Below are 229,904 nucleotides of genomic sequence, written 5' to 3'. Positions count from 1 at the left end.
ATAGCAGAAATAGGTATCGAAGGAGGGGACATCAGCGTTGATCGCCAGCTGAATCAGACCGGGATCGCGCCCGACGATATAGTCCGGCAGGCAGGCGACTCCGATGCCGAGCAGGCAGGCGCGCTTGATCGAGGTCTGGCTGTTGATCTGCAGATGCGGGATGCGCTTGTTGTCCGAGGAGCGGCCGGCGACTTCGAGCCAGTTGACGTCGAGCAGATAGCTCGGCGCCGGCTCGCCGAAGGTGATGATGCGGTGATTGTCGAGATCTTCGATCTTCTGCGGTTCGCCGTGGCGATTGATATAGGAGGGCGCCGCATAAACGTGCATATGCACGGTGAAGAGCTTGCGCTGGATGAGGTCGGATTGCTGCGGCTGGCGCAGGCGGATCGCACAGTCGGCATGCCGCATGTTCACATCCACTTCCTCATTGTCGAGGATCAGCTGGATCTGCACATCGGGGTAGAGCTGCAGGAATTCCTGGATCTTGTCGGTCAGCCAGCCCTGGCCGAGGCCGACTGTCGTCGTCACACGCAGCTTGCCGGACGGCGTCTCGGTCGTCTCGGTGAGTTGCATCTTGACGGTTTCGAGCTTCAGCAGCACGTCATGGGCGGTGCGGTAGAGCAGTTCGCCCTGTTCGGTCAGGATCAGGCCGCGGGCATGACGGTGAAACAGCTTGGTGCCGACATCCTGCTCGAGCGCGCTCACCTGGCGGCTGATGGCTGATTGGGACAGGTGGAGTTTATCCGCCGCATGCGTGAACGAACCCGCCTCGGCAGCTGCGTGGAAAATTCGCAGCTTGTCCCAATCCAATGGCATTCCCCCGCCTCTCATGCCGGTCTTACTCCGCGGCCACGGCGACGGGCATGTGGCCCGTCAGATATCGCTCGGCTTCGAGTGCTGCCATGCAGCCCATGCCGGCGGCGGTGACGGCCTGACGGAATGTGTCGTCGGTCACGTCGCCGGCGGCATAAACACCCTCGAGGCTGGTCGCGGTCGAATCCGGCGCGGTCCAGAGATAGCCGTTGTCCTTCAGCTTCAGCTTGTCCTTGAAGAGTTCGGTTGCCGGTGCGTGGCCGATGGCAACGAAGACGCCGTCGATCCGCATTTCGGTGATCGTGCCGGTTCTGACGTCACGCAGGCGGGCGCCGGACACGGATTGCGGCATCGGGGGCTTGGCCGCCGTGCCGGTGATTTCGGCCACTTCGGTGTTCCACAGAACGTTGACGTTTTCCTTGGCGAACAGGCGTTCCTGCAGGATTTTCTCGGCGCGGAAAGTGTCGCGGCGATGTACCAATGTCACCGACTTGGCGATGTTGGAGAGATAAAGCGCCTCTTCGACGGCGCTGTTGCCGCCGCCGACGACGATCACATCCTTGTTGCGATAGAAGAAACCGTCGCAGGTGGCGCAGGCCGAAACGCCGAAGCCCTGGAAATGCTGCTCGCTTTCGATGCCCAGCCACTTGGCCTTGGCGCCGGTGGCGATGATCAGCGTATCCGCGGTCCAGACCTGGCCGCTGTCGGTGCGGGCGACGAAGGGACGCTGGTTCATGTCGACCTCGGACACGAGGTCGTTGACGATCTCGGCGCCGACATGTTTTGCCTGCTGCAGCATCTGGTCCATCAGCCAGGGACCCTGGATCGGATCGGCAAAGCCCGGATAGTTCTCGACATCGGTGGTGATCATCAATTGCCCACCCTGTTCGAGGCCGGCGATCAGAACCGGCTTCAGCATGGCGCGCGCGGCATAGACCGCGGCAGTATAGCCGGCGGGTCCGGAACCGATGATGAGCACCTTCGTGTGGCGGGCGGGCATGTCATTTCCTTTCGACTGGCAGGAGGGCGGCGGCTAAAAGGCGATTGCGGCCGTTTCGCGGTCCATGCGCCATTTATGAACGTCCAATGCTATTATTCAAGGGCAGCCTTGCATTACCAACAAGGCAAATGGCCTTGCTGTGCAAGAATCCGTCATCGGCTTGAAACTTTCTTGCGTATTCCGCTGCTTTATATAGAAGCTCGCCGCGGAGAATTAAAGAAAGGCCACGGTGTGGGTCGCACGGAACTCGACGTCATCGACATAAAGATCCTCCGGGAGCTGCAGGCCGACGGCCGCATGACCAATGTCGAACTCGCCGACCGGGTCGGCATCTCAGCGCCGCCCTGTCTGCGCCGGGTGCGGAAGCTCGAGGAGGCCGGCATCATCGAAGGCTATCACGCCATGTTGAACAGCCCGAAGCTTGGCTTCGATCTGGTCGCCTTCTGCATGGTCGGCCTCAAGCACCAGTCGGAAGGCAATCTCAAGGCGTTTGCCGCCGCCACCGCCGAATGGCCGCTGGTGCGCCAGGCCTGGATGGTTTCGGGCGACAGCGATTTCCTGCTGCATTGCGTGGCGGAAAACCTCACCCATTTCCAGGATTTCGTCATCGAGGTGCTGACGGCGAACGAACATGTCGATACCGTGCGCACCATGCTGACGATCCGGCAGGTGAAGAAGCTGGGACTGGTCGAAGTCTGAAACAGCCTATTTGCGCGAGGCATAGCCGCCCCGGTTGATGCCGTGGCGTTGCAGCTTGTCGTAAAAGGTCTTTCTCGGAATGCCGAGTGTTTCGATGGTGCGGCGCACGTCGCCGTCATTGGCCGAAAGCGCGTCGCGGATGATCTCTGCCTCGTAGCGTTCCAGCCGCTCGGGCAGCGTGCCTCCGGTCGGCTGCTGGGGAAGGGACGGCGCTCCGCCGCCTTCGACGCCAAGCACCACGCGTTCGGCATAATGGGAGAGTTCGCGGACATTGCCAGGCCAGGAATGCGAGGCAAGATGGCGGCGAACCGCCTCTGAAAGCTGCGGCACATCGCGGCGGAAGCGCTCGGCGGCGCGAGCGGCGAAATGGGAAAACAGCAGCGGAATATCGTCGCGGCGCTCCCTCAGCGGCGGAATGGAAATCGTCACGACATTCAGTCGGTAATAGAGATCCTCGCGAAAATCGCCGCGCACCTCGGGATCGCCAAGGTCGATCTTGGCGGCCGCGACGACGCGCAAGTCGACCGGGCGCACCTCGTTGGTGCCGAGCGGGGTGATTTCGCGCATCTCCAACACCCGCAGCATCTTGACCTGCGTGGCGACAGGCATGCTCTCGATCTCGTCGAGGAAAAGCGTGCCGCCGCTTGCATGTTCGATGCGGCCGGTGCGGCGCTTCTGGGCGCCGGTAAAGGCGCCGGCTTCGTGGCCGAACAGCTCGCTTTCGATGACGGTTTCGGGCAGCGCCCCGCAGTTCAGCGCCACGAAATTGCCGTTTCGGCGATGGCTCCACTGATGCAGGATCTGGGCCACCACTTCCTTGCCGCTGCCGGTTTCGCCGGCGACCAGCACGTCGACATCGGTATCGGCGATGTGGCGAAGGATCTTCCTGAGATTGTCCATGACCGGCGTCTGGCCGATCAGCGGCAAGCTCTCCTGCGCATCGTCGGCAGCCTTGCGCAGCATGCGGTTTTCCAGAACGAGCCGACGTTTTTCGCTGGCGCGGCGCACGCTCTGGACGAGCCGGTCGGCCGGGAAGGGCTTGGCGATGAAATCATAGGCGCCGTCCTGGATGGCCTGGACGGCCATCGGAATATCGCCGTGGCCGGTCATCAATATCACCGGCAAGTCGGGATCCATACCCTTGAGCGTCGCGAACAGTTGCAGCCCGTCGATCTCGGGCATGCGGATATCGGTGACGACCGGGCCGGCAAAATCGGCCGGCAGCTCGTCCAGCGCCGCTTTGGCGCCGTCATAGGCGGAAACGGAGAAGCCGGCGAGTTCCAGCGTCTGGGCGGTGGCGCGGCGCAGATCTCTGTCATCGTCGATCAAAGCAACGGGTATGCCCATGTCCATGATCTCAAGCCTTTCTCAGATGAACGATGAAGCGGCTTCCCTCGCCATCGCTCTCAACTTCCATCCGGCCGCCGTAATCGCCGACGATATCCTTGGAAATGACAAGGCCGAGGCCGAGACCTTTTTCCTTCGAGGTGTTGAACGGCGTGAACAGGCCCTTGCGGATTTCGGGCGAAATGCCGGGGCCATTGTCGGCAACCGTCAGCGTCACCGTCTCCGCATCGGCCGATGTCCTGACCTCTACGCGCCCCGCTCCGGCTTTTGGCGCCACGGCTTCCAGCGCATTCTGCAGCAGGTTGATGAGCACCTGCTCAAGACGGATCCTGCTGCCCATGACCTGCAGCTCGGCGGGCGGCAGCTCGATGTCGAGCGTGTCCATGCGGCCGGCAAAGCGGCTGCGCAGCAGCATCACCGCCCCCTCGATGACGTCCTTCAAGCCCGTCGGTTCGGCGCTGCCGCGGCCCTTGCGGGCGAAGGTCTTCAGCTCCTCGGTGATCGAGCCTATGCGCTCCGTCAGGGCGGCGATATTTTGAAGATTTTCACCGGCCGGCGCCGTCTGGCCGCGGTCGAGGAAAGTGCGGGCATTGTCCGCATAGGCGCGGATGGTGGCCACCGGTTGGTTGATCTCATGGGCGACACCGGCGGCAACCTGGCCGAGGATTGCCAGCCGGTTGGCCTGCACCAGATCCTGCTGCACCGCCTGCAGCTTCTGCTCGGTGCTGCGGTGACCGGCGATCTCGGCCTGCAGCCGATCCCGCGCCTGGCTGAGATCCAGCGTCCGCTCGGCCACGCGCTGTTCCAGTTCTTCGCGCGCCTGCTGCTCCCTGAAAATCCTCAGCGTGATCGTCTGGCGGCGGCGCAAGAGGAAGGCTGCGCCCGCCAGGAGCGGCAAAAGCAAGAGCAGCGCCAGCATGCGCGTTTCGCGGACCGCTGCATCGACGGACGGCCCCAATGCAACAAGATGCTGCAGATGCCAGCCGGTCGCAGGGATCGGCATCCCGACATTGAGAAAGCTTGTCTTGCCGGCGCCGCCGGGCGTGACGATCTCGACGACAGCAAGCCCATCGCCAAGGTGCCTGATGATATCGAGCGGCAGCGGCTGAAGCGGCGCGTCACCGAATTGAAGGCTCTCGCGGATCGCGGTCAACCGATCCTCCGCGATACGGCCGATCGTCATGAACCGCCAGGAAGGAATGCTGGTGATGAGGACGATGCCACGATCGTCGATGACGTAGGAGGGGGCGCCCGAGGCATTCCAATCAGCCTCGACATCGTCGAATTCCACCTTGACGACGACGACGCCCAGCAGACCGTCGCTGCCTGATATCCGCTCGGAGATATAAAGACCGGGTTTCTTGCTGACGGTGCCGAGCGCGAAATGCTCGGCCTGCCCTTGAGCGACGGCGCCCTGAAAATACTCGCGGAAGCGATAGTCGTTGCCGACGAAGCTCGTCGGTTCGCGCCAGTTGCTGGCCGAAACCGCGATACCATCCTTGTCGATGACATAGATAACGGCAGCCTTCGTACCGGCTGCCAGTGTCTCAAGCTTCCGGCTCAGCTGTTCGAAGGTACCAGCGTCGCGTCCCGCCAGGGCGGCGGCGAGCGCGGTATCTTGGGACAACACGAAGGGCAGTGCCCGGTATTTTTCGAGGACGGTGCGCAGCAGCGCCACGTTCATCCTCGCATCGGTGCGGGCCTGTTCCTCCAAGGCCGCTTCCGCCCGGCGCCGGCCGACCTCGCCACTCGCCAAGAGACTTCCGGCGACGGCCGAAAGGGCAAGCACCGCATAGGCCCACCACATTCGGCGAATGCGGTGGTGCAGAGGCAGGGAGGGCCAAAGCCTTTGCGAGACTGACAAGGACATGGCGGATTTGTGCATTTTTCCGCACGGGACGCAAATGGATTTGTGTGAGTTTCCGCATTGCCTGGATAAGTCGCGGGCTCCTGAAAATTTTTTTCTGAAATAAACACAGCGGCTTAGGCGGATGGCGCGAAACTGGCACGGCGATTGCGAAGAACAGCGCAACAACGGCTGAGCTGTTGGATTGAAGCGAACGGCTCGGGAGGCCGGAGTTCGTTCCGGACGAGCCTTTAGGAGGACATCATGATCGCAGCACCACTCGATGCAGTCGCAGACAGCAAGGGCAAGAAGCCCTTCTATTCTCATCTCTATGTCCAGGTTCTCGCGGCTATCGCCGCGGGCATCCTGCTCGGCCATTTCTATCCTGAGCTCGGTACCCAGCTGAAGCCGCTCGGCGATGCCTTCATCAAGCTCGTCAAGATGGTGATTGCGCCGGTCATCTTCCTGACGGTGGCGACCGGTATTGCCGGCATGAGTGATCTGAAGAAGGTCGGCCGCGTCGCCGGCAAGGCGATGCTGTACTTCCTGACCTTCTCGACGCTGGCGCTCGTCATCGGCATGATCGTCGCCAACGTCGTCCAGCCCGGCGCCGGGATGAACATCGATCCGGCATCGCTCGACCCGAAGGCCGTCGCCACTTTTGCCGATAAGGCGCATGAGCAGAGCATCGTCGGATTCCTGACGAATATCATCCCGACAACGATCGTTGGCGCCTTTGCCGACGGCGATATTCTGCAGGTGCTGTTCTTCTCGGTGCTCTTCGGCATCGCGCTCGCCATGGTCGGCGAAAAGGGCGAGCAGGTCGTGACTTTCCTCAACGCCCTGACGGCACCGATCTTCAAGCTCGTCGGCATTCTGATGAAGGCCGCTCCGATCGGCGCCTTCGGCGCCATGGCCTTCACTATCGGCAAGTACGGCATCGGATCGATCGCCAATCTCGCCATGCTGATCGGCACCTTCTACATCACCTCGCTGCTGTTCGTCCTTGTCGTGCTCGGCGCGGTTGCCCGCTATAACGGCTTCTCGATCCTGGCGCTGCTGCGTTACATCAAGGAAGAGCTGCTGCTGGTGCTCGGCACCTCGTCTTCGGAGGCCGCACTTCCGGGCCTGATGAACAAGATGGAAAAGGCCGGCTGCAAGCGCTCGGTCGTCGGCCTCGTCATCCCGACCGGCTATTCCTTCAATCTCGACGGCACCAACATCTATATGACGCTGGCAGCCCTCTTCATCGCCCAGGCAACCGGCATCCAGCTCTCCTGGGGCGACCAGATCCTGCTGCTCCTGGTGGCAATGCTGAGCTCGAAGGGTGCAGCCGGCATCACTGGCGCCGGTTTCATCACCCTTGCCGCGACACTCTCCGTCGTGCCCTCCGTGCCGGTCGCCGGCATGGCGCTCATCCTCGGCATCGACCGCTTCATGTCGGAATGCCGGGCGCTGACCAACCTCGTCGGCAATGCGGTGGCGACGATCGTCGTGGCGCGCTGGGAAAATGAGCTGGACACTGGACAGCTCGCGAGAGCCCTGGGCGGCGAGAGCGAGGACACGTCGACTGCTGGTCTCCAGCCCGCCGAATAACCAGCCACTCATCAGTCTTGGATATTTGCAGCGGCCCGTCATCCGACGGGCCGTTCGCTTGTCGATAGATCTCGTTCTCTGCTCGACGTCATCCTCGGCCTTGTGCCGAGGATCTGCTGCCCTATCGACCCGAGGCAGATGCTCGGGACAAGCCCGAGCATGACGGAGGAGGGGTGGCCGTCTTTTCAGCGGGCCGTTTCTCGTGCCACTCAGCCGCGATTGCCGCCGAGAAGCCGATCGTAAATAGCGCCGATCGCGGTTGCTTCCTTCTCCAGCGCAAAATTAGCCCGGACATGGCGCAACGCATTCTCGCCATGCGCAATCGCCAGCGCCGGATCTGCAATATAGGGGGCGATCGCCTGCGTCAGCGCCTCACCGTCGCCGGCGGCGACGACTGCGCCGGTCTCGCCATTGACGATGAGTTCGGCATAGGCGCCGGCGTCCGATGCCACCACAGCCGTCCTCGAAGCCATGGCTTCGAGCGGCGTCAGGCCGAAGCCCTCGTTGCGGGATGGGGCGACATAGAGCGTCAGGCGGCGATACCAGACTTTGATATCGGGCACTTCGCCGAGGAAGAGGATGCGGTCGCTAAGGCCTGCGGCGGCGACGTCGGCCTTGAGCTTGTCGCCGAAGCCCACGTGCTCCGCCGTCACCCGGCCGGAGACGACGGCCGTCCATTCGGGGTGCTGCGGCAAGAGTTCGATCATAGCCTGAACGAAGAGATCGGTGCCCTTCTGATGGCGCACACGACCGAAACAGCCGACAAGATAGCGGCCGGGCAGGCCGGTCGCGGCAATGGCGTCCTCCTCCGTTTCCGGCGGGTGGAACAGGGACAGATCGACGCCGTGCTGGATCACCGTGTGCGGCACCTCGAGGAAGAAGCCGGAGCGATCACTGGTCGCGATCACCGCGTCCATGCGGCGGATCAGCCATTTCGTGAAGGCGGTGTGGCGGCGTTGTGCGGCCGAGGTGAACAGCAGCTTCAGCGGCATGCGCAGGAGATGGCGAAGGAGGATGCCGACGGCCATCTCATTGTTGCGCCGGGCGTGCCAGACGCGCTGGCGCCGGCGCGCCGGCCTGCGCCACAGACCAGGGAGCTGTGACCATCTCAGTTTCGGCAGGCTTTCCGGCAGACCGGGGCCGAGAGTTGCGATTCCGATGCCGAGCCGGAGCTGGCACGGAATGAGCTGGACGATGGTCGAGGTGACGCCGGAGAGCCGGCGCTTGAAATTAGGCGCGATGATCTCGACGTCACGCATATCAGGCAAGGGAGGGGTCTCGTCTGTGGCGGCCGATCAGCCCCAGGAAACCTGGAGGATTTCGTAGGCCTTCGAGCCGCCGGGCGCGTTGACCTCGATGGAATCGCCGACTTCCTTGCCGATCAGCGCACGGGCGATTGGGGAGGAGATGGAGATGCGGCCGGCTTTGACGTCGGCTTCCTGGTCTCCGACGATCTGGTAGGTCTTTTCTTCCTCGGTGTCCTCGTCGACGAGCTTCACCTTGGCGCCGAATTTGATCTTGTCGCCCGACATCTTGGTTAGATCGATGACCTCGGCGCGCGCCGTCAGGTCTTCCAGCTCGGTGATGCGGCCTTCATTGTGGCTCTGGGCTTCCTTGGCGGCGTGATATTCGGCGTTCTCAGAAAGGTCGCCATGGGCACGGGCTTCGGCGATCGCCTCGATGATTCGGGGGCGCTCCTCCTGCTGGCGCCAGCGCAGTTCTTCCTGCAGCTTGACGAAACCACCCTGTGTCATCGGTACCTTTTCAACCATTTTTCTGTCCTTCACTCCTTGTATCGGCACGTCAGGCGCAAACACAAAAGAAAACAGGTCCCGAAGGGGAGCTTCGGAACCGTGCCACAATCCTAGTTAAGTGCTTATAGCAGATCGCCAAGGCCGATTTCCAGAAAATTCGCAAAAAGGCAATGTAACCTCCGCGATATCAGGTGATGCGCCAGAAAATCGGGCAGTGGTGGGATGGAGCTGGATTGACTTCGTATATTAGAACATATAGTGAACATAGGAATGAAGAAGTCGCTTGCCGAACGCTTGGCCATCCTGTCCGATGCCGCGAAATATGACGCTTCCTGCGCCTCCAGCGGCACGGTGAAACGCGATTCGAGCACAAGCGGCGGGCTCGGTTCGACCGAGGGATCCGGCATCTGCCATGCCTATGCGCCGGATGGTCGATGCATTTCGCTCCTGAAAATCCTGCTGACGAATTTCTGCATCTACGACTGCGCCTATTGCATCAATCGCTCGTCGAGCAATGTCGAACGGGCGCGCTTTACGCCGGAGGAGGTGATCTGGCTGACGTTGGAATTCTATCGTCGCAATTATATCGAAGGTCTCTTTCTTTCGTCCGGCATCATCCGTTCGTCCGACTACACCATGGAGGAGATGGTCCGCATCGTACGCGAACTGCGGGTGACGCATGCTTTCCGCGGTTATATCCACCTGAAATCGATCCCCGAGGCATCGCCGCGGCTGATCGAGGAGGCGGGGCTTTATGCCGACCGGCTGTCGCTCAATATCGAGCTGCCGACGGACATCGGCATCAGCCGTTTCGCACCGGAAAAGAAGCCTGCCAATATCCGCCGATCGATGGCTGATCTCAGGCTGAAGATTGAGGCCGCCGGCGAGCCGACGCTGAAAAGCAAGAAACGCCAGCGTTTTGTCCCGGCTGGCCAGAGCACGCAGATGATCGTCGGCGCCGACGGCGCGAGTGACGCGACCATTCTGGCAACCAGCGGCCGGCTTTACAGCAGCTACGGCCTCAAGCGCGTCTATTATTCCGCCTTCAGTCCGATCCCGGATTCGTCGAAAAACCTGCCGCTGATCAAGCCGCCGCTGATGCGCGAACACCGGCTCTACCAGGCCGACTGGCTGTATCGGTTCTACGGCTTCGGCATCGATGAGATTACCGCCGACCAGGCAGGCGGCATGCTCGATCTGAACCTCGACCCCAAACTTGCCTGGGCGCTTGCCAATCGGGGTGAATTTCCCGTCGATATCAACAAGGCCGAGCGTGAGCGTTTGTTGCGTGTGCCCGGTCTCGGCACCAAGTCCGTCAAGGCGATCGTTTCGGCGCGCCGCTTTCGCCGCCTGCGGCTGGACGATCTCTCGCGGCTCGGCGTTTCGATCAAGAAGGTCCAGTCCTTCATTTCGGCGGAAGGCTGGTCGCCACGGCGGCTGATCGACCGGCCGGACCTTCGCGCCATGTTCGAGCCGCAGCCTGAACAATTGTCGTTGCTGTGATGCGCCGGGTCGTGCTTGCAGGACGAGGTGAGCTTGGCGAATGGCGCGATGCCGCACGTGCCTTGGCGGCGGCCGGCATTTTGCCTGAGGAGATCGACTGGCGCGAAAAAAGTGCGGAGGCGGATCTTTCGTTCCAGCGCGACGCCATGCCGCCGGCGCCGGCAGCCTCGCGCAAGCCGATGACAGTGCCGCCCGCCTTCATCGAGCTTGCCGAGACGGTGCTCTGCCATTCCGATACGGCGCGGTTTTCGCTGCTTTACCGCCTGCTGTGGCGGCTGCAACTGGACCGACAGCTGCTCGAGGTGAACTCCGATGAAGATGTCGTACGCGCCAGATCGATGGCGAAAAACGTGCATCGCGACGCGCACAAGATGACGGCCTTCGTCCGCTTCAAGGAGGTCGGCGCGGTTTCCGCAGGGCGACGAAAATTCATCGCCTGGTTCGAGCCGGACCATCATATCGTCAGGCGCACGGCGCCCTTCTTCCAGCGGCGCTTCAACGACATGGACTGGCTGATCGCAACACCCAAGGGATCAGCCGCCTGGGACGGCGAGCGTCTGACGATCAGCGACGAACCCTGCGAGAAGCCCAATCTCAGTGATGCCACCGATGAGCTCTGGCGCACCTATTACTCCAGCATCTTCAATCCGGCGCGATTGAAGGTGAAGGCGATGCAGGCGGAAATGCCGAAGAAATATTGGAAGAACCTGCCGGAGGCCGATCTCATTCCCGGCTTGATTGCGTCGGCTGAGAGCAAGGTGCGGGCCATGGCGGCGCGGGAGGCAACGCAATCGCTGCCTTTTCACGAACGGCTGCAGCAGGCTGCGCGCAATCTTCCCGCCGAGCCCGAGCTTCCGGCGGGCACGCTGGAAGCACTGCGCGCGGAGGCTGCCGTCTGCATGCGCTGTCCGCTTCACGCCAATGCAACGCAGACGGTCTTCGGGGAGGGGCCGCGCGATGCGGCGGTAATGTTCGTCGGCGAGCAGCCGGGCGATCAGGAGGATATTGCGGGGCGCCCCTTCGTCGGTCCAGCGGGCAAGCTTTTCGATCAGGTCATTGCGGAGGCGGGCATCGACCGGTCAATGCTTTACGTCACCAATGCCGTCAAGCATTTCAAATATGAGCCGCGCGGCAAGCGGCGCATCCACCAAAAGCCCACTATGGGCGAGGTGAAGCAATGCCGCTGGTGGCTCGATCTGGAATTGGCGCTCGTCAAGCCGAAGCTGATCGTTGCCATGGGGGCGACGGCGCTGGCGGCGCTGACCGATGTGACGGGACGCCTGCAGGATGTCAGGGGAAAGGCAATGGCGATCGAAGGAGGACGCACGCTCTTCGTGATAGTGCATCCGTCCTATCTGCTGCGTATCCCGGACGAGCGGCTGAAGGCGGAGGAAATGCTTCGATTTCGCCAGGATATGATGGAAATTCGAGGGCTTATGAAAGCGACTGCATAAGTCGATTCTGGTTGAACTCAGCGTCAGCGCTCAAGGAGCGCTGACGCTGTTTTGCTGAAATTGCTCTCATCTCAGGCGAAGTAGCTTTGCAGCGGCCGGACTTCGAGATTGCCGGCCTTCAGCGCCTTGATCGCCTGGGCGGCGGCCTCCGCGCCGGCCATCGTCGTGTAATAGGGCACCTTCTGCATCAGCGTCGCGCGGCGCAGCGACTTGGAGTCCGAGATCGCCTTGTTGCCGTCGGTGGTGTTGATGACGAGCTGGACCTGGCGGTTGCGGATCGCATCCTCGATATGCGGACGGCCTTCGAGCACCTTGTTGATCTTGGTGGCGGTGATGCCGTTTTCGCCGAGAAAACGGGCGGTGCCGCCGGTCGCCAGCACCTTGAAGCCCTGTTCGACCAGGATGCGGATCGCCGGCAGCACGCGCGGCTTGTCCTCGTCGCGCACCGAGACGAAGACCGTGCCGTCACGCGGCAGTTCGACGCCAGCGCCGAGCTGCGACTTGGCGAAGGCCAGCGCAAAATCCGTGTCGAGGCCGATGACTTCGCCGGTCGAGCGCATTTCGGGCCCGAGCAGCGTGTCGACGCCGGGGAAACGGGCGAATGGGAAGACGGCTTCCTTGACGGCGATGTGCGTGAGCTTGCGCGGATCGGGCTTCGTGCCGTAGGCGGCAAAGGTCGCGTCGAGTTTCTCGCCGGCCATGACGCGAGCAGCGATTTTGGCGATCGGCGCGCCGATGGTCTTGGCGACGAAGGGCACGGTGCGCGAAGCGCGCGGGTTGACTTCGAGCACGTAGACGGTGCCGTCCTTGATGGCGAACTGGACGTTCATCAGGCCGCCGACATTGAGCGCCTTGGCCATCGCCTTCGCCTGACGTTCCAGCTCGTCGAGCAGTTCGACCGGCAGCGAACGCGGCGGCAGCGAACAGGCGCTATCGCCGGAATGGATGCCGGCTTCCTCGATATGCTCCATGATGCCGGCGACATAGACGTCGGTGCCGTCCGAGAGGCAGTCGACATCGACTTCGATCGCATGGGTGAGATAGCTGTCGAAGAGCAGCGGGTTCTTGCCGAGCAGGGTGTTGATCTGGCCGGTCTTGTCGTTGGGATAACGCTGCTTGATGTCTTCAGGCACCAGTTCCGGCACCGTATCGAGCAGGTAGGTCTGCAGCTGGCCTTCCGAATGCAGGATCTGCATGGCGCGGCCGCCGAGCACGTAGGACGGGCGCACGACCAGCGGGAAGCCGATTTCTGCGGCGACGAGACGGGCCTGCTCGACCGAATAGGCGATGCCGTTGTTCGGCTGGTTGAGGTCGAGCTTCATCAGCAGCTTCTGGAAGCGGTCGCGGTCTTCGGCAAGATCGATCGCATCGGGCGCGGTGCCGAGGATCGGGATGCCGTTCTTTTCCAACGCCTCGGCAAGCTTCAGCGGCGTCTGGCCGCCGAACTGGACGATGACGCCGACGACTTCGCCCTTTTCCTGCTCGGCGCGCAGGATCTCGATCACGTCCTCGGCCGTCAGCGGCTCGAAATAGAGGCGGTCCGACGTGTCGTAATCGGTCGAGACGGTTTCCGGGTTGCAGTTGATCATGATCGCTTCGTAACCGGCATCCTTCAGCGCGAAGGCGGCATGGCAGCAGCAATAATCGAACTCGATGCCCTGACCGATGCGGTTCGGACCGCCGCCGAGGATGACGACCTTCTTGCGGTCCGAAACCTCAGCCTCCGAGCGTGCGGCGCCGACGAAGGGCGTCTCGTAGGTCGAATACATGTAGGCGGTCGGTGAAGCGAATTCGGCGGCGCAAGTGTCGATGCGCTTGAAAACAGGACGGACGTTGAGGCCGTTGCGCAGTTCGGCAACTTCCTTCGGACGCTTGCCGGTCAGCGTTGCCAGACGCGCGTCGGAGAAGCCCATCGCCTTCAGCATGCGCAGGTTGGCAGCATCGCCGGGCAGGCCGTGCTCGCGGATGCGGGCCTCCATGTCGACGATGTTCTTGAGCTCGGCGATGAACCACGGGTCGATCTTGCAGCCCTCGTGCACCTCTTCGATGCTGAGACCCTGGCGCAGCGCCTGGGCGACCATGCGCAGGCGATCGGGCGTCGGCGTGCCGATGGCGGCGCGGATGGCGTTCTGACTGGATTCTCCTTCCTCGAAATCGGGAATTTCGATTTCGTCCAGGCCGGTCAGGCCGGTTTCGAGGCCGCGCAGCGCCTTCTGCAGCGACTCGGCGAAGGTGCGGCCGATCGCCATGACTTCACCGACCGACTTCATCGCGGTCGTCAGCACCGGCGAGGCGCCGGGGAATTTCTCGAAGGCGAAACGGGGGATCTTGGTGACGACATAGTCGATCGACGGCTCGAACGAAGCGGGCGTGGCGCCGCCGGTGATGTCGTTTTCCAGTTCGTCGAGCGTATAGCCGATCGCGAGCTTGGCTGCGACCTTGGCGATCGGGAAGCCGGTGGCCTTGGACGCCAGTGCCGAGGAGCGCGACACGCGCGGGTTCATTTCGATAACGACGAGGCGGCCGTCTTTCGGATTGACGGCGAACTGGACGTTCGAGCCGCCGGTCTCGACGCCGATCTCGCGCAGCACCGCGATCGAGGCGTTGCGCATGATCTGGTATTCCTTGTCCGTCAGCGTCAGCGCCGGGGCGACGGTGATCGAATCGCCGGTATGGACGCCCATCGGATCGATGTTCTCGATCGAGCAGATGATGATGCAGTTGTCAGCTTTGTCGCGGACGACCTCCATTTCATATTCTTTCCAGCCGAGAACCGATTCTTCGATCAGCACTTCGGTGGTCGGCGAAGCATCGAGGCCGCCACCGACGATCTCGAAGAATTCCGAGCGGTTGTAGGCAATGCCGCCGCCGGTGCCGCCGAGCGTGAAGGAGGGGCGGATGATGGCGGGCAGGCCGACATGATCGAGTGCCTGGGCGGCGATCGCCATGGCGTGGTTCAAATAACGCTGCTTGCGGTCGCTCTCGCCGAGATTCCACTGGTTTTCCAGCTCGTCCAATGCCTTGTCGAGGTCGGAACCGGAAAGGCTTTCGCGCAGCTTGCTGCGCTCGGCCTCGTGCGTCTTGCGGTCGAGATCCTTGATGTCGGTGGCGTTCGCCAGCATCGAGCGCGGCGTTTCCAGGCCGATGCGGGCCATGGCCTCGCGGAACAGCGCGCGGTCTTCAGCCATGTCGATGGCGGCCGGCTTGGCGCCGATCATCTCGACATTGTAGCGGTCGAGCACGCCCATGCGCTTCAGCGACAGCGCCGTATTCAAAGCCGTCTGGCCGCCCATGGTCGGCAGCAGCGCGTCCGGGCGTTCCTTGGCGATGATCTTCGCGACGACTTCGGGGGTGATCGGCTCGACATAGGTGGCGTCTGCCAGTCCCGGATCGGTCATGATCGTCGCCGGGTTGGAATTGACGAGAATGACGCGGTAGCCTTCCTCCTTCAGCGCCTTGCAGGCCTGGGTGCCGGAATAGTCGAATTCGCAAGCTTGGCCAATGACGATCGGTCCCGCGCCGATGATGAGGATCGATTTGATGTCTTGGCGCTTCGGCATGGCGATATCCATTGTCTGGCTGCGCAGAAAACCGGCCAGGGTGGGAGATCACCGGGTCGGTTGCGCATGCTGGGTCTTTTCAGGCTAGAAGCGGCTTATAGGCAAATGTATTTGCAAACGGAACCCCATAAATCGCGGAATCGACAGGAATCCGAACCATCGCGAATGGCTATTTTCGTCCGGGGATGACGAGCGCCCGGATTTCGCCGCCGCGCGCCGGATTGATGATCGCGTCCGGGGCTTCTGAAAGTCCGATCCTTCGGGAGATCAACGGCTCGACCTTGATCCTGCCGGTGGCGATCAAATCGGCGGCGCGGCCATGGGTAAAAGGGTTGACGAAGGAGGCTATCAGCCGGACTTCGCGAAACAGCAGGTCGAAGGGCTCGACTTCTATCCTTGCCCCCTGCGGCATGACGCCGAGAATGACGGCGCTGCCGCCGCGGCGGGCAAGCCGGGGCGCCTGCTGCATGGTTTCAGTGACGCCGGCGCATTCGAAGACGACGTCGGCGCCGCCGGGCAGCGGTCCGTCTGCGGCAGTGATGTGGGCAATGACATCGCCGTCACCGGGATCAGCCGTCGCGGTGGCGCCGAGGCTTTCGGCCAAGCGGCGTTTTTCGCGGCTCCGCGTCACCAGCACGAGGCGCGTCGCGCCGGCAAGCCTGGCCAGCTGGAGGGTGAGCAGGCCGATCACGCCGCCGCCGAGCACGATGACTGAAGCGCCGGCATGCAATCCTGCGAGGTCGACGCCGTGAATGCAGCAGGCGAGGGGCTCGCAGAAGGCGCCGTGGAGCGGGTCAAGATCGGCCGGCAGTGCGAAGGCCTGGCTTTGCGGCATGCAGACATAATCGGCAAAGCCGCCGTCGCGGTGAATGCCGATCGCCTGCAGGTTCCGGCAGAGATTGACCCGGCCGCGGCGGCATTCCTCGCAGCCGCCGCAGGAAATGTTCGGATCGCCGGTCACGCGCATGCCGGGCCGGAAATCGGTCACGCCCGGTCCGACCGTCTCGACGATACCTGCGAATTCATGGCCGAGCGTCACCGGCGGCTTCGACCGAAATTCGCCGTGGAAGATATGGCGGTCGGTGCCGCAGATGCCGCAGGCTTCGACGCGGACCAGCAATTCGCCGGGGCCGGGTGCTGGCTTTTCGACTTCGCAAAGCCGTAACTGTCCTGTCGCTTGCAGGCGCACCGCCTTCATCATCATCTCCTCCCGCATTCTCCGCACGTATCAGGAAGAGCGAAAGCAGGAGCCGCGTCAAGCGGTTGACGCATCTTCTTTGCGTGACGGGGTGCAGGGCATAGCTGCGGCCGACCTGGAAGACGCCTTCCGACTGCGCTTGCTCCGTCAGGGAACAATATCCTGTCGTTCAAGTTTGCGGTCGAGAACTCGGAGGCTGTGATGGTAGATCCAAAAGACAAGGAACCGGCGGAAGGCTCGCGGGAGACCGTGGATAAGGAGCTGGCACGTCAGGGGAAGGGCAAGTCGCACGGCAGTGCCGGCAAAGGCGGCGGACAAAAGGGACCGGCGCAACCGACTCCAAGAAAAAAATGAGCCGTTTAGTCGCCCGTTTCGCATGCGGGTGAAGCCGCTGGAATTCCTCCCTTCGGCGGTTATATAAATTCCTTGAGTGGAAGCACTGGCTTTGCCGGGGAGAACGAAAATGGAATGGAGAGGCCGGCGTCAGTCCGACAATATCGAAGATCGCCGCGGCAATCCGAGGAGCGGCGGGTTCGGCCGCGGCGGCGGCTTCAACTTTCCCTCGGGCGGCGGCGTTCGCCGCGCCGGCGGCGGCTTGAGCATCGGTACGATCATCTTCCTCGTCGTCATCTATTTCATCTTCAAGATGATGGGCGTCGACCTGCTGCAGGTGCTCGAAACCGGCGGCATGTCGAGCGGCCCCGGTTACGAACAGAGCCAGTCCGAAGGAACACGCACGCCAGCCAACGACGAGATGACCGCATTTATGCGCACCGTTCTGGCAGAGACCGAGGATACATGGAACGGCATCTTCCAGGCACAGGGCCAGAATTACGAGGAGCCGCGGCTTGTGCTCTTCTCGGGACAAACGCAATCGGGCTGCGGCTTCGCCTCAGCCGCGACCGGGCCGTTCTACTGCCCAGGTGATCACAAGGTCTATCTCGACACGGATTTCTTCCAGGAACTCTCCGACCGGTTCGGCGCTTCGGGCGATTTCGCCGAAGCCTATGTCGTCGCCCACGAGGTCGGCCACCACGTGCAGAACCTCCTCGGCATTCTGCCGAAGTTCAACGAGGCCCGCCGGCGCATGAGCGAGGAGCAGGCCAATGAGATGTCGGTGCGCGTCGAGCTGCAGGCCGATTGCTTCGCCGGCATCTGGGGCAAATATACCCAGCAGAAGGGTCTGCTGGAATCCGGCGACCTCGAGGAAGCACTGAATGCCGCCCAGCAGATCGGTGACGATACGATGCAGAAGCGGTCGCAAGGTTACGTCGTGCCCGAGAGTTTCAACCACGGCACCTCGCAACAACGCGTCAGATGGTTTAAACGCGGCTTCGACAGCGGCCAGCTGTCGGCCTGCGATACGTTCTCGGGGCCGGTTTGAGTTTGCCTAGCTGAGGTTTGTGGGTGTAGCCCCCTCATCCGCCTGCCGGCACCTTCTCCCCGCTGGGGCGAAGGGGACTTGCCGCAACGTCTCGATTCCCTCTTCTCCCCAGCGGGGAGAAGGTGGCCCGGAGGGTCGGATGAGGGGGCCACACGGAAGGACTTTCGCTTCAGGCCTTCGGGCTTGGCGATCTGGACGCCGTTCCTGCGAGGGCCACCCGGCAGCGCCCGGCGGTTGAGGGATTTCATGAACTTCCCGTACGGCTGCATCAAAAACTTTGAAATGTTCACGGATTGTTTCGTTTTCTTTTCTGAGCTATGTCACTTGAGCGGCGACGAGATCGTCTTTTCAGAAACATGCTGTAGAGATGCCTCATGCTTGACCCGAAATTCGTTCGCCGAGGGCTTTTCCTGGTCTTCATCATCCTGTTTCTCGACATTATCGGCATCGCCATTATCATGCCGGTGCTGCCGGCTTATCTGGAGCAGCTGACCGGCGGCAGCGTCAGCGATGCGGCAATCGACGGTGGCTGGCTGATGCTCGTCTATGCCGGCATGCAGTTTCTGTTCGCGCCGCTGCTCGGAAACCTGTCCGACCGTTTCGGCCGCCGGCCGATCCTTTTATTGTCGGTGCTGACCTTCGCGATCGACAATTTCATTTGCGGCATCGCCACCAGCTTCTGGATGCTGTTCGTCGGCCGCGTGCTTGCCGGTATCAGCGGCGGCAGCTTCGCCACATGCTCGGCCTATATCGCCGATATCAGCACCGAGGAGAACCGGGCGAAGAATTTCGGGCTGATTGGCATCGCCTTCGGCGTCGGCTTCACGATCGGCCCCGTCATCGGCGGGTTCCTCGGCGAGTTCGGGCCGCGCGTGCCGTTCCTTGGCGCGGCAGCGCTGTCGCTTCTCAATTTTATCGCCGCCTGCTTCCTGCTGCCGGAAACGCTGGAAGCGAAGAACCGCCGCCGCTTCGAGTGGAAGCGCGCCAACCCGCTCGGTGCGCTGCGCCAGATGCGCCATTACCCCGGCATCGGCTGGGTCAGCCTCGTCATGTTCCTGTTTTTCCTGGCGCATGCCGTCTATCCCTCCGTCTGGTCGTTCGTCTCGACCTATCGTTACGGCTGGAGCGAGGGGCAGATCGGCCTGTCGCTCGGTATCTACGGGATCGGTGCCGCGCTCGTCATGGGGTTCGTCCTGCCGCGGATCGTGCCCCTGCTCGGCGAGTGGAAGACCGCTCTCCTCGGCCTGTGCTTCTCGGCTGCGGGACTGACCGGCTATGCCTTCGCCTGGGAGGGATGGGTCGTCTACGTCGTCATCGTCGCGACCGTCATCGAAAACGTCGCCGATCCGCCGCTGCGCAGCATCGCCGCTGGCAAAGTGCCGCCTTCGGCTCAGGGCGAGCTACAAGGCGCGCTGACCAGCCTCAGCAGCATCACAACGATCGTCGGGCCGCTGATCTTCACGCAGATGTTCGGCTATTTCACGCGGCCCGAGGCGCCCGTCACCTTTGCCGGTGCGCCTTATCTCACTGCCGCCGTGCTCATCCTGCTGGCCGCCGGTGTATTCCTCACCAGGGTTAGGCTCCGTGAGCCGGCCGAGGTGCTGGAAGCGGCGGGCTGATCAATCAGAAATAGTGATGTCATGATGAATTTTTCATCATCTTCCCGTTCTGGGGTAGTTCTCTGCGAGGCTTTGATCTAAGTCCGAATGATATTTTGCCGCTTCATTACGCGGCGTTGCAGATTTCAATCACAGGACTGGTGTCATGGACACGCCGATCGACGCGCGCAGGCTTGCGCCGACAAACGATAACCGTTGGGGCGCACATTTCCGTGCAACGCTGGCGCTCGGCATTCCGCTGATCGGCGCCCAGCTTGCCCAGCTCGGCATCCACACCACCGATGTGATGATCATCGGACGTCTCGGCGCCGAGCAGCTGGCTGCCATGGTGCTATCGGCCCAGTTCCTGTTCACGATCCTGATCTTCGGCTCGGGCTTTTCCATCGCCGTCATTCCGATGGTGGCGCAGGCCTATGGCCGCGGCGACGTCGTCTCAGTGCGCCGATCGCTGCGCATGGGTCTGTGGGTGGTGATCGGATTCTGGATCATCGCACAACCGGCCTTTTTCAATGCGGAACAGATCCTGCTTTTTGCACAGCAGAAGCCGGAAGTGGCCAGGCTCGCCCATGGCTATATTCTGATTGGTCAATTCGGCGTGCTGCCGGCCCTTCTTTTCAACGTGATGCGGGCTTTGGTCAGCGCCATCGGCAAGGCGGGCATCATCCTCAACGTCACCATCGTCACGCTGGTGATGAACGCAATGTTCGCTTACGCTCTCGTGCTCGGCCATTTCGGCTTTCCGGCAATGGGGCTCGAGGGTGCGGCGATCGTCTCGGTGGTCGTACAGACGGCAGGCTTCCTCTTCATCCTCGTCTTTGTCCAGCGGCGGGAAGAGACGCGGCGCTACGAGATCTTCGTGCGGTTTTGGAAGCCGGACTGGCACGCGCTGCTGGAGGTCATCCGGCTCGGTTTCCCGATCAGCGTCACCGTGCTTGCTGAGGTCAGTCTGTTTACGGTCGCGTCGCTTCTGATGGGTTATATCGGCACCATCGAGCTTGCCGCGCACGGCATCGCCCTGCAATGGGCCTCGATCGCCTTCATGATCCCTCTCGGTCTCAGCCAGGCGGCGACGGTGCGCATCGGCGTGGCGCACGGGCAGGGCAATTATGATGGGCTGGTGCGCGCTTCGATCATGGTTCTTGTCATTGCCTGCGCCATCTCGGCGGTCGGATCGGTGATCTTCGCCACCATGCCGCAATTCCTCGGCAGCTGGTTCCTCGACGTCAACTCGCCGGAGGCGCCGCAAGTGCTGGCCTATGCCGGTCCGCTGATCGTCGTTGCTGGGCTTTTCCAGCTCGTCGACGGGCTGCAGGTGATCGCCAACGGTTTGCTGCGCGGCCTGAAAGATGCGCGTGTCCCGATGGTCATGGCTCTGATCGCCTATTGGCCGATCGGCTTCCTCCTCGCCTGGGCCTTTGCCTTCCCGCTCGGCTTCGGTGGGATCGGTATCTGGTTCGGCTTCCTCGTCGGACTGGCGGCTGCCGCCGTTATGCTCTGCGCTCGCTTCTATCTTCTCCTTCGCCGGGAAGGCGCGCTGGCCGGCACCTGAGCCGGCCGTCCGGCCTTAAGCGGCGACAGGTTTGTAGCCGGCGATATCGGCGCGAATGCCGAGACGGGCAAACATCTCCTGCGGATCGAAATTGGCGGCCTTGTGGGCGGCCGCCACGGCTGCCCGCGCGCGCTCAACGACCACGGTATTTTCCCATTCGGCAATGGTGACGAAATTGAATTCGCCGGGACCGGCGACCTGCTCCAGCACCCTGTGTTCGATGAAACCTTCCTGTGCTTCCAGCAGCTTGTGGGTCATCATCACCTTGACGAGAAATTCCTCGCGCGCCGCTGCCGGCACGACGAACTTGTCGACACGATAGAAAGCTCCGCTCATTCCTTTTCTCCTGCATCGGATGTCCGCGAGCGTTTGTAATTCCTCAACTATGGTTGAGGTCAATATGGAAGCTAAGACGTCCGGTCACTAACTTGGGGCGACCGCTTCCTGAAGCCTTCGTGTTCCAGAGTGACGGCATTGCTTCCAATATGGTGGTTTGCGACAGCTGGATAGCAACTGTGCGCCAGCAACAGTCGGTGGGCTCGACGTGAAGGGACGACCGCGTTGGGCCGATGGCCGACCGTCCGCTGCTTGGGAGCCCGACACGAAAAGCGGACATAAATCGCCAAGGGCTGGGATTGGCGCCCAAAGCAGACAATGAGGTACCGCGCAGGAACGTTAACTGCTGACCAACCCATACAGATAAGAGGCAAGTGCGCTGCAGAATGGCGGAGATATCTGCGCCTGCGCGGGGGCTGTCGGCGGGGACTAAATTGGCGTAAGCTGTGAAGGAGGTACACCATGCGCAGCAGCATCACTGCAGCTATTGTCGCGCTCGTCGTTTCGCTTGGCAGTCTGGCGCGGGCGGAGATCCTGATCGGAGCAGCAGGCCCGGTCACAGGACCGCTCGCGTGGATCGGGGAGCAGATGCAGCGCGGCACAGAGATGGCAGTGGCCGACATCAATGCGACTGGCGGCGTGCTCGGGCAGCAGGTGCAACTCATCACGGTCGACGACTTTTGCGATCCCGAGCAGGCTGTGGCGGCCGCCCAGAAACTGGTGGCTGACGGTGTGGTGCTCGTCGTCGGGCATTACTGTTCCCAGGCCTCGATCCCGGCATCCAAGGTGTACGAGGCCGCGGGAATTCTACAGATTTCACCCGGTTCGACCAATCCGCTGTTGACCGAACAAGGCCGTGCAAATGTTTTCCGCGTCATTGGTCGCGACGACGCGCAGGGGGTGGTAGCCGGCAACTATCTGGCCGATCATTGGGGTGACAAGAAAATAGCGATCCTTCACGACAACACCACCTATGGGAAGGGGCTCGCCGACGAGACCAGAAAGCAGTTGAATAAGCGGGGTGTCACCGAAGCGATCTACGAAGCCTTCACCCCCGGGAAGAACGACTATACAGCCGAGATCTCGGCGTTAGAGGGCGCCGGCATCGCCGTGTTGTATGTTGGTGGGTATCTGCCCGAGGTCGCGCTTATGGTTCGCGCTTCACGAGACCGCGCCTACGCACTTCAACTCGTATCAGGCGATGGCATGGCGAGCGAGGACTTTGCACTGATCGCCGGATCTGCCGCCGAGGGTACGCTCTTCACGTTTAGCGCGGACCCACGGCGCGTCCCTCAGGCGGCTCAAGTGGTCGAGCGTTTCCGTGCCGAGAATTTCGAGCCCGCAGGCTACACACTGCTCAGTTACTCCGCCGTCCAGGTCTGGTCGCAGGCGGTGAAGAAGGCCGGTTCTCTAAGGCCGCAGGAGGTGATCGCCTCAATGCAAGGTAATCAATTCGAAACGGCAATGGGCCGGGTCGATTTCGACGACAAGGGCGACCTCACCGTTCAAAGCTGGATATGGTATGTCTGGAAGGGTGGCGAATACGTGCCGCTGGAATAGTCAACCGCCGGCCGGGTGGATCGCTTTAGACCAATCTGTGCAGACTTTGCTGGCTGCGCAAGCCAGACCTTGCTGTTGCCGCCATGTTTGACCGCGTCGGCATACGCGGGCGCCTGTTGCTCGCCTTCTTCGGCATCAGCACCTTCGCAGTGCTCGCGACCGCCGCAGCTCTCTATGCCTTCCTTCAGGTCGGCGACGTGGTCGATCGCATCACCAAGGAACGGGTGCCGACGGCGCTCGCCTCTCTCCAATTGTCGCGCCAGGCTGAGAGGGTCGCCTCCACCGCGCCGTCCGTGCTGGCGGCGACCAGCACGGTTCAGCACAACCAGGTTTCGGCTGCGATCGGAGTCGAGATGGGGCGTCTCGAAGAGTTGCTCGCCGCACTCAAAGGCACCGCATTCAGCGCGACGGCGGTGACGGAAATCGAAGACGCGGTGATTGGTCTACGACGAAACCTCGATGCTCTCGACGATCTTGTGGCCGTTCGCCTTACCATGGTTCAGCGCAAGGAGGAGTTGCTGCGCCGCTTGTCGGACACGACAAATGCAAGTCAGCGTCTCGTCGCGCCCGGTATCGTCGTGATGAACTCCAAGGTTCCCCAGTGGCGCGCAGCGGTGGCTGATCCCGCCGCACCACCCGACGCGCGTGCTGCGGCGACGAGCGACCTGGTCAAGGCAATCGCGGCCTACATCCCCCAGCAGAGGGCGCAACAGGAGATCTCGGCAGTCAACGACGCGCTGGTCAAAACTGCTAACGCGCCTACGCCGGGAGATCTGAAGCTGATCCTGTTTCCGCTGCGCCGGTCGCTCGCCGCACTCGAAACGGTCTCCACCGAGATCGACGAAAAGTTGCGGACCCGCTTCCAACAACGGCTGGACGAGTTGAAGTCGCTGACCGACGGTGAGAACGGGATCCCGAAGGTACGACAGGACGAGTTTGCTGTCCTTGCACAGGGCGAAAAGCTTCTGGCTGAAAACAGTCGGCTATCGCGCGACCTTACCGCGGCCGTCGATGGCCTGGTTGCAAAGGCAAACGATGAGATCGCCGCGTCCGCCCTCGAAGCCTCGGTCGTCCAGCGCTACGGCACCGGCATTGTCCTTGGTTCCGCCCTTCTAAGCCTGCTGAGTTCGGTTCTGGTTGTCTGGCTCTATGTCGACCGCAGCCTTCTCGCCCGTCTGGGAGAGGTAAGCCAAAGCATGCTGGCAATCGCGGGCGGCAATCTGAATGCACAAATTCCCGCTGGCGGCCGCGACGAAATCGGCCGCATGGCCGGGGCGCTCAGGCTGTTCCGGGACACTGCTGTCGAGGTGGAGGAAAACAGCCTGCGTGAGGTTGCGGAAGCGCGCCAGCGGCTTGTGGATGCCATCGAGAGCATCTCCGAAGGATTCGCTCTGTACGATGGCGAGGACAGGCTCGTGCTGAGCAATAGCCGCTACCGCGAGCTGTTGTATGCCGGCCTGGAAGAAATGACATCCGGCACGACATTCGAGCAGATTGTTCGCCGGTCCGCTGAGGGCGGCTACATCAACGATGCTGAGGGGCGAGTCGAGGAGTGGGTTGCCGAGCGGCTTTCGCGGCATCGCAACCCTGGTGAAACGTGGGTGCAGCGGCGTCGCGATGGGCGATGGATCATGATTAGCGAGCGGCGGATCACCGCTGGCGGCACGGTGGCCGTCTACTCGGACATCACCGAGCTGAAGCAACGGGAGGAAAACCTTGCCGAGAAATCCGCAGCTCTCGAAGCGCTTTCCAGCAAGCTGGCGAAATACCTGGCACCGCAGGTGTATAACTCCATATTCACCGGCCGCCAGGACGTCAGGATCGCCAGCCAGCGGAAGAAGCTGACGATATGCTTCTCCGATATTGCCGGCTTTACCGAAACCACAGACAAAATGGAATCCGAGGATCTCACACAGCTCCTCAATCACTATCTGACGGAAATGTCGAAGATTGCTTCAGATCACGGCGCGACGATCGACAAGTATGTCGGAGACGCCATCCTGATGTTTTTCGGCGATCCGGAAACCCGCGGCGTCAAGGATGACGCGCTCGCCTGCGTGCAGATGGCTCTCGCCATGCAAAAGCGGATGAGCGAGCTTGGGGAAATCTGGCGCGATATCGGAATTGAAACACCGCTGCGCTGCCGCATTGGCATTCACACAGACTACTGCACTGTGGGCAACTTCGGCAGCGAGGACCGGATGGATTACACGATAATCGGCGGCGCCGTGAATCTCGCCTCGCGCCTTGAGCAGGAAGCGTCGCCGGGCACCGTGCTCATTTCTTATGAGACGTTTGCCCAAGTGAAGGACACGATCGAGTGTGAGGAACTGGGGCATGTCCACGTAAAGGGACTAGCCTATCCGGTCGCCACCTATCGCGTGGTCGATCTGAAGGAAAATCTGGTCCGCAGCTGTCATACTGTCCGGACCGAACTGCCGCACCTGAGATTGGAAGCTGAGCCCGAGCTTATGTCTACCGATGAGCGCGATCAGGCCGCCGCCGCACTTCGAGACACGCTCGATCGACTTTGTCACAAGCCTGGGTCGTAGGCTCACGTTCACGCGGGTTATCGCCTCTACAGGCACCAACCTCGTAGACCGGCCCTCGGGCCAGCGTCGTAATTCGACCTTCCTGCAACGCTGGCTAGGCCCATGAAATGGCTGCACTATGTCCGCTTTGCAGCAACCGCGACCGCTGGCTCGATGAAACATTATGCGGGCGCGAAAGAGACATGAGGCCCATAGCAGCATTCGGACCCTTTGCTGCCGTTCGAGGTCGATCCGAGGAACGTGCGGTATGTGCTAGACTGCGGCCCGAAGACGGAACGCGACAGACGCATTGCGAGGGGCGGTTTGATCAAACGGGAATTCGCGCGACCGAGTGCCAACGTTGTGCTCTTGAAAGGGGAGACGAGGACGATGCCGACACCAGAGCAACCCAGTCTAATAGTTCGACAGAAATCCCCACCAAACATCGAGTTTCCGTTTGCGTCGCTCTCCGATTGGCTGATCCCAACCGAGCTGTTCTTCGTGCGAAACCATTTCCCGTCGCCGGACCTTGATGCGCGAGACTGGAGATTGCGCGTGGGCGGAGCGGTGGAGCGGCCGATCGATCTTGACCTCGACAGCATCAAGGCGATGCGGAGCACGACTTTCACTGCCGTCGTCGAGTGCGCAGGGAACGGGCGCGTCTACTATGTGCCGCCGAAGGAGGGGTTGCAGTGGCAGAACGGAGCTGTCGGCAATGCCGCGTGGACAGGTGTTCCTCTGCGCGAGATTTTAGAAATGGCGGGCGTTAAGCCAACCGCACGTGAGGTTCTGCTCGTAGGCGCAGACAGCGGGGTCGTCGACACGAACAAGAAAACGGCTTCTCCAGGCCCCATCGCTTTTGCGCGCAGTTTACCGCTTGAGAAGGCCATCGCTGATAGCACGATCCTCGCCTATTCGATGAACGAGGAGCCGTTGACGCGCGATCACGGCTACCCTGTACGCGCGGTCGTGGGTGGGTGGTTCGGCATGGCTTGGGTCAAGTGGATCACGCATATCACGGTTGTGGAGCAACCCTTCCTTGGCTACTGGCAGGCGCGCGACTATTTCCGTTGGGAGCGCAGCCTCGGGGAACCCAGGCTGGTCCCCCTTGCGGAGATGGAGGTCAAAGCGCAGATCGCGCGTCCCGTGCAGGGGGCGCGTCTCATCGCCGGCCAACCGTATCGGATTTTCGGAGCCGCCTGGGGCGGAGAGGCTGTTATCCGGCAGGTGCAGGTCTGCACCGGAGATGGCAGGGGCTGGCGCGAGGGAAGGCTCCTCGAAACAGAACGTCCCTTTGCATGGCGCTTGTGGGAGTACATGTGGACCCCTAAAGAAGTGGGGCAATATATACTGCGATGTCGGGCGATCGATGCTGCGGGGTGCGTGCAGCCCGACCACCCGCATTCCGACTGCGAGAGCTACGCGGCAAATTGGATCGTTGCGGTGGAGGTTACGGTCATTCCTGAGCCACAGATGTACGAGGAGGAATTCGTGATCTAATCACCCGCATGGGGCGGAATGGCGGCTCTGAGGGCGCAAAGCAGCCTTCTTCTTCTATACCAAAAAAGGACCGCTTCGGGCCGATAGCGGTCCTTCCTCTTCAAGATTCAAGAGATTCCACATCACGTTGGTGGCGCCGGTTTAGCGGCCCTTTGGAAATCGGCAGTTCTTGAAATCAGCGTTCGGCGAGCGCCGGTTCGCCCTTCTTCTCGCGCACCATGTTGATGAAGCGGCGGAAGAGATAGTGGCTGTCCTGCGGGCCGGGGGAGGCTTCCGGATGATGCTGGACGGAGAAGACCTGCTTGCCGAGAACGCGCAGGCCGCAATTGGTGCCGTCGAAAAGGGAAATATGAGTCTCTTCAACGCCGTCGGGCAGCGACTTCGAGTCGACCGCGAAGCCGTGGTTCATCGAGACGATCTCGACCTTGCCCGTCGTGTGATCCTTGACCGGATGATTGGCGCCGTGATGGCCCTGGTGCATCTTCTCGGTCTTCGCGCCCAAGGCAAGGCCGAGCATCTGGTGGCCGAGGCAGATGCCGAAGACCGGGATATCGGTCTTAACAAGCGTCTTGATCACAGGCACGGCATATTCGCCGGTTGCCGCTGGATCGCCGGGACCGTTCGACAGGAAAATACCATCCGGCTGCAAGGCGAGCACGTCTTCGGCGCTCGTTGTTGCCGGCACGACGGTCACCTTGCAGTCGAGGCCCGCAAACAGGCGCAGAATGTTGCGCTTGACGCCGTAATCAAGGCAGACGACGTGATATTTCGCATCCGCCGCGCCGAGTTCGCCGTAACCTTCGTTCCAGACCCACGGCGTCTGCGCCCATTGTGAGGACTGGCCGGAGGAGGCGATCTTGGCAAGATCGAGACCTTCCAGGCCGCTCCAAGCCTTGGCTTCGGCCTTCAGCGCCTCGATGTCGAAGAGGCCGTTGGGATCGTGGGCAATCACTGCGTTGGGAGCGCCGTTCTCGCGGATCCAGGCGGTCAGGGCGCGGGTGTCGATGCCGCAGAGACCGACGATGCCGCGTGCTTTCAGCCACTGGTCGAGATGTTTGGCGGCGCGGTAGTTCGACGGGTCGGTGATGTCGGCCTTGAAGATGACGCCGACCGCGCCGTGGCGGGCGGCAGGCGTCAGGTCCTCGATATCCTCGTCGTTGGTGCCGATATTGCCGATGTGGGGAAAGGTGAAGGTGACGATCTGGCCGAGATAGGAGGGGTCGGTCATGATCTCTTCGTAGCCGGTCAGCGCCGTGTTGAAGACGACTTCGGCCTGGACCTTGCCGGTGGCGCCGATGCCCCTGCCTTCGATCACCGTGCCGTCGGCAAGAACGAGCAGGGCGGTCGGCTTTTCGGTTGTCCAGGGTGCTGTTGCGGTCATCTTCATCCCGTTTCCGGCGGCCGATGCGCTTAGCCGCGCTCGTCGCCATTTGATCTCGCAGACGTGTGGGCACGGCAATGCCGCGCGCTTCAGGCCTGATCACGAATTTTGGTGCAGGTGGCGGTAAATAGCCACGCAATCGCTTAGCGTCAATCTTTGTAGCCGGAATTGCGGCCGTTTTCCTGCGCTTTATCGCGACGATCGCGCAATTTATTTGATCCACCGCATAGGCGTGGTTTATGAAACGGCATCAAAAAGGAGTGAAGACATGCTGCGCGATCAACTCGCCACCCAGCTGAAAGAGGCGATGAAGGCCAAGGATACGGAGCGGCTGTCGACCGTTCGGCTGATTCAGGCGGCGATCAAGGACCGCGACATTGCCAATCGCGGTACCGGCAAGGAGCAGGCGAGCGACGACGAGATCCTGCAGATCCTCGCCAAGATGGTGAAGCAGCGCGACGAATCGGCAAAGATCTATGAGGAGAATTCCCGACCGGAGCTCGCTGCCAAGGAGCGTGCGGAAATCGCCGTCATTCAGGACTTCATGCCGAAGCAGCTTTCCGACGGCGAAGTGCGCGCCAATATCTCGGCGATCATCACCGAGACGGGTGCTGCCGGCGTCAAGGACATGGGCAAAGTGATGGCGGCGCTCAAGGAGCGTTATGCCGGCCAGATGGATTTCGCCAAAGCGTCGGCAACCGTCAAGGAGCTTTTGAACGGATAAGCCTCAGATGGCCCGTCTCGCCTGCGGCTCTTCACGGACCGCAGGTCCGAGCACGGCCTCGGCAGCGGCATCGACGATGGCAAACTTCGCTGCCTGATAGTTCCAATATTCGAGGATGAAGCGGCGGGACAGCCAGAAGTCGCCCTTGCGCGAAGGTTCTGTCCAGCCGACACTTTCCATGGTCGCGGCTTGGGTCAGAAGCCGCTTCAGGTGGGTATTGGAAATCATGAATTGTTCGCGGAGCTCCCGCAGCGACAGGGGACCGATAACGACGCGCTCGGCCGCCCGAGGAAATTGCGGAAGGCGGGAGATCAGGTAATCCATCACCAGTCCGCCGGAATTCGCCCAGTTGAAGAGGTTGAAGGTAGGGCCAGGATTGCGCACGGACTCACTGCCGATGATCGCCCTTGCGATCCGCGGCTGAATCGCAGCCATTGTTGCGGAGGAGGCGGCGGTGATCTGGTCGGCGCGTTCGCCGCCGTCGAGGCTGTCGAGGATCATCATATGGGTGACGAGCCATCGGGTGAAATGCTGTTCGGCAATTTCGGTCGGTTCCAGATAGCGTGTGCGCTTGTCAGGTCCGGGCACCACACGCAGGAAACGATAGGCCAGCATTTCCTGCATGAAGGCCGCGACCGTGTTGCGGCTGGCGATGTCGTTCTTGACTGCGAAATCGACAAAGCGGCCGGAATAGAGGCCACCGCTCTGGCCGTCATCGGGATGACCGTAATGAAGTGCGAAGCCGGCATGGGCCAACAGCCAGCGCTGCTGCGCGGCGAAAATCGATGCGATGCGCGGGCTCTCGCGATAGATCGCAAGCAGTTGATTGGCGCAATGTAGGATCGCAGCGAGAAAGCGATCGTCTGCTGCAAGATTTTCCGCGGTGAAAGCCATTGGGAAGGTCCAGAAGTTCGGCGCATACATCTTTCATGCACGCGCCGTCTGTCAACGATTTTGTCGATAAGCGGTTAATTTTAAAGGGAGAGTCGGCAACAGAGCCCAAAAATTTAAGAAGGCAGGAGCTGGGGGCGCTCCTGCCTTCTTGCTCTTTGCTTCCGCCGGCAACGCAGGCTGAGGCCCAAGCCGGAGGGTATTTGCAAAGGCACCCTTGCGAAGCGGCGCCGGGGGTAGGGATGGTGCTTCGCTCGGGGATCGCTTTGTTGAGATCGAACCTATGGCGGTGCGGCTGTTTGTTCAAATTACAAAAAAATAATGATTGCCGGAAACGGCGCTTTGAGCGCTTCGAGGCGAAGGTTCGGCAGGCGCCGCGAGGATCACGACGCGCGATCCAACGCGCCGATAAACGGCTGTTTTTTAACGTTCTATTTGATTTCGTGTTTCGCCAGCACTTATGTCGCAACTCTTGCGGCGGCCGACCCTAGGCCGTTCGGCGACGATAGTGTCGCACCCTTGTCGCAGGGGGTGCTCACGCGTTGTTGATTGGATAACCGACGCCGTCGACATTGGGTGCACTTGCCTGTGAATAGCGGGTTTTGCTGACGAGTTTCGTGGCATGGTGCGGCAAAGCAGCTTATATGGAGCTTGGCCAAGAGGGATAAATGCGCTTTTCCAACACCTTTCTCGATGAGATCCGCGACCGCGTTCCGATTTCGAACGTGATCGCGCGCCGCGTCAGCTGGGACAAGCGCAAGACCAATGTCTCGCGTGGCGACTACTGGGCCTGCTGCCCGTTCCATGGCGAGAAATCGCCGAGCTTCCACTGCGAGGACCGAAAGGGTCGGTATCACTGCTTCGGCTGCGGCGTCACCGGCGACCACTTCCGCTTCCTGACCGAGCTGGAGGGCTTGAGTTTTCCCGAGGCGGTGCAGCAGATCGCCGATATGGCGGGCGTGCCGATGCCGCTTGCCGATCCCGTGATGGAGAAACGCGAGAAGGAGCGCGGCTCGCTGATCGACGTCATGGAAATGGCCACCAGCTTCTTCCAGGACCAGCTGCAGACGGCAAATGGAGCAAAGGCGCGTGCCTATCTGCGCGACCGTGGGCTGACGGGGCGCACCATCGAGACCTTCCGCCTCGGTTATGCGCCTGACAGCCGCAATGCGCTGAAGGAATTCCTCGCGGGCAAGGGCGTCTCCAAGGAGCAGATCGAGGCCTGCGGCCTTGTCGTTCATGAAAACGTACCGGTCTCCTACGACCGTTTCCGCGACCGAATCATGTTCCCGATCCTTTCGTCCCGGGAAAAGGTGATCGCCTTCGGCGGCCGCGCCATGTCATCAGATGCGCCGGCGAAATATCTGAACTCCAACGAGACTGAGCTCTTCCACAAGGGTAATGTCCTTTACAATTTCGCCCGCGCGCGCCGCGCCATACAGGGGCCTGGGCGCGGCGATCAGGATGACAATGCGAGCGGCACCATTATCGCCGTCGAAGGCTACATGGACGTGATCGCGCTCTATCAGGCGGGCATCGAAAACGCCGTTGCGCCGCTTGGCACGGCGCTCACCGAAAACCAGCTCGAGCTGCTCTGGAAGATGGTGCCGCAGCCGGTGCTCTGCTTCGATGGCGACGGCGCCGGCATTCGCGCCGCCAATCGCGCCGCCGAGCTGGCGCTGCCGCATCTGAAGCCCGGCCGCTCCGTCCGCTTCGCGCTTCTGCCGGATGGCAAGGACCCGGATGATCTCGTGCGCGACGAGGGCCGCGCGCCCTTCGACAAGGTGATGAGCCAGGCAAAGCCGCTTTCGGAGATGCTATGGAGCCGGGAAATCAACACCGGCAAGTTCGACACGCCCGAGGCTCGCGCTGAGCTCGAAGCGCGGCTGAAGCAGCTCGTCGCCGTCATCGGGGACGAGAATGTGCGCCGTCATTACCAGCAGGATATTCGCGACCGGCTGAACGCCTTCTTCCAGCCGCAGTTCCAGAACCGCAACAGTGGCGAGCGGCGCGGTTTCAGCGGCAGCCCCCGGAACGGCCGCGACAATGCGGCCAAGGCAGGACCGAAAAGCCCCAGCCTGATTTCCGACCGGCTCGCCCGCTCAGGCCCCGTGCGCGGACACCGGGACAATACGGCGCTGCGCGAAAGCGTGCTGGCGCTCACCATCGTCAATCATCCGGCCCTGATGATCGACGATTATGATGAAATCGCCGCGATCGAATATGACAGCCGCGAGCTGCAGCGGCTCTGGTCGGCGATGCTCGGCGCAGCCGCTGCCGTCGCCGGGCCGCATCTGACGCGCGAATATCTGACTGAGCGGCTGGAATTCGAAGGCTTCGGTCCGCTCATCAAGAGTCTCGACCAGCAGGTGCGCAATGCGAGGCTCTGGACGGCGACCGAGGAGGCGGCGATGGAGGATGCCCGTGAGGGCTATCGTCAGGCGCTCGCCTTCCACAAACGGGCAAAGGCATTGCGCCGGCAGAAGATGGAACTCGAACGCGAGATTGCGCTGGCGACCGAAGCCGGCGACGGCGAGGCGATCGTTCAGCTGATACGGGCGCAGCAGGAAGTGCATCTCGAAGGCGTACGCCTCGAGAACCAGGAGGCGATTATCGACGGCTTCGGCGTACTTTCCGGCCGTGTCAAAGGGGCGGCGAACCACTGATGCCGCTCAGCGAACGCAATGCACCAGGTTTTTCCGCTTCCGATGCGCTGTTTTCCGCCGGCCGTTCGCCGCTCGACGTCTTGAAACAGGTCTATGGTTATTCCTCCTTCCGCGGCAAACAGCAGAAGGTGGTGGAGCATATTGTTTCCGGCGGCGATGCCCTGGTGCTTTTTCCGACAGGCGCGGGCAAATCGCTGTGCTTCCAGATCCCGGCGCTTTGCCGCGACGGCGTCGGCATCGTCGTCTCGCCGCTGATTGCGTTGATGCGCGATCAGGTGGAGGCGATGAAGCAGCTCGGCATTCGCGCTGCGGCGCTGAATTCGTCGCTGTCGCGCGAGGAGTTCGTCCAGGTCCGCCGGGCGCTTTCGGCGGGAAAGCTCGATCTTCTCTACGTGACGCCCGAGCGCATCCTGACGGACGCTTTCCGCGAGCTGATCGCCAGTGAGAAGATCGCGCTGTTTGCGATCGACGAGGCCCACTGCGTCTCGCAATGGGGCCATGATTTCCGCCCGGAATATCGCGAGCTCGGCCGGCTCGGCGAACAGTATCCGGGCGTGCCTCGCGTGGCGCTGACGGCAACGGCCGACCCGCATACGCGTGACGATATCATCGAGCGGCTGGGACTCGGCAATGCCGAAATCTTCACCACCAGCTTCGACAGGCCGAATATTGCCTATGAAATCGTCGAGCGCGACCAGCCGCGCCAGCAGCTTCTGCGCTTCCTCTCCGGCCATAAGGGCAACAGCGGCATCGTCTATTGTCTGTCGCGCGCCAAGGTCGAGGATACTGCCGATTGGCTGAACGGGCAGGGCATCCGCGCGCTGCCCTATCATGCCGGCATGGACCGGGCACTGCGCGACAGCAATCAGGATGCTTTCCTGAAAGAAGAGAATCTCTGCCTGGTCGCGACCGTCGCCTTCGGCATGGGCATCGACAAGCCGAATGTGCGCTATGTCGCCCATCTCGACCTGCCGGGTTCGGTGGAGGCCTACTATCAGGAAACCGGGCGCGCCGGCCGAGACGGGCTGCCGTCCGAGGTCTGGATGGCCTATGGCATGGCCGACGTCATCCAGCGCCGCCGCATGATCGATGAGGGCAACGCCGCAGACGAAATCAAGCGGGTCGAGCGCGCCAAGCTGAACGCCTTGCTGGCGATCTGCGAAACCGCCTCCTGCCGCCGGCAGGCGATCCTTGCCCATTTCGGCGAGGCGCATGCCGGCCAATGCGGTAATTGCGACACCTGCCTGAAGCCGGTCGAGACCTGGGAAGGCACGGAAGCGGCGATCAAGGCGCTCGCTGCCGTCTACCGCACCGGCGAGCGGTTCGGCGCCGGTCATGTCATCGACGTGCTGGTCGGAAACATCAACGAAAAGACCGAGCGTTTCGGCCATGTGAATATGCCGGTCTTTGGCGCCGGCAAGGACATTCCTGCGCGCACATGGCAATCGGTCTACCGCCAGCTGCTCGCCATGGGGCTGATCCGTATCGATCATGAGGCCTATGGGGCGCTGAAGCTGGAGCCGGAGGCGCGCGCCGTCTTCAAGTCTGAACGGCAGGTTTTCTTCCGCAAGGACAGGCCGGCCTCGGAACCGCGCACGAAGAAGGCCGAGCGCAGTGAGCGCAAATCGGCCCTGTCGGGCGCTGACGGCAGCCTGTTCGAGGCGTTGCGGGCCGAGCGCATGGCGATCGCCAAATCGCTCGGCGTGCCGCCCTATGTTGTCTTTCCCGACACGACGCTGATTGCATTCGCGACGGAACGGCCGCGAAGCCGCAAGGAACTGCTCGGCATTTCTGGAGTCGGACAGGCAAAGCTCGACCGCTATGGTGACGCTTTCCTGGAGATCATTCTCTCGCACGACAAGGATTGAACGGGCCCGCTGATTTTGGTGCAGCGAGAAGACAAGCAAGCAGCGATATGCTAACCCGATTGATATAAAAAACGTCAGGAAGGGCCGCCCATGACCTCGCCATTTCTTTCCCATCTCCGGGCCGAGATTTCGGCCCTCAGGGATGCCGGCCTCTACAAGTCAGAGCGGGTTATCAGTTCCAAGCAGGCGGGCGAGATTGCGATTTCCACCGGCGAGCGGGTGCTGAATTTCTGCGCCAACAACTATCTCGGCCTTGCCGACAACGAGGAACTGGCCGGGGCCGGCAAGCAGGCGCTCGACCGCTATGGTTACGGCATGGCCTCGGTGCGCTTCATCTGCGGCACACAGGAAGAGCATAAGCAGCTCGAAGCCCGCATTTCTGCCTTTCTCGGCATGGAGGACACGATCCTCTATTCTTCCTGCTTCGATGCCAATGGCGGCCTGTTCGAGACGCTGCTCAGCGAAGAGGATGCGATCATTTCCGACGCGCTGAACCATGCCTCGATCATCGACGGCGTCAGGCTGTCGAAGGCCAAGCGCTTCCGCTACGCCAACAACGACATGGCGGCACTCGAAGAGGAACTGAAGAAGGCCGAAGGCAGCCGCTTCAAGCTGATCGCCACCGACGGCGTCTTCTCGATGGATGGCATCATCGCCAATTTGGGCGGGGTCTGCGATCTCGCCGAGAAATATGGCGCCATGGTCATGGTCGATGATAGCCATGCGGTTGGCTTCGTCGGCAGGAATGGCCGCGGCTCGGCCGAACATTGCGGTGTCGAGGGCCGGATCGACATCATCACCGGCACGCTCGGCAAGGCGCTCGGCGGGGCCTCGGGCGGCTATACCTCGGCGAAGGCCGAGGTCGTCGAATGGCTGCGGCAGCGCTCGCGGCCCTATCTGTTCTCGAATACGCTGGCGCCGGTTATTGCCGCCGCTTCGCTTAAGGTCTTCGACCTGATCGAAAACGGCGATGCCGTGCGCAAGAGTCTTTCCGACAATGCCGATCTCTTCCGCACCGAGATGACCAAGCTCGGCTTCACGCTCGCCGGCGAAGGCCATCCTATTATCCCGGTCATGCTCGGCGACGCCAAGCTTGCCCAGGATATGGCGGGCCTGATGCTGAAGAAGGGCATCTATGTGATCGGGTTCTCCTTCCCCGTGGTTCCGAAAGGCCAGGCCCGTATCCGCACGCAAATGTCGGCGGCGCATTCCAGGGCCGATGTGGAGCGGGCGATTGCCGCTTTTGCGGAAGCTGGGCGGGAGCTGGGTGTGATTTGAGCGAGGCTTGCTCCACCTTCTCCCCAGCGGGGAGAAGGTGGCCCGAAGGGTCGGATGAGGGGGCGGAGAAAAGCGACGTTTCCAGCGTAAGCGAGAAACAATAAGGTCTCTATGGCGTGCCGTGTGGCCCCCTCATCCGCCCTACGGGCACCTTCTCCCCGTTGGGGAGAAGAGGGAGTCGCAAGGTCCGGCACCAGAACAAGGGCGGGATATTGTCGATGTCAAACATGATGAAGGCGCTGGTCAAGTCGAAGCCTGAGGTCGGGCTCTGGATGGAGAATGTGCCGGTGCCGGAGGTCGGGCCGAACGATGTGCTGATCCGGGTGAAGAAATCGGCCATCTGCGGCACCGACGTGCACATCTGGAACTGGGACCAATGGGCGCAGAAGACCATTCCGGTGCCGATGGTGGTCGGCCATGAATTTTCCGGCGAGATCGCCGAGATCGGTTCGGCGGTTACCCGTTATCATGTCGGCGAGCGGGTCTCCGGCGAGGGGCATATCGTCTGCGGCAAGTGCCGCAACTGCCGGGCGGGCAGGGGGCATCTTTGCCGCAACACACTCGGCGTCGGTGTCAACCGGCCGGGTTCGTTCGGCGAGTTCGTCTGCATTCCCGAAAGCAATGTCGTGCCGATCCCGGACGATATTTCCGACGAGATCGCCGCGATCTTCGATCCGTTCGGCAATGCCGTGCATACCGCACTTTCCTTCGATCTCGTCGGTGAGGATGTGCTCGTCACCGGCGCCGGGCCGATCGGCATCATGGGGGCACTCGTCGCCAAGCGTTCCGGCGCCCGCAAGGTTGTCATCACCGACATCAATCCGCACCGTCTGGACCTGGCGCGCAAGCTCGGCATCGACCATGTCGTCGACGCATCGAAAGAAAATCTCGCCGACGTGATGAAGGCGATCGGCATGACGGAGGGTTTCGACGTCGGGCTCGAAATGTCGGGTGCAGCACCCGCCTTCCGGGACATGATCGACAAGATGAACAATGGCGGCAAGATCGCCATTCTCGGCATCGCACCGGCCGGCTTCGAGATTGACTGGAACAAGGTGATCTTCAAGATGCTCAATCTCAAGGGCATCTATGGCCGCGAGATGTTCGAGACCTGGTACAAGATGATTGCCTTCGTGCAAGGCGGCCTCGACCTTTCGCCCATCATCACCCATCGCATCAAGATCGACGATTTCCGCGACGGTTTCGAGGCGATGCGGTCGGGCAATTCAGGCAAAGTCGTCATGGATTGGATGTGAGAAGGGTGAGGGCCTTTGAGGTCTCGCGCATGTCCAGTATCGGCAGGACGGCGGTGAAAACAGCGCTGGCAAGAGCGCAAAATGGCGCGAAAAGCTGGCGCCGCAGGCAAAATCCTGGCTGCCCTTGTCTTTTGTTTGCTGCTTCTTAAATAAGGTTCGCAATCGCAGCCGAGGTTCAAAGCCTGTGGATAAGGCTTTTTCCGAGTTTTCGCGGGCTTTTTTGCTGGAAAAGCTTGACGAGAACAAAAAATGTGGGAATCACCGTTCGACTTGTTGAAACGGTGAACAGGGTCAAGGCGGATCGCGCAACCATGGCCGGAAATCCAAAGGCAAGAAAGCTTTGCTGTCCGGTACCGGCGATCGTGGTTAATCAGACTTTAAATGTCATCCCGTTAGGTGGGCTCAGGTGATTTGAAGGGCGACGCGAGCGGCGCGTCAGGCCCTGAGACGGCCCATTCACCGTAGCGAGATTGGATAGCGTCAGGAAGGCGACGATATAAATGGCAACCAAGGTCAAAGAGAACGAAGACGCGGAAGTCGAACGCGACGGCGCAAGCGACGGCCCTCTTCTCGATCTTTCCGACGATGCGGTCAAGAAGATGATCAAGGCCGCCAAGAAGCGCGGCTATGTGACGATGGACGAGCTGAACGCCGTGCTGCCGTCCGAGGAAGTGACCTCCGAGCAGATCGAAGACACGATGTCGATGCTGTCGGACATGGGCATCAACGTCATCGAGGACGAGGAAGCCGAAGAGGCCGGTGCTTCCGGCGGTGGCGATGACGACGACGCTGGCGGCGATGAGGACAGCGAAGGCGGCGAACTCGCGCCTTCGGCCGGCACTGCGCTTGCGACCGCGAAGAAGAAAGAGCCGACCGACCGTACCGACGACCCGGTGCGCATGTATCTGCGCGAGATGGGCTCGGTGGAGCTTCTGTCGCGCGAAGGCGAAATCGCAATCGCCAAGCGCATCGAAGCCGGCCGCGAGACGATGATCGCCGGCCTCTGTGAGAGCCCGCTGACCTTCCAGGCGCTGATCATCTGGCGCGACGAACTCAACGAAGGCACGACGCTGCTGCGCGAGATCATCGATCTCGAGACGACCTATTCCGGTCCGGAAGCCAAGGCCGCGCCACAGTTCCAGAGCCCTGAGAAGATCGAGGCCGACCGCAAGGCGGCGGAAGAGAAGGAAAAGACCCGGCGCGCCCGCTCCGGCGACGACGACATTACCGATGTCGGCGGCGAAGGTCTGCCTCCGGAAGAGGAGGAAGAGGACGAGGACGAATCCAACCTCTCTCTCGCCGCGATGGAAGCGGAACTCCGCCCACAGGTCATGGAGACGCTCGACATCATTGCCGAGACCTACAAGAAGCTGCGCAAGCTGCAGGACCAGCAGGTCGAGCAGCGCCTTGCCGCCACCGGCACGCTGTCTTCCGCCCAGGAGCGCCGCTACAAGGAGCTCAAGGACGAGCTCATCAAGGCGGTCAAGTCGCTGTCGCTCAACCAGAACCGCATCGATGCACTGGTCGAGCAGCTCTACGACATCAACAAGCGCCTCGTGCAGAACGAAGGCCGCCTGCTGCGTCTGGCCGAATCCTACGGCGTCAAGCGCGACTCGTTCCTGGAGCAGTATCAGGGGGCCGAGCTCGACCCGAACTGGATGAAGTCGATCGGCAATCTGGCCGCCCGCGGCTGGAAGGAATTCGCCAAGGCGGAGAATACGACGATCCGCGACATCCGCCAGGAGATCCAGAATCTGGCGACGGAGACCGGCATCTCGATCTCGGAATTCCGCCGCATCGTGCACATGGTGCAGAAGGGCGAGCGCGAAGCGCGCATCGCCAAGAAGGAAATGGTCGAAGCGAACCTTCGCCTCGTCATTTCAATCGCCAAGAAGTACACGAACCGCGGCCTGCAGTTCCTCGACCTCATTCAGGAAGGCAATATCGGCCTGATGAAGGCGGTCGACAAGTTCGAATACCGCCGCGGTTACAAGTTCTCGACCTATGCGACATGGTGGATCCGCCAGGCGATCACCCGCTCGATCGCCGACCAGGCCCGCACGATCCGCATTCCGGTGCACATGATCGAGACGATCAACAAGATCGTCCGGACCTCGCGCCAGATGCTGCACGAGATCGGCCGCGAGCCGACACCGGAAGAACTGGCCGAAAAGCTCGCCATGCCGCTCGAAAAGGTCCGCAAGGTCCTGAAGATCGCCAAGGAGCCGATCTCGCTCGAAACCCCGGTGGGCGACGAAGAGGATTCGCATCTCGGCGATTTCATCGAGGACAAGAACGCGCTGCTGCCGATCGACGCCGCCATCCAGGCGAACCTGCGCGAGACGACGACCCGCGTTCTCGCCTCGCTGACGCCGCGCGAGGAACGTGTCCTGCGCATGCGCTTCGGCATCGGCATGAACACCGACCACACGCTCGAAGAAGTCGGCCAGCAGTTCTCGGTCACCCGCGAACGTATCCGCCAGATCGAAGCGAAGGCGCTGCGCAAGCTCAAGCATCCGAGCCGCTCGAGAAAGCTGAGAAGCTTTCTGGACAGCTAAGAAGCTGCAAGCTGCGCTCGTTCCTCGACAGCTAAGGTTTCGACAATTGCCGTGATGATTGGAAAGCCGGGCGTCGTGCCCGGCTTTTGCTTTTGTGATTAATACCAATGATCCCGGCGGCTTTCTTGTCGCTCAGTGGTGACAAGATTATAGTCCGGCCACGGGGGAAGAAATCGATCGCGATGCGCGAGCGAGGACCGACGCATGCCCGTGTCGGGCGAATCCTCCGTTCGGAGGTGCAAAATGACCACTTACATTGTGTTGATCAACTGGACGGACCAAGGCGTGCGCACTGTTCGGGACTCGTCAAAACGGCTGGATGCGGCGAAGAAACTGCTAGGCGACATGGGCGGCTCCTTCAACCAGTTCTTTCTGACGATGGGCGGCCACGACATGGTGGCTGTCTGCGAAGCGCCTGACGATGCCGTCATGGCGCGATTTGGCCTTTCACTGGCGATGGCCGGCAATGTCCGCACCCAGACACTGAAGGCATTCCCGGAGGCTGCCTATCGAGAGATCATCGGCTCGCTCAGCTAACGCATGCAGAATTTCAGCGCCTCTCCCCATCAAGGGCGCGGCCTCGGCCCCGCTCGTGGGTGGCCCGTTGCCCAGGTCTGAGGAGGGAACGGATGGCGCACCGGCCAGCGGATGGCTTCGGCGCGATCACGAGGTTTTTTGCTTTTGCGGCTTGATGCTGCCGGCTTTAAAGGCCACATCGCGGCTGTGACAGACGAAGTGGACTTGGCGGAGACGAATCACGAAACGGCAAAACGGCGGCCCGAAATCCGCTGGGGTATCGGTGTGTCCGTGCTTCTGCACGTGCCGGTCGTTGCGCTTCTGATTTTCGGCTTGCCTAAGATCGAACCGAAGCCCCCGGAGGACGAGAGCGTGAACGTCGAGCTCGTCCCGCCGCCGGAGGAGAAGAAACCGGAAGAGAAAAAGCTCCAGGAGAAACCGCCGGCACCGAAGCCACCGGAACAGGCGAAGAAGCAACCTCCGCCGCCAGAAGCTGCAAAACCACAGCCGAGCACCCCGATACAAAGCATCTCTCGTTCAGTTCTTGAGTTCGCCGACAAGGATACAGTGCCCGGACAAAAGGAACAGGCGTTGCCGCGGCAGGCGGAAGCACCGAAGCCGTCCATTGCCGACCTGAAACCGGCAATGGCACCTGTCGAGCCGCAGAAGCCCGAAAAGCCTGATGTTCCAGAGACGATGCCTGCGGCGAATCCGGTGCCTCAGGATGTCGAGCTTCCACAGGTGGAAACTGCAGAAACCAATCCGGAAAAGAAGGGGCCGGGTGCTGCAGGCATCGACGAAGCAAAGACGAATTTCGAGCAAACGGAGCGCGCAAAGGAACCTGCATCAGAGCCACTTGTTGTGGCCGAAGCCAGGCAGAAATCGGAAAATCTTACCGAAGCCAAGATGCTATATTCCGAGAAGGCCACATCTGATCCGATGATTAAGAACGCCATTAAGAATCTACCGCGATCTGCGCGCATCAATGTGCTCTGCCAGACCGAACTTCAGCAGCAATTGATCCATGCTCCGGAGGGGTATAAGCCGGATTTCCTGCCTTCCTTTCCGCGTGTCAGCAAGGGGAATATTCTTAATGGCACGGGCGGTGCCTTCCAGAGTTCAGGCTCGTGGTACGATGTTACGCTGATATGCCAAGTCGACAATGATGCCAGGAAGGTAATATCCTTCCGTTTCGACGTCGGAGACAAGATTCCAAAAAGCCAATGGAAAAGCCGGGGCTTTCTAAAGTACTGATCGTCTCGTGCCACAAGCCAGCCCGCAACCAGCCACACGCAAGGAACCGCATCTAGCCTCTCCCTATGGCCGTGATGGTACGGTGAAGAAGGGACAATGATATGTCGAACGAGATCGAGCGTTTTCTGGAGCGTCAGGATGAAGCCGTCAGTGCGCTGTTCCTGGAAAACAAGCGTGACGAGCTGACCGATATTCTGGTGGCGGCGCTCGAAGAGGCCTTCGAGATCCTGCTCGAAGCCGCCCCGCCGAAACGCTGCATTGATTTCTCCGCAGGCATTGCCCGGAGCGCTTGGCGAGCGGCTCTCCGGCTACAGGTTCGAACGCGATGCGCTTGGCCGTTCGGCGGCGAGCGTCTTCCGCCTGAAAGGCGAGGGACTGCCGGCGCTCTATCTGAAGGTCGAGGCGGCGGGGCCGTTCGGCGAACTTGCCGATGAGGCGGCCCGGCTCGGCTGGCTCAATGCCTCCAGCCTGCCATGCCCGGAGGTAATCGCCCGGGAAAGCGACGGCGAGCGCAACTGGCTGCTTGTGAGCGCGCTGCCGGGAACCGATCTCGCCAGTGCTTCGGCGCTGGCGCCGCTGGCGCGCGTCGAATTGCTGGCGGAGGCACTGCTCGATCTTCATCGCCTGCCGATCACCTCCTGTCCGTTCGACCACCGCCTGGAAAAGCGCTTGCCCGTGGCCAAGGCGCGCATGGATGGGGGAATCGTCGACGAGGAGGATTTCGATCCGGCCCGGCTGGGAAAGAGCGCTGCCGAGCTTTTCGCCGCGCTCGAAAGCATGAGGCCAACCGACGAGGATCTCGTCGTCACCCATGGCGATGCCTGCCTGCCGAACTTCGTCGTTTCCGGCGGTCAATTCTCCGGCTATATCGATTGCAGCCGCCTCGGCGTCGCCGACCGCTATCAGGATATCGCGCTCGCCTGCCGCAGCATCACCGATAATTTCGGCGAGGCGCTGGTTCAGCCATTTCTCCACCGTTACGGCCTGCCGGCGCCCGATCCGGCAAGGCTCGATTACTACCAGCTGCTCGACGAATTCTTCTAGACGGTTGCGTCATCAGCGTCCGGCTGGCAGAGTTGCCGACATCGGACCTGCGGATGTGAAATGCCGAAAAACCAGTTCAGGATGCTGCGCTCGGCGCTGACCGGCGTCGAAGCGGTGGAAGCCGAAACGCCTCGCAGTTTCGCCAGGCACACGCATGTGCAGTTCGGCATCGGCCTCGTCTCATCGGGAGCACAGAAATCGCTCAGCGGGCGCGGCGTGGTGGAGGCCGAGGCCGGCGATATCATCACCGTCAATCCGAATGAGGTGCATGACGGCGCGCCGATCGGCGAGCGCCGGTCGTGGCGCATCCTCTATTTCGATCCCGAGATCATCACCGGCCTTTCGCAAGAGATCGGCGCAGGGCGCTCGGAAATCCCGCATCCCGTCATTCGCGATGCGGCGATCGCCACCCGCTTCGAAACGCTGTTTCGCGCGGCGACCACAGGTGCTGCCGACGGGCTGCTTCGCGAGGAACTGCTTCTGCAACTCGTCGCCGATGTCATGCGGGAAGGCGACGGCAGCGAGGAGAGGCCGCCGGTGCCGTCATCCATCCGCGCGGCGCGGGATCTGATCGACGACGATCCTCTTGCCGCCGTCTCGCTGGCCGATCTTTCCCGGGAAAGCGGCCTCAGCCGTTTCCAGCTGCTGCGCGGCTTCGCCAAGGCGACGGGACTGACGCCGCATGCCTATCTCGTCCAGGCCCGCATCCATCTCGCCCGGCGGCTGATCGCTGAGGGCATGCCGCTTGCGGAAGCCGCCTTTGCCAGCGGCTTTGCCGACCAGAGCCACATGACACGCGTCTTCGTGCGCAAATACGGCCTGTCGCCGCGGCTTTATGCCGGCGCTTTTCTCTGAGCGGTGGAAGGCTGATTCGTGGTGCCGCAGGCTGCGACCTCTCTCCAGCCTCATCCTGAGCCCCGTAAGCGGCCTCGAAGGACGGGGCTGGCCAGCATTGGTCATACGCTCTGCAATTTCGTTCAAGACCCCGACCGGTCGCTGCTGTTTCTTCGGCGCATCCAATCGGAGGCGCGGAATGTCGAGACAGGTTCAAGGCTATTTCTATCTGGCGCTGGCCATGCTGACGGTCGGCAGCACTGTCATTGCGAGCAAGATCATCGCGTCAGGACTGCCGCCCTTCACGGCCACCGCCTTGCGCTTCGCCCTCGCTCTTCCCGTCTTTTTCCTGCTGATGCGGGCAAGCGGCGCCCGGGTGCCGAAGCTCTCCAGCCACGACCGTCTCATCCTCGTCATTCAGGCCGGCGCCGGCAGTGTCGGCTATACGACGCTGCTGATATCGGGCCTCAGCTTGACTTCAGCCGCCGATGCGGGCGTCATCATCGGCACGCTGCCGGTGGTCGCGGCGGCGGTTTCGATCCTGGTGCTGCGCGAGCGGCCGGGGCGCGCCCTGCTTCTGGCGGTGGTGTTGGCGAGCGCCGGCGTGTTTTCGATCGCCTTCACGCCGGGGGCGACTGGCGGGTCGCTTGCCGGCAATCTGCTGATTTTCCTCGCGGTCATCTGCGAGGGCTTGTTCATTCTCTTGAACAAGCGGCTGACGGCCGACATTGCCCCGCTTGCCCAGTCGACGCTGATGACCGGCATCGGTTTCGTCTTCTCGATCGTTCCGGCCATTTTCGAGGCGCCCGTTCATGGGTTTGCCGAAAGCGCTGCCGCTGCCGTCGTCTATTACGCCCTGGTGCCGACCGTCGGCGGCTTTTTGCTCTGGTATGCGGGGGCAGAGAGGGTGAGCGGCACCGAAGCCGCGCTCTTCACCGCGCTTGCGCCGGTTTCGGCCGTCATGCTCGCCTTCGTCCTCCTCGGCGAGCCGATCGGCTTCAACCACATCGCCGGCATCGCCTGCGTGCTGGCGGCCGTGTCCGGGCTTGCCTTTGCCGGAAGCCACAGGAAATTCATCGAAGGGAAATGATCATGCAGTTCAGCCATTCCGACGCGATATGGCAGGCTTTTCCGGAGCTTGCCGCCGGCGCGCTTTCTGCCGATGGCGTTGACGCGTCGGCAGACGTCGAAGAGGCGATCGCAAGTTTCAGCGCGATCGCCGGGGCCCGCCTCGCGGAAGCCCAGGAAAGCGAGTTTCCGGAGATCCAGGCCTGGCGGCGCGGCTTTTCCCGTATGGGCTTGAAGCCGACGCAATATCGCTCGGCCTCCGAAGCGCTGCTGCGCCGCTTCCGCCAGGAACACGCGCTGCCGCGCCTGCATCCGCTCGTCGATCTCTGCAATGCGGTTTCGCTCGCCTTCGCCATTCCTGTCGCCGTCTTCGACACGGAAAAAATTGCCGGCGATCTCCAGGTGCGGCATGCAACGGGGCATGAGACCTATCTCACCTTCAGCGGTCAAAGCGAACATCCTGAGCCGGGCGAGGTGATCTTCGCGGATGATGAGGGTAGGGCCCATGCCCGCCGTTGGACGAACCGGCAGAGCGGGCTCTCGGCGGTGCGCGAGACGACGGGCTCGGTGCTGATCGTCGCCGAGGCGCTGCATGCCGGGGCCGGCGAGGATGCCGCCAGCTTGGTTGCGACGCTCGCGGATGCATTCGCGCGTCACTGGTCGGTGACAGCGGCGACCGCCGCCCTCAGTCAGGCATCGCCGCGTTTCGCATTCCAGTTGTAAGGGAAGGAAACGCTCGGGGCTTGGGCCGGCGGCATGAGCGCCCTATCTCAGGGGCATCCACATCTTCTGGAGACGAACCCATGTTGGACAAGTCGATCAAGATTCCGGGGCCGGACCATCCGATCACCGTCGAGCACAATCCCTGCCGCGTCGTCGTCACCGTCGCCGGCAGGACGATTGGCGATAGCCGCAACGCGCTGACGCTGCGCGAGGCTTCCTATCCACCGGTCCAGTATATCCCTCGCAGGGATGTCGAGATGTCGCTGCTTCAGCGCACCGATCACGGCACGCATTGCCCTTACAAGGGCGATGCCTCTTATTACAGTATTGCTTTGGGCGGCAAACGCTCCGAGAACGCGGCCTGGACCTACGAAGCCCCGCATGCCGCCGTCAGCAACATCAAAGACCATCTCGCCTTCTATCCCGACCGTGTCGACGCAATCGAGGAATTGGCTTCGCCCGAGGCCGGCGCTTTCTGAGGATCGCCGGATGGCGGGCGCAGAAAATCGTTCGGCCGGAACCTGTCGCCTTCAGCATCGTTAGGGGGATCATCGAAGGAGCATGCCGTGCCGAAATTCCACTTCCAGCTCTTCGATCGCGATGGTGTCGGCACCGAGACCGGATACGAATTCGAATCCGTCGAGGCTGCCAAGGCAGAGGCGCGAAGGGTCCTCGCGGAAATGGCAGCCGAAGGCTTGCCCACTGCGCCTTTGAACATGCTTTCGGTCGAACTTTTCGACGAAAGCCGCAAACCGCTTGCGGAAATTCGGCTGATTCTGGAAGAGATCGCGAAATAGAAGCGATCGGACCTCAATCGGAGAAATGCCTGTCGACGCCTTCGGGCCACTCGCGGAACTATGTCAAATTTAATTGCCGCCCGCCGGGGTGGGTCTTAATGCATGTCGCTCCCGGAAGTGTGCGGATGACGACATGCATGAAAGCAAGGAGCTAGAGCGCATCCATCGACCAGTTGGATTGATGCGTATATGGGACCCGCCGGCATCCAGAGGCCGTCATCGAATGACGTCGACCCATTCATTGCTGAAGACGAGACTGGCGACTGTGACAGGATCGCCGCGCTCGTCGCGGACGGTAACGGCGATCGTCATGCGGTCACCTGCCGGCAATTCGTCTCGCGCCACGTCCAGCAGGATGCGGGTCACCTCTTTGGGGATGTCTTCACGAGATTTGAGCTCGGTGCCGTGCTCGTCGCGGGTCGGACCTTCCCCGTTGTGTAGATCGAAATAGTAGCGAGCCATGTTCTTTCCTGCGCGTCAGAGAGGAAATAACCAATGAAGACAATTGTTCCCGAGGCTAGGCCTTGATTCCTATAGAAAATACAGGTTGCACCGAGACGGCCCCGAGCCCTTGCGATAGCGGGAGACAGGACCGTGATTGAACCCTTGTTGCTGAACCTTGGAAGCCGTGATGTGCTGTCGAACGAGGAGGAAAACCTTCTTCGGTCGATCCTCGTCAAGGACAGGCAATTCGCCGTCGGAGAAGATCTCGTTTCCCAAGGCAGCCGGCCGCCCTTCAGCACGCTGCTGCTCGACGGGTTCGCGGCGCGCTACAAGGTGATGGCGGACGGCAGCCGGCAGATCACCGCACTTCATGTTGCCGGCGACTTTGTCGACCTCCATGCTTTTCCCGTCAAGGTAATGGATCATGGCATCGTTGCGCTCTCACCCTGCCACGTCGCTTTAGCCGATCATGCCGACTTGAGGGCGATCACCGAGCGCATGCCGCATTTGACGCGGCTGCTTTGGCTCGACACGCTGGTCGACGGCGCCATTCACCGGGAATGGATCGTCGCCATGGGGCGGCGCTCCAAACGCGCCCAGATCGCCCATCTCGTCTGCGAACTCTTCATGCGGCTGAAGGTCGTTAGGCGCACCCGGGGCGAAAGCTTTCAGTTTCCGCTGACGCAGATCGAGATGGCGGACGTGCTCGGTATATCGGTGGTCCACCTCAACAAGACGCTGCAGGCTCTCAGGCGCGAGGGCGTCTTCACCTGGGAGAACCGAACGATCACCATCGTCGATTGGGAACGCCTGCAGGAGATCGCCGAATTCGACCCCGCCTATCTCAGCATCTCCAGAGAGCCGCGCTGATATCTGCCGCATCGCATGCGCGTTGAAAGGGAAGAACGGCGCCGTTAGGGTGGCGGGAATCACTTGACGGGGCGGAGCGTGACGAAGACTTTTCTACCCTACCTATTGGCAGCAGTTTTCGCCGCACGACCGGCCGCGGCGCAGACCGAATGGCAGGCGATCGAGGAAGTGCGGCCCTATTCGATTTCAGGCAAGACCGGTGCCGAACTTTATCAATCGATTGGGGCACAGGGCCCCAAGGCCGGCGTGACGGGCCGGGTTATCGCGCATACGACGTTCAAGCTGACCTGGACCCGCAAATACGAGCCGCAGGGCAACGCCTGCGTTATCACGACCAACAAGCCGAAGCTCATCATCACCTATACGCTGCCTAAGCCCTCGGCCGCGCTGCCGTCAGCCGTCAAGAGCAGCTGGGATGGTTTCATTTCAGGCGTTGCCGCGCATGAGCGGGTGCATGGCGAAACCATCAAGGACATGGTCAAGGAAATCGAGGCGATGAGCGTCGGCTTCACGGTTGCCGACGACCCCGATTGCCAGAAAATCAGGGTTGAGCTGACCCGGCGCCTCGGCGAGATTTCCGCACGGCAGCGCCAGCGCGGCCGCGACTTCGACAAGGTCGAAATGGGCGACGGCGGCAATATCCAGCAGCTCATCCTCAAGCTGGTGAACGGGCCCTGACCGGGTGGCGGGCATCGATCTGCCCGTGCGACGGCCATTGACTTGGCCGTCATGGCGCGCCAACTCGCGGACAATGTCATTGCGAGACGGAGAGCGCCCGTGCCCCAGACAATTCTCAGCTTGGCCACCCGCGGCCAGGGACTTTACGAATTCACCGATCAGGCGGAGGCCTACGTCAGCGCCTCGGGACGGGAGGAGGGGCTTCTCACCGTCTTCGTGCGCCACACATCCTGTTCGCTGCTGATTCAGGAAAATGCCGATCCAGACGTGCGCAGCGACCTTCTTTCCTTCTTCCGCCGCCTCGTGCCGCCGGCCTCCGATCCATCGATGGGCTGGGTCGTGCACAGGGCCGAGGGGCCGGACGACATGCCGGCGCATATCAAGGCCGCGCTGACGCAGGTGTCGATCGGCATTCCCGTTTCCAGAGGGCGCCTGACGCTGGGCACCTGGCAGGGCCTCTACCTCTTCGAACATCGCGACCGGCCGCACCGGCGTGAAATCGTGCTGCATCTCGGGGCCTGAGAGCGCCGCGCGTCTTTGCCTCGCTGAGGCCATGGCACACCGATCAACCCACCAGCCGCACGGCACACCCGATCAGCGCCTCAGCCGCACGGCACCCCGTATCAGCCCTCATCCTGGAGGCGCGCAGGCCGAAGGCCGGAGCCTCGAAGGACGGGGCGGGCGATGAGCGGTCTCCGTCGGACGAGAGGTCCAGACGAGCATGCCAATCCCGATCGAAAGAAGAGCCGTCGAAAACCGCTCATGTTCTTGTGAATGCCAACTGAATGGCCGGTTCGAACAGCATTCAGCTTGCCGTGTTTAGTGTCGAGGCAATCCCTGAAGGGAGAGCTTAAAAGACCAATCGACGGAGACACTCCATGACGCATTTCCTCACCAAGGCTTGCATTGCCGCAGTGCTCGCCCTCTCATCCATTCCGGCCACTGTTTCCACGGCGGCAGCCGCAGGGCCGCAGACGAACTTCATCGTCGAGGCCCAATATCATCGTCCGATCCGCGGCTGCTCGCCGATGCACGCCGTGCGCAAGGCGCGCGATTTCGGCCTGCGCAGAGCCCACATTACCCGCATGTCGCCGCGTGTCGTCGTCGTCGCCGGGCGCGACCGTCACGGCTGGGACAGGATGGTCTTCGCCAATGTCCGCGGTTGCCCGCTGGTCCGGCGCTGAACACCGGAACGGCAAGCGCCGACATGCGCTTGCCGCCCCTTTTGCCTTGACGGCGACACTTTGAGCCGTCTCTTCTCTGATTTGTATAAGTGATTCCACTGACGCTTCGGCGTGATGGGGAGGGCGGCTCGACCGCACCGACTATAGAACGAAAGGTTTTTCGATGATGCAGTTTCTGGCAAAGGCGGGTCTTGCCGCCATGCTTGCCGCCGGTACTCTTGCCGGCACGGTCGTCCCGGCGGCCGCCCAGTTTAGTATCATTATCGGCGATCAGGATCGTGATCCGCCGCGCGATTATCGCCGTCCGCCTCCGCCGCCGGGCTTCGATCGGCGCCGCCCGCGCGGCTGCGATCCGCGGCTGGCGGAAGATCTCGCCCGCGATTGGGGTTTCCGCCGCGCGCGCGTCGTCGACATCACCCCGCGCCGCGTCATCGTCCAGGGCTGGACCCGCCGAGGCCCCGATGAAATGAGCTTCGCCAACGTCCGCGGCTGCCCCGCTTTGCGCCGCTGATTTTTGCAGAATACCGGCCTCGTCTCCCCGATGCGGCCGCCAGAGCCGCCTTTGCCAGTCTCCCCGATCGGCAAGGGCGGTTTTCTTTTTGTGGGATTCCTTTGCGCTCAGTTTGCGGCATCTAAGCCCCTCCCCCTTGTGGACCCTTGTGGGGAGGGGTTGGGGAGGGGTCTTCGGCGGCACCGGCGCAAACCGCGCAGCATCAACCTGCCGCGGATCTGCTGCCTATCGCTCGCCCTCAAAAAGACGCACCGCCGCTTCTATTTACTGCTCGATGGCAAAGGTCACGGTGACGCTGACAGTGTAATTGTTCTCGCCCCCCTGGACGGGCACGGCAGCTGCGTCGGCTTCCTTCATCATCGTGGCGCGATAAGCGGGCTGCGGCAGGGGGCGCGGCACATTCTCGTTGATCTCGAGGATGCGGCCGAGCTTGACGCCTGCGGCTTCGCTCAGCGTTTTCGCTTTCTTGACGGCCTCGGCGACGGCGTTCTTGCGCGCCTCTTCGAACGCCGCTTCCGGCTTGTCGTTGGTGAACTGGATGTCGCCGCCCTGGTTGATGCCGAGGGTGACGGACTGGTCGATCACCTGGCCGAGCTTGGAAAGATCGCGCAAGCGCACGGTGACGGAGTTGATCGTCTGGTAGCCGATCAGCTGCGGCTGCTGCTGCTGGCCGTCGACCGGCTGCGGATAATTATACTGGGGCTGGATGGAGAAGCCTGATGTCTGCAGATCGCGCTCGGCGATACCGCCGTCCTTCAGCGCCTTCAGCACGTCGTTCATCGCCTTGTTGTTCTCGTCGAGCGCTTCGCGGGCGGTCTTCGCCTGCTTGACGACGGCGAGATTGACGATGGCCATATCGGGCGCCACGGCCGATTCGCCATCGCCCGTTACCGAAATCACCGCCTCACGCGGCTTTGCCTCCTGCGCCAAGGCGGGTGCGGCACTGCCGAGCGGCAGGGCCAAAAGAGCAGTCATCACAAGTGTCTTGGATAGAATCGGCGCCATGTTTCATTCCCTAGTTGTCGTTTCCTGGATGAGCTTTCTGTCGGTTGATTGTGAGGCTATTGCGGCGGAAGGGAAGGGGCGGATGCGGATCGGGAGAAAAATGTGAGGTGCGGAGGGAGAAGGTGCTGCACCGGCCCCGGTAGGCCCGCGGCAGAGGAGGCGGCCACGGTAAAGCGTCGCCTTATCCGACACTCGGCTATGTCGAGTTCGGCGGGATTGGCGGGCGGGCCGAAGGCCGGCCGGTCGAATCTGGTTCCGAAAAGAATTGTCCGCCGCCGCTCGATAGGAGCCGCCGGCGGCGGTTTGCCACGCGTCAGGCGCCGAAATCATCCATGAAGGAGGGATGAATCGCGGGCTTGCGCTCTTCGCGGGCTTCGCGAATGCGCTGGGGAACCGCACCGAGACCGGTGACGAAACGGGTCAGGAGATTGCGGTTGAAAAGTTTCTGTATGCTCATGGCAGTTCACTCATTCTTTTTTTTGTTAGCCGGCGGCATATATTTTGCGCAGGCTGCCATAACAATGGGCAATTTTGCATGACAGTTATGTGACAGCGCATGGGCTTGAAAAGATGGTCGCAAAGGCGATCACTTTAGCGTTACAAGAGGCCGGCAAGAGCAGCCGATGCCATGAATCAACGCCGGTTCTCGCCGCGTCGTGGTAGATTGCCGGCTTGGGCAAAGCCATGCCCCTCCGAAGGAGAGCCTCAGATGAACCGATTTTTCGCATATATCGCGACCGGAACGCTGATCAGCCTTTCAACGATCATTTCGGCCTGTACGTCGACGGAAAGCGTCGATCAGACGTCGTCGATCAGCGGCGGTTACTATCAGGAGAGTCGCCCCCTGAATCATGCCTGCGCCGATGGGTTTAGACCTAGCGATGGGCGGTCTTGCAGTTATTAGAAGGCGCGATACTTGCCATGACCGCTTCGGCGGATATGTTTCTCTACCGTATGGTTCTGCGAGTGTGTCTTTGGCGTTACAGCCATTTGTTGAGTTAGGCTGTAGCCTGCAGTTGTGTTGTAAGACATGGGGTCACGAACATGAAGCTCACGATCGCCACCACTTTTCTAGCACTTGTCGCAACGAGCGCATTTGCAGCGGATGCCGTGCAGGACGTGCCGGCCGCACCTGTTGCGGCTGCGCCAGCTTTCACCTGGTCAGGCCCGTATCTCGGCATCGATGGCGGCGCCAGTTGGCTAAACGGTGACTTCAGCGCCGGCGGCGCCAGCGATTCTCAGGATTTTAACGGCGGCGTCTTTGGGGCATTTGCGGGTTACAATTTCCAGTTCGACAACAACATCGTTGTCGGTATTGAGGGCAACCTCGAATATAACTGGAACGAAGAGGAAGCGCTGGGGGCGGATGTCGGGACTGATTGGGCCGGCGCTGTTCGTGGCCGTGTCGGCTACGCCTTTGACAGAGCGCTGCTTTATGGTGCGGCTGGTTGGACCGCCACGCGCGGATACGTGGACCTGCCGGGATCCGACAAGGAAACGGAGACCTTCAACGGTTACACTGTCGGCGCTGGCGTCGACTTTGCCATCACCAACAACATCTTCGCCCGCGGCGAGTATCGGTACAATGACTTCGGCGAGAAAGACATTCTCGGTGTTGATGTCGACCTCAACCAGCACGAACTCAAATTCGGGATCGGCGTGAAGTTCTAAGAGCTGTCTGTTGGATCAGCGATAAGTCCTACGCTCTCCTATTCTGGCTTGGCGGGCTCAATGGCGGCGCGGTGGTCGACCTCCCAAGCCGGTCACTTGACTGGCCGCTGTCGATATGCTCGCAAACCCTGAGGATTGCTTGAGCTGGCATGCGGGTGAGATTAGGTGAGCTCACGATCGCTCTACCCCGAGAGCCAGCCCGCAAAGGTATACCGACGGAACCATCTTATCTCGTGCCCGCCTAGGCGGGGACGAGATAGCCTCTTTATAGCGACGGCAAACAGTCTAGCACTGCGGCTCACCCCATCGATTCGGTCAGCCCTTGTCCCAGGCCGCCGTCAAGGTGCCAGGGGTCTTTGGATTTCTCGAATTCGAAGAAATACGACGCGTTGCCTAGCGGCGTGCTCCTGCGTTCATGCATGGGTGCAGTTGAGCCGCCGCACTCGATTCTCAACGGAACCCGAAGAAGCTCAGGATAGCGAGCACGATGACTACGGCGCCGACGAGCCAGATTATGTTGTTCATGTGAAATCTCCTAAATGGAACGAGTCAGGCTGCAACCACATAATGTGTAGGGGCAGTTCAGGTTCCAATTCACCTGGCAAGCCTCCTCCCGCGACAGGTAGTCCTGCGCCGATTCCTCTTGATCTAGCCGTGGAGCTAGATCGGGTACCTACGGGACAGATGACATTCCTAGTCACTGAATACGGCAACCCGTTCTCCAACCCGCGGATCGGCAACAAGATGCTTCAATGGTGCCATGAGGCAGGACTGTTTCGCCACTCGGCGCACGGCCCTCAAGAGGCAAGCGCTTCGATCGCCGCTGAAAAAGGTGCGGCGAGCGACCAGCTCAAGGCTATTGTCGATTGGGCTAAGAGTTAGCAGGCGTTGTTTGACGCCGATATCTGGAAAATGTGGGATCCTCTGGGATTTGCCGGAAGCTGCGTGAATATCCTGAAAATCAGGGCCTGTGAGTCAAAGGTGCGACCAAGTTTGATATCTTTGTCAGTGCGAAAAGGAAATCACGCGGCGGAAGCACTCGGCATGCCTCTGCCGCAAGTAATTTGGCTACGAAGCTCAAGCGGATCACGATCTCGGCTGTCCATCCTTGCCTGGATCCCACTTAACTGTGTTTAAGCCGCGAGATCAGCGACCTCTCCGTACTGGCATAGAACACGGGGGCTGCTGATATCGCCGCTCTCCATGTTCACCATTACGGCATAAGCAGCGACGCCAACGAGCCTTTCCGCCATAGCGCCGGCAAGGCGTAATGCAGCGGCTGAATTGGAAGCTTGGCGCATTTCACCAGGAGCAATGTTTCCGCGTACTTTCTTAAATGGCATTACGATAAATTTCTCACACAATGGCCGGCAATCCTTTCGTACTACAACGGTGCGGATAGAGGCCGCTGCCGCGCCTGGCGGAGCGCCGAACAATCGTGCAGCTGCCCTGTGGATTACCCGTGGAAAGCCGAGGGATCATCGAACGGGCATGGGGGCATGCCCCGTGAACATGATCCGCCCACCGACGCGCAGTTCATCGATGCGATCGGCCGTAAATTCTTCCGGTGGGTAGCCAACGGGTGGTTCGTTCCCGGGCCTCGGATGAACTGGCGGGACAAGGTGGGTGAGATACCGACCATTAGGCGCACCGGACAGGAAAGTTGACCGCCATTATGGTTTCAAGAGCTGCAATATCCCATCTGGAGAAATCTCTAGTGGGAGAGGGCCCCAGAAATCCAGTTTCCCTTCCAAGTACATCAAAGCGCGATCACAGCGCGATTCCGTCGCACAGCGATCGCAGCCAAAGCCCATTTTCAGGAACAGCAAGACGCGTGCAAGAGCCGCAATCCCTGACATAAGAAGGCTTAGAGCGGCCACGACAGCCAGCGCGGCGAGGACGCAAAGGGCTCCTTCACTTAAATCGTTTTTCATGGAATCGATTCTTTGACCCATCGGCGCGCCCTCCACATGTTTTTCTCTGTAGCACCACGGTTAGGGGCCGACAATTCGGTAGCCCGGATTGTAGCCCAAAACCCATGCTCCGCCTATCCGGATTCTGCTAAGTCGTTGAAAAATATGGTGGGCCCGGAGGGCCTGCGTCCCTTCAATAAAATCAAGTGCATCGCCGGAGCTGAGACATTTCCAGTTAGCAAGCAAAAACAATGTCTCCCATTTGATAGTGTCTCACGAAATTGCTCTCGCGATACGACGCAGCGACACGTCATCGACGATGCAAGCCGGTGGATCGCCGCTCAAGCATCGGTCGTGAAGCGGATGTCAATTCCCCTCGTATGTAACCGCTTTGATCTGACCATCCTCGAAGCAATCGAGGCGCTGAAACGATCTCATGCCGTAAAATGTGGAAGGTGAGCGCCCGTGGCGATGTCTTCCGCAAACAAAGTTTTCTTCGCCTATAAGGCGCTCGCTGTCGCACCGGACCTGTCCGCCAATGATCGACGCGTGGCTGGGGCGATTATCGACCACTTCAACAAAAAAACGGGGCAGTGCGATCCGAGCGTTGAACGCCTGGCCGCATTGCTTGAGGTTGATGAAAAGAGTGTCCGTCGGGCGACGACGAGGCTGTGCGAACGCGGGCTGTTTAAGAAGGCAAGCCATGGCGGGAAGTCGCACCGCGCGAGCTACCTTCCGTGCTGGATGAATTTTCAACAGATCGTGGACGACTGGGAGCTACGCATGCGGTCGCGAAGGCGGGGCGACGTCGACCGAGACAACCGGGCAGAAATGTCCAGTTCAACAGGGCACGAATGTCCGGTTGAACCGGACAAAAATGCCCTACAAACCCGTAGAACTAACCCTTCGAATGAACCCTTCTTAGTCACGGATGGCGCCCGTGGAAACGTTGCGAAGTCATGGCCGCAAAGGGCGGATGAGCAGAGGGCAGCCAGTCAGCCGGAGCGCGGTGATGGGCATCGTAGCGGATCGGGTTGGCATATCGATCAATTGAAACAATTTCGGCCGGTACCACGCCACCAAATATCACACAGCCAAGCGGCGGACGCCGCAGCAGAGCGGCGCTGGTATGCGGACCTGCATGCACTGGGCCGTGAGCTAGAGGCCGACGCGATTGAACGGCTCACCCAGGAAATTATGACTGCGGTAACGGCTGCCGAGCGTCATCAGCGAGGCGCTGGCATTCGTGTCATCCATGAGGCGCTTTGGAAGCGGCCGGGCGCCAGACTATCTTGAATTGTACGCCGCCTCGGGTGGCGCGGGTCCTTCCCGGCCAAAACTTGAAAGCGGGGACGGCGGTAGCGCAGGCCAAGAGACTATTTTTGCACCGTAGGCACTGCGCTTCTTCATAATGGTGCGCCTTGTTGTTCTTCTTGGAGCAAAGCCATGAACGAACTGAGCGAAGCCGAAATTGAACACCTGATCGAACGTTTCCCGCTACCCGACGACCGGGCTGATGCCATCCTCGGGCTAGGCGACACGGCCCTCGCTTTGGGCGTTTCCCTGCCGACCATGCAGCGATATCTCAAGATCGGTCTGCCGGCGATCAAGCGGGGTGGCATGGGCCGGTTGTGGCGGATTAGGCTCGCGGCCGCATGGGCCTGGCGGCAGGCGCTGATGGCCGAGGATGCCCAACGCAAATCCAGACGTAAACAGGCAAGATCGGCCCTGGCATGTCAACGCCGCTAGACGACTTCATCGACCTGGCGGAGCACCTCGACGGGGTGTCGAAGCCTTGGGCGGGCCGAATGGCAATTCGCGTAAACCGCTTCCTTTCGGGCGAAACGGATGATGTCGCCGCAGCGCTCGATCTCAAAGTGGCACGCGGAAAGCGCTGGCGCGGGGCATCGGTGTTTGCTGCACGCGACACCGCCATTCGGGAAGCCGCCGAGACGTTCTTTCCCGCCATGAAACCGACGCAACAGGCCAAAGAGCTGGCGGCAGCGCTTCTACGCTATCAAGCTTCCGCCTGGCACATCGATCAGCAGAAACAAAACTGTCCCTACGAACCCGGCGACCTGCGTGCGGCGCTCTGGGTCATCTTGACCCGCGTCGATTATGCGGTTGCGGCCCGGCGGATCAGGAAAATTTTGGCCACGAGATAGGCTTTTCGTGGCCAAGCTTTCGGACAATCCTCAAGTCAACCGAATTGAGGCAGGCATGTCAAAACTGATCGTAGACGGCGAACTGATGCTTTACGGGCCGGTTGGCTTCACCGATTTCTGGGATGAAAGCGGCTTCACCAGCTCGCAGGTGATCGAGGCTTTGAGCGCGCTTTCCGGCGACGTCGTCGTGCGTCTCAACTCCGGCGGCGGCATCGCCATGGAAGGCTCCGCGATCCACAATGCTCTCAAGCGCCACGACGGCAAGGTAATCGTGAAAATCGATGCGATCGCCGCCTCGGCAGCTTCGTTGATAGCCATGGCTGGCGACGAAATCGAAATGCCGCTCGGCACCCTGTTGATGATCCATGAGCCGTCCGGAATGACCCTCGGACCGGCTGACGATCACCGGCGCACCGCCGGCGTTCTCGACACGATGACGGGTGTGTTTGCGCAAGTCTATGCCGAGCGCACTGGTCTTTCCGAAAAGGAAATCCGGCAGATGATGAAGGATGAAACCTGGATGGCGCCGCAGGAGGCGCTGGCCAATGGCTTCGCTACCTCGGTTTCCGAGCATGCACCGACCGCGCCGACGGCCGATGCGGCGTTTGACTATCGGACATACGCGAAAGCGCCGGATCGTCTGAAGAGGTTGGCAGGAGAGCGGAAGGCAATGGGTCTTCCCATGGTGGCGGTTGCGGCCGCTCCGCACAAACGAAAGGAAGTGGTCATGACCGAACCGAACCTGGCTGCGGCCGACGACCAGGCGGCCGCCAAGATGCAGGACGTCAACAGCCGCATCTATCAGCTCTGCACCATTGCGAAGATGACGCTGGTGGAGGCAAACGAAATCGTGCTCAACGCGAAGGGTGATTTCGCCAAAGCACAGACGATGGTTATCAACGCGCTCGCCGACAAAGAGCCGGGCGGCGGTCGGGTGTCACCGTTGGTTTTGGACGGCAGCTACGGCTCGATGATGGTCGCCCGCGATATCGAGGACGCGCTTTATGCCCGGATCGCTAGCAAGCCTGCCCAGGGCCGCGCCTCAGAATGGCAGGGCCGCAGCCTGCTCGAAATGGGGGCGGCTCTGCTGGAGGCGCGCGGCGAGCGGGTGATTTCGCGAAATCGCGATCGGCTTGCGACGCAGATCATGAGCAGCGGGTCGACACACAGCACGTCGGACTTTCCTTTTGTCACGGGCAACGCCGCGAACCGCTTCATGCTCGATGCCTATCGCGCCGCCGAGACGCCGCTGAAGCAATTGGCACGTGTCCGCAACGCCGCCAATTTTAAGGCCATGACCATCGGCCGCATGTCGGAAATGCCGAGGCTCGAAGAGGTGCTTGAAGGCGCCGAAATCACCTACGGCTCGCGTTCGGAGGCGAAAGAAACCTACCGCGTCAAGCCATATGCGAAAATGTTCGGCATCTCGCGGGAAGCGCTGATCAATGATGATCTCGACGCCTTCTCCGATACGCTCCGGGCGTTCGGCCAAGCCGCCGCTCAAACGGAGGCGGATTTGATTGCCGATCTTCTGCTCGACAATGCCGGCCTCGGGCCGCTGCTCGACGACGGTGTTACGCTCTTCGCAAATGCACGTGGAAACAAAGCGGTTACGCCATCCGAGCTGACGATCAGTAGCGTCAGCGCAGGCCGTAAGGCACTGCGCGACCAGAAGGGGCTCGACAACGAAACGCCGCTTTCGCTGAAGCCGCAGTTCCTCATCGTCGGCACTGACAACGAAACGGCCGGCGAGCAGATTATCGCCGCGATCACGCCCTCGGCAACCGAAGAGGTGAACCCCTTCTCCGGGAAACTCTCGCTTCTGGTCGAACCTCGCCTTGAGGATGCCGCCTGGCGGCTCTTCGCATCGCCCGACCAGGCGCCGATCCTTGAGATTGCCTACCTTAACGGTGTCCAGCAGCCGAAACTGGAAACGCGCGAAGGCTGGAACACGCTCGGAACCGAATTCCGGGCGATCCTAGATTTTGGCTGCGGCATTACAGGCTGGCGCGGCGCTTATCTCAATGAGGGCGAATAAAGATTCGTCGGCGATCGCCGACGAAAGACCCCTCGCGCCTAAGCGAAAATCGCGAACTGCTCCTGTGGAAATCTAGAAAATAGAAGATGACTTTTATCAGCCACCTCTTGCGCGAATCAGCGGTTCTAAAGCCAGATTATGGTGTGATGGTTCACCACAACCATCACACCAACTCAAACCTAACCACAGGACGGCTAGGCATGATGACAAGTCAGACTTTTAACCCTCCCGCAAAAGTCGTCAAGCCGTCCTTTGTCTCATCAAAGGACATTTTCGCATGGTTACAAAAGTAGTCTGGTCCGGAAAATCAGGCGTGCAATATACGTTTGAAGTTTACCCGGTTGGCCAGCAATTCAACCCCGTCTCAGCGGTCTATATCTTTTGCAAACTTGTCGGCGTCGGGCTTTACGAAGCCCTCTATGTCGGCGAGGCGCAATCCCTCGTAGATCGCATCAATACCGGGCTTATGAATCACGACGGGTATAAACGCGCAAGCCGATTGGGCGCGAACTTTGTCGGGGTCATGGCTGCTAACGGCGATGCCTATCGCTTGAGCGTTGAGACTGATCTTCGTCATGGGCTTGATCCTGTTTGCAATCGTCAGCGGGTTCCAAGCTCAAACTCGCTGCTTGGGTCTTTTGTTGCGGAGAACCCGTTGCTAAGGCGTTAAGTACTGCCAGGTTCTCTTCTCTTCACCCTTCCCGAGTTTCGCTTGGGAGGGGTTCTGTGTTTCGTAGTATCAATGGCTGCCAGCAGAATGTTTCCAACTCCTGGTCAGCGATTTCAGCCTTTTAGGGCGGCCAAGCGCCAACGGATATAATTGCGGCGCCGTGCCATTAGAGGAGCAAGATGATTCGCGTTTTTAAGGCTTCTTCGAGATCACGGGAGGTCGTCGAGCTGGATAGACACGCTATCAGGCAGAACTATAGTAGCGGTCGGCAAACAAATATAATGTTCGACACTAACATACTGATCACAATCGAAGGGGCCTATCATAAGGACCACCGGCATAAAACGCTAAAGGATTCTGGCGTCTTAGAACTGGCAAAGTTAATTAATAGAAATGCGAAATACGGTGTATTTATCTCTCCTGCAGCGGCCTATCAAGAACTGCCACCATCGCGCAGAAGCGCCGTCGAAGCCGCGTTCGAAATATTCCTGAAGGACTATTTGCCAGGGTTCCGCGATGATCCCAACTCGGCAAAGGTTTCTCTTGGAGGCGGAAGCGTAGACTATGAGTCGTTTAGAGATTTATCACTAGATCGTCAAAAAGTGATTTCGTGTTCCTATGCATCGTTGCTGGCGATGAATGCCGTTAACCTCATAGACGGGTTAGATGGGATTGAAAAATTTGTTCTATACTTTGATTACTGCGCAGAAATTCTCGACCTCGTCAGCCTGAAAGAACTTACAATAGCCAGGTATATGTTTGCACCGGAGACTGGTATTACTGAAGAACTCAGGAGGCGAAAAGTAGCAGCTACAAAAAATTTTCTTAAGTTAAAGAAGGGTGGCCGCAAAGGCTTAACGCCACCGGAGGTCATAAAGCGTATAGCCCTGAATGGAGCTAATGACCTAAAACTCATTTCCGCTGCGGATATCGTGAATAACTCGCGGGAGCGCTTCAGTTTCGGCGAGATCGAGCACGACGTTTGGATCGCGACAGGCGATGATAAGTTATATGAGTTTTGCTGCGCCTGCCCGGGCTTTATAGGCGCGGAAATTGGCGGCCCACTGGCTAGGTTTGTCGACGCGCATGAAAATATAACGGGGACTAATTACTGGCGCGATTCTATGGAAATTCAGGCGCGCAGACTGCAAGAACGGTATTCGAAAGTATTTATCCAAAAAAAGATGGACTCAATTGTAAATGCTGCGTTAAAAATCGAAGCTATGTTGGATAACGATGAAGCAACTGAGTATCTCAAATTGAGGTCTTGGAGATTACCGCGTGTGCCTCCTGCCGACGATCATGATCGTCCTTAACTGCCGGGATTGCTCGGCGAACTTTCGGCTTGTTGGAGATTACGATCAGGACAAAACTTGAAGGTGTAGCCCAAGCTGATAGGAGTTACTACATAGACTCATGGATTGTGATTCGAGGATCACGTGCAGGCCGCTAGGTGACAGAAAATGAGGGCGCGTCTCGGCGTGTAAAACCTGCCTTGAATGCCCACTTCGAACCGACAGCAGCGGATCGGCCGCCCCGGAAGCGTGATTAGCGAACATCGCCTTGGTGATCGAGGGACGGCATGGCTCGGCATCATGTTTACGAAATCGTCGAAGAACATGTTTGCGGGCATATCGCAGCGCGACATTCTTGTCTCCAATGAAGGATCAGAATACAACCATCCGCTGAAGCGGTAGCATCAAAGGGGGAATCAGTGGCAGACGAGAATACAGGAGACGGATTTCTCAGTTATACCGCATCACTGATCACACAAGGGAACCACCGCTTCTACAGCTTAACGATACCCTCTGATGTGCTTGCAAGAACCTGTTTCGTCGTGGATCGGGACGAAGACCCCATTGCCGGATTTCAGCGTCTTCTGGATAAGGATCGAGCACAGCAAATTGCCGACTACATTGATGCTGGATTCGGCACCATTCCAACCTCCGTGGTGCTATCTGGACAGAGTATTTCGGAATTCACCTACGACCGCCGTAAGAGAACGGTCCGTTTCCGAGACATTCCGAAATCCTTCCTCGTTCTCGATGGTCAGCATCGTATCTACGGCTTCCATTTGGCCAAATCCGAACTCCGCGTCCCCGTAGTCGTCTACAACGAGCTTTCGCGAGTGGACGAGTCTCGTCTTTTCATCGACATCAACACTAAGCAGAAGCCGGTACCAAACGAACTTCTCCTCGACATCCGGAAACTGGCGGAATACCGGAACGACGTTGAGACCCGGCTCGGGGACATCTTCGACCTATTCGCCACTGAGCCGTCGAGTCCACTTCTCGGTTCAATGTCACCATCGAAACGTAAGAAGGACCATATCTCGCGCGTCACCTTTAACGCAGCCGTGAACCCTATTTTGGGGCTCTTCGGTGAGGCTTCACCATCGGAAATCTACCGTGTCATGGCGGCCTATCTTACAGCCGTCATGGGACATGCAGCCGAGAAAAAGCTGGAAATGGATGCAACGCAGCCCATTGTTTTCCGGGCCATTTTGTCGATTTTTCCAGAGATTGCCCAGCGTGTGCGGGACCGTTTCGGCACCAGGTATTTAGCGGACGACTTCGCGGAGATCGTGTCCGATATGCTGAAGAACGTGAAGCATTCTTCGGTAAAAAATGTGGGCAATAGTGTGAGCGCTTACGCTAAAGTTTTCACAGACGGACTCAAAACAAAATCGATCTTCTAAATGGCACTGACAGTCGTCGAGGCTACCAGATTGATGTGGTGCCCTGGTTTGGCGCAACTGACGGGGCATCCACGGGGGACAATTCATCATTGGCTAATGACAGCAACATACGCACCGGCCGTGGCAGGTAAAACTCTCGTGCTTTCAGGCATCAACAATCAGCGTTTCCTCGAGGCTCTGGGTGCCGACATCAACCGCACCGCCTCGGCGGCCAGCGAGACACTCAATAATATCATTGAGATCAATGAGCTGCCCAAATCGTTGGCCTGGCCATACGTCAAGCTTTACTACGCCGCACTTTTCTATGCGCATACGATGCTGCGCATTTGGGGCAGATCACCGAGTTATTTCCGGACATCAGAGTTGATGTCTTTGAGGAACGTCCTCACAACCTATGCCGTCACTCCGCCCTACAAGATTCAGACGGGCCAATATCTGTTAACTGCTGACATGGATGCATCAGCAGTGAACATGCTGACCGACAACGGTGGTGGTGGTTCGCATGAGTCCGTATGGCGAGAATTGCACCGGGCGCTGTCTGACCTTCAGGTGGCCGTCGCGGGCAGCCGCTATCTCGCCGCCGACAGACAAAGTGTCGGCAACCAATTGACTTCATTTATCGCTCTCATATCTAAAAACGGCCATAACCTGTCGTGGCCCTCTCAGATGAGGAACGACATCCAGTACCGGCAAGCGGAAGGTGTATGGTATCCATATCAGGGCAAGGCAAAGACATCCGCCCTGCAACAGGAAGTCGCGGCAGTTATCGGAGGACAGGTTGGTCTTTCTCAAGTGCTCTCCGTCTCTGGAGGTGACCTTTTCCAATTTCGTTCCGCCTGTGTTGCCGTCGTATGTTTCGTCCGTGGGGTCATTGCCGATATGAGTGCCGTCGGTGGCCCGAAGAGCTTTCTGCGTCATGGCCAGCGTAAGTTTGAGGATGCTCTGCCAACTAAAGCCTGATCTTCAGACTGCCGAGTTGACCTGCTTCGCCCCTTCGGCGGAAAGCTGCTGTTGCTGGCTGATTATGTCGGATCAGGCCTGCGCCGAATTCAACGAACACATCGTGCTGGAACTGCGCGAAACTCTCGACAAGCTGTAGGCGAAGAAGGCGCCCCTCGAATATCCGGCGGTCGTAAAGTCATCGTCTGCGTTGAGTCGAACGCTTGTGATTATCGAATTGCCGCCTCGACGCCATGACGGCAAAGCTGCCGCAGTCTTCGTGAGAAGGGTTGCGCGAAGCCTGAGGAGGACGCTGCGATTTGTCAGGTCGTAGCCTGACGCTCCGTCTCACGCTGAGCAAGAATCGATGGACCTAAGACTGCCCAGCCCTTCTCCTCCTCCAAGAGCAATCGCCCCGCATAATCTAATTTAAAATGGCCGACCCCATTGGGTTCGTGAGATACGGATACTTCTGAGGTGCCGCCTTGGCCATTGCGGATGGCGATAAGGTCCTGACGGCCATGCAACCAGAACTCGACCTCATCTCCCATAAATTCGATTTTGGTCACCAGCGGATGCCCTGCTAGGACTTCTTTTGCAACCATGGACGCGTTGGGAAGCGTCTTAAATTTCGTGCGCACTCGTTCCAGCAGAGTGGCGGTGCTGTCGATCTTGGTAAGAGCTTCAGTTAGCAAGGACCTGACCACCTCGACTTCAGAGGCGAAGCCTCCCATTTGCTGATACTGCGCGATCCTTTCGACAAGATCCCTCGGCAGTACATAAACTCGCCTCTGCTGGTCCTCTGGCTTCTTCGCCATGCAAAATCTCCGCTTCTTCAAACCACAGTCTAATGTTAATCACTGTTGACATTCAAATGTCAACAATCGTGCGCAAAACTGTTATAACCGTATTGACAACGGTAGGCCCAGCATCCAATCATGTCAAACACGTCTTGAAGGATCCGTGAGCGGCAGAAATACCGCCGGACTTGCAGAGCGTCGAACTTTGCGCTCAGCATCACCAAATCGAGAGGCCGCGTGATGACGGAGAAGGAATATTTTTCCCTATTGAGCGACGAGGAGATCTTCGAGAGGTGCACTGCGATCTCGGAAGAGCTGACTCAGGGCAAAAAGATCGAGCTCGACCATCTCTGCGCTCGCCTCGGAATCTCAGTCGAAACGGCGCTCGCATTGGCCACTGAGCATGCGAGTCGACTGCATGGCAGGCCGATGACCTTCAAGATAGAGCGGAGGCACTAAGTTGGCTGGCGCCGGTCCTAGAGAGTTGAGCATTCCTCGCTTCGCTCTTCGGCGGCAGGAGGCGGCTGCCTCATTGGGCATCTCGGCATCGTTATTCGACAATTGGGTTGATCAAGGCTTCATGCCGAAAGGCACAAAAATCAATGGTGTAGTGCTGTGGGATACGGAACAAATACGTGCAGCATGGCAAGGCTTGGTCGAGAGCGGTGCCGCCAACTCCCAAGACGATAACAATCCGTTTGATGGAGTGATCGCGTGATCAAGACCCGGCTCCGCTATTGCGTTTATGATCCGGATCCTCGGGGAAACCCGCGCTATTACGTGCGCAAGAATGGCTACAAAAAAGTCCGTATCTTTGAAAAGTTTGATGACGGTAGGGGTAACATCACTGAAGCGTTTATGAAGGCTTATTGGGCAGCGCTCGCAGCGATGGATGGTGGTGCTGCCCCGTCGAAAAAGGAGGTGCCGCGGGAGGATACCTTCGACTGGCTTGTCGATCAGTATTATCGGTCCAATGCGTTCAAGCGCTTGGAAGTGACGACGCAGAGCGATAAGCGCAGCGTGCTGGCGCGCTTCTGCATGACGGCAGGGCCACTGCCTTATAAAAAATTTCGGCAACAGGATGTGGCAAACAGCCAGCTCAAACGGAAGGAAACGCCAGGGGCGGCCGATAAGCTGGTGAAGGTTCTAAGGGCTCTCTTCAATTGGGCTATGAAGCAAGACCCGCCGCTGATTTCCGCTAATCCGGCGACAGGAATAAAAAAACTGAACGCAGCGTCTGAAGGCTTTCACACGTGGACGCCGGATGAGATCGACACCTATCGCGCGTACCACCCAATAGGCACGACTGCACGTCTTGCTTTGGAAATTATGATCAACGTTGGCGCCCGTATATCTGACGCAGCATATATCGGGCGGCAGCACGAAAGCGGTGGTGAGCTTCGATTCACCGCCCGTAAAAATCGGAACAGGAAGCCCACAGTAATCGAAGTGCCGATGATGCCAGATTTAGTCGATGCGCTGAGACATACTAAGACTGGTGACTTCAATTATCTGGTGACGGAGCACGGCCGCCCGTTCACAGTCAACGGATTAGGAAACCGCATGCGGGAATGGTGCGACGCTGCGGGTTTGCCGCAGTGCTCCGCCCATGGGCTGCGGAAAGCGGCCGCTGTCATCTTCGCGGAGAGCGGCGCCAGCGCTCCGGAGATGTGCGCTGTGTTCGGCTGGTCGAAGTTGGAAACCGCCGAGACCTACATCCGCAATGCTCAAAAACGAAAGATGGCGAGCAACGCTTTTGCCCGTCTGGCTGATTACCGGAACCCCAAAAGTGTCTCATTTTCACGCGCGGAAAATGAGAGTGAGACAAATCGAGGAGAAAAACATGGAAAATCAATGGCAAAGAACAAGAATGGTGGGCCCGGAGGGACTCGAACCCCCAACCAAGCGGTTATGAGCCGCCGGCTCTAACCATTGAGCTACAGGCCCTGACGCCGGCAGTGGGCGCCGTGGTGTCGAAGATCGGCACCTGGATGCTAGGGCAATGGTTCCCGCAGCATCGGTTCGCTCTAGCCCAAATTGCAGGGAGCCACAAGCGGGCAGCACAACATCTGTGGATGATGCGTTTTTCCTGGGCAAAAGGACTGGAACCTTCGCATGGCGGAAAGACTTATTCGAATCAGATTCCGCAGGAAAAGGGCGAATGCAGATGGTGGCTTCGAACAGTGCCGTGGTGCTCATCGTGGAGGATGAGCCGCTGATCCGGTTCAATATCCTCGATGTGCTGGAGGATGTCGGCCATGTGGCGCTGGAGGCGGCGAGTGCGGATGAGGCGCTGGTGGTGCTGAAGGGCCGGCAGGATGTCGATATTCTGTTCACCGACGTCAACATGGCGGGCTCGATGGATGGCATCCAGCTTGCCAGGCGGGTGAGGGCGATGCGGCCGAATATCGGCATCATCATCACCTCGGGCATGGTGCGGCTCGATCCGCTGGCGCTGCCCGCCAATGCCGCCTTCCTGCCCAAGCCTTATCTGCACGACACGCTGATTACGACGATCGATTCACTGATGGCTTGATGTGTCCCTGACGCGTTGGCGACCCGAGGTGAGTGGGGCGCGCAGCCGCAAAACGGGGACAAGTTTTGCGGCCGCGCGCGAGGCGCCGGGAGGCGTGCCCCTCTTCAGGTGCGGCGGAGGGGACCGCACCCTCAGCCGAAGCTGCTCTTCAGCGCCTCATTCTCATGCTGAGCCTTCTTTTCGTAGATCGTGAACAGCGCCATCGAAAGCAGATAGGAGAGGAAGGGATCCCCTATCTGCGTGGCGATGTCGCGGGATGCGAGGACATGGCGCTCCAGGGCGGAGATGTCTTTCGGTGTTGCGGTTTCAACGAGGCGTTTCATGCTGCCATCTCCAGGAATTGCGTCACGACCGAGCGGGCCGGAACATGTCTGACATAAAGGGGTTGGGTCAGGCCGAGGGCGGCGCGCATCTTGCGCAGCACGCGGTCAGACACTTCGAAGGCGCCGCAGCAGACGGGATACTTGCCGTAGCCGTCGGCGCGGCCGAGTTCTTCCACTTCGGCACCTGCGCGTTTGTAGACGCGCTTGAGATAGGGTTCGTAGTTGGAAATCATCGTATGGATGCCGTGGTCGAGCGCGCATTCGCACAGCGCCAACAGCATCATCGAGAAGGCGCGGCCGGCATCGATGTTGGGGAAATCCCTGGCGATCGCCTCCTCGTCGATGCACATGCGCGTGCCTTCCCAGATGCCCGGGGCGACGAGATCGGCGGCAGCCGGAAAGGTCTCACGGAAGACGTCGTAGAGAAGCGTCGGACCGGTCGTCGGCATCAGGCGCATGCCGCCATAAAGGCGCGTGCGACTATCGTTGCACCAGACGAGGTAGGCCGGAGAAAGCGCATCGTAGCTGTCGCGTTCGTAGGGGCCGATGACGGGAACATCCCAGCCGAGCTGATCGGCGAAGACCTTCTTGCGCAGGCGGAACATCTGGTCGAGTACGGCGGCGTGTTTCTGATACTCATGTGCCTGAATGATAACGAACATTTTGCCCTCCAGCGTTTGCAGTCCGTGGAGAGCAGAATGGTTCAGGCGGGCCGGATCGGAAATTCCCTCAGATGGGCCCCCTCAGATGGGGGGATTAGCCCAAAAGTATGAGGATTGCGTCACGACAGGCGAAGACGAGGTGCGGCCGGGAAGGATCGCGATCCTCCGGCTTTTGAATCGGCACGTCATATTTTCGGAAAATCGATTGCGATTCTCAGGGATTGATGATGCGCAGCTGCACCGCCCGCGAAGCGGCCGCCGAAATCGTGGCGCAGCCGAGCTTGAAGCGTGCCGTTTTCAGGTAATCGCGCGTCGTGTGCTCCGATATTCCCAATATCACCGAGATATCCTTGTAATCCTTGCCGAGCGCCGTCCAGTGCAGGCACTCGATCTCGCGCGGTGATAAGGTCGGCACCGGATCATTCTCGCCATGCAGTTCATAGACGGCCTTGCGGTGGATCAGATGGGCGATCTCGATCCATTCGTTGCGGCAGCGGCGCACAAGCTCGGACCATTCGTCGGCCGGGATGCGGGCGTTCAGCGACAAGAGCGCGCGGCGCTGCGCCTTGTCGGCGACGGGAATGGAATAGCCGTTGCCGCCGATGCCGTGCTTCTGGGCGTCGACCAGCATGGCATAGGCTTCGGGCGTCGGCTCGACCTCGCTCCAGTCGAAGGGCAGCTGGCGCTCGAAGCCCTGCTTGACGATCGGATCGACTTTCACATAGCTGTTCAACAGGTAGCGGGAGACCCAGGCATCCGGATAGGTGGTGCGCACGAAGGGGGAATCGATCTTGCTCGCGATCGTCTGGGCGAGATGGTAGGTAACGAAATCGAGGCCATATTCCGCCTGGAGAATACGGATGGCGGCATCCACATTGGTTGCAGCCTTGATCTGTTCGAAAGCAGGTTCGAACTTGTCGCTGTAGCTATTCTCGATCATTTCCATTGTCCCAGTTCCCTCAATCCTACCGTGAGGACCGTCATAAATACAAGGCATCCCCACATATGCGGGGAATGACAATTCGGCCGCCGCCTGCTAGCGCCTTCATGAGGAGACCTCATATGGACAGCAAGAGACCGTTCGAGATTGCCGAATGCCGACAGGCCGCCAAAGGCCTGAAATCCAGCTGGCAGGACATGGCAGGTTCCGAAGCGTTGATCCGCGCCCTTGTTGCCGAACGCAACGGCGACACCCCGCTGGCGCTGTTCTGGACCGAGGTCCACCGGGCGCTTTGCCAGGAAAATAACGCTTTCTGACATGGCCCGCCCCGGCGGGCGGTGTGAGGCTTTCCCCGACGTGAGTGGCCCGGCCGGGCATCAATCAGCGCCGCGGCCGGATGGAATCACGCTTCGCGCACGCGCACTTTTTCATCCCTGTTCCGTTTCCGATTTTGCGAGGGGAGTGTCGAGCGGCAATGTCGGGGGCGGGTGAAAGAAGAACCGGTATTCCATGGATTTGTGCCAATATGCTTGACGAAGTGTTTCAAGCGGAACAGCGGCGTTCGGGGAAGGGGGGTGGACTGTGCCATTATCGACGCTCCCCCGTCTTCGGCGCGTCGCTCCATTCTGCGGTGAGGTAAGCCGCGCTCTCTCTCCACTATCGGTGAGGCGAGCCACACCTTCTCTCCGCCCTCATCTTTGTGCGCCCGTAGGGCCTCGAGGGACGAGGCCGGCATCCGGCATCCGGGATGCGGTGGCAATTCCATGGCGCCGTGCAGAGTCTCGCGGTCGGTCGCCGTTGAAGTCGGATCAACCGGCCTTGGCCGGCGGGGTGAGCCAGCCGTCGCGCGGCAGTTCCGGTCGTTGCGGCTTCGGGCGGAACTTCACCAGGACCTCGCGTCCATCGACGGAGGCCTGCGTGCGTTCCAGCGCGTCCCGCTCGGCGACTGCCTGGCGCCAATGTTCGCCGTCCCGGCCGTCAGGGCGGCCCTGTTCTTCCCAGATCGCATAGGCCCGTTTGCTGATCCACTCATGGCGTCTGTCGCTCATCAATCGATTCCCCTGAAAGGCGTTATTCGGCAATTCTGTCCGGCAGAACGGGCGCGCGGCGCTTGGCTGCCATCAGCAAATCGAGTTCGATCGAGGAAGGCCCGAAGCGGGTAAACAGGCTCTCGGCCTGGTCGCTGCGCAGGCCATATTTGGAGGCGAATTCGTCAAGGCTGTAAGGACGGCCGCGCAGGACTTTGGACCGCCGCTCCGGTTCACGGATCTGCGTCATTGGTGGTAACCCCATCTGCTTTTACGAAGTGCGCGAACAAAACAGATTACAGCCGCAAAAGTTCCGTGATTTCAGGGTTTTTTCCGCCTCCCGCGCCATTCCCACGCGGCTGGCATGGATTTTCAAGAATCCGGCTCGCTGAGAAAATTTCGCCTAAAACATGCAGGAATTTCATACATTTAGGAAAACGGGTGCCGCCTCGGTCGAGAAATGGGCTTTATTCACGGAATGTTACTCTATAGAATCAATCGTGTTATTCGGTCTGCAGGGGCAAAAAACGCTGTGTTCCCCGCGTTCATGCCGACCGATCCAGGAGGATTTTGGCTTAATCCATCGAGAGGAGACAGACATGATGAATGCCCTGCCGCCACTTCATAACGGCCACGCGCCGTTTACCCTCCAGCAGCTGTTTCGCGAAGCACTTTACGCTTTCGAGGAATGGGACAGCGAATTGACCGAACCGATCGTGACCCATGAAGGAAGGGTCCTCCCGATCAGCTTCGTTTTCGAAGCCATGCGCGAATGCACCGATATTGTGCCGATGAATATCGTCGGCGCCGTCACCGAGCGGCTGACCAAGCCGTGGGAGGGCGAAGGTCCGCTCGACCAGATGACCTTCTCGACGGCGGCACGCGTCATGCGCGTGCTGGTGCGCAAACGCCTGCTTGCCAACGGCACAGCGGACCTCGTCGCCGTCTCGGCGCATGTGGCCGAGGACCAGAACCGCGACTGACGCGAAGGGGATCGCGGCCAACAGATGTTGAGCTGCGATCCTTTTCCGCTTCGTCGGAACCTCCCCCAATTCCAGCCGTTTACTGCATGATCCCAGTTCCTACCGGATTTGGGCATTATTCAGGTATTCAGCGCGTTACAGCGTTCTTGCGCGTCTTGAAATACGCGGCCGCTGCAATGGCGCAGTTACAGCCCGCGAGATGCGGGCGAGGAATAGCACCATGCTGAGATCCATCGTTCATGAAATCATCGGCACACCGCGACGTGAGCCGGAACTTCCACAATCGCTCGAGCGGTTTCGAGACAGCAAACGGGTGCTGATCATCTTCGCCGATGCGCAGGACGACCGCCCAGCAATCCAGGACGAATGGCTCCGGAACGCACAGATGCGCCTCATCGAGGAAGACGTCGAAGTGTTCATCATCGCTGGCGGCGGCGCTTTCTCGCTGTTCGATGATGGCTGGGAACTTGATGCGGACGATATTCGCGAGCGGCTGCAGGGGCCGCCTTACAGCGAGTTCGGGCTGATCCTGATCGGGCGTGACGGCACGGTGAAGCTGCGCTCCAGCGAGCCGCGCACGGCGGAAGAAATTTTCGCCGCGCTGGACAAGCTGCCGAAGAAGGCGTCGTAATAGCTGCGGGCGACGTGCGCTCACCCCGTTCAGAGTTCGAAGGCTTCCTTAAGGCCGAGGCTCTTGCGTTCGCGCAGGTCGAGGTCGGCCTCGATATGGGCGATGTGATACAACATCAGCTGGCAGGCGCGGTCGAGTTCGTTGCCTTCGATCGCAGAGATGATGTCGCCATGTTCGGAATGACCGCAGCTGGAAGCGGTCGACTGGCCGTAGAGCGCGATCACAAGCGATGAGCGGGCGACGAGCTCCTCCATGAAGCGCTGCATGATCGCATTGCCCGAAAGTTCCGCCAGCATCAGATGGAAATCGCCGGATGCCTTGATCTCGGCGCGCCTCGCCGTTTGACCGCGCTCGCTCATCAGGCGGCCCTCTTCCTGCAGCAGCTCTCGCAGATTCCTGATGTCATCGGCCGTGATCCGCGCCGCCGCCTCGCGCAATATGCCAGGCTCGACGAGGCGCCGGGCGGAAAAGATCTGGCGGGCCTCATCAGGGGAGGGATAGGCGACGAAGGCGCCGCGGTTCTTCTCGACGCTGACGAGACCCTCATAGGAAAGCGCCTGGAGCGCTGCGCGGGCAAGTGTGCGGCTGACGTTGAAAAGATTGCCCACATCGCTTTCGGAAAGCTTGGTGCCGGGGGAAAGCCTGCGCTCGACGATTGCCTCGCGAATGGCGTCGCGGATCTGGTGCGCGCCGGTTTCGGCGACTTCTTCGGCCTGCATGGCCTTGGCGGCGGATTTCATGAAAACTATTCCCTGATGGCGGGCAAACCATACCCGGCTTCGCGGCAAAAGTTAAACGGAATTTGTCATCGAAATACCGGCGGAATTGTATACGATCTTCTGCGTAAATTGCAGACAATAGCCTAAATCCTGTGCAGGCGATGTGATGCCCATAAACTACGCCTGCACGGCGTCGTGTGTTAAAATCCTTTCTTGTTAGGGGCTTAGCTGAAGTTGAGGCGATTGGCACGGCAGATGCATCATCTTTCCCGAACAGGGGAAGGCACGATGTCGAAAGCGGCAGAGATTGATATAGTATCCGTTTCGAAGGTCTACGGAACGATGACGGCCGTGCACGGGATCAGCCTGAAGATTCCGGCTGGTTCCTATTGCTGCTTCCTCGGCCCGTCGGGCTGCGGCAAGACCTCGACGCTGCGCATGATCGCCGGCCATGAAAGCATTTCTTCAGGCGACATCAGGCTCGGCAAAACGGTCGTCACCGATCTTCCGCCAGCCAGGCGCGGCACGGCGATGATGTTCCAGTCCTACGCGCTCTTCCCGCACCTCGACCTGGTGGACAATGTCGCCTTCAGCCTGAAGATGAAGGGCGTCGACAAGGCGGAGCGGCGGGCCAAAGCACTGGAGATGCTGAAGCTGATGCAGATGGAGCCCTACGCCAACAGGCGTCCGGCCCAGCTTTCCGGCGGCCAGCAGCAGCGCGTTGCGCTGGCCCGCGCCTTGATTACCGATCCGGAGGCGCTGCTGCTCGACGAGCCGCTGTCGGCGCTTGATCCGTTCCTGAAGATCCGCATGCGCGCAGAGCTCAAGAAGCTGCAGAAGTCCCTCGGCATCACCTTCGTTCACGTCACCCACAGCCAGGAAGAGGCGATGGCGCTCGCCGACGTCATCGTCATCATGAATGACGGCCGGATCGAGCAGGCGGCGGCACCCCGTGAGGTTTTCGAGAAGCCGGCAACCGCGTTCGTCGCGCGGTTCATGGGCGATCACAACGTCTTGTCCGGCCGGGTAACGTCGAGCGCGGACGGCATGCTCGTCATGACCGTGCCGGAGGGGCAGAGCTTTTCCGTGCGCGGGACGGGCAGGGAAGTTGGTGGGCCGGTCGATATCGGCATCCGCACCGACCGCGTCCGCCTGCAGGTGGCGACCGAGTGGACGCTCGGCTTCAACGGCATCGTCTCCAACGTCGAATATCGCGGCTCCTCGGTGAAGATCACCGTTGTCGGCGCCGGCAGCGACGACTTCACCGTCATATCAGACGATAGCGATTATTTCGCTCGGCCGGTCGCCGTCGGCGAGACCGTCGCGCTCAGCTGGGAACTCGATGACGCCGTGCTTCTCGGCCGCTCCTCCGCATGAACCATCATCAACCAACCTTCCGCATCAACAAAAAGGGGAACTGACATGACGACTGAAACGACATCGACGAAGACTGCGAAGGGCCTATGCCGCCGTACGCTCTTGAAGACGGGTGCTGCCGCCGTTGGCGCCATCGCCGGCTCCGGAGCGATCACCGGCTTTCCCACAATTTGGGCGCAGACGAACATCACGCTTCGCCAGTTCGGCACCGGCGTTTCGAACATCAACGCCATCGCCGAGAAGTGCAAGGCCGACCTCGGCATCACGCTGGAGATGACGGCGACCGATTCCGACGCCGCCGCTCAGCGTGCCGTCACCCAGCCCGACAGCTACGACATCGCCGACATCGAATACTGGATCGCCAAGAAGGTGTTTCCGACAGGCGTGCTGCAGCCGATGGACGTCAAGAAGCTGAAATATTACGACAAGATCGTGCCGCTCTTCATCAACGGCAAGATGAAGCCGGACAGCGTCATCGCCCAGGGCACCGCACCGCACACGGTCGGCTTCGTCGAGGCGCAGGGCGCCAAGAAATTCGCCAAGGAGCCGACGCAGTGGATGACGATGGTTCCCACCATCTACAATGCCGATACGCTCGGCATCCGTCCCGATCTCGTCGGCCGCGACATTACGAGCTGGGCCGACATCATGGATCCGAAGTTCAAGGGCAAGACCTCGATCCTCAACATTCCGTCGATCGGCATCATGGATGCGGCGATGATCATGGAAGCCTTGGGCAACATCAAATATGCCGACAAGGGCAATATGACCAAGGAAGAGATCGACAAGACGATCGAATTCCTCATCAAGGCCAAGGGCGACGGCCAGTTCCGCGCCTTCTGGAAGTCGTTCGACGAGTCGGTCAACCTGATGGCGTCGGGCGAGGTCGTCATCCAGTCGATGTGGTCGCCGGCCGTCGCCGCCGTCCGCTCCAAGGGCATCGCCTGCAAATACCAGCCGCTCAAGGAAGGCTACCGCGCCTGGGGCGGCGGCCTCGGCCTCGCCTCGCACCTCAAGGGCGCACAGCTCGATGCGGCTTACGAATATATCAACTGGTATACGTCGGGCTGGGTCGGCGGTTATCTCAACCGCCAAGGCTACTATTCCGCCTGCATGGAAACCGCCAAGAACTTCATGACGGCAGACGAATGGGGCTATTGGATCGAGGGCAAGCCGGCTCAGGGCGATATCCTCTCTCCCGAAGGCAAAGTCATGGAGAAGGCCGGTGCGGTGCGCGACGGCGGCGCCTTCGAGGCCCGCATGGGTGCGGTCGCCTGCTGGAACTCGGTCATGGACGAAGACCGCTACATGGTCCGCCGCTGGAACGAGTTCATCGCGGCCTGATCGTTGAGGGGCGGAGAAGAATTGTCTTTCGCTCACGCTCAAGACGTCGCTTCGCTCCGCCTCTCATCTGCCCTTCGGGCATCTTCTCCCCGCTGGGGAGAAGGGGAGTTCGCGGCTGAGCCGAGTGACAAAATCAAGGTTCGCTGTGGCCGAGGCGATGCCGCGAATCTCTTCTCCCCAGCGGGGAGAAGGTGCCGGCAGGCGGATGAGGGGACGGCACGCGCCTTCGTCCAACCTGACGTAATCAGATCGGAGAACCTGACATGGCGATCATCGCAGCAGAAACGGAAGAGGGCAGCCACGACGCCCACGGCAGACGATCTTTCCACCTCTCCCCCTCCACCATCTCCTATCTCCAGGCGACGCCGCTGATCGCCATTCTCGGCTTCTTCTTCCTGCTGCCGATCGCCATGATCGCGGTCGTCAGCTTCTGGGACTATGATTTCGCCGGTCTCTATCCCGATTTCCTCACCATGAACTACACCGACACCCTCGGTTCATGGGTGACGTGGAAGACCTATCTCAACACGCTGAAATTCACCGCCATCGTCTGGGCCCTGACGCTCGTCATCGGCTTCTGGGTCGCCTATTTCCTCGCCTTCCACATCCGCAAGACCTCGACGCAGATGATCCTCTTCCTCATCTGCACGGTGCCGTTCATGACCTCTAACATCATCCGCATGATCTCCTGGATCCCCGTGCTCGGACGCAACGGCCTGGTCAATTCGGCGCTGATCAAGATGGGCATCATTCCGCAGCCGATCGAATGGCTACTCTATTCCGATTTCGCCGTCGTGCTCGCCATGGTGCACCTCTATACCCTGTTCATGGTGACGCCGATCTTCAACACGCTGATGCGCATCGACCGCTCGCTGTTCGAGGCAGCGCGCGATGCCGGCGCGTCCGGCTGGCAGGTGTTGTGGAACGTCGTCATTCCGCTTGCCAAACCCGGCATGGCGATCGGCACCATCTTCGTCGTTACGCTCGTCATGGCCGACTTTTCGACAGTGCAGGTGATGTCCGGCGGCCAGAGCGCCTCGGTGGCGCTGATGATGAAGAACCAGATGTCGTTGCTGCAATATCCAGCCGCAGCCGCCAATGCGGTGGTGCTGCTTGCCGTCGTGCTGTTGATGGTCGCCGCCATCCTGCGCGTCGTCGATATTCGCAAGGAGCTTTGAGATGAACCACGAAAAACGCGGCCTCGAATTCTATCTGCTGGCGATATTCTTCATCGTCTTCGTGCTGTTCCTCTACGGCCCGCTTTCGGCGATCCTGATCCTCTCCTTCCAGGGGCCGGACGGCGGCCTGACCTTCCCGATGAACGGCGTTTCCACGCACTGGTTCTTCAACCTGTTCGAAAAGCAGGCGGTCGGCGATTTCGGCGCCTCGTTCCGGCGCTCCTTCACCCTCGCGCTGATGGTGATGGTGGTGACTGTCGTCGTGTCGCTGCTGGCCGGCCTTGCCTTCCGCCGCCGTTTCCGCGGATCGACCGTGCTGTTCTACGCCACGGTCGCCAGCCTCGTCGTGCCGTCGATCATCATTTCGCTCGGTATCGGCGTCGTCTTTCAGGAGGGCGGGCTGAAGCCCGCCTGGTATTCGTCGGCTTTCGGCGCGCACCTGACCTGGACGCTGCCCTTCGGCGTGCTGATCATGTTTGCCGTCTTCAACCGCTTCTCGCCCGCTTACGAGGAAGCGGCGCGCGATCTCGGCGCCACGTCCTGGCAGACGTTCCGGCATGTCGTGCTGCCGATGATCGCGCCGAGCCTCATCGGCGTCGGGCTGTTCGGTTTCACGCTTTCCTATGACGAATTCGCGCGCACATTGATGACGTCGGGCAGCTACAATACGCTGCCGCTCGAAATCTACGGCATGACGACCAATGTCACGACGCCGGTGCTCTATGCGCTCGGCACGGTGACGACGCTGTTTTCCTTCACCATCATTCTCATTGCGCTCGGCATCATGACGATGCTGGGGCGGCGGCAGGCAAAGATAGATTGATATGCGCATCCTCATCGTCAATCCGAATAGCACGGTCTCCATGACCGAGAAGGCTGCGGCCGCTGCGCGCGCGGTGGCGGCGTACGGCACGGAGATCATCGCCGCGACGTCGAGCATGGGGCCCGTCTCCATCGAGGGGCATTATGACGGGGCGCTGGCGATTCCCGGCCTGCTTTCCGAACTCCGCGCGCGGCAGGTGGCGGGCTACGACGCGGCGGTCATCGCCTGCTTCGACGACACCGGGCTCGAAGCGGCGCGAAGCTTCGCGGACGTGCCGATCCTCGGTCTCTGTGAATCCGCCGTGGTCACGGCGGGTTTCCTGGCGCAGCGTTTCACCGTGGTGACGACGCTGGAGCGGTCGCGGGTGCTGATCGACAATCTGGTACGGCGCTACGGCATGGGCGACCGGGCGAAGGTGCGCGCCTCCGACATCCCGGTGCTGGAGTTGGAAGACGCGGCCTCGGGCGCGATCGGCAAGCTGAGGGCCGAGATCGAGCGGGCGCTTGCCGAAGACGGCGCCGAAGCGATCGTGCTCGGCTGCGCCGGCATGACGGATCTTGCCAGGGAATTGCAGGATATTTACGGCGTGCCCGTCGTCGACGGTGTCGCGGCCGCCGTCAAGCAGGCCGAGGCGCTGGTGTCGCTCGGGCTTTCCACCAGCAAGCGCGGCTCCTACGCCTCACCGCTGCCGAAACCCCTTATGGGCGCGATGAGCGGTTTCTCGCCGATCCCGAAAATCGGCTGAACCCATGAGCGTTTCCTTCGATTTCGAAGAGCTCAGCGAGCGCCAGCGCTACAAGCTGATGATCGGCACGATCATCCCGCGGCCGATCGCGCTGGTGACGACGGTCGACGAGCATGGCCGGATCAATGCGGCGCCCTTCAGCTTCTTCAACTGCCTGTCGGCCGATCCGCCGATCCTGGCGATCGGCGTCGAGAACAATGCCGACATGTCGTTCAAGGACACCGGCCACAATATTCGCATGACCGAGGTCTTCACGGTCAACATCGTCTCCTTGGCGATCGCCGAGGCCATGCATGTCTGCGGCGCGAAGTATCCGCGTGGCGTCGATGAGCTGAAGGAGGCGGGGCTGACGGCGGTACCTGGCGCGAAGGTGGCGTCGCCCTTCATCGCCGAGGCGCCGGCCGCCTTCGAGTGCCGACGGCATGTGACGCTGGAGCTCGGCCGTTCGCGACAGATTGTCATGGGTGAAATCGTCTACGCGCATTATCGTGACGGTGTCGTCGATCCGGAACGGCTGCATGTCGATCCGGCCGCGGTCGATGCCATTGCGCGATTGGGCGGCGATACCTGCACCACCATCCGCGATCGTTTCGAGATGCTGACGCCGAAGCTCTGACATCAGGGTGGGTCCAAGTTTTGCTTTACTTTTTCTCTCCTGATGAGAATGGTCTGCAGCGGATCATTGCAGGAGAGGAGCGCCTATCATGACAATCGACAACGATCTCAGTCGGATCGCCGAGCAGGAAAAGGCGCTCAGCTTCGACGCCTTCGATCTCACCACTGCCTGGCAGCTCGGCAAGCTTCTGCAGGAACTCGCCAGCGAGCGCGGCCTCGGCATCGCGATCGATGTGACGCTGCATTCGATGCCGGTCTTCTACGCAGCATTGCCGGGCGTGACGCCTGACAACGTCAACTGGGTGCGTCGCAAGCGCAATATGGTGCTGCGCTATTTCCGCAGCAGCTATGCCTCCGGCCTGAAGCTTAGCAAAGATGGCAAGACCGTCGAGGATAACGGGCTTGATGGCGCCGATTATGCGCCGCATGGCGGCAGTTTTCCGATCAATGTCAAGGGTACCGGCTGCATCGGCGCGGTCACCGTCTCCGGACTGCCGCAGCGCGACGACCACAATCTTGTGGTCGAAGCCTTGGCGCTGATGCTGGCGAAGGATCTCGATACGTTGCGGCTCTCTCCGCTGTGACGCGGCCGCATCTGCCGCAACAATCCGAGCACCGGCCTGCCGGCGCTCGTGGCTGAAACAGCCGTCAGAGCCTGCCGCCGGCCTCGGCGATGCCCTTCGTCAGGCTGCCGGTTGCCGGGAAGAGCGGGATGAGGCAGGCCTGCAGGGCGTGATAAATATCGCCCTTGCCGGGGAAGAGCGAATGCGAGGGAACGAGATCCTCCGTCAGTTCCTCGTGCCAGCCGCCGTTCTTATGGTCGATGAAGGCGCGTTCGATGACGTTCCAGATCTTTCGGTAGCATTCCTCGTGGTAGTCGCTCGGCAGGTGCTCGTTGAGGAAATGCGCGGCAGCCGCCCCCTCGCAGGCCGGCCACCAGAGCTTGTTGCGCTTGGCCGGCTTGTCGTTCCAGTCGAGCGTATAGAAGAAGCCGCCCTTGTCGCTGTCCCAGCCGAGCGCCATCGACTGCTCGAAGAGCGCCTTGGCCGCATCCGGCATCCATTCGATGCGTTTGTCGCCGAGCACCCAGAGTTGCAGGATGAGTCGGGCCCATTCCAGCCAGTGGCCGGGCGTCGTACCGGCCGGGCGGAACATCTCGTTCGGATGATAGTATTGCTTGTCGAGGTTCCATTCGGCGTCGAAATGTTCGGCGACGCGCCAGTCGACCGATCCGGCGGCGCGGCGGATGACGAGATCGGCGATGCTCTCGGCCTTGGTGAGGTAGTCCTTGTCGCCGGTCGCCTCGAAGGCGGCCATCAGTGCTTCGGTCAGGTGCATGTTGGAGTTCTGGCCGCGATAGGTGCCGCCGTCGAGCGGCTGCCAGTCGGCGGTGAATTCCTCGGCGATCGCGCCGTGGCGCGGTTCCCAGAACTTGGTGTTCAGGACCTCGGTGATGTCGGCAACCATGCCGTCGGCGAGCGGATGGCCGATCGTCTTGGCGGATGAGGCGGCGAGCAGCACGAAGGCGTGGCCATAGCCCTGCTTGTTGCTGTCGACCGGACCATTCTTGTCGAGCGACCAGAAATAGCCGCCATTCTCTAGGTCGCGGTGATGGTTCCAGAGATAGTCCATGCCGTGGTCGACGAGGTCGGCAGCACCCGGACGGCCGAGCAGCGCGCCGATGGCAAAGCAATGCACGGCGCGCGCCGCAATATGGATGCTGCGGATCTGCCCCTCGGCGTCGAGCGGCTTGCCGGTGTCGTCGAGGTCGTAGAAGCCGCCCTTGGGATTGACCGAATTGTGCTGGAAGAAATCGAAGAGCCCGTTTGCCTGGTCAAGTAGCCAGGCGCGGTGATAGGCGCGGCTCGTCCAGTTTCCAAGCGCGGCGTTGCCGGTTGCGGGTGCCATGATACTTCTCCGATTTGGTGGGCAATGCGTATCAACTGCCTATATAGAGGCCGTTCAAGCCTGTCATCTGGTGAGGCTTGCAAAGCACGAAATCGACAGGCATATATTGACATAAAGATATCTTTATGTGATTTGGACTGTCTGGTCTTACGACGTCAAGGAGCCTCCCGTGTTTGACAACCTCTTTGGTCCGGAAACGGGCAAGCGTGACGGCAATGAAGTTTTCGCAGCGCTGCGCAAAGCCGCGAGCGAACGCATCCTTGTCCTCGACGGCGCCATGGGCACGCAGATCCAGGGCCTCGGCTATGACGAAGACCAGTTTCGCGGCACCCGCTTCATCGGCTGCGCTTGCCATCAGAAAGGCAATAACGACCTTCTGATCCTGACCCAGCCGGATGCGATCGAAGAGATCCATTACCGCTACGCCAAGGCTGGCGCCGATATCCTCGAGACCAACACCTTCTCCTCGACCCGCATCGCGCAGGCCGATTACCAGATGGAAGGCGCGGTTTACGACCTCAACAAGGAGGGCGCCGAGATCGTCCGCCGCGCGGCTCTGCGGGCCGAGCGCGAGGACGGCCGCCGCCGCTTCGTTGCCGGCGCCATCGGTCCGACCAACCGCACTGCCTCGATCTCGCCGGATGTCAATAATCCCGGCTTCCGCGCCGTCACCTTCGACGATCTGCGCTCCGCCTATGGCGAGCAGATCGACGGGCTGATCGATGGCGGCGCCGACATCATCCTCATCGAGACGATCTTCGACACGCTGAACGCCAAGGCCGCGATCTTCGCCTGCGAGGAGCGCTTCGAGGCCAAGGGGGTGCGCCTGCCGGTGATGATCTCCGGCACGATCACCGACCTTTCCGGCCGCACGCTCTCCGGCCAGACGCCGTCGGCTTTCTGGAACTCGGTGCGCCACGCCAATCCTTTCACGATCGGGCTGAACTGCGCGCTCGGCGCCAATGCGATGCGTCCGCATCTGCAGGAGCTTTCGGGCGTCGCCGACACCTTCATCTGCGCCTATCCGAATGCCGGCCTGCCCAACGAATTCGGCCAGTATGACGAAACACCGGAGCTGATGGCGGCCCAGATTGACAGCTTCGCTCGCGAAGGCCTGGTCAACATCGTCGGCGGCTGCTGCGGCTCGACGCCGGAACATATCCGGGCGATTGCCGAGACCGTCGCCAAGTACAAGCCGCGGCCGATCCCCGAGCACCGTCCTTTCATGTCATTGTCAGGCCTCGAACCCTTCGAGCTGACCAAGGATATTCCCTTCGTCAACGTCGGCGAGCGCACCAATGTCACCGGCTCGGCGAAGTTCCGCAAGCTGATCACCAATGCCGACTACACGGCAGCACTCGATGTCGCGCGCGACCAGGTCGAAAACGGCGCGCAGGTGATCGACATCAACATGGATGAAGGCCTGATCGATTCCGAAAAGGCAATGGTCGAGTTCCTCAACCTGATCGCCGCCGAGCCCGACATCGCCCGCGTGCCTGTCATGATCGACTCGTCGAAATTCTCGATCATCGAATCCGGCCTGAAGCGTGTGCAGGGCAAGCCGATCGTCAACTCGATCTCGCTGAAGGAAGGCGAGGAGAATTTTCTCGCCCAGGCGCGCCTGCTGCGCAATTACGGCGCTGCCGTCGTCGTCATGGCCTTCGACGAGACGGGGCAAGCGGACAATTACGACCGCAAGGTCGAGATCTGCACGCGTGCCTATAAGCTTTTGACCGAAAAGATCGGTTTCCCGCCGGAGGATATCATCTTCGACCCGAACATCTTCGCGGTCGCGACCGGCATCGAAGAACACAATAATTACGGCGTCGATTTCATCGAGGCGGCGCGGACGATCCGTGAGCGCATGCCGCTCGTGCATATCTCCGGCGGCGTCTCCAACCTGTCCTTCTCGTTCCGCGGCAACGAGCCGGTGCGCGAGGCGATGCATGCCGTGTTCCTCTACCACGCCATCCAGGCGGGCATGGACATGGGCATCGTCAATGCCGGCCAGCTCGCCGTCTATGACAACATCGATCCGGAGCTGCGCGAAGCCTGCGAGGACGTGGTGCTGAACCGCCGTGCCGACGGCACCGAACGGCTGCTCGAAGTGGCCGAACGTTTCCGTGGCGCCGGGGCAAAGGAGGGGCGTGTCCAGGACCTCTCCTGGCGCGAATGGAGCGTCGAGAAGCGTCTCGAGCATGCGCTGGTGAACGGCATCACCGAATATATCGAGGCCGATACGGAGGAGGCGCGCCGGCAGGCCGCCCGGCCGTTGCACGTCATCGAAGGGCCGCTGATGGCTGGCATGAACGTCGTCGGCGACCTGTTCGGCTCGGGCAAGATGTTCCTGCCGCAGGTGGTCAAGTCGGCGCGCGTCATGAAGCAGGCCGTTGCCGTCCTGCTTCCCTACATGGAAGAGGAAAAGCGTCTCAACGGCGGTGATGACCGTCAGTCGGCCGGCAAGATCCTGATGGCGACCGTCAAGGGCGACGTGCACGATATCGGCAAGAATATCGTCGGGGTCGTGCTCGCCTGCAACAACTACGAGATCGTCGACCTCGGCGTCATGGTGCCGGCGACGAAGATCCTCGAAACGGCGATCGCCGAAAAGGTCGACGTCATCGGCCTTTCCGGTCTGATCACGCCGTCGCTCGACGAGATGGTGCATGTTGCGTCCGAGATGGAACGGCAGGGCTTCGAGATCCCGCTCCTGATCGGTGGTGCCACCACCAGCCGCGTGCATACGGCGGTGAAGATCCATCCCGGCTACAACAAGGGCCAGGCGGTCTACGTCACCGATGCGAGCCGCGCCGTCGGCGTCGTCTCGGCGCTGCTTTCGCCGGAGACGCGCCAGGGCTATGTCGACGATATAAGAGCCGAATATGCCAAGGTGGCGGCCGCGCATGCTCGAAGCGAAGCCGAGAAGGTGCGCCTGCCGCTGGCACGAGCTCGCGAGAACGCGCATAAGATCGACTGGTCGGCCTACAAGCCGACGAAGCCTGAGTTCTTCGGCACACGGGTGTTCGAGGATTATGACCTGGCCGAACTCGCGAAATACATCGACTGGACGCCGTTCTTCCAGACCTGGGAATTGCGCGGCCGTTTCCCTGCCATTCTCGAGGACGAGAAACAGGGCGAGGCGGCGCGTGCGCTCTGGGCCGATGCCCAGGCCATGCTCAAGAAGATCATCGACGAGAAGTGGTTCCGTCCGCGCGCCGTCATCGGCTTCTGGCCGGCCGGCGCCGTCGGCGACGACATCCGCCTGTTTACCGACGAGAGTCGCAGCCAGGAGCTTGCCACCTTCTACACGCTTCGCCAGCAGCTTTCGAAACGGGACGGGCGGGCGAATGTAGCGCTGTCGGATTTCGTCGCGCCTGTCACAAGCGGTGTGCAGGATTATGTCGGCGGCTTCGTGGTGACGGCCGGTATCGAGGAAATCGCCATCGCCGAACGCTTCGAGCGGTCGAATGACGACTATTCCTCGATCCTCGTCAAGGCGCTGGCCGACCGCTTCGCCGAAGCCTTTGCCGAGCGCATGCACGAGCAGGTGCGGCGCGAATATTGGGGCTATGCGAGCGATGAGCACCTCAGCAACGAGGATCTCATCGGCGAAGCCTATGCCGGGATCCGTCCGGCGCCGGGTTATCCCGCTCAGCCTGACCACACCGAGAAGAAGACTCTCTTCAAGCTGCTCGATGCGGAGAAAGCTGCCGGCGTGAAGCTGACGGAGAGCTATGCGATGTGGCCCGGCTCGTCAGTCTCCGGTCTTTATATCGGCCACCCCGACTCCTATTATTTCGGCGTCGCCAAGGTGGAGCGCGATCAGGTCGAAGATTATGCCAAGCGCAAGGGCATGGACGTTTCCGAAGTCGAGCGCTGGCTTGGACCGGTGCTCAACTACGTGCCGCGCAAGGCGGACGAGGAAATCGACGACGCAGCATAAGACCGTTGCCACCGTCATAATGCAATGAATCTAGATACATGAAGCCGGAAAGTGATTCACTTTCCGGCTTCATGTGTTGATATGGCTCGATTTGTTCGCGGTTGGGTGTCGGCCCTATGTCACCCTATCGTCAGCTCGGCGACGAAATCATAGGCATCGCCGCGATAGAGCGAGCGGGTGAATTCCACGGCGCGGCCGGAGCCGAGATAGGAGATGCGCTCGATCGACAGGCCGGCGGCGCCGACGGGGACGCCGAGAAGCTGGGCGTCGGCCTCCTTCATGTTGGTCGCCGAAATACGCTGCACCGCGCGCACCGGACGGACCTGCAGGCGTTCGAGTTCGGCATAGAGCGAGTTGGTGACAACAGAGGGATCGGGCAGGAATTCGCCGGAAACGCTGGCATTTTCAATCGCCAGTGGCTGGTCGTCGGCGATGCGCAGGCGGGAGAGACGCGACACCTTCACGTCGGTGCCCAGCCCGAGGATCATCATCTCGTCGGGCGAGGGGGTATGGATGCCCTTGTGCAGCCATTCGGAGCGGGAGGACATGCCGCGGCGCGCCATGTCCTCGGTGAAGGAGGTGAGCTGCGACAGGCGCTGCTCGACCTTGGAAACCGGTTTGGCGACGAAGGTGCCGGAGCCGTGGCGGCGCACCAGGAGGCCGTCGGCGACGAGTTCGTCGATCGCCTTGCGCACCGTGACGCGGCTGACAGCGGCAAATTCGGCGATATCGCGTTCCGGCGGCAGCGCATCGCCGTGGCCGAGCGTGCCGGCGCGCACGGCCTCTTCGAGCGTGCGGCGAAGTTTGACATACAGCGGGCCGGTGCCGGCGGCCTGCAGGCGCTGCAGGGAAAGAAGGGTAGCGAGGTCGTCGGTCATGCCGCACCTCTCTGGCGGTCGTTCGAAAGCTTGCCGGCAAGTTCCACCGCACCCTGCAGGGCATCACCCTTGGGACTGGCAAGCCGCGATCTGTAACGTTCGGAAAGCCAAGGCTGATAGGCTCCGGCCAAGCCGCCAAGCAGGCAGATGGACGGGCATTCGGGCCAAAGCAGTGCGTCAAGGCTTTCGCCGATCGCCGCTGCCGCATCCGTGACGATTCCGACCGCGACGGCATCGCCTTTGGCCGCATGTTCGAAGACAATGGGCGCATAGCGAGCAAAATCCGTCGGTCTTGCCGAATGCGCGAATTCGACGATGCGCTCAGGGTCGTTGCCGTATTCGGTCATCAGCGCTTCGGTGATCGCAGAAGCCGGACGCACACCGTCGTGGGCGAGCAGCGACCGCTCCATGAGATCGCGGCCGAGGCGGGCGCCGCTTGCCTGGTCGCCGACGATGAAGCCCCAGCCGCCGATGCCGCGCAGGCGGCCATCCCGCCGGGCATTATAGACCGAGCCGGTGCCGAAGGCGCCGACGATGCCGTCGTCGTCACCAAGCGCGCCCTGCAGCGCGATCAGCGCATCGGTGACGACCCGGCCTTCGGCAAAGGGCAGGGCCTTTTCGATTCGCTCGCCGTAGTCCGTTACATTGGCGCCGGCGACGCCGACGACTGAGGCAACGGACGAGATTGTTTCATCAGCAAGCCGGGCATTGCGCAGCGCCTGCCGTGCAGATTCGACGATGTTGAGAAGAGAGTTTTCAAAGTCGGACAGAATATTGGCCGGGCCCGCTTTGCCGCGGCCGATGATATTTCCGTTTCTGTCCGCGACCGCGGCGCGGCAGCTCGTTCCGCCGCCGTCTATGCCGATTGCAAGCTCCGTCATCGGGCCTCCGAATACGCGTTCCCTATGTTTTTTATTACAATACCAAAAAAATACCATTTACCAAGTGGGGATGATCGAGAAAATACCACTTTTTATCTAGTTGGTTTTGTTCAGTAAAATATTTTAAAGAATTTTTGAAGGCCGAAAAGTTAAAATCGACTGGACAATTGGTATTTTTTTGGCCTTAATTCGGGAAAAGGGAACAGCACATCGAAGCCCGCGAAAACCGGCAGCAAAGCCAAGCCGGAACTGCTTCGAGGATGATCGAGAGAACGACCCTCCGCCTGTTGGGCTGGTGGCGAAGTTCGGCATCCATCGGCTTTTCCCGATCAATTTTGCCGCGCCTGATGCAGGTCATGGGGCAGCGCGCAGTCCGGCCGCAAGCGATCCGCCTCTGCGTCCGTCGAGCTTTCGGGGCTGGCAGGTGCTGGCGGCCCTCCAAGAGGCGTTGGGTGTTTCCTCAAGCACACCAATTGCTTGTTTCAGATCGAAAACAGCGCCTTGCGGCGCTCAAAACACAGGAGAGGGAAATGAAAAACACTGCTCTTAAAAGCTTGCTGCTTGCCTCCAGCCTGCTGACGTCGGCCGGTCTCGTGCATGCCGCCGACGTTACGCTGACGGTCGAAAGCTGGCGTAACGACGACCTGCAGATCTGGCAGGAGAAGATCATTCCGGCCTTCGAAGCCAAGAACCCGGGTATCAAGATCGTCTTCTCGCCGACCGCGCCGACCGAATACAATGCCTCGCTGAACGCCAAGCTCGATGCCGGCTCCGCAGGCGACATCATCACCTGCCGTCCGTTCGACGCTTCGCTGGAACTCTTCAACAAGAAGCAGCTCGTGGACATCACCAGCCTGCCAGGCATGGAGAATTTCTCAGCCGTCGCCAAGGCCGCCTGGACCACCGACGACGGCAAGTCGACCTTCTGCGTGCCTATGGCTTCGGTCATCCACGGCTTCATCTACAACAAGGATGCTTTCGACAAGCTCGGCATCTCGGTGCCGAAGACGGAAGACGAGTTCTTTGCAGCGCTCGACAAGATCAAGGCCGACGGCACCTACATTCCGCTCGCCATGGGCACGAAGGACCTCTGGGAAGCCGCGACCATGGGCTACCAGAACATCGGCCCGAACTACTGGAAGGGGGAAGAGGGTCGCGAAGCGCTGATCGCCGGCAAGCAGAAGCTGACCGATCCGGAATGGGTCAAGCCCTACGAAGAGCTTGCCAAGTGGAAGCCCTATCTCGGCGACGGTTTCGAAGCCCAGACCTATTCGGACAGCCAGAACCTCTTCACGCTCGGCCGTGCCGCGATCTATCCGGCCGGTTCCTGGGAAATTGCGCTGTTCAACACGCAGGCCCAGTTCAAGATGGGTGCCTTCCCGCCGCCGGTGCCGAAGGCCGGTGACCAGGGCTACATCTCCGACCATCCTGATATCGGCGTCGCCCTGAACGCGAAGAGCACGCATGCCGAGGAAGCCAAGAAGTTCCTCAGCTGGGTCGCTTCGCCCGAATTCGCCGATATCTACGCGAATGCGCTGCCGGGCTTCTTCAGTCTGAACTCCAACCCGGTCAAGATGTCCGATCCCCTTGCTCAGGAGTTCGTCTCCTGGCGCGGCCCGTACAAGTCGACCGTGCGTTCGACCTACCAGATCCTGTCGCGCGGCACGCCGAACCTCGAAAACGAGACCTGGGTGGAGTCAGCTAATGTGATCAACGGCACGGATACGCCCCAGGTCGCCGCCCAGAAGCTGCAGAAAGGCCTCGACAGCTGGTACAAGCCGGCCAAGTGATGTGGTGAGGGGCTGCGTCTGCAGCCCCTCATCCGGCCTGCCGGCCACCTTCTCCCCGCTTGCGGGGAGAAGGAGACTCGCAGCGACCTTTCAGCCCGTTTAGCAGCCCAGCAGGCGTTGCCTCTCTCCCTGCCGGCAGAGAGTTCGGGTGAGGCGCAACATCTTCCATCTGCGTCCGCACGATTGCGGCCAGTCGACGAGAACAGGCAAAAGCCATGAGCCAAACCGACAACGCGGCCGATATCGTCCCGATCAAGCGCCCGGTGCGCTGGCACATCTTCGTTTTCATGCTGCCCGCGGTGATCGTCTATTCCGCCATCATGGTGCTGCCGCTCATCGAAACGCTCCGGCTTTCACTCTACAATACGGTCGACGGGCAGCCGACCTTCGTCGGACTCGCGAATTTCAAGGTTCTGTTCGGCGATCCGCGCTGGGCGCATGATTTCTGGAATGCGCTCGTCAACAACCTGATCTTCTTCGCCATCCACATGTGCGTGCAGAACCCGATCGGCATTGCGCTGGCGGCCCTGCTTTCGGTGCCGAAGCTGCGCGGTGTCGCCTTCTACCGCACGGCAATGTTCCTGCCGACGCTGCTTTCCTTCGTCATCGTCGGCTTCATCTGGAAGCTGATCCTCTCGCCGATCTGGGGTGTGGCACCCTGGATGCTCGATCTCATCGGGCTCAAATTCCTGTTCGCGCCCTGGCTCGGCAAGCCCGGCTCGGCGCTGATCGCCGTGTCGCTGATCTCCAACTGGCAATATATCGGCATTCCGATGATGCTGATCTATGCCGCGCTGCTCAGCATCCCCGAAGAGGTGATCGAGGCGGCCGAATGTGACGGCGTCACCGGCTGGGCGCAGTTCTGGAAGATCAAGCTGCCGCTCATCCTGCCGGCAATCGGCATCATCTCGATCCTGACTTTCGTCGGCAATTTCAATGCCTTCGACCTGATCTACACGGTGCAGGGGGCGCTTGCAGGGCCCGATATGTCGACCGATATTCTCGGCACGCTGCTTTACCGCACCTTCTTCGGTTTCCAGCTTCAGCTCGGCGACCGCTCGATGGGCGCGACGATCGCCACCGTGATGTTCCTCATCATCCTCGCCGGCGTCTCGCTTTATCTCTTCGTCATCCAGCGGCGCATGCGTCGCTACCAGTTCTGAGGAGCGCGCATGTCCAAGGCACGCACATCTCCCATCCGCACCGGCCTCGTGCATCTGGCGCTCAGCGCCTACACACTGGTCGCGCTGTTTCCCGTGTTCCTGACCATCGTCAACTCGTTCAAGGATCGAGCCTCGATCTTCCGCGAGCCGCTGATGATCCCGACGCCGTCGACTTTCAGCCTGGTCGGCTATCAGACGGTGCTCGGGCAGGGCGATTTCGCCACCTATTTCCAGAACAGCTTCATCGTGACCATCGTCTCGATCCTGCTGGTGCTGCTCTTTGGCGCCATGGCCGCCTTCGCGCTATCGGAATACCGCTTCCGCGGCAATCTGCTGCTCGGGCTCTATATGGCGATCGGCATCATGATCCCGATCCGGCTCGGCACGGTGGCGATCCTGCAGGGCATGGTGGCGGCCGGCCTCGTGAATACGCTGACGGCGCTGATCCTCGTCTATACCGCGCAGGGCATACCGCTGGCGATCTTCATCCTGTCGGAATTCATGCGCACGGTCTCGGACGATCTGAAGAACGCCGGGCGTATCGACGGGCTCTCGGAATATGCGATCTTCTTCCGCCTGGTGCTGCCGCTGGTGCGACCTGCCATGGCGACGGTTGCCGTCTTCACCATGATCCCGATCTGGAACGATCTCTGGTTCCCGCTGATCCTGGCGCCTGCCGAAGCGACCAAGACCGTGACGCTCGGTTCGCAGATTTTCATAGGCCAGTTCGTCACCAACTGGAATGCGGTGCTGGCGGCCCTGTCGCTCGCGATCCTGCCGATCCTGATCCTCTACGTCATCTTCTCGCGGCAGCTGATCCGCGGCATCACCTCGGGAGCCGTCAAGTGAGCCAGGAAAAACCGATCCGCGTTCTTGTCGCCGGCCTCGGCAATATGGGCCGCAGCCATGCGCTTGCCTATCACAACGATCCAGGTTTCGAGATTATCGGTCTGGTCAACCGCTCCCTCGCGAAGCTGGAGCCCGAACTGCGGGCCTATACGGTTCATCCCGATTTCATGACGGCGCTTGCCGAACTGAAGCCGGATCTCTGCTCGATCAACACCTATTCCGACAGCCATGCCGATTATGCCGTCGCCGCCTTCGAGGCCGGTTGCCATGTCTTCGTGGAGAAACCACTGGCGACCACCGTCGCCGACGCCGAGCGGGTGGTCGCCGCGGCGAAGAAAGCCGGGCGCAAGCTGGTGATCGGCTATATCCTTCGCCACCACCCGTCCTGGACGAAACTGATCGAGGAAGCGCGCAAGCTCGGCCCGCCTTACGTCTTCCGCATGAACCTCAACCAGCAGTCCAGCGGCCCTACCTGGGCGACGCACAAGTCGCTGATGCGTACGACCTCGCCGATCGTCGATTGCGGCGTGCATTATGTCGACGTCATGTGCCAGATCACCGATGCCAGGGCCGTCGAGGTGCGCGGCATGGGGCTGCGCCTCTCCGACGAGATTGCCGCCGACATGTACAATTACGGTCAACTGCAGGTGCTCTTCGAGGATGGTTCGGTCGGCTGGTACGAGGCTGGCTGGGGGCCGATGATTTCGGAGACCGCCTTCTTCGTGAAGGACGTGATATCGCCGAAGGGCGCGGTGTCGATCGTCATGGATCCGGACGCCAAGTCCGACGATATCGACACCCACACCAAGACGTCGGTGATCCGTCTGCATACGGCCGAAACCGGCCCCGACGGCAAGTTCATCCGGCCCGACCAGGACATGAGGATGACAGGCGAGCCCGGTCATCAGGCACTCTGCGACCTGGAACAGGCCTTCATGCTGAGGGCGATCCGCGAGGATCTGAACCTCGATCGCCACATGGCGGATGCGGTGGCGTCGCTACGCATCTGCCTTGCCGCCGACGAGAGCGTGCGTACCGGCCAGCCGGTCAGACTGTAAGGGAAAGACAGTGGGATCACTTCAACTCAAATCCATCCGCAAGACCTATGGCACGCATGAGGTGCTGAAGGGCATCGATCTCGAGGTCAAGGACGGCGAATTCGTCATCTTCGTCGGGCCGTCGGGGTGCGGGAAGTCGACGCTGCTGCGCAGCATTGCGGGCCTCGAGGACGTCACCTCGGGCGCCGTCGTCATCAACGGTCGCGACGAGACGCTGACGCCGCCGGCCAAACGCGGCATCGCCATGGTGTTCCAGTCCTATGCACTCTACCCGCATCTGACAGTCAAGGACAATATGGGGCTCGGCCTCAAGCAGGCCGGTACGCCGAAGGACGAAATCGACAAACGTGTCGGCAAGGCTTCCGGCATGCTGTCGCTCGCGCCCTATCTGGCGCGGCGGCCGGCCGAACTATCGGGCGGCCAGCGCCAGCGCGTTGCGATCGGCCGCGCCATTGTGCGCGAACCGGAACTCTTCCTGTTTGATGAGCCGCTGTCGAACCTCGATGCGGCGCTGCGTGTGCAGACCCGGCTCGAAATCGCCCGGCTGCACCGCAGCCTGAAGGCGACGATGATCTATGTCACCCATGATCAGGTCGAGGCGATGACGCTCGCCGACAAGATCGTCGTGCTGAATGCCGGCACGATCGAGCAGATCGGCTCGCCGATGGAGCTTTACAACCGTCCGGCCAATGTCTTCGTTGCCGGCTTTATCGGTTCACCGCAGATGAATTTCATTGCGGCCGAAAAGGTTGGTGATCACAGCGCCAAGACAATCGGCGTGCGTCCCGAGCATATGACACTGTCGCGCGAGCAGGGGAGCTGGGCGGCGAAAGTCGTGCATGTCGAGCATCTGGGTGCCGACACGATCATCTATCTCGAATCCGACCAGTGCGGCCTGCTGACGGCCCGCCTCTTCGGTGAACACCAATACGAGCCCGATGAGATCGTCTACGCCACGCCGGATCAGGCGCGCGTGCATCGCTTTGACGCTGACCATCGGGCGATCCGCTGAGCAATTGAAATAATAGCCGCAATAAAAAAAAGCGCCGTTTTCGCGGCGCCTTTTTCATGAGCGGGATCGGCAAAATCAATCGCTGATGACGAGCAAGTCGGCGGCCATGAAGCGCAGCGTCACGGTTTCGCCGGCCTGTGGCGGGGTAACACCGGGGCTGTTGAACATGTCGAAGGAGATGACATTGCCGCCGACATTCATGCGGGTGCGGATGACTGAACCCAGGAAGTGAGCCGAGACGACCTGGCCGGTGAGCGCGGTATCGCTTCTGGCGGTGTCGGAGAGCGAGCCCGCTTCCGGGCGCAGCGCCAGCGAGATCGTGTCGCCGGCTTTGTGGGCTGCGACCGACTGCTTCAGCGTGATCTTCTGATCGCCGATCTGGATGAGATTGGCGTCGGGATCGACGACCTTAGCCTCGATCAGGTTCAGCGTGCCGACGAAGGAGGCGACGAAGCGCGTGGCCGGCTTGTTGTAAATCTCGAAGGGCGAACCGATCTGGTCTGCCTTGCCGGCATTCATGACGACGATGCGATCGGAGATCGACAGCGCCTCTTCCTGGTCATGGGTAACGAAAACAGTTGTGATGCCGAGTTGCTGCTGGATCTGGCGGATTTCCTCGCGCAGCGACACGCGGATCTTGGCGTCGAGGGCCGACAGCGGCTCGTCGAGCAGCAGCACCTGCGGCTTGACGGCGAGCGCGCGGGCGAGTGCGACGCGCTGCTGCTGGCCGCCCGACAGCTGGTAGGGGTAGCGGTCGGCGAGATGATCGAGCTTGATTAGGCCGAGCATTTCCTTGACGCGGGCGTCGATCTCTGGCTTGGGGGCGCCGGCAACCTTGAGGCCGAATGCGACGTTGTCGCGCACGGACATGTTGGGGAACAGGGCATAGGCCTGAAAGACCATGCCGATATTGCGCTGGTTCGGCTTCAGCGCACTCTGGTCCCTGCCGTTGATAGTCAGCGTGCCGCCGGTCGGCGTTTCGAAGCCAGCGATCATGCGTAGGACGGTCGTCTTGCCGCAGCCCGACGGCCCGAGGAAGGAGATGAATTCGCCCTTCTCGATGTTCATGTTGAAATTCTTGACGACCTGAACCGGGCCGAAGGACTTCTGGATGTTGTTCAATGTGAGAAAAGACATGAGCCGGTTACCTTAAGCCTTTGCCGGGCGGGCTTTGCCGAAGCGAGAGACGAGATTGAGCAGGCCCATGCTGAGCCAGGTGATCGAGAAGGCGATAACGGCGAGTGCCGAAGGCTCGTAGGCCTTGTTGGCGCCGACAAGCTGCAGGTAGGGGCCGAAGGCCGGACGGTTGAGCAGGGCAGCGAAGGTGAATTCGCCCATAACGATCGCCAGCGTGATGAAGGCGCCCGAGAGCACGCCGCTCATGACGTTAGGGAAAATGCATCTGAACATGATCGTCGTCCAGCGAGCGCCGAGGCTTTCGGCCGCCTCCGTCAGGGTGCGGACGTCGATGGCGCGCATGGCGGTATCGACGGCGCGGTACATGTAGGGCAGCGACAGCGTGATATAGGAGAAGACCAGCAGGGCGTTCGTCCCGGTCGTCGAACCCGTCAACGGCAGATAGGACGACGAATTGTACATTCTGAGGTAACCGAAGACAATGACAATCGCCGGGATGACGAGCGGCAGCAGCGTGATGAATTCGACGACGGGGCGCATCTGCGGCAGGCGCAGCCGCACCCAGTAAGCGGTGGGGACGACGAGCAGCATGCCGAAGACGATGGTCAGAAGCGCCATCAGCATGGAGTAGCCGAAGGTCTCGCGGAACTGGGCATCGGAAAAGACCGACTGGTAAGCGTCGAAGCTATATTCGCCGCGACGCATGCGCATCGAAAACTCGATGGTGCCGATCAGCGGAATGACGAAATAGGATGAGCCCAGAATAATGGCGATCCAGGCGCCGAGGCGTTGAGCTTTCATTTCTGCCACCGTTCGGCGCGCATGCGCAGCATGAGGTAAAGGACATTGGAGACGCCTGTTATGACGATCATACCGAGCGCGATAGCGTAACCGAGATTGGCATTGTGCAGAACGTCGCCGCGGATCTGCGCATAAAGCAGGATCGGCACGATGTTGAGCGAGCTGCCGGTCAGCGCGAAGGCGGTGGCGATGGCGCCGAAGGCGTTGGCAAAGAGCAGCAGCGTCGTGCCGAGCAGGCTCGGCCAGAGGATCGGCAGTGCGACCATCGTCCAGTACTGGCGGTTGGTGGCGCCGAGAATCTCAGAGGCCTCGCGCCATTCCTTCTTCATGCCGTCAAGAGCCGGCGTCAGGATCAGCACCATCAGCGGGATCTGGAAATACATGTAGGTGATGGTGAGGCCGAAGAAGGACAGCAGGTTGAAGCCGGTGCTGTAAAGGTTGAAATCGAACCATTCGCGCAGGAAAACTGTCACAAGGCCGGTGCGGCCAAGCGTTGCGAGGAATGCGAAGGCGAGCGGCACGCCGGCAAAATTCGAGGCGACGCCGGAGAAGGTCAGAAGCGTCGAGCGGACGGAGGCGGGCAGGCCACCGAGAACGACGGCCCAGGCGAGGAAGAATCCGATCAACGCGCCGCCGAGAGCCGACGCCACTGAGACACGGATACTGATCCAGTAGGCGCTGATGATCGAGGGGGTAAAGAGATCGCCGATGTTCTTCAGCGTGAGGTCGCCCTCGGGCGTCAGGAACGCGCCCGCCACCAGATAGAGCGTGGGGATGATCAGGAACAGCAGCGAGAAGATAATGAAGGGTGCAATGCCCAGCCAGTCGATCACGCGGTCTCTGTTGATCAAGGGGGCGCTGCTCACCATAGGCGTAGAAACCGTGCTCATGAAAAGCTCATCCTGGGGCATCGGGGTGAGAAAGACCTCCCCGCCCTGAGGCGGGGAGGCAGGATCGAATATTACTTGACGCTGGCGCCGACGACGGAATCCCAGTTCTTGGTGATGGTTTCCTTGCCGGCGGCCTGCTCTTCGAGCGTCGGGAAGACAGCCTTTTCATAGGCTGCTGCCGGCGGGAGCTTGTCGAGCAGTTCCTTCGGGATCTTGTTGTTCTTAGCAAGATCGTTGAAGCGGATCGGGTGGCAATAGCCCTTCAGCCAGCCGAGCTGACCTTCGTCGGAATAGAGATATTCCATCCAGAGTTTGGCAGCGTTCGGGTGCGGAGCGAAGGCAGAAATCGCCTGGACGTAAACGCCGGCGACGACGCCCGTCTTCGGAACGACGACTTCGAACGGCGGGTTGCCCTTCAGGCTTTCACCCCAGGACATTGCGTTGTAGTCCCAGGCGACGATGATCGGCGTTGAGCCCTGAGCGAACGGAGCCGCCTTGCCGACGACAGGTACGAAATTGCCGGCCTTGTTGAGTTCGGCAAAGAATTTCAGGCCTTCTTCGCCTGCCTTGGCCGCGTCACCGCCGGATGCGGAAAGGCCAGCGGCATAAACGCCCTGGACAGCCTGGTTGGCCGTGCGCGGATCGCCTGCGAGAGCGACGGTGTTTGCGTAGTCGCTCTTCTTCAGGTCGGCCCAGTCGACCGGCGATTCCTTGACGAGATCCTTGTTCACGAGGAACGAGAGAACGCCGTAATAGTCGCCATACCAGTAGCCTTCGGGATCCTTGGCCGTATCCGGGATCGAGTCCCAGGTGGAAACCTTGTAAGGCTGGATCAGGCCGTCCTTCTTGGCGGACGGACCGAAGGAGAGGCCAACGTCGATGACGTCGGGCGCCTGCGGGCCGGTATTGCCCTTGTTGGCCTTGATGGCTTCGACTTCGTCGCCCGAACCCGCATCCGGGTTCAGTTCGTTGACCTCGAGACCATATTTAGCCTTGAAGCCGGCAATGACGTCGCCATAGCCGCACCAGTCGTGCGGGAGAGCGATTGTGGTCAGCGTGCCTTCCTTCTTGGCGGCAGCGATAAGTTCTGCGCTCGGTTCAGCTGCGGCAATCGCGGTCGAAGCCACGACGATCGCAGTAGAAAGCGACAGGAGTCGAGAAATGTTAGAGATCACTGTTGTTCTCCTTCGGGTTTTCAGTGTCTGGCGATGCTGTTAATGAGCTTACATGAAGCTTGTGTGACGGCTGGATGACGTTAATTTTGCCGGAATAGCAGGCGCTTGTGACAGATGTTTCATTTGCGACGGCGTCGCTCACTTTCGCCAAATCCGTCATCGTTTTTCTCCCTCTTGGTCTTGTCCTCCTAACCCGGTTTACGGAAGAGCTTGGTCTGCTCGAACAGACCCTCCAACGTCTTCATCCGTTCCTTCGTCTCGTCCCAGGTCGAATTCTGGACGGCCTCGATGAGCGCCTCGACAATAAAGAGGGTGACGACGGAGGAATCCCAGGCTGAGGGCGCTTCGATCCGGACGCGGAAGGCGTGGCGGGCGAGTTTGGCGGCCGGTGAGCCCCATTGGTCGGTGAAGACGACAATTTCGGCGCCACGCTTGCGGGCGGCGGTGGCAAGGCTGACCATTTCCTGCTCATAGCGGCGGATGTCGAAGATGATCAGGATGTCGCCCGAGTTCATGTTGAGGACATATTGCGGCCAACTGCTGGAATTGGATGACAGCAGCGTCGTCGCCGGCCGGATGACCTGCATATGGGTGAAGAAATATTCGGCAAGGGCGCCGGTGATGCGGCCGCCGACGAAATAGAGGCCGCGCTTGCGATCGGAGAGCAGCGAGGCGACGCTGTCGAAGGTCGCGGTGTCGAGATCGGTTAGCGTCTGGCGCAGATTGCCCATAATGGCATCGGCGAAACGGTTGAGAATATGGGTGCCCGGGGCGTTCTGGGCCCAGCGGTCATGTTTAGCAATCGGGTTCGATATCGTCGCCTCGACCTCCAGATGCAAATGCGCCTGAAAGTCCGGATAGCCCTTGAAGCCGAGCTTCTGCACCATGCGCACAACAGTCGGCGTCGAGACGCCGGCATTCTCGGCGATGGTGGTGATGCTGCCGAGGCCGGAAACCGGATAATTGTCGAGAAGGCTCTCGGCGAGTTGCTTTTCAGCGCGCGTCAGCGCCCCGAAATGCGAGTGTATGACGTCCGAAACCGTCTTCGACGCAACTGTCACGTAACATGCTCCCCGGGATGGTCTGGCGCCATTTTCCCAACCGAAGTTAACAACGCTGTCATAATCCATGTCAACTGCTGTCATGAAAAGAAATTTTCAGAGGATGCTTGACACTCGCCGGAACCTGAAGAATTCTTTTCTTATAGGAATTTATTAAGGAGTGGCGCCTTTGGTGCTGGCCCGGCCGAAAATCCTCAGTGAAGCCGACGGCGATTGCGTCGGGATCGAGCGCGCCGGCGGCCGGAGCCCGGTGCTTCTCGTCTGCGAGCACGCTTCGAAGACACTTCCCATCCAGTTCGGCGATCTTGGCCTGCCCGGCGAAGCGCTTTCGAGCCATATTGCCTGGGATCCCGGGGCTCTTTCGGTCGCTCGCAGCATATCGGACGCACTCGATGCGACGCTTGTCTATCAGCGTTTCTCAAGGCTCATCTACGACTGCAACCGGCCGCCGAGCTCGCCCGGCGCCATGCCAGAAACAAGCGAAATCTACGCCATCCCCGGCAACAAGGATTTGACCGCCGAGGAACGGCTTGCGCGCACTGATGCACTCTACGTGCCCTTTCACGACGCCATTCGAGGGCTGATCCGCGATCGCCGGGCGAGGGGACAAGACAGCGTCATCGTGACGATGCACAGCTTCACGCCGATCTATCACGGCCGCGAGCGTGCGGTCGAACTCGGCATATTGCATGATGAGGACAGTCGGCTTGCTGACCGCATGCTCGATGCCGCTGCCGAGGCGCCGCTTTACAGGACAGAACGCAACCAGCCTTACGGGCCTGAGGACGGCGTGACTCACACGCTGATCCTTCACGGGCTTTCGAACGGCCTGCGCAATGTGATGATCGAGGTCCGCAACGACCTCATCGCAGACGATGTCGGCCAAGGGGTCATGGCCGACTATCTAAAGAGGCTGCTCCAGCAAAGCCTGGACGACCGATAAAAAGAAGACCCGAGGGAGCAGTTTAACTGCGGACGTCCGCACGGCGAAAATGCCGCGGGCAATTGGCACTGAATCGGCCCGCAATCCCGCGGCCGATCGTGAACAGGGGGAAGTCATGTCGGACTATACCGAACTCGACAAGAAGCAGGATGTGCACATTCTGCACTCGATGGGCTATGCCCAGGAACTTGAACGGCGAATGAGTTCGTTCTCGAATTTCGCGATCTCATTCTCGATCATCTGCATTCTTTCCGGCGGTATCAATTCGCTCGGTCAGGCGACAGCGGGCGCCGGCGGAGCGGCGATCGGTCTTGGCTGGCCGCTCGGCTGCCTGATATCGTTCATTTTCGCGCTCGGCCTCGCGCAGATCGGTTCCGCCTATCCGACAGCCGGCGGGCTTTATCACTGGGGTTCAATTCTCGGCAACCGCTTCACCGGCTGGCTGTCGGCGTGGCTCAACCTGCTCGGCCTCGTGACGGTGCTCGGCGCCATCAACGTCGGCACGTTCTACTTTTTCTTCGGCGCCTTCGGGCCTCAATTCGGGATCGAGGACACGCTGCTTCATCGCGTTGTCTTTGTGGCGATCATCACAGGTCTGCAGGCCGGCATCAATCATTTCGGCATCGGCCTGACAGCTAAGCTGACCGATTTTTCGGGATATCTGATCTTTGCCACGGCGATTCTGCTGACGATCGTCTGCCTGGTTGCTGCTCCGAGCTGGGATCTTGCGCGGCTCTTCACGTTCGCCAACTATACCGGTACCGAAGGCGCATCGCTGGTCTGGCCCGGCACCGTCTCGACCGGGATGGCATTTCTGCTCGGCCTGCTGCTGCCGATCTATACCATCACCGGCTACGACGCCTCTGCGCATACATCAGAAGAGACCGTAAAGGCGGCCGTGTCGGTGCCGCGCGGCATGGTGTCCTCGGTCATCTGGTCTGCACTTTTCGGCTACCTCATGCTGTGCGCCTTCGTCCTGATGATCCCGAACATGGATGACGCGGCGAAGCAGGGCTGGAACGTGTTCTTCTGGGCGATGGACGCGCAGGTCAGTTCCTCGGTCAAGAACATCCTTTACTTCTTGATCTTCATCTCGCAGTTTCTGTGCGGGCTTGCGACCGTCACTTCGGTTTCGCGGATGATCTTCGCCTTCTCGCGCGACAAGGGCCTTCCGGCATCCTCTATGCTGTCCAGGGTCAGCCCGAGCTTCCGCACGCCGGTCGCCGCCATCTGGACGGGCTCAATCCTTTCCGTACTCTTCGTCTGGTTCACTTCGGCGATCACAATTGCCGGCACACCGGCCTATTCGATCGTCGTATCGTGCACGGTCATCTTCCTGTTCCTATCCTTCGCCGTGCCTATCGCTCTCGGCCTCGTCTCGATCGGAACAGCGAAATGGCCGACCATGGGCCCATGGAACATGGGAATCGGGCTGTATAAGGTGGTGGCCGTTCTGGTCATCCTGTCGATGGCGCTGATCTTCTACATCGGCATTCAGCCGCCGAACGACTGGGCGCTGGAAATCACCGTCGGCTTTCTGGTGGTGACCGCCGTCGTCTGGTTCGCCTTCGAGAACCGCCGCTTCAAAGGTCCGCCGATCGGCGACGCCATTGCTAGGCGTCAGGCTGAAATCGCGGCCGCGGAGGCGGCTGTCGGCGAAGCCTGAGCACCGAGACTTCCCTCTCGAAGGTGGGGCCGCTCCTGCGGCCCCACTCACCGGCTCAACGAAAAGGCATCAGGCCCACCATTCGGCCGAGGCGCATGCGCTTTCGTTGCCCCGATTTCTCAATTCCAATTTCAGGCGGATCAATCATGAGCAGCAGCTACACAATCGACGATCTCAGGAAGGATGTTGCCGAAGGCCGCATCGATACGGTTCTGGCCTGCCAGGTGGACATGCAGGGCCGGCTGATGGGTAAGCGCTTCCAAGCCGAATATTTTGTCGAGAGCGCCTGGAAGGAGACGCACAGCTGCAACTATCTGATCGCCACCGATATGGAGATGGAAACGGTCTCCGGCTACAAGGCGACGAGCTGGGAAAAGGGCTACGGCGACTATACGATGAAGCCCGATCTCGCGACGCTGCGCCGCATTCCCTGGCTTGAGGGCACGGCGCTGGTGCTCTGCGACGTGCTCGACCATCACACGCATGAGGAGGTCGCCCATTCGCCGCGCGCGATCCTGAAGAAGCAGGTGAAGCGCCTCGAAGACATGGGGATGAAGGCCTATATGGCCTCGGAACTCGAATTCTTCCTGTTCGACCAGAGCTATGAGGCGGCGCATGCGGCGGGCTACCGCAACCTCAAACTCGCTAGCGCCTATAACGAGGATTATCACATCTTTCAGACTACCAAGGAGGAAGAGGTGATGCGGGCGATCCGTACCGGGCTGCAGGGCGCCGGCATCCCGGTCGAAAACTCCAAGGGCGAAGCTTCCGCTGGCCAGGAGGAGATCAACGTTCGCTATGCCGATGCACTCGCCATGGCTGACCGGCATGCGATCATCAAGAATGGTTGCAAGGAGATCGCCTGGTCGAAAGGCAAGGCCATCACCTTCCTCGCCAAGTGGAATTACAATGCCGCCGGCAGTTCCTCGCATATCCACCAGTCGCTCTGGAGCCTGGAGGAAAAGCCGCTGTTCTTCGATCACACTGGTAAATATGGCATGTCGCCGCTGATGCATAATTATGTTGCGGGGCTTCTCGCCCATGCGAGCGAGATCACCTATTTCCTGGCGCCTTACATCAATTCCTACAAGCGCTTCATGGCCGGCACTTTTGCGCCGACCAAGGCGATATGGAGCAAGGACAACCGCACTGCCGGCTATCGCCTGTGCGGCGAGGAAACCAAGGGGATCCGTATCGAATGCCGCGTCGGCGGTTCCGATCTCAATCCCTATCTCGCCTTCGCCGCGCTGCTTGCCGCCGGCATCGACGGGATCGAAAACAAGCTGGAACTTGAAGCGCCGTTTGTCGGCGACGCCTATGGCGGCAAGGATATCCGCGAAATCCCGCGCACCCTGCGCGCGGCCACGACCGCCATGACGGAATCGGCAATGCTGCGCAAAGCGTTTGGCGCTGATGTGATCGACCACTACACCCGCGCTGCCGAATGGGAGCAGGAAGAATATGACCGGCGTATCACCGATTGGGAAGTGGCGCGCGGGTTCGAAAGAGCTTAGTACGGGATTGCGGTTGTTTGCCCCTCACCCTAACCCTCTCCCCGTTTGACGGGGAGAGGGGACGTGCCCCGCGAGAGGTTGGTGGAAAACGGAGAGGTTGCGGCATTTCCCCTTCTCCCCGCAAGCGGGGAGAAGGTGCCGGCAGGCGGATGAGGGGCTCATGCCCTCGACGAAATTTTTTGATAAATACGAGGACGGAAATCGATCATGGCAATGATCCAATGCATTTCACCGGTCGATGGATCGGTTTACGCGGAGCGCCCGGCGCTTTCGCTCGACGTCGCCAAGGAAGTTGTCTTGCGCGCCCGCAAGGCGCAGAAGGCCTGGGCGAAGCGGCCGCTCGAAGAGCGTGTGCAGCTGGTGCTGAAGGGTGTCGCGCGGCTGAACGAGATGTCCGATGTCGTCGTGCCGGAGCTCGCCTGGCAGATGGGCCGGCCGGTGAAGTATGGCGGCGAATATAAGGGCTTCAACGAGCGCTCCAACTATGTCGCCTCGATCGCGGCCGATGCGCTGGCGCCTCTCGTCGTCGAAGAGAGCGATCGTTTCGAGCGCCGTATCGAGCGCGAGCCACATGGCGTCGTCTTCGTCGTTGCGCCCTGGAACTACCCTTATATGACAGCGATCAACACGATCGCCCCGGCGCTGATGGCTGGCAACACGGTAGTGCTGAAACATGCCTCGCAGACGTTGCTCGTCGGTGAGAGGCTGGTGCAGGCCTTTATCGAGGCCGGCGTGCCCGAGGACGTGTTCCAGAATGTCTTCCTCGATCACGAAACGACCTCGGCGCTGATTGCCGCCGGCAGCTTCAATTTCGTCAACTTCACCGGATCGGTCGAAGGCGGGCGTTCGATGGAGCAGGCCGCCGCCGGCACCTTCACCGGCCTTGGCCTTGAACTCGGCGGCAAGGATCCGGGTTACGTCATGGAGGACGCCGATCTCGAGGCGGCCGTCGATACGCTGATGGACGGCGCCACCTACAATTCCGGACAGTGCTGCTGCGGTATCGAACGCATCTATGTGCACGAATCCCTCTACGACGCCTTCGTTGAGAAATCGGTCGCCTGGGTGTCGAACTACAAGCTCGGCAATCCCCTCGATCCCGAGACGTCGCTGGGGCCGATGGCGAACAAGCGTTTCGCCAAGGTGGTGCGTGAGCAGATTGCCGATGCGGTTTCGAAGGGCGCCAAGGCGCTGGTCGACCCGAAGCTTTTCCCACAGGATGACGGCGGCGCCTATCTCGCGCCGCAGGTCCTCGTCGATGTCGACCATTCCATGGCCTTCATGCGCGAGGAGACCTTCGGTCCGGCGGTCGGCATCATGAAGGTGAAGAGCGACGAGGAGGCGCTCGCCTTGATGAACGACAGCCAATACGGGCTGACGGCGTCGCTCTGGACGAGGGATGCCGAGCGAGCAGCACGGCTTGGCCGCGAAATCGAAACCGGCACCGTTTTCATGAATCGCGCGGATTATCTCGATCCGGCGCTTTGCTGGACCGGCGTCAAGGAGACCGGCCGCGGCGGCTCGCTGTCGATCATTGGCTTCCAGAATCTGACCCGTCCGAAATCCTTCCACCTGAAGAAAGTCACAGCATGAGCAGCAGCAACATCACCGCAAACTGGAGCTATCCGACATCGGTCAAGCTCGGCCGGGGCCGCATCAAGGAACTGGCGGACGCTTGCAAGAGCCTCGGCATGAAGAAGCCGCTGCTCGTCACCGACCGCGGCCTCGCCTCGATGGCGATCACCAAGAACGCGCTTGATATCCTCGAAGATGCCGGCCTCGGCCGGGCGATCTTCGCTGACGTCGACCCGAACCCGAACGAGAAGAACCTCGAAGCCGGCGTCGAGGCCTTCAAGGATGGCGGCCATGACGGCGTCGTCGCCTTCGGCGGCGGCTCGGGCCTCGATCTCGGCAAGTGCGTCGCCTTCATGGCCGGCCAAACGCGGCCGGTCTGGGATTTCGAGGATATCGGCGACTGGTGGACACGTGCGAGCCTCGAAGGCATCGCCCCAATCGTCGCGGTGCCGACGACTGCCGGCACCGGCTCGGAAGTGGGGCGCGCCAGCGTCATCACCAATTCCGAAACGCATGTGAAGAAGATCATCTTCCACCCGAAATTCCTGCCCGGCGTCGTCATCTCCGATCCGGAACTGACGGTCGGAATGCCGAAAATCATTACCGCCGGAACCGGCATGGATGCGTTCGCCCATTGCCTGGAGGCCTATTCCTCGCCCTTCTATCACCCGATGTCGGCTGGCATCGCGCTCGAAGGCATGCGGCTCGTCAAGGAATTCCTGCCGCGCGCCTACAGGGAGGGCACGGATCTCGAAGCCCGCGCCAACATGATGGCCGCCGCCGCCATGGGCGCGGTCGCTTTCCAGAAGGGGCTCGGCGCCATCCATGCGCTGTCCCACCCGATCGGGGCTGTCTACAACACGCATCACGGCATGACCAATGCGGTTGTGATGCCGGCTGTGCTGCGCTTCAACCGCGCTGTCATCGAGGAGAAGATCGGCCGGGCGGCCGCCTATCTTGGCATTTCAGGCGGTTTCGACGGCTTCTACGATTATGTGCTGAAGCTGCGTTCCGATCTCGGCGTGCCGGATACGCTGACGGCAATGGGAATCGCGCCTGACCGTATCGACGAATTGTCAGCCATGGCGATCGAAGATCCAAGTGCGGGCGGCAACCCGGTGGCGATGACGCTCGAAAACACCAAGGCCCTTTTCAGGGACTGCTTCTGATAAGATCAGATGGATCAGCAGACCGGCCCGGAAAGCTCTTGCCTTCCGGGCTTTTTCATTTTGGAGGCATCCTGAATTTTAGGGATGTGAAAAATACCGGCTGCAATTTCAGCGCGCGCGTTCGCAATTTGTTAACCATGATTGTAAAGGATGGGTTAACCGCACGATGCTCCGACAGTGCGCATAAGAGCGATGCCGGCTCGCGCCATTTCCTCCGAGGACCGAACATGCCAGTCATTACATTCGCAAATACCAAAGGCGGCGCCGGCAAGACGACCGCTGTTCTCCTGCTCGCGACCGAGCTTGCCCGTCAGGGCTATCGCGTGACCATTCTGGATGCCGATCCGCAGCATTGGATTTCACGCTGGCACGACATATCAGGGCACGTGCCCAATATTTCGGTGATCGATTTCGTGACGACCGCCTCGCTGCCACAGCATATCAGCGAGAACAAGCATAATACCGACTATTTCATCGTCGACCTGCCGGGCGCGCGCAATCCGCTGCTTGCCACCGCCGTCGGCCTTTCCGACCACGTGCTGATCCCGATCCAGGGCTGTGCGATGGATGCGCGCGGCGGCGCGCAGGTGCTCGAACTGCTGCAGTATCTGGACGAGAGAGCGGGCATCAAGATCGGCCATTCGGTGGTGCTGACCCGCGTCAATTCGATGGTGACGACCCGGGCGCTGCAACTCGTCAAGTCGCTGCTCAGCGAGCGGCATGTGCCGGTGCTGGACACGGCGATCATCGAACGTTCGGCCTTCCGCGACATCTTCGACTGTGGCGGCACGCTGCAGACCATGGACCCCACGCGCGTCAGCAATCTCGACAAGGCACGTGAGAACGCCACCTGTTTTGCCGAGGAGATGATGCGCAAGCTGCCGGTCAGACTGACGGCCTCGGCCCGCATGGCGACGGCAGCCTGAATATCCAGCATCAAACAGAAAGGCCGTCGGAGCGATCCGGCAGCCTTATCGTTTGTAACCAGTTTGGCTTTGGCTCAGTCGACAAACTCGACCGTCACGCCCGGCTTGACCATCTTGGCAAGCTCGGTGGCATCCCAGTTGGTCAGGCGAATGCAGCCGTGGCTCTGGGTTCGGCCGATCTTGGAGGGCTCCGGCGTGCCGTGGATGCCGTAGGTCGGCTTGGAAAGCGCCATCCACACAGTGCCGACCGGGCCGTTCGGGCCTGGGGGAATGTTGAGGATCTTGTCGTTGGTGCCCTGCTGAAAGTTGATCTTCGGGTTATAGGTATAACCGGGATTGAACGCGACGCGCTCGACCGTCACCGTGCCGGACGGCGACGGGGTGTCGGTTGAGCCGATCGAAGCCGGATAGGCTGCGATGAGATTGCCGGCGCCGTCATAGGCGAAAACCTGTTTGCGACCCTTGTCGGCGATGATGCGGGCGACTTCCCCGGTTTTCGCTTCGCCGGGATTGACGACCTTGATCACCGTGCCGGGAACGCTGAAATCGGCGCCGGGGTTCATCTCCTTGAGGAAGGCCTCATCCATATGGAAACGCTCGGCCAGCATTTCCGTGGTCGAGGTATAGGCGAGCGACGGCAGCAGCGCCTTATGCGAATAATCTTCCGGGATCTCCGCGACGAAGGGGCCAGCGGCATCGGCCGGCGTGATCGTATAGCTGACGACGGGCAGGCCGCCGTTCATGCGCAGCTCTTCCAGAATGGCATCAGTGTCGTTCGGGTCGAGCTTTGACCCCGTCATCTGGTCGTAAGCATAAATGCCCTTGGTGACGTTCGAGCCCATATGCCCGTCGATGACTCCGGGAGAAATGCCGGCGCGGTCGAGGAAGACCTGCAGCGCGACGATCTCGGGCTTCGACTTGTTCTTCAGCGTGATCACGGGCTCGTCAGGCGCGGCCTTCGGCGCATCGGCGGGCGGGATCTGCTGATCCCGATCGATCGAGGCGTAATCGTCGCCCGATTGCGGATTGCCGATACTGTTGTCGTCCGGATAGGGCTCCTCGCCGAGCGGCAGACGCTCGATCGCTGCGTCGCGCGGGATACCGCCGGTGACGGCGCCGCGCTCGGAATAACGTGTGTCGCCATAGGGGTTGTCGTCGGCATAATAGGGATCGTTGCCACCCTGGTCGGCATAGACCTCGCGCGGGCCGGGCCGGGGCGGATAGTAGCCGCGGGCGCGCATCTCAGTGGCGACGACGTTGCCGTAGGCGTCGATCAGTACACGGTTGCCGCTGCGATCGCGGGCATAGGCAAAGCCGCGGGGGACATAATCGAGGATTTCGCCGTTCGGAGTCACCAGCACGACATCACCCTGCCGACGGTCACGAAACTGCTGCGCGCCGGCCTGCGGTGCTGCAGCCGCAACGGCCGCCAGCACGGCCGCAAGCGAAAATGCCGACTTCAAAAAGCGATTCACGTCTCACACCTCGAACAGTGACTGGGCCGACACACACCCGCGAATTTTGACGCTAGTGTGGAATTTATGAAAGCGTGCTGAACAAAATATGAAAATCCCTAAGATTTCCTTTTACTCATAAACGTTTGCCTCCTTGTCTCCGTTCCGCAAAATCCACGGTTGCGGCAAAAGCGCAAGAGGAGAACGGCGCCGATTGACGAAAGCCAGTGTGAAACCTAACCCTACGGCGGCCGATAAATCCTTGAGGAGACTGCAATGATCGAATTTGCCGCCGCAAACGGGCCGCGCCTGATGCTGGACGAAACATCGGTGCTGGATGTCGGCGGATGCATCGTTGAAGGTGTCGACATCGCGCCGAAGCGGGCGATTCCCGACGATGGCGATCCGCGAATAGATCACTCGCTGGAAGGTTTTCTCTTCACCTGCGGGCCGGACCATATCCGCCATCGCCAGCCGATCGCCGGCAGTGCCGACGGCAAGGTCTATCCGCTGCACGGATCGGCCTCCGGCCACGCCGCCAAGGTCCTGTGGACGAAATATGAGAATGGCAATGCCGAATGCCGGGCCGACATCGACATCACCACGGTCGAGGGACCGCCGCAGCGCGTCGAGCGGCTGTGGCGGATCGACGGGACGACCGGCGAGGTGCGGCTCGAAGACCGGGTTATCAATACCAGCGATCAGGTGGTGCCGACCTTCCTGATGTACCATATGAATGTCGGTGGCAAATGGCTGGATGACGGCACGCGGCTCGAAGGCCGGATGCTGGAAGGTGGCGGCTTTCCCTGGGCGTTCGGCGAGGAGCCGGGCGGCATCTTCTGTGTGCCGGCGACGGCGACGGAGGAGGGCTTGGCCGAAGTCCGTCTCGGTCCGATCGCCGCAATCGGCGGCAGGACGCTCAGCGTGCGCTTCCGAGCCGACACGCTGCCTTATCTGCAGGTCTGGCGAAACCAGAAGGCGCCCGCTCATATTATCGGCATCGAGCCGGTGTCGCATCGCTGGATATCGCGCGATGAGCTTCAGGCGGCAGGTGAATTCAACAAGCTCGCTCCGGGCGAAAGCCGCAGCTATGCGCTGACCTTTGCCTTCCTGTGAGTGAAGTGTTGTTGACGCTTGCGGCCTCCCGTCGTAGACCATCAGCCCACGATCTTTGAGGAGATAAGACGATGGATATTCGCCAGATCGACGATGAATATTCGGTTTCGGGGCAGATCACGCTTGAGGACCTCAACGAGATCAAGGCGCTGGGCTTCAAATCGATCGTCTGCCATCGCCCCGACCATGAAAGCCCTGACCAGACGTCGTTTTCCGTCATCGAGGCGCGTGCCAAAGAGCTCGGACTCGACATCGCTCATGTGCCGGTTGGACCGATGGGCGTGACCGAAGAGGCAGTGCAGGGCATGGTCGACGCGCTCGACGAATTCCCGCGGCCGATGCTCGGCTATTGCCGCTCGGGCGCGCGCTCGACGGCGATCTACCAGAAAACCCACCATATCCGCAGTTGAGCGTCGTAGGTGGCGCTGATTTTCAGGCGCTGCCCCGCAGCGCCGCCACTTCCATTCACTCAGGAGACAATAATGACGATTAAGCGTATCGATATCGGCGCGCGCATGAGCGGCGCCGTCACTCACGGCAACACGGTTTATCTCGCAGGCCAGGTCGGCGAGGGCGAAAGCGTCACCGATCAGTGCAAGTCCGCGCTGGCCGAGGTCGACCGTCTTCTGGCAGCGGCCGGCAGCAACAAGTCGAAGATCTTGCAGACGCTCGTCTATCTCTCCGACATCGCCTATTTCGCTGAGATGAACGCCGCCTGGGAGGCCTGGATCGATCCGGCCAACCCGCCCGCACGCGCCACCAGCGAAGCCAAGCTCGCCGCGCCGAAATACAAGGTCGAGTTCATCGTCACGGCTGCGCTCGACTAAGGTCGCCGCAGTTCCGTCTCGCAAAGCCGGTGGGGCAAACTTACCGGCCTTTTGTTTGCGCGATTTCGGAAAGCGTTCTGGTCGGTGTGATCGCTTCCCGATCGAGTTTCACCTCGATGATCGCCGGCTTGCCGCCGATTCGCGCGCGCTCGAAAGCCGGGGCGAATTCCTCCGTGCTTTCCACCGTCTCGCCATGGCCGCCATAGGCGCGGGCAAGGGCGGCGAAATCTGGGTTGGTTAGATCAGTGCTGCTGACGCGGCCGGGATATTCGCGCTCCTGATGCATGCGGATCGTGCCGTACATGCCATTGTTGACAACGATTGCGATGATGGGCAGGCCGTAGCGGATGGCGGTGGCGAATTCCTGGCCATGCATCAGGAAACAGCCGTCACCGGCAAAGCAGATGACCTCGCGCTCGGGAAAGAGCCGCTTGGCGGCCACCGCCGCCGGCAGGCCGTAGCCCATCGAGCCGGAGGTGGGGGCGGCCTGGGTGTTGAAGCGGCGGAAACGATGGAAGCGGTGCAGCCATGTGGCGTAATTGCCGGCGCCATTGGTGAAGATCGTCTCCGGCCCGGTATTGGCCTCCAGCCATTCCATGAGGGGGCCCATGTGAACGGCGCCCGGTCCCGTTGCCGGCGGCTTCGACCAGGAAAGATAGGCCTGGTGCATGCGCTGTGTGCGCTCCGTCCAGTGCGGCTCGGCCGGGGCTTCGAGATCGGCGAGTGCGGCGACGAAATCGGAAGGAGCGGCGCAGATGGCGAGGTCCGGGCGGTAGACGCGTCCCAGTTCGGAAGGATCGGGATAGACATGCACCAGCGATTGCTGGGGGTAGGGGATATCGATCAGCGTATAGGACGAGGACGGCATTTCCGACATGCGGCCGCCCAGAAGGATCAGCAGGTCGCTTTCCTTTATTTCCTTGGCGAGGACAGGATTGATGCCGATGCCGACATCGCCGGCGTAACAGGGATGGAGATGATCGAAGAGCATCTGCCTGCGGAAGGAGCAACCGACCGGCAATCGGAAACGCTCGGCGAAGCCTGCAAAATCGGCGACAGCATCGGCGTCCCAGCGCGTGCCGCCGAGGATTACCATCGGCCGCTCGGCCTTCAGCAATCTTATATAGAAATCGTCGACCTGGCTGCGGCCGGGATGCGCCTCGACGCTCGTGTAACGCTTGGCGCGGGGCGCTTCGACTTCGTCGCGCAGCATATCTTCCGGCAGCGTCAGCACCACGGGGCCGGGGCGGCCGGAGGTTGCGATCGCAAAGGCCCGGGTGACGAATTCGGGAATGCGGGCGGCATCGTCGATCTCGCCCACCCATTTGGCGAATTCGGTGAAGGCGCGGCGGAATTCGACCTCCTGGAAGGCCTCGCGCTCGCGGGCTTCGCGTTGCACCTGACCGATGAAGAGGATCATCGGGATCGAGTCCTGTCTTGATATATGCAGGCCGGCTGAAGCATTGGTGGCGCCGGGGCCGCGGGTCACCATGCAGATGCCTGGCTCGCCGGTCAGTCTGCCCCAGCAATCCGCCATCATCGCCGCTCCGCCCTCCTGACGGCAGACGAGGACGTCGATGTCGCTATCGCGCAGGGCGTCGAGGACCGCAAGAAAGCTCTCGCCTGGCACGCAGGAGAGGCGCTTGACGCCATTGGCCTTCAGCGCCTCGACGATCAGTTCCCCACCGGTCTTCTTCATGACGATGCCTCCCTCTCGCGCTCGGCGAGCTCCGCCAGAATTTCTTCCCTGTGTTCGTCGAGACGCGGGCTCGGCCTGACGTAATGCAGCGGCGTCTCGGACAGCACCACAGGCGTCCTGACCCCTGGGATGAGCGTGCCTGCGGCATCCGCAAGGTCGATGCGCAGACCGCGGGCGCGCACCTGCGGATCGGCGAACATTTCCTCGATCGTATTGATCGCGCCGGCAGGGACTCCGCTCTCTTCGCAGGCCTTCAAAAGGTCCGCTTTCTGCCATTTCAGCGTCTCGGTCGAAACGAGCCGGCGCAGTTCGGCCCGATTGCCGACCCGGGCCTTGTTGGTGGTGAAACGTTCGTCGCCGGCGACGGTGTCAAGACCGAGGATGTCGCAGAGGCGAGCGAACTGGCCGTCATTGCCGACGGCAAGAATGAGGTAGCCGTCGGCCGCCGGCACGACCTCATAGGGCGAGATATTCGGATGGGCATTGCCGAGCCGGGTTGGTGCAGCGCCGGAGACGAGGTAGTTCATGTTCTGATTGGCGAGGACGGCCGATTGCACATCGAGCAGCGCCATGTCGACCAGCTGGCCTTCGCCTGTTTTCAAAGCATGGATCAGGGCCGCCTCGATGGCCGAGACGGCATAGATGCCGGTGAAGATATCGGCGATCGCCACGCCTGCCTTCATCGGCTGGCCGTCCGGCTCGCCGGTTATCGACATGAAGCCAGACATGCCCTGGACGATGTAATCGTAGCCGGCGAGGCTGGCATAGGGGCCGGTCTGGCCGAAGCCGGTGATCGAGCAATAGACGAGCTTCGGGTTCAGTTTGCGCAGGCTGTCGTAATCGAGCCCGTATTTGACGAGCCCGCCGAGCTTGAAGTTCTCGATCACCACGTCAGCAGTGGATACCAGGCGGCGGACCAGATCCTGGCCTTCCGGGCTTTTCAGATCGACGGCAATGGAGCGTTTGCCGCGATTGGCGGCGTGGTAATAGGCGGCCGAGAGGTTTTCGCCGTCGGCACCTTCGACGAAGGGCGGGCCCCATTGGCGCGTATCGTCGCCGCCGTCGGGATTTTCGACCTTGATGACATCGGCACCGAGATCGGCGAGCATCTGTCCCGCCCAGGGGCCGGCCAGCACGCGGGCGAGCTCGATCACCCGGATGCCGGCAAGAGGCGGTTTTTTCGTCAGGCTCTCGGTCATGGTCCTCCCGGGCAATCTACGGCGCCAGCGTCACCTCAGATGTATCGGATACGGGTTTGGAAGCAAAGCGGCGCTCGCGCCAAAGGATGTAGATCCCGGAGGCGATGATGATCATGATGCCGAGCCATTTGATCGCATCCGGAAAATCGCCGAAAACAAGCCAGGCGAAGATCGTCGCCGAGACGATTTCGAAATATTGCAGCGGCGCCAGCGTCGAAGCCGGTGCGGCGCGATAGGCGTAGACGCCGAAGATGCCCGCTATCGCGGCCATGGCACCGACGCCGGCGACATAGAACCAGGCGCTGCCTGCGGGCATGACGGGATCGAAGATATCGGAGCCGCTGCCATCACCGGCAAAAAGCAGGACGGCGCAGAAGATCAGGCCCCAGATGCCCATTTGAAACTGCATTGCCCAGGGATCTTCCTTGTGCGACAGGACGCGGGTCATCAGCACGAAAATGGCGATGCAGAGCGCGGTGAGGACGGGCAGGAGCGCGACGTAGCCGACTTCGTTGAAACTCGGCTGGATGATCAGCAACGCTCCGAAGAAGCCGACGCCGCAGGCGGTGTAGCGCCGCCAGCCGATCGTCTCCTTCAGAAAAATGCCGCCGAGGATCGTCACGATGATCGGCTCGACGAAGAAGATCGCGATCGCGTCGGCGACCACCATGTATTTCAGCGTGGTGACGAAGGAAATCATCGAGATAGTGATGATCAGGCCGCGGATGGCATGGAACAGGCTCTGGCGCCAGGAGAAATCGGCAAAGCTGCGCCGCCATAACACAATCGGCAGCATACAGAGCGCTTGCACGACGAAGCGGCCGGCGGTGACCTCGGCGGAGGGCACGGTGACGACGGCAAGCTTGGCGAAGATGTCGATGAGCGGCGAGAACATCACCGAAAGGAACATCAGCGCAAGCCCCATCGTCACGTCGGAGGGGGATGAAACGGACCGGGTGGAGGCGCTGCTCATGGTGGGATTCTCGTCATCCGGGGATTTGGGCCGTTCAGCGCTTGCCGACCGCGCCGTCACACCAGTCCGCGAAGGCGGCAATGGCCGCCTCTGCGCGGGTCTCATTCAGCGTTTCGTGCCGCATGTCCTGATATATCTCAGTGCTGATACGGGAGAAACCCTGGCGTTTCAAATGGTTTGACAGCCAGAGCACGGCTTTTCCACGCTCGGTCGCCGGATCTTGCGCGCCGCCGACCAGATGGATCGGCAGGTCGCGCCGCAGCCGGTCGAGATGGACCTTTTGCAGTGCGCGAAAGGTCAGTTCGAAGACATCGAGCCAGAGTGAAACCGAGGCGTCGAAGCCGCAAAGAGGGTCGGCGACATATCTGTCGACTTCGCCGGGCATATGCGACAGCCAGTCGAACTCCGTGCGGCGGTTGGAAATGGACCGGCCCCAGGCGGCGAAAGTGAGTTTCGGCAGGAGGCCGCTCGGCACGTCCGATCCTTTCAGCATGCGTTCGGCGAAAAGGATCGCCTGGGCGGCGCGGCCGGCAAGACCGACGGCGAAATTAGAATTCCAGACGGCGACTGCGTCGAAGTCGGCCGGAGCGGTGACGGCGGCGTTGAGCGCGATGAGACCGCCCATCGAATGGCCGAAGAGGATGACCTTCAGGTCGGGATGGCGCGAGGCCGCGTGAGCGCGCATGGCAACGATGTCGCCGATCACCCGTTCGACGCCATCGCGCTGCGCGAAGCGGCCGATCGGGGCGTCGGGCGCCGTCGTCTCACCATGGCCTCGGTGATCATGGGCATAGACGTGATAGCCGCGCGCCGCCATCGTCTCGGCAAAGCGGCGATACCGTTTCGAGTGCTCCGCCAGGCCATGCGATATCAACAGAATCCCGCAGGCGGGGCCGGTCGCCTCGGCGTGGTGATAGGCCAGCGATGCTCCGGCCACAAAGAGCCATTGCGTTTCGGAATACATTCGGATCCTCCCAGCCGCAGCAGAGCAGATCGCTACCGCATAATTTCTTAAAGCGAAATCGAATTGAGATCATGCTTCAACTCAAAGTGATAGACCGTCCTTGCGTGGCCTTAAAGGGTTTGATGCAATCAATAACAAAATACAGGATTGTTGCGATTCAGGGTTGCTGCTGTTTACGCTTTGTGCTTTTCTGTTCCTGCATTGTTCTTACATGGGGGTTGAAATGAGCAGCATGCAGTTGCGTACCTTGACGTTTGCCGTATCGATGGCCCTTGCTGGCGCCGCCATGGCCCAGGAGGCCGACGGACGCACCCGTTTCATTCTTGCGGCGAGCTGGCAGCCCGCCTTTTGCCAGACGAACCAGAAGAAGGCTGAATGCGCAAGCCAGACCGGGGAACGCCATGACGCCACGAATTTCTCGCTGCACGGCCTCTGGCCGATGCGCCAAGATTATTGCGGCGTGAGCGACGACCAGAAGGCTGCCGACAAGGACGGCAAATGGGATACATTGCCGGCGGTCGCGCTATCGGCCGAGACGCAGGCGTCGCTTGCAAAGGCGATGCCCGGCACGCAGTCCGGCCTCGAGCGGCACGAATGGACAAAGCATGGCACCTGCACGAAAATGAGCGCGGAAGACTATTTCGCCGTCGGCGTCCATCTCGTGGGTGCGCTGAACGCATCGGCTGTGCGCGACCTCTTCGCCGCCAATATCGGCAAGACGGTCAAGTCCGATGCGATCAAGGCGGCTTTCGACAAAAGCTTCGGACCGGGCGCGGGCGAGCGCGTCAAAATGAGCTGCCGGCGAGCCGGCAATGTCAGGGTGATCAGCGAGTTGACGATCGGCCTGTCTGCCGATGCGGGAGCGGCATCGGCAAAAAGCGCGGGCCTTGGCGATCTGATCCAGGGGGCGGGAAAAACCTCGTTCGGCTGTGACGAGGGCGTTGTCGATGCGGCGGGCTTCTGACCGGAATCCGGCGTAAACCGGGTTTCGGCGTTGCCCACAGGCGCTGTTTCGCCTACATAGCGGCACGAAACGAAGTTTCCCGCCCGGAGCAGCGCAGCATGGCACGTCAATTCATCTATCACATGTCCGGCCTCAACAAGGCCTATGGCAACAAGAAGATCCTGGAGAACATCCACCTTTCCTTCTACCCGGATGCCAAGATCGGCATCCTCGGACCGAACGGCGCCGGTAAATCCACTGTGCTGCGCATCATCGCCGGCCAGGACAAGGAGTATACCGGCGAAGCCTGGCTGGCCGAGGGGGCCACGGTCGGCTATCTCGAGCAGGAGCCGAAACTCGACCCCACCAAAACGGTTTTCGAGAACGTCATGGAAGGTGTTGCCGCGAAGACGGCGATCGTCGATCGTTACAACGAATTGATGATGAACTATTCCGACGAGACCGCGGAGGAGGGGGCGAAGCTCCAGGATATCATCGACAGCCAGAACCTCTGGGATCTGGAAAGCCAGGTCGAGATGGCGATGGAAGCCCTGCGCTGCCCGCCGCGCGATGCCGAGGTCACCAGCCTTTCCGGTGGTGAGCGCCGCCGCATCGCACTCTGCCGCCTGCTGCTCTCGCAGCCCGATCTGCTGCTGCTCGACGAGCCGACCAACCATCTGGATGCCGAAACCATCGCCTGGCTCGAAAAGCATCTGCGCGACTATCCCGGCGCCGTGATGATGATTACTCACGACCGCTACTTCCTGGACAACGTCACCGGCTGGATCCTCGAACTCGATCGCGGCCGCGGCATCCCTTACGAAGGCAACTACTCCGCCTATCTGCAGGCCAAGGCCAAGCGCATGTTGCAGGAAAACCGCGAAGAGGCATCACGCCAGAAGGCGATCAGCCGCGAGCAGGAATGGATTGCTTCCAGCCCGAAGGCTCGCCAGGCCAAGTCGAAGGCGCGTATCAAATCCTACGAGCAGTTGGTGGAGGCGGCCGAGAAGCAGCGTCCCGGCGACGCGCAGATCATCATCCCGGTGAGCGAACGGCTCGGCCAGGTAGTCATCGAGTTGGAAGGCATCACCAAAGGCTTCGAGGGCCGCACGCTGATCAACGACCTGTCGATCAAGCTGCCGCCGGGCGGCATCGTCGGCATCATCGGTCCGAACGGCGCCGGCAAGACGACCCTGTTCAAGATGATCACCGGCCAGGAAAAGCCGGATAGCGGCTCGATCCGCATCGGCGAGACCGTGCATCTCGGTTATGTCGACCAGAGCCGCGACGCGCTGGCCGCCGACAAGACGGTCTGGGAGGAAATCTCCGGCGGCGCCGAAATCATCAAGCTCGGCAAGTTCGACATGAACTCGCGTGCCTATTGCGGCGCCTTCAACTTTAAGGGCGGCGACCAGCAGCAGAAGGTCGGCAATCTCTCGGGTGGTCAGCGCAACCGTGTGCACCTCGCCAAGATGCTGAAGGCCGGTGGCAACGTTCTGCTGCTCGACGAACCGACCAACGACCTCGATACGGAAACGCTCGGCGCTCTCGAAAACGCGCTTGAGAATTTCGCCGGCTGCGCCATCATCATCAGCCACGACCGCATGTTCCTCGACCGTCTGGCCACGCATATCCTCGCTTTCGAAGGCGAGGGCCATGTCGAATGGTTCGAAGGCAATTTCGAGGATTACGAGCAGGACAAGATCCGCCGCCTCGGCCCGGATGCGCTCAACCCGGGCAGCCAGGCCCACAAGCGCCTGACACGCTGATCCCTGATTCATTTCTGCTTCCGAAAGCCCCGGTTCGACCGGGGCTTTTTCATGTCAGACCCTGTCGCAATTTGCGCAGGCAATTTCGCGAACAGTGCGAATTGTCGCTTGCCACCGCTTTTTAAATCACATAAAGATATCTTTATATGTTGATTGGGCCAATGATGAGCGAACCTTTGAAGCTGGGACTGGATGGGTTGGTGGACGTCTTGAAGGCGGCTGGCGAGCCGACGCGGCTGCGTCTCCTGGCGCTTCTCGACGCCGGCGACCTGACGGTCACCGATCTTACCGAAATTCTCGGTCAATCTCAGCCCCGCATCTCCCGCCACCTGAAGCTGCTTGGCGAGGCCGAGCTGATAGAGCGCTACCAGGAAGGCGCCTGGGCCTATTTCCGCCTCAAGCAGGACGGCAAGGCGGCAATGCTCGTGCGGGCCTTGCTGAAACATGTCTCCGAAAACGATGCGACTGTGCTTCGTGACGGCGAACGGCTGGCGGCGGTCAAACGCCAACGGGCCGAGCGGGCACAGGCCTATTTCAGCCGCAATGCGGCAGAATGGGACGAGCTTCGCCGCCTGCATGCGGCCGACGAGGAGGTCGACGCCGCCGTCATCCGACTGCTCGGCAACCAGCCGATCGATTCGCTGCTCGATCTCGGCACCGGCACCGGCCGCATCCTCGAACTCCTGGCCGGGCTCTACCGCCGCGCTGTCGGTGTCGATGCCAGCCGCGACATGCTGAGCGTGGCGCGCGCCAACCTCGACAAGTCCCGCATCACCAAGGCGACGGTGCGCCACGCCGATATCCTGAACCTTCCGTTCGAGGGGCAGGATTTCGACCTGGTGACGATTCATCAGGTGCTGCATTTCTTCGACCAGCCGGAGATTGCGATCGCGGAAGCGGCGCGCATGCTGCGGCCGGGCGGACGGCTCGTGGTCATCGACCTCGCGCCGCACACGCTCGAATATCTCCGCGACGAGCATGCGCATGTCCGTCTCGGCTTTTCGCACCAGGCAATGTCCGACTGGTTGCGCAAGGCCGGGCTCGACGTCGAGCAGGTCGTCGATCTTCATCCGGGTCAGCAGAGCGGGCAGGGGCTGACGGTCACCGTCTGGCTCGCGCGTGACCCGAGGCGCCCCATGGCTTCGCAGACGAGCGAAGGCGCCGAACCTACATTTGCCGGGAGAGTATGACATGGCTTTGAAAAACGAAGGACGCGGACGCAACTTCGGGATCTCCTTCGAATTCTTTCCGCCGAAATCGGAAGAAATGGAAGGGCAGCTCTGGGATACCGTTGCTAAGCTGCAGGACTGGGATCCCGATTTCGTGTCGGTGACCTATGGCGCCGGCGGCACCACCAAGGCGCCGACGCTGTCGGCGGTGACGCGCTTCCTGTCGCAGACGCCGCTTGCCACCGCCTCGCACCTGACCTGCGTCGGTGCGACGAAGGAGGAAACGCATCAAATGATCGATACGTTTCGTAAGGTCGGCGTAAAGCATTTCGTGGCGTTGCGCGGTGATGCGCCTGGCGGCGTCGGTGCACCCTATCAGCCGCATCCCGGCGGTTACGCCAATGCCGCGGAACTGGTGGCCGGCCTCAAGTCGGTCGGTGATTTCGAGATTTCGGTCTCCGCCTATCCGGAAAAACACCCGGAAAGCCGTGATACGGCCGCCGATATCGAGATGCTGAAGCGCAAGGCCGATAATGGCGCCGACCGGGCGCTGACGCAGTTCTTCTTCGACAACGACAATTTCGAGCGCTACCTGGAGCGGGTGCGCGCCGCCGGCATCTCGATTCCGATCGTGCCCGGCATCATGCCGATCCAGAACCTGACGCAGCTGAAGCGTTTCGCCGGCGCCTGTGGCGCGGTCATCCCGGCCTTCCTCGATGAGCGTTTCGCGGGCTTCGACGACAAGCCCGAGGATCGGGCAAAGGTCGCGGCCGAAGTTGCTGCCGAGCAGATCGAGGATCTCGTCCGGCGCGGCATCGGTGATTTCCATCTCTATACGATGAACCGCGCGCCGCTGGTTTCTGCGGTGCTCGACAATCTCGGCTACTCCCGCCGGGCGTCAAAGAGCGCGGGCGCCGCCGCTTGATTCTTCCAGACGTTCAAAAGTGAAAAAGCGCATGTCGGGCGGGACATGCGCTTTTTCGTTGGCGGATTGATCAGGGGAGTTTAGGCACTATCAGCATTACCGGCCCGTCAGCTCAAATAAAGAGCATGGACAGGACGAAAGCAAACGCTGCACTGACCAACAGAACATTCAAGGATTGCGTGAGTCCCATGTCTGTCTCCTCGCGTTAACCGGCCGATATTATGTCTGAAATATGTCGGTTGAAAAGCGGATTCTATGCTGCGCTGCCGAAGCGGCCGGTGGATAAGTCGAATCCCTTTTTCACAAGCTATTGATATCACGACGTAATTCTGATCTGATTTTTGTTCACAGATTTTAACGCGGCGTTAAATCGGGCGATTGAGAATTTACCTATGCGCCTGAAACATGGCGGTTCGGCAACCGGTTGAAAACATAGAGAATACGCAACCGGCTATCAGGCGGCTTTCACCAGCAGGCGGTAGGCGCGGCCATCGAGGATGACAAGGCCGAAACCGATCAGCGCCATGCCGGCGAATTCGCCAACCGCCAGCCGTTCTCCGAGGAAAAGCACGCCGAGAAGGATCGCGCTTGGCGGCACCAGCAGGGTGACAAGTGAGGCGTTGGTGGCGCCTGCCGCCGCCATGATCCGAAAATAGAGAATGTAGGCGAAGGCGGTCGACACCAGCGCCAGTGCCAGGACGGCGAGCAGGATATCGAGCGGCGGCAAGGAGAGCGTCCAGGGGCGATCGGCCAGCAGCGACAGCGGCAAAGTGATCAACGAGGACGCGGTCAACTGGCCGGCTGCGGTGACTGGTGCCGGAACGTCCTTGAATCGCTTGCCGTAGGTGGCTGCGAACCCGTAGGAGATGGCGGCAAGCACCGGTAGCAGCAGCGCCCAGAAGGGGGCTTGGCCGCTGGCCGACAGGCCGGGGCCGACCAGCACGATCGTTCCGGCGAGGCCGACGAGGCAGCCAGCGATCTTGGCCGAGGACAGCTTTTCGTCGGAGGTGAGATAATTGGCGATCAGCACGGTCCAGATCGGCGTCGTCGCGTTCAGGATCGCCGCAAGGCCGGCGCCGATGCGGGTCTGGCCGAAGAAGATCAGCGCATGCGGCAGGGCATTGTTGATTAGCCCGAGGATCAGGAATTCGCGCCAGCGGGCTTTCAGGGTCGAATAGATGTCAAAACGGCCGGCGATATAGATGTGCAGCGCCAGCCCGGCCAGCAGCAGACGGAGGAAGACGAGGGTCAGCGGCGGGATATGCTGGACGGCGATGCGCGCGAAGAAAAATGAGCCGCCCCAGATAAGACCAAGCAGGAGCAGCAGGCCCCAGATCCAGGCACTCATTCTGCTGTCCATGCCGTCGTCCTCCATCCAAAGCCGCATCGTCTAGACCCGGCGTCGCTCCTCACCAGTATGCTTTAACGCGGAGGGTAAGCGGCGCCACCCGTTTCTTGCGAAGCGAGCGGCGGGAGTGTCAGTGGCGATCAGAGAGCGTTAAGAAGGGCAGGCGTCGCCCAGCCATCGGCCGGTATGCCCAAGCGCTGCTGTTCCTTCTGGATCGCGATACGCGTGCCGGAACCGAGAATGCCGTCGATCTCGCCGACATCGTGGCCGAGCGACTGCAGCTTGATCTGCAGCGTCTTCATCTGGTCGCTGGCGAGCCCCTGTTCCGGTGCGCCCTTGAGATAGGTTGGGGCGCCGGAAAGGCGGGTCGCGAAATAGGCCGCCGACGTCGTGTAGATGAACGACTTGTTCCATTCGAGATAGATCTTGAAATTGGGATAGGCGATGAAGGCCGGCCCCATGCGTCCCTGCGGCAGGACGAGGTCGCCCTCGAGATCACCGAAGCCGGTGTTGCCGTCGCGTGGCTTGACGCCGAGCGCGAACCATTCGCCGGCCTTCATTGTGCCGCCGAGGCCGGACTTCTCCCAGGGCAGATTATCGGGCACAGTGACTTCCTGCAGCCAGGGCTGGCCGCGCTCGAAACCGAGATGCTGGATGAATTTTGCTGCCGTCAGGATGGCGTCCGGGCCGCTCTGCTTCAGGCGGATATGGCCGTCGCCGTCGCCATCCATGCCAAAGGCGATGATGTCGCGCGGCAGCATCTGCACCTGGCCGATTTCGCCGGCCCAGGCGCCGGTGTTGGTGGCGGGGTCGAGGTCGCCGTGCTCGACCATCTCGATCAAGGCGATCAGCTGCGGGCGGAAGAGCTCCGGGCGGCGGCAATCGTGCGATAGCGTCACCAGCGCGTTGCGCGTGTTGAAATCGCCCTGGACGGCGCCGAAATCGGTTTCCATCGCCCAGAAGGCGGTGATGACGCCTGGGGGAACGCCGAATTCCTGCTCGGCCCGGGCAAAGACGTCGGCATATTGCTTCATCTTCTGGCGGCCGATGTCGAGGCGGGCCTGACTGACGGTGCGCTGGGAGAATTCGAGGAAGGTCTGCTTGAAGACGCCCTGCGCGCGATCCCGGCTCAGGACCTTAGGATCAATTTCGGCGCCGGCCAGCGCCTCGTCAGCGGCTGCGGCGCTGGCGCCTGCGGCGACCGCATCGGCCTTGACGCCCTGGAGGAAGGCAGACAGATCGCCGCCGCAGGGGGCTGCCGGAGCCGAGGCGGCGGGCGCCTGCTGGGCGGCCGCGCCGCCTGCAAAAGTAAGGGCAAACAGGAGGGCGAGTGCAGAGCGGCTTGTGAGCGAGCGGTGCATGAATGCGGTCCTTATAGCAAATGGATGCCCGTCGCTTTCACAGAGGAATGTGACGGAAGCAAGAAAGATTGAAAGAAGTTACTAAGAATTTCTATCCTTGGAAACGGCGGCTACCCAATTGTTCCAGTTCTTTGCGCTGCCGGCAAAGACGTTGATATCGGTCGGTCCCTTGATGCCAGGAATAACGCCGGTCGAGGTATATTGCCAGAAGGCCCAGCGGCGGTCGGAATAGGTCACCTCGGGATGTTTTGCCACCGAGCGGACCCAGAAATGATAATCCTGGAAGTAGCCGGCGAGATTGTCGCGGTGGAAATCGACCGAGGTGTAGATAATCGGGCGTTTGCCGTAATAGGCCTCCAGCCGGTCCATGAAACGCTGCATTTCGGAGCGCACGGTTTCCGCGGCGGGGCGGTAGCGGCAGGTCTTCGATTCGGCGTTCCATTCGACGTCGAGCACCGGCGGCAGGCGCATGGCCTCCTTCGGCACGTTGCGGATGAACCAGTCGGCCTGCTCGTCGGCCGAGGAGCAGAAATAATAGAAATGGTAGGGGGCGTGCGGGATGCCGGCGGCGCGCGCCTCGCGCCAATATTCATCGAAGCGGGGGTCGACCCTGTCCTTGCCTTCCGTCGCCTTGATGAAGGCGAAGGCGACGCCGGAATTTCTCACCGTGCTCCAGTCGATATCGCCCTGCCATTTGGAGATGTCGATGCCGTGGATCGCGTTCTGCTGCGGATGCTTCGGGCCGAAATCCTGCGGATCGGTGTCCTGGAAACGCGTCTTCGGCTTTATCGATGCGGTTTCGAGATAGTCGTGACCGGAGGAGGAACAGCCCGCCAGCAGGATGGCCAGGGGCAGAACGCAAAACAAAAGCCGGCGCATGGGTATCCCGTCGTGAACCGAATGATCTCTTTGCCCCACAGCCTGACCTTCGAAAATGACGAGCCCAGCAGAGGAATAACCCTCTTTTCATCATATCAACGTAAAAAATCGGTTAGTTTCAAGCGAATTATGAGCGCCTGCTGCTGATGACCGCTCGCCAGGCGTAACCGCCGCCGACTGTTTCGAAGGACAATCGCGCATTGTGCTCCTGGGCCTGCGCTTCCAGAACCTGCTGCAGATCGGCGCGCGGAGTGACATGGAATTTCGCAAGCCAGGCCTGCAGCATGCGGCGGAACCAACGCGGCAGGCCTTCCTGCTGGCCGAAATCGACGATATGCAGCTGGCCGCCGGGATTAAGTGCGGCGATCGACGCATCGACGGCGCGTTCCCAGTCCGGGATCATCGACAGAGCATAGGAAATCAGGATACGGTCAAAGCCGCTGACGCCGAAATCGCGCGGCGTAAACGCCGTAGCGTCGGCAACGCGGAATTCCGGAATCGTTGCTTTCGTGGCGAAGGTCTTGCGCGCCGAGATCAGCATTTCCTGGGAAATGTCGAGGCCGAACAGCTTGGCGCTCGGGAAATGCCTGTGAGCCAAAGCCATGTTGCGCCCGGTGCCGCAGCCGACCTCGAGCAGGGTACCGCCGTCTGGCACATCGAGATTGCGGATCGTGCTGTCACGGCCGAGAAGGTAATATTTGCGGGTGAGGTCATAGATATGGCGCTGGTAGCGGTACATGCCATCCATCAAGCTGGCATGTTGATCGCTCTTTCCTGCCGTCTCGGCGCCGATCTTGCTCACGCCTTCTTCCCGTAAATGTGGAAGCCGCCGTAGATCGCGGAGCGATCGAGCACCGTCAGCTCGCGCGATTTCTCCTCAAGGTAATCCCACTGGTCGCGGATCGAAGGAGACAGGCGGCCTTCGATGATGCTCTTTTCGGCGGCGGTGCGGAAGATCACGCGCGCACCTTCGCGCGCCGTGCGGGTGATTTCCCGCCAGACGTCGTTCAGCTGGCCGTCGGTCATCCAGTCCTGCGCGTCGAGCAGGATATAGCGATCGCGCGAGGAAGCCGGCTCACGGGCCAGGAGTTCGGTGAAACTTGCGTGATGAACGTTGACGCGATCGACATTGGCGCGGATCACCTCATAGTGTTCCGGCTTCAGGTAGGTCGGCAGCGGACCTTCCTCTGCTGTGGCATAGCGGCGGCCGAAGGCCTGCCAGGCGAAATAATTGTCGCACATCGGGAAATGACAGGCGAGCTTTTCCAGGCGATGCTTCAACACCGGCGCGATCGAATGATCGTCGACGAGGCTTGCGAGCTCATCATATTGCTGCGGAGGAATGCCGAGTCCGAAGAGCGAGCTCTTGCGGCCGGTGATCCAGCGCACGACCGGCTTTTCGAAGAGCGGCGCGATCTGCTCGTCGAAGAACTGGCGCTGCTCGCGGATGGAGCGGGTCTTGGTCATCTCGCGCAGCTTGACGCCGTGCAGGCGGGCAAGAAGATGGGCTGCGCCGATGAATCGGCCGAGCAAGCCGGTTTCATAGATGTTGCGGTCGAAGACGGTGACGCGGCGGCGGCCGAATTTTCGGCCGTTCCAATAGCTACGGGTCGCCTCGTCGAGATTGGCGGCAAGATGCCGGTCGAAGGCGCGGCTGTTCGACTTCTCGTTCGGCATCGCCAGGAAGCGGACGAGATCCGTGTGATCGGGCAGATGCTTGAAGGCGGCGAGCTTCAGCTTGTTCAGGGCGATGTGGTGCGGATTGAGATCGACGACGTCGATCGAGGCCGGCGCCTTGGAAAGGTAGGCGAGCATGTTGCAACCGCCGGAACCGATGGTGACGATGCGATGATTGGGCCTCAGTTCCATCGCCTGCATGTCGAGATCCGGATCCTCCCAGATTTGCGGATAGACGAGGCCGGAGAAGAGAAGGCCGAAGAGACGCTCGGAGAAGCCTTCCTTCGAAAAAGCCTTATGGCGGAGAAGGGCGTCCTTGAGTTTCCGGTTCTTGCGGAAGCCGGCATCCGGTGCAAATTCTGACATGAGTCTGTCACCTTTTTAGCGTTCAGCGCGTGTAGCGCGCCACTGCTACAGTTTGATGACGCGGGCTGTGGGCCTGCGCCGTGCGAAAACATCGGCCTCCTCGGAAAGTGATCGGGGTAACGGATATTCTGCACGGCGCGCCCTTTTCGGCAGGCGGAATTCCTGCTTCTCTCCGGTCATTCGGAGGAATGCCATGCAATTTGTCCTGCGTGTCCTGAAGGCGCTTGCTCTTCTTCTCGTTTTCATCGTCGTTGCCGGTGCCGCCTGGCTTTTCGTCCGGCCGCCGGAACTCTTACGCGTCGGCGATGGCTATGCCGCCAAAATCGTCTGCTCCAACGTCTTCATCGCCGGCCGGGACGCGGATGATGTGCTTCATGACGACGTCCAGGCGCCCGGAAATCCGCTACTGCGGCTGATGCGCGTCAGCGTTGACCGCGGCAACGGCCATGTGACGGCGCGTTTCATGGGGCTGTTCGCGCCGAGTTACGCGCTCTATCGCAGCGGCCTCGGCTGTACGAGCGTGCCGGACGCCGATTTCGAGGCGGCGGCGAATGCCGTGCCCCTCGATGTCCCGGCCAGGATGGAGACGAACGATGCCTCATGGCCGCAGGGCGAGGGCGTAGGTGATCCCGACAGGAAAATCGCCGCGCTGCTGGGCGATTCCGCGCTTGCCGGCCCGGCGATGCGGGCGATCGTGGTGGTGCGTGACGGCCGCATCGTCGCCGAAGCCTATGGCCCCCGATTCTCGGCGAAGACGCCGCTGATCGGTTGGTCAATGACGAAGACGGTGAATGCGGCGATCCTCGGGCGGCTGATGCTCGACGGCAAGATCTCCTTCGACGACGATCATCTGCTGGCGCAGTGGAAGGACGATCAGCGCGCCAGGATCAAAGTATCCGACCTGCTCGGCATGGAGAGCGGCCTGGCGTTCAACGAGGACTATGGCGACGTCGCCGATGTGACGCGCATGCTCTATCTCGACCCCGACATGGTGTCGCTACCGGCCAATTCGCCGATGGAGGCGGCGCCGGGTCAGCGCTTCCGCTATTCGAGCGGCACGGCCGTGCTCTTGTCGCGCATCTGGATGAACAGAATCGGCAATGCGCCGGCAGCCTTTTCCTACCCGCGCGACGCGCTCTTCTCCCCGCTCGGCATGACGAGTGCCGTCTTCGAACTCGACGCGCGCGGCACCTTTGTCGGCAGCTCCTATCTCTACGCAACGGCACATGATTGGGCCCGCTTCGGGCAGTTCCTGCTGCAGGATGGTGTCTGGAACGGGCGGCGGCTGTTGCCGGAGGGGTTCGTCGGCGCCATGCGCACGCCGACGGCAGCGTCGAACGGCCGGTATACGCAAGGCCAGGCCTGGCTCGCGCCCGGCGGCTCGAATACTGCGTTCGGGCTGCCGGAGGATACGTTCTGGCTGACGGGGCATGACGGGCAGAGCATGGCGATCGTGCCTTCCGCCAATCTGATCGTCGTCCGCCTGGGGCTGACGCCAGGCTGGCTCGGCTATCAACCGCAGACGCTTCTGAAGGCTGTCTTGGCAGCGTTGCCGCAAGCGCGAGCACCGCAACAGCAGGCCGAATCACAACGGCAGGCTCAGCCGCGGCCGTAGGCTACGACCGCTGTTTCAATTGGGTTGTTTCGGTAGCTGCCCGGTTTCAGTAATTACCCTGGGCGACAGCATTCATGCCCTTGCGCTTGGCGTCGTAGTAATAGCCGCGCGCATAGAGGCGGACGGCGTCGTCTTCCTTGTTGTCGGAGACGAGCCAGGCGCCGCGCAGATATTTTGCGGCATATTTAATGTTGGTCTCGGCGTCGAACAGGCCGCCCGGCGCACCGTCATAGCCCATGGATTTGGCGGTGTTGTATTTGATCTGCATCAGGCCGAAATAGCCGCGCTTGTTGTAAGCCTTCGGATTGTAGCGGCTCTCGCGATGGACGATGCGGTGGAGCAGCGTCTCGGGAATTTCGTAGATCTTCGAATATTTCTGGATGAGCTTGGTGACGAAGCTCTTCTCGACCGTCGGCGCATCGTCCCTGTCGTCGTCGCTGAACATCGGGGGAGCCGTCGGCGGATCGATCGGTCCTGACTCGTCGAAGCCGTAATCCATAGAGCGCGGCGTGGTGTCGACTGCGGCAAGTGCTGCAAGCGCGCTGTTCTGTGGCGTGGCGGCGAAGGCAAGCTGCGTTGCCGGCTGTGCGGGGGTTCCCGGGCGCGGCGTCGGCACGACGGACTGGATCGCCGTCATCTCAGGCGTCAACGGGATCTGCGCATAGGCCGCTGGCTGTATGCCTGCCTGCATGGTCAGATCGGCAGGCTGGGAGCCCGGCGCATTCGGCATCGCCGTTGCGGTGAGCGAGGGAGCTGCCTGGGGAAGAACGGTACCGGCGATGGCCTGGCCGGCAGCACCTTCCGCTGTCGGGACCGCGGCGAGCATCGCATCTTCGCCGGGCTTCGGCGTCGGCACCACGGTCTGAGCGGCTGTCAGTTCGGCCTGAGAGGTATATTCGACGCTCGTGCAGCCCGTGATCACGCCGCAGCAGAGCACCGTGGAAACGACAAGACTGCGTTTCAGGCCGGACAATCCGATCGCTACCATTCCGTCACTTTCGTGAAATCGCGCCGCCCCGGCAGCGTTATAAAAGTTACTAAAAAGCTTAAACCCGATGACCCCATTAACCTATTCGTTGCATTCCGGCAACCACGGAATATTTCTAAGCTGCAATAGCGCGATACCCGGTTTATTAAGCCGCAATACGGCGATATCCAGCCGTGACGGCGCCCGCAGCGATCAGCAGGGTGCCACCGGTCCTGTTGACGGCGCGCTGGACGCTCGCCTTGCGAATCAGTCCGCGAGCGGAATGGGCGAGAAAAGCATAGGTGGCGGCGTTGAGGACCGCCAACACCAGGAATGTCGCCTCCATGATCGCCATCTGCCCGAAGAAGGGCAGGGTCGGGTTGAGGAACTGCGGCACGAAGGCGACGAAGAAGACGATACTCTTCGGATTGAGGGCGGTAACGATATAGGCGTGCAGGAAGATCTTAATCGACTTTTCCTCCGGCAGATTGTCGTTGTCGGCGACCGGCTCGCCAATCACCGGAGCCCGCCAGAGCTTGATTCCCAGCCAGATCAGGTAGGCGCCGCCGATCCACTTCAAAAGGGTGAAGAGGGCGGCGGAGGTGGCGAGCACCGCGCCGAGACCGAAGAGGGACGCGGTCATGGCGGTGAAGTCGCCAAGCGCCACGCCGCTCACCGTCGCAAAGGCCATCCGGCGCCCATGGCCAAGCGCATAGGAGACGACGAGCAGTATCGTCGGCCCCGGTATGGCCAGCATGATGGCGGACGCGGCAGCAAAAGCGAGCCAAGCTTCGAGCGACATGGAATCTCCTCCTATTCCGTCGGGAATAAGCAAAGACACCATATTAACCGTCCGTCAATCATGCTTCTTTGTATTTCTGCCCTATATTGTCCATGACTTCGGCAAACCATGCCGTCGACAGGTCAAAAGCTTTGCCACCTTTGATGCGGGGAAATTCTATAGTGCGCAACTTACCGTTCTGCGCTTCGTCATGGCCGGTGACGCCGGAGACCTTATTGAGCGCGCTTTCGACGGCGAGATCGACCATGCTCTGGATCAGCCTGAGGTCGTCGCCATTGGCCGGGGCCGAGCGAGCGAAATAGCCCGATTTCTGCACCAGCGAACGCTCTGCGTTCAGGAGGTTGGCGAACTGCTTCTGGAACCAGGCACCGACATTGATCGTGTCGATCTTCACGTGGCCGAAAGCGTCACGCTTGACAGTCTCACCGGCAGCTTCACGCTCGGCGACGATGGCGTCGAGGCAAGCGCCTTCCGAGACGAAGACGGTGGCATGGCCGGTGCGGTCCATGATGTCCTTCAGGCGGGCGGCCTCGGCGTCGAGGTCGAAGGCCATTTCGGGCAGATAGACGGCGTCGATGCTCTTCAGATGCGCGTCCATCATCAGGCCGTCGACGTACTCGTTGCGACTGGTGCGCTGAAGATAGGCGCGGGCGGTGGCTGCCGTCAGCCAGCCGCAATGGCGGCCCATCACCTCGTGGATGACGAGCGTGCGCGGTGCGGCCGTCTGCTCATTGCTGACATTATCGAAGAAATGGGCGCCGACTTCGGCGGCCGTCCAGGCGCCGAGCGACTGGCGGATGGGGACGACATCGTTGTCGACCGTCTTCGGCAGGCCGACGACGGTCAGGTCGTAGCCGTTGGCGGCGAGGTAGGCGGCAAGGTCGGCGGCCGTGGTATTGGTGTCGTCGCCCCCGATCGTGTGGAGAATGGTGATGCCGTCATCGGCCAGACGTTCGGCGGCAACCCTCAGCGGATTCTCGCCTTCCTTAACAAGGCTGCGCTTGACGCAGTCGGCGGCATTGGTGAGCTTGACGCGGCTATTTCCGATCGGTGAGCCGCCATAGCGGTGCAGCAGCGGCGCCTTTTCCCGCATCTGGCGAGTGATCTCTATGCGATCACCGAGCAGCACGCCCTGATAGCCGGACTTATAGGCGACGATGTCGATTTCGGGCGCGACGTCGCTGTAGCGTTCGATGAGGCCGCCAACTGCGGATGAAAGACAGGGCGCCAGGCCTCCGGCGGTCAGCATTGCGACTTTCTGTTTGGCCATGATTCCCTCCTATGGTGTTCAGTGCGGCAGCGTTAGCTAGCGCATGGATGCGGCAGGGAAAGGGCTCTGTAAAGTAAAGAATTTACGAAAGAAGCGGCTTTTGGCCGGGTTGAACAGCGAAGGCGGCGCGAAGTATCAATATAATCGTTTCAAGCCCGCTTTGCTTGTCGGGAACTGTTTGTGAAAATCGGCGGTTAAGTATCGAGTGAGATGGTGCGGGCACTCTCTTACGGCAGATCCGGCGAAAGCGACCGACCGCTTGCTGCAGCGCAATAATTGCCGAATTGTGAAAACTGTTTTCGATTCTATGACCAATCGTCGCCTTGCAAAGGCTCAGATTCTTTGGTCAAGCTGATTGCTCATACTTGACAAGCTTGCGAGAGATTTTCGATGTCCTTCTGGGAAAAATTGTTGAATGCCATTGGCAATACCGCGGGCAATGCGCTTTCCGCGGTCGTCGAGGCGATCCGAACGGTTTTCGAAGGCGATCCCGAAACTCGGCGCAAAGTGGCGTTCTCCGTGGCAATCATCGCGCTTTCGGCCAAGATGGCCAAGGCCGACGGCATCGTCAGCGAGAAGGAGGTCGAGGCTTTCCGGGAAATCTTCGAATTTCCCGAGGACCAGGCCAAGAACGTCGCCAGGCTTTATAACCTCGCGCGTCAGGATGTTGCCGGCTATGAAGCCTATGCCGAGCGGCTCTCGACGCTCTGCATTACCTGCGCGGCCAATTGCACGGTATTGGAAGACGTGCTCGATGGCCTCTTCCATATCGCCAAGGCCGACGGGCTGATCCATGAGAAGGAACTGAACTTCCTGCGCCACATCGGCGAAATTTTTGAAATGAGCGAGACTCGTTTCGAGCAGATCGCCGCTCGCCACGTCTCGTCCGGCGGTGATCCCTACAAGGTGCTCGGCGTGTCGCCTTTGGACGATTTTCCAACGATCCGCCGCCGTTACCGCGGCCTGGTCAGCGAACATCATCCCGATCGACTAATCTCGCGTGGGGTCCCGAAGGAGTTTCATTTGATTGCCAATGAGCGGATGGCGGCGCTGAACGCAGCCTATGCGGCGATCGAGAAGGAACGCCGCGCCGCATGACCTCTTTCGAGGCCGATTATCGAGGCGCTTGCGTGCGGCCGTCGCCCAATCACGGCGAGCGGGCGCGCGGGCGGTGTCCCGATATGATCCTTCTGCATTATACCGGTATGCCGACGGCCGACGGCGCGCTCGACTGGCTCTGTCGGGGCGAGAGCCAGGTTTCCAGCCATTATTTCGTGCACGAGAATGGCGAGGTGATCCAGCTCGTGCCGGAGGCGCGGCGTGCTTGGCATGCGGGCAAGAGCAGCTGGCACGGCGAGAGCGATATCAATTCGCTGTCGATTGGCATCGAAATCGCCAATGCCGGCCATCCCGGCGGTCTTCCCGACTATCCGAAAGAGCAGATCGCAGCAGTCATCGAATTGTGTCGCGACTGTGTCAAACGTTGGTCGATCGCGCCAGAAAGAGTGCTCGGGCATTCCGATGTCGCACCGATTCGCAAGGTCGATCCGGGCGAGAAATTCCCTTGGGCCGAGCTTCATCGGGCGGGTGTGGGACATTGGGTCGAGCCGGCAACGATCACCGGCGGGCGTTTCTTTCAGCGCGGGGATGCCGGCCAGCCGGTGGAAGCGCTGCAGTCGATGCTGTCACTTTATGGTTACGGCACTGAAATTACGGGCAAATTCTCCGAAAAGACGGCCGGCGACGTGGAAGCCTTCCAGCGCCATTTCCGGCCCGAACGGGTGGACGGGATCGCCGATTTCTCGACAATCGACACGCTGCACCGGCTGCTGTCGGCGCTACCGCGTTACTCCTGATTCTCGGCAATTACTGAAACGCGAAATTTCGCATTGCAGCGCGAAATTCGGCCTGCCACATCATTTCCCTATTATCTCCTCATTGCGATGGTCTAAGAACGTCCGCCAAGCGGTGCTCGGGGTTGTTTTTCGAGTTAAACCACGGGCGATATGTGAAACGATAAGAATTACCGTGAATCCGATCGGTCCTTGATCTGGTATTCATTATGGCAGCGAGGCGCGCGTCCGGAAATTCTTTGGGTCGGAGTGTTCAAGACTACATGAGAAAACTGATTGTTGTTGCTGCAACGTGCGTTGGCATGGTGCTGGCGGGAAATAGCTTTGCGTTTGCGAATGATTGGGGTGTGCGAGCCGATGCGCCGGTGAAGAAAGTCGAGCGTCCTTCGAAGAAGGCAGAGCGTCCGTTGAAGAAAGCGGAACGTTCGGTCAAGCCGGCGAATCGTCCGCTCAAGACGGCGGAACGCCCGCTGAAGACGGTCGAGCGCCAGAGCGGTTATCCCGTCGCCAATGTTTCGGGCAATTCCTATTCCGCGCTGATCAGCAAATATGCGAACCAATATGCTGTACCGGTTGCGCTTGCGACCGCGGTCATCCGCGTCGAAAGCAATTTCAATCCGAATGCACGCGGCAGCCACGGTGAAATCGGCCTGATGCAGATAAAGCCTGCAACGGCCCGCATGATGGGTTATTCCGGCAGCGCCAAGGGCCTGTTCGATCCGGAAACCAACATCAAGTACGGCATGAAATATCTGGCTGCTGCTCATGATCTCGGTGGTGGAGAGACCTGCAACACCATCCTCAAGTATAATGCCGGCCACGGCGCAACGCGCATGAACCCGGTCTCGAAGACGTATTGCGGTAAGGTCCTGGCAATGCTCGACTGAGCCGCCGAGCGGACCGGAGGAAAATCCTCCGCCGCTGTTTTTACGATATGAATCGGCACGCGCGCCATGATATCCCAGCTCGAAACGAGGTGGGCCACCTCGAGATGAGGTGAGATATGGCAGTCGATTTCAGGTTCATCGTCATCGGGCGCGGCATGATGGGGGCGGCGGCGGCACGGCACCTCTCCTCCATGGCCGACGGCATCGCGCTGATCGGCCCGCCGGAGCCCGAGGAGCGCAAGGTCCATCACGGCGTCTTTGCCAGCCATTATGACGAAGCACGCATTACACGCACCTTCGACGGCAATCTTGCCTGGGGAACCTTCGCCGCGCGGGCGCTCGGGCGCTACCGCGAGATCGAGGCGAAGAGCGGCATTTCCTTCTTTTCGGAAGTCGGCTGCCTCTTTGCCGGTCCGCCGCCTAGGGATGAGCAGGATTTTCTTCTGAGGGCGCTGGCCGTCAGCCGGAGGCTCGGCAGCGATATCGAAACCGTCGCGCCGGCGGAGCTCGGGCAGCGTTTTCCCTATCTTACCGTCGGTCCTGATTTCAGTGGGTATTTTGAGCGCAAGCGCGCCGGGCACATCAATCCGCGGGCCCTGGTGCGCGCGCAAGCCAAGCTTGCCGAGGAGGGCGGCGTCTCGCTGATCGACGCGACCGTGACATCGGTGCGCGATACAGGCTCCCATGTCGAGGTGACGGCCGGCGACAGATGCTACAGCGCCGAGCGCGTGTTGGTCGCGGCCGGCGCTTTCAGCAATTTCCATGCCCTGCTGCCGCGTCCCGTCGATTTGAGAGTGATCGCGCGTACCGTTGTCTTCTACGAAATCGGCGAGCGCGAGATGGCGGTTTTCCGCGACATGCCGTCGACCATCGTGCTCGGCGACCGGGACGAGGATCACATCTATATTCTGCCGCCGGTGCGTTATCCCGACGGCAAGACCTATCTGAAGCTTGGCGGCGATACCGAAGCGCTTTCCTTCAGCCGGTTGGAAGAGGCCGGCACGTGGTTCCGTTCCGACGGCAGTGCGGCCGAGCGCGATCATCTCTCGCGCATCGCCCTGCAACTAGTGCCGGAGCTTGCCGGCTGCCCGGTCACGTCGGCTCCTTGCGTGGCGAATTTCACGCCGACCGGTTATCCCTATGCCGGGTTCACCCAATCGCCGCGCATTGCGGTACTGACCGGCGGCAATTTCGTCGCGGCCAAATCTTCAGACGAACTCGGGCGTCTCGGCGCCGTGCTTCTCACCGAAGGACGGCTCGGAAACGAGGATTTCGGGCACGAGCTGACGCCGGTCTTCGCTTGAGAGGGATATCATGGCAGTCGATTTCAAATATATCGTCGTCGGCCGCGGGCTGATGGGAGCCGCTGCCGCGCGGCATCTGGCGCGGCAGACGGATGGTGTTGCGGTGATCGGCCCGGACGAGCCTGATGATCGCAAGGCGCATCAAGGCGTTTTCGCCAGTCATTACGACGAGGGGCGCATTACCCGCACCATCGATGCCGATCGCAACTGGGCGCTGCTCGCCAATCGCTCGATCGATCGCTACGGCGAGATCGCGAACGAGAGCGGCATCGACTTCTATCGGGAGGCCGGCTGCGTCGTCGTCGCGCCTGATGGAAGCGATTATCTCGAAAGGACCCGGCAGGCCGCCGTTTCGCTCGGCCTCGAGACCCGGCTTCTGGATGCGGGCGGGTTGAAGACCGCATTTCCCTTCTTTGCCTTTCCCGCCGGCAGTGCAGGTGTGTTCGAGGCGACGGGTGCCGGACATATCAGTCCGCGCAAACTGGTCAAGGCGCAATCTCTGCTGGCAGAAAGGGCAGGCGCGACTATCATCCGAGATTATGTGGTCTCAATCCGCGAGGAAGGCGGGCTGGCGACCGTCGAGACTGCCGGGGGCCTCGCCTATCGCAGTGAAAAGGTGCTGCTGGCGGCGGGCGGATTTTCCATTGCCGAGAATCTGTTGCCACGTCCTGTTGCCATGACGGTTTATGGCCGGACCGTCACGCTGTTCGAAGTCGGCGAGGCTGATGCGCTCCGCCTTGCGGCGATGCCATCGCTCATTCTAGACGTGCCCGGCATCCATATCTATCTGCTGCCGCCGATCCGTTACCCCGACGGCAAATTCTATCTGAAGATCGGCGGCGATCCCGACGATCTGGTCTTACACAACGACATCGAGATGCGCGCGTGGTTCAGGACCGAAGGGCGCGAGAGCGTGCGCGTGCATCTGCAGCGTATCGTCGCCGACCTCATGCCCGATATGATGCCGCTTTCGATTTCGACGGCCGCCTGCGTCGTCTCGTTTACGGAAAGCAGCTATCCGATGATCGGCTATACCTCTTCGCCGGGGATTGCGGTGCTGACGGGCTGCGCCGGCACCTCGGCCAAGAGTTCGGACGAAATCGGCAGGCTCGGCGCGGAGCTGCTTTTGTCAGGCAGAATCAGGGAACAGGGCTACTCCGCGGATTTCACACCTAATTTCCGTTAAGGCCGTCCCCTATATTTCGGTAGCAATTACGGGCTCTCTCGTTTATGGGAGCCCTGCCAGTTGGCCGGGCAGCCGCGCTTTACCAATGCCGAAAGGCGGTAAGGTGAGGAAAGTCCGGGCTCCACGGAAACACGGTGCCGGATAACGTCCGGCGAGGGCGACCTCAGGGAAAGTGCCACAGAAAGCAAACCGCCTGTCATGACAGGTAAGGGTGAAAGGGTGGGGTAAGAGCCCACCGCATCTCCGGCAACGGATATGGCACGGTAAACCCCACCGGGAGCAAGACCGAATAGGGATGACGCGGCGGGCTGAAAGGTTCTCCGGCCGGTTTCCAGGCCAGTCATCCGGGTGGGTTGCGTGAGGCAGCGTGCGAGCGCTGTCCCAGAGGAATGGCTGCCACGTTCCGGTTCACGCCGGAGCCATACAGAACCCGGCTTACAGGCCAACTGGCAATTAACATCCGTGCCGCGGCAGGGCCTGAATTTTCACCCTAAGTCGCTGAAACTGAGGATTTTCAAGCTCACATTGATGCAGCTTTAAGGCGTTTTATGTGTGGTAACACGAAATGCGTGTGGTCGTAAAATGGCTGCGCTAACCCTTTGTTAAACTTAACAGCTTATAAATGTTTGATCATGCGTCCGTTGCAAAATGGGCGTGTCCCATTGACGCCCATATGGTCCCATGCTATCCCAAATGCGCACTGCACCAGGGCAATCATTTGCCCATTCATCGCAAAGCAAAGGCGCCTCCCTCTCCGGAAGCGTCGGGTGGGATTTGGCTCATCCGGCTTGCGAGGCTGTGCCTGATATTGGGGCTTTCGGGCGTCTTTTTGTCCGGCTCCCTACGGGAACGGATGTTTCGAGTCATGAGCCGCTTCCTTTCGAATGCGACCAACAGGATCGATGCCAAGGGTCGGGTTTCCGTGCCTTCGGCATTTCGTTCCGTGCTGGCGCAGTGCAACGTCCAGGAGCTCTACTGCTTCCAGGATTTTGTGTTTCCGGCGATCAGCGTCGGCGGCCCGGATCTTCTCGAAAGATTCGAGCGGCAGATTGCGGCGGAGGATCCATTTTCGCCGGATGCGAACGCGATGTCGCTTCTGATCCACGGAGGCGGGGTCTTCATGAAGCTCGATGCCGAGGGGCGGCTGATGGTCACGGATTTCATCCGCGACTTCACCGGCATCTCGGACGAAGTGACCTTCGTCGGTCGGGCGGATCATTTTCAGCTCTGGCAGCCGCAGGCATTCTTGGCTGCGCAGGCGCAGGCACGAGAGGAGCGCAAGCTGGCGGGCAAGCGTTCCTGAAGGAACGAGGGAACGGAATGGTGACGAATCCTGGCGGAGGTTCAACTGATGCCGGTGGCGGACCGGTTCGTCACATTCCTGTTCTTCTCAATGAGGTCCTCGCGGCGCTCTCGCCCGCACCCGGCAAGCTCATTCTCGACGGTACATTCGGTGCGGGTGGTTATAGCGCGGCCATTCTTGCGGCCGGGGCCGAGGTGATCGCGCTCGATCGCGATCCCAGTGCAATTGCCGCGGGCCAGGCGATGGTTGCCGCCCATGCCGGCCGCCTCCGGCTCATTCACGCGCAGTTCTCGAATCTCGGCGATCATGCGCCGCAGGGCGGGCTCGACGGCGTCGTGCTCGATATCGGTGTCTCTTCCATGCAGATCGATGAGCCCGAGCGCGGCTTCTCATTCCAGAAGAGCGGGCCGCTCGACATGCGCATGTCGGCGACAGGCGTTTCGGCCGCCGACGTCGTCAATCGCGCCAAGGTCGCCGATCTGATCCGCATCTTCCATTTTCTCGGCGAGGAAAACCAGGCGCCGCGCATCGCACATGCGATCGAGAAGCGGCGTGAGGAAAAGCCCTTCGAAACGACCCGCGATCTTGCCGGTCTCATCGAGCTGGTCACTCCGCGCAAGATGAAGGACAAGATCCATCCCGCGACGCGCGTCTTCCAGGCCTTGCGCATTTTCGTCAATGACGAGCTTGGGGAGTTGGCGCAGGCATTGTTTGCGGCGGAACGAACTCTGAAGCCCGGCGGACGGCTCGTCGTCGTCACCTTTCATTCGCTTGAAGACCGCATCGTCAAGAAATTCTTCTCCGACCGCGCCGGCAGGGCGACGGGCTCGCGGCACCTGCCGGCTGCACATGAGCGGGCGGCGACCTTTACGGCGATCGGCAAGCCGATGGTTTCGGCGAGCGAGGCGGAGGCTGAAGCCAATCCGCGCGCCCGCTCCGCCAAGCTGCGCGCCGGCCTGCGGACGGACGCGGCCGCCGAGGCGGCGGATATGTCGCTCTTCGGGTTTCCCAATCTTGCCTCTCTCGGAAAGCTTGGAGGTTGATATGCTGAAAACGTTCGATCTCGTGCTCATCGGCGTCATGACGGCGACTGCCGCCGTCACCTACACGATCAAGCATCGCGCCGAATTGAAGCTCGAGGAGGTTCATCGCCTCGAGGCCGAGATCAAGCTCGAGAAGGACACGATCGATCTTCTCAAGGCCGATTGGGCTTTGCAATCGCAGCCGAACCGGCTGGAGCGGCTGGTCAATGCCTACAATGCGGAATTGCAGCTGCAGCCGACGGATTCGACGGCGCTCGTGCATGCGAAGGAATTGCCGATGCTGAAGTCCGAGGTTCCGGTACCCGACGTAACGGAGGCTAAAGCCGGTGCCAAGGGTGCGACCGTTGCCAGTGCCAAAGGCGCGACCGGCAAAGCGCAGCCAGTGCCGATGCCCGCGCCACGCGGCGCAACACAGCAGCGCGGTGTGGTGGCGGATGAAGCAGACGAGATCGAAACGGGGTCGGTAGAATAATGTCGTTTCTTTCCCGCATCATGGTCCTGAAGAGCCAGGCGCATTTCTCCGCCGGCGTCTATAACCGCTTCGGCGGCCCTTCCGCCGGCGTGGCCATCGAGGGATCGCGCAAGAAGAAGACGGGGCAGGCAAAAAGCCGTGTAGGGCTGCTGATCCTTGGCTTCATGAGTGTCTATGTCGTCGTCGGTGGCCGTCTGGTCGAATATGCCATGAAGGATCAGGAGGTCGTCTCCAGCATCCTGCCGCCCGACCGGCTGATGGCCTCGCGGCCCGACATTCTCGATCGCAATGGCGAGGTGCTGGCGACCGACATCCGCACGGTCTCGCTGTTTGCCGAGCCGAACAAGATCGTTGATGTCGACGAGGCGGTAGAGAAGCTTGCAACTGTTCTGCCGGAGCTCGACGTCAGGGACACGTATAAGAAACTTTCGGTCAAGAGCTCGCATTTCGCTTGGCTGCGCCGGCAGCTGACGCCGAAGCAGCAGAGCCAGATCCTGGCGCTCGGCATTCCCGGCATCGGCTTTCGGCCGGAGAAGCGCCGCTTCTATCCCGGCGGCTCGACCGCGGCGCACATCCTCGGCTATGTCAACATCGACAACCGCGGCGTGGCTGGCATGGAGAAATTTATCGACGACCAGGGGCTCGCCGATCTCGCCTCGGTCGGCATGACGAGCGACCAGCCGCTGGAGCCGGTGCGGCTGTCAATTGACCTGCGCGTGCAGAACATCGTTCGCGATGCGGTCGTCAACGCCGTCAACAATTTCCAGTCCAAGGGAGCTGGCGCGGCTGTTATCGACGTGCACACCGGGGAAGTGCTCGGCATGGCATCGGCACCCGACTTCGATCCGAACAATCCGCAGGAAGGCGCCAAGGAAGGCTGGCTCAACCGGATGACGAACGGCACCTTCGAAATGGGGTCGACCTTCAAAACCTTTTCGCTGGCGATGGCGCTTGACACCGGCAAGGTGAAGATGTCCGACACGTTCGATGCGAGCAAGCCGATCTATATCGGTGGCTTCACCATCCACGATTTTCACGGGCAGCGTCGCTGGCTGACCGTGCCTGAAATTTTCCAGTACTCTTCGAACATCGGCACGGCGCGTGTCATCGACATCGTTGGCATCGACGCGCAGAAGGATTATCTGACCAAGCTTGGGCTGCTTACGAAGATGCAGACCGAATTGCCGGAAGTGAAGATGCCGACGCAGCCCCGGGTGTGGAAGAAGATCAATTCGATCACGATTTCCTTTGGCCACGGCGTCTCGACGACGGCGCTGCAGACGGGGGTGGCGGCGGCCGCCCTTGTCAACGGCGGCAAGCTGATCGAGCCGACTTTCCTGCCGCGCACACGCGAAGAGGCCGACCAGATCGCCAAGCAGGTAATCAAGAAGTCGACCAGCGACGAGATCCGCTATCTCCTCGATTTCAACGGTTTCAAGGGTTCGGGACGCGTCGCGCGTGTGCCGGGTTTTGCCGTCGGCAGCAAAACCGGCACGGCCGACAAGGTCGTAAACGGGCGTTATTCCTCGACGCTGAACTTCAACTCCTTTATAGCCGCCTTCCCGATCAACGACCCCAAATATGCGGTGATCACCTTCTGCGACGAGCCGAAGACCGGCGAGAAACAATATGGTGGAACGATCTCCGCCGGTACCGCCGGTCCGATCGCCCGCGAGATCATCCGCCGCGCCGCTCCCATTCTCGGCATCGAGCCGAAATTCGGGGAGGGTGGTTCGGCCTTGCTGGTGTCTTATTGAGCGTGAATGAATGTCGACGCCGATTCGCGAGGGGCGGACCGGCTTCAAGAGGGAAAAGTGCATTCGATGAAATTGCGAGACCTGGCCGGAGATCAGTTTCCGGAACTTGAAGCACAGCTCGAAGGCCCGGCAGGCCTGCTTGACATCTCCGGCCTGTCTTCGGACAGCCGCAATGTGGAGCCGGGCAATGCCTTCGTCGCGGTCACCGGCACCAAGGCGGACGGCGCGGGTTTCATTGCGGATGCCGCCGGCCGGGGGGCTGCCGTCGCGATCGCCTCCCAGCCCGTCGATGCTGCTATTCCGGTGCTTGCGGTTAAGGAACCGCGTCGTTTCCTTTCGATCGCCGCCGCGCGTTTCTACGGCAGGCAGCCCGAGACCATGGTCGCCGTCACCGGCACGGCCGGAAAGACCTCCGTCGCCTCGTTCACCCGGCAGATCTGGGCGCATGCGGGCCACGCTGCCGCGATGATCGGCACGACGGGCGTCGTCTCGCCGACGCGCAACGAATATGGCGCGCTGACCACGCCCGACCCGGTCTCGCTGCACAAGCTGCTGGCTGAGCTTGCCGACGAAGGTGTCACGCATGCGTCGATGGAGGCTTCCAGCCACGGTCTCGACCAGAGCCGGCTCGACGGCGTGAAGCTTTCGGCCGCCGCCTTCACCAATCTCGGCCGCGACCACATGGATTATCATCCAACTGTCGAGGCCTATATGGCCGCCAAGATGCGGCTTTTCGATACATTGCTGCCGAAGGGCGCACCGGCGGTGATCTTTGCCGACGATCCGTGGTCGCCCCAAGCGGTCCAGGCGGCGGCCGATGCCGGTCACGATGTGCGCACCGTCGGACGCAAGGGCGATTACCTCACGCTGAAACGCGTCGAGCATTTCCGCCACAAGCAGACGGCCGAGATTCATATCGGCGACGAAATCTTCGAAGTGGACATTCCGCTGGCTGGCGATTTCCAGGTCGCCAACGCGCTGGTCGCCGCGGGGCTTGCAATGTCCACCGGCGTCGAGCCGAAAGCTGCGATGGCCGCGCTCGAAAAACTCGTCGGTGCGTCCGGCCGCCTTGAGCTCGTCGGCCATACGAAAGATGGTGCTCTCGCCTATGTCGACTATGCCCATAAGCCGGATGCGCTGGAAAACGTGTTGAATTCGGTCAGGCCCTTCACGACGGGCCGCGTCGTCGTCGTCTTCGGCTGCGGCGGCGACCGCGACCGCGGCAAGCGGCCGATCATGGGCGAAATCGCCTGCCGGCTCGCCGATGTCGTCATCGTCACCGACGACAATCCGCGCTCTGAGGAGCCGGCCGCGATCCGAGCGGAGATCATGACGGCAGCGGCTTGCGCCTCGGAAATCGGTGATCGCGCCACGGCGATCCGCGAGGCGGTCGGCATGCTGACATCCGGCGATACGCTTATCGTTGCCGGCAAGGGGCATGAGGAGGGGCAGACGATCGGGGGCGTCACATTGCCGTTCTCCGATCATGCGGAGGTGCGCAAGGCCTTGGAGGAACTGAAATCTTGAGCTGGCTCTGGACGACCGAAGACATGATCGCAGCGATGGCGGGGCGCCCCTTTGGCACACTGCCGGAAGGCATCACCGGCATTTCCATCGACAGCCGCTCGATTACATCAGGCGAAGCCTTCTTCGCGATCAAGGGCGACCGTGTCGACGGTCATGACTATGCGTCGATGGCGATGGCCAACGGCGCTTCGCTTCTCGTTGTCAGCGAGGCGAGGCTTCCGGCCATGGGCCGTCTGACCGTGCCGATGATCGTCGTCGACGACGTGCTCGCCGCACTCGGGCGTCTGGGGCAGGCCTCCCGCGAGCGCTCGGGCGCAAAAATCATCGCGGTGACGGGGTCAGTCGGCAAGACGACCACCAAGGAAATGCTGCGGCACGTGCTGTCGCCCTCCGGCAAGGTGCATGCCTCCGTCGCTTCCTTCAACAACCATTGGGGCGTACCGCTGACGCTGGCGCGCATGCCCGACGATACGGATTACGGTGTCTTCGAAGTCGGGATGAACCATCCAGGCGAGATCCGGCCGCTGGTCGCGATGATCCGCCCCTATGTCGCCGTCATCACGACGATCGCGCCGGCCCATCTCGGCAATTTCAAGAGCATCAAGGAGATCGCCGCCGCCAAGGCCGAAATATTCGAAGGGCTTGAACCCGGCGGTCATGTCGTGCTCAACCGCGACAACGACCAGTTCAATTTCCTCGACCGCACGGCGCAGTCGCTCGGCGTCGAGCATATCCATTCCTTCGGCCAGCATGCCAAGGCCGAATTCCGGCTCGCGGAATTCAACGGGTCGGACGAGAATTCGACGCTGTGGCTGACGATCGGCGGCGAGACGCTGGAAGTGGCGATCGGCGCACCGGGACGTCATATCGCGGAGAATGCGCTTGCCGCGCTCGGCGTTGTCAGGATCGTCGGCGCCGACATGGAGAAGGCGATCGCCGCGCTTGCGACGCTGAAACCGGAAAAGGGCAGGGGTAAGCGCCACCGCCTTTCGATGGGCGGCGGCAACGGCAGCTTCACGCTGATTGACGAGAGCTACAATGCCAACCCGGCCTCGATGCGCGCGGCGATCGCGCTGCTTGCGGCCGCCGAGCCGACCGGCCGCGGACGCCGCATTGCCGTGCTCGGCGACATGCTCGAAATGGGCGAATATGCCGAGAAGGTTCACACCGATCTTGCCGGGCCGCTGCTTGCGGCCGGTATCGAACATGTCTGGCTCGCAGGTGCCGACATGGCCGCGCTGAAGGAATCATTGCCGGAAAGCGTCCATGTCGAGTACCGCGAAAAGACCAGCGAATTGACGGAATATGTACTGAACTCGGTCGCGCCGGGCGACGTGTTGATGGTGAAATCGTCTCTGGGCATCGGTTTCGGCAAGATCGTCGCCGCGCTCCTTGACAAGTTTGCGCCATTTGCCGACACGCAACGCGAACTTTGACCGGGTAAACAAGGGGCCCTGAATGCTGATCTGGCTTGTCGAACTGTCGGAATATTTCAAATTTCTGAATCTGTTCAGATATATTACCTTCCGCACAGGGGCCGCTCTCTTCACCTCCGCATTGATCGTGTTCCTGTTCGGGCCGACCATTATCAATTCGCTGCGCATCCGCCAGGGCAAGGGCCAGCCGATCCGCGCCGACGGGCCGCAGACGCATTTCAAGAAGGCCGGCACGCCGACCATGGGTGGGCTGATGATTCTGGCCGGCATTGTCGGCGCGTCGCTGCTCTGGGCCGACCTTTCCAACGTTTATGTCGTTGCCACGCTGCTGGTGACACTCGGCTTCGGCGCAATCGGCTTCTATGACGATTATCTCAAGGTGACCAAGCAGAGCCACAAAGGCTTTTCCGGCAAGGCGCGTCTTGGCATCGAGTTCGTCATCGCCGGCATCGCCGTCTATTTCATGATGCGCACGGCCCTTGCCTCGGGAACTGCCGGCTCGACCTTCGGCTCCTCGATCGCCTTTCCCTTTTTCAAGGACTTCCTGATCAATCTCGGCATCATGTTCGTCGTCTTCGGCGGCTTCGTCATCGTCGGCGCCGGCAATGCCGTCAACCTGACGGACGGCCTGGATGGGCTCGCCATCGTGCCGGTGATGATCGCCGCCGCCTCCTTCGGCGTCATCGCCTATCTCGCCGGCAACGTGGTGTTTGCGAACTACCTGCAGATCAATTTCGTGCCCGGCACCGGTGAGCTTGCCGTCGTGCTCGGCGCCGTTATCGGCGCCGGCCTCGGCTTCCTCTGGTTCAACGCGCCGCCCGCCGCCATCTTCATGGGCGATACCGGCTCGCTGGCGCTTGGCGGTACGATCGGCACCGTTGCCGTCGCCACCAAACACGAGATCGTCATGGCGATCATCGGCGGCCTGTTCGTCATGGAGACGCTGTCGGTCATCATCCAGGTCGGCTTCTTCAAGATGACCGGCCGGCGCGTCTTCCTGATGGCGCCGATCCATCACCACTTCGAGAAGAAGGGCTGGACCGAGAGCCAGGTGGTGATCCGCTTCTGGATCATCGCCGTCGGCCTGGCCCTGCTCGGTCTTTCGACGCTGAAACTCCGGTGAGGCGGCGATGATCCCGGTCACGACGCTCAAGGACAGGAAGGTCGCGCTCTTCGGGCTTGGTGGCTCCGGTTTTGCCACTGCCCGCGCGCTGATTGCGGGCGGCGCCGAGGTGACCGCCTGGGACGATAATCCCGACAGCGTCGCCAAGGCTTCGGCGGAAGGCATCCGGACGGAAGACCTGCATGGCATCGACTGGAGCCAGCAGGCGCTGTTTGTGCTGTCGCCCGGTGTGCCGCTCACCCATCCGAAGCCGCACTGGACCGTCGACCTCGCGCGGGCGGCCGGCGTCGACATCGTCGGCGATGTCGAGCTCTTCGTGCGCGAGCGCCGCGCCCATGCGCCGGATTGCCCCTTCATCGCCATCACAGGCACTAACGGCAAGTCGACGACGACGGCGCTGATCGCCCATATCCTGAAATCCGCAGGCTACGACACTCAACTCGGCGGCAACATCGGCACGGCGGTGCTGACGCTCGATCCGCCGAAGGCGGGGCGTTATTACGTCGTCGAATGCTCGTCCTACCAGATCGATCTGGCGCCGACGCTGAACCCCTCCGCCGGCATCCTGCTCAACCTGACGCCCGATCATCTCGACCGCCACGGCACGATGCAGCACTACGCCGACGTCAAGGAACGACTGGTCGCGGGCAGCGATGTCGCAATCGTCGGCATCGATGACAGCCATTCGGCGCTGATCGCCGACCGCGTCGAGCGGGCAGGTGTCAAGGTGGTCCGAATCTCGCGCCGCAACGCGGTGGCATCAGGCATTTATGCCGAGGGCATCAGGCTCGTTCAGGCCGTCGGCGGCGCCATGCTGCCCTTTGCCGATCTCGACGGCATCCAGACGCTGCGCGGCAGCCACAATGCCCAGAATGCCGCCGCGGCCGTTGCCGCCTGCCTTGCCGTCGGGGTTTCCGCCGACGCCATTCGCGCCGGTCTCGCCTCTTTTCCCGGCCTCAAGCACCGCATGCAGCCTGTGGGCAAACGAGGCCGCGTCGTCTTCGTCAACGATTCGAAGGCGACGAATGCCGACGCGGCGGCGCCGGCGCTTTCGAGCTACGACCGCATCTACTGGATTGCCGGCGGCCTGCCGAAGGCGGGCGGCATCACGACGCTCGCGCCCTATTTCCCCCGCATCGCCAAAGCCTATCTGATCGGCGAGGCGGCGGCGGAGTTCGCCGCCACACTCGGCGAGGCCGTGCCCTACGAGATCTCCGGCACGCTGGAGCGCGCAGTCGCACACGCGGCGGCCGATGCGGAGCGCGACGAAGCTGCTGCTTCCGCCGTGATGTTATCCCCGGCTTGCGCAAGCTTCGACCAGTATAGGAACTTCGAAGTCAGGGGCGATGCCTTCGTCAGCCACGTCGCCGCCCTTGACGGAATGACGATGCTGATCGGTCCGGCAACAGGAGAGAAATGACATGGTAAGCCGCGCGGAACGTGGGCCTCTGGCCGATTGGTTCTGGACCATCGACCGCTTCTTCCTGGCGATGTTCATCTTCCTGATGGGCATCGGCTTCATGCTGTCCTTCGCGGCGTCTCCGGCGGTTGCCGAGCGCATCGGGCTCGAGCCTTTTCACTTCGTCAAGCGCCACGCCGCCTTCATGATCCCTTCGATCGCCGTCATGCTCGGGCTGTCGTTCCTGACGCCGCGCCAGGTGCGGCGAACCGCAATCCTGCTCCTGATCATTTCGCTCGCCATGATGGTGCTGGTGCTGTTCATCGGCCAGGAGGTCAAGGGCGGCAGGCGCTGGATCTGGATCGCCGGCCTTTCCATCCAGCCTTCGGAATTCATGAAGCCCGCCTTCGTCGTCGTCTGTGCCTGGCTGTTTGCCGAACATGCGCGCCAGCCAGAGATTCCCGGCAATCTCTTCGCCATCATCCTGTTCGGCATCGTCGCCGCCCTTCTCGTGGCGCAGCCGGACCTTGGCCAGACCATCCTGACGACCGCCGTCTGGGGTGGCATGTTCTTCATGGCCGGCATGCCGTGGATCTGGATCATGCTACTCGGCATCGGCGGCGCCGGCGGCCTGCTCAGCGCTTATTACGTCTTTCCGCACGTCGCCGGGCGAATAGACAAGTTCATGACCGGCGAGGGCGACACGTTCCAGATCGACACGGCCCGTGAGGCGATTATCCGGGGCAGCTGGTTCGGTCAGGGGCCGGGCGAAGGCATCGTCAAGCGCATCATCCCGGATGCGCATACCGACTTCATCTTCTCGGTCGCGGCCGAGGAATTCGGCATCGTCTTCTGCATGGCGCTCGTCGGGCTGTTTTCCGTGCTGGTGCTGCGCGGCCTCTCGCATGCCTATCGCGAACGCAATGATTTCAATCGCTTTGCCGTCGCGGGCCTCGTGCTGCAGATGGGCATCCAGTCGATCATCAATATCGGCGTCAATCTCGAGTTGCTGCCGGCAAAGGGCATGACGCTGCCGCTGATTTCGTACGGCGGTTCTTCCATGGTGGCAATCTGCGTTACCGCCGGCTTTATTCTGGCGCTGACGCGCCATCGCCCGGAAAAACGTGCGCAGGACCGGAGTCTCTTCCGCGTCCCGCACGGCATGCCCGCGGAGTAGGAGGTCATGAGCAAAGGCATCGTGCTGCTTGCCGCCGGGGGGACCGGCGGCCATGTGTTCCCGGCGGAGGCGCTGGCCTTCAAGCTGAAGGAGCGTGGTTACTCGGTGCATCTCGTCACTGACAGCCGAGCTGAACGTTATGCCGGCAAGTTCCCGGCCGAGGAGATCCATGTCGTGCCGTCGGCGACGATCGGCTCGAAGAACCCGGTCGCCGTCGCCCGCTCGCTGTGGACGTTGTGGAGCGGCATGCGAGCGGCCAAAAGGCTGATCCAGCGGCTGAAGCCGGTGATTGTCGTCGGCTTCGGCGGTTACCCAACCGTGCCGCCGCTGCTGGCCGCCACGCGGCTCGGCGTCGCCTCGATGCTGCATGAGCAGAATGCCGTCATGGGCCGGGCCAACAAGGCGCTGGCTCCGCGCGTCAAGGCGATCGCCGGCGGCTTTCTGCCGGAAAGCGGAGATGTTTTTTCCGACAAGACGGTTGCGACCGGCAATCCCGTGCGCCCCGCGATCCTTGCTGCAGCCGAGCAGCCTTACCTGCCCTCGCACCCCGGTGAGCCCTTCAACCTTGTCGTCTTCGGCGGCAGCCAGGGCGCGCAGTATTTTTCCAAGGCCATGCCGACGGCGATCAGCCTGCTCGACGACGGCCTGCGCGCGCGGCTCAGGGTGACGCAGCAGGTGCGCCCTGAGGATATGGAGATGGTCAGCGGCTGCGTCGCCAAGCTGGAGATGGGAGCCGATATCGCGCCATTTTTCAACGACATGGCGGAGCGTCTTGCCCAGGCACATCTGGTGATCTGCCGCTCCGGCGCTTCCACGGTTTCGGAAATCTCCGTCATCGGACGCCCGGCCATTCTAGTGCCCTATCCGCATGCGCTCGACCATGATCAGGCAGCCAACGCCGCCGCGCTGGCTGCGACCGGCGGGGCGAAGGTAATCCCTCAGTCGGAGCTTTCACCTGAACGCATTGCCTCTATACTGAGCCATGTGATGAACGATCCGGACAAGCTTTCGCACATGGCGGCGGCGGCCAAGCTTGCCGGGAAACCGGATGCAGCGAACTTGCTTGCCGACATGGTTGAGGCTATTGCCGCCGGCAAGACAGTCTCAGAATTCAAGAGGACACGCGCATGAAACTGCCGAAGGCGATCGGTCTCGTCCATTTCATCGGCATTGGCGGCATCGGCATGAGCGGCATTGCCGAGGTGCTGCACAATCTCGGTCACAAGGTGCAGGGATCGGATCAATCGGACAGCGCCAATGTGCAGCGGCTGCGCGAGAAAGGCATTGAGGTCTTCGTCGGCCATCGCGCCGAAAATCTCGGTGATGCCGAAGTCGTCGTCGTTTCGACGGCAATCAGAAAGAGCAATCCGGAACTTATCGCTGCGCGTGAAAAGCTGCTGCCGGTGGTTCGCCGCGCCGAAATGCTTGCCGAGCTGATGCGCTTCCGCAATGCGATCGCCATCGGCGGCACCCATGGCAAGACGACGACAACCTCCTTGGTCGCAACCCTGCTCGAAGCCGGTGGGCTTGATCCGACTGTCATCAACGGCGGCATCATCAATGCCTACGGCACCAATGCCCGCATGGGCGAGGGTGAATGGATGGTGGTCGAGGCCGACGAATCGGACGGTACCTTCCTGAAGCTTCCGGCCGACGTCGCCGTCATCACCAATATCGACCCCGAGCATCTCGACCACTACGGCAATTTCGATGCCGTGCGCGCCGCCTTCCGGCAGTTCGTTGAGAATGTGCCGTTTTACGGCTTCGGCGTCATGTGCCTCGATCATCCCGAGGTGCAGTCGCTGGTCGGCCGCATCGAGGACCGTAAGATCATCACCTATGGCGAGAACCCGCAGGCTGACGTGCGCTTCAAGAATGTGCGCATCGACGGCACGCGCTCGATTTTCGACGTCGAGATCCGCCGCCGCCGCACCGGCCAGAGGACCGAGCTCAAGGGGCTTGTCATGCCGATGCCCGGTCGCCACAATATATCCAACGCCACGGCGGCAATCGCGGTCGCCAACCGGCTTGGCATATCGAGTGAAGATATCGCCAAGGGGCTTGCTTCCTTCGGTGGCGTCAAGCGTCGCTTCACGCTGACCGGCGAATGGAACGGCGTGCAGATCTTCGACGATTACGGCCACCATCCGGTCGAAATCAAGGCGGTACTGAAGGCGGCCCGCGAGGCCTGCAAGGGGCGCATCATCGCCGTCCATCAGCCGCACCGTTACACGCGTCTCGCGAGCCTGTTCGAGGAATTCGCCGCCTGCTTCAACGATGCCGACAGCATTTTGCTGGCGCCGGTCTATGCTGCGGGCGAGGATGCGATCGAAGGCGTCGACTCCACGTCGCTCGTCTCGCGCATCAAATCCGGCGGTCATCGCGACGCCCGCTTCCTGTCTTCGGCCGAGCTTCTGCCTGAGATGGTTGCGGAGGTTGCAAAGCCTGGCGATTTCGTGGTTCTGTTGGGGGCTGGGAGCATCACATCTTGGGCAGCAGCACTGCCCAAGCAACTGGAAGGCCTATCGGGAAAGTCCGCATGAAACAGGTGAATGGGGAAAAGCTTCTCGCGTCTCTCGGAGACGGTGTAAAGGATATCCGCGGCCGTATCACGCCGGATGCCCCCATGGATCGCGTCACCTGGTTCAGGGCCGGGGGCCTTGCCGAGCTGATGTTTCAGCCGCATGACATCGACGATCTCATCGCCTTTCTGAAGATCTTGCCGGAAGAAGTGCCGCTGACGGTCATTGGCGTCGGGTCCAACATTCTTGTGCGTGACGGCGGCATTCCCGGCGTCGTGCTGCGCCTGTCGGCCAAGGGCTTCGGTTTCGTCGAGCTTGCCGGGGAAAACCGCATTCTGGCTGGGGCCATCTGCCCGGACAAACATGTGGCGGCGATGGCGATGGACAACGGCATTGGCGGCTTACACTTCTACTACGGCATTCCGGGCGCCATCGGCGGCGCGGCGCGCATGAACGCGGGCGCTAACGGCGTCGAGACACGCGAGCGGCTGATCGAGGTCAACGCGGTCGATCGCAAGGGCAACAAGCATGTGCTTTCCAATGCCGAAATGGGTTATTCCTACCGGCATTCCGCAGCACCGACCGATCTGATCTTCACTTCGGTACTGTTCGAGGGCTATCCGGAAGATCGCGCCCAGATCCGCGCCGAAATGGACGCTGTGCGCAATCACCGCGAGACGGTACAGCCGGTTCGCGAAAAGACCGGCGGCTCGACCTTCAAGAACCCTCCGGGCCATTCGGCCTGGAAGCTGATCGACGAGGCAGGCTGCCGCGGCCTCGTGATCGGCGGCGCGCAGATGTCGTCGCTTCACTGCAACTTCATGATCAATATGGGGCAGGCGACCGGCTACGATCTCGAATATCTCGGCGAGCAAGTGCGCCGCGAGGTCTTCGAGAAGGAGGGGATCAAGCTCGAATGGGAAATCAAGCGCCTCGGCGTCTTCATGCCGGGCCGGGAAGTCCGCCCGTTCCAGGGCGTGACGAGCGAATAGCGGCTATTCCACTGCAAGTTTCAGGCCTTCGCGCGGGGTGACGACGGGTGACCAGCCGAGAACGTCGCGCGCCCGTGTTATGTCGACCTGCAGCGAACCGCAAAGGCGTTGATAGACGGCTTCCTTCCCGAGCGCCTTTGCCGCCATTTGCAGCAGTGCAGGCGGGAAGGGGACCAGCATCGGCTTGACGCCCAGCCCCGCGGCTATTCCCCTGATGAGCGCCGGCGTCGAGAGGTCTTCACCATCTCCGGCAAGGAAGATCTCGCCTGGGGCGGCAGGATGGGTCGCGCAGGCGATGATCAGATCGACCAGATTTTGCACCGCGACCAATGTGCGGTGGTTCTTCAGCGAAGCGAAGGGGAGCGGCAATTTCTTGCGGACAAGATTGACGAGCAGGGCGAAGTTGCCGCGTGCGCCGGGGCCATAGACCAGCGGCGGACGGATGATGACGACTTCCATGCCGGTGCGCGCTGCGATTTCGCGCAGGCCGATTTCGCATTCCAGTTTCGAAATTCCGTAGGGATCGATCGGCTTCGGCCTGTCATCGTGCCGGAACGGCCGGTCGTTCTCTTCTCCGTTGACCTTGATGGTGCTGACGAAGACGAATCTTTTCACGCCAGCGCTGGCGGCCTGTTCGGCGAGATTGAGCGCGGCAGCAGTGTTCGTCCGGCGGAACTCCGCTAGTGGATCGGCTGCGCGGTCGTTCATGATGTGAACGCGGGCGGCGAGATGGACGATGACGTCGACCCCTTCAAGCGCAGCCGTCCAATCTGTTCCCCCGGTTATTTCAATTGGAAAATGCGCTACCTCAGGCGGAAAGGCAGGGGTCTGCGATCTTGTGGTAGCCACAAGGTCGTAAATTTTCTCTGCGTGCAGCCGTTTGACAAGCGGACTACCGACGAAGCCGGCGGCGCCGGTGACGAGGCATCGCATGATCTTCTCCCTGCTCACCCATGGGGCATTCGCTAACCGGAAGTGATACCGGCATCAATAGAAAAGCGGTGACCTCTGCACGCCGAGTCACTCTTGCATTAATCAATTCGAGACGCCGACCGCCGCCTCACTGTTGCCGGTATCCGGCTGAGAGATGACATCCGATTCCCGGCTGATTCCATCGCGGGTGAGCGCGATCGGATATGTCGCTGAATGCATTGGCTTTTTTCGTTTCGATCGGGTTCATTCCCGGACGGGAAGGAAATGGTTGCACAATGAGCAAAAGGTAAAAGCTTCGGAAGCTTCGGGGCGACAGTTAACGAAAGTAAACACTTCATTAACCATAATGATGCTCTAATGCATGTGAGACCTGATGAAGGCGCGAACGACGCAGACAGCTTCGCGCAAGCGTCGATTTCAAAAGTGGAAGTTATTTTTGGGGGTGTTGATGAGTCGCAAGCATGTCGCTGTCCTGATGGGCGGATTTTCCTCGGAAAGGCCTGTCAGCCTTTCCTCGGGAAAGGCTTGCGCAGAGGCCCTCGAAGCCGAAGGCTTCAAGGTAACCACGCTTGATGTCGCCCGCGATGTTTCTGAAAAGCTTGCCGCATTGAAGCCGGATGTCGTCTTCAATGCGCTTCATGGGCCGTTCGGCGAGGACGGGACCATTCAGGGCATCCTGGAATATCTGGAGATCCCCTATACGCATTCAGGCGTGCTTGCCTCGGCGCTTGCGATGGACAAGGGCAAGGCGAAGCGTGTCGCTGCCGCCGCCGGGATCCCTGTCGCCGAATCGCAGGTCATCAACCGTTTCGCCTTCCCTGCGACACATCCGATGAAGCCGCCTTATGTGGTGAAGCCGGTGCGCGAAGGCTCGAGCTTCGGCGTCGTCATCGTCACCGAAGATCAGGCGCATCCGCCGCAGGTCGTCAGCTCGCCCGAGTGGCATTATGGCGAGGACGTTCTCGTCGAGCGCTACGTTTACGGCCGCGAGCTCACCTGCGGGGTCATGGGTGATGTCGCGCTCGGCGTCACGGAAGTGGTGCCGCTGGGACACAATTTTTATGATTACGATTCCAAGTACGCTGCGGGCGGTTCAAAACACGTCATCCCGGCGAAAATTTCACCGAATATTTACCAAAAAATACAAACATTGGCCCTAAGGGCGCATCAGGCAATCGGTTGCCGCGGCGTCAGTCGGTCCGACTTTCGTTACGACGATCGTCTCTCCGACGACGGCGAAATCATCTGGCTGGAAGTCAATACCCAGCCTGGCATGACTCCAACCTCGCTCGTGCCCGAAATGGCCGGTCATGCCGGCTATTCGTTTGGTCAGTTTCTCCGGTGGATGGTGGAGGACGCGTCTTGTTTGCGTTGACGGTCAAGAGGATAGGGCGCCCCAGCCATCATGTCGCGCTTCCGATCGTGGAAGCCGAAGAGCGGTTCGTGTTGCCGCGTCCGCTGCGCCGCGTCACTCGTTTCCTAATCAGCCTCGGCAGCGGCCGCATCTACATTCCGGCCCATACCGGCACGGTGTCGGCGCTTGCCTTCCTGGCTGCGACCGGCCTCTACGGCATGTCGCTCGGCGGTCACACGGAGGCCGTCGCGCAGGCGACGACGACGGCCGCAGGTTTTGCGATCGAGGACGTGAAGGTCTCCGGCAATTCGGAAACCTCCGAGATCGAGATCCTGCAGCTGATCGGCCTCGACGGCACGACCTCGCTTGTTGCGCTCGACGTCGATGCGGCCCGCCGGAAGATCGCGCATCTTCCGTGGGTCGAGAATGTCGAGGTCCGCAAGATCTATCCGAAGACGATCGAAGTGAAGCTCAAGGAGCGTCAGGCCTATGCGATCTGGCAGCACGGGCAGGAGCTTTCCCTGATCGAGAGGAACGGCAGCGTCATTGCGCCGCTGCGCGACAACAAGTTTTCGTCGCTGCCGCTCGTCGTCGGCCGTGACGCCGAGACCGCGGCGGCTTCGCTCGACGATGCTTTCTCGAAGTGGCCCGACCTGAAGGCCCGCGTGAAGGCTTATGTCTGGATATCGGGCCGTCGTTGGGATCTGCACATGGATAACGGCGTCATAGTCAAGCTGCCGGAAGACGGCATCGATCAGGCGCTGACAACGCTTTCGAAATTCGACAAGGAGCACCAACTCCTGGAGCGGGACATTGCCGCGGTCGATCTGAGATTGCCCGACAGGACCGCGATCCAGCTGACGCCGGAAGCGGCGGTCCGCCGGCAGGCGGCGGTAACGGAGCGTACCAAGGAATTGAAAAAGGCGGGGCAGAATATATGAGCTTGTTCGGTTCATCCCATTTCGGATTGCCGCGCCTGAAGCCGCTTTCGTCGAAGCGGTCGCATATCGTGTCAGTGCTCGACATCGGCTCGACCAAGGTCGTCTGCATGATCGGCCGGCTGACCCCGCGCGAGGAAAGCCAGATCCTGCCGGGCCGCACGCACAATATCGAGATCATCGGTATCGGCCATCAGCGCTCGCGCGGCATCAAGACCGGCGTTATCGCCGATCTCGACGCGTTGGAAGGCGTCATCCGTCTCGCCGTCGATGCGGCGGAGCGCATGGCGGGACTGACCGTCGAAAGCCTGATCGTCAACCTGACGGCCGGTCGCCTCGGCAGCGATATCTACACCGCGACGATCGATCTCGGCGGCCAGGAAGTCGAACTCAACGACCTGAAGAAGGTGCTGTCGGCGGCTTGCCAGCAGTCGCTGCGCCAGGACCGCTCGGTGCTGCATTCGCTGGCGACCGGCTTCTCGCTCGACGGCGAGCGCGGTATCCGCGATCCGCTGGCGATGTATGGCGATGCGCTCGGCGTCGACATGCATGTCGTCACCGCGGAGCGCTCGGCGCTGAAGAACCTCGAACTCAGCGTCAATCGCGCGCATCTCTCCGTCGAAGGCATCGTCGCGACCCCTTACGCATCGGGTCTTGCCGCTCTCGTCGACGACGAGGTGGAACTCGGCTGCGCGGCGATCGACATGGGCGGCGGCACGACGACGATCTCGGTCTTTGCCGAAGGCAAGCTCGTTCACACCGATGCCGTCGGCCTCGGCGGCCATCATGTCACCACCGACCTGGCGCGCGGCCTTTCGACCCGCATCGAGGATGCGGAGCGGCTGAAGGTCGTGCATGCCTCTGCACTTCTGAATTCCTCGGACGAGCGCGAACTGATCTCGATCCCGCCGATCGGCGAGGACGATCGCGACCAGCCGTCGCAAGTGCCGCGGGCGCTGGTTTCGCGCATCGTATCGGCCCGGATCGAGGAGACGATGGAACTGATCCGCGACCGCATCCAACGCTCCGGCTTCAGCCCGATCGTTGGAAAACGCGTCGTGCTGACCGGCGGGGCGAGCCAACTGACCGGCCTTGCCGAAGTGGCGCGGCGGATTCTTGCCCGCAATGTCCGCATCGGTCGACCGATGGGTGTTTCGGGCCTGCCGACAGCGGCCAAGGGTCCGGCCTTTTCAACGGCCGTCGGCCTGATGATCTATCCGCAGGTCGCGGACATGGAGACACATGCGTCACAGAGCGGTCTGCTCATGTCGCTTGGGGGAAATAACAGCCGCATCGCCCGGATGGGCCAGTGGCTGAAGGAAAGCTTCTGAAATTCAAGTAATTGGCCGGCGTGGCGATGCGGCCAGAGAGAGAAGGAACAGGTACCATGACCATCAAGCTGCAAAAGCCTGACATCACAGAGCTGAAGCCGCGCATCACCGTGTTCGGCGTCGGTGGCGGTGGCGGCAACGCCGTCAACAACATGATCACCGCCGGTCTCCAGGGCGTCGACTTCGTCGTCGCCAACACGGATGCGCAGGCGCTGACGATGACGAAGGCCGAGCGCATCATCCAGCTCGGTGCCAACGTCACCGAAGGCCTCGGTGCCGGTTCGCAGCCGGAAGTCGGCCGTGCGGCCGCCGAAGAGTGCATCGACGAGATCATCGATCACCTGAACGGCACGCATATGTGCTTCGTCACCGCCGGCATGGGCGGCGGCACCGGCACGGGTGCCGCTCCTGTCGTCGCGCAGGCGGCCCGCAATAAGGGTATCCTGACGGTCGGCGTCGTCACCAAGCCGTTCCATTTCGAAGGCGGCCGCCGCATGCGTCTGGCTGAAATGGGCATCCAGGAACTGCAGAAGTCTGTCGACACGCTGATCGTCATTCCGAACCAGAACCTCTTCCGTATCGCCAACGACAAGACGACCTTCGCCGATGCCTTCGCGATGGCCGACCAGGTTCTCTATTCGGGCGTTGCCTGCATTACCGACCTGATGGTGAAGGAAGGTCTCATCAACCTCGACTTCGCCGACGTCCGCTCGGTGATGCGCGAAATGGGCCGCGCGATGATGGGCACCGGCGAAGCCTCCGGCGCGGGCCGCGCACTGCAGGCCGCCGAAGCGGCGATCGCCAACCCGCTGCTCGACGAAACCTCGATGAAGGGTGCCCAGGGCCTGTTGATCTCGATCACCGGCGGTCGCGACCTCACGCTCTTCGAAGTCGACGAAGCTGCGACCCGTATCCGCGAAGAAGTCGATCCGGACGCCAACATCATCCTCGGCGCCACTTTCGACGAATCGCTCGAGGGCATCATCCGCGTCTCGGTCGTTGCGACAGGGATAGACCGGGCGATCAGTGAAGCCGCCGAGCGAAACTTCCAGCCGGTCGCCAAGCCTGCTATCCGTCCCTCCGCGGCTGTTGCTCCGGCAGCGGCCGCAGTTCAGCCTGCCCCGGTGATGCAGGCACCGAAGGTCTCCGATCCGATCGCGCAGACCATCCGCCAAGTCGAGATGGAACGTGAGCTCGAAATTTCGGCCCCGCGTGCTAGCGCCCCCGTCCAGCAGCCTGCTGCGCAGCAGGAAGTCTTCCGTCCGCAGAGCAAGATCTTCGCGCCTGCACAGGAAGCCCCGGCGATCCGTCCGCAGGTGCAGCAGCAGGCTCCGACGCCGGTAATGAGCCAGCCGGTAATGAGCCAGCCCGTCCAGCAGCAGCCCATCCAGCAGCAGCCGGTCCGACAGGAGCCGATTATCCGACAGGCGGCTGAACCGGTGCGCATGCCGAAGGTCGAGGATTTCCCGCCGGTCGTCCAGGCTGAACTCGACCACCGCACGCAGCCGGCTTCCGCGCATAGCCAGGAAGAGCGCGGGCCGATGGGCCTGCTCAAGCGAATCACCAATTCGCTTGGCCGCCGCGACGATGACGCCGTCGCCGCCGACATGACCGCCGCACCGCCGGCCGCGTCACAGCAGCGCCGTCCGTTGTCGCCGGAGGCAAGCCTCTATGCGCCGCGCCGCGGCAATCTCGACGATCAGGGTCGTGCGGTTCCGCAAGCCCGCATGATGCAGGAAGACGATCAGCTGGAAATTCCGGCATTCCTGCGCCGCCAGTCGAACTGAGGCTGCGATTCGACACCGTTCACGCCCGGGATCCAGGTCCCGGGCATTTTCGTTTTCCAGCCCGAAATTGCTGAGTGTTATCAATCGCGTGACTTCGTAACAAAGCGAAAGAAACAGTGATTTGGATTGGAGCGCCGGCCCACGTAAATATGGTGCAAGAAAACTGCCCGAGGAGACCCCTCAACGAGGCTCTTTGTGCAGAATGAATGATAACCGCACCGTGAGGCAAACCACTGGAGCGGAAAAATAAAGGCAAATTTTATGGCGATTGGCTTGCTGGGTTTTCAAACGACGGTATCGCGTCCCGTGACGCTCTCGGGCATCGGGGTTCATTCGGGCGCAGAAGTCTCGATCACCCTCAACCCGGCCGAGTCGGACACCGGCGTCGTTTTCCAGCGCCTGCATGACAATGGCGACATCACCGAACTCAAGGCCGTCTCCTCACAGGTCGGCAATACCGACCTCTGCACAGTGCTCGGCTTCTCGCCGGCTCATTCGGTCGCGACAATTGAACATGTGATGGCAGCCATCTATGCGCTCGGCCTCGACAATGTGGCTGTCGAAGTGCAGGGCGCCGAAATGCCGATCATGGACGGCAGCTCGCTGCCCTTCGTCGAAGCGATTGAGCAGGCCGGCCTCGTTTCTCTCGGAGTCAAGCGCCGCTATATTCGCATCACCAAGCCGGTGCGAATCGAGCATGGCGGCTCCTGGAGTGAATTCCGCCCCTATGACGGCACGCGCTTTGAAGTCGAGATCGATTTCGAATGCCCGCTGATCGGCCGACAGAAATGGGCAGGCGACATGAACGCCTCCGTGTTCAAGACCGAGCTTTCCCGTGCCCGCACCTTCGGCTTCATGCGCGATGTCGAGCGTCTCTGGGCATCGGGCCATGCGCTCGGCTCCTCGCTCGAAAATTCCGTGGTCATCTCGGACGACAACACCGTCATCAACGTCGAAGGGCTGCGCTACGCCAAGGACGAATTCGTCCGTCACAAGGCGCTGGATGCCGTCGGCGACCTGTCGCTTGCCGGGGCCCAGTTCATTGGCTGCTACCGGTCTTACCGCGGCGGCCATAAAATGAATGCCAATGCTCTGAAGGCGCTGCTCGCTGACCCCACTGCGTATGAGGTGGTCGAGACGTCGACGCCGCGCCAGCGTGTCGCCGCCCGCGAGATGATCGCGGTCAGCGCTTCGGAATTCGCTCCCTGGTCGGCATGACCTCCAGCATATTCTCAAGACCAGGCCGCCTCTTTCCCGGAGGCGGTTTTTTTGTGTCGCCGGAGTTCGCCGCGATAGGCATTTTACAGCAGGTGCTTAGCTGCAACAGGTCGGCAAGAAGGTGAAAAGCCGGGCATTTCCGGCCGCGGCTGCCACAAAAATGCGTTAATGCCTTATCATTGCGTTGCTCTCGATGCACATTTGTGGCTAGAAACGCCAGCGAGGCGTGGCTGTCGTGGAGCGAGCGGCGGCAGTGGGGTTCTTTCGAATGGCTTATGCAGGATCTGAAGGTATGATGAAGACAGCGCGCGCTTTGTTCGCATCGCTTCTGGTGCTCAGCGCAGGCGCCTCTATTTCTGGTTGCCAGTCGGACCCCGATATCGACATCACCAAGCTCGGCCTCGAAACGGATCCGCCTGATGTGCTGTACACCCAGGGCCTCGCCAACATGAAGGCCGGCAACATGGCGGAAGCGGCGCGCAAGTTCGACGCGATCGACCGCGAGAACCCATTCTCCGAGTGGGCGCGCAAGGCGCTTGTGATGAGCACTTTCGTCAAATATCGCCAGGGCAAGCTCGATGATGCGCTCGCGTCGGGCAATCGCTACATGTCGCAATATCCGAAGTCCCAAGATGCTGCCTATGTGCAGTATCTCATCGGTCTCACCTATTCCAAGCAGATCGTCGATGTGACGCAGGATCAGCGGGCCTCCGCCAAGACGATCGAGGCGATGCAGGCGGTGATCGACAACTATCCGAACTCCGAATATGTCGACGACGCCCAGGCGAAGATCCGCTTCGCGCGCGACCAGCTCGCTGGCAAGGAAATGCAGGTCGGCCGCTACTACATGGAGCGAAAGGAATATCTCGCCGCGATCTCGCGCTTCCGCATCGTCGTCGAGAAATATCCGAACACGAACCAGATCGAAGAGGCCTTGGCCCGTCTCGTCGAGGCATATTACGCCATGGGTATCGTCGACGAGGCGCAGACCGCCGCAGCCGTTCTTGGTCACAACTATCCGGACAGCCAGTGGTACGCCGATTCCTACAAGCTGCTGCAGACAGGTGGCGCCGAGCCGCGTGAGAACAAGGGCTCGTGGATCGCTGCGGCAGGCAAGAAACTCCTGCTCGGTTCGTAAGTCCCATGCTGATCCAGCTTTCGATCCGCGATATCGTCCTGATCGAGCGGCTGGATCTTGCCTTCGAGACCGGTCTTTCCGTGCTGACGGGTGAGACGGGAGCGGGCAAATCCATCCTGCTCGACAGTCTGTCGCTGGCGCTCGGCGGGCGTGGTGACGGCGGTCTGGTGCGCCATGGCGAAGACAGGGGCCAGGTGACGGCAGTGTTCGCCGTCGGCATGGATCACGGGGCGCGCCTGCTCCTGCGTGAAAACGGCATCGACGACGAGGGCGACCTGATCTTCCGCCGTCAGCAATCAGCCGATGGGCGCACCAAGGCCTATGTCAATGACCAGCCGATTAGTGTGCAGCTGATGCGTCAGGCCGGCCAGATGCTGGTCGAGATCCACGGCCAGCACGATGATCGCGCTCTTGTCGACACCAATGCCCACCGCAACCTGCTCGATGCCTTCGCCGGCCTCACCGATGAGGTTGCGGAGGTCTCCCGCCTGCATCGTCTTTGGCGCGACAGCGAACGGACGCTGAAGAAGCATCGCGAGAAGGTGGAAAGTGCAGCGCGCGAGGCCGACTATCTGCGTTCCTCTGTCTCAGAGCTCGAGAAACTCTCGCCGCAGGACGGCGAGGAAGAGGAACTCGCCGAAAGCAGGCAGAGGATGATGAAGGCGGAGCGAATCGCCGGCGACATCGCCGAAGCCTCCGAATTCCTGAACGGCAATGCCTCGCCGGTGCCGCACATCGCCTCGCTGGTGCGCCGGCTGGAGCGCAAGAGCCATGAAGCGCCCGGGCTGCTCGAAGAGACGGTGGCGCTGCTCGATGCCGCGCTCGACCAGCTTTCCAACGCGCAGATGGAAGTCGAGGCAGCCCTGCGCAAGACCGAATACGATCCCAGGGAGCTCGAGCGGGTGGAGGAGCGGCTTTTCGCGCTCAGAGCCGCGTCGCGCAAATATTCCGTGCCCGTCACCGAATTGCCAGCGCTGGCGGTGCGCATGATCGCCGATCTTTCCGACCTCGATGCGGGCGAGGAGCGGCTTGCGCGTCTGGAGGCGGAGGTCGGTCTGGCGCGTGAGAATTACGACTCGGCGGCGCGTTGGCTTTCCGACAAGCGCCATCAAGCCGGTACTGCGCTGGCAGCTGCCGTGATGGCCGAACTGCCGGCGCTGAAGCTCGAACGCGCTCGTTTCATGGTCGAGATCACCACGGATGCGCAGGAGGCGCTGCCCGAAGGCATCGACGTCGTCGAGTTCCATGTCCAGACCAATCCCGGCACTCGCCCCGCCTCGATCATGAAGGTCGCCTCCGGCGGCGAACTGTCCCGTTTCCTGCTGGCGCTGAAGGTGGCGCTCGCCGATCGCGGGTCAGCCCCGACGCTCGTCTTCGACGAAATCGATACCGGTGTCGGCGGTGCGGTGGCCGATGCGATAGGCCAGCGGCTGAAGCGGCTGTCCGAGCGGGTCCAGGTGCTGTCGGTCACGCACGCGCCGCAGGTCGCGGCGCGGGCGGCAACGCATCTTCTGATCTCCAAGGGGCCGGCAGCCGAGGGTTCCGAAAAAATCGCGACCCGCGTTGCGACGATGGCGCAGAAGGACCGCACCGAGGAGATCGCCCGCATGCTGGCCGGCGCTTCGGTGACGGAGGAGGCGAGGGCGGCCGCCAAACGGCTGCTAGCAGGTAACGGCTGATTGCCTAATCTGATTTTAAGCCGTTGCGTGACAAACACCGTACTTCGCGCTATGCGCATCTTACCGATCAGACGCGATCCGCTGCCATGCGCCTTTTCCATTTCAGCGACGATCCCGACATCGCGGTGTTCGAGCCGCGCCCTGTTCTCATTCCCTCGGTTCGACCGATCGGCCGGGAATGGCTGAACGGTCCGCTCGTGTGGGCGATCGATGGCGATCATGACTTCATGTATCTCTTCCCGCGCGATTGCCCGCGCATCCTGATCTGGGCGACAGCCGAGACGACGGAAGCCGAGCGGCGGCATTGGCTTGGCGACTGGCGAGCCGCCGCCTTCAACGTATGCGCGGGATTGGGAGTAGGTTGCTCCAATGCCACGCATCTTGTGCAATGCGCAAACGTGTCAATGCAGTTCAGAGCATGGAGTTTGGCGTGAACGCCGACCCCCAACCCTTCGCAGACGCGCGGTGGCTGGATTCCTGTGACAGGCACAGGAATGAAGGTGGAAAGGTGAGCGGGCCAATCTTCCCGATGCAGCATATGACACCTCCCTTTTCATTCGGCGATTTTGCTCTAAAAACAATGCAGATTTCTGGCCAGATTCTCCGGAGTGCTGTTCCATGTCCACCGAAGGTTCCGCCGTCGAAACGTTGACGATCGAAGAGGCTGCTGCCGAGCTCGAGCGGCTGGCAAGGGAGATCGCGCATCACGACGCGCTTTACCACGGCAAAGACCAGCCGGAAATCTCGGACGCGGATTACGATGCGCTGAAGCGCCGCAACGATGCGCTGGAAGCGCGGTTTCCCGAGCTGATCCGTGAGGACAGTCCGTCGCGTCGGGTCGGTGCTGCGCCCTCGGTCACTTTCTCGCCTGTCGTCCATGCGCGGCCGATGCTGTCGCTCGACAATACGTTTTCGCAGGAAGACGTGCAGGATTTCGTCGCCAGCGTCTATCGCTTCCTCGGCCGCATGCCGGACCAGTCGATCGCCTTTACCGCCGAACCGAAGATCGACGGCCTTTCCATGTCGATCCGGTACGAGAACGGCAGGCTGACGACGGCCGCCACCCGCGGCGACGGCACCACGGGCGAGAACGTCACCGCCAACATCCGGACGATCGCCGAAATACCCAACCAATTGCCGAAGGGCGTTCCCGCTGTCGTGGAGATCCGCGGCGAGGTCTATATGGCCAAGAGCGACTTCCTGGCGCTGAACCGGCAGATGGAGGCGGAGGGCAAGCAGACCTATGTCAATCCGCGCAATACGGCGGCCGGGTCGCTCCGGCAGCTCGACGCCAAGGTGACGGCGAGCCGCAAGCTGAAATTCTTCGCCTATGCCTGGGGCGAGATGTCCGACATGCCGGCCGACACGCAATTCGCCATGGTGCAGACGTTCAAGGACTGGGGCTTCCCGGTCAATCCGTTGATGAAGCGGCTGAATTCGGTCGCCGACATCCTGGCACATTATGACGAGATCGGCCTCAAGCGGCCGGATCTCGATTACGATATCGACGGAGTCGTCTATAAGGTCGACAGCCTGGAACTGCAGCAGCGCCTCGGCTTCCGCTCCCGCTCGCCGCGCTGGGCGACGGCGCACAAATTCCCGGCCGAGCAGGCCTTTACCGAGGTCGAGAAGATCGAGATCCAGGTCGGCCGCACCGGCGCGCTGACGCCGGTGGCGCGGCTGAAGCCGATCACGGTCGGTGGCGTGGTCGTCACCAATGCGACGCTGCATAATGAGGATTACATCAAGGGCATCGGCAATAGCGGTGAGCGCATCCGGCCGGAGGAGCACGATATCCGCGAGGGCGATACGGTCATCGTCCAGCGCGCCGGCGATGTCATTCCACAGATCCTCGATGTCGTCATGGAGAAGCGCCTCGCCGAGGTGAAGCCTTATGAATTCCCAAAGATCTGCCCGGTCTGCGGTTCGCATGCCGTGCGCGAGGTGAACGAGAAAACCGGCAAGATGGATTCGGTGCGCCGCTGCACCGGCGGCTTTATCTGCCGGGCGCAGGCGACGGAGCATCTGAAGCATTTCGTCTCGCGCAACGCCTTCGATATCGAGGGGCTCGGTTCGAAGCAGATCGACTTCTTTTTCGAAAACGAGGATCCGTCTCTGCAGATCCGAACGGCGCCCGAGATCTTCACCCTGGAGAAGCGGCAGCAGGATTCCCTGACCAAGCTGGAGAATATCGATGGCTTCGGCAAGGTCAGTGTCGGCAAGCTCTATGCCGCGATCAACGAACGGCGCAGTATTGCGCTCCACCGCTTCATCTATGCGCTCGGCATCCGTCATGTCGGCGAAACTACGGCGAAGCTGCTGGCGCGCTCCTATGGCACCTACGAAGCCTTTGCGACGGCGATGAAGGAAGCAGCACCGCTGTCCGGCGACGCCTGGAACGATCTCAACGCCATCGAGGGCATCGGCGAGGTCGTGGCGCGCGCCATGGTCGAATTCTACAAGGAGCCGCGCAATGTCGAGGTGATCGGCCGCCTGCTCGATGAAGTAACGCCAGCGGAGGCTGAACAGCCGGTGACGGCAGGAAGCCCGGTCGCCGGCAAGACCGTGGTCTTCACCGGCTCGCTGGAAAAATTCACGCGCGACGAAGCCAAGGCGAGGGCCGAAAGCCTCGGCGCCAAGGTGGCGGGATCGGTGTCGAAGAAGACCGACATCGTCGTCGCCGGCCCTGGCGCCGGCTCCAAGCTCGACAAGGCGCGCGAACTCGGCGTGCAGACGATGGACGAGGACGAATGGCTGGCGCTGATCAGCGGGTGAGAGGCTGACGGCGGGCCGTCAGCCTGGTTCGCTCAAGGTCTCAGCCGCGCCATGGTGTAGGCGTCGACATACTCTCCTGATCGAAAACCGAAGGCCCTCAGCAGACCTTCCCGCTCGAAGCCGAATTTCTCATAGAGGCCGATGGCGGCATCGTTGTCGGTATAGACGGTCAGTTCCAGCCGCTTGACGGCAAGCCAGTCGTCGGCTGCCTCGACGATCGCGCCGAGTAGAATTCGGCCGAAACCGCGGCCGGTAAAGTCGTCGTGCACGCCCATGCCGAGGCTCGCGACGTGCTGCCTGCGGCCGGCAAGTCGGTGGAGGCCGCCGTTGCCGACGATCTTGCCGTTTAAGGTGACGACGAGGTTGAGCGCGCCCGGCGAGGAATTTTCGATGCGCTTGCGGACCTCTTCGATCGTCTGATATGGCGGCCTCAGGGTGCCGGCCCGGTAGCCCGGCAGATTCATGAGATCGGTCATTTCTTCCGCGTCCGAAAGACGGGCGGCGCGTACAAGGACGCCATCCGGCAAGCGCGCTCGGTCGCGGGGCTCATTCTCCTGGTGTTCAGACATGGGAGGCTCTCCGTGGGTTTTAGGAGGAGAGCCGAGTTTCGAAACCCCTGCTCGCCTCGGCAGGGTTTTCGGGATGATCGGATCGCTGCTAACGCGCCATTGCTCCCGCGCACCCTACAAGGGTCATGGTGTGATGGATGAGCGCAGCCATGATTACGGAACCGATCATGGGTAGCAATTTTGGATATGTGTGCCGAAATGTCAACCACGGGGCGTGTGGAATTTGCGCGACCGCAGGCGGAGCGGTATTTCAGTGGCCGGGGAAACGATTCGGTAGGCAGCATTGAAGACCATTGCTATTGATTTCGAGACGGCGAACGAGCAGCGCGGCAGCGCCTGTTCCGTCGGCCTTGCCTGGATCGAAGAGGGCAGGGTGACACGCGTCGAGGAGCGGCTGATCCGGCCGCGCGACATGCGTTTTTCCGGGATGAACATAGCCATTCACGGCATCCGGCCGGAGCATGTCGAGGATGCGCCTGAGTTTCCCGAGGTGATGGACGAGTTCCATGAGGATATCAGCGGCGCGACGATGATCGCGCACAATGCGGCCTTCGACTTCAGCGTCTGGCGGGCGAGCCTTGATCTCTACCGGCAATCCTATCCCGAACTCACCTATCTCTGCAGCCTGAAGATGGCGCAGCGGATTTGGCCGCATTTCCTTTCGCACCGGCTGAACCTGATCGCCGAACATCTCGGCCTGCGCTTCATGCACCACAACGCCGCCGAGGATGCGGCGGTCTGCGCCGCAGCCGCCATCGAGATGGCGAAGGCGGTCAAGGCGAAAGCGGTGGAAGCGATCCCGGCGCTGATCGGCATGACGCCGGGGCGGCTGACGGCGCGCGGTTATGCGCCCTGCACGTGCCGGAAAGGCTGAATCTGATCCTGCAGCGGCGCTTTCTTGCAAAGCCCGAGGGCATGCTTATCTAGGATGTGGATCATCCAGGGGAGCCGCCATGTCCAAGCTGCGCACGTTTTTCCTCGCCGCGTTTTCCTTCGCCGCCGTTTTCACGGGCGCCGCCTCGGCTGAAGTCGTCGGCAAGGTCGGGGTCGACTGGATCGGCAACGACATCATCGTCGAGGCGCTCTCCGATCCCGAGGTCAAGGGCATCACCTGCCATGTCACCTATTTCGAGCGCAGCCTGATCGACCGGTTCAAGAAAGGCAACTGGTTCGAGGATCCATCCAACAATTCCATCGCCTGCCGCCAGACCGGGCCGATCGAGATCGGCAATATCGACCTGTCCAAGGACGGTAGCGAGGTGTTTCGCCAGGGCATGTCGCTGATCTGGAAGACGCTTGTTGTCAACCGCATCTATGACAAGGCGAACGATTCTCTGATCTACCTCGCCCATTCCCGGGAGCTGACGGATGGCTCGGCGAAGATGTCGATTTCGACGATCCCGCTCTATGGGCAGAACGTGACCTGGAAGAATGGGAAGCCGTAGGGCTAAGCACGTCGGATATCTGGTCCTCGTTGCTGAAGACCCCGCCCCAAGCCCCTCCCCACAAGGGGGAGGTGGCTTACCCTGCCGCCGGCTCTCCAGATCTTCGATGTTTCGAGAGGAGCGCAGCGGAGTCACAGGGTTAGTCCCTCCCCCTTGTGGGGAGGGGTTTTTCGAAGATCGGAACCATGCCAGGCGCATCAAACAAAAAGGCCCGGACGAGCCGGACCTTCGCATTCCATTTTCCAACAAATATCAAGCAGCCTGATTCAGCTCGTCGGCAATGACGGTATCGAGGTTCAGGAAACAGACCATGGTCTTCTCAAGTGCGACGATGCCGCGGCAGAAGGCGCGCTGGGCTTCCGGAATAATTTCCGGCGGCGGCTGCAGGTCTTCGCTTTTGATGGTCATCATGTCCGAAACCTGCTCGACCAGCAGACCGACCAGCTTGCCGGCGATGTCGGTGACGATGATCGCCGAGCGCTCGGAAGGCTCCGTCATCTTCATGCCGAGGCGGCAGGCCATGTCGATGACCGGAATCACCGCGCCGCGCAGGTTGATGAGGCCCAGCACGTAGGGCGGGGTATGCGGCATCGGTGTCACCGGCGCCCAGCCGCGGATTTCGCGGATTGCCATGATGTCGATACAGAATTCCTGGTCGCCCAGATGGAACGAAACGATTTCGAGGTAGGCGCCCGATTGCTTGATAGCACTGTTGTTCATGGTCAGAATTCTTCCCAGTTATCCCCGGCGGGAGAGGCGATGACTTTGGCGGCAGCGCCGCCGTTGAATGCGCCCGCGACTTTGCCGATCAGGTTGCGCGCGGGAGATGGTCTCGAATGCGAGGCGGCGGTTGCCTCTCGCGGCGTTTGCCGGGCGCTCATGCCCTCGCCGGTCTTGAACTGTTTGATCAGTTGCGTCAGGTTTTCCGCGTCGATGGCGAGCGTATGGCTTGCGGCGTTCGTCTCTTCCACCATGGCCGCGTTCTTCTGCGTGACCTGATCCATCTGGCTGATCGACGTGTTGATTTCGTTCAGTCCGACCGATTGTTCGCGCGCAGAGGTTACGATTGACTTAACATGTTCGTCGATGCGCAGAACGTCCTCGCCGATCTGGCGAAGCGCTTCACCTGCGGCCGTCACCAGTTCGCCGCCAATCTTCACTTCCTCGCCGGATTTTCCGATCAAGGTCTTGATATCCTTGGCAGCACCCGCAGCACGGCCGGCGAGTTCGCGCACTTCCTGGGCAACAACGGCAAAACCCTTGCCGGCCTCGCCGGCGCGTGCGGCCTCGACACCGGCATTGAGCGCCAAGAGGTTCGTCTGGAACGCGATCTCGTCGATGACGTTGATGATCTTGCCGATCTCGCGGGAGGCACCCTCGATTCGCTCCATCGCTGCCATCGCATCACCGACGACGATGTCTGACTTCGCTGTATTCTCGCGGGTGTGGGAGACCATGTGCCCCACTTCCTCGGCGCGGTTGGTGGCGTTACGAACGGTGGCGGTGATCTGGTCGAGGGCGGCGGACGTCTCTTCCAGCGAGGCGGCCTGCTGCTCGGTGCGCTTGGCGAGATCGTCGGCGGCGGCACGCATTTGGCGGCTGTTCGCCTCGATCGAGCTGCTGTTGATGGCGATGTCGCTCATAGCTTTGCGCAGCGTCGCGGTCGTCTGGTTGAAATCCAGGCGCAAGCGCTCCAGTTCGTCGCGGAACGGCTGGTCGATCGTCACGGTCACGTCGCCCGCCGACAGGCGGGTGAGGCCGGCGCCGAGAGCGGTGACGGCGGCGCCGAGGGCCTCGGCATCGGCAAGCTTGGCGGCTTCGCGGGCACGGTGCTCGGCATCGCTGCGTTGCCTGTCGGTCTCAGTCTGGGTTTCCAGGTCGCGCTTTTCGATGGCGGCGAGGCGGAAGCTGTCGGCGGCGCGGGCCATTTCTCCGATCTCGTCACCGCGGGTCTTTTCCGGAACGTCGCTGGCTAGATCGCCGTTCATGATGCGCTGCATGCTTTGGCGCACGGCGCCGATGCCGCGCCGGATCGAGCCGCCATGGACATATTGCAGGACGCCCATTGTCAGGATGGCCAAGACACCGAGACCGATCTGCAGGATAAGGGCCTCCCGCGAGACGGCGTTGGCGAGCTCGACATGCTGTTGGGCGAAAATGGTGCCGTCAGCGGCGAGCTTGTCGAGGGTCGCGGTCAGTTCGTCGCCGGCGCCGTCGATCGCGTCGTCGATCTTGTCGAATTCCGCATCAGGCGCGCCCTGCTGAACCAGCGCGACAAGATCGGTCTGAATGGCCTTACCCATTGCGGCGACGTCGGCGTCGTAGCTCTTTAGCAGATTACCGTCGTTCATCTCGTCGGCGAGCAGACGCATTTCCTTCGAGCCGCTGGTAAGGGCGGCGAGGGAATCGCCGATCAGCTTAATGCGTGTCGGCTCCACCACTTTGTCGTCCTTGTCGACGATGATGTCCATGGCGGCTAGAACCATCGTCAAGTTCGCAACCCGCATGTCATCGATATGATTGACGCTCGTCTGGATGTCGCCGGCGCGACGCAAGCTGGCGTCGACCCGCATATTTTCGTACCAGCCGATGCCGAGCATTGTGCCGAAACCGATGAAGGCCGCGCCGCCGAGCGTCCAGAGCCGCTGGCTGACCGAGAGGCTCTTACGCACTGCTGAATTCGTCATGAAAAGACCTCGTATAAACCGCTTGGGTTCATGTTTCCCAACTTTCATGCGGAGGTCCGGGGTTTTTTGCCACGCGGCAGACATCATGTCAGAACGGCACAAGTGCGCCGCACGCACTGCTAAATATAGATCTCACGGCTTAAGTCTTTCCTAACGATGTTTATCGTGAGATCGTCGGTTCGGGCAGAAGGCAAGTCGTTCAAGTGCAATGCTTTTTTGAGAAACGTCAATTCTGGCGGGCCGACTTTCGATTGATCGACGGCTGCGGTTCGTGAGACAATTAATCACGGGTCAAAAAACATATTCTTGAATTGCGCGCCTACGGCCGAGACGATAATCACGGCAGGGGCGGGCGGCACATCCGCCCGATCGAGGATCACGCCATGAAGACATTCCGCATCGCCGTCTGGGTCGGTGTTCTGATACTTGCCGGGGTTCTCGGCGCAGTTAGTTATTCCAAGAAGTCGGGGGACGTCGTGGCGGAAGCACCCTTCGGCGTGCCTTTCACGCTCGTTTCTCAAAGCGGACAGCCGATCACCGAACAGGCGTTGCGCGGCAAGCCGACGGCGTTGTTCTTCGGCTTTACCCATTGCCCGGAAGTTTGCCCGACGACGTTGTTCGAGCTGAACGGCTGGCTGGAGAAGGTCGATCCGGACGGAACCAAGCTGCAGGCCTATTTCGTGACCGTCGATCCTGAGCGCGACACGCCCGAAATCATGAACGCGTACGTCTCCAACGTGTCCAAGCGTATCACCGGCATTTCAGGCCCGCCCGAGAAGATCGCCGACGTCATCAAGGGGTTTCGCGTCTATGCCAAGAAGGTGCCTGTCGATGAGAAGGATCCGAATGGCGACTATACGATGGATCATACCGCCTCGGTTTTCCTGCTCGATTCGGCCGGACGGTTTTCCGGAACGATCGCCTATGGCGAAAACCCGGACACGGCGGTAAAGAAGCTGGAGAATCTCGTCAACAAAGGGTGATGGTTTCAGCGTGATGGAGCGTTGACTCGACCGATGGCGGGCAACGGAAACCGGAAAGACCGCGTATCGTGAGTGAAATCCGCCTTTACGTGTCGACGACCGAAAGTCAGGCCGAACAAATCCTCGATCTCCTCACCGAAGTCTTCGGCGAGGAAGACTTTGCCATCGGAACCACCGAGGTCGACGAGAAGAGGGATATCTGGGAAGCCTCCGTCTACATGATGGCCGAGGACGAGGCGCAGGTGCGCTCCCGCGTCGAGACGGCGCTGAAAAGCGCCTTTCCCGATGCTCAGTTGCTGCGGGAGGTCATCCCCGACGTCGACTGGGTGGTAAAATCACTGGAAGGACTGAAGCCCGTCAGGGCGGGGCGATTTCTGGTACACGGCTCGCATGACCGCGAGAAGGTCCGCCCCGGCGATATCGCCATCGAAATCGATGCCGGCCAGGCCTTCGGCACCGGCCATCACGGCACGACCGCCGGCTGCCTCGAAGTGATCGATCGTGTGGTGCGATCCCGCCGCGTCCGCAACGCGCTCGATCTCGGCACCGGCAGCGGTGTGCTGGCGATTGCGGTGCGCAAGCTCAAGAACATGCCGGTGCTCGCCACCGACATCGACCCGATCGCGACGCGGGTGGCGGCCGAAAACGTTCGCCGCAACGGCATCGCCTCGGGCATCGTCACCAGAACCGCGCCAGGCTTTCACTCGACTGCTTTTTCCGAGCATGGTCCCTTTGACCTCATCATCGCCAACATCCTCGCCCGGCCGCTGATCCGCATGGCGCCGCAACTTGCCGCCCATCTTGCGCCGGGTGGTTCGGTGATTCTTTCGGGGATTCTGGCCGCGCAGCGATGGAAGGTGATCGCCGCCTATAGCGGTGCGAGGCTCCGGCACGTCAGGACGATCTGGCGGAACGGTTGGGTGACGATCCATTTTGATCGGCCTTGAGTTCTGCATTAGGTGAGGGCTCGGCCTGCTGCACGCTTGCTCAGGGCGCCCCTCATGCCTTTGCCTGTCACAGGGATCCAGCCACCGCACGTCCGCGCGGTGAATGACTCATTATATTTTGGAGAGAGTCGTCCGCGCCCAACGACTTGGCCGCACCGGATTCCTGTGACGAGCACAGGAATGAGCGAGCGGAGAGGTTTGCGCTCCATCGAAACGGAACCGCTTTCTGGCGCTCAAACAAAAAGGCGGTGCCAGTGGCACCGCCTTGGACCGGTCTATCCGGTCAGTGCCCGCGAGCTCAAAGGAGGAGGAGCGCTCAAGCGGGCTCTACTGCATTCCAATAGGCCGGTCCGGGAGGGAGGAGACGGACAGGCGTTCAGGCTTAGAACGCGTAGCTGGGGGCGCCCTGGTGGCGCGTGACGCGCTGGCCGGCACCGAGCAGCTTGAGGCTGTCTTCGCTCTGCGGGCGGCGGGCGCCGATCACGTGACGCACGGTCTGGCGTTCGCCAGCCTGCACCGGGCTGCTGTATGCGAAGCGCGAGAGAGAGGCGGTCATTTCAAAAAATCCTTTGTTTGCTGGTTCGTCCGAACCGTCCGATGGCGCCTATATAGCTATTTTGAAATGCGGAGGCAGTGGGTTTCGCTCATGGGAGCCATGCGGCTGATGCATAAAGCGTGCCAGGTTAACTTTTGCCGTCACAGTTCTGTCAAAATGCTGAGCGGCCCCAAGGGTTTCGACTCGTTTCGTCGCTTTTTCTCCCCATCGATTGAAATTTCGCTAACATGGCCACGATCCCATTAACCGGATTCGTCTCAACCATTCGGGTTTTCAGCATGTTTCAGTCCTTCGACGTCACCTCCACGCCGCATTTCGGCAGGGAACGGGTATCGGCACTGCGCGCCACTTTCGATTCGCTCGGCATCGACGCCTTCCTCGTGCCGCGCGCCGACGAATTCAACGGCGAATATGTCCCCGCATGCTCGGAGCGTCTGGCCTGGTTGACGGGCTTCACGGGTTCGGCGGGCGTCGCCCTCATCCTGCGCTCGCAGGCGATCGTCTTCGTCGACGGACGCTATGTCACCCAGCTTGCCGAACAGGTCGACGGCACGGTATTTTCAGGCGGCGATCTCGTCAACGAGCCGCCGCACGTCTGGCTTGCCGCAAACGGCGCCAAAGGTCTCAAGCTCGGCATCGATCCCTGGCTGCACTCCGGCGCTGAGATTCGCCGTCTGGAAAAGGCGCTTGCGGAGATCGGCGGGACGCTGATCTTCCTGCCGCACAATCCGCTCGACAGGCTCTGGAGCGATCGGCCGGTCGAGCCGCTGGGGCCTGTCACCATCCAGAATGTCGCTCAGGCCGGTGTCTTGGCCAGCGATAAGATTGCCACGATCGCCGAAGGTCTGTCGAAGAAGAATCTGGCGGCGGTGCTGATTGCCGATCCCTCTTCGGTCGCCTGGGCCTTCAACATACGCGGCGCCGACGTGCCGCATACGCCGCATCCCTTGGCGCGCGCCATCATTCATGCCGACGGGCGGGCAGAGCTCTTCCTTGACAAGCGCAAGACCGGCATCGAAGCGGAGGCCTATCTTGGCCAGATCTGCACCCAGCTGCCGCCTTCGGCGCTGGAAGAACGGCTGGCCGCGGTTTCCAGGGATGGCGGCCGCGTGCTGGTCGATCCCGATATCGCTTCCTATGCGCTCGCAGACATCATTCGCAAGGCTGGTGGAGAGGCAGTCGAAGGTCTCGACCCCGCCAAGTTGCCGCGGGCGGTGAAGAACGATGTCGAGATCAACGGCTCGGCCGCCGCGCATCTGCAGGATGGGGCGGCGATGGTGGAATTCCTTTACTGGCTGTCGCAGGAGAAACCCGGCACGGTGAGCGAGATCGCCGCCGCCGAGCGGCTCGAAGCGGCGCGCGCCCGCGTCGGCCAAAGCATGCAGAATCCGCTGAAGGACATTTCTTTCGATACTATATCAGGCGCCGGCGAGCATGCGGCGATCATGCATTACCGGGTGACGACCGAGACCAACCGGATGATCGAGGCCGGCGAACTCTTCCTGATCGATTCCGGTGCGCAATATATCAACGGCACGACGGACATTACCCGCACCGTCGGCATCGGCGCGGTTTCGGAGGAGCATCGCCGCTTCTTCACGCTGGTGCTGAAAGGGATGATACAAATCAGCACGGCGCGCTTTCCCAAGGGCACGCGCGGCTGTGACCTCGATCCGTTGGCGCGCATCGCATTGTGGCGGGCAGGGGCCGACTTCGCTCATGGCACGGGCCATGGCGTCGGCTCTTATCTCTCGGTACATGAGGGGCCGCAGCGCATCTCCAGACTTTCGACGCAAGAGCTGCTGCCCGGCATGATCCTTTCGAATGAGCCGGGCTATTACCGGCCGGGCAGCTTCGGCATCCGCATCGAAAACCTGATCTACGTGCGCGGCGCCGAGGAGATCGAAGGCGGCGACGTGGCCATGCTCGGCTTCGAGACGCTGACCTTCTGCCCGATCGACCGCAGCCTCGTCATTCCCGAGCTTCTGACCCATGATGAGCTGCACTGGTTCAACGACTATCACCGCCGCACATGCGAGGCGCTGATGCCGCTCATCCACGATCACGACGTCAGGGCGTGGCTCGAGAACGCGACGCTGCCGCTCGAATATTAGGAAAGAGGCGGCGGAGCATTGCCTTCGGGCTGCACGGCCGCGCATCTTTGAGGCGCAAGCGGGCTCAAGCGCCGATCGTATAGCGCCATCCCATCACGACAGCCCAGGCGGCGACCAGCATCCATGTGTGGGAAATGCGCAGGCCGACAAAAAGGGCAACGATCAGCGCGAGTTTCGATTCCCAGCCGCCGATGAAGAAGGCAGGCGCGACCAGCGTCGTCAGCACGGCGGCCGGCACGGCATTCAGCGCCGCTTCCATGCGCGGGGGAATGCTCTTCATTCGGGTGATGAGGATATAGCCGCCGATGCGGGTGGCGAAAGTGGCGACTGCTGCGGCGAGGATGACGAGCGCCATGTGAAGATCGAATTCCATGGCTCAGACCTCGTGCACTTCGGATTGAAGGGCGTCGGCTTCGAGATCCGGCACCTCGCGCGGCAGCGGCAGCAGGGCAGCCAGCGCGATGCCGGCGGCCGCACCCAGGCTGACATGCCATGGCGAGCCGACATAACGGTAGGCGACCACGGATGCCACCGCGCTGACGAGCGCCACGGGCAGGAAATTATCTCGCTTGCGGAAGCCGAGGACGATGCCGAGGAAATAGGCCGGCAGCAGGATATCGAGGCCGATCGCCTTGGGATTGCCGATGAAGCCGCCGAGCATTCCACCGGCGACGCTGATCAGCACCCAGGGAATGTAGATGATGATGCCGAAGCCGAAATACCAGGCAAAGGTCAGCGGTTTGCCGGCCTCGCTGCGCTTCACCGCTTCGGCAAATTGCGGATCGACGAGCAGGAAGAAGGTGAAGAATTTCTGGAGCGGCGTGAAATGGCCGATGTAGCGCGCCAAGGCCGCCGAATAGAGCACGTGGCGGAAATTGACGGCGAGAATCGACAACACGATCAGCCAGGCGTGGACATTCTGGCCGAAGAGTTCGATGCCGACCATCTGGCTGGCGCCAGCATAGACCGTGGCGCTCATGAAGGCGACCTCGGAGAGCGACATGCCGTTTTCGACCGCGAGCGCCCCGAACAACGCGCCAAAGGGCGCCGATGCCAGCGCAACGGCGGAGCCGCCCCGCAAACCTTCAACAAAGTCGGCGCGATTCATGTGGGTGATCCTGTTGGAAATTCAGGTTTCACTTATGGGCTAAGACCTGTCACGGCAATTGAATTTCATTGATTGACCGATCGATTTCGCTGAAGCATCAAAGGCCTGATTGCATCCGACGGAGAGAACCTCATGAAGAAGATCGAGTTTTCGAAGGAAGAAAAGGCTGAAATCGTTTCGCGCATCCGCGCCTATTTCGACCGGGAACTCGACCCCATCGGCGCCTTGCCGGCCGAATTCCTGCTCGATTTCTTCACCGAGGAGATCGGGCCTTACATCTATAATCGCGGCCTGAGAGATGCTCAGGCAGCCTTGTTGAAGAGAATGGAAGACGTGGCCGAGGACATCCATCTTCTCGAGAGGGAGGAAAAATCCTAGTGCCTGTAAATCAAATCGGAGCGTTCATTTAACGCCAAATTATGTCCCGGCCGATAGGGTCGTCACGCTTTCATTCACCGGGTTGCGTGTCATTTGGCCTCGATCGTCTCCATTGTTGATGAACCTCGTTTCGCGAAGCTCGGCAAGGCGTTGATCTTCTTCGTCTGGCTCGCACTAGCGTCCGCGCTCTGCTGGTCCGAAACCGTCTGGCGTGACGAAGTTCGCGCATTGTCGCTGGCCCTACAGGGAGACAATTTCGCCGATATGCTTCGCCAGATGCATGGCGAGGGCCATCCTGCCATCTGGTATATCCTTCTGCGCGCCGCCCATGTGTTGGTAGGCTCACCCGTCGTTCTGAAAGTCGTGGCGTTGACGATTGCGGCGGCTGCGGCCTATCTTCTCGTCTTCAGGCTGAAGCTGCCTCTTTCCATCATGCTGCTGTCGCTGTTCGGCAGTTTTTCGGTTTTCGAATACGCCGCGATGTCGCGAAACTACGGCATCAGCATGCTGATGGTCTTTGTGATCGTCCTGACGTGGCAGAAGGGAGTGCGCAACGGCATATGGAACGGCCTGCTGTTTGCCTTGCTGGCAAACACCAATGTGCATTCGGTGGTCCTTGTCGGCGGCTTCCTGGCTTATTGGTTTTTTGATTTGGTTCTGGCGCGGCCAAGGTCTCCTTTACGGGAGTATCGCGGCTTTGCGACAGCCGCAGTCTTGGCCGCGGTTGGAGTTGTTCTGTGTTTCCTCACGGTCTATCCGACCTTCAACGATACAGGGCAGAACGACATCAGCGGCGAGAATTTCGCTTTGCTCGCCCTTCGTGCCCTTGCGCCGGCCAGTTCGCAATTTCTGTCGTTCTATCCCGACAGTATTCTCGGACTGATGGTGGCCGATCCGTTGGCTTTCCGCATCTTCGCAGCTTTGATGTCGGTGCTGATCTACGGCAGCCTGCTGGGGATGGCGAACCGGCGCGCGGCCATGATCGCAGCGGCGCTGGTGCTGTTAGGGCTCTCGCTGCTGTTTACGCTGGTCTATCCGGGCGGATACAGACATCAGGCGCTCTGGCTGGTTTTCATGATCGCGATGACCGCCTTGACCACAGACATGCAGCGTGACAGGGCGGGCGTTGCCGGCGCGACGGCGGCCGGCCGCATCGTAAAGTTCGGCCGTCTGTGCTTCATGATACTGCTGGCGCTGCAGGTCGTGTCCGCTGTCGAAAAGGTCAATCGGACCTTCGTGGCCGAAATACCTTTCAGCCGGAGCAAGGATTTCGGTGCGTTCATGCAATCACGCCCCGAGCTCAAGGATGCGATCATCATGGCGGATCCCGATTATCTCGTCGAAGCTCTGCCTTACTACGTTTCCAACCGCACCTATCTTTTGCGGGAGGAGCGGTTCGGCGCAATCGTGCGATATACCCGTAACGCACGGCTTTCGCTCAGCCTTGCCGACATCCTCCAATCGGCACGCCGATTGCGGCAGAGTGAGAAGGTGCCCGTTATCATCCTTCTTTCGCAGCGGCTCGATCAGATCACCGCTGCGGTCTCCTTGCGTGAAAGCTATGTTTGGCGGCTGTCTCTGACGCCTGAGGATATTTCGGCTTTCCAAAGCGCGACAGAGCTCATCAAACGCTTCGGCCCGGCTGTCGGAAGCGATGAGAGTTACGACGCTTATGTCTTGAAATAAGAAGCCAGACAGCAGCCTGGCCTTCGCTCTTTCACTCGTCCGCGCTTCTCAGCCCTCGCGCTTCATCCGCGCGCGGCGTGCGAGTTCGGCCTGCGAGGGCTCGGCCATCGCGAAGCTGCCGGGTTTGACCTCGCCGGCACGCTCGTAGACGCTCATGATGACGCTGGTCGTCGATACCGAGTTGGCGGTGAGCTTCAGCGCTTCCGGCTTGGTGCCATGGCCGAACAGACGCTTGCCGGGACCGAGGATCAATGGGAAGGTCAGGAGCCGGAGTTCGTCGATCAAGTCATGCGCCAGCAGGGTTTGCACGAGGCCGCTGCTGCCCTGCGTCAGGAGATCGGGGCCGTCCTCCCGCTTCAACCGAGCGATTTCGGCGGCGACATCGCCGCGCAGCGCAATGGTATTTTCCCAGGTGAACGGCTCTTTCGAGGTGGTCGCGACATATTTGGTCGCGGCGCTGAAGGCTTTGCCGATGGGATCGTCTTCGTCGACATAGGGCCAATGGGCGGCGAAGATCTCGTAGGTCTTGCGGCCAAGCAGCAGGGCGAACGGATCGGTGAAGATCCCATCCATGAACTGGCCCATCGTCTCGTCCCAGTAGTTGGCGGTCCAGCCGCCAAGGGTGAAGCCGCCGGTCGGGTCCTCCTCAGGCGCACCGGGCGCCTGCATTACGCCATCCAGGCTCACAAAGGCTGCGGTCACAAGCTTTCTCATCTATCGGCTCCCATGGTTGGCGTGTTCAGAGCCAAGGACGGATGGGCGTGAGCCGTTCCGACATCCCCGCGTTATTTTTAGCGTGAGTTAGCCGGCCAGAGCCTTGGCGCTGTCGATAATCGCGATGCCATGCGCCCGCATCTCGTCGATGGCGGCGGCGACGCCTTCGGGAGTGATGCCGCGGCTGGCGTCCTCGATGAAGCGCACCCGTATGCCCGGCATCATTTCCAGCGCATCGAGCGCGGAGAACTTGACGCAGTAATCGGTGGCGAGGCCGCAGACATCGAGATCGGTGACGCCCTGGTCTTCGAGGAAGTCGGAAAGGCCGGTCGAGGCATCCCGGTCATTATCGCGAAAGGCCGAATAGCTGTCGATCTTGGGATTCTCGCCCTTCTGCTGGATCAGGTCGATCTCTTCGGATTGGAGCGCGGGATGCAGTTCGGCATCGAGCGTGCCCTGGACGCAGTGGTCCGGCCACATCATCTGCGGCTTGCCAGAGAGTTCGCCCATCTCGAAGGGGACGGCGCCCGGATGGGCGGAGGCGAAACTGCCGTGGCCCGGCGGATGCCAGTCCTGGGAGGCGACGATCAGATCGTATTTGCCGCTGTCGATCAGCCTGTTTGCGACGGGAACGACCTTGTCGCCGTCCGGCACCGGCAGGTTTCCTCCCGGACAGAAGCCGTTCTGGATATCGACGAGCAGGAGCGCTTTCATCAAGGCCAATCCCTTCGCGTTATGGCAATGCAAATGCCAAGTGCACCGAATGCATCAACTAGTGAATTCCCCGGAGCCCGCATGCAAGCGTTAATTCTGTCACTGTTGCTAGCAGTCGCCGGAAAAGAATTCGTTAATTCAACCAATGCGATAGGTGCCGGTTGCGTCTGGCAAAGAGGCCGGCCTTGCCGGGCGGCCTTGCCGGCCGCCCCGATTTCTGCCTTTCTTGCCCGAGCAGCAAGCCGAGACGGAGACCATGTCCGAAGCCCAGACAGATGAAAAGATCGATGCAACCTTCCGCAACGGATCGTTAACGGCAACCGGAATCATCCTTGGTTTCTCGCTCAACTTCATCAGTCTGTGGGTTTCCAACCCGAATGACTGGAGCCGCGTCGATCTGCTGCCGATGTCATTCCTGACCGTCGGCATCGCCATTCAGGTGAAGGTGTTTGCCGATCTTTTGGCGCGAGATTCGCTGCTCGCTGTCAAATACGACCGGGCGCGCCGGCTGTTCCTGATCGGCTTGTCGATCGTTGCCATCGGAATGGGGATCGCCCTGCTGAACGACATCCTCGGGCTCAGCAGCATGCGGATGTTTGGGTGACTGTTCGCGCGGTGTCGTCGCGCGGTCAGACGCGCTCGACGAAACCGTCCAGCACCCGCTTCTGCCCCGCACGGTCGAAGTCGATCGTCAGCTTGTTGCCTTCGATGCCGGTAATGTTGCCATTGCCGAATTTCATGTGGAATACGCGATCGCCGAGGGTGAAGCGCGACGGCTGCGACGAGGTCGACTTCGCCACCAGCTCGCCGTCGATCGTGCGTCCCTTCGGGCCGCTTTCGCCATAGCCGATGCGTTCGACGGCGTGGCCGGAGCGGGTGCCCCAGTTGTCGCGCGTGGCGTCGGTCTTGTTGGCCTGGGCGCGTTTCCAACCGGGCGTGGAATAGGAGTTGGCAAAGGGTTCGGCCTTGTCGAAGCGGGACTGGCCGTAGCCGCCGCGGCCGTAACCGCCGTAGCTCTGCTCCATCTCGGCGACCTCGACATGGGTTTCCGGCAGCTCGTCAAGGAAACGCGAGGGCAGCGTCGATTGCCAGAGGCCGTGGATGCGGCGGTTGGAGACGAACCAGATGTGGCAGCGGCGCTTGGCGCGGGTGATGCCGACATAAGCCAGTCGTCGTTCTTCTTCCAGGCCGGCGCGGCCGCTTTCATCGAGTGAACGCTGGTGCGGGAACAGGCCTTCCTCCCAGCCGGGCAGGAAGACGGTATCAAATTCCAGGCCCTTGGCCGAATGCAGCGTCATGATCGAAACGGCGTCGAGGTTCTCGTTGGTCTCTGCATCCATGACCAGGGAGACGTGCTCGAGGAAGCCGCGCATCGACTCGAAGCTCTCCATCGAGCGGATCAGTTCCTTCAGGTTTTCGAGGCGGCCGGGCGCTTCGGCGCTCTTGTCGTTCTTCCACATGTCGGTATAGCCGGACTCTTCGAGGATCTGTTCGGCAAGTTCCGTATGCGGTGTGTTTTCAAGCAGTTCCTGCCACCGGCGGAAAGATTGAATCACGTCGAAGAGGGCTTTGCGCGCCTTCGGCTTCAGCTCGTCCGTTTCGATGATGTCGGCGGCCGCCGCCAGCATGGGGATGTCGCGGGCGCGGGCATAGTCATGCAGCGCACGCACCGTGGTATCGCCGAGGCCGCGCTTCGGCGTGTTGATGATGCGTTCGAAGGCGAGGTCGTCCGCCGGTTGTGCGATGAGCCGGAAATAGGCCATGGCATCGCGGATTTCGAGGCGCTCGTAGAAGCGCGGGCCGCCGATGACGCGGTAGTTGAGGCCAAGGGTGACGAAGCGATCTTCGAATTCGCGCATCTGGAAGGAGGCGCGTACGAGGATCGCCATGTCGTTCAGCAGATGCTTGCCCCGCTGGAGTTGCTCGATTTCCTCGCCGATGGCGCGGGCTTCCTCCTCCGAATCCCAGGAGGCGTGAACCTGCACCTTGACGTCATCCGGGTCGGTGCGATCGGTGAACAACGTTTTGCCCAAGCGGCCTTCGTTATGGGCGATCAGATGAGCGGCGGCGCCGAGGATATGTTCGGTCGAGCGGTAATTGCGCTCGAGCTTGATCACCTTGGCGCCAGGGAAATCCTTCTCGAAGCGAAGAATATTGTCGACCTCGGCACCGCGCCAGCCATAGATCGACTGGTCGTCGTCGCCGACGCAGCAGACATTCTGCGGCTCGCCCTTGCTGCGCTGGGCCAGCAGCCTCAGCCACATATATTGGGCCGTGTTGGTATCCTGATATTCGTCGACGAGGATATAACGGAAGCGGCCGTGATATTCCTTCAGGAGATCCGGATTCTTGCGGAAGATCGCGATCGGATGCATCAGCAGGTCGCCGAAATCACAGGCATTGAGCGTCGACAGGCGCGCCTGATAGGCGAAATAGAGATCGCGGCCGCGGCCATTGGCAAAGGCTCGGGCGTCGCCTTCGGGAATATCCGCCGGGCCGAGGCCCTTGTTTTTCCAGGTGTCGATCATCCCGGCGAACTGCTTGGCCGGCCAGCGTTTGTCGTCGAGGCCTTCGGCCTGGATCAGCTGCTTGATCAGGCGGACGACGTCATCGGTGTCGAGGATGGTGAAATCGGAACTGAGGCCGACGAGCTCGGCATGGCGGCGCAGCAGTTTGACGCCGATCGAATGGAAGGTGCCGAGCCAGGGCATGCCTTCGACGGCGCCGCCGACGAGCAGGGCGATGCGCTCCTTCATCTCGCGCGCGGCCTTGTTGGTAAAGGTGACGGCGAGGATCTGCGAAGGAAAGGCGCGGCCGGTATTGAGGATATGGGCGATGCGTGTCGTCAGTACGCGTGTCTTTCCGGTGCCGGCGCCTGCGAGCACGAGGACAGGACCTTCAAGTGTTTCGACTGCTTCGGTCTGCTCGGGATTGAGCCCCGCGAGATAATCCGGCCGCTTGCCGCCGTCGCGCGCCGCCATGGCGCGGGCGGCGATGCCGCCGCCAGCGCCGGGTCTTCCGGCTGCTGCGACGGGCGGCTGCGGCTTGCGCGCCACTTCGCCCGGCTCTTCGTCGAAGAAGGGAATATCGTCGAAACTATTGCTCATGGCGCGTAATGTAGTGATTCGGGAAGGAAAGACCAGAAAAGATGTTCTGCTTTCATTCCCGAATCACCGCTATTGCAGGGGTGCCGGGCGGCGAGGCCATCGCGGGTGCGGCTGCGATCGTCGTGCGGGTGCGCCAAAAAAAATCCGATTACAGCCTGTCGGAACGGACGCCGCCCAGACGTCCTCGAAGCATCGGACAGAAGTCCGGATACTCGTCAAGAAGGAGGCTGTCCATGCCGAGGGTCATTTCAAATCTCTGGTTCGCGGAGCAGGCGCGCGAAGCCGTCGAATTCTACGTGTCGATCATTCCCGATTCCAGGATCGGCCGCACCACCATACTTCCGGCGGAAACGCCGAGCGGCCCTCCCGGCAGCGTCGAGTTGATTGAGTTCACGCTTGGCGACCAGGCCTTCCTGGCGATGAAGGCCGGTCCGCTTGACAACTTCAATCATTCCTTTTCGATCGCGATCCTTCTGGAAAGTCAGGCGGAGATCGACCGGATATGGGATGCTTTCCTCGCCAATGGCGGCACGCCGGAGGCCTGCGGCTGGCTGAAGGACCGCTGGGGGCTTTCCTGGCAGATCGTGCCACGCGCTCTATCCGAGATGATCGCCGACGAAGATCGCGAGCGGGCAAGGCGCGTCACCGAAGTCATGCTCGGCATGGTCAAGATCGATGTGGCTGCGCTGGAGAAGGCGTTCAACCGGTAAAAGCGCCGGAAGCGTATGATCGAATTATACCGGGCGGATGGTGACGTTCGCCCGGTTCCATCCTGCGGGACCGCGATGGCTGCCCCGCTCTGAGGCCGGCTTGCTCTCACCGGCGGCCAATCGCCGATTTCCACGGCTCGAATCACGGGCGCCATTGCACACCTTTTTGACATTCATGTCACGTCGCTAAATGTGCTGATATCGCAATGCCCCTTCTCTCAACTACAATGAGAAACAGTTTCGCAGAGTAAAAAAAATACCGGTGCATGCACAATTTTGTGCATTGCCACAAACGGCCGGTCAGCGTCGAATATACCTACGAAACTATTGATTCTTAGGAACGCCGTGGCCATCTCGATGGTTATACGGCTTAGAGCCTACGGCATAACCTTAATGGAGGTCCCATGCTGAGTGAATCCGTATTCGATGCGTTCACACGCAGTTATGAAGCGCGCCGCGAAACCGACATGTCGGTTTCGGAATATCTCGATCTCTGCAAAACCGAGCCGATCGCCTATGCCAACGCGACCGAGCGTCTGCTCGCTGCGATAGGCGAACCGCAGATGGTGGACACCGCCAAGGACGCGCGCCTGGGCAGAATCTTCATGAACAGGACCATCCGGGTTTATCCCGCCTTTGCGGGCTTTCACGGCATGGAAGAGACAATCGAACGCATCGTCTCGTTCTTTCGGCATGCGGCGCAGGGGCTCGAGGAGCGCAAGCAGATTCTTTATCTGCTCGGTCCGGTAGGCGGCGGAAAGTCGTCGCTGGCGGAGCGGCTGAAGCAGTTGATGGAGGTTCATCCGATCTACGTTCTGAAGGCGGGTGACGAGATCAGCCCCGTGTTCGAAAGCCCGCTCAACCTCTTCGATCCGGAGACGATGGGCTCGCTGCTGCAGGAGCAGTACGGAATTCCGTTGCGGCGTCTGCACGGATTGATGAGCCCGTGGTGCTTGAAGCGACTCGACGATTTTGGAGGCGATATCTCCCGATTCCGCGTCGTCAGAATACAACCTTCGCGATTGCGCCAGATCGCAATTGCCAAGACCGAGCCTGGCGATGAGAATAATCAGGACATCTCCTCGCTGGTCGGCAAGGTCGACATCCGCAAGCTGGAAACCTACTCCCAGAACGATCCCGATGCCTACAGCTATTCCGGCGGGCTCAATCGCGCCAACCAGGGCATTCTCGAATTCGTCGAGATGTTCAAGGCGCCGATCAAGATGCTGCATCCGTTGCTGACGGCAACGCAGGAGGGCAACTATATCGGTTCCGAAAATATCGGCGCCATACCTTTCTCCGGCATCGTCCTTGCGCATTCGAACGAGGCGGAGTGGCAGACCTTTAAGGCCAACAAAAACAACGAGGCCTTCATCGACCGTATCTGCGTGATCAAGGTGCCCTATTGCCTTCGGGTGACGGAGGAACAGAGGATCTACGAAAAGCTGATCGAGGGATCGGAACTCGTGGACGCACCATGCGCACCGGCAACGCTTGAAATGCTGGCGCGTTTTTCCGTCCTTTCGCGCCTGCGCAAGCATGAGAACTCGACCTTCTTCTCGAAGATGCGCACCTATGACGGCGAAAGCCTGAAGGAAAGCGATCCGCGCGCCCGCAGCGTTCAGGAATACCGGGATGCAGCCGGGATCGACGAAGGCATGGATGGGATATCGACGCGCTTCGCCTTCAAAGTGCTCGCCTCCACCTTCAATCACGACACCACCGATATCGGCGCCGATCCCGTCCATCTGATGTATGTTCTGGAACAGGCGATCCGTCGCGAGCAATTTCCCGACGATGTGGAGAAGCGTTATCTGGAATTCATCAAGGCCGATCTTGCGCCACGCTACGCAGAGTTCATTGGCAATGAAATTCAGAAGGCCTATCTTGAATCCTATGCGGACTACGGACAGAATCTGTTCGATCGCTATGTAGACTATGCCGATGCCTGGATCGAAGATGTGGACTTCAAGGATCCCGATACTGGTCAGCTTCTCGACCGCGAACTCCTCAATCAGGAGTTGACGAAAATCGAAAAGCCGGCGGGAATCGCCAATCCAAAGGATTTTCGCAACGAGATCGTCAAGTTCTCGTTGAGATCGCGTGCCGCAAACGGCGGAAAAAATCCGTCATGGACGAGCTACGAGAAAATCCGGGAAGTCATCGAGAAACGTATGTTCTCGCAGGTTGAGGATCTTTTGCCGGTCATTTCGTTCGGATCGAAGAAGGATTCGGAAACCGAGAAGAAGCACAGTGAATTCGTCTCGCGCATGGCCGCGCGAGGTTACACCGAGCGGCAGGTTCGGCGCCTTGTCGAATGGTACATGCGCGTCAAACAGGCAAGTTAATGCGGAGCCATTATGCACATTGTCGACCGGCGGCTAAATCCGCGCGGTAAAAGTCTGGAAAATCGTCAGCGGTTCCTTCGACGCATGAAAGGAGCCGTGCAGCAGGCGGTCAAACGCTCTCTGCAAAATCGAAACATTCGAGATGTGCTCGACGGCGGGGAGATCAGCCTGCCGATCGATGGGATGGCCGAACCGAGTTTTCGACGGGGTGAAGGCGGCATCGCCGATCACATCCTGCCCGGGAACCGGGCCTTCGTCGAAGGAGACATCATTCCGCGGCCGCCGGGCGGGAAGGGTGGAAAACCAAAAGATGCAGGCGAAGGCGACGGTGAGGACGGCTTCCGCTTCGTACTGACGCGGGAGGAATTCCTCGATGTGTTCCTTGACGACCTCGAATTGCCAGACCTCGCCAAGCGGCGTCTAGCCGAAACCGAGGAGGAAACTCCGTTCCGGGCCGGCTATTCCGTATCAGGGTCGCCCTCCAATATTGCCGTCGGCCGCACAACGAAGCTGGCAATGATGCGCCGCGTTGCGCTCGGCCGCCCACGCCGCGAAGAAATCGAAGCCCTGAAGCGGCAGATCGAGGAATGCGAGGACGAGGTAAATCGTCTGGCGCTTGAGGCAAAACTCAAATCCCTGACGGAAAAAAGCCGGCGCATTCCCTATATCGATCCGCTTGACGTGCGCTATCGCCGCTTCGAAAACGAGCCGAAGCCTGTCGCCAAAGCGGTGATGTTCTGCCTGATGGACGTCTCGGGCTCCATGTCGGAGCACATGAAGGACCTTGCGAAGCGGTTCTACCTGCTGCTCTACCTTTTCCTGTCGAAACGCTACAAGAAAGTGGAAATCGTCTTCATCCGCCATACCGACAGGGCAGAGGAGGTCGATGAGGAAACCTTCTTCTACGGTCCGGCGACGGGCGGCACGCTGGTGTCGAGTGCGCTTGCCGCCATGCGGGCGATCATTGCGGCGCGTTTCGACCCGGCGGAGTGGAATATCTATGGCGCCCAGGCCTCGGACGGTGACAACGCCCATTCGGACGGAAATCTGACCGGGCAGCTGCTGCGCGAGATTTTGCCGCTGTGCCAGTATTTTGCCTATATCGAGGTCGGCGAGGAAGGGGGTGATTCTTCAGTATCGCGGTCGCCCCTCTGGATGCTCTATGACGGGATCCGTTCCGAACCGCTGCCGCTTTCGATGCGCAAGGTCTGCCGGCGAAGCGAAATATTCCCTGTTTTCCACGATCTCTTCCAGAAACGTGACGCACAGTCGAAGGTGACGCCATGACCATGACGGTGAGGCCAAGAGAGCGGCTCCTGTTCGAGGGGGCCGACTGGGACTTTGCAACGCTGCAGCGCATCCACGATGCGTGCGAGGAGATCGCGCTCGGTGGACTCGGCCTCGATGTCTATCCGAATCAGATCGAAGTCATCACCTCGGAGCAGATGTTGGATGCCTATTCCTCGACCGGCATGCCGCTCTTTTACCGCCATTGGTCCTTTGGAAAACACTTTGCGCATCATGAAACCTTCTACCGCCGCGGGATGCGCGACCTTGCCTACGAGATCGTCATCAACAGCTCTCCCTGCATTTCCTATCTGATGGAGGAAAACACGGCGACGATGCAGACGCTCGTCATCGCCCATGCGGCCTTCGGCCACAATCACTTCTTCAAGAACAACTATCTCTTCAAGCTTTGGACCGATGCCGAGGGAATTCTCGATTATCTTGATTTCGCCAAGGGTTATATCACTCGCTGCGAAGAGCGTTACGGCGAGACGGCCGTCGAAAGAACTCTCGATGCGGCGCATGCGCTGATGTCGCATGGGGTGCATCGATATGCCGGCAAGACCACGATCGACCTTCGCCAGGAGGAGAAGCGGGAACAGGAGCGTCGCGCCCACGAGGAGCAGATGTTCAACGACCTGTGGCGCACAGTTCCCGTCGGCAAGGCAAAGAAGGCGGGTGACATAGGCTTGGAAAAGCGGCGCGCCGCGCTCGGCCTTCCGCAGGATAACATCCTCTATTTTCTCGAGAAATCCGCGCCCCGACTGCAGCCGTGGCAGCGCGAGATCCTTCGTATCGTCCGCCATGTCGCGCAATATTTCCATCCCCAGCGGCAGACCAAGGTGATGAATGAGGGAACCGCCACCTTCGTCCATTATCAAATCATGAACCGGCTTCACGAGCGGGGGCAGATCAGCGACGGGAATTTCCTCGAATTCCTGAAGTCGCACGCCAATGTCGTCTTCCAGCCAAATTACGACGATCGGCGGTTCTCGGGCTTCAATCCCTATGCGCTTGGTTTTGCGATGATGCAGGACATCGAGAGGATCGTCACGAAGCCGACGGAAGAGGACCGGGCATGGTTTCCCGATATTGCGGGACGCGGCGACGCGATGGGGGTCCTGCGCGACATTTGGGCAAATTACCGGGACGAAAGTTTCATCAGCCAGTTCCTGAGCCCGAATCTGATCCGGCGGTTGCGGCTGTTCCATCTCTACGACGACCCGGAACAGACCGAAGGTGTGCTGGTTTCGGCAATTCACAATGAGCGCGGCTATCTGCGCATTCGCCGCCAGCTCTCCCGCGAATACGATATCGGCTGGACCGATCCGGCAATCGATATCGTCGATGTCGACCTCGCCGGCGACCGCCGTCTGTTGCTGCAGCATATCGTCATGAACGGCTGCTATCTGCAGGAAGGCGACACGAAGCTCGTCCTGCAACATCTCGCCGATCTCTGGGGCTACGACGTGCTGCTTCAGGAAATCGACGGCTCGAGCACCGTGGCGAAGGAACATACGGCGAGCCCACGCAAGATCGTTCAATGATCCAGGTTTCTTGCGACGTGCCGGGCTAAAGCGCGTCGTACGCGTCATCCTTTTGTCCGCATCCGGCGGCGATCGGCAATTATCGATGGCAACAAACACAAAGGCTGCGTAATTTACCGCCGCTGCAATCGTTCATATTGGTCTCCACTCAACCCAATTCCACCTTGCAGCGACCTTTCGGGATAGCGCAAAGGCGAGTGACAATGAGTGAAACGCGGCGGAAGCTGACGACGATCTTCTGTGCTGACGTGCAAGACTATACACGGCTGATGGGGGCCGACGAGGAGGGGACGCTTGCGACGCTGAAGCGCTGCCGCGACGCGATGGCACATTTGATCGAGAGCCACGGCGGCCGCGTCGTCAATACCTGGGGCGACGGACTGATCGCCGAGTTTCCGAGCGTCGTCGAAGCGGTGCGTGCGGCCGTCGATACCCAGAACGAACTCGCCGGTTTCAATGCCGGCCGCCCGAGCAATGGACGCATGCTCTTCCGCATCGGCATCAATCTCGGCGACGTGATCGTCGAAGGTGACGACATTTATGGCGACGGCGTCAATATTGCCGCGCGGCTGCAGACGTCGGCTTCGCCCGGCGGCATCGTCATTTCGAGTACCGTCTACGACCAGGTGCGCAACAAGGTGGCGGTTGGTTTCGAGTTTCTCGGGCCGCTGACGGTGAAGAACGTCGACGAGGGCGTGCCGAGCTATGCGGTCAAGATCGGCGACGGAGGCGACGAGGCGCAGCCTGCGGAACGTCCCGCTTCCGTTCGGCCCCAGCCGGCGGCCCAGGTCATGGCCGAGGCAAGACCGGCTGCCGGCTACGGCCGAAGGCTGTTCAGCGTGCTCGGCGTCATCGCCGCTGTAGTCGTCGGCATCAATCTCCTCACATGGCACGCAGTTTTCTGGGCTCGCTTTCCGCTGCTTGCGCTCATCGTCATTGCAGCGCTTGCCTGGAATCGTGACCAGGCGCGTTTTGACCGCAGGATGGTGACACTCGCGATCACGGCGCTCGGCATTATCGGCATCAATGCTCTCACCTGGAATGGGACCTTCTGGGCGGTTTGGCCGATACTCGGGATCGCAACGATGATCGGCCTGCGATGGGCGATACGCCGATAGATTTCCGCACCTCATTTTTCATGGGTTTTGAGCGATCTCCGTCCGGAAACCGGCAGCATGGAAGACCTTTGCGAGCTCCATTCAAGCAAAAGTGAGCGGGCGGGTTATTTCCATTCTTCGCTGATATTACAAATCGGTAATGCCGGCCGCTTATGCTTGTCGGTAAGCTGTAAACGCGCGATATTGTCGCATGGGAAGCTTGATCCCGTAGCGCCTCTTTCGACCGACCCTGGTCCAACCTCGAGTCCCTCCGGAGACGTGAATGGCCTTTTGGAAGCAGTTTATACTTTCGCTCATCGTCATCATTGCCGGTTTTGCCGCGTGGGTTTTCTTTGCGCCCGGCGCCGGCGATAAGATGCGCGATGCAGGCATTCCGGATCGCCTCGTTTCCATGATCGCGCCAAAAGCTCCTCAAACAGCCGATGCCGGTGCTTCCGCCGGGGCGCAGGGGCAACGGGGCCAAGGGCAGGGACAGGGTCAAAACCGCCGCGGCGGCGGGCGCAACAGCGCCATTCTTGTCGCGACGGAAGCCGTCGTCCAGGGCGTCGTCAACGACCGGCTGAATGCCATCGGTACAGGCGATGCGATCCGTTCCGTCGCGGTGACGCCGCAGGCGTCGGGGACAATCCGCGAAATCCTCATCAAATCAGGCGACAGGGTGAAGGCCGGGCAGGTTCTCGCCAAGCTCGACAGCGAGGAGCAGGTGATCGCCCGCGGCCAGGCGGATGTGGCGGTGAAAGCTGCGGTCGAGAAGTCCAATCTCTATCACAACATCAAGTCCAGCGTGTCGCGCATGGACGTTTTCGATTCCGAGATCGCCGAGCAGGGCGCGCGGCTGCAGCTGCAGGCCGCCGAGCTCAATCTCGCCCGGCGCAACATCACGGCCCCGATCGACGGCATCGTCGGCATCGTGCCGGTCAATATCGGCGATAATGTCACGACGACCACGCCGATCGTCACGCTGGACGACCGTTCGGAAATCCTTGTCGATTTCTGGGTGCCGGAGCGTTTTTCGAATACGGTCGAGGTCGGCCAGCCGGTGGAAGCGATGTCGGTGGCCAAGCCGGGGCAGGTGTTTTCGGGCGTGATCGAGGCGGTCGACAACCGCATCGATGCGGCAAGCCGCACGCTGCGCTTGCGCGCCCGCATCGACAACTCTTCCGACGAGCTGCGCGCCGGCATGTCCTTCAGCGTCAGCATGAAATTCCCCGGCGACAAATATCCGGCGGTCGATCCGCAGTCCGTGCAGTGGGATTCGCAAGGGTCCTTCGTGTGGCAGGTGACCGACGACAAGTCGCACAAGGTGCGGGTGAGCATCGTGCAGCGCAATCCCGACTTCATTCTCGTCAACGCCGATCTCAAGGACGGCGACAAGATCGTGACGCAGGGCCTGCAGCGCGTGCGTGAGGGAGGGGCGGTGCGCGTCACTGCCGATGTTGCAGCGAACGGGGAGGTCGCGACCCAATGAGCGTGACCGAACTGCCTCAGGACCGAGCGTCGGGCAAGCAGAGCTTCACCGCGCTTTTCGTCCGCCGGCCGATCCTGGCGCTGGTGTTCAACACGCTGATGGTTGTCGCCGGCCTAGCAGCCTATGTCGGTGTCGAGGTGCGAGAGCTGCCTGATGTCGATCGTCCCGTCGTTACCGTGCGCACCACTTTCGACGGCGCTTCTCCGCAGACGATCGACCAGGAACTCACCAAGGTGATCGAAGGCGCGGTCGCCCGGGTCAGCGGCCTGAAATCGATCTCGTCGACCTCTTCCTTCGGCCAGAGCCGGGTGACGCTGGAATTTACCGATGCGATCGATCTCGCGGTCGCCGCCAACGACGTGCGCGACGCGATCGGCCGCATCACCCAGAATCTGCCCGACGAGGCCGATGCGCCGCAGATCGTCAAAGCGGATTCAGATTCTTCGGCGATCATGCGCCTTGCCGTCACCTCCACCAAGCTGAACATGGACGATCTGACGCAGCTCGTCGAGAACGAGGTGATCGATCGTCTGGCCTCCGTCGATGGTGTCGCCGACGTAGAGGAATATGGCGACCAGGAAAAGGTCTTCCGCGTCGATGTCGATCAGGGGGCGCTCGCCAGCCGCGGGCTCACCATCGGCGACTTGACCAAGGCGCTCGACAATGCCGCGCTCGACGTGCCGGCAGGTTCGCTGAAAAGCACGACGCAGGACATTGTCGTGCGCGCCACCGCCAACCTGCAGACGCCGGCGGATTTCTCCAAGGTCATTTTGCAGGACCGCGTCCGCCTCGGCGACGTCGCGACCGTAACGCTCGGACCCCGAGACGGCGATACGGCGCTACGCTCGAACGGCAAGCCCGGCATCGGCCTCGGCATCATCCGTCAGGCGCAGTCGAACACGCTGAACATCTCGACCGGCATCAAGGCCGCCGTCGAGCAGCTGTCGAAGACGCTGCCCGAGGGAACGACGATCGCCATCACCAGCGATGACGCCGTCTTCATCCAAGGCGCGATCCATGAGGTGGTGCTGGCGCTGGCGCTTGCGGCCGTCATCGTCACCGCCGTCATCTATCTCTTCCTGCGCGACTGGCGGGCGACGCTGATTCCGGCGGTCAGCATGCCGGTGGCGCTGATCGGGACATTGGCTGCGATATATATGGTCGGCTTCTCGATCAACATTCTGACGCTGCTCGCCATCGTGCTGGCCACCGGCCTCGTCGTCGACGACGCGATCGTGGTGCTCGAAAACATCGTGCGCCGGCGCGCCGAGGGCATGGGACCGCGCGCGGCCGCCGTGCTCGGCACACGCGAGGTGTTCTTCGCCGTCATCGCCACGACGGCGACTCTGGCGGCCGTCTTCATCCCACTTTCCTTCCTCCCGGGGCAGGTCGGCGGCCTCTTCCGCGAGTTCGGCTTCGTGCTCGCTTTCTCGGTCGGGCTGTCATCGATCGTGGCGCTGACGCTGTGCCCAATGCTCGCCTCGCGCATGCTGACGAAGCCGATGATCGAGGATCACGGCGCACTCGGCCGCGTCGGCGGGGCTTTTGCCAACCTCTACAAATGGGCGCTGCACGGCTGCCTCAACGCACCTTTCGTCATCATCCTTTTCTCGGTGATGTTTGCCGGTGCGGCATTGATCGCCTTCTCGACGGTCAAGAGCGAGCTGACGCCGGAGGAGGACCGGTCGCTGGTGATGATGCGGCTGACGACGCCGCAGGGATCGAGCCTCGAATATACCCGCGACAAGATGCAGCTCGTCGAGGAATATTTGCAGCCGCTGGTCGACAGCGGCGACATCCGCAATGTCTTTTCGATCTCCGGGCAGGGCGGTTCTTTGAACAGCGGCTTCATGGTGCTGACGCTCGCCCCCTGGGGAGAGCGGCATCGGACACAGGCGGAGATCGTCGGCGACATCAACCAGGCGGCGGCGAAGGTGCCGGCGCTGCGTGGCAACGCCATCTCGTCCAACAGCCTGCGCATTCGCGGCGCCGGCAGCGGTGTGCAGATGGCGCTTGTTGGTAACGATCACCAGGCGCTGACGGCAGCGGCCGCCAAGCTGGTGCAGGCGCTCGACGCCACCGGCCAATATGATACGCCGCGCCTGACCAACGAACCCAGCCAGGCGCAGGTATCGGTGGCGATCGACCGCGAGCGCGCCTCGGATCTCGGCATCGACATTACCGGGCTCTCGACGGCGATCCAGTCGCTGCTCGAAGGGCGCTCGGTGGTCGACGTCTTCGTCGACGGCGAATCCTATCCCGTGCTTTTGACCTCGACGACACGGCCGATCGACGATCCCACGGATCTCGAAAACGTCTTCCTGAAGACCGGCGACGGCAAGATTGTGCCGATGTCGGTCATCGCGTCGATGAAGGAAGGTTCGGTCGCCCCGCAGCTGAACCGCGAGCAGCAGCTCGCCTCGGTCGCCATCACCGCCGGTCTCAGGAACGGCATGTCGCTCGGCGATGCCGTCAAACAGGTGACGGAACTTGCCGAGCCGCTGCTGCCGCCCGGCGCACGCCTGCTGCCGCTCGCGGAAGCCGCGACGCTGGAAGAGAATTCGAGCGGCATGGCGCTGACCTTCGGTTTTGCCATCATCATCATCTTCTTGGTGCTCGCCGCCCAGTTCGAAAGCGTGCTCTCCTCGCTGATCATCATGTCGACGGTGCCGCTCGGCCTTGCCTGCGCCGTCTTCGCGCTCATCATCACGGGCTCAAGTCTCAATATCTACAGCCAGATCGGCCTCGTGCTGCTCGTCGGCGTCATGGCCAAAAACGGTATCCTGATCGTCGAATTCGCCAACCAGCTGCGCGATCGCGGTGAGGACGTGCGGTCCTCGATCGAGAAGGCCTGCGCGCTGCGCCTTCGCCCCGTCATGATGACGATGATCGCCACCATCCTCGGTGGCGTGCCGCTTGTCTTTGCCCATGGCGCAGGTGCGGAAGCGCGCGTGGCACTCGGCTGGGTAATCGTCGGCGGTCTCGGTTTCGCGACGCTGGTGACATTGTTCATCACGCCGGTCGCCTATCTGCTGCTTGCCCGCTTCGCCAAGCCGCACGCCCATGAGGAAGCACGCCTTCACGAGGAGATGGCGGTCGCCACCCGTGGGCGCGCAGCACCCGACGAGGAACAGCTGCAAGCTGCCGAATGAGCTTAGATCCCGACCGAAACACCCCGCAAAGTTCCCATTGGCGGGGTTTCTATGGTGTATCAAGTCTTGCGGAACAAGATAAATTTCGTCTGACGTTTAGCCGTTTATTAAGCATAAGCGGCAATGATCGTGATCAGGAACCGACTGGTCTTCTCCGTTTCTCGAAGGCCGCAATGCGCTGGATCCAGCGACCCCGGACATGAGTGTCTGCGTGGATGGTTCATTCGTAGTCCAGTTGCGTTCTGTTGCGTTTTTTGGAGTTTAGTTCCCGTGAGTATTTATCAGCGCGTCTCCGTTGATGCGGCGCTCCATGTGCTGCGCGATATCAATCGCAATATGACGGTCACGCAAAACCACATCACGACGGGCATGCGTGTCGCCAAAGCGGCCGACAACGCCGTCTATTGGTCGATCGCCACTACCGCGCGCACCGACAATAAGGCCATTTCGGCGATCCAGGACGCGCTCGGCATGGCGGCTGCGACGATGGGCACGGCCTATACCGGTGTGCAGAACGTCATCGACGTCGTCTCGGAGATCAAGGCCAAGCTTGTCGCCGCCACCGAGAACGGGGTCGACAAGAACAAGATCAACGAAGAACTCAAGCAGCTGCAGGAGCAGCTGCGCAGCGTTTCGGAATCGGCGACCTTCAACAGCGACAACTGGGTGATCCTCAACAATGATGCGACGCCGACGCAGCCGCGCCAGATTCCGGCGTCCTTCATCCGCAATTCCGACGGCACGGTCTCCATCGGCATGCTGAGCTACCATATCGACAATACGCCTGTCGGGGCCACGAGCTCCAAGGATGCGCGCTATCTGATCGACGACCGCGCCACCGGCTCGGGCGAATACGGCGTGCTGACCTCGGCCTATTTCGCCACCGAGCTTGGGACCGCGCAGAACTACGTGCTGATGACCAGCAAAAATGGCACCACCGCCGGCCAGGTCGTCATTTCGCTGTCGGCCGCGACGACGCAAGGGCAGATCGGTGAGATGATCAGTGTCGTCGATGCCGCGCTGACGCAGTTGACGACGGTCGGTTCGGCCTTCGGCGCGCTGGAAAAACGAATCGAGCTGCAGAACGACTTCGCCACCCAGCTGCACGACAACATCACCGCCGGCATCGGCCGGCTCGTCGATGCCGATATGGAGGAGGAGTCGAGCAGGCTCAGGGCGCTGCAGACGCAGCAGCAGCTCGGCCTGCAATCGCTGAACATCGCCAACGCAACTTACGATACGGTCAGACAGCTGTTCCAGAATTTCTAAGGGGGCGACCACCCAGTCATCCGCCCCCGATCTTCGAGGCTCCGCCCTGCGGCTGCGCGCCTCGGCCACTGTCCACGTGGTCGAGCCTGCCCTTAAAACTGGTGATATCAGCGCATTGCTGCAACATGGCTGCTGTTTCGGCGCCCGAAATTCGCCTATCTAGAGAACATCTTCATTTTCTTGCCGTAATCCTTGCCATTTGCTCGCATCAGTTTTGAACGGAGACTGTCCTGTCCATGATCAAGAAATTCGTACTTCTGGCTGTCGCAGCAAGCTATCTCAGCGCCTGCACGACGACCGATCCCTATACGGGTGAGCAGAAGGTTTCCAATACAGCGGGCGGTGCTGCGCTCGGCGCGCTCGGCGGTGCCCTCGTCGGCGTGGCCGTCGGCGGCGGCGGGCATGGCAAGCGCAACGCGGCGCTGATCGGCGCCGGTATCGGCGCCCTGGCCGGCGGCGCGATCGGCAACTACATGGACCAGCAGGAAGCCGAGCTTCGCGCTCAGCTCGAAGGCACCGGTATTTCGGTGACCCGCAATGGCGACAACATCATCCTCAACATGCCCTCGAACATCACCTTCGATGTCGACCAGGATGCCGTGAAGCCGGGCTTTTATCCGACGCTGAATTCGGTGGCGATCGTGCTGCGCAAGTTCAACCGCACGCTGATCGACGTCAACGGCCATACGGATTCGACAGGCAGCCTGCAGCATAACCAGGACCTGTCGCAGCGCCGCGCGCTTTCGGTTGCCGACTATCTCGGCGGCCAGGGCATCGACCAGCGCCGCGTCTCCGCCGTCGGCTTCGGCCCGTCCCAGCCCGTCGCCTCCAACGCCTCCGAGGCCGGCCGCGCGCAGAACCGCCGCGTCGAAATCCAGATCGCGCCGATCACGCAGGGCTGAGCAGGCGCTCTTTCAGACAACAGAAGGCCGGGCCATCGCCTGGCATTCTTCGTTTCTGCCGATTCCATCAATGCTGCATCGTCGCACCCTTGGTGATCTTGTCGACGATCTTCTTGTCGGCGCGCAGTGCGATGCCGACGACCTTGGCGTCGCCGGGGGCATATTCGGCGAAGACGGCGCGGTTGGCGGCATCATGGCCGGTGGCAAACATCTCCTCGATGAAGATAGAGGGGGTTACCTCGCGCTCCAGCGCGCGGCGATGGATGGTCGAGATTGTCGCTTCGTCGGCGGACAGCACGATAATTGGCTGGATCGACAGCGGGTTGTAGAGATTGCCGGCGCGGTCCTTGTAGGGCTCGCCGATGATTTCGGGATACTGCCCGGCGATGCCTGTCGACAGGAAGGCTGTGACGTTCAGCTTCTGCCAGCCGGCAAGATTGTTTCGCAGGACGATGGCAATTTTGGTATCAAACATTCCAGTCTCTCTCATCAGGGTATCGAAACGCGTTGAGCCAGGTTTTAACGCCGCAGGTCTTCGAAGGTCTTGAACGTTTGTGCGAGCCGCAGGGGGGCACGCTGGCCGCGCCCGCCGGTAGCGGCATCCTGACTGCGCCCGCCTTTCCCGGCATCGAACGGATCGAGGCGCAATTTTCCGGTAATGTCTTCCAACCGCACCGGCACGATACCTATGCGCTCGGCGTGACCCTGCACGGCGTCCAGACCTTCACCTATCGCGGCGAGCGGCGCTTCAGCCTGCCGGGGCAGGTGATTGTTTTGCATCCGGACGAGGAGCACGACGGCGGGGCGGCGACGGAGGCCGGGCTGCACTACCGCATGCTCTACCTGGAGCCTTCGCTGCTGATGGAATGCCTGGAGGCGGAGAAGATCGGGCTTCCCTTCGTCGAGGAGCCGGTCATCGGCGACGGGGCCTTGGCGAAGGTGCTTCTGGGAGCGCTCGGCGAACTCGATCGGCAGCTGGACGAGCTTTTCGTCGACGATTTCGTCAGCCGCGTTGCCGGCGGCCTGTCGCGGCATTCGCAGGTGCGCCGCCGGCCACTGGGCGCGGTCGCCTGGCAGCAGGTGCGGGCAGCGCGCGATTACCTGGAGGCGCATGCGCTGCGGCCTGTGCGCTCGGGCGAACTGGAGAAAATCACCGGCCTCGACCGCTTCACCTTGTCACGACATTTCCGCGCGGCCCTTGCCACCAGCCCGCACCGTTACATGCTGATGCGGCGCCTGCAGCAGGCGAAGGCGCTGATGGACGAAGGCGAAAATTTCGCCGATGTGGCGGCTGCGACGGGCTTTGCCGACCAGGCGCATTTCAACCGTCACTTCAAGAAAGCCTACGGCATCACACCCGGGCAGTGGACAATGCTTAGGCGGGGTTTTCCGCAAGGCCGGAACGGCGCGCGACAAAGCGGGCAAGCGCCGGCCCGATCAGCAGAATAACCAGGAAACGGCCGGTCTGCATCGCCATGACGAAAGGCACGTCGACGTCGCTTGAGGCAGCGATGATGGCAACGGAATCGGCGCCACCGGGGCTGGTGGCGAGATAGGCCGTCAGCGGATCGATGCCGGCAAAGATGTGAAGGGCCGCCGCCATGCAGCCGCAAAGCGCCATCAGCAGCACGATGCAGGCGGCGACGCGCGGCAGGGCGCGCGCCACATGGCTGATGATCGCGCGGGTGAAGCGCAGGCCGATGCTCCAGCCGACGAGCGTATAGGCAATGGCAAGCAGCCACATCGGCAGCTCGATCTTCAGGAGGCCCACGCCCTGCAGGAACGCACCGAGGAAGAGCGGCACGATGATCATGCCGCCCTGGATGCGCAGGAGGCGCACGCCATAGGCGCAAAAGCCGGCAAAGGCGATGGTCGCCGCAAAGGCGGGCCAGTCGACTGCGGGGAAGAGGACGAGCGGCGGCGGCTCGCCGCCGTCGGTCGCCACCCAGAGGCGCGAGATCACCGAAGCGCCGACAGCGACGAAGACGACGCGCAGATATTGCATGAAGGCGACGAGGCGGGCATCGGCGCCATAGGCTTCCGACATGATGACCATGGCGGAGGCCGCACCCGGCGACGAGCCCCAGACAGCGGTCGTTCCCGGCAGCACCTGCCAGCGCGTCAGGAGCCAGCCGAGGCCAGTGGCAATGGCGATTCACCGAGAAGACGAACAGCAGGAAGAGCGGCGCGTCCTTTGCCATGGCGCCGAGGATATCAGGGGTGATGGTGCGCGCCATCATCAGACCGACGAGAACCTGACCGAACTGCAGCGGCTGAAGCGGCACGCGAAGCTTTCCCTTGCCGACGGTCAGCGCCAGCATGATGGCGGCAACCATCGGTCCGATTAGCAGCGAGGCGGGTAGGGCAAAGAGTTCGAGAAAGACGGTGAGGGCCGTGGAAAGCGTGAGCAGCAGCGCCCATTTCGGCAGGCCGGCATCCCGCAGCAGGCGGCGTGCGTGGCTGAGTGGCATGAATCCTCATATTTTTCCCGGCCGGCGCCAAGTCCTGAGGGTGAAGGTGGGAGGAGGTCCGGCATGACGAAGAGAGGCCGGCTCAAAGGCCGGTCGGCGCGGCCTCGGTATAGGCGGGGGCTGTGACGGCGGTCAATTGCGAAATCTGGCTTCTAGGCGATACAGCATGTGAATTTGAATCAAGCCGCCGCCGCAAGTCCTTGTTATCTCGTCAGAGTCGAACATGTTTTACGAGGAAATCGAGCAGGGCGCGCACTCGGCCCGGCAGCGGTCCGCCCTGGCCCATATAGACGGCATAGAATTCCTCGATATCGCCGGGATTGGCCGCTTCCAGCACCGGCACCAAGTGGCCGGCATCGATATCGGCGCGTACGGTGAAGGCTGCCAGCCGTGCAAGACCGGCGCCAGAGAGCGCGAGATGGCGCATGGCTTCGCCGTCTCCAACCTGCACGCCCGGCGTGATCGGCACCGTTACCGTTTCGCCGTCCTCGCGCAGCGGCCAGCCCTCCACGGCGCGGGCGTAGGAAAAGCCGATGCGGCAATGGCGGCTGAGATCGGCGACGCTGCGCGGTTCGCCATGACGGCTGATATAATCGGGCGAAGCGACGATGAGCTTGCCGGTGGCGCCAAGCTTGCGGGCGATCAGGCTGGAGTTCTTCAAAGGGCCGGTGCGGATCGCAACGTCCGCGCGCTCTTCCATCAGATCGACGATCCTGTCGGTGTGGGTGATATCGAGCGTGACGGCGGAATGAAGCGCCATGAAGGCGGGTACGAGTGGCGCCAGCACATGATTGCCGAAGGAGCCGCTGGTGTTGATGCGGATGCGGCCCGACGCCTGTTCGCCGGATGATGCCTGGCGTTCGGCCTCGGCGATATCGGCAAGGATGGCGATGCTGCGCTCATAGAAGGCGCAGCCCTCCGGCGTCAGTTGCAGCTTGCGGGTCGAGCGGTTGACGAGGCGGGCGCCGAGACGCGCCTCCAGCCGAGCGACGAGCTTGCTGACGGCCGACGGTGTCATGCGCCGCGCCGTGGCGGCTGCGGAAAAGCCGCCGCGCTCGACGACGCTGACGAAGACCTCCATTTCGCCCGAGCGGTTGATGTCCTGACGGCTCATGATGAATTCAAGTCACAGATGATGTTCTACTTGGCAATCTATATCAACGGAAAGGCCGGGTCTATCTCCGAGGAAACACAGGAGACAAATCGATGGAGTACAGAAATCTCGGCGCATCCGGCCTCAGAGTGCCGGTTTTAAGCTTCGGCGCGGGCACGTTCGGCGGCAGCGGACCGCTGTTCGGCGCCTGGGGCAATACCGATGCCGAAGAGGCCCGGCGGCTCGTCGACATCTGCCTCGAAGCCGGCGTCAATCTCTTCGATACGGCCGATGTCTATTCGGCCGGCGCTTCCGAGGAGGTGCTCGGCCAGGCGATCCGCGGCCAGCGGGATGCCGTGCTGATCTCGACCAAGACCGCATTGCCGATGGGCGAGGGACCGCAGGCCTGGGGCACCTCGCGGGCGCGGCTGATCCGCGCGACCGATGATGCTCTGCGCCGGCTCGGCACCGACTATATCGACCTCCTGCAGCTCCACGCCTTCGATGCCTCGACCCCGGTCGAGGAGGTGCTGTCGACGCTCGACGGCCTCGTCGCCGCAGGCAAGATCCGTTATGTCGCCGTCTCGAATTTTGCCGGTTGGGAGCTGATGAAGTCGCTCGCCGCGGCCGAGCGCTCCGGCTATCCGCGTTATGTCGCTCATCAGGTTTATTATTCGCTGGCGGGGCGCGACTATGAATGGGAGCTGATGCCACTCGGCGCCGACCAGGGCGTCGGCGCGCTCGTCTGGAGTCCGCTCGCCTGGGGGCGGCTCACCGGCAAGATCCGCCGCGGTGAGCCGCTTCCGGCCGCAAGCCGCTTGCACGAGACGGCCCAATACGGCCCACCTGTCGACGACGAGAGGCTGTTCAACATCGTCGAGGTGCTGGATTCGATCGCAGCGGAGACCGGCAAGACGGTGCCGCAGATCGCGATAAACTGGCTGCTCGGCCGGCCGACGGTATCAAGCGTCATCATGGGCGCCCGCAACGAAGATCAGCTCAGGCAGAACCTTGCCGCGGCCGACTGGAGCCTGTCGAAAGATCAGATCGAAAGGCTCGACGCGGTCAGCGCGGTGACGGCGCCTTATCCGTATTTCCCTTATCGACGGCAGCAGGGTTTTGCGCTCCTCAATCCACCGATCGTCTGAGGCTGCCGCGGCAGGCCTGTCCATGGCCCCTGGTCTACAACAAAGGGGGAGCGAAATCTTTTCCCAATCTTAACTGGACAGCCGCTTTGACTTGCCCCATACCCAGCCTGCTGCATATCTCCTTAAATCGGAATCGATGTAAGACGAAATTATGCAGCAATTTTAAAGTTCTACAGCGTCCATGTACGTCGGAACGGACGTGCGGCGCAGTAATCTGCGGGACGCGGTTTCGTTTACGCGGAATGGCAGGGAGATCAAAGGGATGGCGCTGAAGGACGCAAGGGCCGGGATACGCAACGAAGCGGGGATATCCGCCGTGCTCGGCATTCTCAAACAGAGCTTCGGCGAGCGCTTTCAGACCGGCCGGTCCTTCCGTGAACAGCATGCCCACACGACGACCTATATCCCGTCGCAATTGCCCGACGGCGTACTCTTTGCCGAAAACGCCGACGATGTGAAGATGGCGGTCAGGGCCTGTGCGGCGCACAGGGTGCCGGTGATCGGTTTCGGCACCGGCTCCTCGCTGGAAGGTCAGGTCAATGCCGTCAATGGCGGTATTTCGATCGATTTCAGCCGTATGAACCGGGTGCTTGAGGTCAATCCGGAGGATCTCGACTGCACGGTCGAACCCGGGATCACCCGCGAGGCCCTGAACATCCACCTGCGCGATACCGGCCTGTTCTTCCCGATCGATCCTGGCGCCAATGCCTCGATCGGCGGCATGGCGTCGACGCGGGCCTCCGGCACTAATGCCGTGCGCTATGGCACGATGAAGGACAATGTACTTGCCGTTACGGCAGTCACCGCCAATGGTGAGGAGATCCGCACGGCGCGGCGTGCCCGCAAGTCGTCGGCCGGCTATGACCTGACGCGGCTCTTTGTCGGCGCCGAAGGCACGCTCGGCATATTGACTTCGGTGACGCTGCGCCTGCAGGCGATTCCGCAAAAGATAGCCGGCGGCGTCTGCGCCTTTCCGAGCATCAAGGCGGCCTGTGATGCCGTCATCATGACGATCCAGATGGGCATTCCGGTGGCGCGTATCGAGCTGCTCGACGCTGTGCAGATGCGGGCGTGCAACGCCTACTCAGGGCTGTCTTATGCCGAAAGCCCGACGCTTTTCCTCGAATTCCACGGCACAGACGAGACCGTGCCGCTGCAATCGGCAGCCTTCGCTGAGATCGCGGCTGAATGTGGCGGGGGCGAGTTTCTTTGGACCGTAAATGCCGAGGAGCGGACGAAGCTCTGGAAGGCGCGTCATGACGCCTACTGGTCCGCCAGGGCGCTGGCGCCGGGGCTTGCCGCACTTTCGACCGATGTTTGTGTTCCGATATCGAGGCTTGCCGATTGCGTTTCCGAAACGCAGGCCGATATCGAGGAACATGGGCTGCTCGGCCCTATCGTCGGCCATGCCGGCGACGGGAACTTCCATGTGCTGCTGCTGTTCGACGATAAAAGCGCCGGAGACATCGCCAGGGCCGAGGGCTTCGTTGAGCGGCTCAACCGCAGGGCACTCGATATGGACGGAACATGCACCGGCGAGCACGGGATCGGACAAGGCAAGATGGCCTTTCTGGAGCAGGAGCTCGGGGGTTCGGTGGATCTGATGCGACAGGTGAAGCAGGCGCTCGATCCGGACGGTATCTTCAATCCCGGCAAGATTTTCCACTAAGGCTGAAAAACGGAATATTCTCATGAACTTGGGCCTTGCCCATCGCATGAATAGCGCTAGTGTCGACAACAGAACCCTGAACAGTGTCGGCAACACAATCCCGAATGGAGATTCCTTGCATTGGTAGGCCGGTTCCTCGTCTTTCTGGGGGGAGTGATCGTCGTAGTGCTGTTTGTGGCGCTGCTTGCGCCGCTGTTCATCGACTGGACCGATTTCCGCAAGAACTTCGAGGATCAGGCAAGCCGCATCATTGGCAAGAAAGTCACCGTCCACGGCACCGTGGATGCCCGTCTGCTGCCGTTTCCGTCGGTCACGCTGCATGACGTGCGCGTCGGCCAGGAGGCCGATGGCACGCCGATCGTCAAGGTCGAACAATTTTCCATGGATGCCGAGCTTGCGCCTTTCCTGTCGGGCGAGGCGCTGATCTTCGATATGCGCGTCGTCAATCCGAAGGTGCGCCTCAGATTGCTCAAGGACGGCACACTCGACTGGATGCGCGGCAGCCGCGCCGAAATACCGGCCAAAACAGTCGTTCTCGAAAATGTGCATGTCAGCGGTGGCGAAATCGACTTCCTCGACGACCAGTCGGGCCGGGCGCGTCGCATCACCGGCCTGAATGCGGAGATGTCGGCCAAATCGCTCGCCGGCCCCTGGCGTGTCGAGGGCGATGCGGCCCTCGACGGCGAACACGGCAACTTCTCGATTTCGAGCAGCCAGCCGGACGAGAAGGGCGTGCTGCGCATGCGCACGAAGCTTTCGCCGGACAAACATCCGGTCAGTATCGATCTCGACGGCGAACTGAAGCTGGTCGACCGCAAGCCGAACTATCAGGGCCAGCTTTCGGCGGCGATCGAAAGCGGCAACAGCGCCAGGTCGGCCAATAAGAACGAGCAGCCTCCGAGGCTCAAAGGCCGCTTTGAGCTTACCAACGAACGCATCCGCATTCCCGAATACCGGATGGAGATCGGCCCGACGGACGATCCCTATGTGATAACTGGGGAGGCGACACTCGATACGGGCAACGCGCCGGAGTTCCTGTTGACCGCCGACGGGCAGCAGATAGACGTGAACCGCATCGGCAATCAGGGCGCAGCCGGCAAGACGACGCGGGATGCCGCGGTTTCGGCGCGCCAACGGTTGAATTCTCTGATCGATATCGTCGCGCAGGTGCCGATCCCGCAGGTGCCTGGCAAGGCAAGCGTCAAGCTGCCGGCCATCGTCGCCGGCGACACGACGCTGCGCGACGTGCAACTGGAGCTGGAGCCGGCCGGTACCGGCTGGATGATCGACAGCGCCGTCGGCACACTGCCGGGGCGGACGCAGGTGGAAGGCAAGGGCAAGCTCCTGCTTCAGGGAGAACCCTCGTTCAATGGCCAGATCGTTATGGCCTCGAACCAGCCAACGGGGCTAGCCTCCTGGCTGGCCGGCTCGGTTGACCCGGCCATCCGCCAATTGCGGCAGGCGGGTTTTTCCGCCAATGTCAGCCTGACTCATGAATTGCAGCGTTTCGAAAATCTCGAAATCGCCGTCGGATCGGCGACGCTGAAGGGCCGTCTGGAGCGGCAGGCGATCTCCGGCCAGACGCCGACCCTGTCGGTGGCGCTGAATGGCGACACGCTCGATCTTGACGCGCTGCAGGCGCTGGCCGGGCTCGCGACCGGGCAGGAGAGCGGCGACAATGTCCTCGACCATAAGATCGCCGCACAGCTCAAGGCCGACCGGTTCACCGCTTTCGGAGTGGACGCCGAGAATGTCGAGACCACCTTCACGATCGCCGACGGGGCGCTTGCGGTCGACCGGCTGTCAGTCAAGAATCTCGCGGGCGCCGAGCTGACGGCGACCGGCCGGGCCGAAGGCTCGCTGCTCGACTATAAGGGTGCGGGCGAGATCACCTTCAAATCGGCCGATCCAGGCGGCTTCTTCACCATGCTGCGCGAGCATCTTCCACGCCACCCCGTGCTTGACCGGCTGGTGCGCAACGCCGGCTGGTACGGCAATACAGCGTTGCGCGGCGCGCTGACGCTCGGTGGCGAGGAGGGTGATGCGCTGACGGTGACGCTGGCCGGCGTCTCGAACGGCAGCCGGGTCAACCTCGATTACCGCATGTCTGATCTCCTGGCGCTAACGGGCAACGGCACGACGAGCCTCGAGGCGACACTCGAAAACGCCGTGCCATCAATCCTGTTCGGTCAGGCCGGGCTCGACCCGCTGCCGGTCGATGTCGGCGCGAATGGCCGCCTGACGCTCAAGGTGAAGGCATCGGGCAACGATCCTGCCGATGCGGCGCTGACTTTTGCGACCGACCGGACCTCGTTTACCGCGAACGGCAAGGTTGACGTGCGGCCGGAGAGCTTCATGAACGGCCAGATCGCGGTCTCGCTCGACAGCGCCGATATCGACCCCTATCTCATCATGAACGGCATAGCCCTGCCGCAGACCGGAACGGGGTTGCCGTTCGGCCTGCAGGTCAATGCCGCCGTCGATAGCGACAAGATTGTTTTGTCTGATCTCAAGGGACATGCGGCCGACAACGCGTTTTCCGGTGCGCTGACCTTCGACCGCAAGGCTGCGAAGACGACGGCGAGCGGCGAACTGAAGTTCGCCAAGGCGGATGCCGGCTGGCTCAGCGAGGCGGTGTTCGGCCAGATCGTCGATCCCGCCAGCGGCACGTTGTCGAAGGCGCCGCTGGGCCTGCCCACCTTCAAGGATCTCGACGTCAAGGTGAAACTGTCGGCCAAGGAGTTCTGGCCCGGACTGCCGGAAACGGCGGTGTCCGATTTCACCAGCAACGTCGCCTACAAGGGCGACGAGTTGCAGCTCAACGACATGGCCGGCAACTGGGATGGCGGCAAGCTCTCCGGCAATCTTCTCTTCATCAATGCCGACGGCACCGGTTTCCTGCAGACGAAGCTGGCGCTTGCTGATTCCGATCTTGCCGGCGTCATCTGGCTGCGTGACGGCGCACCGGTTGCCAATGGCAAGTTCGGATTGTCGCTGTCGATGGAGGCCTCGGGCAAGACGATCAACGAGATCGCCAGCTCGCTCAATGGTTCGGGGGAGCTGAGACTCGGCGATACGAGCATACGCGGACTGAACCTTGCCATCCTTCCGCCGCTGCTTGCCGCCACCGACCCGATGCAGGAACAGATCAATGCCGGCAAGGTGCATCCGATCGTCGAGACGTTGCTCAACAACGGCGAAGCGAAGCTGCCGCCGCTCGGAATTCCTTTCAACGTCACCGACGGAACGCTCAGGGTGCAGAATGTGACCGTGGCCAACGATCTGGCCCGGCTTACCGCCGACGCACAGATCGCCTTGCCGGAGGAGCGGATCAGCGCGACGGTCGGCATCGGCCTCAATCCAGGCGCGGAGGCGCTTCCGGGTGTCGAGCCGGCGCTGAGGCTGAACTTTTCCGGCATGCTGCCGTCACCCGGCAAGACGATGGACGTGACCGATATCACCAGCTACCTGTCGCTGCGTGCTTTTGAGCGTGAGCGGCGGCGCGTCGAGCGGCTGCAGGCGATCGTGCTCGAAAAGCAACGGTTGCGCCGCGAGGTGGCGCTCTATCGTTTCAATGACGCCGAGCGCGTCAGAGCGGCCGAAATCGAACGGCAACGGCAGGCCGAGGAAGAGCGGCTGCGTGCACTGGCGCAGGAGGCGGCTGCGCAGAAGGCCGCTGCCGAGGCGGAGGCCGCACGTGCAGCGGAGGCAAAAGCCAAAGCCGATGCGCAGGCGAGGGCGGCCGCTGAGGCGGAGGCGGCCCGGCGCTCCGGGCAGATGCAGCCCGGTCAGCTCGATTTCGACCATCTGCCGGGCATTCAGGCGCAATGAAGACGCGTGGTTTGCGTCGCCTGAGATGTTTCAGGATTTTGTTTGCGTTCCCGGCGTCACGGCCGGCTGCCACAGCCGGCCTTCGCCCATGAAAGCACATGGAGTCGTAAGGCCGAGGACAGGTTGCTGTCCGGCGGGCGGTGGTCGTCGATCTCTGAAATCAGGGCGGCAAGCGACATCGAACGGCTTGCCGCAATCGTCTTCAGTTCGGCCCAGAATTCATCTTCCAGCGAAAAGCTGGTGCGATGGCCATGCAGTGTCGCCGAGTGCTTGCGGATCATCAGCCCGTTTACATCGCAATCGGCTTGGAGGATCGATTCAAGGAAATCGCGCAAGTGGCTGATCGCTGATTCGTTTCCGGCTCTTCAAGCTTTGCGTGAAGCTTCATGCGCCGTCGTCATCCGTCTCGATCCGGCCGTCGCGGTGAGCCTTGTCGGCCTTCTCGTTCAGGCTGCGGGTGAGCTGCTTTTCGGCCTTGGTGCGGCCGAAGGAAATGCGGTTCTGCTCGGCCTGCTTCTCCTTTTCGGAGCGGGCCTGCTTCTTGCGGAACTGACGCAGATTGATGATTTCGGCACTCATGCGCGAGGCTTGATCCTTATGAAAAAGGGAGGCTGAGCCTCGCTTTGAAATCACTGCTTCTTGCGGAAAGAGTCGAGCGAGACGACGGAGCCCGGCTTCTTCTCTTCGCCGTCGGCCGGTTTTGCGCCGGCGGCTTCATCGGGCTTTCCTGCGGAGTCGACGGGATAGGCGGTGATCTCACCGGATGGCAGCTCCTCGCCGTCGGCAAGCGGCACGTCGAATTCGAGCTCGAAATTGACGGAGGGATCGTAAAAGCCGCGGATCGCGTTGAACGGAATGACCAGCTTCTCCGGAACGTCGGAGAAGGAAAGGCCGATTTCGAAATGCGTCTCGGTGATCTTGAGATCCCAGAACTGATGCTGGATGACGATTGTCATCTGTTCGGGATATTTTGACTTCAGGTGCTGGGAGATGCGTACGCCCGCGGCACCGGTCAGGAAGGTGATGAAGAAGTGGTGATCGCCGGGCAGACGGCCCGTCGTTGCTACCTCCGCCAAAACCTTGCGGATGACGCCGCGAAGTGCATCCTGCGCCAGAATGTCGTAGCGGATATGATCCTGCCCCATGCTTTTCCTGTCTTTCGTCGGTTCTGAAGTCTTTTCACAAGGTATATGGCACGTTCAGGCGCCTTGGGAAAGTCCGGAGCCGAGTCACGCATGGATCAGCATACATGATTTCAGTCTGAGGGAGAAGGTGAAGGCTTCTGTTGCCAGGTGCCTTCGGACCCCGCCTAGAGGTGCGAACCACTAGGACTTTGATTGAAGTGTCACACCGCGATTAAGCAGCGAGACGAGCTTCCGCATAGTTGTCGTTTGCAACTACAATTTTAGCCCGATAACGGCGGTACAATGCCGAGCAAAAAGTCGATCTTTACACCCTTGTCGATCCTATTTCGCCCCCATCAAAAGCCGTCCTTCGATGCCGCCGGTTTTTGGTGGAGGCGCCGGGTACCGCCCCCGGGTCCAATAGGTTTATTACACCGCTCATTTATTGCCATAGCCGGCCCGAAAGCCGGCAGGGTTGATATAGTGATTTCCTCCGTCCAAGGAAAGGGCAAACGTCATAAAAGCTTTATGTCGGGTGGCAAAAAGGACGGGAAAATATCCGCCTCCGATTGGTTTCCTCGAGGCGAAGGCTTAAATTGGAGAAAAGGGAATCAGCGCGACATGCAGCAATATCTCGATCTCCTCGCTCATGTGATGGAAAAGGGCTCCGACCGGGGCGACCGCACCGGCACCGGCACGCGCTCGGTCTTCGGTTACCAGATGCGCTTCGATCTCGGGGAAGGCTTTCCCGTCCTGACGACGAAGAAACTGCATCTGCGCTCGATCGTCCACGAGCTTTTATGGTTCCTGAAGGGCGAAACCAATATCCGCTATCTCAAGGAGAACGGCGTTTCGATCTGGGATGAGTGGGCCGACGAGAACGGCGACCTCGGACCGGTCTACGGTGCCCAGTGGCGCTCCTGGCCGGCCCCTGACGGTGGCCATATCGACCAGATCGCCAATCTCGTCAAAGGCATCGTCAACAATCCGAACTCACGCCGCCACATCGTCTCGGCCTGGAATCCGGCTGAGGTCGACCAGATGGCGCTGCCGCCGTGCCATTGCCTGTTCCAGTTCTATGTCGCCGACGGCAAGCTCTCCTGCCAGTTGTACCAACGATCCGCCGATGTTTTCCTCGGCGTACCATTCAATATCGCTTCCTATGCGCTTTTGACGATGATGGTGGCTCAGGTAACGGGGCTCAAAGGCGGCGATTTCGTCCACACGCTCGGCGACGCGCATCTCTACCACAATCATTTCGACCAGGCGAAGCTGCAGCTGACGCGCCGGCCGAAGCCGCTGCCCTTCATGCGGATCAATCCCGAAGTGAAGGACATTTTCGGCTTCACCTTCGATGATTTCGAGCTGATCGGCTATGAAGCCGATGCCAGCATCAAGGCGCCGATCGCCGTCTGACCCGGGACATTTCATGGCGGATATTCGCAGGACCATTATCGCCGCCGTCGCCCGCAACGGCACTATCGGTCGCGAGGGTGACATGCCATGGCGGTTGTCGAGTGATCTCAAACGCTTCAAGACGCTGACATTGGGCAAGCCTGTCGTCATGGGCCGTAGGACCTACGATTCCATCGGCAAGCCGCTGCCGGGACGGCCGAACGTCGTCATTTCGCGACAAGCGGCGATCGACCACTCCGACATCAGCATGGCGCATTCGCTGGCCGAGGCGCTGGAAGCCGCCGAACGGCTGGCACTCCAAACCGGGGCCGGCGAAATCTGCATCATCGGCGGGGGGCAGATCTATGCCCAGGCAATCGATCTTGCCGATCGAATGTACATCACCCATGTCGAGGCCGATCTTGACGGCGACGCGTTTTTTCCCGCGATCGATCCGGGCACCTGGCAGGCGGGGGAGGTGGTCGCGGTGCCGGCCGGCGAGAGGGACAGCTATCCCACCCGCTTTGTCGTCTATGAACGCCGTCGCGCCTGAAAACGAACTATTTTCCAATTAAATTGACCAAGTTTCTCACGCTGCGTTGAAAGCCGGTGCGGCGATACCTATAACGGTCACCAACGCATCGGCCGGTCAGCCCCCACGGTCCCGGATGCGGGGAAGACTTAACGAACAACGAGGTTTTGATGCCCTGGAGCAATCAGAATGGCGGCGGCGGCCCTTGGGGCGGCGGCGGTAACAATCAGGGACCATGGGGCCAGGGGCCGAACCGCCCGCGTGGCGGCAAGGGCGGACCGCCCGATCTGGAAGACATCATCCGGCGCGGCCAGGATCAGTTGCGCAATATCGTTCCCGGCGGTTTCAATGGTGGCGTGGCGGCGATCGTCGTGGCGATCGTCGCCGTTTTCTGGCTGATCCAGTGCGTCTACACCGTCCAGCCGGACGAACGCGGCGTCGAGCTGCGCTTCGGCAAGCCGAGAGAGGAAATTTCCATGCCCGGCCTGCATTTTCGCATCTGGCCGATGGACGCGGTCGAGATCGTGAAGGTGACCGAGCAGCAGCAGAATATCGGCGGACGCAACAACAGCAATTCGACGGCTGGACTGATGCTTTCCGGCGACCAGAACATTGTCAACGTGCAGTTCTCCGTGCTCTACACGATCAACGACCCGAAATCCTATCTTTTCCGTCTCGAAAATCCGGCTGAAACGCTACAGCAGGTTTCCGAAAGCGCCATGCGCGAAATCGTCGGCCGGCGCCCTGCTCAGGATGCCTTTCGTGACAATCGCGGACCGATCGAGACTGAAGTGCGCAACATCATCCAGGATACGATGGATCGCTACGGCGCCGGCATTGCGATCAACCGCGTAACGATCGAGGACGTCGCGCCGCCGCGTGACGTGGCCGATGCCTTCGAGGAAGTGCAGCGTGCCGATCAGGACAAGCAGCGCCTCGTGGAGGAGGCGAACCAATACGCCAACCAGAAGCTCGGCCAGGCCCGCGGTGATGCGGCCCGCATCCGCGAAGCCGCAGCCGCCTACAAGGACCGGATCGTCAAGGAGGCTGAAGGTGAAGCGCAACGCTTCGTTTCGATCTACGACGAATATTCCAAGGCTCCTGACGTGACGCGGGAGCGGCTGTTCCTGGAAACGATGGAACAGGTGCTGAAGGGTTCCAAGAAAGTGATCATAGACCAAAAGGCCGGCGCCGTGCCCTATCTGCCTCTCAATGAGGTCGGCAGGCCGACACAGCAACAACAGCAGCAGGGAGGCTGAGACCAATGTCCAACAGACTTCCCGTAATTCTGGTCCTTCTGGCGGTCGTGCTGGTCGGAATCTATTCGTCGGTCTTCGTCGTGACCGCCCGCGAACAGGCTATCGTCGTTCGCTTCGGTGAAATCCAGTCGGTCAAGACTGACCCAGGCATCTATTTCAAGCTGCCTTTCGCCTTTGCCGATGCCGATAGGGTGCAATACGTGCCGAAGCAGGAGCTGCGCTTCGACCTTGACAATATCCGTGTCCAGGTTTCCGGCGGCGCCTTCTATGAGGTAAATGCCTTCCTCATCTACCGTATCAACGACGCGCGCCGTTTCCGCGAAACGGTTTCGGGCGACAGAGAGGCGGCGGAAGCGCGGCTTCGCACGCGTCTCGATTCCGCCTTGCGCAGGGTCTACGGCGTTCGCAGCATCGAAGCCGCGCTCTCCCGGGAACGCGTGGCGATGATGCTCGAGGTTCGCAACGAGCTGCAGGCCGATGCGGAGACGCTCGGCATCACGCTCGACGACGTGCGCATCAGCCGGACCGACCTGACTCAGGATGTTTCCGAGCGCACCTACAACCGCATGCGGGCCGAGCGACTGGCGGAAGCCGAGCTTTTGCGGGCGCAGGGCAACGAGGAAGGTCAGCGCCGCCGCGCCATCGCCGACCGCCAGGTCGTCGAGCTGACTGCCGGCGCCCAGCGTGATTCCGAGATCCTGCGCGGCCAGGGCGATGCCGAACGCAACCGCGTTTTCGCCGAGGCATTCTCAAGAGACCCGGGTTTCTTCGAGTTCTATCGCTCGATGGCGGCCTATGCGGCGGCGCTTTCGTCGCAGGACACAACGCTGGTCCTGTCGCCGGATTCGGCATTCTTCCGCTATTTCAACAACGCCGCCAGCGCCTCCCGGCAGCCGCCGGCCAGCCCGCCTGCGGCGGCTCCCGGAACGCCTGGAGCAACCGCTCCGGCAGCGCCGGCCAACTGAGAACGCGGGATCTGTTCCCGCCAAGATCGAAAAGGGTCGGCCCAGCGCCGGCCCTTCTCGATTGTCAAGAGCCAAGGCCGCGCTTTTGTGATGGTCCGTCAGATTGCACGGGGATTTCGCGAAAAGGTGATTTCACCCTCCATCATTCCGCCTTATGCTGGTGCTGAATATGCGCATTTGCCCCTTATGAGGAAGCTTGATGGCCCCCACGATTCGCTTGCCCTTCAGACGAACGCTCGCGCTTCTGGCCAGCGCCACCATCCTGGCGCAAACCGGCATGAGCGGGATTGCTTTTGCGCAAACCTCGCCTGAAACAGCAGTGCCAGGGGTTGCCGCGCCTGTTCCGGCTGCTCCCACGCCTCCTGCATCTACGCCGCAGCAGACGCCACCGGTTCAGACCGTCGTGCCGACCAACGGCCCGGCTTCCGTTGCCGATCTCGCCGAAGGGTTGCTCGATGCCGTGGTCAATATCTCGACCTCGCAGAATGTGAAGGATGACGAAGGGGTCGGCCCGGCGCCGCGCGCCCCTGACGGCTCACCATTCCAAGAATTCTTCAACGACTTTTTCAACAAAAAGCAGGGCAACAAAGGCCCCAACCATAATGTCAGCTCGCTCGGGTCCGGTTTCGTCATCGATCCGGCCGGCTATATTGTCACCAACAACCACGTGATCGAGGGCGCCGATGACATCGAGGTCAATTTCGCCAATGGCTCGAAGCTCAAGGCGAAGTTGATCGGCACGGATACGAAGACCGATCTTTCCGTGTTGAAGGTCGAGCCGAAGACGCCGCTGAAATCGGTGAAATTCGGCGATTCCAGCGAGATGCGCATCGGCGACTGGGTCATGGCGATCGGCAATCCATTCGGCTTTGGCGGTTCGGTGACGGTCGGCATCATTTCCGGGCGCGGCCGCAACATCAATGCCGGCCCCTACGACAACTTCATCCAGACGGATGCGGCGATCAATAAGGGCAATTCCGGCGGGCCGCTCTTCAACATGAAGGGTGAAGTGATCGGCATCAACACGGCGATCATCTCGCCGAGTGGCGGGTCGATCGGCATCGGCTTCTCAGTGCCGTCCGAACTTGCTTCCGGCGTCGTGGAGCAGTTGCGCCAGTATGGCGAGACGCGGCGCGGCTGGCTAGGCGTGCGAATCCAGCCGGTGACCGACGACATCGCCGACAGCCTCGGGCTCGACACCGCCAAGGGCGCGCTGGTCGCCGGCGTCATCAAGGGCGGCCCTGTCGACGACGGCTCGATCAAGGCGGGCGACGTCATTTTGAAATTCGATGGCAAGACGGTCAATGAAATGCGCGACCTGCCGCGGGTCGTGGCGGAAAGCACGGTTGGAAAAGAGGTCGACGTCGTGGTGCTGCGCGACGGCAAGGAGCAGACCGTCAAGGTTAAGCTCGGCCGGCTCGAAGATAGCGATCAGGCGGCATCCGGCGACGCATCGCCCGATGGCTCGCAGGACGGCGTGATCACCCCTGATCCCGACGAGAACGACGATATGGACCAGCCGGATACCGGCGATCAGGTAGCGCCCGCACCGGGCGCACCCGCGCCCGACCAGCACCAACAGGGCCAGGTATCGCCGGATGCGGCCACGCCGAAGAACGTGCTCGGATTGTCGCTGTCGCTCCTCAGTCCCGAAACACGCAAGGCCTTCGGAATCGCCGAGAGCGTCGACGGCGTCGTTGTGACGGAGGTGGAGCCCGGCTCCGCCTCGGCCGAAAAGGGGTTGAAGCCGGGGGACGTTATCGTCGAGGTGGCGCAGGAGTTCATGAAATCCCCGGATGCGGTCGCGGCCAAGGTGAAATCTCTGAAACAGGAGGGGCGGCGCAATGCCCAGCTGATGATCGCATCGGCAAACGGCGATCTGCGGTTCGTGGCGGTGCCGATGGAATAGGGGAACTGCGGCGGTGGTGACAAGGTGCCGCCTTGCTGTTCTCACTCAACCTCTCCTCCTCCATTCCCGTAACGAGTACAGGAATAAGGCGCGAGGGTGTGCTGCTTCCGTCAAGGCGTCACGAAATCGGTCTTCCGGTAACCCTGGATGTAAAGTAGTGCCGTCAGGTCGGCATGATTGATGCGCATCTGCGCCTGAGCGGCGACGGTGGGCTTGGCGTGGAGGGCGACGCCGGAGCCGGCGAGCTGTAGCATGCCGAGATCATTGGCGCCGTCGCCGACGGCGATTGCCTCCTGTGGCGAAATGCCGAGGCTTGCGGAAATCTCGTTCAGCGCATCCACCTTTGCCTGCTTGCCGAGGATTGGTTCGGCGACAAAGCCGGAGAGAATACCATCCTCGTCCAGCAGCGTGTTGGCGCGGTTTTCGTCGAAGCCGAGGGTGGCGGCGATGCGGCTGGTAAAGACCGTGAAGCCGCCGGAGACGAGGGCGGTGTAATGACCTTTTGCCTTCATCGTGGCGATCAGCTCCGGTCCGCCCGACGTCAGCGTTATGCGCTTGGCGATGACCTCATCGACAACCGAGATCGGCAGTCCTTTCAAGAGGGCAACCCGCTCACGCAGGGCAGGCTCAAAGGCGATCTCGCCATTCATGGCGCGGGCGGTGATGTCGGCGACCTTCTCCTTCAGACCGACTTCGGCGGCGAGTTCGTCGATGCATTCCTGGCCGATCATCGTCGAATCCATATCGGCGATCAGCAGCTTCTTGCGGCGGCTGTCCTGCTCCTGGATGACGAGGTCGATGGGGGCACTTGATATGACGGCGAGAAGATTGGCCTCGGCCGCTTGCACATCCGTGCCGTCGCGCAGCGCGATGTCGCAGGCAACACCGTCGGCCAGCCAATAGAGGCCGGAAGCGGTTACTGCCTCAGCCGCTTGTTCGGCGATGCCAGGAGTAAGCACAGGATTTGACGGATTGGCAACAAGCGTGGCAACGAGGGCCATGATGGAAAACCTTCTGAGCGTAGAGAACGCGATCCTGATAACCGGGCCGACCGCCAGCGGCAAGTCCGCGCTTGCCGTCGAATTGGCCAAGCGCCATAACGGCGCGGTCGTCAATGCCGACAGCATGCAGGTCTACGATACGCTGCGGGTGCTGACCGCGCGTCCTTCGGAAGAGGAGATGCAAGGCGTGCCGCATCATCTCTACGGTCACGTGCCGGCGTGGGCCGGCTATTCCACAGGCGCCTGGCTGCGCGATGTCTCGGCGCTTTTGCCGGCGCTCCGAGCCGCTGGGCAGTTGCCGGTTTTCGTCGGCGGCACTGGGCTTTACTTCAAGGCGCTGACCGGCGGTCTCTCCGACATGCCTGATATACCCGAGGCACTGCGGGAAGAACTGCGCAGGCGACTTGTGGAGGAGGGGACGGACGCGCTTTACGCCGAGCTTTCCGACGTCGATCCCGCCATGGCGGCAGGCCTCAACCGCCAGGATGGCCAGCGCATCGTCCGGGCGCTGGAGGTGACCAAAGCGACGGGACGCTCGATCGCCGATTTCCAGGGGCGGTCCGGGCCTGTGGTGATCGACGCCGACGAGGCCCGCAAGATCGTCGTTCTGCCGGACCGGGCGGTGCTGCATGCCCGCATCAATGGCCGTTTCGAAAAGATGCTGCAACAGGGGGCGGAAGACGAGGTGAAGGCGCTGCTTGCGCTCGGGCTGCCGGCCGAGGCGCCTGTCATGAAGGCCATCGGTGTGTCGCAGATCGCGGCGATGCTGAAGGGCGAGATGACGCGCGATGAGGTGCTGGAGAAAGGGGCCGCGGCGACGCGGCAATATGCCAAGCGGCAAATGACCTGGTTCCGCAATCAGATGGACGACAGCTGGCAGCGATTGACCCATTAGGATGAAGCAATATTGCCAGAGTCCGGCGCATTCGGCGAAATTCACGAACATAAAAGAGCGGGACCATACGCTGCTCAGCCGCCGAAGGTCGAGCGCTCCGACCCGGGGATCGACAATAGCGATTGTCGCGGTTAGACGTGATTTGGCAGTTGGACGGCGTCGTCAGGGGCGGGCTCGCCGCTGCTCAAATATGCGGCTACGGGCGTTTCGCTCCGCGAAGGCCGTGAACATCTTCCAGCGCTTTCTGCCTCCCGTTGCCGATTAACCGCTTTTCAGGGATCGCATCATGCCCGTCACTTCTCCGTTTCATGGTCTTTCGGCATTTCCGCCAACGCCCGCCGATTCTGCTGGCCGGGTAGACACCGAGGCCCTCTGCCGCTTGCTAATTCCTCTGTGCGAGGCAGGTGTGGCCTCCATCGGCCTTCTCGGCAGCACCGGGATCTACGCCTATCTCACCCGCGAGGAGCGGTTGAGGGCCGTCAAGGCGGCGGTCGAATGCGTTAACGGCCGTGTTCCGCTCGTCGTCGGAGCGGGCGCGCTGAGGACGGACCATGCCCTGGATCTGGCGAGGGACGCCGAGGCTGCCGGCGCTGATGCGCTTCTGCTTGCGCCTATGTCGTATACGCCGCTAACCCAGGAAGAGGCCTATCAGCACTTCCTCGCTGTGGCGAAGGCGACCGGGCTGCCGCTTTGCATCTACAACAATCCCGGCACGACACACTTCACCTTCAGCCGCGAGCTTCTGCAGCGCCTCTCCGATATCGAGACGATCAAGGCGGTGAAAATGCCGCTGCCAGCAGACGGCGATTTGCTTGGGGAGCTTGCGACATTACGGGAAAAGACCAATCTCGAGATCGGCTACAGCGGCGATTGGGGTGCGGCGGAGGCACTGTTTGCAGGCGCGGACGCCTGGTACAGCGTCATCGGCGGCCTGCTTCCGCGCACGCCGCTCGCTCTGACGAAGGCCGCCATGGCTGGCAATGACGGCGAGGCGCGCCGGCTCGACGGTCGTCTGCAGCCGCTTTGGGGGGTGTTCAAGGCGTATGGAAGCATTCGCGTAGTCTATATGCTGGCCGAGCATCTCCTTGGCGTTCGGGCGGAACTTCCCCGGCCGCTGCTGCCGCTTGGGCCGGCGGATCACCAGCGTGTACTCGGCACCGCTCGGCCGCTGATCGAGCTGGAGCGTCAATCCTTGTTGTAAAGGCTGCTCAGCGGCTTTTTCAGGATGCTTTCACGCAGCGACGGGCCGGGTTCCCGGCGAGTGATCGGCGGCTGGTCGGCCGGCGGCGCCGGCCGGGGAAAGACCGGCTCCTCGCGACGCAGCTCGCGTCGTAGCGCGTCCAGCCGCGGATCGATCGAAGCAGGCTCGGCCGGATCCAGCCGCGGCGCCTGCGGCAGCAATTCGCGCCGGTAGGATTCGAGCGGCGCTGAAGCGGGCGAGGGTGGCGCGTAGAGCTTGGGTTCGGGGCCTTCGTCGGCAGTCTCCGCCTCGTCGGAACTTGCCATTGATGCGGCAAAGCCCTGCTGGAAATTCGAAATGTCAGGCCCGACGCTCACCGCCCGCATGCGGGTGACGATCTTGCGCAAATCGACCGTATCTGGATCGTCCTCGCTATGCTTGCTATTGGCGCTGGTGGCCTTCGGCAGCAGGTTTTCCTCGACGCGGGAAAAGCGCATGCGCATCGGCACGCTGATCGCCTCGCCGAAGGCGATCGCCTCGCCATTGCCGATCGAGGAGATGAAGCTTGTCGTCGAGATCGACGAATTCGGGATGGCCGAGCGGATGATCTCCTGGTCGCGGTCGTTGGCCAAGCGCATGGCAAACAGCGTCGAGCACTGCGACAGGATTGTCTGGTCGAGTTCGCCCGGCCGCTGGGTGATGATGCCGAGCGACACGCCGTATTTGCGGCCTTCCTTCGCGATGCGGGCGATAGCCTGGCGCGTCGGGATAAAGCCAAGGTTCGGATCGGACGGGATATAGCGGTGCGCTTCCTCGCAGACGACCAGCATATGGATGGCGCCGTCGCTCCACAATGCCACTTCGAAAGCCATGCGGCAAAGCACGGAGGCGACGGAATTGACCACCTCGGAAGGAATGCCGGCGAGTTGGAAGGTACAGATCGGCCGATTGTCTCCGGGAATGCGGAATATCTGCGCGATGGTGTCGATGATCGTGTCGCTGATCGTGTTGTTGGAAAACATGAAGTGATAGCGCGGATCATTGATTGCCGCGATGAGGCGCATCTTCAGCGAACGCAGGGAGGGCTTTTCCGAACGGCCCTCGAGGCGGCCGATGCGCTCGTCGATCAGGGCCAGGAGATCGGCCATGCGATAGGGAACCGGCGTATCGGCGGTAATCGAGCTCTTTTCCGTGGTGCGGCGCACCAGTGAGTTGTCGCTGCCGCGGAAGGCGCGCTTGGCCTCCGGCATGATGTCGCGCAGCATGTCGAGCTCTTCGGGCACCGGTGGGCGGCCGCGGAAAACGACTTCGGCGAATTCCTCGAGCCTCATCAACCAGAAGGGCAGGTCGAGCGTATCGGTATCGATGGTAACGGCGTGCTTGGGAAAGGCGGCCGCGAATTCGTTGTGCGGATCGAGGATCAGCACGCGCAGCTTCGGGTCGGCGGCAATCGCCTTGTGCAGCAGCAGCGACACGGCCGTCGATTTGCCGACGCCGGTGGAGCCGACAACGGCGAAATGCTTCGAGAGCATCGAGGGGATGTGGATGGCCGCATCGATGTTTTCGTCCTGCGTCAGCTTGCCGATCACGGCTGTTGTGCCTTCACCGGCATCGTAGATGCGCATCAGGTCGGCGGCGCGGATGCGATGGGCGATGGCACCGAGATAGGGGTAACGCGAAATGCCGGTCGAGAATTCTTCGCGACCGTCCTCGTCGACTCGGACTTCGCCGAGAAGCTCGGTCTCGATCCTGAACTTGTTGTCCTCGCCTTCGCCCCAGGCATGGCTGCCGGTGTTCATTTGATAGACTAGGGCGACGACGCGGTTGCGGCCGACGCTGATCGAAATCAGCCGGCCGACGGACCAGAGTTCGGTGAGATCGGTGCCGCCCTCGACGGCGACGGCGGCAATCGTCGCCCTGGAGCCGCTGCATGCAACGACGCGGCCGAGAAAGCGATTTCCCGGCGCATGGCCGTCGCGTCGATCGTGCTCGCCTGCCTGGCCAGACATGCGCAAGTCGTTGTTGAGCAAAGGCTACTCCCTGCGGTAGCGTTAAAGGATAAGATCGATCCTTTAATAAATCCTTCATCCTGTCGATTTTCGGCGGTGCAGGCACGGGGCAGTTTTTTATTGCGGCATGCGTTGACGCTGCGAAATTTTCTGTCTATCACTTCGGCCCATGAAAATCGCAACGGCTCTTATCGTGGTGGGAAAGCGCATGGGCAGGATGGTGTAACCATCCGGCGACAGCCACCCATGCGCTAGATGACAGGCTCCTCCGGGGCCTTTTTTTGTGCCCGAATTTCGGGCTTCCGGCCACAAACGCAAATCCCAGCATCAAACGGAACAGACAGATGAGCACGGACAATCAGGCGGCAGGCAATCGGATGACGGGAGCGGAGATCGTTCTCAAGGCGCTGAAGGACAACGGCGTCGAACATATCTTCGGCTATCCCGGCGGCGCGGTTCTGCCGATCTATGACGAGATCTTCCAGCAGGACGAGGTCAAGCACATCCTCGTGCGCCACGAGCAGGGGGCAGGCCATGCGGCCGAAGGTTATGCCCGCTCCACCGGCAAAGTCGGCGTCATGCTCGTCACTTCGGGTCCCGGCGCCACCAATGCGGTCACGCCGCTGCAGGACGCGCTGATGGATTCGATCCCGCTCGTCTGCCTGACCGGCCAGGTTCCGACCTCTCTGATCGGCTCCGATGCCTTCCAGGAGTGCGACACGGTCGGCATCACGCGGCCCTGCACCAAGCACAACTGGCTGGTCAAGGACGTCAACGAACTCGCCGCCGTAATTCATGAAGCCTTCCGCATCGCCCAGTCCGGCCGTCCGGGCCCCGTTGTCGTCGATATTCCCAAAGACGTGCAGTTTGCGACCGGCACCTATACGCCCCCCGCCGATTACCCGATCCAGAAGAGCTACCAGCCGAAGATCCAGGGCGATCTCAACCAGATCCATGCGGCGATCGAGCTGATGGCGAATGCGCGCCGTCCGATCATCTATTCCGGCGGCGGGGTCGTCAATTCCGGCCCCGAGGCCTCCAAGCTGCTGCGCGAACTGGTCGAGCTCACCGATTTCCCTATCACTTCGACGCTGATGGGCCTCGGCGCCTATCCGGCTTCCGGCAAGAACTGGCTGAAGATGCTCGGCATGCACGGCTCCTATGAGGCGAACATGGCGATGCACGACTGCGACGTCATGGTCTGCATCGGCGCCCGCTTCGATGACCGCATCACCGGGCGTCTCAACGCCTTCTCGCCGAACTCGAAGAAGATCCATATCGATATCGATCCGTCCTCGATCAATAAGAACGTCCGCGTCGATATCGGCATCCGCGGCGATGTCGGCCATGTCCTGGAAGACATGGTTCGCCTGTGGCGGGCGCTGCCGAAGAAGCCGGAGAAGAACCGCCTTGCGGATTGGTGGAGCGATATTGCTCGCTGGCGGGCGCGCAACTCCTTCGCCTATACGAAGAACAACGACGTGATCATGCCGCAATATGCGCTGGAGCGGCTCTATGCGCATACCAAGGACCGCGACACCTACATCACGACTGAAGTCGGCCAGCATCAGATGTGGGCGGCGCAGTTCTTCGGCTTTGAGCAGCCGAACCGCTGGATGACCTCGGGCGGCCTCGGCACGATGGGCTACGGCCTGCCGGCGGCACTCGGCGTGCAGATCGCCCATCCCGGCAGCCTCGTCATCGACATTGCCGGCGATGCCTCAATCCAGATGTGCATCCAGGAAATGTCGACAGCGATCCAGTACGATGCGCCGATCAAGATCTTCATCATGAACAACCAGTACATGGGCATGGTGCGTCAGTGGCAGCAGCTGCTGCACGGCAACCGCCTGTCGCACTCCTATACGGAGGCGATGCCTGATTTCGTCAAGCTGGCGGAAGCCTATGGCGCGGTCGGCCTGCGCTGTGAAAAGCCGGACGAGCTCGATGACGCCATTATCGAGATGATCGAGGTCAAGAAGCCGGTCATTTTCGATTGCCGTGTCGCCAATCTTGCCAACTGCTTCCCGATGATTCCCTCGGGCAAGGCCCATAACGAGATGCTGCTGCCCGACGAAGCCACCGACGAAGCGGTCGCCAACGCAATCGACGCCAAGGGCCGTCAGCTCGTATAACGATAAGGTAGGAACCCAGGACCATGAACGCACATCTTCAGCCCACGGGCTCTGCCTATTTCATCTCTCCGGAAACGACCGCAGTCGAGAGCCATACGCTTTCGGTTCTCGTAGACAACGAGCCCGGCGTCCTTGCCCGCGTCATCGGCCTGTTCTCCGGTCGCGGCTATAACATCGAAAGCCTCACCGTTTCGGAGACCGAGCATCAGGCGCATCTTTCCCGCATCACCATCGTCACCCGCGGCACGCCGCACGTGCTGGAGCAGATCAAGGCGCAGCTCGAACGCATCGTGCCCGTGCACCGCGTCGTCGACCTGACGGTTCGGGCCCGCGAACTTGGCCAGGACCGGCCGATCGAGCGCGAAGTGGCGCTGGTCAAGGTGATCGGCGAGGGCGAAACGCGCGCGGAGACGCTGCGCCTCGCCGATGCCTTCCACGCCAAAGTAGTGGACGCGACGATTGATCACTTCATCCTGGAGATAACAGGCAAGTCGTCGAAGATCGATCAGTTCATCGCGATCATGAAGCCACTCGGCCTCATCGAGGTCTGCCGTACGGGCATCGCTGCGATGAACCGCGGCGCGCAGGGGATGTGAGGCCCAAGCTCCATCCTTTCCTCGGCGTCATCCTTGACTGGCAAGGGACGGAGACGGCGCGGCAAGTCTCTTCTCTCCTCGGGGAGAACGTGCCGGCAGGCGGGTGAGGGGCCACGCGGAGCATCCTCTCCGCTTTGTCTGTTCCTCGCCAGCGCAACGTCGCGCCCCAATCTGGTCTGTGCTCGTATGGGGATCAGTTGAAAGACCGGCGTCACCGGCCCCCTCATCCGCCCTCCGGGCACCTTCTCCCGCTGGGGAGAAGGGGGAATCGCGAAGTCACGGCGTCTAGCCGGATAGGCGTGACGCAGTTCGAGCCGCTGGAGATCAAAGCATCTCCAGCGGCTTTTTCCTTACCGGCGGCGGGAAGGCGGCGTCGAGCGCCTGCCAATCCTCATCGGTGATGTCGAGCGAGACGCAGTCGCGGTTCTCAGCCACACGCTCGGCATTCGAGGTCTTCGGGATGACGATAACGCCGTCGCGTTCGAGCAGGAAGGCGAGCGCCAGCTGGGCGGGCGTCGCCTGGTACGCCTTCGCGATGCGGATCAGTTCGGGATGGTGGAGGATGTGTCCCTGCTCGATCGGCGAATAGGCGATGACGGGAATGCCGCGGTTCTGGCACCAGGGCAGGAGATCATATTCGATGCCACGGCGAGAGAGATTGTAGAGCACCTGGTTGGCGGCGACATTGGCGCCGTCGGGCACGCGAAGCAGTTCCTGCATGTCGTCGGTGTCGAAGTTGGAGACTCCCCAAGCGCCGATCTTGCCTGACGCTTTCAGCGTTTCGAAGGCGGCGACGGTCTCGGCCAGCTGATAGTTGCCGCGCCAGTGCAGGAGGTAGAGATCGATCCGGTCAGTGCCCAACCGGTCCAGGCTGCGCTCGCAGGCTTCGACCGTGCCTTTCAGGCTGGCATTCCAGGGATAGACCTTGCTGACGAGGAAGATCTCGTCGCGCCGTCCCCTGATCGCCTGGCCGACGATCTCCTCGGCGCCGCCGTCACCGTACATTTCGGCGGTGTCGATCAGCGTCATGCCGAGATCGATGCCCGTCTTGAGGCTCTCGATCTCCATCTTGGCATGGCCGGCGTCCTCGCCCATGGCCCAGGTTCCCTGGCCGAGCGCCGGCACTTCCGTGCCGTTCGGGAATTTGACGGAGGGGATGGGGTCGTCCTGCATGATGTTTTCCATTTTTCAGGAGGTTGGGCAGCGTTCTTATCTTTCAACCAATCCTGTCGCCATGACAATGATGCAATGGCGTCAACAGTTTAAGGCAGTTATGCTGACCTAAATAAGCTGGCCGCAAAAATGAGCTGGCTTTGGAGGTCGCATGCCGCTCGATACGTTCTTCGCCCTCGTTCTCTTCGCCTTTTCGACGTCAATCACGCCAGGGCCTAACAATATGATGCTTTTCGCTTCGGGCGTGAATTTCGGCTTCCGCAGAACGATCCCGCATATGTTCGGCATCGGCGCCGGTTTCTTTTCGCTGCTGATCGGCGTCGGCCTCGGGCTCGGGGCGCTGCTGCATACGATGCCACTGGTCTATGCAGTGCTCAAGTTCGCCGGCGGCGCCTATCTCGTCTGGATCGCCTGGAAGATTGCCTCCTCGCGTTCGCTCGGCGAAGGCAAGAGCAGTGCTGCGCCAATGTCCTTCTTCTCGGCGGCGGCCTTCCAGTGGGTCAACCCGAAAGCCTGGGTGATGGCGGTTACGGCAATGGCGACCTACACCGATCCCGAACTCTGTCTTGCCAGCGTGCTGATCGTCGGTCTGGCTTTCGCGGTGGTCAACGTGCCGAGCGTCTCCACCTGGGCGGGCTTCGGCTCGGCGCTCAGGGAATGGCTTTCCGACCCGGTGCGGCTGAAGTGGTTCAACATTACCATGGCAGTGCTCCTGGTAGCGAGCCTTTGGCCGATGCTAAAATAATGCGATCGACGGTTTCGTCAGCATCAGCCAGAAAATGCCGATGACGGCTGAGAAGGCCAGAAAGCCGAAAGCGAACCAGGCGCGGTAAAGGCTGAAATTGGCGGGCGGCAGGGCGCTTGCCGAGGCCGCTGCAGCGCGGGCGAGGTCACGCAGGCGAAGCTGGATCCAGACGATAGGCAGCCAGAAGACGCCGGTGAATACATAAAGCAGCAGCGACAGCGCAATCCAGCCTTCCGTCAGGTCCCAGCCGATCGATCGCGCCAGCAGATAACCGGTCACCGGCTGGAGAAGGGCGGCCGTCGCGGTAAAGACGGTGTCGGCGATGACGACGGTTTCGGCGACATGGGCGATCAGGGCGGGATCGCGCGTGGGATGCGCCATCACCATGAAGAAGGCGATGCCGGCGCCCGTGCCGAAGAGTACGGTCGCGCCGATCACATGGGCAAGCAGCAGCCATTGCGCGGGCATCAGCGTTCATCCAGGGTGGCAAGCGCCGTCAGCGTCAGCAGGATCGATGGCAGCACCTTGACGAGCGGACCGAGCGGATCGAGCCAGAGCGCGGGTTCGAGCATCGTCGCGCCGGCGAGATAGGCCAATGAGACGGCCAGCATTCCGAGAAGCGCGCGTTTGGCGAGCGGGCGGACAAGGACCGCGGCGCCAAGCGCAATGTCGATGAGGCAGGTCACAAGCGTCAGCGCCGTTGCCGCTGCCTCGGGCATGAAGGGCAGGAAGTGAGTGGAGGTCTTCTCCAGCGCCAGCAGCGGGATCAAGCCGGAGAGCAGCCAGAAGACCGACAATCCCGCTATGACGAGCGGCTTCAGCAGATAGAGCCGGGCGAACCAGAGATCCTGCACGCCGGAAGGATTGGCCGCGAGCGTTGCTGCTGCTGAAGTCGCGGCAAGGGCACTCTGAGCCTTGGCGCTTTTGATGCCTTCGGACATGACAGTCATCGCCGTAGAGCGGAGTGGCGAACGCCAGCCGAGTAGGCCGGCGAGATCGGCGAACCAAGTCACCGGCCGCGCAAGCCACGGGGCAAGCGAAACGACGCGGGCGGTCGGCAGGCCCAGCCATTGCCGGTGAAGGCGCACGAGCTCGGCAAGCGTCAGCACCTCGTCCGAGGCAAGAACGATATCCCCACGCAGTTGGCCGGCGACCGCCTGCGACACGGCTTCAGCCACATCGTCCACGGAAAGCGTTTCGACGGGGCTTTGCGCATGGGTGAGCGGCAGCGCCAAGGGAAAGGCGGCAAGCGCCCTGATGAGCGACGAGCCGCCGTGCGCATTGCGGCCGAGAACGAGGGCAGGGCGCAGGATGAGGTAGGGCAGGCCGCTCGCTGCCAGCGCCTCGTCAGCCCGCCGCTTGGTGGCGAGGAAGGGCAGATCGCCGGCCGCGCCCGCCGTCCTTGCTGATATCTGCACGATCAGACGGCGCGAGCGTTGTGCGGCGGCATAGAGCGCCAGCATCGCATCTGCCTGGGTCGCCGTCAGATCATCCGACAGACCATCCTGCAGCGCGCCGGCGCAATTGACGACGACATGCCGGTCTTTGAGCAGGTTCTCCCAGTCCTCAGGCTTTGTCATCCGCGAAAGGTCAGCCTGCGGCCAGTCGATCGCCGGCTGCTTGAGGCGCGCTCGCGCCGGATTGCGGCCGAGCCCGGTCACGGCATGGCCGTCCGCGACGAGCCGGGCCGCGACGACGGAGCCTATGAAGCCGGTTGCACCGAGAATCAGGATGTTCATGGCGGGAGATTAGCGGAAAAGTTTGATTGGGATAGAAGGGCTTGGCGGGGTTGTGGTGTATGATAGAAAGAAGGGAGACGGTTTTACCGACCTGCTTTGAATTAGGGCGAGAGGTTGCCACGACTCTGCTTCTCCCCGGCGGGGAGAAGATGCCGGCAGCCAGATGAGGGGGTGAGCGGCGAGCCGCGAATGCACGGAGCGCAAGCGAAGGGCAAATCATGAAGGGCGTGCCGTGCGGCCCCCTCATCCGACCCTTCGGGCCACCTTCTCCCCGCCGGGGAGAAGAGGAGGAGCGTGCCGCGCGCATTGAGGAAACAGGCGGCCGATCGCCGTTCCGGGAGGATATTGCCTTGCACGACGACCACAATGACGATCACGACCATCACCACGATCATGCCCACGACAACCATTACTCCGACATGCGGGCGCGCGTCAAAGCGCTGGAGACGCTGCTGACGGAGAAGGGTTTTGATCGATCCGGCGGCGATCGATGCGATTGTCGAGACCTACGAGACGAAGGTGGGGCCGAGGAACGGCGCGCATGTCGTGGCCAAAGCTTGGAGCGATCCTGATTTTGCCGACTGGCTGAGGCGCGATGCGACGGCGGCGATTGCGAGCCTTGGTTATACCGGCCGGCAGGGCGAGCATATGCGCGCCGTCTTCAACACGGCCGACACCCACAACCTCATCGTCTGCACGCTCTGCTCCTGTTATCCCTGGTCGGTGCTCGGCCTGCCGCCGGTCTGGTACAAGGCGCCGGCCTACCGTTCGCGTGCGGTCATCGACCCGCGCGGCGTGCTTGCCGAATTCGGGCTGGCGCTGCCGGCGGACAAGAAAATCCGCGTCTGGGATTCGACGGCGGAGCTGCGTTATCTCGTGATCCCCGAGCGGCCGGAAGGCACGGAAGGAATGGATGAGGCCGCACTTGCCGGTCTCGTCAGCCGAGACGCGATGATCGGCACCGCGGTTGCTGGCAGCCCGATCTCAGCTACCGGCAGCCAGGAGGCTCTGCCATGAACGGACCGCACGATCTCGGCGGACAGATGGGCTTCGGGCCTGTCGCGCCTGAAAAGGATGAGCCCTGTTTCCATGCCGACTGGGAGAAGCGGGCGCTCGGCATCACGCTTTCCTGCGGCGCTTTTGGTGCATGGACGATCGATGAAAGCCGGCATGCGCGCGAGAATATCCCGCCGGCCGATTATCTCGCTGCCAGCTACTACGAGATCTGGATCCGCGGCGTCGAGACGCTGCTTGCGCGGCACGGCTTTGCGACGCGCGAGGAGCTGCTGTCCGGCCACAAACTGCAGGATGGGGCTGCGCCGAAGCGGGTGCTGAAAGCGGAGATGGTGGCTGATGTACTGGCAAAGGGCGGGCCTTGCGTTCGTCCCGTCGAAACCGCGCCGCGCTTTAGTGTCGGTGAGGCGGTGAGGACGAGGAATCTCAATCCGCCGACCCATACGCGGCTGCCGCGTTATGCGCGCGCCAAGACGGGCGTCGTCGAAGCGGTGCAGGGCTCCTTCGTCTTTCCCGACGACAATGCGCATGGCCGAGGCGAGAATCCGCAATGGCTCTACACTGTCGTCTTCGACGGCGGCGAGATTTGGGGCGAGGGGGCGGATCCGTCGCTGACGGTCTCCATCGATGCGTGGGAGAGCTATCTTGAGCGTTTGTGAGATGCCCTCGGAGCTCAGCCGATCGCTCGGTCTGCCGAAATCTCCGGAAGGCGCGCCGGTCTTTCCCGAGCCTTGGGCGGCCGAAGCCTTCGCCATGACCGTGCATCTGCATGAGAACGGGCTATTTGCCTGGCGCGAATGGGCCGAGCTCCTGTCTCGGGAACTTCATAAGCCCGGCCGCGCCGAAGACGGCAGCGATTATTTCGACTGCTGGGTGGCGACGCTTTCCGAGTTGCTTGTCAGCCGCGGCATAGCGGATGCATCTGCCATTCTCGACCTGCAGAAGAGCTGGCAGCGGGCAGCCGAAGCCACGCCGCATGGGCAGCCGATCGAGCTCGCCAACGATCCGAACCGCTGACCCTCAAGAAGGAAACTGCCGATAGCATTCCTCGGCCACCCCACGTAGGGTCTCACGCGAGACTTCGCCGGTGACGGCGTAACCGAGTTCGCCGTCGACCCAGTAGAAGGTTTCGAGATTGCCCGACGAGGCGAAGCGGAAGCTCGTCGTGCGGTTTTCCCTGTTGCGGCCAACAATGACCGTCAGGCGTTCGCCGGCCTGGTTCTCGTACATGAACATGGCGCCCGGCCTGCCGTCGACCGGCAGCAGGCGGCCGCCGACCAGCTTGAAGCCGAGCGATTGCAGGTCAGGGATCTTCAAATTCTCGACTGCCAGCCGCTTTCCGAGCCAAGTGGCGAGATGCGCCTCCTCGTCGGCGAAGACCTCGACGGGGTGGCGCACCTCTGCGGCATAGACGGTGAAGGCGGTCTCCGCCTGTTTCGGCAGGGTCTCGGAGCCTGCAAGCTGCAGGTCCGGCTTTGGAAGGAGCGCGGGGCCATAATGGCCGCTGACCGCGCCGAGCGCGAAGACGAGCAGGGCCGCGCCGGCGGCCATCCAGCGCTTCGGCGCGGAGGAGGGCGCGCGTGGCGGGGTGACGAGCTGGGGATCGGTGTCCTTCGCCTTTTCATAGCCTGCAAACAGCGTCTTGATGCCGGTATTCTGCGCCTGCCATTCGGCGACCAACGCCGCTTCGTCGGGATTGTCAGCAAGGAAGGCCTCGACGCGGGCGCGGGCCGTTTCCGCCAGCTGGCCGTCGGCATAGGCGTGGAGATCGGCTTCGGTGACGATCGGGTTGGTCTCGTTCATTTCGGTCTCCGAAGCGTAATGACGTTATCGGCCTTCAGCCGCTCGGCGATGCGCTGGCGGGCGCGCGACAGCCGGGACATGACGGTGCCGATCGGAATCTCGAGCGCGGCGGCGACCTCGCTGTAGCTGTATCCCTCGATGACAACGAGCATCAGCACGGCGCGGTGTTCTTCCGAGAGACTGTTCAGCGCATTGTCGAGCCGGGCGCGCTCCAGCGGATCGGCCGGCGGTTCGGGAGCGGCCACGTCTTGTGCGGCGTCGAGCTCGACCAGGCCGTCGCGCGCCTTGCCGCGCCGGCCGTTGCGATAGAGATTGGTCATGATGGTCAGGACCCAGCCGCGCAGATTGAGGCCGCGCCATTGGCCGCGGCGCGTCAGGACCTTCTCGACACAGTCCTGGAGCAAGTCCTCGCCGTCGGCATCCGAGCGCGTCAGGCTGCGCGAATAGCGCCTGAGCGAGGGCAGGAGGGCCAGGATCTGGCCCTCGAACGTTTCGGGTGCGGGTGTCTTCACGCCAGCTCTCTTGGCATCAAGGTTTGGCGACATCCCAATTGCCGCCGACACCGTCGCCGGTGACGTCGCCAGCCTTCTTGTCCTTCACCCAGTAATAAAGCGGCATACCGTCCTTGGCCCATTGCTTCTTGCCATCCTTGCGCTCGATGATCGAATATGCACCATCGGCCTTGGCATCGGAAGCGGCCATCAGCGGCGGCCAGTTCTTGGCACAATCGCCGTTGCAGTTGGAAACGCCCTTGGCGTCTTTTTTGAAGGTGTAGAGGGTCATGCCGTTTTCGCCGGCGAGCACCTTGCCCTTGGCGGATTCGACTTCCTTGACGGGAGGGGCGGCGAAAGCAGCGGTCGCGGCAAGGGCGGCTGCCGCCGCGACGGACAGGAATTTCACGGATGTCATGATGTCTCTCCTCAGGTTGGGCACGCAATGCTGCGATACCTCAGATGAGACACGCGACGAGGCAATTTTATTCCGGCTGAGCGAAAGTTTTTCCCGGAAAATGGCGGGTTGCGGTGAGGCGCACCGATCAGCCCTCATGTGAGGAGGCTCGGGGGCCGTCTCGAAACACGAGGGCGGGTGGCCGGCTCGATTACTTGCCGGATGCAGATATTGCTGGGGCCAGCGCGGGCGGCCAGCCCGTCCTCGAGCCCTCGGGGCAGCTCAGAATGAGGCTGGAGAGAGGCCGCGTGAGAGCACGATACAAGCGGGGATACGATCTGCTCGGCGAAGGTGGATGTCTTCGCTGTCATCGCAGTCATTTACATCAAATCGATTTGCGGATAACATATATCCTTAATTTGGTTCGCAGAACCAGCCATTACGAGTTGCCGAATGATCCTGAAAAGCCAGGTCGAGTGGGCGCTGCATTGCTGCGCCATTCTCGCGGGCCTGCCCGAGGGCAGGTATCTCTCCACCAAGGCGCTCGCCGAGCTTCATGGTCTGCCGAAGGAATATCTCTCCAAGGCGCTGCAAAGCCTTTCACAAGCTTCGCTCGTCGATACCACGCTCGGCCCGAGCGGCGGCTACAGGCTTGCGAGATCCCCGTCCGAGATCAACTTCCTTGATATTGTCGAGGCGGTGGAGGGAAAGGCGCGCAGCTTCACCTGCACGAATATCCGGGAGAACAATCCGTGCCGGCCGGCAGGCTATTGCGACAGCAAGCCTTGCGCGGTTGCGCGCGTCATGTGGGAAGCCGACGAGGCTTGGCGAAATACGCTGAGAGCCGTCCGGCTCTCCGATCTCGTCGGCACCTTGTCCGAGGAGGTGCCGGCCGACATCTGGCAAGGCACGTTCCAATGGGTCCTCCAGCGCGCCGGCTGATCATGCCCTGAAGATGGTTCTGATGGTTTTCAGGATGGCGTGCGCGTTGCTGGCCTGTTCCGGCGGCAGGGCGGCGCCGTCGCGGAAGCGTTCGGCGCGGCCGGCGAGGGCTTCGGCGATTTCTTCGGCCAAAGCGGGGCGTTCGGTGAGCAGCGGCGCGAAGGCCTTCTGGTCGATTTCATAGACCGTCACCGGGGTCAGAGCCTCCAGGGTGCAGACTTCCTGCATACCGGCGAGCAGGCCGGTCTCGCCGAAGAAATCGCCCGGCGCAAACCGCCCGCGCTCTTCGCCTTGGCGCCGGGCCACGATGATGCCGGCGCGCACCATTATAAGGGAGGGCAGCATCTCGCTCTCCCGCACGATCACATCGCCTTTGCGGAACTGCCGGACAGTCGTGGTCTCGGCGAGCTTCTGCCTCTCATCTGATGTCAGTGTTGCAAAGACGGGAATGGCTTCGATCAGCGCAAGCGGCGTGACGGTCGGCGGCTTGGCGTTTTCTTCCGTCGGCAGATCGGCGGTCAGCACCTGGGCTGCGGGTGGAACGGCCAAAAGCAAGCCGGCGGATTTGCAATGGCGATAGACGAGATCGAGCACCTCATTTCGCGCTGTCACGCGCTGACTGGGGCTCGTCACCCGAAACTGCAGCTCGACTTCGAGCGCGGTGGCGTCCAACCCCTTCAATGAAACGACCGGCGGCGGCTCGCGCACGATCGAATTGCAGCTCGTGAGCGCCGAGAGCATGACCTGGCGGATCGATGCCGGCATCCGGGTCGGAGCGATGCGGATGGTGAGGATCAGCAGATGGGTCTCGTCCGGCCGGCTGACATTGGTCAGGCCGAGTTTCGCCAGGAGGCTGTTGGGCAGGACGACGACATTATTGGCGCCGGTCAGGATGTGCGTCGCGCGCCAGTTGCTTTCGACGACGCGCCCTTCCGTGCCGTCGCTCAAGAGTATCCAGTCGCCGATAACATAGGGCCGGCCGAGCGTCAGCGCGATGCCGGAAAAGACGTCGGCGAGCGTGTTCTGCAGCGCCAAACCCAGAATGATGGCGACCACGCCTGATGTCGCGACGAGGGTTCCGATCGGCACGCCGAAGACGAAGGCGAGGATCGAGAGCGCTATGCCGATATAGACGATGCCGATGACGAGATCCTGGAGCAGGCGGGCCTCACGCGGGCTTCCCTCCAGCACCAGATAGAGCCTGATGAAACCAATGACGGCCCATGCCAGGTGGATCCACCAGAGCGACTTGGCGACGATAACGAGCAAGGCCTGCGGGTCTTCGGACTGATATCCCAGAAAGCGATGGGGCTCGATGCCGCTGCCGACGAGGATCAGCGTCATCACCGCGAAGAAGAGGATCTGCACCACCAGCCGCGTCGTCGGCCGCTGACTGGAGAGGAAATACCAGACGAGGATGCCGGCAAAGCCGACGACGATGAGGGATATCAGCGGCTTGCCGAACAGCGCGTCGTAGATCATCTCTCTGTCTCCGGAAGGTGCGGGCGGCACATGATTTAGGATGTCGGCCACCCGCGCAAGCATCGACGTGCGCGGGCGATCAAGGACCGACCATCAGTTCTGCAGCGGGAAGGTCAGCTCTTTCTGCTTGGTGTCGACGACGAAGACGGCGAGCAGGCGGGCGGGCTTGGTCTTGCTGCCGTTCGCGCTGACGCCATGGCGGTCACCCGGCATTTCCGAGAAGCTCTCTCCGGCCTGATAGACCTTGATCGGGCCTTCATTGACCTGGCTGCGGATCGATCCTTCGAGCACGGTGGCGTAGATGAAGGCCGAGTCCGGGTGGGTATGGCCTTCAGAGAAGCCCCCGGGACCGTATTCGACCAGCACGCCCTTGATGCTCTTGCCGGGTACGTTCGGCAGCTCGTGCTCATAGACGAGCGTCACCTTGGCAGACTTGCTGCTGTCTCGGGCGGAAGCTCCGGTGGCTGCCAGAAAGGCGAGCGCGGCGGCGATGATTGATGCTCTGATCATGGCAATCTCCTTTGTTGCTGGGGTGGAGAGGACGCGCCCGAGTGGCCGCGTCCTGAGGCAAACCAATCACTTCGACTCGGCTGATTTGGCAAACCACTCTTCGAAGGTGATCGAACCGAGCCGCGGATTGTCGTCGGAGACGAGCGACTGATCGTTCAGCCTTGCGCCGAAATATCGCGCCTCGGCGTCGGCCTCGACGGTGCGCGGGTCATTCATCGCCTTTAGATAGCGGGCGACGAGGTCGCTGAGGCGAGCGCGTTCGGGACCCGATATCTCGATCGTCTTGTTGGCCGGGGCGGAGAGCGCCACGTCGGCCATGGCGTCGGCGACGTCATCGGAGGCGATCGGCTGCACATAGGCTGGCGACAGGCGGACCGTCAGGCCGACCGTGCCGGATTGAGCGATGCCATTCAGGAATTCCATGAACTGGGTCGAATGTACGATGGTGTAGGGAATACCGGAGGCCCTGATCAGCTTTTCCTGGGCGAGCTTCCCGCGGAAATAGCCGCTTTCCTGCAGGCGCTCGGTGCCGACGACCGAAAGCGCGATATGGTGCTTGACGCCGGCTGCCTTTTCGGCGGCGAGAAGATTGCGTCCCGAGGTCTCGAAGAATTCGAGCACCGCCTTGTCCTCGAAGGAAGGTGAATTGGCAAGGTCGAGCACGACCTGGGCGCCCGCAAGCGCCTCCGCCAGCCCTTCTCCGGTGATCGTGTTCACGCCTGAGTTCGGCGAGGCGGCAATCACCTCATGGCCGCGCTTGCGCAGGCGTTCGACCGTTTTCGAACCGATGAGGCCGGTTCCGCCGATGACAATGATTTTCATAATAGGTCTCCGTTCGCTCCCGGGGGTGCGGCAGCGTCAAAGTTGGATCTTCTCAATAAATTGTGAGGGTTAGTTCAGGCCAGCCTTGTCGAGGCCGTATGCCTTGTCGGCGGTGCCGGGCATGGTCTTGAAGCCGACATTGACGCGGTTCCAGGCATTGATAGCCATGACGACGAAGGTCAGGTCGGAGATTTCCTTTTCGGAAAGCTGGCCCCGAACCCGCTCGTAGATCTCGTCGGGAACGCCGCCTTCGGGAAGCTTGGTCAGCGCTTCGGTCCAGGCGAGGGCCGCACGCTCGCGGGGAATGAACAAGTTCGATTCCCGCCAGATGGCGACGTGATACAGCCTGAGTTCGCTCTCGCCATGGATCTTTGCCTGCTTCACATGCATGTCGAGGCAAAAGCCGCATCCGTTGATCTGCGAGGCGCGGATCTCGACGAGCGCCTGCAGCTTTTCGTCGATGACGCTGCTCTTCAGCGCCATGCTGAATTCCATGAATTTCTTGAAAAGCTCGGGGGACTGCTGGGCGTAGCTCAATCGCTGGGGCATGTCATTCTCCTCTAATTAAGGACAATTAATATCCTTATGGATAAAAGATATCCTTAATTACTGGACTGTAAAGCCATTCTCGCTTAGTCTGGCGGCATAAAGCCTATGCGCAAAAGTATGAGGGCGCTGTCATGGATATCGTTTCGGCATTACGGACCTTCCAGCGCGTGGTAGAGACGGGGTCCTTCTCGGCGGCGGCGCACGATCTCGACGTGACGCAGCCAGCGGTCTCACGCCAGGTTGCAGCCCTCGAAGGCCACTTCAACACCCGACTTCTGCATCGCACGACGAGCGGCCTGTCGCTGACGGCGGAGGGAGAGCGGATGCTGCCGATGGCGCTCCGGATCCTCGAAGCGGTGGAGGAGCTCGGCGATGCCGCCGGTTGCGAGGGCGCCATGGCTTCCGGCAAGGTCAGGCTCAGCGTTCCCGCGCCGCTCGGCCTCTATCTCAGCGAGCGGCTCGGCGATCTTCTCGCCGGCCATCCGAAACTCTCAGTCGAGCTGCTCTTCAGAGAGGAGGGCTCTGATATGATCGAGGAACGACTGGACCTCGAAGTGCGCATTGGCCCGGTCGCCGACAGCAGCCTCGTCTGCCGGCGGATCGGCTGGACGACAGCCTTCCTCGTCGCGTCTCCCGCTTACCTCGAGCGAAGGGCTCCTCCGCGCGTACCGAAGGACATCAAAGATCATGAATGTCTCTGTTACAACAGGGCGGGCGAGGCCAATACCTGGTCCTTTTCGAACGGTTCGGAGGACATTTCGGTCAGGATCTCGCCGCGGCTTACCGCCTGCAACGCCGTCGCCATCCACAGGGCAGCCCTTGCCGGGGCTGGCCTTGCGGTGCTCTCCCACATCATCGCCAAACCCGATATCGCCGTCGGCCGGCTGATCCCGGTGATGAAGGATTTTCAGCCGAGCCGGCTGCCGGTCACCGTCGTCTATCCCTCGCGACGCAACATGCCGCTGCGCGTCAAGACGGTTCTGGATTTTCTGATCGATGCGATGGGGCAGGACCCGTCGATGTGCGCAGGCGGCGTGGACCGGGGCTGGGACAGGTGAGTGCAAGGATCTGCCGCCAACGGCCACTCAGTATAAGTTTCCGCCTTGCCTAAAAGCGGCGAATCCTGCCAAGTCGTCTGATCATGCAATTTGCGCCGCAACAAGACGAAGCCCTGAAGGCTGTTTCGAAATGGCTGAACGAAGGGCGCTCGCCGCTCTTTCGCCTGTTCGGCTATGCCGGAACGGGCAAGACAACGCTTGCCCGGCATTTTGCCGAGAATGTCGACGGCGACGTGCTGTTTGCCGCCTTTACCGGCAAAGCCGCCCAGGTGCTGCGCTCGCGCGGCGCCTCCAACGCCAAGACCATCCATTCGTTGATCTATCGCCCGCGCGGCGAGGAAGCGGTGGAGGACGAAGAGACCGGCAAGACCTCGATTGCGCCGATGTTTTCGATCAACCGGCAGAGCCCGGTCGCCAAAGCCGCGCTGATCATCGTCGACGAATGCTCGATGGTGGACGAGGCCCTCGGCAAGGATCTGATGAGCTTCGGAACGCCCATCCTGGTGCTTGGCGATCCCGGCCAGCTGCCGCCGGTTAGCGGCGGCGGTTACTTCACCAATCAGGAACCGGATTACCTCCTCACCGATATTCACCGCCAGGCGCGCGACAATCCGATCATCAAGCTCGCCATGCAGGTGCGCGAGGGCAACGAGGTGATGTATGGCGATTACGGAACGGCGAAGGTTATTCCGAAGAGCGAGGTGACGCAGCAGCTGGTGCTGGGTGCCGACCAGGTGCTCGTCGGCACCAACAGGACGCGGCGGC

At 61.3% G+C, this 229,904-nt stretch carries 205 protein-coding genes, 1 tRNA gene, 2 other RNA genes and 4 pseudogenes (2 of these 212 only partly in view); 136 read left to right on the top strand and 76 right to left on the bottom strand.

All coding sequences use genetic code 11. The annotated features are described in order from the left end of the window. Both RHE_RS15220 and trxB read right to left on the bottom strand, forming a co-directional pair. Positions 1-816, bottom strand: partial view of a LysR family transcriptional regulator VtlR gene (locus tag RHE_RS15220; RefSeq protein WP_004671024.1) — the 5' portion only. 81 nt of this gene lie to the left of the window's left edge; the window shows 816 of its 897 coding nt (coding positions 1-816); its start codon is at positions 814-816; its stop codon lies off the left edge, out of view. Between the two features lie 22 nt (positions 817-838). After that, positions 839-1,813: a thioredoxin-disulfide reductase gene (trxB, locus tag RHE_RS15215; RefSeq protein WP_011426218.1), complete on the bottom strand. Its 975-nt coding sequence runs from the start codon at positions 1,811-1,813 to the stop codon at positions 839-841. 231 nt (positions 1,814-2,044) lie between these two features. On the opposite strand from trxB, the gene RHE_RS15210 reads away from it, so the two are divergent. Beyond that, positions 2,045-2,512: an Lrp/AsnC family transcriptional regulator gene (locus tag RHE_RS15210; RefSeq protein WP_020921868.1), complete on the top strand. Its 468-nt coding sequence runs from the start codon at positions 2,045-2,047 to the stop codon at positions 2,510-2,512. A gap of 6 nt (positions 2,513-2,518) precedes the next feature. Here RHE_RS15210 and RHE_RS15205 read toward each other — a convergent pair whose 3' ends face one another. Together RHE_RS15205 and RHE_RS15200 are read right to left on the bottom strand one after the other, a co-directional pair. Further along, on the bottom strand, positions 2,519-3,865 hold the full coding sequence (locus RHE_RS15205; protein WP_011426216.1) for a sigma-54-dependent transcriptional regulator: 1,347 nt from the start codon (positions 3,863-3,865) through the stop codon (positions 2,519-2,521). Positions 3,866-3,869: 4 nt separating this feature from the next. Then, positions 3,870-5,744, bottom strand: coding sequence for an ATP-binding protein (locus tag RHE_RS15200; protein ID WP_042118805.1), 1,875 nt, complete (start codon positions 5,742-5,744; stop codon positions 3,870-3,872). Between the two features lie 225 nt (positions 5,745-5,969). Here RHE_RS15200 and RHE_RS15195 point away from each other — a divergent pair, with 225 nt between their 5' ends. After that, complete coding sequence (locus RHE_RS15195; RefSeq protein WP_011426214.1) at positions 5,970-7,301, top strand: dicarboxylate/amino acid:cation symporter; 1,332 nt, start codon at positions 5,970-5,972, stop codon at positions 7,299-7,301. A 209-nt stretch (positions 7,302-7,510) separates the two neighbouring features. Here the strand turns inward: RHE_RS15195 and RHE_RS15190 are convergent, their stop codons facing one another. Both RHE_RS15190 and greA read right to left on the bottom strand, forming a co-directional pair. After that, entirely contained in the window at positions 7,511-8,569 is a 1,059-nt protein-coding gene (locus RHE_RS15190; protein ID WP_041678711.1) for a glycosyltransferase family 4 protein, read from the bottom strand. A gap of 27 nt (positions 8,570-8,596) precedes the next feature. Then, complete coding sequence (gene greA / locus RHE_RS15185) at positions 8,597-9,073, bottom strand: transcription elongation factor GreA (RefSeq protein ID WP_011426212.1); 477 nt, start codon at positions 9,071-9,073, stop codon at positions 8,597-8,599. 252 nt (positions 9,074-9,325) lie between these two features. On the opposite strand from greA, the gene RHE_RS15180 reads away from it, so the two are divergent. Together RHE_RS15180 and RHE_RS15175 are read left to right on the top strand one after the other, a co-directional pair. Continuing rightward, on the top strand, positions 9,326-10,558 hold the full coding sequence (locus RHE_RS15180; protein ID WP_011426211.1) for a putative DNA modification/repair radical SAM protein: 1,233 nt from the start codon (positions 9,326-9,328) through the stop codon (positions 10,556-10,558). Next, the gene (locus tag RHE_RS15175) at positions 10,558-12,012 is read left to right on the top strand and encodes a UdgX family uracil-DNA binding protein (RefSeq protein WP_011426210.1); all 1,455 of its coding nucleotides are present in this window, start codon (positions 10,558-10,560) and stop codon (positions 12,010-12,012) included. The genes RHE_RS15180 and RHE_RS15175 overlap by 1 nt, the downstream gene beginning before the upstream one ends. 71 nt (positions 12,013-12,083) lie before the next feature. Here RHE_RS15175 and carB read toward each other — a convergent pair whose 3' ends face one another. Next, entirely contained in the window at positions 12,084-15,572 is a 3,489-nt protein-coding gene (gene carB / locus RHE_RS15170; protein WP_011426209.1) for a carbamoyl-phosphate synthase large subunit, read from the bottom strand. Positions 15,573-15,741: 169 nt separating this feature from the next. Beyond that, positions 15,742-16,770, bottom strand: a complete 1,029-nt coding sequence (locus RHE_RS15165; RefSeq protein WP_011426208.1) for a zinc-dependent alcohol dehydrogenase family protein — start codon at positions 16,768-16,770, stop codon at positions 15,742-15,744. 201 nt (positions 16,771-16,971) lie between these two features. On the opposite strand from RHE_RS15165, the gene RHE_RS33640 reads away from it, so the two are divergent. The 4 genes from RHE_RS33640 (at position 16,972) to RHE_RS15150 (ending at position 21,322) form a co-directional block, all read left to right on the top strand. After that, entirely contained in the window at positions 16,972-17,124 is a 153-nt protein-coding gene (locus RHE_RS33640) for a hypothetical protein (protein WP_166486916.1), read from the top strand. 109 nt (positions 17,125-17,233) lie between these two features. Then, complete coding sequence (gene ypfJ, locus RHE_RS15160) at positions 17,234-18,154, top strand: KPN_02809 family neutral zinc metallopeptidase (protein ID WP_011426207.1); 921 nt, start codon at positions 17,234-17,236, stop codon at positions 18,152-18,154. Between the two features lie 374 nt (positions 18,155-18,528). After that, a complete protein-coding gene (locus RHE_RS15155; protein WP_011426206.1) occupies positions 18,529-19,773 on the top strand; it encodes a TCR/Tet family MFS transporter in 1,245 nt (414 codons plus the stop codon). A 145-nt stretch (positions 19,774-19,918) separates the two neighbouring features. Further along, positions 19,919-21,322 (top strand): MATE family efflux transporter, encoded by a 1,404-nt coding sequence (locus RHE_RS15150; protein WP_011426205.1) that lies wholly within the window; start codon positions 19,919-19,921, stop codon positions 21,320-21,322. Between the two features lie 15 nt (positions 21,323-21,337). On the opposite strand, the gene RHE_RS15145 is transcribed toward RHE_RS15150, so the two are convergent. Then, positions 21,338-21,658: an antibiotic biosynthesis monooxygenase family protein gene (locus RHE_RS15145; protein ID WP_011426204.1), complete on the bottom strand. Its 321-nt coding sequence runs from the start codon at positions 21,656-21,658 to the stop codon at positions 21,338-21,340. A gap of 462 nt (positions 21,659-22,120) precedes the next feature. Here RHE_RS15145 and RHE_RS15140 point away from each other — a divergent pair, with 462 nt between their 5' ends. The 3 genes from RHE_RS15140 (at position 22,121) to RHE_RS15130 (ending at position 27,249) form a co-directional block, all read left to right on the top strand. After that, a complete protein-coding gene (locus tag RHE_RS15140; RefSeq protein ID WP_011426203.1) occupies positions 22,121-23,218 on the top strand; it encodes a branched-chain amino acid ABC transporter substrate-binding protein in 1,098 nt (365 codons plus the stop codon). Positions 23,219-23,301: 83 nt separating this feature from the next. After that, entirely contained in the window at positions 23,302-25,770 is a 2,469-nt protein-coding gene (locus RHE_RS15135; protein ID WP_011426202.1) for an adenylate/guanylate cyclase domain-containing protein, read from the top strand. A gap of 369 nt (positions 25,771-26,139) precedes the next feature. Continuing rightward, positions 26,140-27,249, top strand: a complete 1,110-nt coding sequence (locus RHE_RS15130) for a sulfite oxidase (protein ID WP_011426201.1) — start codon at positions 26,140-26,142, stop codon at positions 27,247-27,249. Positions 27,250-27,424: 175 nt separating this feature from the next. Here RHE_RS15130 and carA read toward each other — a convergent pair whose 3' ends face one another. Further along, a complete protein-coding gene (gene carA / locus RHE_RS15125; RefSeq protein WP_011426200.1) occupies positions 27,425-28,630 on the bottom strand; it encodes a glutamine-hydrolyzing carbamoyl-phosphate synthase small subunit in 1,206 nt (401 codons plus the stop codon). 268 nt (positions 28,631-28,898) lie between these two features. Between carA and RHE_RS15120 the strand changes: the two genes are divergently transcribed. Next, a complete protein-coding gene (locus RHE_RS15120) occupies positions 28,899-29,354 on the top strand; it encodes a GatB/YqeY domain-containing protein (RefSeq protein ID WP_011426199.1) in 456 nt (151 codons plus the stop codon). A 3-nt stretch (positions 29,355-29,357) separates the two neighbouring features. On the opposite strand, the gene RHE_RS15115 is transcribed toward RHE_RS15120, so the two are convergent. Continuing rightward, positions 29,358-30,248, bottom strand: coding sequence for a hypothetical protein (locus tag RHE_RS15115; RefSeq protein ID WP_011426198.1), 891 nt, complete (start codon positions 30,246-30,248; stop codon positions 29,358-29,360). Positions 30,249-30,913: 665 nt separating this feature from the next. Between RHE_RS15115 and dnaG the strand changes: the two genes are divergently transcribed. The 13 genes from dnaG (at position 30,914) to RHE_RS15050 (ending at position 46,107) form a co-directional block, all read left to right on the top strand. Then, complete coding sequence (gene dnaG, locus RHE_RS15110; protein WP_011426197.1) at positions 30,914-32,911, top strand: DNA primase; 1,998 nt, start codon at positions 30,914-30,916, stop codon at positions 32,909-32,911. Then, complete coding sequence (gene recQ / locus RHE_RS15105; RefSeq protein WP_011426196.1) at positions 32,911-34,779, top strand: DNA helicase RecQ; 1,869 nt, start codon at positions 32,911-32,913, stop codon at positions 34,777-34,779. The genes dnaG and recQ overlap by 1 nt, the downstream gene beginning before the upstream one ends. Before the next feature lie 90 nt (positions 34,780-34,869). Next, complete coding sequence (locus RHE_RS15100; RefSeq protein WP_011426195.1) at positions 34,870-36,057, top strand: glycine C-acetyltransferase; 1,188 nt, start codon at positions 34,870-34,872, stop codon at positions 36,055-36,057. A 218-nt stretch (positions 36,058-36,275) separates the two neighbouring features. Then, the gene (gene tdh, locus RHE_RS15095) at positions 36,276-37,313 is read left to right on the top strand and encodes an L-threonine 3-dehydrogenase (protein WP_011426194.1); all 1,038 of its coding nucleotides are present in this window, start codon (positions 36,276-36,278) and stop codon (positions 37,311-37,313) included. A gap of 500 nt (positions 37,314-37,813) precedes the next feature. Beyond that, complete coding sequence (gene rpoD, locus RHE_RS15090) at positions 37,814-39,871, top strand: RNA polymerase sigma factor RpoD (RefSeq protein ID WP_011426193.1); 2,058 nt, start codon at positions 37,814-37,816, stop codon at positions 39,869-39,871. Positions 39,872-40,114: 243 nt separating this feature from the next. Further along, positions 40,115-40,408: a GYD domain-containing protein gene (locus RHE_RS15085; protein WP_011426192.1), complete on the top strand. Its 294-nt coding sequence runs from the start codon at positions 40,115-40,117 to the stop codon at positions 40,406-40,408. Positions 40,409-40,519: 111 nt separating this feature from the next. After that, positions 40,520-41,641 carry a DUF930 domain-containing protein gene (locus tag RHE_RS15080; protein WP_011426191.1) on the top strand — a complete coding sequence of 374 codons (1,122 nt, stop codon included), beginning with the start codon at positions 40,520-40,522 and terminating at the stop codon, positions 41,639-41,641. Between the two features lie 258 nt (positions 41,642-41,899). Then, the gene (locus RHE_RS15075) at positions 41,900-42,685 is read left to right on the top strand and encodes an APH(3')-II family aminoglycoside O-phosphotransferase (protein WP_011426190.1); all 786 of its coding nucleotides are present in this window, start codon (positions 41,900-41,902) and stop codon (positions 42,683-42,685) included. A gap of 60 nt (positions 42,686-42,745) precedes the next feature. Continuing rightward, positions 42,746-43,540, top strand: coding sequence for an AraC family transcriptional regulator (locus tag RHE_RS15070; RefSeq protein ID WP_011426189.1), 795 nt, complete (start codon positions 42,746-42,748; stop codon positions 43,538-43,540). A gap of 178 nt (positions 43,541-43,718) precedes the next feature. Continuing rightward, complete coding sequence (locus RHE_RS15065) at positions 43,719-44,609, top strand: DMT family transporter (protein WP_011426188.1); 891 nt, start codon at positions 43,719-43,721, stop codon at positions 44,607-44,609. A 2-nt stretch (positions 44,610-44,611) separates the two neighbouring features. Continuing rightward, on the top strand, positions 44,612-45,310 hold the full coding sequence (locus tag RHE_RS15060) for a B3/B4 domain-containing protein (RefSeq protein ID WP_011426187.1): 699 nt from the start codon (positions 44,612-44,614) through the stop codon (positions 45,308-45,310). Positions 45,311-45,390: 80 nt separating this feature from the next. Beyond that, positions 45,391-45,789, top strand: a complete 399-nt coding sequence (locus RHE_RS15055; protein ID WP_011426186.1) for a DUF427 domain-containing protein — start codon at positions 45,391-45,393, stop codon at positions 45,787-45,789. A gap of 87 nt (positions 45,790-45,876) precedes the next feature. Then, the gene (locus tag RHE_RS15050; protein WP_020921849.1) at positions 45,877-46,107 is read left to right on the top strand and encodes a DUF6894 family protein; all 231 of its coding nucleotides are present in this window, start codon (positions 45,877-45,879) and stop codon (positions 46,105-46,107) included. A 216-nt stretch (positions 46,108-46,323) separates the two neighbouring features. Here the strand turns inward: RHE_RS15050 and RHE_RS15045 are convergent, their stop codons facing one another. Next, positions 46,324-46,569 (bottom strand): DUF6894 family protein, encoded by a 246-nt coding sequence (locus RHE_RS15045; protein WP_011426184.1) that lies wholly within the window; start codon positions 46,567-46,569, stop codon positions 46,324-46,326. A 132-nt stretch (positions 46,570-46,701) separates the two neighbouring features. Here RHE_RS15045 and RHE_RS15040 point away from each other — a divergent pair, with 132 nt between their 5' ends. The 5 genes from RHE_RS15040 to RHE_RS15020 all read left to right on the top strand — a co-directional run bounded on the left by RHE_RS15040 (position 46,702) and on the right by RHE_RS15020 (position 49,794). After that, a complete protein-coding gene (locus RHE_RS15040) occupies positions 46,702-47,421 on the top strand; it encodes a Crp/Fnr family transcriptional regulator (protein ID WP_011426183.1) in 720 nt (239 codons plus the stop codon). 78 nt (positions 47,422-47,499) lie between these two features. Beyond that, positions 47,500-48,099, top strand: a complete 600-nt coding sequence (locus RHE_RS15035) for a DUF922 domain-containing Zn-dependent protease (RefSeq protein ID WP_073990406.1) — start codon at positions 47,500-47,502, stop codon at positions 48,097-48,099. Between the two features lie 99 nt (positions 48,100-48,198). After that, positions 48,199-48,621 (top strand): secondary thiamine-phosphate synthase enzyme YjbQ, encoded by a 423-nt coding sequence (locus RHE_RS15030; RefSeq protein WP_042118798.1) that lies wholly within the window; start codon positions 48,199-48,201, stop codon positions 48,619-48,621. A gap of 356 nt (positions 48,622-48,977) precedes the next feature. After that, on the top strand, positions 48,978-49,283 hold the full coding sequence (locus RHE_RS15025; protein WP_011426180.1) for a hypothetical protein: 306 nt from the start codon (positions 48,978-48,980) through the stop codon (positions 49,281-49,283). A gap of 163 nt (positions 49,284-49,446) precedes the next feature. Beyond that, the gene (locus tag RHE_RS15020; RefSeq protein WP_020921845.1) at positions 49,447-49,794 is read left to right on the top strand and encodes a hypothetical protein; all 348 of its coding nucleotides are present in this window, start codon (positions 49,447-49,449) and stop codon (positions 49,792-49,794) included. A 264-nt stretch (positions 49,795-50,058) separates the two neighbouring features. On the opposite strand, the gene RHE_RS15015 is transcribed toward RHE_RS15020, so the two are convergent. Continuing rightward, positions 50,059-50,799 (bottom strand): SIMPL domain-containing protein, encoded by a 741-nt coding sequence (locus RHE_RS15015; protein ID WP_011426178.1) that lies wholly within the window; start codon positions 50,797-50,799, stop codon positions 50,059-50,061. A 313-nt stretch (positions 50,800-51,112) separates the two neighbouring features. Then, a complete protein-coding gene (locus RHE_RS33635) occupies positions 51,113-51,256 on the bottom strand; it encodes a hypothetical protein (RefSeq protein ID WP_166486915.1) in 144 nt (47 codons plus the stop codon). 252 nt (positions 51,257-51,508) lie between these two features. Here RHE_RS33635 and RHE_RS34365 point away from each other — a divergent pair, with 252 nt between their 5' ends. Together RHE_RS34365 and RHE_RS15010 are read left to right on the top strand one after the other, a co-directional pair. Continuing rightward, complete coding sequence (locus RHE_RS34365; protein ID WP_073990386.1) at positions 51,509-51,703, top strand: hypothetical protein; 195 nt, start codon at positions 51,509-51,511, stop codon at positions 51,701-51,703. A gap of 140 nt (positions 51,704-51,843) precedes the next feature. Beyond that, positions 51,844-52,470 carry an outer membrane protein gene (locus RHE_RS15010; protein ID WP_011426176.1) on the top strand — a complete coding sequence of 209 codons (627 nt, stop codon included), beginning with the start codon at positions 51,844-51,846 and terminating at the stop codon, positions 52,468-52,470. A 1,133-nt stretch (positions 52,471-53,603) separates the two neighbouring features. Here RHE_RS15010 and RHE_RS34360 read toward each other — a convergent pair. Both RHE_RS34360 and RHE_RS14995 read right to left on the bottom strand, forming a co-directional pair. Beyond that, positions 53,604-53,813 carry a hypothetical protein gene (locus tag RHE_RS34360; protein ID WP_042118791.1) on the bottom strand — a complete coding sequence of 70 codons (210 nt, stop codon included), beginning with the start codon at positions 53,811-53,813 and terminating at the stop codon, positions 53,604-53,606. A 330-nt stretch (positions 53,814-54,143) separates the two neighbouring features. Further along, positions 54,144-54,425, bottom strand: a complete 282-nt coding sequence (locus tag RHE_RS14995) for a hypothetical protein (RefSeq protein WP_011426174.1) — start codon at positions 54,423-54,425, stop codon at positions 54,144-54,146. A 429-nt stretch (positions 54,426-54,854) separates the two neighbouring features. On the opposite strand from RHE_RS14995, the gene RHE_RS14990 reads away from it, so the two are divergent. From RHE_RS14990 to RHE_RS31230, 4 genes are all read left to right on the top strand, one after another. After that, positions 54,855-55,679: a helix-turn-helix domain-containing protein gene (locus RHE_RS14990; protein ID WP_011426173.1), complete on the top strand. Its 825-nt coding sequence runs from the start codon at positions 54,855-54,857 to the stop codon at positions 55,677-55,679. A 150-nt stretch (positions 55,680-55,829) separates the two neighbouring features. Then, positions 55,830-56,132 (top strand): hypothetical protein, encoded by a 303-nt coding sequence (locus RHE_RS14985; RefSeq protein WP_011426172.1) that lies wholly within the window; start codon positions 55,830-55,832, stop codon positions 56,130-56,132. Further along, a complete protein-coding gene (locus RHE_RS14980; protein WP_042118788.1) occupies positions 56,117-56,548 on the top strand; it encodes a hypothetical protein in 432 nt (143 codons plus the stop codon). Before RHE_RS14985 ends, RHE_RS14980 begins: the two co-directional genes overlap by 16 nt. Before the next feature lie 55 nt (positions 56,549-56,603). Continuing rightward, on the top strand, positions 56,604-58,586 hold the full coding sequence (locus RHE_RS31230; RefSeq protein WP_166486913.1) for a head maturation protease, ClpP-related: 1,983 nt from the start codon (positions 56,604-56,606) through the stop codon (positions 58,584-58,586). A 364-nt stretch (positions 58,587-58,950) separates the two neighbouring features. Here RHE_RS31230 and RHE_RS14965 read toward each other — a convergent pair whose 3' ends face one another. Then, positions 58,951-59,163, bottom strand: coding sequence for a hypothetical protein (locus RHE_RS14965; protein WP_042118787.1), 213 nt, complete (start codon positions 59,161-59,163; stop codon positions 58,951-58,953). A 374-nt stretch (positions 59,164-59,537) separates the two neighbouring features. Between RHE_RS14965 and RHE_RS14960 the strand changes: the two genes are divergently transcribed. From RHE_RS14960 to RHE_RS14945, 3 genes are all read left to right on the top strand, one after another. Continuing rightward, entirely contained in the window at positions 59,538-60,572 is a 1,035-nt protein-coding gene (locus RHE_RS14960) for a hypothetical protein (protein WP_244425743.1), read from the top strand. A 398-nt stretch (positions 60,573-60,970) separates the two neighbouring features. Beyond that, a complete protein-coding gene (locus RHE_RS14950; protein WP_011426167.1) occupies positions 60,971-61,954 on the top strand; it encodes a DGQHR domain-containing protein in 984 nt (327 codons plus the stop codon). Next, positions 61,955-62,914 (top strand): hypothetical protein, encoded by a 960-nt coding sequence (locus tag RHE_RS14945; RefSeq protein WP_042118783.1) that lies wholly within the window; start codon positions 61,955-61,957, stop codon positions 62,912-62,914. A gap of 302 nt (positions 62,915-63,216) precedes the next feature. Here the strand turns inward: RHE_RS14945 and RHE_RS31225 are convergent, their stop codons facing one another. Beyond that, positions 63,217-63,711, bottom strand: a complete 495-nt coding sequence (locus RHE_RS31225) for a hypothetical protein (protein WP_011426165.1) — start codon at positions 63,709-63,711, stop codon at positions 63,217-63,219. Between the two features lie 442 nt (positions 63,712-64,153). Between RHE_RS31225 and RHE_RS14930 the strand changes: the two genes are divergently transcribed. Beyond that, positions 64,154-64,411, top strand: a complete 258-nt coding sequence (locus RHE_RS14930; protein ID WP_011426163.1) for a helix-turn-helix transcriptional regulator — start codon at positions 64,154-64,156, stop codon at positions 64,409-64,411. Between the two features lie 140 nt (positions 64,412-64,551). Then, positions 64,552-65,367: pseudogene (locus tag RHE_RS34985) on the top strand (site-specific integrase); the annotation flags it as partial. A gap of 197 nt (positions 65,368-65,564) precedes the next feature. Here RHE_RS34985 and RHE_RS14925 read toward each other — a convergent pair. Continuing rightward, positions 65,565-65,640 (bottom strand) — tRNA-Ile (locus tag RHE_RS14925). 220 nt (positions 65,641-65,860) lie between these two features. Here RHE_RS14925 and RHE_RS14920 point away from each other — a divergent pair. Then, positions 65,861-66,229 (top strand): response regulator, encoded by a 369-nt coding sequence (locus RHE_RS14920; RefSeq protein WP_042119285.1) that lies wholly within the window; start codon positions 65,861-65,863, stop codon positions 66,227-66,229. A gap of 131 nt (positions 66,230-66,360) precedes the next feature. Here RHE_RS14920 and RHE_RS14915 read toward each other — a convergent pair whose 3' ends face one another. The 3 genes from RHE_RS14915 to RHE_RS14905 form a co-directional block, all read right to left on the bottom strand. Further along, positions 66,361-66,552, bottom strand: a complete 192-nt coding sequence (locus RHE_RS14915; RefSeq protein WP_020921840.1) for a hypothetical protein — start codon at positions 66,550-66,552, stop codon at positions 66,361-66,363. Beyond that, on the bottom strand, positions 66,549-67,214 hold the full coding sequence (locus tag RHE_RS14910; RefSeq protein ID WP_011426160.1) for an acyl-homoserine-lactone synthase: 666 nt from the start codon (positions 67,212-67,214) through the stop codon (positions 66,549-66,551). The genes RHE_RS14915 and RHE_RS14910 overlap by 4 nt, the downstream gene beginning before the upstream one ends. 214 nt (positions 67,215-67,428) lie before the next feature. Beyond that, a complete protein-coding gene (locus RHE_RS14905; RefSeq protein WP_020921838.1) occupies positions 67,429-68,154 on the bottom strand; it encodes a LuxR family transcriptional regulator in 726 nt (241 codons plus the stop codon). Positions 68,155-68,276: 122 nt separating this feature from the next. On the opposite strand from RHE_RS14905, the gene RHE_RS14900 reads away from it, so the two are divergent. Continuing rightward, entirely contained in the window at positions 68,277-68,471 is a 195-nt protein-coding gene (locus RHE_RS14900; protein ID WP_020921837.1) for a hypothetical protein, read from the top strand. 492 nt (positions 68,472-68,963) lie between these two features. Here the strand turns inward: RHE_RS14900 and RHE_RS14895 are convergent, their stop codons facing one another. Both RHE_RS14895 and RHE_RS14890 read right to left on the bottom strand, forming a co-directional pair. Then, positions 68,964-69,203, bottom strand: coding sequence for a DUF2934 domain-containing protein (locus tag RHE_RS14895; RefSeq protein ID WP_011426157.1), 240 nt, complete (start codon positions 69,201-69,203; stop codon positions 68,964-68,966). 22 nt (positions 69,204-69,225) lie between these two features. Next, positions 69,226-69,432, bottom strand: a complete 207-nt coding sequence (locus RHE_RS14890; RefSeq protein WP_020921836.1) for a hypothetical protein — start codon at positions 69,430-69,432, stop codon at positions 69,226-69,228. A 349-nt stretch (positions 69,433-69,781) separates the two neighbouring features. On the opposite strand from RHE_RS14890, the gene RHE_RS14885 reads away from it, so the two are divergent. Together RHE_RS14885 and RHE_RS14880 are read left to right on the top strand one after the other, a co-directional pair. Beyond that, complete coding sequence (locus RHE_RS14885; RefSeq protein WP_011426156.1) at positions 69,782-70,165, top strand: BRA0787 family protein; 384 nt, start codon at positions 69,782-69,784, stop codon at positions 70,163-70,165. 220 nt (positions 70,166-70,385) lie between these two features. Beyond that, on the top strand, positions 70,386-70,796 hold the full coding sequence (locus RHE_RS14880; protein ID WP_041678707.1) for a DUF4174 domain-containing protein: 411 nt from the start codon (positions 70,386-70,388) through the stop codon (positions 70,794-70,796). Between the two features lie 29 nt (positions 70,797-70,825). Here RHE_RS14880 and RHE_RS14875 read toward each other — a convergent pair whose 3' ends face one another. Then, complete coding sequence (locus tag RHE_RS14875; protein ID WP_011426154.1) at positions 70,826-71,536, bottom strand: GntR family transcriptional regulator; 711 nt, start codon at positions 71,534-71,536, stop codon at positions 70,826-70,828. Between the two features lie 267 nt (positions 71,537-71,803). Between RHE_RS14875 and RHE_RS14870 the strand changes: the two genes are divergently transcribed. From RHE_RS14870 to RHE_RS14840, 7 genes are all read left to right on the top strand, one after another. Continuing rightward, positions 71,804-72,892: an ABC transporter ATP-binding protein gene (locus RHE_RS14870; RefSeq protein WP_011426153.1), complete on the top strand. Its 1,089-nt coding sequence runs from the start codon at positions 71,804-71,806 to the stop codon at positions 72,890-72,892. Between the two features lie 45 nt (positions 72,893-72,937). After that, the gene (locus tag RHE_RS14865; RefSeq protein ID WP_011426152.1) at positions 72,938-74,236 is read left to right on the top strand and encodes an ABC transporter substrate-binding protein; all 1,299 of its coding nucleotides are present in this window, start codon (positions 72,938-72,940) and stop codon (positions 74,234-74,236) included. A 263-nt stretch (positions 74,237-74,499) separates the two neighbouring features. After that, positions 74,500-75,414, top strand: a complete 915-nt coding sequence (locus RHE_RS14860; protein ID WP_011426151.1) for an ABC transporter permease — start codon at positions 74,500-74,502, stop codon at positions 75,412-75,414. 1 nt (position 75,415) lies between these two features. Next, complete coding sequence (locus tag RHE_RS14855; protein WP_011426150.1) at positions 75,416-76,237, top strand: ABC transporter permease; 822 nt, start codon at positions 75,416-75,418, stop codon at positions 76,235-76,237. Position 76,238: 1 nt separating this feature from the next. Next, the gene (locus RHE_RS14850) at positions 76,239-76,982 is read left to right on the top strand and encodes an aspartate/glutamate racemase family protein (protein ID WP_011426149.1); all 744 of its coding nucleotides are present in this window, start codon (positions 76,239-76,241) and stop codon (positions 76,980-76,982) included. A gap of 4 nt (positions 76,983-76,986) precedes the next feature. Beyond that, complete coding sequence (locus tag RHE_RS14845; RefSeq protein WP_011426148.1) at positions 76,987-77,598, top strand: flavin reductase family protein; 612 nt, start codon at positions 76,987-76,989, stop codon at positions 77,596-77,598. Positions 77,599-77,686: 88 nt separating this feature from the next. Further along, positions 77,687-78,181, top strand: coding sequence for a heme-degrading domain-containing protein (locus RHE_RS14840; RefSeq protein WP_011426147.1), 495 nt, complete (start codon positions 77,687-77,689; stop codon positions 78,179-78,181). 64 nt (positions 78,182-78,245) lie between these two features. On the opposite strand, the gene RHE_RS14835 is transcribed toward RHE_RS14840, so the two are convergent. Continuing rightward, complete coding sequence (locus RHE_RS14835) at positions 78,246-79,505, bottom strand: AGE family epimerase/isomerase (protein ID WP_011426146.1); 1,260 nt, start codon at positions 79,503-79,505, stop codon at positions 78,246-78,248. Positions 79,506-79,674: 169 nt separating this feature from the next. Here RHE_RS14835 and metH point away from each other — a divergent pair, with 169 nt between their 5' ends. Next, positions 79,675-83,448: a methionine synthase gene (gene metH, locus RHE_RS14830; protein WP_042118777.1), complete on the top strand. Its 3,774-nt coding sequence runs from the start codon at positions 79,675-79,677 to the stop codon at positions 83,446-83,448. A 119-nt stretch (positions 83,449-83,567) separates the two neighbouring features. Here metH and RHE_RS14825 read toward each other — a convergent pair whose 3' ends face one another. Together RHE_RS14825 and RHE_RS14820 are read right to left on the bottom strand one after the other, a co-directional pair. Continuing rightward, the gene (locus tag RHE_RS14825) at positions 83,568-84,326 is read right to left on the bottom strand and encodes a GntR family transcriptional regulator (protein WP_011426144.1); all 759 of its coding nucleotides are present in this window, start codon (positions 84,324-84,326) and stop codon (positions 83,568-83,570) included. After that, positions 84,323-85,207, bottom strand: a complete 885-nt coding sequence (locus tag RHE_RS14820) for an N-acetylglucosamine kinase (protein ID WP_011426143.1) — start codon at positions 85,205-85,207, stop codon at positions 84,323-84,325. The genes RHE_RS14825 and RHE_RS14820 overlap by 4 nt, the downstream gene beginning before the upstream one ends. A 530-nt stretch (positions 85,208-85,737) precedes the next feature. On the opposite strand from RHE_RS14820, the gene RHE_RS14815 reads away from it, so the two are divergent. The 5 genes from RHE_RS14815 to RHE_RS14795 all read left to right on the top strand — a co-directional run bounded on the left by RHE_RS14815 (position 85,738) and on the right by RHE_RS14795 (position 91,079). After that, positions 85,738-86,997, top strand: coding sequence for an ABC transporter substrate-binding protein (locus RHE_RS14815; protein ID WP_011426142.1), 1,260 nt, complete (start codon positions 85,738-85,740; stop codon positions 86,995-86,997). Positions 86,998-87,212: 215 nt separating this feature from the next. Further along, positions 87,213-88,160: a carbohydrate ABC transporter permease gene (locus RHE_RS14810; RefSeq protein WP_011426141.1), complete on the top strand. Its 948-nt coding sequence runs from the start codon at positions 87,213-87,215 to the stop codon at positions 88,158-88,160. 9 nt (positions 88,161-88,169) lie between these two features. Next, entirely contained in the window at positions 88,170-89,009 is an 840-nt protein-coding gene (locus tag RHE_RS14805; protein ID WP_004678195.1) for a carbohydrate ABC transporter permease, read from the top strand. Then, positions 89,006-90,067 (top strand): Gfo/Idh/MocA family protein, encoded by a 1,062-nt coding sequence (locus tag RHE_RS14800; protein WP_011426140.1) that lies wholly within the window; start codon positions 89,006-89,008, stop codon positions 90,065-90,067. Before RHE_RS14805 ends, RHE_RS14800 begins: the two co-directional genes overlap by 4 nt. A gap of 10 nt (positions 90,068-90,077) precedes the next feature. Beyond that, complete coding sequence (locus tag RHE_RS14795) at positions 90,078-91,079, top strand: ABC transporter ATP-binding protein (RefSeq protein WP_042118774.1); 1,002 nt, start codon at positions 90,078-90,080, stop codon at positions 91,077-91,079. A 75-nt stretch (positions 91,080-91,154) separates the two neighbouring features. Here RHE_RS14795 and RHE_RS14790 read toward each other — a convergent pair whose 3' ends face one another. From RHE_RS14790 to RHE_RS14770, 6 genes are all read right to left on the bottom strand, one after another. Continuing rightward, complete coding sequence (locus RHE_RS14790) at positions 91,155-92,216, bottom strand: ABC transporter ATP-binding protein (protein ID WP_011426138.1); 1,062 nt, start codon at positions 92,214-92,216, stop codon at positions 91,155-91,157. Between the two features lie 12 nt (positions 92,217-92,228). Continuing rightward, the gene (locus RHE_RS14785) at positions 92,229-93,017 is read right to left on the bottom strand and encodes an ABC transporter permease (protein WP_011426137.1); all 789 of its coding nucleotides are present in this window, start codon (positions 93,015-93,017) and stop codon (positions 92,229-92,231) included. Next, positions 93,014-93,907 (bottom strand): ABC transporter permease, encoded by an 894-nt coding sequence (locus RHE_RS14780; RefSeq protein ID WP_011426136.1) that lies wholly within the window; start codon positions 93,905-93,907, stop codon positions 93,014-93,016. Before RHE_RS14780 ends, RHE_RS14785 begins: the two co-directional genes overlap by 4 nt. A 71-nt stretch (positions 93,908-93,978) precedes the next feature. Then, complete coding sequence (locus tag RHE_RS14775) at positions 93,979-95,082, bottom strand: ABC transporter substrate-binding protein (protein WP_011426135.1); 1,104 nt, start codon at positions 95,080-95,082, stop codon at positions 93,979-93,981. Next, on the bottom strand, positions 95,072-95,242 hold the full coding sequence (locus RHE_RS33630; RefSeq protein ID WP_166486912.1) for a hypothetical protein: 171 nt from the start codon (positions 95,240-95,242) through the stop codon (positions 95,072-95,074). Before RHE_RS33630 ends, RHE_RS14775 begins: the two co-directional genes overlap by 11 nt. 28 nt (positions 95,243-95,270) lie before the next feature. Continuing rightward, the gene (locus RHE_RS14770) at positions 95,271-96,143 is read right to left on the bottom strand and encodes a MurR/RpiR family transcriptional regulator (protein ID WP_020921822.1); all 873 of its coding nucleotides are present in this window, start codon (positions 96,141-96,143) and stop codon (positions 95,271-95,273) included. Between the two features lie 169 nt (positions 96,144-96,312). On the opposite strand from RHE_RS14770, the gene RHE_RS14765 reads away from it, so the two are divergent. The 6 genes from RHE_RS14765 to RHE_RS14740 all read left to right on the top strand — a co-directional run bounded on the left by RHE_RS14765 (position 96,313) and on the right by RHE_RS14740 (position 103,936). After that, the gene (locus RHE_RS14765; RefSeq protein WP_042119283.1) at positions 96,313-97,086 is read left to right on the top strand and encodes an N-formylglutamate amidohydrolase; all 774 of its coding nucleotides are present in this window, start codon (positions 96,313-96,315) and stop codon (positions 97,084-97,086) included. A 115-nt stretch (positions 97,087-97,201) separates the two neighbouring features. Continuing rightward, positions 97,202-98,752 (top strand): amino acid permease, encoded by a 1,551-nt coding sequence (locus tag RHE_RS14760; RefSeq protein ID WP_011426132.1) that lies wholly within the window; start codon positions 97,202-97,204, stop codon positions 98,750-98,752. Positions 98,753-98,898: 146 nt separating this feature from the next. After that, positions 98,899-100,266 (top strand): glutamine synthetase family protein, encoded by a 1,368-nt coding sequence (locus tag RHE_RS14755; RefSeq protein WP_011426131.1) that lies wholly within the window; start codon positions 98,899-98,901, stop codon positions 100,264-100,266. 207 nt (positions 100,267-100,473) lie between these two features. Continuing rightward, positions 100,474-101,859 (top strand): aldehyde dehydrogenase family protein, encoded by a 1,386-nt coding sequence (locus tag RHE_RS14750; protein WP_011426130.1) that lies wholly within the window; start codon positions 100,474-100,476, stop codon positions 101,857-101,859. Beyond that, entirely contained in the window at positions 101,856-103,010 is a 1,155-nt protein-coding gene (locus tag RHE_RS14745) for an iron-containing alcohol dehydrogenase (RefSeq protein ID WP_020921820.1), read from the top strand. Before RHE_RS14750 ends, RHE_RS14745 begins: the two co-directional genes overlap by 4 nt. A 227-nt stretch (positions 103,011-103,237) precedes the next feature. Further along, a complete protein-coding gene (locus RHE_RS14740) occupies positions 103,238-103,936 on the top strand; it encodes a ParA family protein (protein ID WP_020921819.1) in 699 nt (232 codons plus the stop codon). Between the two features lie 74 nt (positions 103,937-104,010). Here RHE_RS14740 and RHE_RS14735 read toward each other — a convergent pair whose 3' ends face one another. After that, on the bottom strand, positions 104,011-105,411 hold the full coding sequence (locus tag RHE_RS14735) for a L,D-transpeptidase (protein ID WP_011426127.1): 1,401 nt from the start codon (positions 105,409-105,411) through the stop codon (positions 104,011-104,013). Positions 105,412-105,666: 255 nt separating this feature from the next. On the opposite strand from RHE_RS14735, the gene RHE_RS14730 reads away from it, so the two are divergent. From RHE_RS14730 to RHE_RS14720, 3 genes are all read left to right on the top strand, one after another. Continuing rightward, positions 105,667-106,506, top strand: a complete 840-nt coding sequence (locus RHE_RS14730; protein ID WP_011426126.1) for a DUF4432 family protein — start codon at positions 105,667-105,669, stop codon at positions 106,504-106,506. Positions 106,507-106,577: 71 nt separating this feature from the next. Beyond that, positions 106,578-106,916, top strand: a complete 339-nt coding sequence (locus RHE_RS14725) for a TIGR01244 family sulfur transferase (protein ID WP_011426125.1) — start codon at positions 106,578-106,580, stop codon at positions 106,914-106,916. A 72-nt stretch (positions 106,917-106,988) separates the two neighbouring features. Continuing rightward, on the top strand, positions 106,989-107,333 hold the full coding sequence (locus RHE_RS14720) for a RidA family protein (RefSeq protein ID WP_011426124.1): 345 nt from the start codon (positions 106,989-106,991) through the stop codon (positions 107,331-107,333). Positions 107,334-107,373: 40 nt separating this feature from the next. On the opposite strand, the gene RHE_RS14715 is transcribed toward RHE_RS14720, so the two are convergent. Genes RHE_RS14715 through RHE_RS14700 form a run of 4 tightly spaced genes read right to left on the bottom strand, consistent with a single transcriptional unit; the run spans position 107,374 to position 112,168 of the window. Further along, positions 107,374-109,032, bottom strand: coding sequence for a thiamine pyrophosphate-binding protein (locus RHE_RS14715; protein WP_011426123.1), 1,659 nt, complete (start codon positions 109,030-109,032; stop codon positions 107,374-107,376). Continuing rightward, entirely contained in the window at positions 109,029-110,231 is a 1,203-nt protein-coding gene (locus RHE_RS14710; RefSeq protein ID WP_042118770.1) for a CaiB/BaiF CoA transferase family protein, read from the bottom strand. Before RHE_RS14710 ends, RHE_RS14715 begins: the two co-directional genes overlap by 4 nt. A gap of 16 nt (positions 110,232-110,247) precedes the next feature. Next, positions 110,248-111,204 carry a DMT family transporter gene (locus tag RHE_RS14705; RefSeq protein ID WP_011426121.1) on the bottom strand — a complete coding sequence of 319 codons (957 nt, stop codon included), beginning with the start codon at positions 111,202-111,204 and terminating at the stop codon, positions 110,248-110,250. A 34-nt stretch (positions 111,205-111,238) separates the two neighbouring features. After that, positions 111,239-112,168: an alpha/beta fold hydrolase gene (locus tag RHE_RS14700; RefSeq protein WP_011426120.1), complete on the bottom strand. Its 930-nt coding sequence runs from the start codon at positions 112,166-112,168 to the stop codon at positions 111,239-111,241. Positions 112,169-112,391: 223 nt separating this feature from the next. Here RHE_RS14700 and RHE_RS14695 point away from each other — a divergent pair, with 223 nt between their 5' ends. The 4 genes from RHE_RS14695 (at position 112,392) to metF (ending at position 116,974) form a co-directional block, all read left to right on the top strand. Then, on the top strand, positions 112,392-113,132 hold the full coding sequence (locus RHE_RS14695; protein ID WP_011426119.1) for a ribonuclease T2 family protein: 741 nt from the start codon (positions 112,392-112,394) through the stop codon (positions 113,130-113,132). Between the two features lie 98 nt (positions 113,133-113,230). After that, the gene (gene ettA / locus RHE_RS14690; protein WP_011426118.1) at positions 113,231-114,880 is read left to right on the top strand and encodes an energy-dependent translational throttle protein EttA; all 1,650 of its coding nucleotides are present in this window, start codon (positions 113,231-113,233) and stop codon (positions 114,878-114,880) included. A 164-nt stretch (positions 114,881-115,044) separates the two neighbouring features. Beyond that, positions 115,045-116,070 (top strand): ArsR/SmtB family transcription factor, encoded by a 1,026-nt coding sequence (locus RHE_RS14685; protein ID WP_042119281.1) that lies wholly within the window; start codon positions 115,045-115,047, stop codon positions 116,068-116,070. A gap of 1 nt (position 116,071) precedes the next feature. Next, positions 116,072-116,974, top strand: a complete 903-nt coding sequence (metF, locus tag RHE_RS14680) for a methylenetetrahydrofolate reductase [NAD(P)H] (RefSeq protein ID WP_011426116.1) — start codon at positions 116,072-116,074, stop codon at positions 116,972-116,974. A gap of 454 nt (positions 116,975-117,428) precedes the next feature. On the opposite strand, the gene RHE_RS14675 is transcribed toward metF, so the two are convergent. From RHE_RS14675 to RHE_RS14655, 5 genes are all read right to left on the bottom strand, one after another. Further along, positions 117,429-118,334, bottom strand: coding sequence for a DMT family transporter (locus RHE_RS14675; protein ID WP_011426115.1), 906 nt, complete (start codon positions 118,332-118,334; stop codon positions 117,429-117,431). Between the two features lie 128 nt (positions 118,335-118,462). Further along, complete coding sequence (locus tag RHE_RS14670; RefSeq protein WP_011426114.1) at positions 118,463-119,683, bottom strand: lytic murein transglycosylase; 1,221 nt, start codon at positions 119,681-119,683, stop codon at positions 118,463-118,465. Positions 119,684-119,764: 81 nt separating this feature from the next. Continuing rightward, positions 119,765-120,562, bottom strand: coding sequence for a glycoside hydrolase family 25 protein (locus RHE_RS14665; RefSeq protein WP_011426113.1), 798 nt, complete (start codon positions 120,560-120,562; stop codon positions 119,765-119,767). A gap of 127 nt (positions 120,563-120,689) precedes the next feature. Further along, positions 120,690-121,364: a class I SAM-dependent methyltransferase gene (locus RHE_RS14660; protein WP_011426112.1), complete on the bottom strand. Its 675-nt coding sequence runs from the start codon at positions 121,362-121,364 to the stop codon at positions 120,690-120,692. After that, the gene (locus tag RHE_RS14655) at positions 121,361-122,605 is read right to left on the bottom strand and encodes a DUF3419 family protein (RefSeq protein ID WP_011426111.1); all 1,245 of its coding nucleotides are present in this window, start codon (positions 122,603-122,605) and stop codon (positions 121,361-121,363) included. Before RHE_RS14655 ends, RHE_RS14660 begins: the two co-directional genes overlap by 4 nt. Before the next feature lie 193 nt (positions 122,606-122,798). Here RHE_RS14655 and RHE_RS14650 point away from each other — a divergent pair, with 193 nt between their 5' ends. Next, a complete protein-coding gene (locus RHE_RS14650; protein WP_011426110.1) occupies positions 122,799-124,220 on the top strand; it encodes a serine hydrolase domain-containing protein in 1,422 nt (473 codons plus the stop codon). 46 nt (positions 124,221-124,266) lie between these two features. On the opposite strand, the gene RHE_RS14645 is transcribed toward RHE_RS14650, so the two are convergent. The 3 genes from RHE_RS14645 to RHE_RS14635 all read right to left on the bottom strand — a co-directional run bounded on the left by RHE_RS14645 (position 124,267) and on the right by RHE_RS14635 (position 127,259). Beyond that, positions 124,267-125,208 (bottom strand): lytic transglycosylase domain-containing protein, encoded by a 942-nt coding sequence (locus RHE_RS14645; protein WP_011426109.1) that lies wholly within the window; start codon positions 125,206-125,208, stop codon positions 124,267-124,269. A 145-nt stretch (positions 125,209-125,353) separates the two neighbouring features. Beyond that, the gene (locus RHE_RS14640; protein ID WP_011426108.1) at positions 125,354-125,989 is read right to left on the bottom strand and encodes a LysE family translocator; all 636 of its coding nucleotides are present in this window, start codon (positions 125,987-125,989) and stop codon (positions 125,354-125,356) included. 58 nt (positions 125,990-126,047) lie between these two features. Next, entirely contained in the window at positions 126,048-127,259 is a 1,212-nt protein-coding gene (locus tag RHE_RS14635; protein ID WP_011426107.1) for a pyrophosphate--fructose-6-phosphate 1-phosphotransferase, read from the bottom strand. Positions 127,260-127,649: 390 nt separating this feature from the next. Between RHE_RS14635 and RHE_RS14630 the strand changes: the two genes are divergently transcribed. The 18 genes from RHE_RS14630 (at position 127,650) to murB (ending at position 147,240) form a co-directional block, all read left to right on the top strand. Beyond that, complete coding sequence (locus RHE_RS14630; RefSeq protein WP_011426106.1) at positions 127,650-128,357, top strand: J domain-containing protein; 708 nt, start codon at positions 127,650-127,652, stop codon at positions 128,355-128,357. Next, positions 128,354-129,115: an N-acetylmuramoyl-L-alanine amidase gene (locus tag RHE_RS14625; protein WP_020921804.1), complete on the top strand. Its 762-nt coding sequence runs from the start codon at positions 128,354-128,356 to the stop codon at positions 129,113-129,115. The genes RHE_RS14630 and RHE_RS14625 overlap by 4 nt, the downstream gene beginning before the upstream one ends. A gap of 260 nt (positions 129,116-129,375) precedes the next feature. Further along, positions 129,376-129,999 carry a lytic transglycosylase domain-containing protein gene (locus RHE_RS14620; protein ID WP_011426104.1) on the top strand — a complete coding sequence of 208 codons (624 nt, stop codon included), beginning with the start codon at positions 129,376-129,378 and terminating at the stop codon, positions 129,997-129,999. Between the two features lie 116 nt (positions 130,000-130,115). Continuing rightward, complete coding sequence (locus RHE_RS14615; protein ID WP_042118765.1) at positions 130,116-131,303, top strand: NAD(P)/FAD-dependent oxidoreductase; 1,188 nt, start codon at positions 130,116-130,118, stop codon at positions 131,301-131,303. A 10-nt stretch (positions 131,304-131,313) separates the two neighbouring features. Further along, positions 131,314-132,489: an NAD(P)/FAD-dependent oxidoreductase gene (locus RHE_RS14610; protein WP_011426102.1), complete on the top strand. Its 1,176-nt coding sequence runs from the start codon at positions 131,314-131,316 to the stop codon at positions 132,487-132,489. A 56-nt stretch (positions 132,490-132,545) separates the two neighbouring features. Then, positions 132,546-132,943, top strand: an RNA gene (gene rnpB, locus RHE_RS21095) — RNase P RNA component class A. Between the two features lie 411 nt (positions 132,944-133,354). Continuing rightward, positions 133,355-133,792 carry a division/cell wall cluster transcriptional repressor MraZ gene (gene mraZ, locus RHE_RS14605; RefSeq protein WP_020921801.1) on the top strand — a complete coding sequence of 146 codons (438 nt, stop codon included), beginning with the start codon at positions 133,355-133,357 and terminating at the stop codon, positions 133,790-133,792. A gap of 17 nt (positions 133,793-133,809) precedes the next feature. Beyond that, a complete protein-coding gene (rsmH, locus tag RHE_RS14600) occupies positions 133,810-134,835 on the top strand; it encodes a 16S rRNA (cytosine(1402)-N(4))-methyltransferase RsmH (RefSeq protein WP_011426100.1) in 1,026 nt (341 codons plus the stop codon). Position 134,836: 1 nt separating this feature from the next. Beyond that, positions 134,837-135,307, top strand: coding sequence for a cell division protein FtsL (gene ftsL / locus RHE_RS14595; protein ID WP_011426099.1), 471 nt, complete (start codon positions 134,837-134,839; stop codon positions 135,305-135,307). Continuing rightward, positions 135,307-137,064, top strand: coding sequence for a peptidoglycan D,D-transpeptidase FtsI family protein (locus RHE_RS14590; RefSeq protein WP_011426098.1), 1,758 nt, complete (start codon positions 135,307-135,309; stop codon positions 137,062-137,064). Before ftsL ends, RHE_RS14590 begins: the two co-directional genes overlap by 1 nt. Positions 137,065-137,070: 6 nt before the next feature. Continuing rightward, complete coding sequence (locus RHE_RS14585; RefSeq protein ID WP_011426097.1) at positions 137,071-138,591, top strand: UDP-N-acetylmuramoyl-L-alanyl-D-glutamate--2,6-diaminopimelate ligase; 1,521 nt, start codon at positions 137,071-137,073, stop codon at positions 138,589-138,591. Next, a complete protein-coding gene (locus RHE_RS14580; protein ID WP_042118760.1) occupies positions 138,588-140,027 on the top strand; it encodes a UDP-N-acetylmuramoylalanyl-D-glutamyl-2,6-diaminopimelate--D-alanyl-D-alanine ligase in 1,440 nt (479 codons plus the stop codon). The genes RHE_RS14585 and RHE_RS14580 overlap by 4 nt, the downstream gene beginning before the upstream one ends. A 22-nt stretch (positions 140,028-140,049) precedes the next feature. Further along, positions 140,050-141,150: a phospho-N-acetylmuramoyl-pentapeptide-transferase gene (gene mraY, locus RHE_RS14575; RefSeq protein WP_011426095.1), complete on the top strand. Its 1,101-nt coding sequence runs from the start codon at positions 140,050-140,052 to the stop codon at positions 141,148-141,150. Positions 141,151-141,157: 7 nt separating this feature from the next. Next, on the top strand, positions 141,158-142,570 hold the full coding sequence (gene murD / locus RHE_RS14570) for a UDP-N-acetylmuramoyl-L-alanine--D-glutamate ligase (protein WP_011426094.1): 1,413 nt from the start codon (positions 141,158-141,160) through the stop codon (positions 142,568-142,570). Between the two features lies 1 nt (position 142,571). Continuing rightward, positions 142,572-143,726, top strand: coding sequence for a putative lipid II flippase FtsW (ftsW, locus tag RHE_RS14565; RefSeq protein ID WP_011426093.1), 1,155 nt, complete (start codon positions 142,572-142,574; stop codon positions 143,724-143,726). Between the two features lie 6 nt (positions 143,727-143,732). Further along, positions 143,733-144,857: an undecaprenyldiphospho-muramoylpentapeptide beta-N-acetylglucosaminyltransferase gene (gene murG / locus RHE_RS14560; RefSeq protein ID WP_011426092.1), complete on the top strand. Its 1,125-nt coding sequence runs from the start codon at positions 143,733-143,735 to the stop codon at positions 144,855-144,857. Then, positions 144,854-146,269: a UDP-N-acetylmuramate--L-alanine ligase gene (gene murC, locus RHE_RS14555; protein ID WP_011426091.1), complete on the top strand. Its 1,416-nt coding sequence runs from the start codon at positions 144,854-144,856 to the stop codon at positions 146,267-146,269. Before murG ends, murC begins: the two co-directional genes overlap by 4 nt. After that, a complete protein-coding gene (gene murB / locus RHE_RS14550; RefSeq protein ID WP_011426090.1) occupies positions 146,266-147,240 on the top strand; it encodes a UDP-N-acetylmuramate dehydrogenase in 975 nt (324 codons plus the stop codon). The genes murC and murB overlap by 4 nt, the downstream gene beginning before the upstream one ends. Before the next feature lie 3 nt (positions 147,241-147,243). Here the strand turns inward: murB and RHE_RS14545 are convergent, their stop codons facing one another. Further along, positions 147,244-148,173, bottom strand: a complete 930-nt coding sequence (locus tag RHE_RS14545; RefSeq protein ID WP_011426089.1) for a UDP-glucose 4-epimerase family protein — start codon at positions 148,171-148,173, stop codon at positions 147,244-147,246. A 448-nt stretch (positions 148,174-148,621) separates the two neighbouring features. Between RHE_RS14545 and RHE_RS14540 the strand changes: the two genes are divergently transcribed. The 9 genes and pseudogenes from RHE_RS14540 to ligA all read left to right on the top strand — a co-directional run bounded on the left by RHE_RS14540 (position 148,622) and on the right by ligA (position 160,393). Then, a complete protein-coding gene (locus tag RHE_RS14540; RefSeq protein ID WP_011426088.1) occupies positions 148,622-149,548 on the top strand; it encodes a D-alanine--D-alanine ligase in 927 nt (308 codons plus the stop codon). Next, positions 149,536-150,468, top strand: a complete 933-nt coding sequence (locus RHE_RS14535) for a cell division protein FtsQ/DivIB (protein ID WP_042118756.1) — start codon at positions 149,536-149,538, stop codon at positions 150,466-150,468. The genes RHE_RS14540 and RHE_RS14535 overlap by 13 nt, the downstream gene beginning before the upstream one ends. Beyond that, positions 150,465-151,796 carry a cell division protein FtsA gene (gene ftsA, locus RHE_RS14530; protein ID WP_011426086.1) on the top strand — a complete coding sequence of 444 codons (1,332 nt, stop codon included), beginning with the start codon at positions 150,465-150,467 and terminating at the stop codon, positions 151,794-151,796. Before RHE_RS14535 ends, ftsA begins: the two co-directional genes overlap by 4 nt. A 56-nt stretch (positions 151,797-151,852) precedes the next feature. Further along, positions 151,853-153,583 carry a cell division protein FtsZ gene (ftsZ, locus tag RHE_RS14525; RefSeq protein ID WP_011426085.1) on the top strand — a complete coding sequence of 577 codons (1,731 nt, stop codon included), beginning with the start codon at positions 151,853-151,855 and terminating at the stop codon, positions 153,581-153,583. Between the two features lie 261 nt (positions 153,584-153,844). Next, positions 153,845-154,801, top strand: a complete 957-nt coding sequence (lpxC, locus tag RHE_RS14520) for a UDP-3-O-acyl-N-acetylglucosamine deacetylase (RefSeq protein WP_011426084.1) — start codon at positions 153,845-153,847, stop codon at positions 154,799-154,801. Positions 154,802-155,069: 268 nt separating this feature from the next. Beyond that, positions 155,070-155,939 carry an outer membrane protein assembly factor BamD gene (locus RHE_RS14515; RefSeq protein ID WP_011426083.1) on the top strand — a complete coding sequence of 290 codons (870 nt, stop codon included), beginning with the start codon at positions 155,070-155,072 and terminating at the stop codon, positions 155,937-155,939. A gap of 5 nt (positions 155,940-155,944) precedes the next feature. Beyond that, positions 155,945-157,618, top strand: coding sequence for a DNA repair protein RecN (gene recN, locus RHE_RS14510; protein ID WP_011426082.1), 1,674 nt, complete (start codon positions 155,945-155,947; stop codon positions 157,616-157,618). An 86-nt stretch (positions 157,619-157,704) separates the two neighbouring features. Next, positions 157,705-157,953 (top strand): annotated as a pseudogene (locus RHE_RS14505) (DUF6886 family protein); the annotation flags it as partial. A gap of 283 nt (positions 157,954-158,236) precedes the next feature. After that, positions 158,237-160,393, top strand: coding sequence for an NAD-dependent DNA ligase LigA (gene ligA, locus RHE_RS14500; RefSeq protein ID WP_011426080.1), 2,157 nt, complete (start codon positions 158,237-158,239; stop codon positions 160,391-160,393). Positions 160,394-160,425: 32 nt separating this feature from the next. Here the strand turns inward: ligA and RHE_RS14495 are convergent, their stop codons facing one another. After that, the gene (locus RHE_RS14495) at positions 160,426-160,962 is read right to left on the bottom strand and encodes a GNAT family N-acetyltransferase (protein ID WP_011426079.1); all 537 of its coding nucleotides are present in this window, start codon (positions 160,960-160,962) and stop codon (positions 160,426-160,428) included. A gap of 283 nt (positions 160,963-161,245) precedes the next feature. On the opposite strand from RHE_RS14495, the gene RHE_RS14490 reads away from it, so the two are divergent. Together RHE_RS14490 and RHE_RS14485 are read left to right on the top strand one after the other, a co-directional pair. Beyond that, on the top strand, positions 161,246-161,836 hold the full coding sequence (locus tag RHE_RS14490) for a 3'-5' exonuclease (protein WP_011426078.1): 591 nt from the start codon (positions 161,246-161,248) through the stop codon (positions 161,834-161,836). Positions 161,837-161,915: 79 nt separating this feature from the next. After that, positions 161,916-162,407 (top strand): CreA family protein, encoded by a 492-nt coding sequence (locus RHE_RS14485; RefSeq protein WP_011426077.1) that lies wholly within the window; start codon positions 161,916-161,918, stop codon positions 162,405-162,407. A 252-nt stretch (positions 162,408-162,659) separates the two neighbouring features. On the opposite strand, the gene RHE_RS14480 is transcribed toward RHE_RS14485, so the two are convergent. Together RHE_RS14480 and RHE_RS14475 are read right to left on the bottom strand one after the other, a co-directional pair. Then, positions 162,660-163,127 (bottom strand): chemotaxis protein CheW, encoded by a 468-nt coding sequence (locus tag RHE_RS14480; RefSeq protein ID WP_011426076.1) that lies wholly within the window; start codon positions 163,125-163,127, stop codon positions 162,660-162,662. 2 nt (positions 163,128-163,129) lie between these two features. After that, positions 163,130-165,094 (bottom strand): methyl-accepting chemotaxis protein, encoded by a 1,965-nt coding sequence (locus tag RHE_RS14475; RefSeq protein WP_011426075.1) that lies wholly within the window; start codon positions 165,092-165,094, stop codon positions 163,130-163,132. Positions 165,095-165,477: 383 nt separating this feature from the next. Between RHE_RS14475 and RHE_RS14470 the strand changes: the two genes are divergently transcribed. Both RHE_RS14470 and RHE_RS14465 read left to right on the top strand, forming a co-directional pair. Continuing rightward, a complete protein-coding gene (locus RHE_RS14470; protein ID WP_011426074.1) occupies positions 165,478-166,077 on the top strand; it encodes an SCO family protein in 600 nt (199 codons plus the stop codon). Positions 166,078-166,145: 68 nt separating this feature from the next. Continuing rightward, positions 166,146-167,024 carry a 50S ribosomal protein L11 methyltransferase gene (locus RHE_RS14465; protein ID WP_011426073.1) on the top strand — a complete coding sequence of 293 codons (879 nt, stop codon included), beginning with the start codon at positions 166,146-166,148 and terminating at the stop codon, positions 167,022-167,024. A gap of 382 nt (positions 167,025-167,406) precedes the next feature. On the opposite strand, the gene RHE_RS33625 is transcribed toward RHE_RS14465, so the two are convergent. Then, positions 167,407-167,580 carry a hypothetical protein gene (locus tag RHE_RS33625; RefSeq protein ID WP_010031974.1) on the bottom strand — a complete coding sequence of 58 codons (174 nt, stop codon included), beginning with the start codon at positions 167,578-167,580 and terminating at the stop codon, positions 167,407-167,409. Positions 167,581-167,858: 278 nt separating this feature from the next. On the opposite strand from RHE_RS33625, the gene RHE_RS14460 reads away from it, so the two are divergent. Further along, entirely contained in the window at positions 167,859-169,694 is a 1,836-nt protein-coding gene (locus tag RHE_RS14460; RefSeq protein ID WP_041678891.1) for an aminopeptidase P family protein, read from the top strand. A 64-nt stretch (positions 169,695-169,758) separates the two neighbouring features. Here RHE_RS14460 and RHE_RS14455 read toward each other — a convergent pair whose 3' ends face one another. Both RHE_RS14455 and RHE_RS14450 read right to left on the bottom strand, forming a co-directional pair. Then, on the bottom strand, positions 169,759-170,067 hold the full coding sequence (locus tag RHE_RS14455; RefSeq protein ID WP_011426071.1) for an AzlD family protein: 309 nt from the start codon (positions 170,065-170,067) through the stop codon (positions 169,759-169,761). A gap of 3 nt (positions 170,068-170,070) precedes the next feature. Next, positions 170,071-170,802 carry an AzlC family ABC transporter permease gene (locus RHE_RS14450; protein ID WP_011426070.1) on the bottom strand — a complete coding sequence of 244 codons (732 nt, stop codon included), beginning with the start codon at positions 170,800-170,802 and terminating at the stop codon, positions 170,071-170,073. A 132-nt stretch (positions 170,803-170,934) separates the two neighbouring features. Between RHE_RS14450 and RHE_RS14445 the strand changes: the two genes are divergently transcribed. Beyond that, positions 170,935-171,180 (top strand): DUF2164 domain-containing protein, encoded by a 246-nt coding sequence (locus RHE_RS14445; RefSeq protein WP_011426069.1) that lies wholly within the window; start codon positions 170,935-170,937, stop codon positions 171,178-171,180. Between the two features lie 93 nt (positions 171,181-171,273). Next, positions 171,274-172,866, top strand: coding sequence for a hypothetical protein (locus RHE_RS14440; RefSeq protein WP_011426068.1), 1,593 nt, complete (start codon positions 171,274-171,276; stop codon positions 172,864-172,866). A gap of 48 nt (positions 172,867-172,914) precedes the next feature. Here RHE_RS14440 and RHE_RS14435 read toward each other — a convergent pair whose 3' ends face one another. Then, positions 172,915-173,580 carry a dihydrofolate reductase family protein gene (locus RHE_RS14435; RefSeq protein WP_011426067.1) on the bottom strand — a complete coding sequence of 222 codons (666 nt, stop codon included), beginning with the start codon at positions 173,578-173,580 and terminating at the stop codon, positions 172,915-172,917. Positions 173,581-173,667: 87 nt separating this feature from the next. Further along, positions 173,668-174,294: a bifunctional nicotinamidase/pyrazinamidase gene (pncA, locus tag RHE_RS14430; protein ID WP_011426066.1), complete on the bottom strand. Its 627-nt coding sequence runs from the start codon at positions 174,292-174,294 to the stop codon at positions 173,668-173,670. A 256-nt stretch (positions 174,295-174,550) separates the two neighbouring features. Here pncA and RHE_RS14425 point away from each other — a divergent pair, with 256 nt between their 5' ends. Then, the gene (locus RHE_RS14425) at positions 174,551-174,898 is read left to right on the top strand and encodes a hypothetical protein (protein ID WP_020921783.1); all 348 of its coding nucleotides are present in this window, start codon (positions 174,551-174,553) and stop codon (positions 174,896-174,898) included. A 25-nt stretch (positions 174,899-174,923) separates the two neighbouring features. Here RHE_RS14425 and RHE_RS14420 read toward each other — a convergent pair whose 3' ends face one another. Next, a complete protein-coding gene (locus RHE_RS14420) occupies positions 174,924-177,401 on the bottom strand; it encodes an ATP-dependent helicase (protein WP_042118751.1) in 2,478 nt (825 codons plus the stop codon). Between the two features lie 233 nt (positions 177,402-177,634). On the opposite strand from RHE_RS14420, the gene RHE_RS14415 reads away from it, so the two are divergent. The 9 genes from RHE_RS14415 to RHE_RS14375 all read left to right on the top strand — a co-directional run bounded on the left by RHE_RS14415 (position 177,635) and on the right by RHE_RS14375 (position 191,202). Next, positions 177,635-178,111, top strand: coding sequence for a VOC family protein (locus tag RHE_RS14415; RefSeq protein ID WP_011426063.1), 477 nt, complete (start codon positions 177,635-177,637; stop codon positions 178,109-178,111). A 404-nt stretch (positions 178,112-178,515) separates the two neighbouring features. Further along, positions 178,516-180,459, top strand: a complete 1,944-nt coding sequence (locus tag RHE_RS14410; protein ID WP_020921781.1) for a PrkA family serine protein kinase — start codon at positions 178,516-178,518, stop codon at positions 180,457-180,459. A gap of 12 nt (positions 180,460-180,471) precedes the next feature. Next, complete coding sequence (locus RHE_RS14405; protein WP_020921780.1) at positions 180,472-181,746, top strand: YeaH/YhbH family protein; 1,275 nt, start codon at positions 180,472-180,474, stop codon at positions 181,744-181,746. Continuing rightward, positions 181,743-183,293 (top strand): SpoVR family protein, encoded by a 1,551-nt coding sequence (locus tag RHE_RS14400; protein WP_020921779.1) that lies wholly within the window; start codon positions 181,743-181,745, stop codon positions 183,291-183,293. The genes RHE_RS14405 and RHE_RS14400 overlap by 4 nt, the downstream gene beginning before the upstream one ends. A gap of 203 nt (positions 183,294-183,496) precedes the next feature. Continuing rightward, on the top strand, positions 183,497-184,411 hold the full coding sequence (locus RHE_RS14395) for an adenylate/guanylate cyclase domain-containing protein (RefSeq protein ID WP_011426059.1): 915 nt from the start codon (positions 183,497-183,499) through the stop codon (positions 184,409-184,411). Between the two features lie 262 nt (positions 184,412-184,673). After that, entirely contained in the window at positions 184,674-185,879 is a 1,206-nt protein-coding gene (locus RHE_RS14390; RefSeq protein ID WP_011426058.1) for an efflux RND transporter periplasmic adaptor subunit, read from the top strand. After that, the gene (locus RHE_RS14385; protein WP_011426057.1) at positions 185,876-189,031 is read left to right on the top strand and encodes an efflux RND transporter permease subunit; all 3,156 of its coding nucleotides are present in this window, start codon (positions 185,876-185,878) and stop codon (positions 189,029-189,031) included. The genes RHE_RS14390 and RHE_RS14385 overlap by 4 nt, the downstream gene beginning before the upstream one ends. A 270-nt stretch (positions 189,032-189,301) precedes the next feature. After that, positions 189,302-190,300, top strand: coding sequence for a flagellin N-terminal helical domain-containing protein (locus tag RHE_RS14380; RefSeq protein WP_011426056.1), 999 nt, complete (start codon positions 189,302-189,304; stop codon positions 190,298-190,300). A 236-nt stretch (positions 190,301-190,536) separates the two neighbouring features. After that, complete coding sequence (locus RHE_RS14375) at positions 190,537-191,202, top strand: OmpA family protein (RefSeq protein WP_011426055.1); 666 nt, start codon at positions 190,537-190,539, stop codon at positions 191,200-191,202. A 67-nt stretch (positions 191,203-191,269) separates the two neighbouring features. On the opposite strand, the gene RHE_RS14370 is transcribed toward RHE_RS14375, so the two are convergent. Next, positions 191,270-191,677, bottom strand: coding sequence for a DUF2000 family protein (locus RHE_RS14370; protein ID WP_011426054.1), 408 nt, complete (start codon positions 191,675-191,677; stop codon positions 191,270-191,272). Between the two features lie 32 nt (positions 191,678-191,709). On the opposite strand from RHE_RS14370, the gene RHE_RS14365 reads away from it, so the two are divergent. Continuing rightward, positions 191,710-192,651: an AraC family transcriptional regulator gene (locus RHE_RS14365; protein WP_011426053.1), complete on the top strand. Its 942-nt coding sequence runs from the start codon at positions 191,710-191,712 to the stop codon at positions 192,649-192,651. Here the strand turns inward: RHE_RS14365 and RHE_RS14360 are convergent. Together RHE_RS14360 and RHE_RS14355 are read right to left on the bottom strand one after the other, a co-directional pair. Beyond that, positions 192,578-193,673 (bottom strand): annotated as a pseudogene (locus tag RHE_RS14360) (AbrB family transcriptional regulator). The gene RHE_RS14365 and the pseudogene RHE_RS14360 sit on opposite strands and share 74 nt — an antisense overlap. 211 nt (positions 193,674-193,884) lie before the next feature. Further along, positions 193,885-194,787: a LysR family transcriptional regulator gene (locus RHE_RS14355; protein WP_011426052.1), complete on the bottom strand. Its 903-nt coding sequence runs from the start codon at positions 194,785-194,787 to the stop codon at positions 193,885-193,887. A 92-nt stretch (positions 194,788-194,879) separates the two neighbouring features. Between RHE_RS14355 and RHE_RS14350 the strand changes: the two genes are divergently transcribed. The 3 genes from RHE_RS14350 (at position 194,880) to RHE_RS14340 (ending at position 201,414) form a co-directional block, all read left to right on the top strand. Then, positions 194,880-195,914 carry an aldo/keto reductase gene (locus tag RHE_RS14350; protein WP_011426051.1) on the top strand — a complete coding sequence of 345 codons (1,035 nt, stop codon included), beginning with the start codon at positions 194,880-194,882 and terminating at the stop codon, positions 195,912-195,914. A gap of 262 nt (positions 195,915-196,176) precedes the next feature. Further along, the gene (locus RHE_RS14345; RefSeq protein WP_011426050.1) at positions 196,177-197,583 is read left to right on the top strand and encodes an FAD-binding oxidoreductase; all 1,407 of its coding nucleotides are present in this window, start codon (positions 196,177-196,179) and stop codon (positions 197,581-197,583) included. 120 nt (positions 197,584-197,703) lie between these two features. Then, positions 197,704-201,414, top strand: coding sequence for an AsmA family protein (locus RHE_RS14340; RefSeq protein ID WP_011426049.1), 3,711 nt, complete (start codon positions 197,704-197,706; stop codon positions 201,412-201,414). Between the two features lie 56 nt (positions 201,415-201,470). Here the strand turns inward: RHE_RS14340 and RHE_RS14335 are convergent, their stop codons facing one another. The 4 genes from RHE_RS14335 to ssrA all read right to left on the bottom strand — a co-directional run bounded on the left by RHE_RS14335 (position 201,471) and on the right by ssrA (position 203,048). Continuing rightward, positions 201,471-201,695 (bottom strand): ribbon-helix-helix domain-containing protein, encoded by a 225-nt coding sequence (locus RHE_RS14335; RefSeq protein WP_020921773.1) that lies wholly within the window; start codon positions 201,693-201,695, stop codon positions 201,471-201,473. Positions 201,696-201,798: 103 nt separating this feature from the next. Further along, a complete protein-coding gene (locus RHE_RS14330; protein WP_011426047.1) occupies positions 201,799-201,993 on the bottom strand; it encodes a DUF4169 family protein in 195 nt (64 codons plus the stop codon). 50 nt (positions 201,994-202,043) lie between these two features. After that, positions 202,044-202,559 carry an SspB family protein gene (locus RHE_RS14325; protein ID WP_011426046.1) on the bottom strand — a complete coding sequence of 172 codons (516 nt, stop codon included), beginning with the start codon at positions 202,557-202,559 and terminating at the stop codon, positions 202,044-202,046. Between the two features lie 126 nt (positions 202,560-202,685). Then, positions 202,686-203,048, bottom strand: a transfer-messenger RNA (tmRNA) gene (gene ssrA, locus RHE_RS31220). Between the two features lie 111 nt (positions 203,049-203,159). Here ssrA and RHE_RS14315 point away from each other — a divergent pair. The 5 genes from RHE_RS14315 (at position 203,160) to RHE_RS14295 (ending at position 208,598) form a co-directional block, all read left to right on the top strand. Next, positions 203,160-203,954: a thymidylate synthase gene (locus RHE_RS14315; RefSeq protein WP_011426045.1), complete on the top strand. Its 795-nt coding sequence runs from the start codon at positions 203,160-203,162 to the stop codon at positions 203,952-203,954. 13 nt (positions 203,955-203,967) lie between these two features. Beyond that, entirely contained in the window at positions 203,968-204,486 is a 519-nt protein-coding gene (locus tag RHE_RS14310; RefSeq protein WP_011426044.1) for a dihydrofolate reductase, read from the top strand. A gap of 149 nt (positions 204,487-204,635) precedes the next feature. Next, the gene (gene hflK, locus RHE_RS14305) at positions 204,636-205,724 is read left to right on the top strand and encodes an FtsH protease activity modulator HflK (RefSeq protein ID WP_011426043.1); all 1,089 of its coding nucleotides are present in this window, start codon (positions 204,636-204,638) and stop codon (positions 205,722-205,724) included. A gap of 5 nt (positions 205,725-205,729) precedes the next feature. After that, the gene (hflC, locus tag RHE_RS14300) at positions 205,730-206,689 is read left to right on the top strand and encodes a protease modulator HflC (protein WP_011426042.1); all 960 of its coding nucleotides are present in this window, start codon (positions 205,730-205,732) and stop codon (positions 206,687-206,689) included. Between the two features lie 199 nt (positions 206,690-206,888). After that, positions 206,889-208,598: a DegQ family serine endoprotease gene (locus tag RHE_RS14295; protein ID WP_011426041.1), complete on the top strand. Its 1,710-nt coding sequence runs from the start codon at positions 206,889-206,891 to the stop codon at positions 208,596-208,598. A 110-nt stretch (positions 208,599-208,708) separates the two neighbouring features. Here RHE_RS14295 and serB read toward each other — a convergent pair whose 3' ends face one another. Next, entirely contained in the window at positions 208,709-209,599 is an 891-nt protein-coding gene (gene serB / locus RHE_RS14290; protein WP_011426040.1) for a phosphoserine phosphatase SerB, read from the bottom strand. Here serB and miaA point away from each other — a divergent pair. Together miaA and RHE_RS14280 are read left to right on the top strand one after the other, a co-directional pair. Further along, on the top strand, positions 209,598-210,494 hold the full coding sequence (gene miaA, locus RHE_RS14285; protein WP_187331691.1) for a tRNA (adenosine(37)-N6)-dimethylallyltransferase MiaA: 897 nt from the start codon (positions 209,598-209,600) through the stop codon (positions 210,492-210,494). The two genes, serB and miaA, sit on opposite strands and share 2 nt — an antisense overlap. A gap of 286 nt (positions 210,495-210,780) precedes the next feature. After that, positions 210,781-211,695 carry a dihydrodipicolinate synthase family protein gene (locus RHE_RS14280; RefSeq protein ID WP_011426038.1) on the top strand — a complete coding sequence of 305 codons (915 nt, stop codon included), beginning with the start codon at positions 210,781-210,783 and terminating at the stop codon, positions 211,693-211,695. Here the strand turns inward: RHE_RS14280 and RHE_RS14275 are convergent. Beyond that, on the bottom strand, positions 211,680-213,704 hold the full coding sequence (locus RHE_RS14275) for an ATP-binding protein (RefSeq protein WP_042118744.1): 2,025 nt from the start codon (positions 213,702-213,704) through the stop codon (positions 211,680-211,682). The two genes, RHE_RS14280 and RHE_RS14275, sit on opposite strands and share 16 nt — an antisense overlap. A gap of 323 nt (positions 213,705-214,027) precedes the next feature. Between RHE_RS14275 and RHE_RS14270 the strand changes: the two genes are divergently transcribed. Then, on the top strand, positions 214,028-215,818 hold the full coding sequence (locus RHE_RS14270) for an acetolactate synthase 3 large subunit (RefSeq protein WP_073990385.1): 1,791 nt from the start codon (positions 214,028-214,030) through the stop codon (positions 215,816-215,818). A 23-nt stretch (positions 215,819-215,841) separates the two neighbouring features. Continuing rightward, on the top strand, positions 215,842-216,414 hold the full coding sequence (ilvN, locus tag RHE_RS14265) for an acetolactate synthase small subunit (protein ID WP_011426035.1): 573 nt from the start codon (positions 215,842-215,844) through the stop codon (positions 216,412-216,414). Positions 216,415-216,738: 324 nt separating this feature from the next. On the opposite strand, the gene RHE_RS14260 is transcribed toward ilvN, so the two are convergent. Further along, positions 216,739-217,587, bottom strand: coding sequence for an aldo/keto reductase (locus RHE_RS14260; protein ID WP_042119277.1), 849 nt, complete (start codon positions 217,585-217,587; stop codon positions 216,739-216,741). 151 nt (positions 217,588-217,738) lie between these two features. On the opposite strand from RHE_RS14260, the gene RHE_RS14255 reads away from it, so the two are divergent. After that, positions 217,739-218,332: a LysE family translocator gene (locus RHE_RS14255; protein ID WP_011426033.1), complete on the top strand. Its 594-nt coding sequence runs from the start codon at positions 217,739-217,741 to the stop codon at positions 218,330-218,332. Here RHE_RS14255 and RHE_RS14250 read toward each other — a convergent pair. Next, positions 218,324-218,800, bottom strand: coding sequence for a DUF2269 family protein (locus tag RHE_RS14250; RefSeq protein ID WP_011426032.1), 477 nt, complete (start codon positions 218,798-218,800; stop codon positions 218,324-218,326). The two genes, RHE_RS14255 and RHE_RS14250, sit on opposite strands and share 9 nt — an antisense overlap. Then, complete coding sequence (locus RHE_RS14245) at positions 218,800-220,071, bottom strand: SDR family oxidoreductase (RefSeq protein WP_011426031.1); 1,272 nt, start codon at positions 220,069-220,071, stop codon at positions 218,800-218,802. The genes RHE_RS14250 and RHE_RS14245 overlap by 1 nt, the downstream gene beginning before the upstream one ends. 419 nt (positions 220,072-220,490) lie before the next feature. On the opposite strand from RHE_RS14245, the pseudogene nthA reads away from it, so the two are divergent. The 3 genes and pseudogenes from nthA (at position 220,491) to RHE_RS14230 (ending at position 222,102) form a co-directional block, all read left to right on the top strand. Next, positions 220,491-221,088: pseudogene (gene nthA / locus RHE_RS14240) on the top strand (nitrile hydratase subunit alpha). Next, positions 221,085-221,744, top strand: a complete 660-nt coding sequence (nthB, locus tag RHE_RS14235; RefSeq protein WP_011426028.1) for a nitrile hydratase subunit beta — start codon at positions 221,085-221,087, stop codon at positions 221,742-221,744. The pseudogene nthA and the gene nthB overlap by 4 nt, the downstream one beginning before the upstream one ends. Further along, positions 221,731-222,102 carry a nitrile hydratase accessory protein gene (locus tag RHE_RS14230; RefSeq protein WP_041678702.1) on the top strand — a complete coding sequence of 124 codons (372 nt, stop codon included), beginning with the start codon at positions 221,731-221,733 and terminating at the stop codon, positions 222,100-222,102. Before nthB ends, RHE_RS14230 begins: the two co-directional genes overlap by 14 nt. A 3-nt stretch (positions 222,103-222,105) precedes the next feature. Here RHE_RS14230 and RHE_RS14225 read toward each other — a convergent pair whose 3' ends face one another. Genes RHE_RS14225 through RHE_RS14215 form a run of 3 tightly spaced genes read right to left on the bottom strand, consistent with a single transcriptional unit; the run spans position 222,106 to position 223,797 of the window. Next, complete coding sequence (locus RHE_RS14225; protein ID WP_011426026.1) at positions 222,106-222,888, bottom strand: anti-sigma factor family protein; 783 nt, start codon at positions 222,886-222,888, stop codon at positions 222,106-222,108. Continuing rightward, entirely contained in the window at positions 222,885-223,400 is a 516-nt protein-coding gene (locus tag RHE_RS14220; protein WP_042119275.1) for an RNA polymerase sigma factor, read from the bottom strand. Before RHE_RS14220 ends, RHE_RS14225 begins: the two co-directional genes overlap by 4 nt. A 16-nt stretch (positions 223,401-223,416) precedes the next feature. Then, positions 223,417-223,797, bottom strand: a complete 381-nt coding sequence (locus RHE_RS14215; protein ID WP_011426024.1) for a COG4315 family predicted lipoprotein — start codon at positions 223,795-223,797, stop codon at positions 223,417-223,419. A gap of 432 nt (positions 223,798-224,229) precedes the next feature. On the opposite strand from RHE_RS14215, the gene RHE_RS14210 reads away from it, so the two are divergent. Then, positions 224,230-224,718: an RrF2 family transcriptional regulator gene (locus RHE_RS14210; protein WP_011426023.1), complete on the top strand. Its 489-nt coding sequence runs from the start codon at positions 224,230-224,232 to the stop codon at positions 224,716-224,718. Here the strand turns inward: RHE_RS14210 and RHE_RS14205 are convergent, their stop codons facing one another. The 4 genes from RHE_RS14205 to RHE_RS14190 all read right to left on the bottom strand — a co-directional run bounded on the left by RHE_RS14205 (position 224,719) and on the right by RHE_RS14190 (position 228,081). Beyond that, positions 224,719-226,200, bottom strand: a complete 1,482-nt coding sequence (locus RHE_RS14205) for a cyclic nucleotide-binding domain-containing protein (protein WP_011426022.1) — start codon at positions 226,198-226,200, stop codon at positions 224,719-224,721. A 93-nt stretch (positions 226,201-226,293) separates the two neighbouring features. Beyond that, the gene (locus tag RHE_RS14200; protein WP_011426021.1) at positions 226,294-226,710 is read right to left on the bottom strand and encodes a cupin domain-containing protein; all 417 of its coding nucleotides are present in this window, start codon (positions 226,708-226,710) and stop codon (positions 226,294-226,296) included. A 66-nt stretch (positions 226,711-226,776) separates the two neighbouring features. Next, positions 226,777-227,532: an SDR family oxidoreductase gene (locus tag RHE_RS14195; protein ID WP_011426020.1), complete on the bottom strand. Its 756-nt coding sequence runs from the start codon at positions 227,530-227,532 to the stop codon at positions 226,777-226,779. A gap of 69 nt (positions 227,533-227,601) precedes the next feature. Continuing rightward, positions 227,602-228,081, bottom strand: a complete 480-nt coding sequence (locus tag RHE_RS14190) for a carboxymuconolactone decarboxylase family protein (RefSeq protein WP_011426019.1) — start codon at positions 228,079-228,081, stop codon at positions 227,602-227,604. Between the two features lie 131 nt (positions 228,082-228,212). On the opposite strand from RHE_RS14190, the gene RHE_RS14185 reads away from it, so the two are divergent. Beyond that, on the top strand, positions 228,213-229,139 hold the full coding sequence (locus tag RHE_RS14185; RefSeq protein ID WP_042118741.1) for a LysR family transcriptional regulator: 927 nt from the start codon (positions 228,213-228,215) through the stop codon (positions 229,137-229,139). 83 nt (positions 229,140-229,222) lie between these two features. Further along, positions 229,223-229,904, top strand: partial view of an ATP-dependent DNA helicase gene (locus RHE_RS14180; protein ID WP_011426017.1) — the 5' portion only. It continues 446 nt past the right edge of the window; only the first 682 of its 1,128 coding nucleotides appear in the window; it begins with the start codon at positions 229,223-229,225; the stop codon falls past the right edge of the window.

Origin of the sequence: Rhizobium etli CFN 42, from assembly GCF_000092045.1 — a bacterium.
Taxonomy (GTDB): domain Bacteria; phylum Pseudomonadota; class Alphaproteobacteria; order Rhizobiales; family Rhizobiaceae; genus Rhizobium; species Rhizobium etli.
This window is presented reverse-complemented; position numbering and strand designations above follow the sequence as displayed.

Bases quoted from the DNA above. Each gene is read 5' to 3' on its own strand.
- RHE_RS14655 (WP_011426111.1), bottom strand. From the start codon at position 122,605: ATGTCAGAATTTGCACCGGATGCCGGCTTCCGCAAGAACCGGAAACTC.
- RHE_RS14425 (WP_020921783.1), top strand. From the start codon at position 174,551: ATGTCCGAAGCCCAGACAGATGAAAAGATCGATGCAACCTTCCGCAAC.
- RHE_RS14855 (WP_011426150.1), top strand. From the start codon at position 75,416: ATGAACCACGAAAAACGCGGCCTCGAATTCTATCTGCTGGCGATATTC.
- RHE_RS15175 (WP_011426210.1), top strand. From the start codon at position 10,558: ATGCGCCGGGTCGTGCTTGCAGGACGAGGTGAGCTTGGCGAATGGCGC.
- RHE_RS14835 (WP_011426146.1), bottom strand. From the start codon at position 79,505: ATGGCACCCGCAACCGGCAACGCCGCGCTTGGAAACTGGACGAGCCGC.
- RHE_RS14985 (WP_011426172.1), top strand. From the start codon at position 55,830: ATGAACGAACTGAGCGAAGCCGAAATTGAACACCTGATCGAACGTTTC.
- RHE_RS14390 (WP_011426058.1), top strand. From the start codon at position 184,674: ATGGCCTTTTGGAAGCAGTTTATACTTTCGCTCATCGTCATCATTGCC.
- RHE_RS14245 (WP_011426031.1), bottom strand. From the start codon at position 220,071: ATGAACATCCTGATTCTCGGTGCAACCGGCTTCATAGGCTCCGTCGTC.
- RHE_RS14405 (WP_020921780.1), top strand. From the start codon at position 180,472: ATGCACATTGTCGACCGGCGGCTAAATCCGCGCGGTAAAAGTCTGGAA.
- RHE_RS15045 (WP_011426184.1), bottom strand. From the start codon at position 46,569: ATGGCTCGCTACTATTTCGATCTACACAACGGGGAAGGTCCGACCCGC.
- ligA (WP_011426080.1), top strand. From the start codon at position 158,237: ATGTCCACCGAAGGTTCCGCCGTCGAAACGTTGACGATCGAAGAGGCT.
- murB (WP_011426090.1), top strand. From the start codon at position 146,266: ATGAAACAGGTGAATGGGGAAAAGCTTCTCGCGTCTCTCGGAGACGGT.
- mraZ (WP_020921801.1), top strand. From the start codon at position 133,355: ATGAGCCGCTTCCTTTCGAATGCGACCAACAGGATCGATGCCAAGGGT.
- RHE_RS14515 (WP_011426083.1), top strand. From the start codon at position 155,070: ATGGCTTATGCAGGATCTGAAGGTATGATGAAGACAGCGCGCGCTTTG.
- RHE_RS14630 (WP_011426106.1), top strand. From the start codon at position 127,650: ATGTCCTTCTGGGAAAAATTGTTGAATGCCATTGGCAATACCGCGGGC.
- hflK (WP_011426043.1), top strand. From the start codon at position 204,636: ATGCCCTGGAGCAATCAGAATGGCGGCGGCGGCCCTTGGGGCGGCGGC.
- RHE_RS14350 (WP_011426051.1), top strand. From the start codon at position 194,880: ATGGAGTACAGAAATCTCGGCGCATCCGGCCTCAGAGTGCCGGTTTTA.
- RHE_RS14260 (WP_042119277.1), bottom strand. From the start codon at position 217,587: ATGCAGGACGACCCCATCCCCTCCGTCAAATTCCCGAACGGCACGGAA.
- RHE_RS14960 (WP_244425743.1), top strand. From the start codon at position 59,538: ATGTTCGACACTAACATACTGATCACAATCGAAGGGGCCTATCATAAG.
- RHE_RS14315 (WP_011426045.1), top strand. From the start codon at position 203,160: ATGCAGCAATATCTCGATCTCCTCGCTCATGTGATGGAAAAGGGCTCC.
- RHE_RS14310 (WP_011426044.1), top strand. From the start codon at position 203,968: ATGGCGGATATTCGCAGGACCATTATCGCCGCCGTCGCCCGCAACGGC.
- RHE_RS14665 (WP_011426113.1), bottom strand. From the start codon at position 120,562: ATGCGCCGGCTTTTGTTTTGCGTTCTGCCCCTGGCCATCCTGCTGGCG.
- RHE_RS14785 (WP_011426137.1), bottom strand. From the start codon at position 93,017: ATGAAAGCTCAACGCCTCGGCGCCTGGATCGCCATTATTCTGGGCTCA.
- RHE_RS14840 (WP_011426147.1), top strand. From the start codon at position 77,687: ATGACAATCGACAACGATCTCAGTCGGATCGCCGAGCAGGAAAAGGCG.
- RHE_RS15015 (WP_011426178.1), bottom strand. From the start codon at position 50,799: ATGGCGCCGATTCTATCCAAGACACTTGTGATGACTGCTCTTTTGGCC.
- RHE_RS14745 (WP_020921820.1), top strand. From the start codon at position 101,856: ATGAGCAGCAGCAACATCACCGCAAACTGGAGCTATCCGACATCGGTC.
- RHE_RS14330 (WP_011426047.1), bottom strand. From the start codon at position 201,993: ATGAGTGCCGAAATCATCAATCTGCGTCAGTTCCGCAAGAAGCAGGCC.
- RHE_RS15115 (WP_011426198.1), bottom strand. From the start codon at position 30,248: ATGGCTTTCACCGCGGAAAATCTTGCAGCAGACGATCGCTTTCTCGCT.
- RHE_RS14420 (WP_042118751.1), bottom strand. From the start codon at position 177,401: ATGAGCAATAGTTTCGACGATATTCCCTTCTTCGACGAAGAGCCGGGC.
- serB (WP_011426040.1), bottom strand. From the start codon at position 209,599: ATGGCCCTCGTTGCCACGCTTGTTGCCAATCCGTCAAATCCTGTGCTT.
- RHE_RS14375 (WP_011426055.1), top strand. From the start codon at position 190,537: ATGATCAAGAAATTCGTACTTCTGGCTGTCGCAGCAAGCTATCTCAGC.
- RHE_RS34365 (WP_073990386.1), top strand. From the start codon at position 51,509: ATGAACCGATTTTTCGCATATATCGCGACCGGAACGCTGATCAGCCTT.
- ilvN (WP_011426035.1), top strand. From the start codon at position 215,842: ATGAACGCACATCTTCAGCCCACGGGCTCTGCCTATTTCATCTCTCCG.
- RHE_RS14345 (WP_011426050.1), top strand. From the start codon at position 196,177: ATGGCGCTGAAGGACGCAAGGGCCGGGATACGCAACGAAGCGGGGATA.
- ftsW (WP_011426093.1), top strand. From the start codon at position 142,572: ATGGTAAGCCGCGCGGAACGTGGGCCTCTGGCCGATTGGTTCTGGACC.
- RHE_RS14710 (WP_042118770.1), bottom strand. From the start codon at position 110,231: ATGACCGAGAGCCTGACGAAAAAACCGCCTCTTGCCGGCATCCGGGTG.
- RHE_RS14255 (WP_011426033.1), top strand. From the start codon at position 217,739: ATGCCGCTCGATACGTTCTTCGCCCTCGTTCTCTTCGCCTTTTCGACG.
- carA (WP_011426200.1), bottom strand. From the start codon at position 28,630: ATGACCGCAACAGCACCCTGGACAACCGAAAAGCCGACCGCCCTGCTC.
- lpxC (WP_011426084.1), top strand. From the start codon at position 153,845: ATGGCGATTGGCTTGCTGGGTTTTCAAACGACGGTATCGCGTCCCGTG.
- ftsA (WP_011426086.1), top strand. From the start codon at position 150,465: ATGAGCTTGTTCGGTTCATCCCATTTCGGATTGCCGCGCCTGAAGCCG.
- murG (WP_011426092.1), top strand. From the start codon at position 143,733: ATGAGCAAAGGCATCGTGCTGCTTGCCGCCGGGGGGACCGGCGGCCAT.
- RHE_RS14415 (WP_011426063.1), top strand. From the start codon at position 177,635: ATGCCGAGGGTCATTTCAAATCTCTGGTTCGCGGAGCAGGCGCGCGAA.
- RHE_RS14910 (WP_011426160.1), bottom strand. From the start codon at position 67,214: ATGTTCGTTATCATTCAGGCACATGAGTATCAGAAACACGCCGCCGTA.
- RHE_RS14545 (WP_011426089.1), bottom strand. From the start codon at position 148,173: ATGCGATGCCTCGTCACCGGCGCCGCCGGCTTCGTCGGTAGTCCGCTT.
- RHE_RS14250 (WP_011426032.1), bottom strand. From the start codon at position 218,800: ATGCCCGCGCAATGGCTGCTGCTTGCCCATGTGATCGGCGCGACCGTA.
- RHE_RS14645 (WP_011426109.1), bottom strand. From the start codon at position 125,208: ATGGTAGCGATCGGATTGTCCGGCCTGAAACGCAGTCTTGTCGTTTCC.
- tdh (WP_011426194.1), top strand. From the start codon at position 36,276: ATGTCAAACATGATGAAGGCGCTGGTCAAGTCGAAGCCTGAGGTCGGG.
- RHE_RS15080 (WP_011426191.1), top strand. From the start codon at position 40,520: ATGGCTTCGGCGCGATCACGAGGTTTTTTGCTTTTGCGGCTTGATGCT.
- RHE_RS14730 (WP_011426126.1), top strand. From the start codon at position 105,667: ATGATCGAATTTGCCGCCGCAAACGGGCCGCGCCTGATGCTGGACGAA.
- RHE_RS14355 (WP_011426052.1), bottom strand. From the start codon at position 194,787: ATGAGCCGTCAGGACATCAACCGCTCGGGCGAAATGGAGGTCTTCGTC.
- RHE_RS14385 (WP_011426057.1), top strand. From the start codon at position 185,876: ATGAGCGTGACCGAACTGCCTCAGGACCGAGCGTCGGGCAAGCAGAGC.
- RHE_RS14450 (WP_011426070.1), bottom strand. From the start codon at position 170,802: ATGAATCGCGCCGACTTTGTTGAAGGTTTGCGGGGCGGCTCCGCCGTT.
- RHE_RS14920 (WP_042119285.1), top strand. From the start codon at position 65,861: ATGGTGGCTTCGAACAGTGCCGTGGTGCTCATCGTGGAGGATGAGCCG.
- RHE_RS14620 (WP_011426104.1), top strand. From the start codon at position 129,376: ATGAGAAAACTGATTGTTGTTGCTGCAACGTGCGTTGGCATGGTGCTG.
- RHE_RS14270 (WP_073990385.1), top strand. From the start codon at position 214,028: ATGAGCACGGACAATCAGGCGGCAGGCAATCGGATGACGGGAGCGGAG.
- RHE_RS14625 (WP_020921804.1), top strand. From the start codon at position 128,354: ATGACCTCTTTCGAGGCCGATTATCGAGGCGCTTGCGTGCGGCCGTCG.
- RHE_RS14885 (WP_011426156.1), top strand. From the start codon at position 69,782: ATGATGAATGCCCTGCCGCCACTTCATAACGGCCACGCGCCGTTTACC.
- RHE_RS14750 (WP_011426130.1), top strand. From the start codon at position 100,474: ATGGCAATGATCCAATGCATTTCACCGGTCGATGGATCGGTTTACGCG.
- greA (WP_011426212.1), bottom strand. From the start codon at position 9,073: ATGGTTGAAAAGGTACCGATGACACAGGGTGGTTTCGTCAAGCTGCAG.
- RHE_RS14280 (WP_011426038.1), top strand. From the start codon at position 210,781: ATGCCCGTCACTTCTCCGTTTCATGGTCTTTCGGCATTTCCGCCAACG.
- RHE_RS14980 (WP_042118788.1), top strand. From the start codon at position 56,117: ATGTCAACGCCGCTAGACGACTTCATCGACCTGGCGGAGCACCTCGAC.
- dnaG (WP_011426197.1), top strand. From the start codon at position 30,914: ATGCGCTTTTCCAACACCTTTCTCGATGAGATCCGCGACCGCGTTCCG.
- RHE_RS14965 (WP_042118787.1), bottom strand. From the start codon at position 59,163: ATGACGAAGATCAGTCTCAACGCTCAAGCGATAGGCATCGCCGTTAGC.
- RHE_RS15020 (WP_020921845.1), top strand. From the start codon at position 49,447: ATGATGCAGTTTCTGGCAAAGGCGGGTCTTGCCGCCATGCTTGCCGCC.
- RHE_RS15135 (WP_011426202.1), top strand. From the start codon at position 23,302: ATGTTTGACCGCGTCGGCATACGCGGGCGCCTGTTGCTCGCCTTCTTC.
- RHE_RS14435 (WP_011426067.1), bottom strand. From the start codon at position 173,580: ATGAGAAAGCTTGTGACCGCAGCCTTTGTGAGCCTGGATGGCGTAATG.
- RHE_RS14635 (WP_011426107.1), bottom strand. From the start codon at position 127,259: ATGGCCAAACAGAAAGTCGCAATGCTGACCGCCGGAGGCCTGGCGCCC.
- RHE_RS14725 (WP_011426125.1), top strand. From the start codon at position 106,578: ATGGATATTCGCCAGATCGACGATGAATATTCGGTTTCGGGGCAGATC.
- RHE_RS14325 (WP_011426046.1), bottom strand. From the start codon at position 202,559: ATGGGGCAGGATCATATCCGCTACGACATTCTGGCGCAGGATGCACTT.
- RHE_RS14820 (WP_011426143.1), bottom strand. From the start codon at position 85,207: ATGACGGAGCTTGCAATCGGCATAGACGGCGGCGGAACGAGCTGCCGC.
- RHE_RS14760 (WP_011426132.1), top strand. From the start codon at position 97,202: ATGTCGGACTATACCGAACTCGACAAGAAGCAGGATGTGCACATTCTG.
- mraY (WP_011426095.1), top strand. From the start codon at position 140,050: ATGCTGATCTGGCTTGTCGAACTGTCGGAATATTTCAAATTTCTGAAT.
- RHE_RS14445 (WP_011426069.1), top strand. From the start codon at position 170,935: ATGAAGAAGATCGAGTTTTCGAAGGAAGAAAAGGCTGAAATCGTTTCG.
- RHE_RS14675 (WP_011426115.1), bottom strand. From the start codon at position 118,334: ATGGACAGCAGAATGAGTGCCTGGATCTGGGGCCTGCTGCTCCTGCTT.
- RHE_RS15100 (WP_011426195.1), top strand. From the start codon at position 34,870: ATGACCTCGCCATTTCTTTCCCATCTCCGGGCCGAGATTTCGGCCCTC.
- rpoD (WP_011426193.1), top strand. From the start codon at position 37,814: ATGGCAACCAAGGTCAAAGAGAACGAAGACGCGGAAGTCGAACGCGAC.
- RHE_RS15025 (WP_011426180.1), top strand. From the start codon at position 48,978: ATGACGCATTTCCTCACCAAGGCTTGCATTGCCGCAGTGCTCGCCCTC.
- RHE_RS14200 (WP_011426021.1), bottom strand. From the start codon at position 226,710: ATGATCAGAGCATCAATCATCGCCGCCGCGCTCGCCTTTCTGGCAGCC.
- rsmH (WP_011426100.1), top strand. From the start codon at position 133,810: ATGGTGACGAATCCTGGCGGAGGTTCAACTGATGCCGGTGGCGGACCG.
- RHE_RS14410 (WP_020921781.1), top strand. From the start codon at position 178,516: ATGCTGAGTGAATCCGTATTCGATGCGTTCACACGCAGTTATGAAGCG.
- recN (WP_011426082.1), top strand. From the start codon at position 155,945: ATGCTGATCCAGCTTTCGATCCGCGATATCGTCCTGATCGAGCGGCTG.
- RHE_RS15065 (WP_011426188.1), top strand. From the start codon at position 43,719: ATGTCGAGACAGGTTCAAGGCTATTTCTATCTGGCGCTGGCCATGCTG.
- RHE_RS15120 (WP_011426199.1), top strand. From the start codon at position 28,899: ATGCTGCGCGATCAACTCGCCACCCAGCTGAAAGAGGCGATGAAGGCC.
- RHE_RS14190 (WP_011426019.1), bottom strand. From the start codon at position 228,081: ATGCCCCAGCGATTGAGCTACGCCCAGCAGTCCCCCGAGCTTTTCAAG.
- RHE_RS14335 (WP_020921773.1), bottom strand. From the start codon at position 201,695: ATGATCCGCAAGCACTCGGCGACACTGCATGGCCATCGCACCAGCTTT.
- RHE_RS14790 (WP_011426138.1), bottom strand. From the start codon at position 92,216: ATGTCTTTTCTCACATTGAACAACATCCAGAAGTCCTTCGGCCCGGTT.
- RHE_RS14475 (WP_011426075.1), bottom strand. From the start codon at position 165,094: ATGACGAATTCAGCAGTGCGTAAGAGCCTCTCGGTCAGCCAGCGGCTC.
- RHE_RS14845 (WP_011426148.1), top strand. From the start codon at position 76,987: ATGAGCGTTTCCTTCGATTTCGAAGAGCTCAGCGAGCGCCAGCGCTAC.
- RHE_RS14215 (WP_011426024.1), bottom strand. From the start codon at position 223,797: ATGACATCCGTGAAATTCCTGTCCGTCGCGGCGGCAGCCGCCCTTGCC.
- RHE_RS33625 (WP_010031974.1), bottom strand. From the start codon at position 167,580: ATGACCGCCTCTCTCTCGCGCTTCGCATACAGCAGCCCGGTGCAGGCT.
- RHE_RS15150 (WP_011426205.1), top strand. From the start codon at position 19,919: ATGGACACGCCGATCGACGCGCGCAGGCTTGCGCCGACAAACGATAAC.
- RHE_RS14810 (WP_011426141.1), top strand. From the start codon at position 87,213: ATGAGCCAAACCGACAACGCGGCCGATATCGTCCCGATCAAGCGCCCG.
- RHE_RS14205 (WP_011426022.1), bottom strand. From the start codon at position 226,200: ATGATCTACGACGCGCTGTTCGGCAAGCCGCTGATATCCCTCATCGTC.
- RHE_RS14900 (WP_020921837.1), top strand. From the start codon at position 68,277: ATGGACAGCAAGAGACCGTTCGAGATTGCCGAATGCCGACAGGCCGCC.
- RHE_RS14370 (WP_011426054.1), bottom strand. From the start codon at position 191,677: ATGTTTGATACCAAAATTGCCATCGTCCTGCGAAACAATCTTGCCGGC.
- RHE_RS14495 (WP_011426079.1), bottom strand. From the start codon at position 160,962: ATGTCTGAACACCAGGAGAATGAGCCCCGCGACCGAGCGCGCTTGCCG.
- RHE_RS14850 (WP_011426149.1), top strand. From the start codon at position 76,239: ATGCGCATCCTCATCGTCAATCCGAATAGCACGGTCTCCATGACCGAG.
- RHE_RS14915 (WP_020921840.1), bottom strand. From the start codon at position 66,552: ATGAAACGCCTCGTTGAAACCGCAACACCGAAAGACATCTCCGCCCTG.
- murD (WP_011426094.1), top strand. From the start codon at position 141,158: ATGATCCCGGTCACGACGCTCAAGGACAGGAAGGTCGCGCTCTTCGGG.
- RHE_RS14865 (WP_011426152.1), top strand. From the start codon at position 72,938: ATGACGACTGAAACGACATCGACGAAGACTGCGAAGGGCCTATGCCGC.
- RHE_RS14880 (WP_041678707.1), top strand. From the start codon at position 70,386: ATGCTGAGATCCATCGTTCATGAAATCATCGGCACACCGCGACGTGAG.
- RHE_RS14875 (WP_011426154.1), bottom strand. From the start codon at position 71,536: ATGAAATCCGCCGCCAAGGCCATGCAGGCCGAAGAAGTCGCCGAAACC.
- RHE_RS14780 (WP_011426136.1), bottom strand. From the start codon at position 93,907: ATGAGCACGGTTTCTACGCCTATGGTGAGCAGCGCCCCCTTGATCAAC.
- RHE_RS14225 (WP_011426026.1), bottom strand. From the start codon at position 222,888: ATGAACGAGACCAACCCGATCGTCACCGAAGCCGATCTCCACGCCTAT.
- ftsL (WP_011426099.1), top strand. From the start codon at position 134,837: ATGCTGAAAACGTTCGATCTCGTGCTCATCGGCGTCATGACGGCGACT.
- miaA (WP_187331691.1), top strand. From the start codon at position 209,598: ATGATGGAAAACCTTCTGAGCGTAGAGAACGCGATCCTGATAACCGGG.
- trxB (WP_011426218.1), bottom strand. From the start codon at position 1,813: ATGCCCGCCCGCCACACGAAGGTGCTCATCATCGGTTCCGGACCCGCC.
- RHE_RS15055 (WP_011426186.1), top strand. From the start codon at position 45,391: ATGTTGGACAAGTCGATCAAGATTCCGGGGCCGGACCATCCGATCACC.
- RHE_RS15145 (WP_011426204.1), bottom strand. From the start codon at position 21,658: ATGAGCGGAGCTTTCTATCGTGTCGACAAGTTCGTCGTGCCGGCAGCG.
- RHE_RS14695 (WP_011426119.1), top strand. From the start codon at position 112,392: ATGAGCAGCATGCAGTTGCGTACCTTGACGTTTGCCGTATCGATGGCC.
- RHE_RS15060 (WP_011426187.1), top strand. From the start codon at position 44,612: ATGCAGTTCAGCCATTCCGACGCGATATGGCAGGCTTTTCCGGAGCTT.
- carB (WP_011426209.1), bottom strand. From the start codon at position 15,572: ATGCCGAAGCGCCAAGACATCAAATCGATCCTCATCATCGGCGCGGGA.
- RHE_RS31230 (WP_166486913.1), top strand. From the start codon at position 56,604: ATGTCAAAACTGATCGTAGACGGCGAACTGATGCTTTACGGGCCGGTT.
- pncA (WP_011426066.1), bottom strand. From the start codon at position 174,294: ATGAAAGCGCTCCTGCTCGTCGATATCCAGAACGGCTTCTGTCCGGGA.
- RHE_RS14805 (WP_004678195.1), top strand. From the start codon at position 88,170: ATGTCCAAGGCACGCACATCTCCCATCCGCACCGGCCTCGTGCATCTG.
- RHE_RS14895 (WP_011426157.1), bottom strand. From the start codon at position 69,203: ATGAGCGACAGACGCCATGAGTGGATCAGCAAACGGGCCTATGCGATC.
- RHE_RS15195 (WP_011426214.1), top strand. From the start codon at position 5,970: ATGATCGCAGCACCACTCGATGCAGTCGCAGACAGCAAGGGCAAGAAG.
- RHE_RS14470 (WP_011426074.1), top strand. From the start codon at position 165,478: ATGAAGACATTCCGCATCGCCGTCTGGGTCGGTGTTCTGATACTTGCC.
- RHE_RS15140 (WP_011426203.1), top strand. From the start codon at position 22,121: ATGCGCAGCAGCATCACTGCAGCTATTGTCGCGCTCGTCGTTTCGCTT.
- nthB (WP_011426028.1), top strand. From the start codon at position 221,085: ATGAACGGACCGCACGATCTCGGCGGACAGATGGGCTTCGGGCCTGTC.
- RHE_RS14480 (WP_011426076.1), bottom strand. From the start codon at position 163,127: ATGAACAACAGTGCTATCAAGCAATCGGGCGCCTACCTCGAAATCGTT.
- RHE_RS14670 (WP_011426114.1), bottom strand. From the start codon at position 119,683: ATGCACCGCTCGCTCACAAGCCGCTCTGCACTCGCCCTCCTGTTTGCC.
- RHE_RS14755 (WP_011426131.1), top strand. From the start codon at position 98,899: ATGAGCAGCAGCTACACAATCGACGATCTCAGGAAGGATGTTGCCGAA.
- RHE_RS14945 (WP_042118783.1), top strand. From the start codon at position 61,955: ATGGCACTGACAGTCGTCGAGGCTACCAGATTGATGTGGTGCCCTGGT.
- RHE_RS15200 (WP_042118805.1), bottom strand. From the start codon at position 5,744: ATGCACAAATCCGCCATGTCCTTGTCAGTCTCGCAAAGGCTTTGGCCC.
- RHE_RS14395 (WP_011426059.1), top strand. From the start codon at position 183,497: ATGAGTGAAACGCGGCGGAAGCTGACGACGATCTTCTGTGCTGACGTG.
- RHE_RS14610 (WP_011426102.1), top strand. From the start codon at position 131,314: ATGGCAGTCGATTTCAAATATATCGTCGTCGGCCGCGGGCTGATGGGA.
- RHE_RS15070 (WP_011426189.1), top strand. From the start codon at position 42,746: ATGCCGAAAAACCAGTTCAGGATGCTGCGCTCGGCGCTGACCGGCGTC.
- RHE_RS15130 (WP_011426201.1), top strand. From the start codon at position 26,140: ATGCCGACACCAGAGCAACCCAGTCTAATAGTTCGACAGAAATCCCCA.
- RHE_RS33640 (WP_166486916.1), top strand. From the start codon at position 16,972: ATGGTAGATCCAAAAGACAAGGAACCGGCGGAAGGCTCGCGGGAGACC.
- RHE_RS14640 (WP_011426108.1), bottom strand. From the start codon at position 125,989: ATGTCGCTCGAAGCTTGGCTCGCTTTTGCTGCCGCGTCCGCCATCATG.
- RHE_RS15205 (WP_011426216.1), bottom strand. From the start codon at position 3,865: ATGGACATGGGCATACCCGTTGCTTTGATCGACGATGACAGAGATCTG.
- RHE_RS14455 (WP_011426071.1), bottom strand. From the start codon at position 170,067: ATGGAATTCGATCTTCACATGGCGCTCGTCATCCTCGCCGCAGCAGTC.
- RHE_RS15010 (WP_011426176.1), top strand. From the start codon at position 51,844: ATGAAGCTCACGATCGCCACCACTTTTCTAGCACTTGTCGCAACGAGC.
- RHE_RS14615 (WP_042118765.1), top strand. From the start codon at position 130,116: ATGGCAGTCGATTTCAGGTTCATCGTCATCGGGCGCGGCATGATGGGG.
- RHE_RS14870 (WP_011426153.1), top strand. From the start codon at position 71,804: ATGTCGAAAGCGGCAGAGATTGATATAGTATCCGTTTCGAAGGTCTAC.
- RHE_RS14815 (WP_011426142.1), top strand. From the start codon at position 85,738: ATGAAAAACACTGCTCTTAAAAGCTTGCTGCTTGCCTCCAGCCTGCTG.
- RHE_RS14905 (WP_020921838.1), bottom strand. From the start codon at position 68,154: ATGATCGAGAATAGCTACAGCGACAAGTTCGAACCTGCTTTCGAACAG.
- RHE_RS14990 (WP_011426173.1), top strand. From the start codon at position 54,855: ATGTCTTCCGCAAACAAAGTTTTCTTCGCCTATAAGGCGCTCGCTGTC.
- RHE_RS14650 (WP_011426110.1), top strand. From the start codon at position 122,799: ATGCAATTTGTCCTGCGTGTCCTGAAGGCGCTTGCTCTTCTTCTCGTT.
- RHE_RS14195 (WP_011426020.1), bottom strand. From the start codon at position 227,532: ATGAAAATCATTGTCATCGGCGGAACCGGCCTCATCGGTTCGAAAACG.
- ettA (WP_011426118.1), top strand. From the start codon at position 113,231: ATGGCACGTCAATTCATCTATCACATGTCCGGCCTCAACAAGGCCTAT.
- ftsZ (WP_011426085.1), top strand. From the start codon at position 151,853: ATGACCATCAAGCTGCAAAAGCCTGACATCACAGAGCTGAAGCCGCGC.
- RHE_RS14295 (WP_011426041.1), top strand. From the start codon at position 206,889: ATGGCCCCCACGATTCGCTTGCCCTTCAGACGAACGCTCGCGCTTCTG.
- RHE_RS14185 (WP_042118741.1), top strand. From the start codon at position 228,213: ATGGATATCGTTTCGGCATTACGGACCTTCCAGCGCGTGGTAGAGACG.
- murC (WP_011426091.1), top strand. From the start codon at position 144,854: ATGAAACTGCCGAAGGCGATCGGTCTCGTCCATTTCATCGGCATTGGC.
- RHE_RS14995 (WP_011426174.1), bottom strand. From the start codon at position 54,425: ATGGGTCAAAGAATCGATTCCATGAAAAACGATTTAAGTGAAGGAGCC.
- RHE_RS34360 (WP_042118791.1), bottom strand. From the start codon at position 53,813: ATGCCATTTAAGAAAGTACGCGGAAACATTGCTCCTGGTGAAATGCGC.
- RHE_RS15165 (WP_011426208.1), bottom strand. From the start codon at position 16,770: ATGAAGGCGGTGCGCCTGCAAGCGACAGGACAGTTACGGCTTTGCGAA.
- RHE_RS14705 (WP_011426121.1), bottom strand. From the start codon at position 111,204: ATGAGCAGCGCCTCCACCCGGTCCGTTTCATCCCCCTCCGACGTGACG.
- RHE_RS14485 (WP_011426077.1), top strand. From the start codon at position 161,916: ATGTCCAAGCTGCGCACGTTTTTCCTCGCCGCGTTTTCCTTCGCCGCC.
- ypfJ (WP_011426207.1), top strand. From the start codon at position 17,234: ATGGAATGGAGAGGCCGGCGTCAGTCCGACAATATCGAAGATCGCCGC.
- RHE_RS14585 (WP_011426097.1), top strand. From the start codon at position 137,071: ATGAATGTCGACGCCGATTCGCGAGGGGCGGACCGGCTTCAAGAGGGA.
- hflC (WP_011426042.1), top strand. From the start codon at position 205,730: ATGTCCAACAGACTTCCCGTAATTCTGGTCCTTCTGGCGGTCGTGCTG.
- RHE_RS14860 (WP_011426151.1), top strand. From the start codon at position 74,500: ATGGCGATCATCGCAGCAGAAACGGAAGAGGGCAGCCACGACGCCCAC.
- RHE_RS14400 (WP_020921779.1), top strand. From the start codon at position 181,743: ATGACCATGACGGTGAGGCCAAGAGAGCGGCTCCTGTTCGAGGGGGCC.
- RHE_RS15155 (WP_011426206.1), top strand. From the start codon at position 18,529: ATGCTTGACCCGAAATTCGTTCGCCGAGGGCTTTTCCTGGTCTTCATC.
- RHE_RS14210 (WP_011426023.1), top strand. From the start codon at position 224,230: ATGATCCTGAAAAGCCAGGTCGAGTGGGCGCTGCATTGCTGCGCCATT.
- RHE_RS14890 (WP_020921836.1), bottom strand. From the start codon at position 69,432: ATGACGCAGATCCGTGAACCGGAGCGGCGGTCCAAAGTCCTGCGCGGC.
- RHE_RS14700 (WP_011426120.1), bottom strand. From the start codon at position 112,168: ATGTATTCCGAAACGCAATGGCTCTTTGTGGCCGGAGCATCGCTGGCC.
- recQ (WP_011426196.1), top strand. From the start codon at position 32,911: ATGCCGCTCAGCGAACGCAATGCACCAGGTTTTTCCGCTTCCGATGCG.
- RHE_RS31225 (WP_011426165.1), bottom strand. From the start codon at position 63,711: ATGGCGAAGAAGCCAGAGGACCAGCAGAGGCGAGTTTATGTACTGCCG.
- metF (WP_011426116.1), top strand. From the start codon at position 116,072: ATGGCTTTGAAAAACGAAGGACGCGGACGCAACTTCGGGATCTCCTTC.
- RHE_RS14460 (WP_041678891.1), top strand. From the start codon at position 167,859: ATGTTTCAGTCCTTCGACGTCACCTCCACGCCGCATTTCGGCAGGGAA.
- RHE_RS14590 (WP_011426098.1), top strand. From the start codon at position 135,307: ATGTCGTTTCTTTCCCGCATCATGGTCCTGAAGAGCCAGGCGCATTTC.
- RHE_RS15180 (WP_011426211.1), top strand. From the start codon at position 9,326: ATGAAGAAGTCGCTTGCCGAACGCTTGGCCATCCTGTCCGATGCCGCG.
- RHE_RS14540 (WP_011426088.1), top strand. From the start codon at position 148,622: ATGAGTCGCAAGCATGTCGCTGTCCTGATGGGCGGATTTTCCTCGGAA.
- RHE_RS14715 (WP_011426123.1), bottom strand. From the start codon at position 109,032: ATGAAGAAGACCGGTGGGGAACTGATCGTCGAGGCGCTGAAGGCCAAT.
- RHE_RS14685 (WP_042119281.1), top strand. From the start codon at position 115,045: ATGAGCGAACCTTTGAAGCTGGGACTGGATGGGTTGGTGGACGTCTTG.
- RHE_RS14825 (WP_011426144.1), bottom strand. From the start codon at position 84,326: ATGACCGACGACCTCGCTACCCTTCTTTCCCTGCAGCGCCTGCAGGCC.
- RHE_RS14720 (WP_011426124.1), top strand. From the start codon at position 106,989: ATGACGATTAAGCGTATCGATATCGGCGCGCGCATGAGCGGCGCCGTC.
- RHE_RS15085 (WP_011426192.1), top strand. From the start codon at position 40,115: ATGACCACTTACATTGTGTTGATCAACTGGACGGACCAAGGCGTGCGC.
- RHE_RS33630 (WP_166486912.1), bottom strand. From the start codon at position 95,242: ATGACGGATTTGGCGAAAGTGAGCGACGCCGTCGCAAATGAAACATCT.
- RHE_RS33635 (WP_166486915.1), bottom strand. From the start codon at position 51,256: ATGAGCATACAGAAACTTTTCAACCGCAATCTCCTGACCCGTTTCGTC.
- RHE_RS14740 (WP_020921819.1), top strand. From the start codon at position 103,238: ATGCCAGTCATTACATTCGCAAATACCAAAGGCGGCGCCGGCAAGACG.